The sequence below is a fragment of the Rhizobium sp. EC-SD404 genome (genome assembly GCF_902498825.1).
Taxonomy (GTDB): domain Bacteria; phylum Pseudomonadota; class Alphaproteobacteria; order Rhizobiales; family Rhizobiaceae; genus Georhizobium.
Window position 1 is genome coordinate 1,603,069 of the sequence record NZ_LR701459.1, and the last position, 230,686, is coordinate 1,833,754.

General features: G+C 62.5%; 206 protein-coding genes, 1 tRNA gene and 3 pseudogenes (2 of these 210 running past the window's edge). 123 read left to right on the forward strand and 87 right to left on the reverse strand.

Translation table 11 applies throughout. From position 1 onward, the window contains the following. The 6 genes from GC125_RS08490 to GC125_RS08515 all read left to right on the forward strand — a co-directional run. A protein-coding gene (locus GC125_RS08490; RefSeq protein ID WP_151985290.1) for an extracellular solute-binding protein crosses the window boundary here: on the forward strand, positions 1–335 show its 3' portion. Its footprint begins 793 nt before the window's first position; only the last 335 of its 1,128 coding nucleotides appear in the window; the start codon falls outside the window, past its left edge; the stop codon is at positions 333–335. Positions 336–411: 76 nt separating this feature from the next. Next, positions 412–1,476, forward strand: coding sequence for an ABC transporter ATP-binding protein (locus tag GC125_RS08495; protein WP_151985291.1), 1,065 nt, complete (start codon positions 412–414; stop codon positions 1,474–1,476). Beyond that, positions 1,469–2,350, forward strand: a complete 882-nt coding sequence (locus GC125_RS08500) for an ABC transporter permease (protein WP_151985292.1) — start codon at positions 1,469–1,471, stop codon at positions 2,348–2,350. The genes GC125_RS08495 and GC125_RS08500 overlap by 8 nt, the downstream gene beginning before the upstream one ends. Beyond that, positions 2,347–3,156, forward strand: coding sequence for an ABC transporter permease (locus tag GC125_RS08505; protein ID WP_151985293.1), 810 nt, complete (start codon positions 2,347–2,349; stop codon positions 3,154–3,156). Before GC125_RS08500 ends, GC125_RS08505 begins: the two co-directional genes overlap by 4 nt. A gap of 89 nt (positions 3,157–3,245) precedes the next feature. Continuing rightward, positions 3,246–4,388: an Mrp/NBP35 family ATP-binding protein gene (locus tag GC125_RS08510; RefSeq protein ID WP_151985294.1), complete on the forward strand. Its 1,143-nt coding sequence runs from the start codon at positions 3,246–3,248 to the stop codon at positions 4,386–4,388. 125 nt (positions 4,389–4,513) lie between these two features. Next, complete coding sequence (locus tag GC125_RS08515; RefSeq protein WP_151985295.1) at positions 4,514–5,269, forward strand: SDR family NAD(P)-dependent oxidoreductase; 756 nt, start codon at positions 4,514–4,516, stop codon at positions 5,267–5,269. Between the two features lie 52 nt (positions 5,270–5,321). Here the strand turns inward: GC125_RS08515 and GC125_RS08520 are convergent, their stop codons facing one another. Beyond that, positions 5,322–6,056 (reverse strand): DUF3750 domain-containing protein, encoded by a 735-nt coding sequence (locus tag GC125_RS08520; protein WP_151987700.1) that lies wholly within the window; start codon positions 6,054–6,056, stop codon positions 5,322–5,324. Between the two features lie 107 nt (positions 6,057–6,163). On the opposite strand from GC125_RS08520, the gene GC125_RS08525 reads away from it, so the two are divergent. After that, positions 6,164–7,171: an asparaginase gene (locus GC125_RS08525; protein WP_151985296.1), complete on the forward strand. Its 1,008-nt coding sequence runs from the start codon at positions 6,164–6,166 to the stop codon at positions 7,169–7,171. Positions 7,172–7,193: 22 nt separating this feature from the next. Here GC125_RS08525 and GC125_RS08530 read toward each other — a convergent pair whose 3' ends face one another. Then, positions 7,194–8,567 (reverse strand): TIGR03808 family TAT-translocated repetitive protein, encoded by a 1,374-nt coding sequence (locus GC125_RS08530; RefSeq protein ID WP_151985297.1) that lies wholly within the window; start codon positions 8,565–8,567, stop codon positions 7,194–7,196. Between the two features lie 188 nt (positions 8,568–8,755). Here GC125_RS08530 and GC125_RS08535 point away from each other — a divergent pair, with 188 nt between their 5' ends. After that, on the forward strand, positions 8,756–9,259 hold the full coding sequence (locus GC125_RS08535; protein WP_126011035.1) for a YciE/YciF ferroxidase family protein: 504 nt from the start codon (positions 8,756–8,758) through the stop codon (positions 9,257–9,259). Positions 9,260–9,315: 56 nt separating this feature from the next. Here the strand turns inward: GC125_RS08535 and GC125_RS08540 are convergent, their stop codons facing one another. The 5 genes from GC125_RS08540 to GC125_RS08560 all read right to left on the reverse strand — a co-directional run bounded on the left by GC125_RS08540 (position 9,316) and on the right by GC125_RS08560 (position 14,012). Beyond that, entirely contained in the window at positions 9,316–9,702 is a 387-nt protein-coding gene (locus GC125_RS08540; protein ID WP_151985298.1) for a type II toxin-antitoxin system death-on-curing family toxin, read from the reverse strand. Continuing rightward, on the reverse strand, positions 9,699–9,926 hold the full coding sequence (locus tag GC125_RS08545) for an AbrB/MazE/SpoVT family DNA-binding domain-containing protein (RefSeq protein WP_151985299.1): 228 nt from the start codon (positions 9,924–9,926) through the stop codon (positions 9,699–9,701). The genes GC125_RS08540 and GC125_RS08545 overlap by 4 nt, the downstream gene beginning before the upstream one ends. A gap of 54 nt (positions 9,927–9,980) precedes the next feature. Continuing rightward, the gene (gene scpA / locus GC125_RS08550; protein ID WP_151985300.1) at positions 9,981–12,128 is read right to left on the reverse strand and encodes a methylmalonyl-CoA mutase; all 2,148 of its coding nucleotides are present in this window, start codon (positions 12,126–12,128) and stop codon (positions 9,981–9,983) included. Continuing rightward, positions 12,125–13,489, reverse strand: a complete 1,365-nt coding sequence (locus GC125_RS08555) for a methylmalonyl-CoA mutase family protein (RefSeq protein ID WP_199864516.1) — start codon at positions 13,487–13,489, stop codon at positions 12,125–12,127. Before GC125_RS08555 ends, scpA begins: the two co-directional genes overlap by 4 nt. Before the next feature lie 172 nt (positions 13,490–13,661). Further along, positions 13,662–14,012 carry a hypothetical protein gene (locus GC125_RS08560; RefSeq protein WP_126011030.1) on the reverse strand — a complete coding sequence of 117 codons (351 nt, stop codon included), beginning with the start codon at positions 14,010–14,012 and terminating at the stop codon, positions 13,662–13,664. Between the two features lie 164 nt (positions 14,013–14,176). Here GC125_RS08560 and GC125_RS08565 point away from each other — a divergent pair, with 164 nt between their 5' ends. Then, positions 14,177–15,763, forward strand: a complete 1,587-nt coding sequence (locus tag GC125_RS08565; RefSeq protein WP_151985302.1) for a helicase HerA-like C-terminal domain-containing protein — start codon at positions 14,177–14,179, stop codon at positions 15,761–15,763. Positions 15,764–15,824: 61 nt separating this feature from the next. Here the strand turns inward: GC125_RS08565 and GC125_RS08570 are convergent, their stop codons facing one another. Both GC125_RS08570 and GC125_RS08575 read right to left on the reverse strand, forming a co-directional pair. Beyond that, the gene (locus GC125_RS08570; protein ID WP_286165429.1) at positions 15,825–16,493 is read right to left on the reverse strand and encodes a L,D-transpeptidase; all 669 of its coding nucleotides are present in this window, start codon (positions 16,491–16,493) and stop codon (positions 15,825–15,827) included. A gap of 266 nt (positions 16,494–16,759) precedes the next feature. Beyond that, the gene (locus GC125_RS08575; RefSeq protein WP_151985303.1) at positions 16,760–17,410 is read right to left on the reverse strand and encodes a haloacid dehalogenase type II; all 651 of its coding nucleotides are present in this window, start codon (positions 17,408–17,410) and stop codon (positions 16,760–16,762) included. Between the two features lie 158 nt (positions 17,411–17,568). Here GC125_RS08575 and GC125_RS08580 point away from each other — a divergent pair, with 158 nt between their 5' ends. The 4 genes from GC125_RS08580 to GC125_RS08595 all read left to right on the forward strand — a co-directional run bounded on the left by GC125_RS08580 (position 17,569) and on the right by GC125_RS08595 (position 20,762). Continuing rightward, on the forward strand, positions 17,569–18,444 hold the full coding sequence (locus GC125_RS08580; RefSeq protein WP_151985304.1) for a branched-chain amino acid aminotransferase: 876 nt from the start codon (positions 17,569–17,571) through the stop codon (positions 18,442–18,444). Positions 18,445–18,571: 127 nt separating this feature from the next. After that, a complete protein-coding gene (locus GC125_RS08585) occupies positions 18,572–19,174 on the forward strand; it encodes a superoxide dismutase (protein WP_151987704.1) in 603 nt (200 codons plus the stop codon). 152 nt (positions 19,175–19,326) lie between these two features. Then, entirely contained in the window at positions 19,327–19,782 is a 456-nt protein-coding gene (locus GC125_RS08590; protein WP_151985305.1) for a c-type cytochrome, read from the forward strand. Positions 19,783–19,856: 74 nt separating this feature from the next. Next, positions 19,857–20,762 (forward strand): c-type cytochrome, encoded by a 906-nt coding sequence (locus tag GC125_RS08595; protein WP_151985306.1) that lies wholly within the window; start codon positions 19,857–19,859, stop codon positions 20,760–20,762. 27 nt (positions 20,763–20,789) lie between these two features. Here the strand turns inward: GC125_RS08595 and GC125_RS08600 are convergent, their stop codons facing one another. After that, entirely contained in the window at positions 20,790–21,134 is a 345-nt protein-coding gene (locus GC125_RS08600) for a hypothetical protein (RefSeq protein ID WP_151985307.1), read from the reverse strand. A gap of 103 nt (positions 21,135–21,237) precedes the next feature. Continuing rightward, positions 21,238–23,334, reverse strand: a complete 2,097-nt coding sequence (locus tag GC125_RS08605; protein ID WP_151985308.1) for a S9 family peptidase — start codon at positions 23,332–23,334, stop codon at positions 21,238–21,240. Between the two features lie 166 nt (positions 23,335–23,500). On the opposite strand from GC125_RS08605, the gene GC125_RS19980 reads away from it, so the two are divergent. After that, on the forward strand, positions 23,501–23,674 hold the full coding sequence (locus GC125_RS19980) for a hypothetical protein (RefSeq protein WP_199864518.1): 174 nt from the start codon (positions 23,501–23,503) through the stop codon (positions 23,672–23,674). A gap of 6 nt (positions 23,675–23,680) precedes the next feature. Here the strand turns inward: GC125_RS19980 and msrB are convergent, their stop codons facing one another. Then, entirely contained in the window at positions 23,681–24,094 is a 414-nt protein-coding gene (msrB, locus tag GC125_RS08610; RefSeq protein WP_151985309.1) for a peptide-methionine (R)-S-oxide reductase MsrB, read from the reverse strand. A gap of 231 nt (positions 24,095–24,325) precedes the next feature. Here msrB and GC125_RS08615 point away from each other — a divergent pair, with 231 nt between their 5' ends. From GC125_RS08615 to GC125_RS08660, 10 genes are all read left to right on the forward strand, one after another. After that, positions 24,326–26,701, forward strand: coding sequence for a putative monovalent cation/H+ antiporter subunit A (locus tag GC125_RS08615; RefSeq protein ID WP_151985310.1), 2,376 nt, complete (start codon positions 24,326–24,328; stop codon positions 26,699–26,701). 1 nt (position 26,702) lies between these two features. Next, positions 26,703–27,122: a Na(+)/H(+) antiporter subunit B gene (locus GC125_RS08620; RefSeq protein WP_151985311.1), complete on the forward strand. Its 420-nt coding sequence runs from the start codon at positions 26,703–26,705 to the stop codon at positions 27,120–27,122. After that, positions 27,122–27,499 carry a Na+/H+ antiporter subunit C gene (locus GC125_RS08625; RefSeq protein WP_151985312.1) on the forward strand — a complete coding sequence of 126 codons (378 nt, stop codon included), beginning with the start codon at positions 27,122–27,124 and terminating at the stop codon, positions 27,497–27,499. The genes GC125_RS08620 and GC125_RS08625 overlap by 1 nt, the downstream gene beginning before the upstream one ends. Before the next feature lie 18 nt (positions 27,500–27,517). Beyond that, positions 27,518–29,086, forward strand: a complete 1,569-nt coding sequence (locus tag GC125_RS08630; protein ID WP_151985313.1) for a Na+/H+ antiporter subunit D — start codon at positions 27,518–27,520, stop codon at positions 29,084–29,086. Continuing rightward, positions 29,083–29,556, forward strand: coding sequence for a Na+/H+ antiporter subunit E (locus GC125_RS08635; RefSeq protein ID WP_151985314.1), 474 nt, complete (start codon positions 29,083–29,085; stop codon positions 29,554–29,556). Before GC125_RS08630 ends, GC125_RS08635 begins: the two co-directional genes overlap by 4 nt. A 14-nt stretch (positions 29,557–29,570) precedes the next feature. Next, a complete protein-coding gene (locus tag GC125_RS08640) occupies positions 29,571–29,900 on the forward strand; it encodes a cation:proton antiporter (protein WP_151987706.1) in 330 nt (109 codons plus the stop codon). Then, positions 29,897–30,256 (forward strand): monovalent cation/H(+) antiporter subunit G, encoded by a 360-nt coding sequence (mnhG, locus tag GC125_RS08645; RefSeq protein WP_151985315.1) that lies wholly within the window; start codon positions 29,897–29,899, stop codon positions 30,254–30,256. Before GC125_RS08640 ends, mnhG begins: the two co-directional genes overlap by 4 nt. A gap of 306 nt (positions 30,257–30,562) precedes the next feature. Beyond that, positions 30,563–30,991, forward strand: coding sequence for a Ros/MucR family transcriptional regulator (locus tag GC125_RS08650; RefSeq protein WP_151985316.1), 429 nt, complete (start codon positions 30,563–30,565; stop codon positions 30,989–30,991). Positions 30,992–31,202: 211 nt separating this feature from the next. Beyond that, positions 31,203–31,634, forward strand: a complete 432-nt coding sequence (locus GC125_RS20240; protein WP_286165431.1) for a helix-turn-helix domain-containing protein — start codon at positions 31,203–31,205, stop codon at positions 31,632–31,634. Positions 31,635–31,704: 70 nt separating this feature from the next. Then, entirely contained in the window at positions 31,705–32,388 is a 684-nt protein-coding gene (locus tag GC125_RS08660) for a DUF6456 domain-containing protein (RefSeq protein WP_151985317.1), read from the forward strand. A 6-nt stretch (positions 32,389–32,394) separates the two neighbouring features. Here the strand turns inward: GC125_RS08660 and GC125_RS08665 are convergent, their stop codons facing one another. Beyond that, the gene (locus tag GC125_RS08665) at positions 32,395–32,814 is read right to left on the reverse strand and encodes a SufE family protein (protein ID WP_151987708.1); all 420 of its coding nucleotides are present in this window, start codon (positions 32,812–32,814) and stop codon (positions 32,395–32,397) included. A gap of 78 nt (positions 32,815–32,892) precedes the next feature. Continuing rightward, positions 32,893–33,318 (reverse strand): DUF5330 domain-containing protein, encoded by a 426-nt coding sequence (locus GC125_RS08670; RefSeq protein ID WP_151985318.1) that lies wholly within the window; start codon positions 33,316–33,318, stop codon positions 32,893–32,895. 471 nt (positions 33,319–33,789) lie between these two features. Here GC125_RS08670 and GC125_RS08675 point away from each other — a divergent pair, with 471 nt between their 5' ends. From GC125_RS08675 to GC125_RS08685, 3 genes are read left to right on the forward strand one after another with little or no spacing between them, the layout of a single operon-like run. Beyond that, positions 33,790–35,424 carry a sensor histidine kinase gene (locus GC125_RS08675; RefSeq protein ID WP_199864519.1) on the forward strand — a complete coding sequence of 545 codons (1,635 nt, stop codon included), beginning with the start codon at positions 33,790–33,792 and terminating at the stop codon, positions 35,422–35,424. Beyond that, positions 35,384–36,490, forward strand: coding sequence for a peptidoglycan-binding domain-containing protein (locus GC125_RS08680; RefSeq protein ID WP_151985320.1), 1,107 nt, complete (start codon positions 35,384–35,386; stop codon positions 36,488–36,490). Before GC125_RS08675 ends, GC125_RS08680 begins: the two co-directional genes overlap by 41 nt. Positions 36,491–36,499: 9 nt before the next feature. Next, positions 36,500–36,844 (forward strand): DUF1491 family protein, encoded by a 345-nt coding sequence (locus tag GC125_RS08685; protein ID WP_151987710.1) that lies wholly within the window; start codon positions 36,500–36,502, stop codon positions 36,842–36,844. Here GC125_RS08685 and GC125_RS08690 read toward each other — a convergent pair. Continuing rightward, on the reverse strand, positions 36,831–37,859 hold the full coding sequence (locus GC125_RS08690) for a DUF2336 domain-containing protein (protein WP_151985321.1): 1,029 nt from the start codon (positions 37,857–37,859) through the stop codon (positions 36,831–36,833). The genes GC125_RS08685 and GC125_RS08690 overlap by 14 nt on opposite strands. 205 nt (positions 37,860–38,064) lie before the next feature. On the opposite strand from GC125_RS08690, the gene GC125_RS08695 reads away from it, so the two are divergent. Next, on the forward strand, positions 38,065–38,247 hold the full coding sequence (locus GC125_RS08695) for a hypothetical protein (protein WP_151985322.1): 183 nt from the start codon (positions 38,065–38,067) through the stop codon (positions 38,245–38,247). 7 nt (positions 38,248–38,254) lie between these two features. Here the strand turns inward: GC125_RS08695 and GC125_RS08700 are convergent, their stop codons facing one another. From GC125_RS08700 to GC125_RS08710, 3 genes are all read right to left on the reverse strand, one after another. Beyond that, entirely contained in the window at positions 38,255–38,812 is a 558-nt protein-coding gene (locus tag GC125_RS08700; protein ID WP_151985323.1) for a DUF1254 domain-containing protein, read from the reverse strand. After that, positions 38,805–39,401 (reverse strand): DUF1214 domain-containing protein, encoded by a 597-nt coding sequence (locus tag GC125_RS08705; RefSeq protein ID WP_151985324.1) that lies wholly within the window; start codon positions 39,399–39,401, stop codon positions 38,805–38,807. Before GC125_RS08705 ends, GC125_RS08700 begins: the two co-directional genes overlap by 8 nt. A gap of 104 nt (positions 39,402–39,505) precedes the next feature. Then, a complete protein-coding gene (locus GC125_RS08710) occupies positions 39,506–41,662 on the reverse strand; it encodes a transglycosylase domain-containing protein (RefSeq protein ID WP_151985325.1) in 2,157 nt (718 codons plus the stop codon). 170 nt (positions 41,663–41,832) lie between these two features. On the opposite strand from GC125_RS08710, the gene GC125_RS08715 reads away from it, so the two are divergent. The 34 genes and pseudogenes from GC125_RS08715 to GC125_RS08875 all read left to right on the forward strand — a co-directional run bounded on the left by GC125_RS08715 (position 41,833) and on the right by GC125_RS08875 (position 72,965). Then, entirely contained in the window at positions 41,833–42,297 is a 465-nt protein-coding gene (locus tag GC125_RS08715; protein WP_151985326.1) for a YcgN family cysteine cluster protein, read from the forward strand. Between the two features lie 177 nt (positions 42,298–42,474). Then, positions 42,475–42,642 (forward strand): hypothetical protein, encoded by a 168-nt coding sequence (locus GC125_RS19985; protein WP_199864520.1) that lies wholly within the window; start codon positions 42,475–42,477, stop codon positions 42,640–42,642. A 264-nt stretch (positions 42,643–42,906) separates the two neighbouring features. Then, the gene (locus tag GC125_RS08720) at positions 42,907–43,266 is read left to right on the forward strand and encodes a hypothetical protein (RefSeq protein ID WP_151985327.1); all 360 of its coding nucleotides are present in this window, start codon (positions 42,907–42,909) and stop codon (positions 43,264–43,266) included. Then, the gene (locus tag GC125_RS08725) at positions 43,253–44,551 is read left to right on the forward strand and encodes a DNA-packaging protein (RefSeq protein ID WP_151985328.1); all 1,299 of its coding nucleotides are present in this window, start codon (positions 43,253–43,255) and stop codon (positions 44,549–44,551) included. The genes GC125_RS08720 and GC125_RS08725 overlap by 14 nt, the downstream gene beginning before the upstream one ends. Before the next feature lie 19 nt (positions 44,552–44,570). Next, entirely contained in the window at positions 44,571–45,758 is a 1,188-nt protein-coding gene (locus GC125_RS08730; RefSeq protein WP_151985329.1) for a phage portal protein, read from the forward strand. A 73-nt stretch (positions 45,759–45,831) separates the two neighbouring features. Further along, on the forward strand, positions 45,832–46,137 hold the full coding sequence (locus GC125_RS08735; protein ID WP_151985330.1) for a DUF6107 family protein: 306 nt from the start codon (positions 45,832–45,834) through the stop codon (positions 46,135–46,137). 54 nt (positions 46,138–46,191) lie between these two features. Beyond that, complete coding sequence (locus tag GC125_RS08740; protein ID WP_151985331.1) at positions 46,192–46,761, forward strand: HK97 family phage prohead protease; 570 nt, start codon at positions 46,192–46,194, stop codon at positions 46,759–46,761. Further along, on the forward strand, positions 46,754–47,998 hold the full coding sequence (locus GC125_RS08745; protein ID WP_151985332.1) for a phage major capsid protein: 1,245 nt from the start codon (positions 46,754–46,756) through the stop codon (positions 47,996–47,998). The genes GC125_RS08740 and GC125_RS08745 overlap by 8 nt, the downstream gene beginning before the upstream one ends. A gap of 71 nt (positions 47,999–48,069) precedes the next feature. Next, positions 48,070–48,639 carry a head-tail connector protein gene (locus tag GC125_RS08750; protein ID WP_151985333.1) on the forward strand — a complete coding sequence of 190 codons (570 nt, stop codon included), beginning with the start codon at positions 48,070–48,072 and terminating at the stop codon, positions 48,637–48,639. Beyond that, on the forward strand, positions 48,636–48,971 hold the full coding sequence (locus tag GC125_RS08755; protein WP_502706089.1) for a phage head closure protein: 336 nt from the start codon (positions 48,636–48,638) through the stop codon (positions 48,969–48,971). The genes GC125_RS08750 and GC125_RS08755 overlap by 4 nt, the downstream gene beginning before the upstream one ends. After that, the gene (locus tag GC125_RS08760) at positions 48,968–49,372 is read left to right on the forward strand and encodes a DUF3168 domain-containing protein (protein ID WP_151985335.1); all 405 of its coding nucleotides are present in this window, start codon (positions 48,968–48,970) and stop codon (positions 49,370–49,372) included. The genes GC125_RS08755 and GC125_RS08760 overlap by 4 nt, the downstream gene beginning before the upstream one ends. 85 nt (positions 49,373–49,457) lie before the next feature. Beyond that, positions 49,458–49,868 (forward strand): phage major tail protein, TP901-1 family, encoded by a 411-nt coding sequence (locus GC125_RS08765; RefSeq protein WP_151987712.1) that lies wholly within the window; start codon positions 49,458–49,460, stop codon positions 49,866–49,868. After that, positions 49,865–50,215 (forward strand): gene transfer agent family protein, encoded by a 351-nt coding sequence (locus GC125_RS08770; protein ID WP_151985336.1) that lies wholly within the window; start codon positions 49,865–49,867, stop codon positions 50,213–50,215. The genes GC125_RS08765 and GC125_RS08770 overlap by 4 nt, the downstream gene beginning before the upstream one ends. A gap of 14 nt (positions 50,216–50,229) precedes the next feature. After that, the gene (locus GC125_RS08775) at positions 50,230–50,442 is read left to right on the forward strand and encodes a rcc01693 family protein (RefSeq protein ID WP_286165614.1); all 213 of its coding nucleotides are present in this window, start codon (positions 50,230–50,232) and stop codon (positions 50,440–50,442) included. Further along, complete coding sequence (locus tag GC125_RS08780; RefSeq protein ID WP_151985338.1) at positions 50,439–50,987, forward strand: phage tail tape measure protein; 549 nt, start codon at positions 50,439–50,441, stop codon at positions 50,985–50,987. The genes GC125_RS08775 and GC125_RS08780 overlap by 4 nt, the downstream gene beginning before the upstream one ends. A 1-nt stretch (position 50,988) precedes the next feature. Then, positions 50,989–51,627, forward strand: coding sequence for a DUF2460 domain-containing protein (locus tag GC125_RS08785; protein WP_151985339.1), 639 nt, complete (start codon positions 50,989–50,991; stop codon positions 51,625–51,627). Continuing rightward, complete coding sequence (locus GC125_RS08790; protein WP_151985340.1) at positions 51,624–52,517, forward strand: phage/gene transfer agent baseplate hub protein; 894 nt, start codon at positions 51,624–51,626, stop codon at positions 52,515–52,517. The genes GC125_RS08785 and GC125_RS08790 overlap by 4 nt, the downstream gene beginning before the upstream one ends. Then, positions 52,514–52,963 (forward strand): NlpC/P60 family protein, encoded by a 450-nt coding sequence (locus GC125_RS08795; RefSeq protein WP_151985341.1) that lies wholly within the window; start codon positions 52,514–52,516, stop codon positions 52,961–52,963. Before GC125_RS08790 ends, GC125_RS08795 begins: the two co-directional genes overlap by 4 nt. Then, positions 52,963–56,798, forward strand: a pseudogene (locus tag GC125_RS08800) (baseplate multidomain protein megatron). The gene GC125_RS08795 and the pseudogene GC125_RS08800 overlap by 1 nt, the downstream one beginning before the upstream one ends. Before the next feature lie 28 nt (positions 56,799–56,826). Beyond that, the gene (locus GC125_RS08805; RefSeq protein WP_151985342.1) at positions 56,827–57,033 is read left to right on the forward strand and encodes a hypothetical protein; all 207 of its coding nucleotides are present in this window, start codon (positions 56,827–56,829) and stop codon (positions 57,031–57,033) included. Positions 57,034–57,163: 130 nt separating this feature from the next. Then, positions 57,164–57,421 carry a hypothetical protein gene (locus GC125_RS08810; protein ID WP_151985343.1) on the forward strand — a complete coding sequence of 86 codons (258 nt, stop codon included), beginning with the start codon at positions 57,164–57,166 and terminating at the stop codon, positions 57,419–57,421. Between the two features lie 57 nt (positions 57,422–57,478). Next, complete coding sequence (locus GC125_RS08815; RefSeq protein ID WP_151985344.1) at positions 57,479–58,168, forward strand: response regulator transcription factor; 690 nt, start codon at positions 57,479–57,481, stop codon at positions 58,166–58,168. Then, the gene (locus GC125_RS08820) at positions 58,140–59,579 is read left to right on the forward strand and encodes an ATP-binding protein (RefSeq protein ID WP_151985345.1); all 1,440 of its coding nucleotides are present in this window, start codon (positions 58,140–58,142) and stop codon (positions 59,577–59,579) included. The genes GC125_RS08815 and GC125_RS08820 overlap by 29 nt, the downstream gene beginning before the upstream one ends. Positions 59,580–59,707: 128 nt before the next feature. Next, a complete protein-coding gene (locus GC125_RS08825; RefSeq protein WP_286165432.1) occupies positions 59,708–60,154 on the forward strand; it encodes an RT0821/Lpp0805 family surface protein in 447 nt (148 codons plus the stop codon). Between the two features lie 126 nt (positions 60,155–60,280). After that, positions 60,281–61,516 carry a c-type cytochrome biogenesis protein CcmI gene (ccmI, locus tag GC125_RS08830; protein ID WP_151985347.1) on the forward strand — a complete coding sequence of 412 codons (1,236 nt, stop codon included), beginning with the start codon at positions 60,281–60,283 and terminating at the stop codon, positions 61,514–61,516. Beyond that, the gene (ccmE, locus tag GC125_RS08835) at positions 61,513–61,962 is read left to right on the forward strand and encodes a cytochrome c maturation protein CcmE (RefSeq protein ID WP_151985348.1); all 450 of its coding nucleotides are present in this window, start codon (positions 61,513–61,515) and stop codon (positions 61,960–61,962) included. The genes ccmI and ccmE overlap by 4 nt, the downstream gene beginning before the upstream one ends. A gap of 40 nt (positions 61,963–62,002) precedes the next feature. Continuing rightward, positions 62,003–64,015: a heme lyase CcmF/NrfE family subunit gene (locus GC125_RS08840; RefSeq protein WP_151987714.1), complete on the forward strand. Its 2,013-nt coding sequence runs from the start codon at positions 62,003–62,005 to the stop codon at positions 64,013–64,015. Further along, the gene (locus GC125_RS08845) at positions 64,012–64,491 is read left to right on the forward strand and encodes a cytochrome c-type biogenesis protein (protein WP_151985349.1); all 480 of its coding nucleotides are present in this window, start codon (positions 64,012–64,014) and stop codon (positions 64,489–64,491) included. The genes GC125_RS08840 and GC125_RS08845 overlap by 4 nt, the downstream gene beginning before the upstream one ends. 132 nt (positions 64,492–64,623) lie before the next feature. Further along, complete coding sequence (locus GC125_RS08850; protein ID WP_151985350.1) at positions 64,624–66,159, forward strand: Do family serine endopeptidase; 1,536 nt, start codon at positions 64,624–64,626, stop codon at positions 66,157–66,159. A 214-nt stretch (positions 66,160–66,373) separates the two neighbouring features. Continuing rightward, on the forward strand, positions 66,374–67,066 hold the full coding sequence (locus GC125_RS08855; RefSeq protein ID WP_151985351.1) for a response regulator transcription factor: 693 nt from the start codon (positions 66,374–66,376) through the stop codon (positions 67,064–67,066). Positions 67,067–67,070: 4 nt separating this feature from the next. After that, positions 67,071–68,483, forward strand: a complete 1,413-nt coding sequence (locus GC125_RS08860) for a sensor histidine kinase (protein ID WP_151985352.1) — start codon at positions 67,071–67,073, stop codon at positions 68,481–68,483. A gap of 41 nt (positions 68,484–68,524) precedes the next feature. Then, positions 68,525–71,509 (forward strand): bifunctional [glutamine synthetase] adenylyltransferase/[glutamine synthetase]-adenylyl-L-tyrosine phosphorylase, encoded by a 2,985-nt coding sequence (locus GC125_RS08865; protein WP_151987716.1) that lies wholly within the window; start codon positions 68,525–68,527, stop codon positions 71,507–71,509. Positions 71,510–71,710: 201 nt separating this feature from the next. Further along, positions 71,711–72,331 (forward strand): EF-hand domain-containing protein, encoded by a 621-nt coding sequence (locus GC125_RS08870; RefSeq protein WP_199864523.1) that lies wholly within the window; start codon positions 71,711–71,713, stop codon positions 72,329–72,331. A gap of 85 nt (positions 72,332–72,416) precedes the next feature. Next, the gene (locus tag GC125_RS08875) at positions 72,417–72,965 is read left to right on the forward strand and encodes a cysteine hydrolase family protein (protein ID WP_286165615.1); all 549 of its coding nucleotides are present in this window, start codon (positions 72,417–72,419) and stop codon (positions 72,963–72,965) included. Between the two features lie 3 nt (positions 72,966–72,968). Here GC125_RS08875 and GC125_RS08880 read toward each other — a convergent pair whose 3' ends face one another. After that, the gene (locus GC125_RS08880) at positions 72,969–75,350 is read right to left on the reverse strand and encodes a PAS domain-containing sensor histidine kinase (protein ID WP_151985355.1); all 2,382 of its coding nucleotides are present in this window, start codon (positions 75,348–75,350) and stop codon (positions 72,969–72,971) included. A gap of 135 nt (positions 75,351–75,485) precedes the next feature. Beyond that, complete coding sequence (pepN, locus tag GC125_RS08885) at positions 75,486–78,131, reverse strand: aminopeptidase N (protein WP_151985356.1); 2,646 nt, start codon at positions 78,129–78,131, stop codon at positions 75,486–75,488. A gap of 253 nt (positions 78,132–78,384) precedes the next feature. On the opposite strand from pepN, the gene GC125_RS08890 reads away from it, so the two are divergent. Together GC125_RS08890 and GC125_RS08895 are read left to right on the forward strand one after the other, a co-directional pair. Further along, positions 78,385–80,691 (forward strand): xanthine dehydrogenase family protein molybdopterin-binding subunit, encoded by a 2,307-nt coding sequence (locus GC125_RS08890; protein ID WP_151985357.1) that lies wholly within the window; start codon positions 78,385–78,387, stop codon positions 80,689–80,691. 209 nt (positions 80,692–80,900) lie between these two features. Beyond that, entirely contained in the window at positions 80,901–81,845 is a 945-nt protein-coding gene (locus GC125_RS08895; protein WP_151987718.1) for a DMT family transporter, read from the forward strand. Positions 81,846–81,848: 3 nt separating this feature from the next. Here GC125_RS08895 and GC125_RS08900 read toward each other — a convergent pair whose 3' ends face one another. Further along, the gene (locus GC125_RS08900) at positions 81,849–82,358 is read right to left on the reverse strand and encodes a CBS domain-containing protein (RefSeq protein WP_151985358.1); all 510 of its coding nucleotides are present in this window, start codon (positions 82,356–82,358) and stop codon (positions 81,849–81,851) included. A 261-nt stretch (positions 82,359–82,619) separates the two neighbouring features. Here GC125_RS08900 and GC125_RS08905 point away from each other — a divergent pair, with 261 nt between their 5' ends. Beyond that, positions 82,620–83,822, forward strand: coding sequence for a sensor histidine kinase (locus tag GC125_RS08905; protein WP_151985359.1), 1,203 nt, complete (start codon positions 82,620–82,622; stop codon positions 83,820–83,822). 27 nt (positions 83,823–83,849) lie between these two features. Here the strand turns inward: GC125_RS08905 and GC125_RS08910 are convergent, their stop codons facing one another. Then, positions 83,850–85,121: an MFS transporter gene (locus GC125_RS08910; RefSeq protein WP_353617068.1), complete on the reverse strand. Its 1,272-nt coding sequence runs from the start codon at positions 85,119–85,121 to the stop codon at positions 83,850–83,852. Positions 85,122–85,291: 170 nt separating this feature from the next. Further along, on the reverse strand, positions 85,292–86,200 hold the full coding sequence (locus GC125_RS08915) for a uracil-DNA glycosylase (RefSeq protein WP_286165434.1): 909 nt from the start codon (positions 86,198–86,200) through the stop codon (positions 85,292–85,294). Positions 86,201–86,358: 158 nt separating this feature from the next. On the opposite strand from GC125_RS08915, the gene GC125_RS08920 reads away from it, so the two are divergent. The 4 genes from GC125_RS08920 (at position 86,359) to GC125_RS08935 (ending at position 90,723) form a co-directional block, all read left to right on the forward strand. Then, positions 86,359–88,029 (forward strand): electron transfer flavoprotein-ubiquinone oxidoreductase, encoded by a 1,671-nt coding sequence (locus tag GC125_RS08920; protein WP_151985361.1) that lies wholly within the window; start codon positions 86,359–86,361, stop codon positions 88,027–88,029. A 12-nt stretch (positions 88,030–88,041) separates the two neighbouring features. Beyond that, a complete protein-coding gene (locus GC125_RS08925; RefSeq protein ID WP_151985362.1) occupies positions 88,042–88,914 on the forward strand; it encodes an endonuclease/exonuclease/phosphatase family protein in 873 nt (290 codons plus the stop codon). 77 nt (positions 88,915–88,991) lie between these two features. Continuing rightward, the gene (locus GC125_RS08930; protein WP_151985363.1) at positions 88,992–89,606 is read left to right on the forward strand and encodes a LysE family translocator; all 615 of its coding nucleotides are present in this window, start codon (positions 88,992–88,994) and stop codon (positions 89,604–89,606) included. Positions 89,607–89,769: 163 nt separating this feature from the next. Beyond that, positions 89,770–90,723, forward strand: coding sequence for a diacylglycerol/lipid kinase family protein (locus tag GC125_RS08935; protein WP_151985364.1), 954 nt, complete (start codon positions 89,770–89,772; stop codon positions 90,721–90,723). Here the strand turns inward: GC125_RS08935 and GC125_RS08940 are convergent. After that, positions 90,692–92,194: an AMP nucleosidase gene (locus GC125_RS08940; RefSeq protein WP_151985365.1), complete on the reverse strand. Its 1,503-nt coding sequence runs from the start codon at positions 92,192–92,194 to the stop codon at positions 90,692–90,694. The genes GC125_RS08935 and GC125_RS08940 overlap by 32 nt on opposite strands. A gap of 307 nt (positions 92,195–92,501) precedes the next feature. Here GC125_RS08940 and GC125_RS08945 point away from each other — a divergent pair, with 307 nt between their 5' ends. Both GC125_RS08945 and GC125_RS08950 read left to right on the forward strand, forming a co-directional pair. Then, positions 92,502–94,469 carry a HAMP domain-containing methyl-accepting chemotaxis protein gene (locus GC125_RS08945; RefSeq protein WP_151985366.1) on the forward strand — a complete coding sequence of 656 codons (1,968 nt, stop codon included), beginning with the start codon at positions 92,502–92,504 and terminating at the stop codon, positions 94,467–94,469. 264 nt (positions 94,470–94,733) lie between these two features. Continuing rightward, entirely contained in the window at positions 94,734–96,632 is a 1,899-nt protein-coding gene (locus GC125_RS08950; RefSeq protein WP_286165435.1) for an AI-2E family transporter, read from the forward strand. 13 nt (positions 96,633–96,645) lie between these two features. Here GC125_RS08950 and GC125_RS19990 read toward each other — a convergent pair whose 3' ends face one another. Then, positions 96,646–96,813 (reverse strand): hypothetical protein, encoded by a 168-nt coding sequence (locus tag GC125_RS19990; protein WP_199864524.1) that lies wholly within the window; start codon positions 96,811–96,813, stop codon positions 96,646–96,648. A 176-nt stretch (positions 96,814–96,989) separates the two neighbouring features. Here GC125_RS19990 and GC125_RS08955 point away from each other — a divergent pair, with 176 nt between their 5' ends. Continuing rightward, on the forward strand, positions 96,990–97,685 hold the full coding sequence (locus tag GC125_RS08955) for a glutathione binding-like protein (RefSeq protein WP_151985367.1): 696 nt from the start codon (positions 96,990–96,992) through the stop codon (positions 97,683–97,685). Between the two features lie 5 nt (positions 97,686–97,690). Here GC125_RS08955 and GC125_RS08960 read toward each other — a convergent pair whose 3' ends face one another. Together GC125_RS08960 and GC125_RS08965 are read right to left on the reverse strand one after the other, a co-directional pair. Further along, positions 97,691–98,041, reverse strand: coding sequence for a DMT family protein (locus GC125_RS08960; protein WP_151985368.1), 351 nt, complete (start codon positions 98,039–98,041; stop codon positions 97,691–97,693). Positions 98,042–98,229: 188 nt separating this feature from the next. Further along, on the reverse strand, positions 98,230–98,577 hold the full coding sequence (locus GC125_RS08965; protein WP_286165436.1) for a DUF2147 domain-containing protein: 348 nt from the start codon (positions 98,575–98,577) through the stop codon (positions 98,230–98,232). Positions 98,578–99,074: 497 nt separating this feature from the next. On the opposite strand from GC125_RS08965, the gene GC125_RS08970 reads away from it, so the two are divergent. Further along, complete coding sequence (locus GC125_RS08970) at positions 99,075–99,341, forward strand: sel1 repeat family protein (RefSeq protein ID WP_126010969.1); 267 nt, start codon at positions 99,075–99,077, stop codon at positions 99,339–99,341. A 57-nt stretch (positions 99,342–99,398) separates the two neighbouring features. Here GC125_RS08970 and GC125_RS08975 read toward each other — a convergent pair whose 3' ends face one another. Both GC125_RS08975 and GC125_RS08980 read right to left on the reverse strand, forming a co-directional pair. Further along, positions 99,399–100,514: a pyridoxal phosphate-dependent aminotransferase gene (locus GC125_RS08975; RefSeq protein ID WP_151987726.1), complete on the reverse strand. Its 1,116-nt coding sequence runs from the start codon at positions 100,512–100,514 to the stop codon at positions 99,399–99,401. A 19-nt stretch (positions 100,515–100,533) separates the two neighbouring features. After that, positions 100,534–100,965, reverse strand: coding sequence for a YqaA family protein (locus GC125_RS08980; protein ID WP_286165437.1), 432 nt, complete (start codon positions 100,963–100,965; stop codon positions 100,534–100,536). A gap of 219 nt (positions 100,966–101,184) precedes the next feature. On the opposite strand from GC125_RS08980, the gene GC125_RS08985 reads away from it, so the two are divergent. From GC125_RS08985 to fhuB, 5 genes are all read left to right on the forward strand, one after another. Continuing rightward, positions 101,185–102,147, forward strand: a complete 963-nt coding sequence (locus tag GC125_RS08985) for an AEC family transporter (RefSeq protein WP_151985369.1) — start codon at positions 101,185–101,187, stop codon at positions 102,145–102,147. 138 nt (positions 102,148–102,285) lie between these two features. After that, positions 102,286–104,418: a TonB-dependent siderophore receptor gene (locus GC125_RS08990; protein WP_151985370.1), complete on the forward strand. Its 2,133-nt coding sequence runs from the start codon at positions 102,286–102,288 to the stop codon at positions 104,416–104,418. Between the two features lie 7 nt (positions 104,419–104,425). Next, positions 104,426–105,250 carry an ABC transporter ATP-binding protein gene (locus GC125_RS08995; RefSeq protein WP_151985371.1) on the forward strand — a complete coding sequence of 275 codons (825 nt, stop codon included), beginning with the start codon at positions 104,426–104,428 and terminating at the stop codon, positions 105,248–105,250. Continuing rightward, positions 105,247–106,134 (forward strand): iron-siderophore ABC transporter substrate-binding protein, encoded by an 888-nt coding sequence (locus GC125_RS09000; protein ID WP_151985372.1) that lies wholly within the window; start codon positions 105,247–105,249, stop codon positions 106,132–106,134. Before GC125_RS08995 ends, GC125_RS09000 begins: the two co-directional genes overlap by 4 nt. After that, on the forward strand, positions 106,124–108,112 hold the full coding sequence (gene fhuB, locus GC125_RS09005; RefSeq protein WP_151985373.1) for a Fe(3+)-hydroxamate ABC transporter permease FhuB: 1,989 nt from the start codon (positions 106,124–106,126) through the stop codon (positions 108,110–108,112). The genes GC125_RS09000 and fhuB overlap by 11 nt, the downstream gene beginning before the upstream one ends. A 30-nt stretch (positions 108,113–108,142) precedes the next feature. On the opposite strand, the gene GC125_RS09010 is transcribed toward fhuB, so the two are convergent. Further along, positions 108,143–109,324, reverse strand: coding sequence for a GGDEF domain-containing protein (locus GC125_RS09010; RefSeq protein WP_151985374.1), 1,182 nt, complete (start codon positions 109,322–109,324; stop codon positions 108,143–108,145). Positions 109,325–109,548: 224 nt separating this feature from the next. Between GC125_RS09010 and GC125_RS09015 the strand changes: the two genes are divergently transcribed. Beyond that, entirely contained in the window at positions 109,549–109,800 is a 252-nt protein-coding gene (locus tag GC125_RS09015) for a hypothetical protein (RefSeq protein ID WP_151985375.1), read from the forward strand. 59 nt (positions 109,801–109,859) lie between these two features. Here GC125_RS09015 and GC125_RS09020 read toward each other — a convergent pair whose 3' ends face one another. Then, positions 109,860–110,648, reverse strand: a complete 789-nt coding sequence (locus GC125_RS09020) for a PRC-barrel domain-containing protein (protein WP_151985376.1) — start codon at positions 110,646–110,648, stop codon at positions 109,860–109,862. 195 nt (positions 110,649–110,843) lie between these two features. Between GC125_RS09020 and GC125_RS09025 the strand changes: the two genes are divergently transcribed. Both GC125_RS09025 and GC125_RS09030 read left to right on the forward strand, forming a co-directional pair. Next, positions 110,844–111,521, forward strand: a complete 678-nt coding sequence (locus tag GC125_RS09025) for an HAD family hydrolase (protein WP_151985377.1) — start codon at positions 110,844–110,846, stop codon at positions 111,519–111,521. A gap of 254 nt (positions 111,522–111,775) precedes the next feature. Beyond that, positions 111,776–112,096: a hypothetical protein gene (locus tag GC125_RS09030; RefSeq protein ID WP_151985378.1), complete on the forward strand. Its 321-nt coding sequence runs from the start codon at positions 111,776–111,778 to the stop codon at positions 112,094–112,096. Positions 112,097–112,127: 31 nt separating this feature from the next. Here the strand turns inward: GC125_RS09030 and GC125_RS09035 are convergent, their stop codons facing one another. From GC125_RS09035 to GC125_RS09045, 3 genes are all read right to left on the reverse strand, one after another. Continuing rightward, positions 112,128–113,831: a putative bifunctional diguanylate cyclase/phosphodiesterase gene (locus tag GC125_RS09035; RefSeq protein WP_286165438.1), complete on the reverse strand. Its 1,704-nt coding sequence runs from the start codon at positions 113,829–113,831 to the stop codon at positions 112,128–112,130. Positions 113,832–113,939: 108 nt separating this feature from the next. Next, positions 113,940–114,938: a GlxA family transcriptional regulator gene (locus GC125_RS09040; RefSeq protein WP_151985380.1), complete on the reverse strand. Its 999-nt coding sequence runs from the start codon at positions 114,936–114,938 to the stop codon at positions 113,940–113,942. Between the two features lie 205 nt (positions 114,939–115,143). Further along, the gene (locus tag GC125_RS09045) at positions 115,144–115,536 is read right to left on the reverse strand and encodes a DUF983 domain-containing protein (protein WP_151985381.1); all 393 of its coding nucleotides are present in this window, start codon (positions 115,534–115,536) and stop codon (positions 115,144–115,146) included. A gap of 103 nt (positions 115,537–115,639) precedes the next feature. Here GC125_RS09045 and GC125_RS09050 point away from each other — a divergent pair, with 103 nt between their 5' ends. Continuing rightward, on the forward strand, positions 115,640–117,094 hold the full coding sequence (locus GC125_RS09050) for an aminotransferase-like domain-containing protein (RefSeq protein WP_199864525.1): 1,455 nt from the start codon (positions 115,640–115,642) through the stop codon (positions 117,092–117,094). 71 nt (positions 117,095–117,165) lie between these two features. Here the strand turns inward: GC125_RS09050 and GC125_RS09055 are convergent, their stop codons facing one another. From GC125_RS09055 to GC125_RS09085, 6 genes are all read right to left on the reverse strand, one after another. Further along, positions 117,166–119,379 carry a tetratricopeptide repeat protein gene (locus tag GC125_RS09055; RefSeq protein ID WP_151985383.1) on the reverse strand — a complete coding sequence of 738 codons (2,214 nt, stop codon included), beginning with the start codon at positions 119,377–119,379 and terminating at the stop codon, positions 117,166–117,168. Further along, complete coding sequence (locus GC125_RS09060; protein ID WP_151987730.1) at positions 119,376–120,365, reverse strand: glycosyl hydrolase family 8; 990 nt, start codon at positions 120,363–120,365, stop codon at positions 119,376–119,378. The genes GC125_RS09055 and GC125_RS09060 overlap by 4 nt, the downstream gene beginning before the upstream one ends. A 50-nt stretch (positions 120,366–120,415) precedes the next feature. Further along, positions 120,416–122,863 (reverse strand): cellulose biosynthesis cyclic di-GMP-binding regulatory protein BcsB, encoded by a 2,448-nt coding sequence (locus GC125_RS09065; RefSeq protein WP_199864526.1) that lies wholly within the window; start codon positions 122,861–122,863, stop codon positions 120,416–120,418. Further along, positions 122,860–125,049, reverse strand: coding sequence for a UDP-forming cellulose synthase catalytic subunit (bcsA, locus tag GC125_RS09075; RefSeq protein ID WP_151985386.1), 2,190 nt, complete (start codon positions 125,047–125,049; stop codon positions 122,860–122,862). The genes GC125_RS09065 and bcsA overlap by 4 nt, the downstream gene beginning before the upstream one ends. Positions 125,050–125,229: 180 nt before the next feature. Beyond that, complete coding sequence (gene bcsN / locus GC125_RS09080) at positions 125,230–126,135, reverse strand: cellulose biosynthesis protein BcsN (RefSeq protein ID WP_199864527.1); 906 nt, start codon at positions 126,133–126,135, stop codon at positions 125,230–125,232. Positions 126,136–126,333: 198 nt separating this feature from the next. Next, positions 126,334–127,236: a LysR family transcriptional regulator gene (locus GC125_RS09085; RefSeq protein ID WP_151985388.1), complete on the reverse strand. Its 903-nt coding sequence runs from the start codon at positions 127,234–127,236 to the stop codon at positions 126,334–126,336. Between the two features lie 103 nt (positions 127,237–127,339). On the opposite strand from GC125_RS09085, the gene GC125_RS09090 reads away from it, so the two are divergent. From GC125_RS09090 to GC125_RS09115, 6 genes are all read left to right on the forward strand, one after another. Further along, positions 127,340–127,669: a nuclear transport factor 2 family protein gene (locus GC125_RS09090; RefSeq protein WP_151985389.1), complete on the forward strand. Its 330-nt coding sequence runs from the start codon at positions 127,340–127,342 to the stop codon at positions 127,667–127,669. Continuing rightward, positions 127,666–128,448 (forward strand): SDR family oxidoreductase, encoded by a 783-nt coding sequence (locus tag GC125_RS09095; protein ID WP_151985390.1) that lies wholly within the window; start codon positions 127,666–127,668, stop codon positions 128,446–128,448. Before GC125_RS09090 ends, GC125_RS09095 begins: the two co-directional genes overlap by 4 nt. Positions 128,449–128,646: 198 nt before the next feature. Further along, entirely contained in the window at positions 128,647–129,837 is a 1,191-nt protein-coding gene (locus GC125_RS09100) for an efflux RND transporter periplasmic adaptor subunit (RefSeq protein ID WP_199864528.1), read from the forward strand. Then, complete coding sequence (locus GC125_RS09105) at positions 129,834–132,896, forward strand: efflux RND transporter permease subunit (protein WP_151985392.1); 3,063 nt, start codon at positions 129,834–129,836, stop codon at positions 132,894–132,896. The genes GC125_RS09100 and GC125_RS09105 overlap by 4 nt, the downstream gene beginning before the upstream one ends. A gap of 131 nt (positions 132,897–133,027) precedes the next feature. After that, positions 133,028–133,750 (forward strand): response regulator transcription factor, encoded by a 723-nt coding sequence (locus GC125_RS09110; protein ID WP_151985393.1) that lies wholly within the window; start codon positions 133,028–133,030, stop codon positions 133,748–133,750. A 123-nt stretch (positions 133,751–133,873) separates the two neighbouring features. Next, a complete protein-coding gene (locus GC125_RS09115) occupies positions 133,874–134,506 on the forward strand; it encodes a methyltransferase family protein (protein ID WP_151985394.1) in 633 nt (210 codons plus the stop codon). Here the strand turns inward: GC125_RS09115 and GC125_RS09120 are convergent. Continuing rightward, positions 134,503–135,813: an ATP-binding protein gene (locus GC125_RS09120; RefSeq protein ID WP_151985395.1), complete on the reverse strand. Its 1,311-nt coding sequence runs from the start codon at positions 135,811–135,813 to the stop codon at positions 134,503–134,505. The genes GC125_RS09115 and GC125_RS09120 overlap by 4 nt on opposite strands. A 277-nt stretch (positions 135,814–136,090) precedes the next feature. Between GC125_RS09120 and GC125_RS09125 the strand changes: the two genes are divergently transcribed. The 7 genes and pseudogenes from GC125_RS09125 (at position 136,091) to GC125_RS09155 (ending at position 142,817) form a co-directional block, all read left to right on the forward strand. Further along, on the forward strand, positions 136,091–136,951 hold the full coding sequence (locus tag GC125_RS09125) for a MipA/OmpV family protein (protein WP_151985396.1): 861 nt from the start codon (positions 136,091–136,093) through the stop codon (positions 136,949–136,951). 131 nt (positions 136,952–137,082) lie between these two features. Then, a complete protein-coding gene (locus GC125_RS09130) occupies positions 137,083–137,661 on the forward strand; it encodes a (2Fe-2S)-binding protein (protein ID WP_286165442.1) in 579 nt (192 codons plus the stop codon). Between the two features lies 1 nt (position 137,662). Continuing rightward, positions 137,663–138,642, forward strand: a pseudogene (locus tag GC125_RS20415) (FAD binding domain-containing protein). A gap of 76 nt (positions 138,643–138,718) precedes the next feature. Further along, positions 138,719–140,935, forward strand: a pseudogene (locus GC125_RS20365) (xanthine dehydrogenase family protein molybdopterin-binding subunit); the annotation flags it as partial. Positions 140,936–141,044: 109 nt separating this feature from the next. After that, complete coding sequence (locus GC125_RS09145) at positions 141,045–142,115, forward strand: aldo/keto reductase (RefSeq protein WP_151985398.1); 1,071 nt, start codon at positions 141,045–141,047, stop codon at positions 142,113–142,115. A gap of 25 nt (positions 142,116–142,140) precedes the next feature. Then, positions 142,141–142,542 carry an Atu4866 domain-containing protein gene (locus GC125_RS09150; protein WP_199864530.1) on the forward strand — a complete coding sequence of 134 codons (402 nt, stop codon included), beginning with the start codon at positions 142,141–142,143 and terminating at the stop codon, positions 142,540–142,542. A 26-nt stretch (positions 142,543–142,568) separates the two neighbouring features. Continuing rightward, on the forward strand, positions 142,569–142,817 hold the full coding sequence (locus GC125_RS09155) for a hypothetical protein (protein ID WP_151985399.1): 249 nt from the start codon (positions 142,569–142,571) through the stop codon (positions 142,815–142,817). A gap of 32 nt (positions 142,818–142,849) precedes the next feature. Here the strand turns inward: GC125_RS09155 and GC125_RS09160 are convergent, their stop codons facing one another. Continuing rightward, positions 142,850–143,761, reverse strand: a complete 912-nt coding sequence (locus GC125_RS09160; protein WP_151985400.1) for a LysR family transcriptional regulator — start codon at positions 143,759–143,761, stop codon at positions 142,850–142,852. 97 nt (positions 143,762–143,858) lie between these two features. Here GC125_RS09160 and GC125_RS09165 point away from each other — a divergent pair, with 97 nt between their 5' ends. Beyond that, positions 143,859–144,695 (forward strand): SDR family oxidoreductase, encoded by an 837-nt coding sequence (locus GC125_RS09165; RefSeq protein ID WP_151985401.1) that lies wholly within the window; start codon positions 143,859–143,861, stop codon positions 144,693–144,695. 14 nt (positions 144,696–144,709) lie between these two features. Here GC125_RS09165 and GC125_RS09170 read toward each other — a convergent pair whose 3' ends face one another. Further along, complete coding sequence (locus GC125_RS09170) at positions 144,710–145,327, reverse strand: FMN-dependent NADH-azoreductase (protein ID WP_151985402.1); 618 nt, start codon at positions 145,325–145,327, stop codon at positions 144,710–144,712. A gap of 100 nt (positions 145,328–145,427) precedes the next feature. On the opposite strand from GC125_RS09170, the gene GC125_RS09175 reads away from it, so the two are divergent. Continuing rightward, a complete protein-coding gene (locus GC125_RS09175) occupies positions 145,428–146,363 on the forward strand; it encodes a LysR family transcriptional regulator (protein ID WP_151985403.1) in 936 nt (311 codons plus the stop codon). Positions 146,364–146,509: 146 nt separating this feature from the next. On the opposite strand, the gene GC125_RS09180 is transcribed toward GC125_RS09175, so the two are convergent. From GC125_RS09180 to GC125_RS09215, 8 genes are all read right to left on the reverse strand, one after another. Further along, positions 146,510–147,880: a M20/M25/M40 family metallo-hydrolase gene (locus GC125_RS09180; RefSeq protein WP_151985404.1), complete on the reverse strand. Its 1,371-nt coding sequence runs from the start codon at positions 147,878–147,880 to the stop codon at positions 146,510–146,512. Then, positions 147,877–148,842: an ABC transporter ATP-binding protein gene (locus GC125_RS09185; protein WP_151985405.1), complete on the reverse strand. Its 966-nt coding sequence runs from the start codon at positions 148,840–148,842 to the stop codon at positions 147,877–147,879. Before GC125_RS09185 ends, GC125_RS09180 begins: the two co-directional genes overlap by 4 nt. Then, complete coding sequence (locus tag GC125_RS09190; RefSeq protein WP_151987734.1) at positions 148,842–149,822, reverse strand: ABC transporter ATP-binding protein; 981 nt, start codon at positions 149,820–149,822, stop codon at positions 148,842–148,844. Before GC125_RS09190 ends, GC125_RS09185 begins: the two co-directional genes overlap by 1 nt. Next, positions 149,822–150,721: an ABC transporter permease gene (locus GC125_RS09195; protein WP_151987736.1), complete on the reverse strand. Its 900-nt coding sequence runs from the start codon at positions 150,719–150,721 to the stop codon at positions 149,822–149,824. The genes GC125_RS09190 and GC125_RS09195 overlap by 1 nt, the downstream gene beginning before the upstream one ends. Next, complete coding sequence (locus GC125_RS09200) at positions 150,721–151,692, reverse strand: ABC transporter permease (RefSeq protein ID WP_151985406.1); 972 nt, start codon at positions 151,690–151,692, stop codon at positions 150,721–150,723. Before GC125_RS09200 ends, GC125_RS09195 begins: the two co-directional genes overlap by 1 nt. Beyond that, a complete protein-coding gene (gene argE / locus GC125_RS09205) occupies positions 151,689–152,840 on the reverse strand; it encodes an acetylornithine deacetylase (RefSeq protein WP_151985407.1) in 1,152 nt (383 codons plus the stop codon). Before argE ends, GC125_RS09200 begins: the two co-directional genes overlap by 4 nt. Next, on the reverse strand, positions 152,837–154,432 hold the full coding sequence (locus tag GC125_RS09210) for an ABC transporter substrate-binding protein (protein WP_151985408.1): 1,596 nt from the start codon (positions 154,430–154,432) through the stop codon (positions 152,837–152,839). The genes argE and GC125_RS09210 overlap by 4 nt, the downstream gene beginning before the upstream one ends. Before the next feature lie 132 nt (positions 154,433–154,564). Beyond that, positions 154,565–155,281 carry a GntR family transcriptional regulator gene (locus GC125_RS09215; RefSeq protein ID WP_151985409.1) on the reverse strand — a complete coding sequence of 239 codons (717 nt, stop codon included), beginning with the start codon at positions 155,279–155,281 and terminating at the stop codon, positions 154,565–154,567. A 271-nt stretch (positions 155,282–155,552) separates the two neighbouring features. Here GC125_RS09215 and GC125_RS09220 point away from each other — a divergent pair, with 271 nt between their 5' ends. Together GC125_RS09220 and GC125_RS09225 are read left to right on the forward strand one after the other, a co-directional pair. Continuing rightward, positions 155,553–156,743 carry a pyridoxal phosphate-dependent aminotransferase gene (locus tag GC125_RS09220; protein WP_286165444.1) on the forward strand — a complete coding sequence of 397 codons (1,191 nt, stop codon included), beginning with the start codon at positions 155,553–155,555 and terminating at the stop codon, positions 156,741–156,743. 408 nt (positions 156,744–157,151) lie between these two features. Beyond that, positions 157,152–158,261 carry an endonuclease/exonuclease/phosphatase family protein gene (locus GC125_RS09225; RefSeq protein ID WP_151985410.1) on the forward strand — a complete coding sequence of 370 codons (1,110 nt, stop codon included), beginning with the start codon at positions 157,152–157,154 and terminating at the stop codon, positions 158,259–158,261. Positions 158,262–158,437: 176 nt separating this feature from the next. On the opposite strand, the gene GC125_RS09230 is transcribed toward GC125_RS09225, so the two are convergent. From GC125_RS09230 to GC125_RS09240, 3 genes are all read right to left on the reverse strand, one after another. Beyond that, positions 158,438–158,527, reverse strand: a tRNA-Ser gene (locus tag GC125_RS09230). Between the two features lie 91 nt (positions 158,528–158,618). Further along, on the reverse strand, positions 158,619–159,818 hold the full coding sequence (locus GC125_RS09235; RefSeq protein WP_502706044.1) for a polysaccharide biosynthesis/export family protein: 1,200 nt from the start codon (positions 159,816–159,818) through the stop codon (positions 158,619–158,621). A 263-nt stretch (positions 159,819–160,081) separates the two neighbouring features. After that, positions 160,082–161,281: a capsule polysaccharide biogenesis protein gene (locus GC125_RS09240; protein WP_199864532.1), complete on the reverse strand. Its 1,200-nt coding sequence runs from the start codon at positions 161,279–161,281 to the stop codon at positions 160,082–160,084. Positions 161,282–161,400: 119 nt separating this feature from the next. Here GC125_RS09240 and GC125_RS09245 point away from each other — a divergent pair, with 119 nt between their 5' ends. The 3 genes from GC125_RS09245 to GC125_RS09255 all read left to right on the forward strand — a co-directional run bounded on the left by GC125_RS09245 (position 161,401) and on the right by GC125_RS09255 (position 164,293). Beyond that, entirely contained in the window at positions 161,401–162,660 is a 1,260-nt protein-coding gene (locus GC125_RS09245) for a capsule polysaccharide biogenesis protein (RefSeq protein ID WP_151985412.1), read from the forward strand. An 18-nt stretch (positions 162,661–162,678) separates the two neighbouring features. Then, a complete protein-coding gene (locus tag GC125_RS09250) occupies positions 162,679–163,467 on the forward strand; it encodes an SDR family oxidoreductase (RefSeq protein WP_151985413.1) in 789 nt (262 codons plus the stop codon). Between the two features lie 85 nt (positions 163,468–163,552). Then, positions 163,553–164,293, forward strand: a complete 741-nt coding sequence (locus tag GC125_RS09255; RefSeq protein ID WP_151985414.1) for a DUF6030 family protein — start codon at positions 163,553–163,555, stop codon at positions 164,291–164,293. Positions 164,294–164,295: 2 nt separating this feature from the next. Here the strand turns inward: GC125_RS09255 and GC125_RS09260 are convergent, their stop codons facing one another. From GC125_RS09260 to rfbA, 12 genes are all read right to left on the reverse strand, one after another. Further along, positions 164,296–166,476: a glycosyltransferase family 2 protein gene (locus GC125_RS09260; protein WP_286165445.1), complete on the reverse strand. Its 2,181-nt coding sequence runs from the start codon at positions 166,474–166,476 to the stop codon at positions 164,296–164,298. Between the two features lie 93 nt (positions 166,477–166,569). Continuing rightward, positions 166,570–167,697: a glycosyltransferase family protein gene (locus tag GC125_RS09265; RefSeq protein WP_151985415.1), complete on the reverse strand. Its 1,128-nt coding sequence runs from the start codon at positions 167,695–167,697 to the stop codon at positions 166,570–166,572. After that, positions 167,690–168,958 (reverse strand): KpsE/RkpR family capsule polysaccharide export protein, encoded by a 1,269-nt coding sequence (locus GC125_RS09270; RefSeq protein ID WP_151985416.1) that lies wholly within the window; start codon positions 168,956–168,958, stop codon positions 167,690–167,692. The genes GC125_RS09265 and GC125_RS09270 overlap by 8 nt, the downstream gene beginning before the upstream one ends. Positions 168,959–168,974: 16 nt before the next feature. Beyond that, complete coding sequence (locus tag GC125_RS09275; RefSeq protein WP_151985417.1) at positions 168,975–169,640, reverse strand: ABC transporter ATP-binding protein; 666 nt, start codon at positions 169,638–169,640, stop codon at positions 168,975–168,977. Between the two features lie 11 nt (positions 169,641–169,651). Then, positions 169,652–170,923 carry a KpsE/RkpR family capsule polysaccharide export protein gene (locus GC125_RS09280; protein ID WP_199864533.1) on the reverse strand — a complete coding sequence of 424 codons (1,272 nt, stop codon included), beginning with the start codon at positions 170,921–170,923 and terminating at the stop codon, positions 169,652–169,654. 33 nt (positions 170,924–170,956) lie between these two features. Then, positions 170,957–172,012: a hypothetical protein gene (locus tag GC125_RS09285; RefSeq protein WP_151985419.1), complete on the reverse strand. Its 1,056-nt coding sequence runs from the start codon at positions 172,010–172,012 to the stop codon at positions 170,957–170,959. A gap of 24 nt (positions 172,013–172,036) precedes the next feature. Continuing rightward, positions 172,037–172,867, reverse strand: coding sequence for a class I SAM-dependent methyltransferase (locus GC125_RS09290; protein WP_286165446.1), 831 nt, complete (start codon positions 172,865–172,867; stop codon positions 172,037–172,039). A 190-nt stretch (positions 172,868–173,057) separates the two neighbouring features. Continuing rightward, a complete protein-coding gene (locus tag GC125_RS09295) occupies positions 173,058–174,029 on the reverse strand; it encodes a sulfotransferase family protein (RefSeq protein WP_151985420.1) in 972 nt (323 codons plus the stop codon). Continuing rightward, positions 174,017–174,919 carry a dTDP-4-dehydrorhamnose reductase gene (gene rfbD / locus GC125_RS09300; protein WP_151985421.1) on the reverse strand — a complete coding sequence of 301 codons (903 nt, stop codon included), beginning with the start codon at positions 174,917–174,919 and terminating at the stop codon, positions 174,017–174,019. Before rfbD ends, GC125_RS09295 begins: the two co-directional genes overlap by 13 nt. Beyond that, positions 174,916–175,968, reverse strand: coding sequence for a dTDP-glucose 4,6-dehydratase (gene rfbB / locus GC125_RS09305; protein WP_151985422.1), 1,053 nt, complete (start codon positions 175,966–175,968; stop codon positions 174,916–174,918). The genes rfbD and rfbB overlap by 4 nt, the downstream gene beginning before the upstream one ends. Before the next feature lie 61 nt (positions 175,969–176,029). Continuing rightward, a complete protein-coding gene (gene rfbC, locus GC125_RS09310; RefSeq protein ID WP_151985423.1) occupies positions 176,030–176,581 on the reverse strand; it encodes a dTDP-4-dehydrorhamnose 3,5-epimerase in 552 nt (183 codons plus the stop codon). Beyond that, positions 176,578–177,456, reverse strand: a complete 879-nt coding sequence (gene rfbA / locus GC125_RS09315) for a glucose-1-phosphate thymidylyltransferase RfbA (protein ID WP_151985424.1) — start codon at positions 177,454–177,456, stop codon at positions 176,578–176,580. Before rfbA ends, rfbC begins: the two co-directional genes overlap by 4 nt. A 564-nt stretch (positions 177,457–178,020) precedes the next feature. Here rfbA and GC125_RS09320 point away from each other — a divergent pair. Together GC125_RS09320 and GC125_RS09325 are read left to right on the forward strand one after the other, a co-directional pair. Further along, positions 178,021–185,514, forward strand: a complete 7,494-nt coding sequence (locus tag GC125_RS09320; RefSeq protein WP_151985425.1) for a type I polyketide synthase — start codon at positions 178,021–178,023, stop codon at positions 185,512–185,514. A 2-nt stretch (positions 185,515–185,516) separates the two neighbouring features. After that, positions 185,517–186,932 carry an aminotransferase class I/II-fold pyridoxal phosphate-dependent enzyme gene (locus GC125_RS09325; RefSeq protein ID WP_151985426.1) on the forward strand — a complete coding sequence of 472 codons (1,416 nt, stop codon included), beginning with the start codon at positions 185,517–185,519 and terminating at the stop codon, positions 186,930–186,932. A gap of 81 nt (positions 186,933–187,013) precedes the next feature. Here GC125_RS09325 and GC125_RS09330 read toward each other — a convergent pair whose 3' ends face one another. From GC125_RS09330 to GC125_RS09385, 12 genes are all read right to left on the reverse strand, one after another. Then, positions 187,014–188,090 (reverse strand): DUF475 domain-containing protein, encoded by a 1,077-nt coding sequence (locus GC125_RS09330; RefSeq protein WP_151985427.1) that lies wholly within the window; start codon positions 188,088–188,090, stop codon positions 187,014–187,016. Between the two features lie 96 nt (positions 188,091–188,186). Then, on the reverse strand, positions 188,187–189,692 hold the full coding sequence (locus GC125_RS09335) for a tripartite tricarboxylate transporter permease (RefSeq protein ID WP_151985428.1): 1,506 nt from the start codon (positions 189,690–189,692) through the stop codon (positions 188,187–188,189). A gap of 10 nt (positions 189,693–189,702) precedes the next feature. Further along, complete coding sequence (locus GC125_RS09340; RefSeq protein ID WP_286165448.1) at positions 189,703–190,203, reverse strand: tripartite tricarboxylate transporter TctB family protein; 501 nt, start codon at positions 190,201–190,203, stop codon at positions 189,703–189,705. 101 nt (positions 190,204–190,304) lie between these two features. Continuing rightward, on the reverse strand, positions 190,305–191,288 hold the full coding sequence (locus GC125_RS09345; RefSeq protein ID WP_151985429.1) for a tripartite tricarboxylate transporter substrate binding protein BugD: 984 nt from the start codon (positions 191,286–191,288) through the stop codon (positions 190,305–190,307). A 188-nt stretch (positions 191,289–191,476) separates the two neighbouring features. Next, the gene (locus GC125_RS09350) at positions 191,477–192,814 is read right to left on the reverse strand and encodes a sigma-54-dependent transcriptional regulator (RefSeq protein ID WP_151985430.1); all 1,338 of its coding nucleotides are present in this window, start codon (positions 192,812–192,814) and stop codon (positions 191,477–191,479) included. After that, complete coding sequence (locus GC125_RS09355) at positions 192,811–194,667, reverse strand: sensor histidine kinase (protein ID WP_151985431.1); 1,857 nt, start codon at positions 194,665–194,667, stop codon at positions 192,811–192,813. Before GC125_RS09355 ends, GC125_RS09350 begins: the two co-directional genes overlap by 4 nt. Before the next feature lie 106 nt (positions 194,668–194,773). Next, entirely contained in the window at positions 194,774–196,621 is a 1,848-nt protein-coding gene (locus GC125_RS09360; protein WP_151985432.1) for an ABC transporter ATP-binding protein, read from the reverse strand. A 73-nt stretch (positions 196,622–196,694) separates the two neighbouring features. Then, positions 196,695–197,930, reverse strand: a complete 1,236-nt coding sequence (locus GC125_RS09365; RefSeq protein WP_286165449.1) for an energy transducer TonB family protein — start codon at positions 197,928–197,930, stop codon at positions 196,695–196,697. Beyond that, positions 197,927–198,328 carry an ExbD/TolR family protein gene (locus GC125_RS09370; RefSeq protein WP_199864534.1) on the reverse strand — a complete coding sequence of 134 codons (402 nt, stop codon included), beginning with the start codon at positions 198,326–198,328 and terminating at the stop codon, positions 197,927–197,929. Before GC125_RS09370 ends, GC125_RS09365 begins: the two co-directional genes overlap by 4 nt. Positions 198,329–198,350: 22 nt before the next feature. Then, a complete protein-coding gene (locus GC125_RS09375; protein ID WP_286165450.1) occupies positions 198,351–198,698 on the reverse strand; it encodes a biopolymer transporter ExbD in 348 nt (115 codons plus the stop codon). Between the two features lie 35 nt (positions 198,699–198,733). Continuing rightward, on the reverse strand, positions 198,734–199,444 hold the full coding sequence (locus GC125_RS09380; protein WP_151985434.1) for a MotA/TolQ/ExbB proton channel family protein: 711 nt from the start codon (positions 199,442–199,444) through the stop codon (positions 198,734–198,736). 16 nt (positions 199,445–199,460) lie between these two features. Then, entirely contained in the window at positions 199,461–199,895 is a 435-nt protein-coding gene (locus GC125_RS09385) for a hypothetical protein (RefSeq protein WP_151985435.1), read from the reverse strand. Positions 199,896–200,089: 194 nt separating this feature from the next. Here GC125_RS09385 and GC125_RS09390 point away from each other — a divergent pair, with 194 nt between their 5' ends. Continuing rightward, entirely contained in the window at positions 200,090–200,443 is a 354-nt protein-coding gene (locus tag GC125_RS09390; RefSeq protein WP_151985436.1) for a PRC-barrel domain-containing protein, read from the forward strand. 90 nt (positions 200,444–200,533) lie between these two features. On the opposite strand, the gene GC125_RS09395 is transcribed toward GC125_RS09390, so the two are convergent. Continuing rightward, on the reverse strand, positions 200,534–202,060 hold the full coding sequence (locus GC125_RS09395) for a helicase HerA domain-containing protein (RefSeq protein ID WP_151985437.1): 1,527 nt from the start codon (positions 202,058–202,060) through the stop codon (positions 200,534–200,536). 326 nt (positions 202,061–202,386) lie between these two features. Between GC125_RS09395 and GC125_RS09400 the strand changes: the two genes are divergently transcribed. The 4 genes from GC125_RS09400 (at position 202,387) to GC125_RS09415 (ending at position 208,319) form a co-directional block, all read left to right on the forward strand. Continuing rightward, positions 202,387–203,547, forward strand: a complete 1,161-nt coding sequence (locus tag GC125_RS09400) for a DegT/DnrJ/EryC1/StrS family aminotransferase (protein ID WP_151985438.1) — start codon at positions 202,387–202,389, stop codon at positions 203,545–203,547. A 125-nt stretch (positions 203,548–203,672) separates the two neighbouring features. Continuing rightward, positions 203,673–205,031, forward strand: coding sequence for a bifunctional UDP-N-acetylglucosamine diphosphorylase/glucosamine-1-phosphate N-acetyltransferase GlmU (gene glmU / locus GC125_RS09405; protein ID WP_151985439.1), 1,359 nt, complete (start codon positions 203,673–203,675; stop codon positions 205,029–205,031). A gap of 51 nt (positions 205,032–205,082) precedes the next feature. Then, positions 205,083–206,909, forward strand: coding sequence for a glutamine--fructose-6-phosphate transaminase (isomerizing) (gene glmS / locus GC125_RS09410; RefSeq protein ID WP_151985440.1), 1,827 nt, complete (start codon positions 205,083–205,085; stop codon positions 206,907–206,909). Between the two features lie 357 nt (positions 206,910–207,266). After that, positions 207,267–208,319 carry a porin gene (locus GC125_RS09415; RefSeq protein ID WP_151987744.1) on the forward strand — a complete coding sequence of 351 codons (1,053 nt, stop codon included), beginning with the start codon at positions 207,267–207,269 and terminating at the stop codon, positions 208,317–208,319. Positions 208,320–208,510: 191 nt separating this feature from the next. Here GC125_RS09415 and GC125_RS09420 read toward each other — a convergent pair whose 3' ends face one another. Together GC125_RS09420 and GC125_RS09425 are read right to left on the reverse strand one after the other, a co-directional pair. After that, a complete protein-coding gene (locus GC125_RS09420) occupies positions 208,511–209,443 on the reverse strand; it encodes an alpha/beta fold hydrolase (protein WP_502706045.1) in 933 nt (310 codons plus the stop codon). Then, positions 209,440–211,539: a lytic transglycosylase domain-containing protein gene (locus GC125_RS09425; protein WP_502706046.1), complete on the reverse strand. Its 2,100-nt coding sequence runs from the start codon at positions 211,537–211,539 to the stop codon at positions 209,440–209,442. Before GC125_RS09425 ends, GC125_RS09420 begins: the two co-directional genes overlap by 4 nt. Before the next feature lie 330 nt (positions 211,540–211,869). Here GC125_RS09425 and dapA point away from each other — a divergent pair, with 330 nt between their 5' ends. Together dapA and smpB are read left to right on the forward strand one after the other, a co-directional pair. Next, entirely contained in the window at positions 211,870–212,751 is an 882-nt protein-coding gene (dapA, locus tag GC125_RS09430; protein WP_151985441.1) for a 4-hydroxy-tetrahydrodipicolinate synthase, read from the forward strand. Between the two features lie 12 nt (positions 212,752–212,763). Further along, entirely contained in the window at positions 212,764–213,237 is a 474-nt protein-coding gene (gene smpB / locus GC125_RS09435; RefSeq protein ID WP_151985442.1) for an SsrA-binding protein SmpB, read from the forward strand. 9 nt (positions 213,238–213,246) lie between these two features. Here the strand turns inward: smpB and GC125_RS09440 are convergent, their stop codons facing one another. From GC125_RS09440 to GC125_RS09455, 4 genes are all read right to left on the reverse strand, one after another. After that, positions 213,247–214,140 (reverse strand): GNAT family N-acetyltransferase, encoded by an 894-nt coding sequence (locus GC125_RS09440; protein WP_199864535.1) that lies wholly within the window; start codon positions 214,138–214,140, stop codon positions 213,247–213,249. A gap of 120 nt (positions 214,141–214,260) precedes the next feature. After that, positions 214,261–215,049, reverse strand: a complete 789-nt coding sequence (locus tag GC125_RS09445) for a hypothetical protein (RefSeq protein WP_151985444.1) — start codon at positions 215,047–215,049, stop codon at positions 214,261–214,263. A gap of 211 nt (positions 215,050–215,260) precedes the next feature. Continuing rightward, positions 215,261–215,929, reverse strand: coding sequence for a uracil-DNA glycosylase (locus GC125_RS09450; RefSeq protein WP_286165452.1), 669 nt, complete (start codon positions 215,927–215,929; stop codon positions 215,261–215,263). Next, complete coding sequence (locus tag GC125_RS09455) at positions 215,926–216,507, reverse strand: LabA-like NYN domain-containing protein (RefSeq protein WP_151985445.1); 582 nt, start codon at positions 216,505–216,507, stop codon at positions 215,926–215,928. Before GC125_RS09455 ends, GC125_RS09450 begins: the two co-directional genes overlap by 4 nt. A 185-nt stretch (positions 216,508–216,692) precedes the next feature. Here GC125_RS09455 and rpoZ point away from each other — a divergent pair, with 185 nt between their 5' ends. The 10 genes from rpoZ to GC125_RS09505 all read left to right on the forward strand — a co-directional run bounded on the left by rpoZ (position 216,693) and on the right by GC125_RS09505 (position 225,917). Further along, entirely contained in the window at positions 216,693–217,109 is a 417-nt protein-coding gene (gene rpoZ, locus GC125_RS09460; protein WP_151985446.1) for a DNA-directed RNA polymerase subunit omega, read from the forward strand. A 113-nt stretch (positions 217,110–217,222) separates the two neighbouring features. Beyond that, a complete protein-coding gene (locus GC125_RS09465; protein WP_151985447.1) occupies positions 217,223–219,478 on the forward strand; it encodes a RelA/SpoT family protein in 2,256 nt (751 codons plus the stop codon). 96 nt (positions 219,479–219,574) lie between these two features. After that, positions 219,575–220,162, forward strand: coding sequence for a DUF2062 domain-containing protein (locus GC125_RS09470; RefSeq protein WP_151985448.1), 588 nt, complete (start codon positions 219,575–219,577; stop codon positions 220,160–220,162). Then, positions 220,159–220,563, forward strand: a complete 405-nt coding sequence (acpS, locus tag GC125_RS09475; RefSeq protein WP_151985449.1) for a holo-ACP synthase — start codon at positions 220,159–220,161, stop codon at positions 220,561–220,563. Before GC125_RS09470 ends, acpS begins: the two co-directional genes overlap by 4 nt. A 198-nt stretch (positions 220,564–220,761) precedes the next feature. Further along, a complete protein-coding gene (lepB, locus tag GC125_RS09480; RefSeq protein ID WP_151985450.1) occupies positions 220,762–221,517 on the forward strand; it encodes a signal peptidase I in 756 nt (251 codons plus the stop codon). A gap of 16 nt (positions 221,518–221,533) precedes the next feature. Continuing rightward, a complete protein-coding gene (gene rnc / locus GC125_RS09485; RefSeq protein WP_151985451.1) occupies positions 221,534–222,250 on the forward strand; it encodes a ribonuclease III in 717 nt (238 codons plus the stop codon). A gap of 11 nt (positions 222,251–222,261) precedes the next feature. Beyond that, entirely contained in the window at positions 222,262–223,203 is a 942-nt protein-coding gene (gene era / locus GC125_RS09490) for a GTPase Era (protein WP_151985452.1), read from the forward strand. 67 nt (positions 223,204–223,270) lie between these two features. Next, a complete protein-coding gene (gene recO, locus GC125_RS09495; protein ID WP_151985453.1) occupies positions 223,271–224,017 on the forward strand; it encodes a DNA repair protein RecO in 747 nt (248 codons plus the stop codon). A gap of 189 nt (positions 224,018–224,206) precedes the next feature. Next, positions 224,207–224,602: a hypothetical protein gene (locus GC125_RS09500; RefSeq protein WP_151985454.1), complete on the forward strand. Its 396-nt coding sequence runs from the start codon at positions 224,207–224,209 to the stop codon at positions 224,600–224,602. 85 nt (positions 224,603–224,687) lie between these two features. Next, on the forward strand, positions 224,688–225,917 hold the full coding sequence (locus GC125_RS09505; protein ID WP_151985455.1) for a PqqD family peptide modification chaperone: 1,230 nt from the start codon (positions 224,688–224,690) through the stop codon (positions 225,915–225,917). 6 nt (positions 225,918–225,923) lie between these two features. On the opposite strand, the gene GC125_RS09510 is transcribed toward GC125_RS09505, so the two are convergent. Further along, entirely contained in the window at positions 225,924–227,165 is a 1,242-nt protein-coding gene (locus GC125_RS09510) for an MFS transporter (protein WP_151985456.1), read from the reverse strand. A 282-nt stretch (positions 227,166–227,447) separates the two neighbouring features. Here GC125_RS09510 and nadA point away from each other — a divergent pair, with 282 nt between their 5' ends. Beyond that, a complete protein-coding gene (nadA, locus tag GC125_RS09515) occupies positions 227,448–228,521 on the forward strand; it encodes a quinolinate synthase NadA (RefSeq protein WP_151985457.1) in 1,074 nt (357 codons plus the stop codon). A gap of 67 nt (positions 228,522–228,588) precedes the next feature. Here nadA and GC125_RS09520 read toward each other — a convergent pair whose 3' ends face one another. Next, the gene (locus GC125_RS09520) at positions 228,589–229,179 is read right to left on the reverse strand and encodes a LysM peptidoglycan-binding domain-containing protein (protein ID WP_151985458.1); all 591 of its coding nucleotides are present in this window, start codon (positions 229,177–229,179) and stop codon (positions 228,589–228,591) included. 56 nt (positions 229,180–229,235) lie between these two features. Between GC125_RS09520 and GC125_RS09525 the strand changes: the two genes are divergently transcribed. After that, on the forward strand, positions 229,236–230,686 hold the 5' portion of the coding sequence (locus GC125_RS09525; protein ID WP_151985459.1) for an L-aspartate oxidase. 100 nt of this gene lie beyond the right edge of the window; only the first 1,451 of its 1,551 coding nucleotides appear in the window; its start codon is at positions 229,236–229,238; its stop codon lies off the right edge, out of view.

The window sequence follows — 230,686 nt, forward strand, 5'->3', positions numbered from 1 at the left end:
AGGAAGGCCTGAATGTCGGTTTCCTCGCTCCGAAGGAAGGCGCGCTGACCTGGATGGAAGGCGTTTCGATCCCGACGGGTGCCGAGAACCTCGACCAGGCCTACGCCTTCATCAACTGGTTCCTGACGCCGGAAGCAGGCGCCATGTATACCAACGCCACGTCGATCAACTCGACCGCCGTCGGCGCTGCCGACCTGACGTCCGACGACGCCAAGGCCTTCTTCGCCAACGCCTATCCGGGCGATGCACTGGAGAAGCTGTGGTGGTGGCCGATCCAGGAAACCTGGTTCGTCGAAAAGCGCAACGAGTATCAGGACCGCTTCCTGTCGGCCTGATCTGACGATCTCGAAGGGTCGGCCAAGGCCGGCCCTTCATCCTTCATGTCTGGAATTCGGCAACCTTCGAGGCTTCATGTCCCATTCGGTCGAACTGCAGGATGTCGGCATGACATTCGGCAAAACCCGCGCCGTCGGCGATGTCAGCTTCACGGTGGAAGGTGGCGAATTCTTCTCCATTCTCGGCCCATCCGGCTGCGGCAAGACGACGATCCTGCGCATGGTCGCAGGCTTCCTCCAGCCGACCGAGGGCAAGATCCTGATCGGCGGCAAGGACATGGCGGGGCTTGGCCCCGATCAGCGCCCGACCGCAATGATCTTCCAGTCGCTCGCGCTCTTCCCGCTGATGCCTGTCTGGGAAAATATCGCATTCGGCCTGGAGGCACGCGGAGCGTCCAAGGCCGATCGACGCCGCAAGGCGGACGAGCTTCTCAAGCTGATCGCTCTCGAAGGTTATGGCGACCGGATGCCGGGTGAACTCTCCGGCGGCCAGCGTCAGCGCGTCGCCATTGCACGCGCGCTCGCTGTGGAGCCGCAGGTGCTGCTGCTCGACGAACCGCTTTCCGCGCTCGACCTGAAACTGCGCCAGCACATGCGCGCCGAACTGCGGGCGCTGCAGAAGCGCACGGGCGTCACTTTCATCTACATCACCCATGACCAGTCGGAAGCGCTGGCCATGTCCGATCGTGTGGCGGTGATGAGCGCCGGCGTCCTGCAACAGGTGGGTGCGCCCCGCGATCTCTACGACAACCCGGCGACGCCGTTCGTGGCGAAGTTCGTCGGCGAGACCAACGCCTATCCCGGCACGGTCCGCGCCATCGACGGCAAGACGGCCACAATCGAGACTGCCCATGGCACGATGCGCGGCAGGGCAGGGCCGGCGCTCGCCGTCGGCAGCAAGGCCAGTCTCTATGTTCGGCCGGAAGCGCTGAAAGCGGCGTCCGCCGATAATGCCGTCACTGCAACCGTCGATCGGTTCGATTTCGAAGGGGCATTCGCGCTGATCCACGCGCGCCTTCCCGATGAAGCGCCGCTGGTTGCTTCCGTCTGCAGCCTGGATTTTGCCAATGCGCCGAAGCCGGGCGAGACGGCCAGCTTCGGGTTTGCGCCAGACCATGCCGTGGTGCTCGCCGATGGGTGATGTGTTCAAGCGGTTCGGCGGCGGGCTCGGCACGGTCTTCACCGCGCTGGTGCTGGTCTGGCTGGCCGGCATGGTGCTGGCGCCGAACATTACCATGATCGACTATGCATTGCGGCCGAACCTGCCGCCATCGGCCATCGGCGGTGCGGACGACGTCTATTCACTCGACAACATTCTCTATCTCGTCGGAGAGGATGTGCACCGCGCGATCTTCTTCAAGACGATCTGGGCGAGCGCGCTCGTCGCCTTCATCACCTTCGTGGTCTGCTACCCCATCGCCTACTGGCTCGCGCAGAACGCGACACCGAACCAGACCGCGCTGGTGCTGCTGGCGCTGACGATCCCCTTCTGGATCAACGAGGTGCTGCGCACGCTCGCCTGGTACATCCTGCTCGCGTTTCGCGGCCCGCTGAACGAGATGCTGCTGGCAATCGGCATCATCGATGCGCCGGTGCGCTGGTTCGGCGATACCGGCGTGCTGGCCGGCATGGTCTACGCCTACATCCTCTTCATGCTGTTCCCGATCTACAACGCCATCGAGAGCCTCGAGAAAGCGCAGATCGAAGCGGCGAAGGATCTGGGTGCATCCACCTGGCGCATCCATGCCCGCGTGGTCATTCCGCACGCGAAGGCAGGCATCGCGACAGGCTGCGTCTTCACCTTCATGCTGGCGGCCGGCTCCTACGTCGCCCCGGCGCTGCTCGGCGCGCCCGGCAGCCGCTGGTTCACGCAGATCATCTACAACTGGTTCTTCGAGGGCGGAAACTGGAACCGCGGCGCGGCATATGCGCTGGTGCTGCTCATTCTCTGTCTTGTCGTCGTTCTGGTCACGCTGAAACTTGCGCGCGTCAATCTGACGGATGTTGCGAAATGAGGGCGAGCGACGCGATCCGCAACGCGCTCTTCGCGCTCTATTTCGTGGCGTTCTTCGCCTATCTCTTCCTGCCGCTGGTCATCATGGGCGCGGCGACCTTCAACGAGAGCCGGTTCCCGACCGTCACGCCATGGCAGGGCACGACGCTGCAATGGTTCAACGAATTGTGGGCAGACGCTGCGATGTGGCAGTCGCTGTGGACCTCGATCGTCATCGCATTCTTCGTCGTTCTCGTATCGCTACCGATCGGCACGGCAGCGGCGCTGGTGCTCACCAGTCTGCATCAGCGTGCGCGCGGCCCGCTCTATGCCGTGATGGTTTCCCCGCTTCTCACGCCCGGCGTCGTGATCGGCATTGCGACGCTCGTTCTGTGGCGCCAGCTCGGCGTCGGTGGCGGCGTGTTCCTGATCGTCGTTGCCCAGTCGAGCTACATCATCTGCTATGTGATGTTGATGATCGCAGCCCGCCTGCAGCGGTTCGATCGAACCCAGGAGGAGGCGGCCCTTGGCCTCGGGGCATCGAAGTTCATGGTGTTCCGCCGCGTGCTTCTGCCGTTCCTGAAGCCGGCGCTGATCGCCGCCGCGTTTCTCGCCATTCTGCAGTCGATCGAAAACTACAACACGACGCTGTTCGTGCGCGGCTTCGATACGCCGCTGACGGTCTATATCGCCACCAAGGTGCGCACTGGCCTGACGCCTGCGGTCAACGCCCTGGCGCTCATCATGATCACAGCATCGATCCTCGGCGCGATCGCCTACGAGGTGCTGCGCCGGCGCGAAGCGCGCCGCAAGGCGAATTTGGCCTGAGCTTTCCACCAAAAGAGAAGGCTTCGGCACTTGGATCGGCGGACGGAAGTCATTAGCTCTGGCCCAAACGAAATGGGAAGGCCAACGCCATGGCAGCGCCGAGCAAAGAAGACGTACTCGATCGATTGAAGCAGGTGCCGGGCCCCGACGGGCAGGGCAACATCGTGGATCTCGGCCTCGTCTCCGACGTCTTCATCGCCGATGGAAAGGTCTTCTTCTCGATCAGCGTGCCGGCCGCACGCGCCGAGGAACTGGAGCCACTCCGCACGGCGGCAGAAGATGCCGTGAAGACGATCCCCGGCGTCTCCTCCGCCATGGTCGCGCTGACCGCGGAAAAGAAGGCGAGTTCCACTGCGCCTGCACCCCCTCCGAGTGCAGCGACCGGACCCGGCGAGCCGCGCCGTGATCCGCCCGCACGCGCCAAGTCGGAAGTGGAAGGCATCGGCGCGATCATCGCGGTCGCCTCCGGCAAGGGTGGCGTCGGCAAGTCGACGACCGCCGTCAATCTTGCGCTGGGCCTGAAAGGGCTTGGGTTGAAGGTCGGAATTCTCGATGCCGATATCTACGGCCCGTCGATGCCTCGTCTGCTGCACATCGGCGGCCGCCCTAAGACGGTCAATGGCCGCACGCTGGTACCGATGGAAGCCTATGGCCTCAAGGTCATGTCGATCGGCTTCCTGGTGGATGAAGAGACGCCGATGATCTGGCGCGGGCCGATGGTGATCTCGGCGTTGACGCAGATGCTGCGCGAGGTTGCCTGGGGGGAACTCGACGTGCTGATCGTCGACATGCCGCCCGGTACCGGCGACGCGCAGTTGACCATGGCGCAGCAGGTGCCGTTGGCCGGTGCGGTCATCGTGTCGACGCCACAGGATCTTTCGCTGATCGACGCCCGCAAGGGCTGGAACATGTTCAAGAAGGTCGACGTGCCGCTGCTGGGGCTGGTCGAGAACATGAGCTATTTCGTCTGCCCCGATTGCGGCTCGACGCACGACATCTTCGGCCATGGCGGCGCGCAACGGGAAGCCGAGAAGATCGGCATTCCCTTCCTCGGCGCCGTGCCGCTGCACATCGACATTCGCGCGATGTCGGACGCGGGCACGCCCGTCACGGTTACCGCTCCCGATGGCCCCCACGCCAAGATTTACGGCGAGATCGCCGAGAAGGTCTGGGGTAACCATCTGGCGCGCAAAGAAAGCGCAAAGGGCGGCCCGGCGATCGTCTTCGAATAATACCAACCGGTTGATCCCTGTTCGTGCATTTGCGGCAGGGATCGTGCCATAGTGCCGTTTCCACCTTTGGGGAGGCATCGGCATGAGCGGCGCGTGCGGCAAGGAATGCAGGGCGGTGGCATCAGATGCGCGGTGAGCGTCATGTCGTCGTCACGGGCGGCGCTTCCGGAATAGGGTTGGCGACCGTCCAGGCGCTGGTCGACGACGGATCATGCGTCACGATCATCGATGCAGGCGGGTCCGCCATCTCCGCGGCCGAAGAGAGACTCGAAGGCGAAGACGTGTTCTGCATGAGAGCGGACGTCACTGACGAGGAAGAGATCGCGGAGGCCTTCGAAGCCGCCACCGAGGAATTCGGGCCGATCACGGGATTGGTGAACGCCGCAAACATTCTGCGTGTGGCGACCTTCGAAGCAACGAGCGCCGAGCTTTTCCGCCAGATCCTCGACGTCAATCTCGTCGGCGCGTTCATCACCTCCGCCGCAGCGCTAGACCGGATGGGCGACACGCTTTCAATCGTCAATGTCAGCGCCGTTTCCGGCATGAGGGCCAATGCAGGCCGCGTCGCCTATGGCGCGTCGAAGGCAGGTCTGATCAGCATGAGCCAGGCAATGGCGGTGGAGTTGGCGGCGAGCGGCATCCGCGTCAATTGCGTCGCGCCGGGGCCCATCAACACGGAAACGACGATCGACACCCATTCGGCGGAAGACCGCGCAAGGTGGTCGGAACGGGTGCCGCAGCACCGATACGGTCTGCCGGAAGAAGTGGCGGCCGCCATTCTGTTCCTGCTGTCAGACCAGGCGAGCTACATCAACGGCCAGGTCCTGGCAGTCGATGGGGGTTTCTCGGTTGCAGGGCTGATGCGACCCGTCGGGCGTTAGGGCACTTTCGCGTTTCCGGACGGTGAACCGGTATCCACTTCTCCTGGAAACGCTAGTAGACCGAGACGAGGCCGAAGGCCGGCACCTTGATGCCGATGCGCTTGATGTCGATGCCGGCGACAAGGCCCATCAGGTGCACTTCGAAGCCGCTATGCCACCCCGCCGAAAAGCCGGCGAGGCCGAAGAGTGTCGCGTGCACATCGAGACCGTCATCGGAGACGGCGAAGAACCGCCCGCCCGAGAGATAATCCCGACCCACCGCATTGGGCGGGAGCACGAGGCCAAGCTCGGGCACGTCGCGCAGGACGTGGGCGACGAATGAATTGGAATTCGGGCCCGGATAAATGCGGTAACCGCGATCGCCGTTCGCGCCCTGGTGCGGGTAGGCTGTTATGGCAGCTTCCACCTTCGGGATGAGCCGTTCCGCGTCGGCGCCGTGCACGCTGCCGACGATTTCCGGCAGGTTGGAATACCAGCGTGCATCGGCCGGATAGCCGTCCATGCGAACCGGGCGGCCCCAGCCCACCTTGTCGTATCGGTGATAGCGTTCGCCCGCGCGCTTGATGACGATCCAGCTGTGGGTGGCAAAGGCACCCTTCATGCCGCCGGTCCGCGCCGCCATGATGTAGATCGCAGCTTCGGAATTAGACGATGCGTCGGGCAGCATGCCGCTCGCCGACCAGTCCGCCTGGCGCCAGGAGGATGGCCGGTCGACGCTTGCCCACCACGCGGCCGACGCAAGCGCCGGCGCGATGAAAATGGCGAAAACGGCAACGATGATGGCCATCAAGGAACGCGCACGGCTCCCTGTTTGCCGATCTTTAGGTCCATGTTGCATCGCTTCGAGCCAACCCCTATCAGTTCGCCCATCCAACAAGAGCTTGAGGCGAATTCATGTCAAATCCCGTTCTGGTCGAAGTGACGCGCGGCGCGCTGGTCGAGAGCCGTCACCGGGGCGCTGTCGCCGTCGTCGACGCAGAAGGGAAGATGGTGCTGGGGATCGGCGATGTCGAGCGCCCGGTGTTTCCGCGATCCGCAGTCAAGACGATGCAGGCGTTGCCGTTGATCGAAAGCGGCGCTGCCGATGCTTTCGGCTTCGGCGACGCGGAACTGTCGCTCGCTTGCGCGTCCCATTCGGGCGAGGCGGAGCATGTGGCGCTGGCGGCGAGCATGCTGCGGCGTGCAGGTCGCGAAGCGGACGTGCTCGAATGCGGCTGCCACTGGCCGTTCGATCAACATGTGCTGATCGAACTCGCAAAGAGCGGCAAGGCGCCGACCGTTCTGCACAACAACTGCTCCGGCAAGCATGCGGGCTTTATCGCGACATCGGTGCACGCCGAGATCCCGACAGAAGGATACGTCAGTTACGACCATCCCATTCAGCGCGAAATTCGCGGCGTCATGGAAGCGCTGACGGGCACGCAGCTTGGAACGGACAATTGCGGCACGGATGGCTGTGCCATTCCGACCTATGCCGTGCCGTTGGACAGGTTGGCGGACGGCTTTTCCAGAATGCTCACAGGGCGGGGCCTCGAGGCGGAGCGCGCCAAGGCTGCGCGGCGGCTGATCGACGGCTGCATGGCCGAGCCATTCTACATGTCGGGATCGAAGCGTGCCTGTCTGAACCTGATGCAGGCGGCGCCCGGCCGGATATTCGCCAAGACCGGCGCGGAGGGCGTGTTCTGCGCGGTGCTGCCCGAGCAGGGGCTCGGCATTGCGCTGAAATGCGACGATGGCGGCACGCGTGCGTCCGAAGCCATGATCGCCGGTCTGCTTGCACGGCTGATGGGATCCGAAGATCCAGCCTACGCCGCGCTCGATGCTCTGGCCAACAAGACCCTGCGGAATTGGAACGGCACCGAGGTCGGCAAGATAAGAGCGACCGACGCTTTGACGCGCTAAAGCCAGTCGCTCTCCACGCGCGCTAGATGACGCGATTGCGTTCCACCGTCAGGTGCGCCGGCATGTCTTCGCCCGAGGTGAGGTCGGCGGTCGCCGGCTCCCCCCAGCGGAAGCCGACGACCGCGCCCTCCGGAGTACCTTCGATCACGTTGCCGGAAATGAGCGCCTGCTGCGCTTCTTCTACGACTGTGACCGCAACGCCGACCGGTACAGCACGCACAATGTTGCCGGTCACGGATACGTTGCGGAGGAAGGGCCCCCAGCCCATGAGAATGCCCCATTTCGAGACATTCTCGATCGAATTGCCGGTCACTGCCGTGTCGGCTTCGATGGCGATCCCCCAGCCGAAGCCGGGGCCGATCGGTTCGTAAGGATCGGGCGCCACGATGTTGCGCACGATGTTGTTGGCGACGGTTGCAAGCCGGCCGCCTTCGTTGAAGTTCGCGACCGAGATGCCGTTTGCCCCACCGTCGATGAGGTTCGAGGCGATGACGGCACCTTCGAAGGAGAATTCCGTGTAGAGCGCCGTTTCGCCTGACCGCAGGCACTGGTTGCCGACGATCTGGACATTCGAGCCGGAGTTGGAGCGGATCGCCGAGAACGCGCAGTCGGACACGTTGTTGTTGGCGATCATGACATTCGCCGCGCGGAAGACGTTGATGCCGTTGCCGTTCTGGCCCGTTCCGCCATCCGCGGCGCCGATGCGCTCGATGCGATTGCCGGTGACGATCGAATTGTCCGCGCCATCCTCCCAGCGGTGGACGAGGATGCCGCCATTGGCGCAATCGAAGACGTGGTTGTCGGTCACGGTGAGGCCGGTGGACTGCACGGCGTAGATGCCGACGCCTGCCGCACCGGAGATGCGTGTGCGTCTTATGCCGCCGCCACAACCTTCCAGCGCCACTGCGTGACGCTGACTTCCGATGAATTCGCATTCGTCGAGATCGAGCCGCATGACGTTGCGCGCCACGAGGCTGCCGGTTGCCCAGGTGTCGAGCCAGCTGTTGGCGCCATCGACGACGATGCCCTTCAGCGACACCGTTTCGGCGTTCTCGGCGTTAAGAAACGAGCCTTCGCCCGTGTAGACGAGGCGCGACGCGCCGGGCACGCCGATCAGGCGAGCGCCGGCGGGCAAAGTGATGTTTGAGACGCGGTAGACGCCGGGCGGCAGGAAGACCGGTTTTCCCTCGGGCGCGGCTTCGGCGAGCAGCCTGTTCAGCAGCGCGCCCTGATCCACATCGGTGCCGGCACGCAGGCCGCCAGACTGCGCGTCGATCGCCCCCCGAAGATCGACCTGCGCGAAAAGCTGGCCGGCGCGCGCCGGCACCGATACGGAAACCGTGCACGCGGCTGCCGAGGCCAACACCGCCCGGATCGCCGCTCGCCGTCTCATCATGGTTACGCCTTTCTTGCTGCTCTCAGCTCAGCAAGCGGCGTGCCAGTTGTTTTTGTGTCCTTATGGGACAGGGGCGCGAGGCAGGCGCAGAGAGATTTTCTGGGCGGGAGGAACATCGGACGCGATTGAAGCTTGGATGGGCCTGCCGCCGATAATCGGCGACACAACCTTTAGAAGGATCGCCCCCTATGGCCAAAGAAAAGACTCTGCAGGATCTCTTCCACGACACGCTCAAGGACATCTATTACGCCGAGCGCAAAATCCTGAAAGCGCTGCCGAAAATGAAGCGTGCGGCCCAGTCGGAAGAGCTGAAGGCAGCATTCGAAAAGCATCGCGAAGAAACCGAAGGTCAGATCGAACGCCTGCAGCAGGTATTCGAGCTTCTTGGCAAGCGCCCGCAGGGCAAGACCTGCGACGCGATCGAAGGGATCATCGCCGAAGGCGAAGAGATCATGGACGAATTCAAGGGCACCGTAGCCATCGATGCGGGTCTGATTTCGGCGGCGCAGGCTGTCGAGCACTACGAGATCGCGCGTTACGGCACGCTGAAGCGCTGGGCCGAAACGCTCGGCATGAAGGATGCCGCCAAGCTGCTCGACGAGACGCTGCAGCAGGAAGGCAAGACAGACGAGGACCTGACGACGCTGGCCGACAAGGTCGCCAATCCGGCGGCTATGGAGAAGGCCGCCTAACGCCTGACGATCCAATTGCGCCCGCCATCTTGTTTGAGGATGGCGGGCTCTAGCTGTTAATCGGCAATGGGGACGACGTGATCGCGAAAGAACCGCGTTGCGCCGTCCTCATCGATTTCGCCTGCTGCTACGCCTAGGACGAAGGCGACCACGTCTTCCTGCGGCGCCTCCAAACTGAGACCATTGAGCGCAAGAAATACGTCGGCGGCCACAAATCCAGTCCGCTTGTTGCCGTCGACGAACGGATGATTGCGGACGATACCGTAGAGATATGCGGCAGCAAGCTGACAGAGATCTGGATCTCCATAAGCAGCCTTTTGCAGCGGCCGTGCAATGGCAGACTCCAGCATGCCGGGATCACGAGTCCCAACCGCACCGCCATGCAGTTTTAATTGCTCATGATGAATGTCGATGACGAAATCTACGTCATGAAAGATCGTCATTTAGCCAGTTCACGAAGAGCAACCTCATACTTCTTCATCCGCTGCTTGGCGATTTCCATACGGCGAGCGAATTCTTCGGCGCTCGGTTGAGGAACAAGCTTGAGCCCGCCGTTCTCTTCGCGCAGCTCGAGCGTGTCGCCGGACTTCAAGCCATGGCGCTCAAGCACCTCCTTCGGCAGGATGATGCCTTCGGAATTCCCGATGCGACGTACCTGAACGTTCATGGCGACCTCCAATGTGATAACTGAAGTTATAACTTAGGGGGCTGTCGGTCAAGATCAAGCCGCTTGCGGCCTGCTTCGGATCGCTGCGATCAATTCGATCGCAGCTTCGGCGATCACCGTGCCTGGCGGGAAAATCGCGTCGGCGCCCGCGCGACGCAGCGCCTCGAAATCGTCTGGCGGGATGACGCCTCCAACCGCGATCAGCACGCCGTCGCCGCCACGTTTGTCCAAGGCGGCCTTAAGCTCAGGAACCAGAGTGAGGTGACCAGCGGCGAGCGAGGAGGCGCCGACGATGTGCGCGCCTTCCGCGAGCGCGAGGTCGGCGACCTCTTCCGGCGTCTGGAACATGGCACCCACGACGACGTCGAAGCCGAGATCGACAAAGGCCGTGGCAATGACCTTTTGTCCGCGATCGTGGCCGTCCTGTCCCATTTTCGCGACGAGGATCCGCGGCTTCACGCCTATTTCGCGTTGAAATGCTTCGACTGCCCGGACAGCTTCTTCGAAGGCAGGGTTCTCGCCGCCCATTTCCTTGCGGTAGACGCCTGAGATGGTGCGAACCTCCGCTACGTGACGGCCGAATGCTTTTTCGAGAGCCAAGGAAATCTCGCCCACGGTGGCCCGAGCGCGCGCTGCTTCCACGGAGAATGCCAGCAAGTTGCCATCACCTGAGCGTGCCGCTTCGGTGAGCCGGTCGAGCGCCGTTTCAACGGACCCGACGTCACGCGTGCCCTTCAATTGCTGCAGCTTGGACAGTTGGCGGGCGCGCACTTCGGCATTGTCGACCTTGAGCACGTCGACTTCGATTTCTTCCGACGCCCGGTAGGCGTTGACGCCGATGACGGCCTGCTGGCCGCTGTCGATTCGGGCCTGGGTTCGGGCGGCGGCCTCCTCGATCCGGAGCTTCGGGATGCCCTGTTCGATCGCCTTGGCCATGCCGCCGAGGCTTTCCACCTCTTCGATATGCGTGAGCGCGCGGGCGGCGAGGTCGTGCGTCAGCCGCTCGACATAGAAGGAGCCGCCCCATGGATCGATCAGTTTCGTCGTGCCTGACTCCGCCTGGAGAATGAGCTGCGTGTTGCGGGCGATCCGCGCGGAATGATCGGTCGGTAGCGCCAGCGCCTCGTCAAAGGAATTGGTGTGAAGCGACTGGGTATGGCCCTGCGTCGCCGCCATCGCCTCCAGCATCGTCCGCATCACGTTGTTCATGGGATCCTGGGCCGTCAGCGACCAGCCGGAGGTCTGGCTGTGGGTGCGCAGCGCCAACGAGCGTTGATCTTTGGGATCGAAGTTCTTCTTCATCAACGTCGCCCAGAGCAGGCGGGCAGCGCGCAGCTTCGCCACTTCCATGAAGAAGTTCATGCCAATCGCCCAGAAGAAGGAGAGGCGAGGCGCGAAGGCGTCGATGTCCTGGCCGCTTGCTACACCGGCTCGGGCGTATTCGATGCCGTCGGCGATCGTATAGGCGAGCTCCAGGTCGGCCGTCGCGCCGGCCTCCTGCATATGGTAGCCGGAAATAGAGATCGAATTGAACTTTGGCATCTTCGCCGCGGTGTAGGCGAAGATGTCCGAGACGATCCGCATCGAGGGCTGCGGCGGGTAAATGTAGGTGTTGCGGACCATGAACTCCTTCAGAATGTCGTTCTGAATGGTCCCGGCGAGCTTCTCGGGAGGCACGCCCTGTTCTTCACCCGCAACGATGTAGAGCGCCATGATCGGCAGCACCGCGCCGTTCATGGTCATCGATACGGTCATCTCGTCCAGCGGGATGCCGTCGAAGAGCTGCTGCATGTCAAGAATGGAATCGATTGCGACACCGGCCATGCCGACATCGCCGGCAACGCGCGGATGGTCGCTGTCATAGCCACGATGGGTGGCGAGATCGAAGGCGATCGACAGGCCTTTCTGACCGGCAGAGAGGTTGCGGCGGTAGAAGGCGTTGGATTCCTCGGCAGTCGAGAACCCGGCATACTGGCGGATCGTCCAGGGCTTCTGGACATACATGGTTGGATAGGGTCCCCGGATGAAGGGGGCGATGCCGGGATGGCTATCGAGATTGGGCAACCCATCCAGATCGGCGGCGCCGTAGGTCTGCCGAACTGCGATCCCTTCCGGCGTCTGCCACTCGCCGGCTGCAGCGGTTGGAATCTCGATGGCGGGCGACTGCCAGCCGATATTCGCGAAGTCGGGGAGCTTGCTCATGCGGCTTCTCCAGCTTCCAGCGTCTCGTCGAGCCGAACCGGTGACAGGGCACCGCGTTCCATGGTGGAAGGATCACGCTCCATCGATACGTTCATGGGTCTATCGCGGGTTGGCATAAACCGTGTCGTACCGATGATCGTCCGATCTCCGGCGACCAGTGTTTCGTGACGTACGCGTCGCTTCTCATCGATGCGCGCGGTGACGAGGCCGCGCGTAATGCTTTGCGCCAACCCGCCTTCGCCTTCGATCTGTTGGAAGACCTGCCAGCCCATTTCGGCGAGTTCACCGGTGAGATGCTCGATCCCGCCGGAGCCTGCGCCGGGGTCGAGCACATGGGCGAGGTGGCCCTCATCGATCAAAACGGATTGGGTGTTGCGTGCGATGCGGCGGGCGAAGCGATCGGGAAGGCCGAGCGCGAGCGTGTGGGGAAGAACGGACACCGAATCCGCGCCGCCGATGCCTGCGGCAAAGACTGCGATCGTGTTGCGCAGAATGTTGGTTTCAGGGTCGCGCCGCGCAAGCATGCGGTACGACGTTTCGGCGTGGAGATGCGCGCCGAACGGCTCTTCGATGCCAAGCACTTCCATCAACCGCGCATGGAGGATGCGAAGCGCCCTGAATTTGGCGATGGACAGGAATTGGTTCTGGTCGGCCGAAAGCACGAATTCGGTGGCGGCAAGCGCCGAGTCAGCGTCGATTCCGATCTGCTCCGCCATGCGCAGTGCCTCGACGGCTGCAGCCAGCGAGAACCCTAGCTCCTGGGCCTCACTCGCTCCCGCATTGTGGGCGATTGAGCCGTCGGCGCGCATGACCGTTCCATCGAGATCCAGATCGAACGCCCGCGCAATCAGATCGGGCGCATGCTCAGCGAGCGGAGAAATGCCGAGATCGACATGGGCGACGTCGTCTTCGGGCCTCTTCTCGATCGCTTCCAGAAGCGTGCCCAGATCCTTGGCCGGTGCATCGAAACGAATTTCCTGAACACCGCGGATCGTCGCCAGATGCCTGGAGAGCTGCTCGACATCGACGCCGAACCCATAGGCCGATGCGGCGCCCATCAAGGATATCGACAACCCCGTGGCGCCACCGCCGACATCCGCCTCAATCTGCAATTCGGCCCGCGACAGATCAGGATCGTCGAGCCTCTGGGAAATCGTCCAGGGCTGAGCTGGATGCGAACGGATTCTCAGTAAAGCTTCGTGGACACGACCCGCGATCGGGCCGAATGCGATGCCGTCGTCGGTTCGGCTGACGAGTGCATCATCGAAGCTTTGCTCCTTCAGCGCGCGCTTGACGAGAGCGCGCCAATCGTCGGCGGACGAGGGGGCGAAGGCCATGGTTTCGAAAATATCGGGCGTCATCGAAGCGTCTCCCACCGATTTGCGGCGCGAGGCGGACAATATGGGGCCGGCGACGGCCGTGCAACGCGACGGAAGAACAAGAGGCCGGCCGGAGCGGCCTTCCCAATAAAAATTCAGGCTCAGGTCGTGGACGATGCCCGGACCTGAGCCTGCCGTGATCTGGGCGTTTGGCTCAGACGAACTGGCTGAGGCCGGGGATGGAGGCGACGACCTGATCGACCGTCTCTTCGCCCACATGCTGCTTGGCGAAGGCCACCGTCTCGCGGGCGACGCCGGAGATTTCGCCCATGCCGAGGCCGGCCGACATCAACTGCTGGCCGAGACCCATGACGCCACCGCCGGTGGCTTCGCCGCCATGCTCAGCGACCGCTTCCGGGCCACCGGGGATGCCTTCGACCATCTTTGCCGCCGGGCCGTCGGCGCCTTCGCGCTGCAGGAAACCGAGGATGAGGCCGACGGCCTTGCGGGCAGTTGCATCGTCGATGCCGACATTGGCTGTGATGCGGGAAATCAGTTCGTCCATCTTCTGGCTCCTTCTCCCTTGGATGACGTGTACGTCAACGTCATATGGGCGTTCCCTTGCAATCGCAAGGTCTCGCGCGACGCCGTCTGAATCAGCTTTTGCAAATGGATCAGCTTTGCGCAACATACGATCACAGGCGTTCTTCGAGGGGATGACAAGGCCACATGCTGCAGAATGGAAAGCTGTTTATCGGAACCAGCCGTGATCCCGGCGATGCCAACAAGAAGGGCGAGTATCTCGATCTCAAATTCGCCAATCGCCACGGTCTGATCACCGGCGCGACGGGAACGGGCAAGACAGTTACTCTGCAGATTTTGGCGGAAGCGTTTTCCGAAGCGGGCGTTCCCGTATTCTGCTCCGACGTGAAGGGCGATTTGGCCGGCCTCGCCATGGCAGGCGTGAGCAAGGATTTTCTGGAGGAACGCGCGCAGAAGATCGGTCTCGCTCCCTACGAATACCGGGCAACACCGACGGTCTTCTGGGATCTATTCGGCGAGAAGGGGCACCGCGTCCGCACCACCATGACCGAGATGGGTCCGCTGCTGCTGTCGCGTATGATGGACGCGTCGGAAGCGCAGGAAGGGGTGTTGAACATCGCTTTCAAGATCGCCGACGAGCATGGCTTGCCGATCCTGGATCTGAAGGATCTGCGAAGCCTGCTCACCTATATGAGCGAGCAGTCGAGCGCTCTTTCTGCGATTTACGGCAATATCTCGCCGCAGTCGGTGGGCGCGATTCAGCGCGGACTTCTGGTTCTGGAACAGCAGGGGGCCGAGCAGTTCTTCGGAGAACCCGCGCTCAGGATCGAAGATCTGATGCGCACGACCGTAGACGGTCGCGGCATCGTCAATGTGCTCGCAGCCGACCGGCTGATGATGAACCCAAGGCTCTACGCGACATTCCTGCTGTGGCTGCTCTCGGAACTGTTCGAGGAGCTGCCCGAAGTGGGCGATCCGGAAAAGCCGAAGCTCGTCTTCTTCTTCGACGAGGCGCATCTTCTGTTCTCCGAGGCGCCGCGCGTGCTTCTGGAGCGGGTCGAGCAGGTCGTTCGCTTGATCCGCTCAAAGGGCGTCGGCGTCTATTTCGTGACGCAGAACCCGCTCGATGTGCCGGAGACGGTTCTGGCGCAGCTCGGCAACCGCATTCAGCACGCGCTGCGCGCATACACGCCGCGCGAGCAAAAGGCCGTAAAGGTCGCAGCGGAGACGTTCCGACAGAACCCAGAGTTCGATTGTTTCGAGGCGATCACCCAGCTGGGCACCGGCGAAGCGCTGGTCTCCACGCTCGAAGCGAAAGGCGCGCCATCCATGGTGGAGCGCACGCTGATCCGTCCGCCGTCATCACGGCTCGGACCGATCGACGACGCCGAGCGGCGCGCAGTGATGGCCGCTTCGCCGGTCGCGGGGCTCTATGATCGCGATCTGGACAGTGAATCGGCCAATGAAATCCTGACGGCGCGCGCGGCACAGGTGGCGGCGGCGGAAGAAGAGCGGCGGCGCAAGGAGGCCGAAGCCGAGACCGAAGTTCCAGAATCGCGACGCTGGACTTTGCCGGGCTTCGGCGACAACGAAGCCGATGACTACGACACCCGTGGCCGAAAGACATCGGGACGACGGGCTGCGCCGCGATCGGGTTACCAGCGGCAAACAGTGACCGAAACGGTCGTGAAGACGGTGGCGCGGACGGCGGCGAACCAGATCGGCCGCGCTCTGGTGCGCGGAATCCTCGGCAGCCTCAAGCGCGGTCTTTGAAAAGACAAAGGCCGGGCGGAGCAGAGCTCGACCCGGCCTTTCGATTCTATCGCGATAACGTTCAGGCGACGGTTGGTGCCACCATGCGGGGCAGGTTGCCCGTCACGAGGATCGGCGTTCCGTTCGGCACGCGATCGTGCAGGTCGATGACGTCCTGGTTGAGCATGCGCACGCAACCGGACGACACGGACTTGCCGATCGTCCACCATTCCGGCGACCCGTGGATACGGTAGATCGTATCGACGCCGTTCTGGAAGATGTAGAGAGCGCGGGCGCCGAGCGGGTTGTCGAGGCCTGGATCCATGCCGCCATTGGCGATGGAGTAGGGCTGAAGTTCCGGCTGACGGGCGACCATCTCATCCGGCGGTGTCCAGCGCGGCCATGCGCGCTTGTACTGGACGACGGCACGGCCCTGCCAGGCGAAGCCTTCGCGGCCAAGGCCGACGCCGTAGCGCATCGCTTCACCGTTCTCGCGCGTCAGGTAGAGGAAGTGGTTGTTGGTATCGACGACGATCGTGCCCGGGCGCTCGCCGGTCGGATCCTGGACGAGCTGGCGCAGATAGACCGGATCCATTTGTTCGACCGGAATGGCGGGAAGCGGGAACTGCTCCTGCGGCATCGGCGCGTACATGGACGCGAAGGGGCTCATGCTGGGCGGAATGCCTGCCCCGCGATCAAGCGGCGAACGATAGAGGGGGTTTGTCTCGGCATTGAACATGGCCGTGGACATGCCCGTGGTGCAGCCGCCCAAAGCGAGCAGGGACGCCGCCCCTCCGCCGAGAAAGGCGCGGCGAGCGAGTATGCTTGGGTCTCGTCGCTCACGGACTGAGTTGGAATTTTGCATCATGTGTCCCGCTGTTAGAAAACGTTATCGAAATGACATGACGACCGATTTGTTCCCGCATTGTGTCGGAGTGCGGGCAAGATGTTGCCCAAATGTAACAGCAGCACGCGACATCACTCCCATTCACTGCGATGTGATGTCTGCCACGCCAATCAGAGCCCGGAAAGGCTGGGCAGGATCAAAGATGGCGCAAGATCAGCGTACTCGTCCGGTGCCTTGCTGCGATTGATCCAGACCGGCCGAAAGCCGAACTTTGCGGCGCCTGCGATGTCCCATCGATTGGACGATTGGAACGAGATCGCCTCCGGATATGCCCGGTAGTTTGTGGTGACGAGCTCGTAGACCTCGGGTGCGGTCTTAAAGATGCGCAGCGCATCGACGGAAAAGATGTCGTCGATGATGTCGTTCAACGCGGCATTGCGGACGGCCGATTCGAGCATTGCCGGCGACCCGTTGGAGAGGATCGCAACTTTTGCGCCGCGTGCCTTGAGTGCCTTCAGCACACCGGGCACTTCCGGGTAGCAATCGAGCTTGAAATAGGCGTCGAGCAGGGTGGCCCGCACGGAACGATCGACGTCCGGCATCGAGGCAAGGGCGAAGTCGAGCGCTTCCTCCGTCAATTGCCAGAAGTCCCGGTAGGCGCCCATCAGGCTGCGGACCCAGGAATACTCCAGCTGCTTGGCGCGCCACAACTGCGAGAGTGCCGGACCCTGAGGCCCTATGGCCGTGGCATGGCGGCGAACGGTAGCGTGCACGTCAAACAGAGTGCCATAGGCGTCGAATACATAGGCGGCATGGGTCATCGAAAACTCCTGCAACCGCTTCTTGAGAGTGCGAAACGATTATCGAAACGCGGTATCACGCGGCGTCGGGCGATGGAATGCAAGACCATGCTTTGGCCATCGGTTGCCGTAGCGGCGACCCGGCGCTAAGCAGGCTGTACAGCGAGGAGATACCGACGATGACCGTAGACACGAGAGCACAATCGACCACCTGGACTTATGTTGACGGCGACTGGCACGAGGGCAATCCGCCTCTGATCGGTCCGCGATCACATGCCATGTGGCTCGGATCGACGGTGTTCGACGGTGCGCGCTGGTTCGATGGCGTCGCGCCGGATCTCGATCTGCATTGCCAGCGCGTGAACGCATCGGCGAGTGCGCTGGGCATGATCCCGACCGAAGAGGCAGCCGCCATCGAAGGGCTGGCCAAGGACGGCCTCAAGAAGTTCGATGGCAAGACGGCCGTCTACATCCGGCCGATGTATTGGGCCGAGCATGGCGGCTATATGGGCGTGCCGGCCCAGGCGGAATCGACGCGCTTCGCGCTCTGCCTCTACGAATCGCCGATGATCGCGCCGAGCGGCTTTTCTGTGGGCGTATCGCCCTTCCGCCGCCCAACCATCGAGACGATGCCGACCAATGCGAAGGCTGGCTGCCTCTATCCGAACAATGCGCGTGCGATCCTCGATGCGCAGCGGCGCGGCTTCGATAACGCGCTCGTCCTGGACATGCTCGGCAATGTCGCGGAGACCGGGACATCGAACATCTTCATGGCGAAGGACGGCGTTGTCTTTACGCCGGCGCCCAACGGCACGTTCCTCAGCGGCATCACGCGCGCACGTGCGATCAAGCTGCTGCGCGACGCGGGCTTGGAGGTTGTCGAGAAGAGCCTGCGCGTCACCGACTTTCTCGATGCAGACGAAGTGTTCTCGACCGGCAATCATTCCAAGGTGGTGCCGGTGACCCGGGTCGAGGACCGCGAAATGCAGGCCGGCCCGATCGCGGCGAAGCTTCGCTCGCTTTACCTCGACTGGGCCCGCAACTTTCCGGTCTGACGCCGAGCAAGCGAGGCCCCTCGCAAGGAACAAATAGGTGAGCGGCACCGTTGCCGGTCCGAGCCCCGGCGCCTATGTAGCGATGGGACTGAAATTTAGAAATCTCTATATTCGAAAGGAGAGCGATATGGCTTTCGAACTTCCGGACCTGCCGTATGCCTACGACGCGCTGCAGCCCTACATGTCGAAGGAGACGCTCGAGTATCACCACGACAAGCATCACAATGCTTACGTGACGACGGGCAACAAGCTTCTTGAAGGCTCGGGCCTCGAAGGTCAGAGCCTCGAAGACGTGGTGAAGGGTTCCTACGGCAAGAACCAGGCGCTCTTCAACAATGCAGGCCAGCACTACAATCACAAGCACTTCTGGAACTGGATGAAGCCGAATGGCGGCGGCAAGAGCCTGCCCGGCGATCTGCAGAAGGCGATCGACAGCGACCTCGGCGGTTACGACAAGTTCCGTGAGGACTTCATCGCTGCCGGCACCGGCCAGTTCGGCTCGGGCTGGGCATGGATTGCCGTCAAGAACGGCAAGCTGGAAATCATGAAGACGCCGAACGGCGAAAATCCGCTGGTCCATGGCGCCACGCCGATCCTCGGCGTCGATGTATGGGAGCATTCCTATTACATCGACTATCGCAACGCGCGGCCGAAGTACCTCGAAGCCTTCGTCGATAATCTCGTGAATTGGGAATATGTCGACGAGCTTTATCAGGGCGCGCGTGGCTGAAGTCACGCCGGTCACACGCTTATGTGATCCAAACCCCGGTCATACAGGCCGGGGTTTTTGTTGTGTCGTCACAACCCCATGACCAAGATGCGGTTGTCACGCAGACCGCGGCCGCACGTGCCAGTTCTCGCAAAAAGCAACGGAGATCGACGATGAAGTCCAGATTAGCCATCGCAGCAGCACTGCTTTCCATTTCGGCGGCCCTGATCCATCCCGCACTGTCGCAGGACGGCGTGCCACAGGAAGTTCGTCAGGACCTGATGGATGAAGTCGGCGACGCGACGGGCGTGATGGGCAACATGGTTCGAGGCCGGACAGACTATGATCCGGCAGCCGTTGCAGCGGCGCTGCAGACGATTTCGGAGAACACGGCGCTCTTCGTCGACTACTTCCCCGAAGGTTCGGAGCCGGGCTACGAAACCGAGGCGCTTCCGGCCATCTGGGAGAACAAGGCCGATTTCGAGCGGCTCGCCGAAGAGATGTCGACCAAGGCCGCAGAACTTGCCGCCGCGGTTCCGGCTGACCTTGCCTCGTTCCAGCCAGCCTTCCAGGACTTTACGCGCGGGTGCGGCGCATGCCACGAAGACTACCGCCAATCTGACGACTAGCGCCGCACAAGGCGGCACCATCACCGTCGCGCCGGCCTTCGTGCCGGCTCGACGGACAGGAAAGTGGAAAGAGCATGCTGACACGCATCGTGGTCGCGTTGGTCATTCTGGCAGCAGCCCTGGGCACGACGCTCTGGGCCATTGCCGCGCCGGACAGGCTGCCTGAGACGGCGTTCGAAGCCTTGGGCGAGCCGGATCTCGCCAATGGCGAGCTGATTTTCAACGCAGGCAACTGCGCCTCATGTCACGGGGCGTCCGAAGAGAGCGAGGCAGACGACGCAGCTGTCGTTCTGACAGGCGGGCATGCCATCGAAAGCGATTTCGGGACTTTCCACGTTCCGAACATTTCCAGCGGTCCGGAAGGTATCGGCGACTGGAGCTTCGAGAATTTCGCCAATGCGATGCTGCGCGGCGTGGCGCCCGACGGCAGCAACTACTATCCCGCTTTCCCTTATGCATCCTATTCCATGATGGACATCGGCGACGTCAACGACCTTTGGGGCTACCTCCGGACGTTGCCGGCCAGCGACAACGAAGCGCCGCCCCATGAGGTGAGCTTCCCGTTCAACGTCAATCGCGCGATCGGAATCTGGAAATATCTCTACATGCCGGATGGCGCCTATGTGTCGATCGATCCGAACGACATGGTGCTGCGGCGTGGCCAATACCTTGTGGAAGCTGTCGGCCATTGCGGTGAATGCCACACGCCGCGCGACATGCTGGGTGGACTGGAAGCTGATCAATGGCTCGCGGGTGCACCCAATCCGAGCGGGCAGGGCACCATCCCGAACATCACCCCGGCGGGAAGCGTAGCGGATTGGTCGGCGGACGATCTCGCCTACTTCTTCGAATCGGGCTTCACGCCCGATTTCGACAGTGTCGGTGGCTCGATGGTTGCCGTCCAGCGCGGGCTCGCCACGCTGCCGGCTTCAGACCGGGAAGCGATCTCCGCTTATCTCAAAGCCATTCCCGAGCATTGATGCCGAGCCGGCCGCATCCTTGTGCGGTCAGGCCGTATAGGAGCGGCACCACCGGTTGAACACGATGTGGGCGGAACTCTGGGCTGCATAGAGCCAGGCCTCGCATTCGGCTTCGGTGCGGAAGCAATGCGCGTCGGTATATTGGCTGATGCCGTCGTCCCCCGTGAACGCGCTCTCTTGAGCACCTCGCACGAAGCCCTGCCAGTAACTGCCGCCCTGTTGCTGCAGAACGTTGCAGTTGGCGCCGGATGGGCCGCCGAAAAACCCTTGGGCGGCTGCCTGGGGAAGGGGCACAGCCGCCATCGAGGCGGCCGCAAGGCCAAGAATGGCCAGCGCCACGCGCGCGGTCTTCCACATGCGATGATCAATCATCGGATCTCTCCTCTGGGTCCTGCGCACTCCAGCCTTCTATATGGCGGAGCAGACGGAACAGGGAAATGGGTCGTCACGGCGATGTGACCGCGACGCACCCCGTTCAGGCGGCCTTGCCGACGACCTTGAGCGCGAACGCATATTCATGCGCGATCTCTTCGAGCCGCTGGAAGCGACCGGATGCGCCGGCATGCCCCGCATCCATATTCGTCTTGAAAAGGATCGGGCCACCGCCGGTCATCGTCTCGCGCATGCGGGCGACCCATTTGGCCGGCTCCCAATAGGTGACGCGCGGATCGGTCAGTCCGGCGATCGCAAAGATCGGCGGATAGGTCGTCGCCGTCACGTTCTCGTAGGGCGCATAGGAGGCGATCAGATCATAGGCGTCCTTGGATGCGATCGGGTTGCCCCATTCGGGCCATTCCGGCGGGGTGAGCGGCAGGGTGTCGTCGAGCATCGTGTTCAGCACATCGACGAATGGCACGGCCGCGATGATGCCGCCGAACTTCTCCGGCGCCATGTTGACGACAGCGCCCATCAGCATGCCGCCGGCCGACCCGCCCTGCGCGACGATCTTCGAGTGGCTGGTGAACCCATCCGCGACGAGATGATCTGCCGCTGCGATGAAATCGGTGAAGGTGTTGAGCTTATGCTCGCGCCGGCCCTTGTCGTACCAACCGAAGCCCTTGTCCTTGCCGCCGCGGATATGGGCGATCGCGTAGACGAAGCCGCGGTCGACCAGCGACAGGCAGTTCGTGTTGAAGGACGCAGGAATGGTGATGCCGTAGGAGCCGTAGCCGTAGAGAAGGCACGGCGCACTGCCATCGAGCGGCGTATCCTTGTGATAGATCAGGCTGACCGGGACCGTTTCCCCATCGGCCGCAGGCGCCATGACGCGGCGCGTCACATAGTCGTCCGGGTTGTGGCCGGACGGGACTTCCTGTGTCTTCAATAACGTCCGCTCACGCGTGCGCATGTCGTAATCAAAGAGCTGCGACGGCGTCGTCATGGACGAATAGCTGAAGCGGATGATGTCGGTGTCGTATTCGAGCGAGCCTTGCAGGCCGAGCGAATAGGCCTCCTCGTCGAAGGCGATCGCGTGCTCCTCGCCGGTCTCACGGTCGCGCACGATGATGCGGGGCAGCGAGTTTTCCCGCTCCAGCCAGACGAGAAAACGGGAAAACGCCATATGCGCAAGGATGAGCCGGCCCGGCTTGTGGCCGACCACTTCACGCCAGTTGGCGCGTTCCGGCTGATGGACCGGCGCCTCGACGATCTTGAAATCCTCGGCCCCATCCGCGTTTGTGAGAATGAAGAAAACATCGCCACCTTCGGTAAGGTCGTATTCGATGCCGGTTTCGCGCGGCGCGACGAGCTTCGGCTCGGCAAACGGATCGTTGGCCGGTAAGAGGCGGAATTCCGACGTCTCGTGGTCGTGGATGTCGATGAAAATGAAATCGTCGAGGCGCGAGCCTCCGACGCCCATGAAGAAGCCCGTATCGGTCTCCTCGTAGATCAGGCGATCGTCAGCGACTGGCGTACCGAGGCGATGGAAGAAGATCTTTGAAGGACGATGGTTTTCGTCAAGCCGCGTGTAGAAGAAGCCCGAGCCATCGGCGCACCAGGAGCCACCGCCGCCGGTGTTCTCGACGATGTCTTCGAGATCCTGCCCCGAGGCGAGATCGCGCACCTTGACGGTGTAGAACTCCGAGCCCTTGTCGTCGTAGCCCCAGATGGTGCGGGAATGGTCTGGGCTGTGGCTTGATCCGGCAAGGCGGAAATAGTCCCGTCCTTGCGCCTCCGCGTCGCCGTCGAGAATGATTTCCCGGCCGCTTCCGTCGCGCGCTTCACGAAAATACCGCGGTTGCTCGCCGCCCGTCACGAATTCGGTACCGTAAGCAAAGGCGCCGTCCGGCGACGGCACGGAGGAATCGTCCTCCTTGATCCGCGCCTTCATTTCCTTGAACAGCTCGTCGCGAAGCACCGCTGTGTCGGCGAGAGCTGCGCGCTGGTAGGCGTTTTCGGCCTCCAGATGCTGCCGAATCTCAGGCTCCAGCGTCTCGGGGCGCTTGAACATCTCCTGCCAGTTGGCGGTTCTCAGCCACGCATAATCATCGGTTCGGGTCACGCCATGGCGCGTATCCGAAATCGGACGTCGTTCCGCGCGAGGGGCTTGTGGAAGATCCTTAAAGGCGGTCAATTCAATTACTCCTGCTGAAGCAGTCCTGTTAGGATTGGAAAAGCGTTTGCGCAACGACCGGAGATGAACCCGAGATGAACAGCTCCATCAGCGAAGGTTCAGCGCGCCGCATCGACAGTGGTGGCGCTGGCATGCGATTCCGATCGAGCAACGAGGGGTAGGACAGATGCGCTGGATTTTCGTCTCGGTTTGGCTCGGCGGATTGATCGCGGCTGTTCTCGCCGTTGCGGCTGTTCCGGACCGGACAAGTTCCGGCGTCGTCGATATCCAGCGATTGTCGCCAAACAGTCCGGAACACACCAGGCTCGAAAGGGATGGTGAGCGTACGTTCTGGCGCTAGCGCCCGTCAGGCCTTGTCGGGATCGAACGTCATCGCCACGCCATTCATGCAATAGCGCAGGCCCGTCGGGCGCGGCCCGTCCGGGAAGACGTGTCCAAGATGCGCATCGCAGTCGGCACACCGGATCTCGGTTCTCGTCATGAACCACGACCGGTCCTTGTGCTCGCTTACCGCTTCGGGCTCGACAGGCTCGTAGAAGCTCGGCCAGCCGGTACCCGATTCGAATTTCGTCTCCGACCGGAACAGCGGCTTGTCGCAACAGATGCAGCGGTACATGCCCGGAGCCTTCTGATCCCAGTTCGGACCCGTAAAGGCGCGCTCGGTTCCATGCTTGCGCGTGACCTGGAATTGCTCGGGCGTCAGCTGCTCCCGCCATTGTTCTTCGGACTTTTCGACTTTCAATGTCTTGGTGTCGCTCATGTGATGACCATTTGCTTGCGTCGGTGCTCTTCTGATGACAGGTAGTGATCCGACGCCGCAAGACAATGTCCGCGCGTTTGCAGACCGCGTCGACCGACTAATGTCTACTGTTGTCAACAATGCCGATCATGCACTTGCATGAGTTGGCGCCTCAAATTAAGTAGGCCCGCACGTTTTCGCCGCAATCCTTGCGGCGGCATTCCTGCACGATAACAAGGTTCGGGAGAGACCATGGGTGCCGAAGGGGCAGGCACAACGCTGGTGATGATGCTGCTGCCGTTCATCGCAGCGCTTTTCGCACCTTTGCTGGTGGGTCGACTGCAGCAGAATGCCGCCTGGGTTTTGGCAGCCGCACCTGCCGCGATTTTCATCTACATGCTGGCGCATCTCGGAGCTGTGAGCGAAGGCGCGACGATCTCTGGCGGTTTTGCCTGGATTCCAAGCATTGGCGTCGATTTTTCCTGGTACATCGATGGATTGTCGCTCACCTTCGCGCTGCTGATCACCGGCATCGGCACGCTGATCGTCATTTATTCGGGCGGCTATCTGAAGGGTCATCCGCAGCTCGGACGCTTCCTGTCGTTTATTCTCCTCTTCATGGGAGCGATGCTGGGCCTTGTCCTGTCGGACAACTTCCTCACGCTGTTTGTGTATTGGGAGCTGACGTCGATCACGTCCTTCCTGCTGATCGGCTTCGATCACACCCGTGAAGCTTCACGCCGCGCTGCTCTGCAGGCGCTGATCGTGACCGGCGGAGGCGGGCTCCTGCTTTTGGCCGGCTTGCTTCTCGTCTGGAACGTCACCGGCATCGGATCCATGTCGGAACTGCTCGCTTCCGGCGACGTCATGCGGGACAGCCCGTACTATCTGGCGGCGCTGATTCTCGTGCTTGGTGGCGCATTTACGAAATCGGCGCAATTTCCGCTGCATTTCTGGCTGCCGAACGCCATGGAGGCGCCGACGCCCGTTTCGGCCTATCTGCATTCGGCAACGATGGTGAAGGCCGGCGTATACCTGCTGATGCGGCTCAATCCCGCATTCGGTGACACGGCAGCGTGGGAAACGATCCTGCCCGTCTTCGGTGGCACGACACTGATCGTCGGCACGCTGCTGGCCGTGCGGCAGACCGATCTGAAGCTGATGCTCGCCTACACGACGGTGTCCTCATTGGGTTTGCTGGTGATGCTGACCGGCTTCGGCGGCGAGCACGCGATCGAGGCGGCCGTGCTCTATCTCGTGGCGCACTCGCTGTTCAAAGGCTGCCTGTTCATGGTGGCCGGCACGATCGACCACGAGGCGGGCACACGCGACGTCACGAAGCTTGGTGGCCTGCGCACCGCAATGCCCATCACCTTTGCAGCCGCGCTCGCGGCAGCGATTTCGATGGCTGGCTTGCCGCCATTTTTCGGATTTCTGGCCAAGGAAGAAATCTATTACGCGCTTTGGGACACGAACTCCTGGGCACTGGCTTTCACGCTGGTCGCGATCGTCGGCAATGCGCTGATGCTGGTCATCGGCTTTGCCGTTGCCTTGAAGCCGTTTATCGGCACGCCGGTGCAGACGCCCAAGCACGCGCATGAAGGGCCGATGATGTTGTGGCTCGGTCCGGTGGTGCTTGCCTCGGCCGGTCTTCTGGCTGCGCTCTTGTCGGTCTTCTTCCACGCCCGTATCTCGACGCCGATGGCCTCCGCCGTTGCCGGGGAGGCGACGCCGGTTTCTATTTCCCTGATCCCTTCGATCGGCATGCCGCTTCTGTTGTCGATCGTCACCGTCGCGGTGGGGATCGGCGCCTATCTCGCGGTCGACAGGCTGCGGGCCGTCATAGCCAGCGCTCTCGCGGCCATCGGGTGGGGACCGGACCGTGGCTTCGACCAATTCATGCGCGGCCTCGTCCGCTTCTCGTTTCGCGTGACGGCGCTTCTGCAGCCCGGACGGCTCGACTTCTACGTGAAGGTGACGTTCGTCTTCATCGCGCTCGCACTTCTCGTGCCGATGGTGATGTTCGACGAGTTGCCGCAATGGCCGACCTGGCCGAGCGACGCGCGCTTCCACGAACTGGCCATCATCGGTATCGGCATTCTCGGTCTTTTCGCTGTGTTGGTCGCCAAGGACCGGGTGACGGCGATCGTCTCCCTCGGGATCCAGGGATTTGCGGTTGCGCTGATCTTCATGCTTTTCGGCGCCCCGGATCTCTCCTTCACCCAGTTCATGGTCGAGACCTTGTCGGTCGTGATTCTGGCCCTGGTGATGACGCGGCTCCGGCTGAATGCCTCCGACTACCGCCCGACCGGCGAACGCATCGTCGGCGGTGCGATCGCGATCGCGGGCGGACTGGCTTTTACGCTGTATCTGCTGAAGGTCACGCAGGGCACGCTCGATATGCGGCTGACGGAGTTCTTCAACGAATTCTCGCGCCCGGTCGCACACGGCGCCAACATCGTGAACGTGATTCTGGTCGACTTCCGCGGCACGGATACGCTGGGCGAAATCGCGGTGGTGACGATCGCGGGTCTTGCCATCCTGGCGCTGCTGCGCGTGCGCACGCGCCGCCGGCCGCGGCCGGTGAACACGCCGATCGCACCCCGCACGGCCGAAGGCGAGGCGTGACATGCGCACACTGATCTTCCGAACTGTCGCGCCTTACCTGGCCACGCTCATGATCGTCTTTTCGATCTTCGTGCTCCTACGCGGCCATAACGAACCCGGCGGCGGCTTCATCGGCGGCCTGATTGCCGCCTCTGCCCTCGCGATTTACGGCATCGCTTCGGGCGTGGCGCCGGTTCGCCGCGCGATCCACTTTCACCCGATGAACATTGCCGCCTTCGGCGTTGTGCTCGGCGCGGCCGCCGGTTTCGTCTCGATTTTCGTCGGGGTGCCGTTCATGACCGGCCTCTGGATTTACCCGGTCTTCTTCGGCGTTGAAATTCCGTTGTCCACGGTCCTGTTCTTCGACATCGGCGTTTATTTTGCGGTTGTCGGCACGATCGGTTCGATTGCTCTCGCTCTGGAAGAAAGGGACGAGATCTGATGGAACCGGTTCTCGCGATTTTCGTCGGACTGCTGTTCGCGACCGCCATCTACCTGATGACGTCGCGCCACACGATCCGCATTCTGATGGGCGTAGCGGTGCTCGGCAACGGCGTGAACCTCCTGATTTTCACGTCAGGCCGGCTGACGCGGGACGTGCCGCCGATCATTCCCGCCGGCCTCGACGCGCCGTTGATTCCGATCGCCAATCCGCTTCCGCAAGCGCTGATCTTGACGGCGATCGTCATCTCATTCTCGTTTTTCGCCTTTCTGCTGGTGCTGGGCTTTCGCGCATACCAGGAACTGGGCACCGACGATTCCCGCGACATGCGTCTGGCCGAACCCGCGGACGACCCGTTGCCGCCGCTGGGCTACTAGCAAGGACGACTGATCAAGATGGCCGGACCTTCCGAGGTAGCAATCGATTATTCCCGCGCATTCGTGATGGAAGCGCCGGCGCTGGCCGACTGGCTGGTTATCGCGCCGGTGCCGTACTGTCTGATTGCCGGTGCCCTGCTGATGATGGTGCGCAAGAACGCCAAGCTGCAGGCCAAGGCTGCGATCATCGGACTGATCGGCCTGTTCGTGATGTGTGCCGCATTGCTGGCGCATGTGCTGGACAACGGGCCGGTGACCATGACCATGGGACGCTGGCTGCCGCCGTTCGGCATTTCGTTCACTGTCGATGTCTTGGGCGCAATCCTCGCGGTCACGGCTTCGATCGTGGCGGTCGCCTGCGCGATCTACGCCGCCGAAGATGTAGACACGACCGGCCGCCGCTACGGCTTCTTCTCGTTCCTGTTCCTGATGATGGCCGGCGTGATCGGCGCCTTCGTCACCGGCGACATCTTCAACCTCTATGTCTGGTTCGAGGTTCTGCTGATCGCTTCGTTCGGTCTGCAGGTGCTGGGGTCGGACGATCGCCAGATGGATGGCGCCACGAAATACGCCTTCTTGAACCTGATCGCGACGACCATGTTCCTGGTCGCGACCGGCTACCTCTACGGTGTCTTCGGCACGCTCAACATGGCCGATATCGCCCTGCAGGCGCGCGACGTCGACGACGCTCGGCCGCTTTATACGCTCGCGGCGCTCTACTTGTTCGCGTTTGGCATGAAGGCGGCTGCTTTTCCGGTGAGCTTCTGGCTTCCGGCGTCCTACCACACTCCGAAAGTCGTCGTGTCCGCGCTCTTTGCCGGCCTGCTGACGAAGGTCGGCATTTATGCGCTGGCGCGCACGTTGCTGATGCTGTTCCCCGAGCAGCGCGACGCGTTTGCAGACGTGATCGCCTGGGCCGCGATACTGACGATGCTGCTGGGCGCGTTCGGCGCGCTCGCACAGACCGACTATCTGCGCCTGCTCGGCTATCTGGTCGTCTCCGGGATCGGCATTATGCTGGCAGGGATTGCGGTTGCTACCGCCGAGGCGGTGTCTGCAGCGATCTTCTATGCGCTTCACTCGATGGTCGTCATGACGGCGCTCTACGTGGCATCGGGCGTCGCGGCCCGCATCGGCAAATCCTTCTCGATGAATGAGCTTGGCGGCCTTTACCGAAGCAACGTGCTCTTTGCAGCGATGTCGCTGATCCTGTTTTTCTCCGTCTCCGGCTTGCCGCCCTTCAGCGGCTTCTGGCCGAAGGCCATGCTGGTACGGGCGTCGCTGGACACCGGGGCGAGCGGTCTTGCGACGATCATTCTTCTGACCGGCTTCCTGACGACCATTGCCGTCGGCCGCGTTTGGGCTCACGCCTATTGGAAGCCGGTATCCGAAAACGCAGGCGTGCCGGGATCGACGCACATCAAGATGACGTCGCTCCTGCCGCTTTTCGGTCTCGTCGCCCTGACGGTCGGCTTCGGTTTGTTTCCCGAGACGCTTCTGCAACTGAGCGACAGTGCGGCAGCCGGTCTGCTTGATCCGACGGACTACATCCAATCGGTCTTTCCTGCGGAAGGAGCCGTGAATTGAAGCTGTTTCTCGCCAATATTCTGCTGGCATTCGCCTGGGGTGCCGTATCCGGCTCTCTATCGGAACTGAACCTGGCCTTCGGCTTCGTGCTCGGCTTTCTGGCACTAATGCTCATCCGCGAGCAGGTCGGCTCCTTGAGCTACGTGACGAGGGTGAAGCGCATCCTCGCCCTGCTCGCGCTGTTTTTGAAAGAGCTTGCGCTGTCGGCCTGGAAAGTGGCCGTGCTGGTCGCTTCACCGAAGTTGGACGTGAAGCCAGGTATTCTGGCGCTGCCGCTCGATGTCGATCGTGACGGCGAAATAACGCTGCTGGCCAACCTGATTACGTTGACGCCCGGCACGCTTTCGATCGATGTTTCGGACGACCACAAGACGCTCTTCATCCACGCAATCGATTGCTCCGATCCCGATGGCATCAGGCGCGACATCAAGGAAGGGTTCGAGCGGCGCATCATGGAGGCGTTCCGGTGACAGAACTCGGCCCCATCCTCGAAGCGTCTCTGACCTCTGCCTTCGTCATCCTGAGTATAGCGCTGCTCCTGTGCGTCTACCGCGTGATCAAGGGACCAACGCTGCCCGACCGGGTCGTGGCACTCGATATGCTGGTCGCCGTCGCGATCGGCCTGATCGCCGCGATCGGCATCCATACTGGCTTTACGCTCTATGTCGACATCGCGATCGCCCTGGCGCTCGTCGGTTTTCTGGCGACCGTCGCATTCGCTCGATTCATCCTCGTCAATGCCGAACGCGGCAACAGCCAATCCGATGGCATTGATAGTTCCGAGCGACCTGCGGTCGAGGAGAGCGCGTCATGACCCTCGTCATCGAATTGTTGACCGCTGCACTGGTCGTCGTTGGAGCCATCTTTTCGCTGCTGGCGGCCATCGGCATCGTACGCCTGCCAGACGTCTATTCGCGCATGCACGCCGCGTCCAAAGCGGGGACAGTGGGCTCCGGCCTCTTGCTTATCGCGCTCGGCATCCACGCGCTGGATGGCGGGACTTTCATGCGCGCGATCGCCGGCGTGGTTTTTCTGCTTCTGACTGCGCCGATCTCCGCGCATCTTCTGGCACGTGCCGCTTATGCAGCGGGTTATCCACTGTCGTCGCTCACCGTGCTGAACGAAATGCCGGTCGAGCCCGGATCGGCTTCAGGGCCTCGGTCCGAGTGACCGGTCGACGGTGATCGCCTGTCATTATGGGTAGGCCCCGCTCGCTGCACCACCGGCGCTGGATACGCTCCGTTCGTCATCCGTCCCAATTTCTCGGTGCTCGACGGATGTAGAGTCTTACAGAGCAGTACAACTCAGGCGCGCCTAGTATCCTTTTTGTAACGATTTGAAACTTGAATGGTCGATGAAATATTCATTGGACCTGAAAAATATCCAATTTTCCACTTTATCTTTCTGTTATAATATGAAAAACAACGATGAATCACCGAATTGAATGAGTTTTGGATAGAGGTTTTGGGGCAGTCGATGGAAGAGACGCGTGAGATGGACAATAAAGAACTGATCGTGGAACTTACGGCCGAGGTCGTAGCTGCCTATGTCAGCAACAATGTCGTGCCCGTCGGCGAATTGTCTGCCTTGATTGCTGATGTGCATCACGCCTTGGGCAACATGACAGTGCGACAGGAAGCTGTTGTTGTCGAAAAGCCCAAGCCTGCCGTGCCGATCAAGCGCTCCGTCCAGGACGATCAGATCACATGTCTCGAATGCGGCCTGAAGTTCAAGTCGCTGAAGCGGCACCTGATGACCCACCACACGCTGAGCCCGGAAGAGTATCGCGAGAAGTGGGATCTGACCGCCGACTATCCAATGGTAGCACCTGCCTATGCGGAAGCGCGCTCGCGCCTCGCCAAGGAGATGGGCCTCGGCCAGAAGCGCAAGCGCCGCGGAAAGTAATCTCAGGCCTCACGGCCTCGCCGAATCAAGCCCAGTCGGATATCCGACTGGGCTTTTTTTGTTTCCGGAGCGGGGAAAATAATCCGCCTAGTAGAGGCCGCCTAAGAGCGCGAAGTGGCCATGCGCACCTTCTCTTCACATTTACGCTGAGTCACTTGTCCCCGGACCGCGTGTAGGACTAAGAATATAATCCTATATGCAGGAGACGAGCATGCCGCCCCAGACTTTGACCGTACCGACAAGTGAACGCATCCGGCCAAGCGTATCGCAGCCGAATTTTTCCTCGGATCGAAACGTCCGCCTTGTAGACCAGTGCCGGGCGATCCAGGCGGTGGTGGACGAAATGGATGCACTGGTTTCCGGCGCGCAGACACCGAAGAAAGACGGCAGGCGACAAAGGGCGGCGTCGCGCCGCGCGATTGTTCAGCGACGGCAGATCGCGATGTATGTCTCGCATGTGGTGCTGTGCTATTCGCTGACCGACCTCGGTTTGGCATTTGGGCGGGACCGGACCACGGTCAGCCATGCGTGCCACGTTGTCGAGGACCGGAGAGACGATCCGGCGTTCGATCGCTTCATCGCTTCCATCGAGCGCGTTGCGGCTGCCGTCTTCCAGCGAGACGGGGGCGCCTGTGGCTTCTAAGGCTTCAGCGAAAGGCGATCTGGCACAGCGAACGCTGAGGCTCGTGCGCTTTTGCGCAGGCGGTGCAACGATGGAGACGACGCCGGACGCGATCGTTCTTAAGGCGCCCGATGGCAGAACATCGCGTGTGGCGTCGAAGCTGCTATCTGCGGCGCTGAGGGCAGGGCTGATCGTGCGTGAGACGGATGGCTTACGCACCAGCGACGCAGGCTTGAGTTTCGCGCGGCGGGCCCTGGCCGGCGCCGGTGTCGATGGCGGGAATATTGGCTTCCAGAGCCAGCACGGGCAGATCGAGGCGGAAACGGTCTTGGTGAACGGACAGAGAGCCGTCGTCTCGCGCAACCTGTCGGAATCGCCGCTGGCGATGATCGCGCGCATGAAGGGCAGGGACGGTCAGGCATTTCTGAGTGGAGGACAGCGCGAGGCGGGTGAGCGGCTTTCGCGAGACTTCGTGCGCGGGCAAATGCAGCCGCGTATCTCCGCGAACTGGGAGGCGAGCGTCGCAAGTAACTCGGGACGCTCGGCCAATGGCGCGGCCGACATTTCGGATACGGCGATGGCGGCTCGTCAACGCATCGACAGGGCGGTGCAGGCCATCGGACCGGAGCTTTCCGGCGTCGTCCTGGATGTCTGCTGCTTCGAGAAGGGGTTGGAACTGGTGGAACGCGAACGCCAATGGCCTGCGCGGTCGGCGAAGATCATGCTCCGGTCCGGCCTCTCGGCACTGAGCCGGCACTATGGCTTCACGCGGTGATAGGTTTCAGGCGGCAGCGCGTTCGGCTTCACCCTTGATGCGCGCGACCATGGAGCGCAACCCGTTGGCGCGCTGCTGCGACAGGTGCTCGACCAGCCCTAGCTCATCGAAAAGGTGTGACGCGTCGAAAGCTTCGATTTCGGAAGCTTTCCGGCCGGAGAAGGCACTAAGCGCGATTGCGACGAGGCCTTTGACGATATGGGCATCCGAATCGCCGCGGAAATGCAGCACCGGATCGCCTTCGGGCCCATCGCGACGCGATACTAGCCAGACTTGGCTGGCGCAGCCTTGCACCTTGTTCTGGTCGACACGCTCCTCGTCGGCAAGCGGATCGAGCGTTCGGCCGAGTTCGATCACGTAGCGATAGCGATCTTCCCAGTCGTCGAGAAAGGCAAAATCGTCCTTGATCTGCTGCAGCGGCGTCATGATCGGTCCCATTTCCCAATTGTCCTGCCGGATATAGGCGACGGGCGCCCGAAAATCACGGGGAAAGGGCGGGCAATTTCAGTCGAGCGGCTGTGGGGCGGTGTAGGGCTTGACGGTAAGCGGCATCACAACCGCGGCCTGGTCGGGCGTGGAGCCGCCTAGAGACGGTGCGGCGTCGGAGGCTGCCTCAAGAACGGTGCCGGTCGCGAGCGGGTCTGCGGTGCCACTGCCATCACCAAGCGCGGTGTCGAGATACTGGTAGGCGATGCGTGCCCCGTCGCGAGCCCGAAGACCAAGGGCGTTCAAAGTCTCGCCGCCAGTGACGCAGACATCGGGATGGCGTTCGCACATGGAGCGGATATCCTCAATGGCGACACCCAGTGCGAAGATCGTTTCGCCGACGGCCACCGGTTGTTCATTGGCGCCTGTATCTCCGCTTTCCAGAAGCGGGAGGCTAAGCAACACAACCGAAAACCAGAATGCCCCTTTGAGCAGAAATCCCATCGTTTTAGCCTTCCCGCATTTTTCGATCCGGGTTTCTGAACCGTCCCGATATCGCTTGTTGAGAAGCACCATAGCGCAAAGGTTCAAATGCGCGTTTGAGCCACGCCGCCGAATTTGATTCAAATTTTATCGATCGGCAGAAACGCGAACGTGGTGAGTCGGGTCGGGGGCAATTGTATCAAATGCCCGGATTATCTGGCTCTCGACGCCGGGGAATCATGGCCGAAGATAGGGCGAGGCCAAGATATCGGGGGCGATTGCGAGACCAAGCGTTAACCATACCGACGGTTCTACGGGACAGTGTCCCGCAATTCCGGGGAATAGACGGCTTTCGTCCAAACCGCTGCCTTTCCGCTTATCCATTCCTTAAGGGCGGGGGTGCAACCTCGGCCTCAAGACGATGAGATTTTTGTAACGAGTTCGGACCCGTCGGTGACATTCTGGAACGCTATGCATAGCAAGGTCGCGACCATGATCGGTCGTGCCGCCAGCGCCTGCATCAACGAAGCCCTCAACGAGGGGCCGGAGATGGATGCGCAGGTGAGGATGATGCGCGTGCTGTTGACCAGCGCGCTTGCAGCGCCGCTCCTGCTTCTGCCGCTGGTCGCAATCGTGGCGGCGCCTGCCGCGGCCTTGCCGGCCGCCATCATCGCATCCGCCATTCTTCTGAGCGCCGCAGCGATGCTGGGCGTGACCGGCTCGCGGCGTCTCGGCGCGGCGACACTGGGTGCGCTGGTCGCGGGTGCAGCGCTCGCCGTCGTTCTGATCGACACGAGCGGCAACGACCTGAGCGTCGTCGCCTGCGCGCTGTTGGGCGCAATGCTTCCCGTCTTGGTCCTGGGCTTCAAGAAGGTCGATGGCTCGTCGCAGGAGCAGGAGATCGCTCCAGCCGACGACTTCGCGCTGGCGGCACACATGTCGGGATTCGTCGCTCTGCTTGACGAACAGGGCGGTGTGCTACGCGCCGGCGGCCACGAACTGGCCGATTTCGCGGAATGGATCGACACCAACCGTCCGCGTGGCCTGATCGAGCGCATTCATGTTTCGGACCGACTGCCGTTCATGCAGGCGCTCGATCGTATCCGTCTCGGCGGTGCGCGCGAACGCCTGATGGTGCGGCTGCACCGCGCTGCGATGGACCGGCAGTTCGTCCACGTCTCGATCGATCTTTCGCCCCGCCTTCTGGCGACAGGCGAGGTCGGCGATATCATCGCCCACATGCGGATCGTCGACGAAGAGATCGAACTGCGCGCCGAGTGCACGCGGCTGGTGGAACTCGCCGAGCAGGCAGAGGGCGAGAAGACCCGCTTCCTCGCGGCCGTCAGCCACGAGATGCGCACGCCGCTCAACGCCGTCATCGGCTTCTCCGAAATTCTGGCACGCGAATATTTCGCACCGCTCGCCGATGAGCGTCAGCGGGAATATGTCGGCCTGATCAAGCGGTCAGGCGAGCATCTCCTCTCGCTCGTCAACACGATGCTCGACATGAGCAAGATCGAGAACGGGCGCTATCGGCTCATCCAGGAGGATTTTGATGTCGCCGCCGCCGTCGACGACTGCGTGAAGATGCTGGGTCTGGAAGCGGAAGACAAAGGCCTCACGCTGACGGCGCGTGCCCGTCGCGCTGGCCTGTTGAACGCCGACCAGCGCGCCGTGCAGCAGATCCTGATCAACCTCATCGGCAATGCCATCAAGTTCACCGAGCCCGGCGGCGTCATCACGGTCGATGCGACGCGCAGCGGCGCGATGATCCGGCTCACCGTTTCCGACACCGGCATCGGCATGCCTCCGGAAATCCTGAGCAGGGTGGGTGAGCCTTTCGTGCAGGGCGACGAGGGCTATGCCCGACGCCACCAAGGCACAGGGCTCGGCCTTTGCCTTGTGAAGGGGCTCGCAAGCCTTCATGGTGGGCGGGTCGTGATCGACAGCGCGATCGGCCGGGGTACTGCCGTGACCGTGGAACTTCCGGCCGAAGGGGTGGACAGCACCGAGCGACAGGCAGACAACGGCGCGCGTATGGTGGAGTTTCCACCGCGACTGAACACGAGGGAGAAGAAGACAATCAATGCCGGCAAAGTCCTTGAAACGACCGCGAAAACAGCCTGAACCCCGCCGCAAGGCGCGGCGCTCTCCTGGTTTTGCGTCGAGGACTTTCGACGCAGCCGGGCGGATCATCGCGCGCCATCCGTCGCTTGCCGCCGGTGGCGTCGTCTTTGCCGTTGTCTTCAGCTTCGTGACCGCAAACGCCATATGGTATCAGCCCGGCGGGCACCCTTCACCGCTCATGTCGACCAGGACAGGCATCGCGCCGGGACCGGCACCGCTGATGACGGCCGACGAGGTTCAGCCTCGCCAGATCGAACAGGCTGGGCGCGACAATGGGGCATCCGAAACCGCGACGGCGTCTGACGACGGCGTGGATACGATCGAGGACATCCTGACGCCGGTGCCTTCGAGGCGCGTCCAGAGCATCGTCATCGAACGCCCGGAAGACCGGGACATGGCGACCGCCAGCATTCCGCCCGAAGCCGCAACGACGGTCGACGACATTGTCCGACCGGCTGCATCGCAGGCCACGACCGATCGGGCACTCATCGGAGAAATTCAGGCGGAGCTTTCGCGGCTCGGCCATTATGACGGGGCCGTCGACGGACTGACCGGACCCCAGACGCGGGCGGCGCTTGCCGCATTCGGCGCTGCCTCAGGCTCGGAAGGGCTCGGCTTGACCGCAAGTACGCTGCAGCGCTTGAAGGCGGCCCAGCGTGCCGCACCGCCCGTGGCGCAACCGCAAGCGCGGTCGGAAACGCGACCCGATGCGCGCCCTGAAGCTCGGCCTGAGACGGCGACTGTTCAGCGGGCCAGCGTCTCTCCGAACGAAAGTGTGGCGTTGACGCCGCCTGCAGGGCTCGGCGCGCGCGACAGCGGCGACTATTATACGCCGCCGGCCGAAATCCCCGCGGCCGGTGGATCGGCCTCCGGAGACATGGAGACGGTTCGCCGGATCCAGCAGGGACTGGTCAACATCGCCTATGCCGATGTTGCTGTCGACGGGATGCTGGGCAGCCAGACGCGGCAGGCGATCCGCGAGTTCCAAGGCGATTACCGCCTGCCGACGACGGGCCAGCCCGATCAGGCGGTTCTCGACAAGCTCCGGGAAATCGGGGCTTTCTGACGCCCCATGATGCGTCTCAGAAGCGATATTTTCGTCTCGGCACTGATCCGCCGCGTGTTCTCAGACGGTGGCTTTGCTGCGGTGGAGGCGAGCGGGTCGCCGGAAGCCGGGGCGATCTTCGTGCGATGCCGCTACCGCGACGGTACCGAAAGCCTGTTCGGACCGGCACCACAGTCCATCTTCGAAGATGGCGAGGCAGCCGGGGACCGGTTGTTCGAGATGCGGTTGGAGAAAGCAGAGAACGAGCAGGTTCAGGCCCTGCTGGCCAAGGAGCGTCGTTTCGACAGCGATCTTTGGATCGTGGAAATCGAGGCGGACGATCCGCTGCGCTATCTCGGCGTCAGGCCCGCTTGAGCGGCACGCCCCGCTTGACGGCGTTTCGCTTGGGCGACTGATCCGCGCGCACGTCACGACGAACGCTGTCTGCAACGACGGGCTGATGCGTTGCGCGCCTGGAAATCCAATCTGCGCGCTGCCAGGCGGTGACCCTCTCGACGCATTCGACGAATGAACAGGAGCGCAGGAGCTGGAGCGAGCGGCGCTCGCCGTCCTGTCCGTCTGCCAGATGAGGGAAGAACCGCTCCAGGGCAGCGATGATCATCGTGTAGCGCAGGCCGAGGGCGAGGAGCGTCTGCGCAAGCTGGGCGCCCGACACGTCCATCATGATGCGCTCTGCGAGATCGAAGCGCGATGCCAGTGCATCGGCGAGCGCCGTGGCGAAATAGATCGTATCGCCTTCCTCGACATGCCTGATGAGGCGGGTTTCCACGTCTGGTGCAATTCGGGCCGGCAAGGCTGGCGGGTCTGCGTAGTCCGGCTTGTTGCGCATGACGATCGACCGAAGCTTGTTGCGGATGTCTTCTTCGCGGGCCTGCCGTTCGACTGTTGCCGCCGCGCGGGTTTCGGGCTCGGCCACTGGAGCCGACGTGCCGCGAAGTGAAAGCGTCCGCTCGACGGCCGGATGGGCAATGGCGGACAGTGCGGCGAGCAGTTGCGGCGATACCGATCGCCGGCGAGCGACGGCGCGGGCATGTGCCACGCCGTGCTTCTGGACCGCTTCGATAAGCATGGAATCGTCGATGGCGCTCGAGTGCACGATGAACGGGGCGGCGACGCCGACCGGTTGATCCAAAATGAGACGGCCGACGGCTTCGGGCATGATCGGCGCGCGCGACAGCGCTGCAGCCGCCGTGCGCTTGGCTTCTTCCGATGCGGCCTGGAAGAGGGGGACGAACAGATCGGCGAATTGCTTGAGATCGCGCTTGCTTGGATCGGGCATGGCCTCAAAGCTGGCAACCGTCGCCAAGAGCACCGCATCCTTGCGGCCGGCTCGCCCTGAGAGTTCGAGATCACGAAAACGATCGGACACGTGAACCAGCACCTACGCAATACTAAAAGTGATGAACCGAGACTAAACAGAAAGGCTTAGCAAGGTGTTAACCATCTGATGGCTGAATGGCGCAATGGACTGTGGGCACGGGCTTTTAAGCGATGATTCGCAAGCCGCCGCGCGCGGCAGATCCTGGGTGAAAACGTTCAGCGTTCATCCGTTTGGGCAACTGACGGAGAATGGCATGGCAGCGATAATTTCATTGAGAGACACGGATCGACGGCAGAAGGGCGCAAAGCGTCCGGAGCCATGCGGCAGTGCAACGATCCTGATGTTCACGGGCGTGCGGATCGACCGTTCCGGCAAAGACCTGCCGGTCGTGCAGGCAGCACGCGAAAAGGCAGATGAACCGCGCGGCGAGCGTTAGGTCTCGATCAGCGCAGCGGTTCCTCGCGGCAGGTGGCCGACGACAGGAACTCGTTGGCCTGGGCCTGCATGGTCTGGTCGGGAACGACCGTGCGCAGCAGCACGTAACCATCGGTAACATCGGTTTCGACGAGAACGCTGCCCGCTAGATTGGGCGGCAGGCCTTCGCGCAGCCGGATCATTTGCAAAGGATTGGCGAGCGTCACGTTCATGCCGCGCTCCTCCGATGTCCGGTCATTCATGCTGAACAGCTCGTTGGAACGCCTGTCGAAGACCGCGAGCGACCAGAAGGGCACAGCGCCATCGGCCTGAAGATGGATCGGCGCGTCGGCGAGCACGAAGCGGCAGAGATAGGTCGTCGAATAGGGCGTGTCGGACACGAGGTCCGTCGACGCCACCTGGCCGGTGAGCGCAGACGCGGGCAGGAAGCGATCATTCTCCGGCAGGGACGATACGCGCGAAAAGACGTCATCACTCGCAAAGAACGGCAGGGTGAGGATGATCACGATATGCAGGACGAGAGCGCCGACGAGACCCGCAAGAATGGCGAAGACGAGATTACGCATCGGCGCAATCCTGACGCTCGATCTCCGGCATCTCCAGATCGATGAGCCCGAAATTGCCTGCGGCCGGCGTGTCGAACAGCAGGAATTCGATGCCGAACGGGCCGTCTCCCGACATGAAGAGCCAATTGCCCGAGCGCGCTTCCGCTCCCAGCCCGATTTCGAACGCGCCATCGGGCCCGCGCAGAACGCTCGCCGAATGCATGGCGCGCGAAAATGGCGGGTCGGCGTGCGTGATCTCGCCGGACAGTCCTGTCAGGCGCATAATCCAGACGCGGCTTGCGGGGACCTGGCCCCCGACGACATAGGCGCAGGAAGCCAGAAGCGGCGCGCCGGAGGAGTCGGTCGTCGCCCGGAAGACGAGGCCTTCTGCCTGCCCGAGGCCAGAGCCATCGCCGAGCGCACGCCTTGCCTTGTCATAGGGATTGGCGCCCGCCGTCTGCGCCAACGGGTTCGCGACCCACGGCCCGATCTCCAGGACGTCGAAGGGGTCTTCGGCATCAAGCGCGATCTTGGTGGCGGCCACGCCTCCGCTGAACGCGATGGCGAGAGAGAGGCCGATGAAAAAGGGGATACGCAGCGCACCGATCATGGACGCTGTCCTGAAGGCACAGCATGGCCGTCCGATGGCACGGCAATTTCGTGCGCGCAGCACCGGATTTTGGCGGGCACCTCAAGGATCAAAGCAAGCATCGATCAGAGATCGTCGCCATCGATGCGATCGCGCAGTTCGGCCAGTTCGCCTTCCGGACGCTCGGCTTCATCGGCGCCGAAGCTCTCGACCATCTGCCGAAGGATGACCGTGCCTTCGCGCGACAAAGCCCGTTGACGGACGGGGCGAACTTCTCCGGCTTCTGCAACTTCCGGACCGGCTTCGCCGACTGCGGCCGGTGCTTCGGGCTCGACGCCCGGAATCGCACGCAGATCGATGCCGTGATGGGCGAAATCCATCAGCCGCTTGAACGTCATTGCGGGCAGCGAGCCGCCGGTCATGTTGTTCGTGGCAGTGAAATTGTCGTTGCCGTACCAGACGGCAGCGGTGAAGTTTCCTGTGTAGCCGATGAACCAGGCGTCGCGATAGGACTGCGACGTGCCCGTCTTGCCGGCGGTGCGGATGCCATCGAGTTTGGCGCGCCGCGCGGTGCCCCATTCGGGAATTTGCGCCATCATCGTGTTCATCGCCAGCGCCGCCTGCTCGGTCAGCGCGCGTTCCGGCTTTGGAGCATCGCGGCCATGATCGAAGAGGACTTCGCCACGATAATTGAGGATTTGCGTGATGCCATGCCGGTTGGCCTGCATGCCGCCCGCCGGGAAGGTGGCATAGCCTGTGGCCATGTCCATCACCGTGATCTCCGACGTGCCGAGCGGCATCGTCTTGTCGGTGCGCACCGGAGTTTGCACACCCATGCGCTGGGCGGTGGCGGCAATGAGATCCGTGCCGAGATGATCGCGTGCCAGACGCACAGGTACAGTGTTCAACGACTTCGCCAACGCCGTCGTCAGATCCACCGAGCCGGCATAGCCGCGCGTGTAATTGCGGGGCGACCAGCCGTTCCAGGTGATCGGAGCATCGGAAATGACGGAACTGGGCGTGAAGCCATTTTCCATGGCCGTGGCGTAGACGAAGCCCTTGAAGGACGAGCCCGGCTGACGGAGCGCCCTTGTCGCACGGTTGAACTGGCTTTCTCCGTAATCGCGACCGCCGACCATGGCACGCACGGCGCCGCCATTTTCGATCAGCACGATCGCCCCCTGGGTGACGTCGAAGCTCGCACCGCTTTGGCGCAGATCAAATTCCAGCGCGTCTTCCCCTGCCTTCTGCAAATCGAGGTCGATCGTCGTGCGTACGATCAAGGAATGTTCGGGAAAATTGCCGGCGATGCGCTGCACTTCCTCAAAAGCCCAATCGAGGAAATAGTCCGGTGCATCCTTGCTGCCGCGATCGATGACGCTTGCGGGGTTACGGCGTGCTCCGATGACCTGTCCCTCGGTCATCAACCCGCCCTGAACGATGTTGGTGAGCACCTGGTTTGCACGGGCACGTGCCGCGGGCAGGTTGTTGTGCGGGGCGTAGCGGGCTGGGGCCTTGAACAGGCCGGCGAGAAGAGCGGACTCGGCCAGCGTGACATCCGTAACGGGCTTGCCGAAATAGAACTGCGAGGCGGCTGCGACGCCGAATGTGCCACCACCCATATAGGCGCGGTCGAGATAGAGGCCGAGAATTTCCTTCTTGGAGAGATTGGCCTCCAGCCAGACCGCGAGGAACGCTTCCTTGATCTTGCGCTCGATGGTGCGCTCGTTGGTGAGGAAGATGTTCTTGGCGAGCTGCTGGGTGAGCGTGGATCCGCCCTGGACCACCGATCCGGCACGGGCGTTTTCGCCCATGGCACGCGCGAGGCCGACGAAATCGATGCCGTAATGCTCGAAGAAACGCCTGTCTTCGGTGCCGAGAACGGCTTTCACCAAATGGTCGGGAAGGGCATCGACCGGGACGGAATCCTCATGGATAATACCGCGATGGCCGATTTCATTGCCGTATCGATCGAGAAACGTGACGGCGAAATCGTCCTGTGCGCGCCAATTGCCGTAGGTTGCATCAAAGGCAGGGAGCGCCAAAGCCAGGAGCAGCACGAAGCCGGCGGTGCCGAGCGTCAGGCCTTCGCCCATGATTTCGACGACGACCCGCTTGGTTCCGCGCACGCGGAAGCGGCGAAAGAAGATGGTGATTTCTTCCCAGGTTTCGCCGAGACCGGAGCCGGCGCCCCAGAGCGTGGAATCGAGCCACGAATCGAGCCGCAACAAGATGTTGCGGCGACGGCGTGGTCTGTTGCCCTGACTGAAGGGATCCTGCACGATCGATTACGCCCCGCTGTACACGAACCACCGGCACATGGCAGCCGGCAGACCCACGGCCGAAAATGCCGCAGCCGATGATCGCCCCTTGAGGTTTAAATTTTGTCGCAGTTTGCGGAAAAGAACAAGCAATCCGGCATTGCGCCGGACCTAAAGAAAAGTTGCGCGGCATGAATGACACACCCTTCTGGCAGGTGAAAACACTGGAGCAGATGACCGAGGCCGAGTGGGAAAGCCTGTGCGACGGTTGCGGGCGGTGCTGTCTCAACAAGCTGGAGGACTGGGACACCGGCGAGATCATCTGGACGCGGGTGCGGTGCCGCCTGCTCGACGATGGGAGCTGCCGCTGCTCCGATTACGAAAACCGGCAGGCTCAGGTGCCCGACTGCATCAACCTGACGCCAAAAGAGGTGCGTACCCTCAACTGGCTCCCGCCTACATGCGGCTATCGCCTCGTGCGCGATGGTGAGGACCTGTACTGGTGGCACCATCTGATTTCGGGCAGCCGCGACACGGTGCACGAAGCGGGCGTTTCGGTGCGTGGACGCACGGTGCCGGAGGAGGGGATGGAACTGGAAGAGTACGAAGACCATCTGGTCGAATGGCCTTTCGAGGTTCCTGACACGGCGCGTTAGCACGTCGCTGTCGCCCGCAGCCGCTGTCCGGCGGGCGGATGCATGCGAACATGAATCTTCTGTTACCGAAACCCATGCGCCCGACGCACGGCTCCTTCACGCAATCGGCCATTCATATTGCGGTGCAATAAACCCATATTGCTGTTGCACAGTGAATGACACCTTTTGGAGAAGATGATGAACACCCCCCGCAGCTTCCGTGACCGCGTTTCCGGCTTCGCTACCTACATGAGCGGCCTGCGTGAATGCGCCGCCGCAGTTGAAGCTGGCCGCAAGCCGAGCGCCCGTGCGCTCAACTCGATCGGTCTCGACCCGAAGTCCTTCGACGGCATCAACTGGCGCTAACAGCGACTGCTGAGCCGGTCGACAGACCGACACTCCAAAGCCACCGCCGGCAGACGCCGCGGTGGCTTTTTTGTATGTAGCCCTTCGGTGCTCAAGATAGGAAAAAATTCCTTGACACCGTGACGGTGGTTTGATAGGGTTCATCTACGGTCGGAAAAGTGCGGCTGATCGGGCAGGGCGGCCGGGACGTCCGGCTCCGAGACATCGAAATAGAATAGCAGCGCTGCTTTTGCGGCGCTTTTTTTATGCGCGGTTGGATGGATGATGGCGAAGACGGCGGCGGAGCGGCGGGGCCTCAAGCTTCTGGATCGACTGTGGCAGCGGCTGGAGAGCGAATACCGTGCGTTTGAAGTGATCAGAGCGCGCTCTGAAGCAGAGCGGGCGAACCGCGATGACGCGGATGCGCTGCGCGACATCAAGTCGGTCCTCGATCTGATCGTGAGCTTCGCAAAGACCCACGAGAAACTTCTGGAACTGATCCTGGCCGACGTCCTGAGCAAGGGCTCGGGGGAGAATGTCGACCGGGATCGGCTGGCGGCGCGGGTGTCGGCGCGGATCGAAGCGATCCTTGCGGAACGGATCAAGCTTGAGAGGGTGACAAGCAGCGCTGATGGCGAACAGTGACGCAAGATTGACGAAGGGTCTCTCGCAGGACGAGCAGACGTTCATCGATACCGATTGGGACTATCAGGGCAGGGCCGCCCAGCATCCTCCGGAGGGGGATTGGCGCACATGGTTGCTCATGGGGGGGCGCGGCTCGGGCAAAACGCGGGCCGGATCGGAATGGGTGCATGGTTTGGCAACTACTGCTGGGCGCGAGCCGAACGGGTCGCGAACCACGCGCCGGGAAATGCGGATCGCGCTTGTCGGGGAAACGCTCGGCGATGCCCGGGAAGTCATGATCGACGGCGTTTCGGGCATAGCGCGGATCGCGCGGCACGATCGCCCACGCTTCGAAGCGTCGCGGCGCAGGCTGGTCTGGGCAAGCGGCGCAGTTGCTCAGATATTTTCGTCCGAGGATCCGGAGAGCCTGCGCGGGCCGCAGTTCGAGCTGGCCTGGTGTGACGAGCTCGCCAAATGGCGGCATCCGGACGAAACGTTCGACATGCTGCAATTCGGGCTGCGCCTTGGACAACGGCCTAGACAATTGGTGACGACGACGCCACGCGCGGTACCGCTGCTGAAGCGGATCATGGCCGACCCGACGACGGCATGCGTGCGGATCGCGACGCAGGACAACAGCGCCAATCTCGCGCCGGGTTTCCTGGACGCGATCGAAGGCCGATATGGCGGAACCCGTCTTGGTCGACAGGAACTGGGCGGCGAGCTGATCGAGGACCGGGAAGACGCGCTCTGGTCGCGGACCCTGGTCGAGCGGGCACGCCAACGACTTGCCGGAAAGCTCAATCGCATCGTCGTCGCGGTCGATCCGCCGGCTGCGGCTGCAGCCCCTGGGTCGTGCTGCGGAATCGTCGTTGCAGGATTGGATGAAGCGGAGCACGCGGTGGTGATTGCCGACGGCTCGGTGCAGGGCGCGACGCCCGCCGGCTGGGCGCAGCAGGTGGTGGCGCTTTACCGCCGTTTCGGAGCGGATCGGGTCGTCGCGGAAATCAACCAGGGCGGTGACATGGTTGCGGCCATGCTGCGCTCGGTGGATGCGAAACTACCGATCGCGACGGTGCGGGCAACGCGCGGGAAGTGGCTGCGTGCCGAACCGGTCGCGGCACTCTATGAGCAGGGTCGGGTGCGCCACGCAGGCGCCTTTCCGGAGCTCGAGGACCAGATGTGCGATTTCGGGCCGGATGGGCTTTCAGGCGGACGCTCTCCGGACCGTCTGGATGCGCTCGTCTGGGCGATTACGGCGCTGATGCTCGGCCATGACGGCGCGCCGCGGGTGCGCGGGATCTAGAATTAAGCGAGGACGACAGATGAAATTCTCTTTCAGCCTGCCCTGGCGCAAAGCCGGGGCCGGGGCGCGGCCGGCTGTCGAGACCAAGGCCAGCCATTTCGGCATGGGCTTCGTCGCTCTGCACCAGACAGTCGGTGCGCAATGGTCGGGCCGATCTTTCGGAGCGCTGGCGCAGGCTGGTTTCATGCGTAACCCGATCGGGCATCGCTGCGTGCGGTTGATTGCGGAAGCGGGCGCCTCGGTGCCGCTGATCGCCTATGAGGGCGAGCGGGAGCTCGATCGCCACCCGGTTCTGGAGCTGTTGGCGGCGCCGAACGGGAGCCAGGCGGGCGTGGAGTTTCGCGAAGCCCTGATCGGCCAGTTGGTGCTCTCCGGCAATGCCTATGTCGAGGCCGTGGGGATCGGCGAGCGACTGCGTGAGCTGCATCTTCTCAGGCCCGATCTCGTGACGCCCGTGGAGGATCGCAGCGGTTGGCTCACCGGTTACGACTATAACTGCCGCGGGCAGAAGCGACGCATCGAGCTTGGTCATGCGGGCGAAGGCGGGCTGATGCACTTGCGGCTGTTCAACCCGCTCGATGCGCATACGGGATTTCCGCCGCTCGCTGCCGCCGCGATGGCGCTCGATTTGCACAACCAGGCGGCGGTCTGGAACAAGGCCTTGCTCGACAATTTGGCACGGCCGTCCGGCGCGCTGGTCTACCAGCCGAAAGAGGGCGGCAACCTTACCGAAGAGCAATATGAACGTCTGAAGGAGGAACTGGAGGAAGGCTATTCCGGTGCCAAGCGCGCGGGAAGGCCGCTTCTTCTGGAAGGTGGGCTGGACTGGAAGGCGATGGCGCTGACGCCGCGCGAAATGGATTTCGTCGAGGCAAAGAACGGTGCCGCCCGCGATATCGCACTTGCGCTCGGCGTGCCGCCGATGCTGCTCGGGATCCCAGGTGACAACACCTATGCGAACTATCAGGAGGCGAACCGCGCTTTTTACCGGCTGACGATCCTGCCGCTGATGACGCGCATCTGCGCGCGACTGACGCACTGGCTCTCCCCGGCGTTCGGCGACGACATTCGCATCGATTTCGACACCGACCAGATCGCGGGTCTCGCGATCGAGCGGGAAGCCGACTGGAAACGCCTGCAGGGCGCTGACTTCCTGACCGAGGACGAGAAGCGAAAAGCCGTGGGATACGAACCACTTGAGCGGTGAGGCGGATTCAGACCGACAGCGGCTTGAATCGATCTCTCAGAAACGCGCGCAGGGGGTGAACGGAGAAGCGACGATGACGGACCTGATGCAGGATATCGGCCTTTTGCTCGCGAAGGGCCTCGGTGCAATAGCCGGTGCGATCATTTCGCTGATCTATCTTCTTCCAAAAAGCCGGCGCGAGGCCGCAGGGCGCTTTTTCATCGGGGTCGTCAGCGGGATGATCTTCGGCGGTGCGGTGGGCGTGGCGCTGTCCGACTGGCTGGCGATCGGATCGCGGCTGACGTCGATCGAGATCACGCTGATGGGTTCAGCCGCCGCGAGCCTTTGTGCCTGGTGGGCGCTCGGCGTTCTGGCACGGCTGGCCGAGCGCTGGAAATAGCAAGGCCCGGCCCGGGCGGCTGAAGCGGCTTCATTCAAGACATGAGGAACGATCATGAGTGCAGACGCGATCATCGCCTGCAGACAGAAGAAATATGCCGATCTTTCGCTGGAGACGGTGACGGAGGCCGGGCGGTTCTCCGGCTATGCCAGCGTCTTCGATGCCATCGACATGGGCGGAGACGCGATCGCGCCCGGCGCCTTTGCGGCTTCGCTGAAGGCACGCGGATCCGGCGGCGTGAAAATGCTGTTCCAGCACGATCCGAACATTCCCATCGGCCGTTGGATGTCGATCGCCGAGGACCGGCGCGGCCTCAAGGTGACGGGCCAATTGGCGATGGGTGTCGCCCGCGCGCGGGAAATCCATGAATTGATGCGCGCCGGTGCGATCGACGGCCTCTCGATCGGATTCAAGACCGTCAGGGCAGAGGCGGACCGCAGGCGCGACGTGCGCCGCATCCTTCAGGCCGATCTCTGGGAAATTTCGGTGGTGACATTTCCGATGTTGCCCGAGGCGCGGGTGGCCGCGGTGAAGGCGGCCGGCCGGAAGCAATTGTCGCTGGCGGCGATCATCCGCCAGGCGACTGAGATCATGCAGCAGAAAAAAGGACGATACCATGGATGAGCAGGCAGGCGTGCGCGCACCGGAAGTCAAGGCAGCCGATGATGATGTCGGGGCAGCCTTCGGCGCCTTCATGAACCAGTTCGAGGCGTTCAAGGATGAGAACGAGCAACGACTGGACGAACTGAAAAATCGCGGCGCGGAAGATGTGGTGACGCGCGAAAAGCTCGACCGCATCTCCAAGTCGATGGACGCCCAGCAGCGCCTGATCGACGAACTGGTGCTGAAGCGTGCCCGCCCGGCGATCGGTGGAGCGACGAGCGCGCAGATGCTGGAGCGCAAGGACGCGTTCGAGCGCTATGTGCGCCGCGGCGACGAGAGCGACCTGCGGATGATCGAGGCCAAGGCCATGTCCTATGGCTCCGATCCGGATGGTGGTTTTCTTGTCCCGGAAGAGATCGACACCGAAATCGGCCGTCGTTTGAGCACGCTGTCGCCGATCCGCTCGATCGCAACCGTCAGGCAGGTTTCCGGTGCAGTGCTGAAGAAGCCCTTTGCGGTTTCGGGCATGGCTGTCGGCTGGGTCGGCGAGACGGCTGCGCGGCCGCAGACGAATACGGCGCAGCTGGCCGAACTGTCGTTCCCGACGATGGAGCTCTATGCGATGCCGGCCGCGACCGCCTCGCTGCTGGAGGATAGCGCCGTCGACATCGAGTCGTGGATCGCATCGGAAGTCGAGATTGCTTTTGCCGAACAGGAAAGCGCCGCCTTCATTGGCGGCGACGGCGTCAACAAGCCGCGCGGCATCCTCGACTACGACACGGTTTCGGAGGCCGCCTGGACCTGGGGCTCGATCGGGACCGTGGCGACCGGCAGCGCCGGCGCGCTGGATGCCGATGCGCCCTCGGATGTGCTGATCGACACGATCTATGCACTGAAAGCCGGCTATCGGCAGAACGCCTCCTTCTTGATGAATCGGAAGACGCAGGCGGCCATTCGCAAGATCAAGGACGCGGACGGCAACTACATCTGGCAGCCGCCGGCAACGGCCGGGGCGCGCGCTGCCTTGATGGGCTTTCCGGTCGTCGAAGCCGAAGACATGCCGGATATCGCGGCGGATGCGACCCCGATTGCCTTCGGCGATTTCCGGCGCGGCTACATGATCGTCGACCGCACGGGCGTGCGCATCCTGCGCGATCCCTATTCGGCGAAACCCTACGTGCTTTTCTACACGACCAAGCGCGTCGGTGGTGGCGTGCAGGATTTCGACGCGATCAAGCTGGTCAAGTTCTCCGCTTAGGCACGGCCGCAATGACGGCATGCCCCGTTCCGGAATGACCGGGACGGGGCCAATATCAAAGGACATGGGACATGACGATAGTCGTGACGGACCCGGCCGTCGGCGAAGCGCTGACGCTTGCCGAGGCAAAGACGCATCTGCGCGTGGAGACCAATCTCGAAGACGGACTGATCGAAAGCCTGATCCGCGTGGCGCGTGAGCATCTGGAAAGCGTGACAGGCCTTGTTCTGCTGGACCAGGGCTTTCGGCTTTTCCTGGACGACTGGCCGAAGGCCCATGCGATCCTTTTGCGCCGGCATCCGGTCAAACGCCTCGAGGCGGTCGTGGTCTATGACGCGGACGGCCTGCCGGAAGAGGTGGATCTGGCAAGTGTTCGGCTCGATCGGACGCGACGGCCGGCCCGGCTGATCGTTTCGGCGATCAAGGCGCCGGCGCGGATCGTCAACGGCATCGAGGTGGAGTTTCGGGCCGGATTCGGCGAAAGCGGCGCAGATGTGCCGGACGTGCTGAAGCGGGCGATGCTCATCCATGTGGCCGCAATGTACGAGTTGCGCTCCGGTATCTCGATCGGGCAACAACCGGCGCTCGTGCCGGACGGCTACGACCGGCTGATCGCGCCGTGGACGCGGCGATCACTATGAGGCCGGGCGCAGTGATAGACCCGGGGCATCTGCGCATGCGGCTTGATCTGGAAGAGCCGGCCGGTGAGGACGATGGCCAGGGCGGCTCGACCGGGGAGTGGCGGCATGTTTCCGGCCTTTGGGCGAAGCTCGAACCGGCGGGCATCTTGCACCTTGAGCAGGCATCCCAGATGCAGCAGACGGCAAGCTATCGAGTGACGCTGCGGCACCGAACGGATGTTGCCATTGGCATGCGCTTCACCCGGTTCGAGCGGGTGTTCCTTATCCTGACCGTGACCGACCCCGATGAGTCAGGACGCTATCTCGTCTGCGAGTGCGAGGAACTGTCATGAGTGCCTCATCCAACTTGCAGCAGGCAATCGTTTCAACGCTGAGAAACGACACTGAGCTGATGTCGAGCCTCAAGGGGGCGGACATCTTCGACAGACAGATCCAGGGTGCCCGTCTGCCATACATCGTGCTCGACAATTTCGAGATAACGGAATTGAGCACGGACGATGATTGCAGCGAGGAGCACCGCGTCACGCTGGCCGTCTATTCGGGCGAGAACGGCAGGCGCGAGGTTCAGGCGATCCTGAAGCGGCTGCGGCAGGTGCTGCATGACGCGGCGTTCCCGCTCGTCGAGGCTCGACTGGTGGGCCTGAGGGTCGTTTCGACCGATATGAGGCGCATAGCGAAGAGCCGTCTGCACCGAGGAACGATGGTTTTACGGGCGTTTACCGAAAGCGCCTGAATCAGATTGCGAACGCCGGTCAAGCGATCGGCAGGATACGGCTTTGGCTCCCACGCGGGGGCCCTTTTTATTTTTGGAGATGGCCATGGGTGCGCAGAGGGGCAAAGACCTGCTGCTGAAGATCGAGAGCGGCGGGCAGTTCGTGACCGTCGCGGGGCTGCGGGCAAAACGCCTCGCATTCAATGCGCAGACCGTGGACGCGACGGACTCAGAATCCGCCGGCCGGTGGCGCGAGCTTCTGGCCGGCGCCGGCGTGCAGCGGGCCTCGGTGTCTGGGTCGGGGCTCTTCAGAAATGCGGAAAGCGACGCGCTGACGCGCACGGTCTTCTTCGCCGGCCAGATTGTGGATTGGCAGATCGTGGTGCCAGCTTTCGGCACGCTGTCTGGCCCTTTCCAGATCACGGCACTGGAATATGCCGGGCGGCATGACGGCGAGATCACCTTCGAGATTGCCATGGAATCGGCCGGGGCGCTGGTGTTCGGGGGTGAGGCATGACGCTGCGCAAGATCACCGCCAATCCGAGGCGGGGCGAGATCGCCGCATCCATCGACGGCGAACGGAGGGTGCTTTGCCTGACGCTCGGTGCCTTGGCAGAGCTGGAAGCAGCATTCGGCGCCGACGACCTCTCCAAGCTCGTCGATCGATTTGCCACGGGTGGTCTGTCCGCACGGGACATCATGCGCGTGGTCGGAGCGGGGCTGCGTGGTGGCGGCAACCTCTTCACCGACGACGAGGTGGCGCAGATGACCATCGAGGGCGGTGCGCGCGGCTTCGCCGAACTGGTTGCCCAATTGCTGGAAGCGACTTTCGGTGGCGGGAGCGCCTCCACCGCAAACCCTTGATTGCCGCAGATGCAGTGGAGCGGCTAGCGGATGCGCCACCGTTTCCCTGGGATGCGGTGATGCGCGTCTCGCTCCTGCATCTGCGGCTGTCGCCCGAACAGCTTTGGCGCATGACGCCTCGCGAACTTGCGATGGTCCTGGGGACCAGGCGGCCTGCTGGGACGCTGGATCGCATGGCGCTTGACGATCTGATGCGCAGTTTTCCAGACAGGGAGCAACTTGCATGACCGAGGACGGCCTTGCCTATCGCGTCGAACTGGACGGTCGTCCGTTCGAGCGCGCGCTGGGCGATCTTGAACTGCGTGCCGAACGCCTGGGAAGCGCGCTGACGGGCGCCATGCGCCGCGCCGCCGTGGAGGGGCGTGACCTGGAGCAGGTCTTGCGCGGACTGGCTTTGCGGATGAGCGACATCGCGCTCGATGCCGGCTTGCGGCCGCTGCAGAATGCCCTTTCGGGCGCTGTATCCGGTTTTGCTGAGGGGGTGGTCGGGCGCGTCGTGCCATTCGCCAAGGGCGGCGTGGTCTCGACGCCGAGTTATTTTCCGATGGGTGGCGAAATCGGCCTGGCCGGCGAGGCGGGCGCGGAAGCGATCCTGCCGCTCGCCCGCGGTGCCGACGGCAGGTTGGGCGTTGCCGCAGGTGCGGTCCACGGCGCAGGTTCGCCGATCGTCTTCAATGTGACCACGCCCGATGCGGCAAGCTTCCTGAAGTCGGAAGCGCAGGTGAGCGCCATGCTGGCGCGCGCTGTCGGACGCGGGACGAGAGGACTTTGACATGACCGATTTCCACGACGTGCGGTTTCCGCTTCGGCTGGCGATCGCGACGAGCGGAGGCCCGGCGCGGCGAACCGATATCGTGCAGCTGAACAACGGCCGCGAGCAGCGCAATGCGCGCTGGGCGAACGCTCGGCGCCGTTACGATGCGGGGACCAGCGTTCGAACGCTCGACGATCTGCACGCGCTGCTGGCATTCTTCGAGGCGCGGCGCGGACAGCTGCACGGCTTCCGGTTCCGCGATCCTATCGATTTCAAATCTTGCGCCCCGTCCATCGCCATTGCGGCAACGGATCAGCAGATCGGCATTGGCGATGGAGTACGCACACGGTTCTCGCTCGTGAAGCACCACGGCGACGACGCAGCATCCATCTCCCGGTCAATCAGCAAGCCGGTGACTTCCTCCGTTCTGGTGGCGATCGACGGGGAAACGGTGCCGGTCGATCGATATGCAGTCGATTCGAGCAGCGGTGACGTCGTCTTCGCACCGGGCTTCGAGCCAGCCGCCGGCACTGCGGTTTCGGCGGGCTTCGAGTTCGACGTGCCGGTTCGCTTCGACATGGATCGGCTCGAGATCAGCCTGACCGCTTTCCAGGCCGGCCAGATCCCTTCGGTGCCCATGGTGGAGATCGTGCCATGAGAGTTCTACCCGAGCCGCTGGCTGCGCATCTCCGTCAGGAAGCGACGACGATGTGCAATGCCTGGAGGCTGACAAGGGCCGATGGAGTCGTGCTGGGCTTCACCGACCATGATGTCCCGCTGACCTTTGCCGGAACTGCATTTTCGCCCGTGAGCGGTTTCGTCGGTACCGAGGTCGAGAGCGGGCTGGGGCTTGCCGTCGATACGAGTGAGGTCGCGGGCGCCTTCTCCGCAGACGCCATCACCGAGCAGGATCTGAAGGCTGGGCGGTACGATGGCGCGCGCGTTGAGCTTTTCGCTGTAAACTGGATGGCGCCGGCGGACGGCCACCTGCTGATGCAGGTTTTCGATCTGGGCGAGGTTTCGCGTGCCGGACAGGCCTTTCGTGCCGAGCTGCGCAGCATGGCGCAACAGCTCGACGCCGTCCGGGGTCGCGTCTATGGCCGCCAATGCGATGCCAATCTCGGCGATCAGCGATGCGGTGTTGCGCTTGGCACGCCAGCACTGATCGGCCTTGCCACCGTGGTTGCCGTCGAACATGGAGCCAAGCTGCGGGTTGGCGGGATCGCGGAGTTTGATGACGGCTGGTTCCGCTACGGCATCGCCAACTGGCAGAGCGGTGCGAATGCAGGGCTGTCGGTTGCGGTGCTCAGTCACACCCGGCACGACGACGGCGCGGAGATCGAGCTGTGGTCGTCGATGGGTGACGCGCCGCAGGAAGGCGACACACTCCGGCTCACCGCAGGCTGTGACAAGACATTCCAAACGTGCCGAGATAAGTTTGCCAACACTCTGAATTTCAGAGGCTTTCCGCACCTGCCGGGGGCTGACTTCGCCTATGGTTACGCCGGTGAAGGAGGGCTTCACGATGGTTCGTCGGTGGTCCCATGACGGCGCCGATTATCACCCGCCAGCTCATCCTCGACGAAGCCAAACGGTGGTTGGGAACGCCTTATAGGCATCAGGGATCGAGCCGGGGCATCGGCTGCGATTGCCTTGGCCTCATTCGCGGGGTTTGGCGTGCCGTGTACGGGTGTGAACCTGAGGCGCCTGAGCCTTATGCTTTGGACTGGGCGGAATCGAGTCGAAGCGAGCGGCTGCTGGAAGCGGCTGAACGACATTGCGGCGTGGGCTTCGACATGGACGAGGCGCGGCCGGGCGACCTAGTCGTGCTGCGCTGGAAGCCCGACCAACCGGCCAAGCACCTCGGCATATTGAGCGGCCCCGACCACTTCATCCACGCCTACGAGCAAGCAAGCGTCGTCCAATCGGCACTGGTCCCTTCGTGGCGGCGCCGTGTCGCTGCAGCCTATCGCTTTCCAGGGGTCAAAGACTGATGGCAACCATCCTCCTGCAGACGGCCGGTGCGGCATTCGGCAGCCTGTTCGGTCCATTCGGCGCGATCGTTGGCCGTGCCGCAGGCGCTTTGGCCGGTGCTGCGGTCGACCGTGCGCTGATCGGCGGCGAAACGCGGCGCGGGCCGCGCCTTGAAGGCGGACGCATTCCATCTGCAGACGAGGGTGCGGGGATCAACCGACTGTATGGCACGGCGCGGATTGCCGGGACACTCATCTGGGCGACCCGTTTCGAAGAGGCGGTGACGCGGGAGCGGCAAGGCGCTAAGGGCGGTCAGCGGGTCGAGACCTACAGCTATTCCGGCAATTTCGCCATTGGGCTGTGCGAAGGCGTGATCGCCGGCGTGCGGCGCGTCTGGGCCGATGGGCAGGAACTCGATCTGACCACCATCGAGATGCGGGTTCATCGCGGCACGGAAGAACAGCTTCCCGACCCGCTGATAGAAGCCAAGCAGCGCGCCGGAGAGGCGCCGGCCTATCGTGGGCTTGCCTATGTCGTGTTCGAGCGGCTGCCTCTCGACCGTTTCGGTAGCCGGATCCCGGTTCTGACCTTCGAGGTCCTGCGGCCGATCGGTCGGTTGGAACAGGGGCTTCGTGCCATCACCATGATCCCGGGTGCAACGGAGCACGGCTATCAGCCGGCCCCGGTGTCGGAGCGCCTGGGTGATGGAGAGGGGCGTTTCCTCAATCGTCACGCTTCGCACGCGAGCAGCGATTGGGCCGCCTCGCTCGATGAGTTGCAGGCGCTCTGCCCCAATCTCGAAAGCGTTGCGTTGGTCTGCGCCTGGTTTGGCAGCGATCTGCGCGCGGGAGCCTGCCGCATCGATCCGAGGGTGGAGGTGGCTCTGCGGCTGGACGAGAGCCAGCCCTGGTCTGTTGCGGGTATCGGTCGGCAGCCGGCCTTGCTCGTTTCGAGGAAGGACGGTTCGCCCGCCTATGGCGGCACGCCGAGCGATGCGAGCGTTTGTGCGGCCATAGCCGATCTGAAGGCGCGCGGGCTGAAAGTGTATCTCTACCCATTCGTGATGCTGGATGTGCCGCCTGGAAACGGACTGTCGGATCCTGAAGGTGGAGCCGAGCAGCCGGCCTATCCGTGGCGCGGTCGCATCACCAGTTACCCGGCGCCCGGCCGCCCGGGCAGCGCCGATCGCACGGCGGCGGTGCGGGCTCAGGTGGGAGCCTTCGTCGGACCTGCGCTGCCGACTGACTTTACGATCGGCTCGGGCGGCATCGCCTATTCCGGCAGCGATTTCGGTTACCGACGGTTTATCCTTCACTACGCGCATCTCGCAGCGCAGGCCGGAGGCGTCGACGGGTTTATCCTGGGCTCGGAAATGCGCGGCCTGACACGTTTGCGGGATGGGGACGACGCATTCCCGTTTGTCGAAGAGCTCATCCGCCTCGCCGACGATGTGCGCTCTGTCATTGGCGCTGGCACCCTCCTGACCTACGCCGCCGACTGGACCGAATATTTTGGCTATCAGCCGGACGACGGCAGCGGCGACGTCTTTTTCAATCTCGATCCGCTTTGGATGAGCGACGCGATCGATGCGATCGGGATCGACAATTACATGCCGCTTGCCGATTGGCGGGACGGCGATTTCGCCAATGGCAATCCCGATGGCTTCACCAACCCGACCGACCGGGAGGGGATGCGGGCACAGATTGAAGGCGGCGAGGGGTTCGACTGGTACTATGCCACGTCCAGCGACCGCGCCGAGAAACGTCGCACCCCCATCACCGATGGAGCCCATGGCAAGCCTTGGGTGTTCCGGACCAAGGATCTGGAAGGTTGGTGGAGCAATCCTCATTTCGAACGGCGCGGCGGCGTGGAGGTCACTGTGCCGACCGTGTGGCAGCCGGGCGCCAAGCCCATCTGGTTCACCGAACTGGGGTGTCCCGCTGTAGACAAGGCAGCCAACCAGCCGAACGTCTTTCCCGATCCGAAGTCGTCGGAAGGGCAAATCCCGTATTTCTCGACCGGCGCGCGTTCCGATCTCATTCAAAGGCGCTTCATGGAGGCGCATCTCGATCACTGGGCAAGCCGTGATTTGCCGGCCGGTATGGTCGATCCGGCCCACATCTTCGGGTGGACTTGGGATGCGCGTCCCTATCCCGCTTTCCCGGCCGACAGCGCTGTCTGGTCCGACGGTGCGAACTGGCGCACGGGCCACTGGCTGAACGGCAGGCTAGGGACCGCGGCCATCGCCGATATCGTCGAAGCGATCGGGATCGACCACGGCGTTTCATCCATCCGGTGTGACGATCTGGGCGTTGATCTCATCGGCTATGTCCAGAGCGAGCCGATGACGGCACGCGCTCTGATCGAACCGCTTCTCGAACTCGCTCAGGCGGATGCCTATGAAAGTGCAGGCGTCATCCGCGTCCGATCCAGGCCGAACAGTGTCTTGACGCCGTTGGCCGCGGAAGTGCTGGTCGAGCCGGGCGATGCAGCGACGATCGAGTTCGTGCGGTCGCAACCAGACGAGCTCGCCGTTCAGTGCATCATCGACCACATCGATCCGGACAGCGATTATTCAGCGGCAATCGCGCGATCTCGCAGGCTGGAGACGACGGAGACGCGCCTGCAACGGCTCTCGCTGCCCGCTGTCATGACCGAGGAGACGGCTGGGGCACAGGCGGAGGCGTGGTTGCGCGATCATTGGGCAGGAAGTGAGCGCGCGACGTTCGCGCTGCCGCCTTCACGGCTGGAGGTCGAACCTGGCGATGTGCTGGTTCTCGAAGGGCAGGGCTCGATACGGTGGGCAGTAACCCGCGTCGAGGATGGCGTCGCACGGCGGATCGAAGCGCGCAGCGTCGCCGAGGCCTTGCCGAGATTGCCGGGCACGGGTGGAACGCGGCCGCCGTCACTCCCAGAGAGGCTCGCGCCCTGGCTGCCGGTGATCGAACTCATCGACCTCCCTGTTCTCGACGGCGTCGATGATGCTGGATGGTTCAAGGCGGCTTTGTGGAGCAGGCCCTTCAAACGGGCTCGTCTTTCCTTGTCTGAGGGAAATGAGGGATTTCGCGATAGGGCTGACATCGATCGTCCTGCTCGCATGGGTGTGTTGGCGAGTGCATTGCAGCCCGGCGTATCGAGCCGGTTCGACCGTTCCGGTGCTATCTATTGCAGACTGGCCTTCGGCAGCCTGGACTCCGCAACCGAGCTGGCGGTTTTGAACGGCGCGAACGCGTTGGCGGTGCGCAGCACTTCCGGCGCATGGGAGGTCGTTCAATTCACGCACGCAGAAGAGGTCGAGGTGGGGCATTGGCGCCTGAGCGGCTTGCTGCGCGGCCAGGGTGGCACCGAGGCGCCATGGTGGCGGGTTCGGAAATCGGCGCGCGCGTGGTGGTGCTGGACGAGGCTTTGGCGTCGATCCGCCTGCGACCGAGCGAGATGGGTATCCCCTTCAACTGGCGCGTTGCGGCGGCCGACGGAGAAGCCCGACAGCTCGATACGCAGATCGCTGGTGGCCTACGGGCGCTGACGCCGCTGGCGCCGGTACATCTCGAGGTTCTGCGGGATGCCGGGGGAGGTATCGACATCCGCTGGATTCGGCGCGGGCGCATTGATGCCGACAATTGGCTCGGAAGCGACATCCCGCTTGACGCCGAGAGCGAGCGCTACCGCCTCCAGATCGGAAACGGATTTCTGACCCACCACATCGTCGAACTGACCGAGGCCCGGTTTCACTTCTCGGAGGCAGAGCAAAGCGCGATTTTCGGCGCGCCTCTTTCGACCATCGATATCACCGTGCGCCAGATCGGAACGCGCATGGCGCTCGGCCTTCCGGCGCAGGCCGTGATCGAACTTTGACTTTCATCAACCCGACAGGAGAACGAGCATGGATCCCATCAAGCCCTGGTATATGTCGCGCAGCATCTGGGGCGGCCTCATTGCCGCTGCAGCCTCTCTCGGAAGTCTTTTCGGCATGACGCTCGAAACAGGCGACCAGGCTATTCTGACGGAAGCACTGCTTCAGGCCGTCAGTGCATTGGGCGCGGCCGCAGCTATTTATGGCCGGTTTGCTGCGACCAGCCGCCTGTTCTAATGGCGCAAAGGATGCCGTCGGCGAAACCGGTGGCATCCTGGTCAAGGAAGATTGCCGGCATTCATTTGCCGTTCAGTGTGTCTCCAGTAAAAGTGCGCTTATGAAACGGACAGCATCAATTGGAACTGCAATGCTAGCGACTCTTTTTCTGTCGGCTGTGGCCGCGACTGCAATGCCGGCCGGGCAGGTCGAATTGAAGCGGCCGCTCATGCAAATGGTGCAACTTGACTGCGGCGGCGCGGCACAGCGCGTCGTGGCCGAGACTGGCGGGACCCTGCTGTCCGTTTCACCGGGGCCCGACGGGACCTGCAGCGTGACTGTGCTGATCCCCGGCAATGGCAGTGACGACAGGCCGCGTCGCGAAACCCGGACCGTGCCAGCTGGTTGACGCAGGCGCCCTCAACGGGCACTGAACCATAATCTTTCCAAGGCGCGGGCCAGCTTCATGCGGATATTGGTTGTCGAGGACGATCGCGATCTCAATCGCCAGCTGAGCGATGCCCTGGTCGATGCGGGATACGTTGTCGATCAGGCCTATGACGGCGAAGAGGGCCATTTCCTCGGCGACACGGAGCCATACGACGCGGTCGTGCTGGACATCGGACTGCCGGAAATGGATGGCATCAGTGTTTTAGAGCGGTGGCGCTCGGGCGGGCGACTGATGCCCGTGCTCATCCTCACGGCCCGCGATCGCTGGAGCGACAAGGTTGCCGGTATCGATGCAGGCGCGGACGATTACGTGGCCAAGCCCTATCATCTCGAAGAGGTGCTGGCACGCATCCGCGCACTAATTCGCCGGGCTGCCGGTCATGCCTCGTCCGAACTCAGGTGCGGCCCGGTGCTGCTCGACACGAAAGCCTCGAAGGCAAGCGTCGACGGCCAGCCGCTCAAGCTGACCTCGCACGAATATCGGCTTCTCTCCTATCTGATGCATCACATGGGCGAGGTGGTATCGCGCACCGAACTTGTCGAGCACATGTACGACCAGGATTTCGATCGCGATTCCAACACGATCGAGGTGTTTGTCGGCCGTCTGCGCAAGAAGATCGGCGGAGACTATATCGAGACGGTCCGCGGTCTCGGCTACCGCATGCAGGAGCCCGGCAATGGCGGCGGCGCGGCCGAAAAGGGTTAGTTCTCTCACAGCACGTGTGTTGACGGTCTCGACGCTTTGGGCGGTGATCGCGCTCATTGCCGTCGGGCTCATCATCAACACGCTCTATCGCCAGGGGACCGAACGCGGTTTTCGCGAATTGCTGCGGGCGCATCTCTATAATGTCGTCAACTCGGTCTGGATCAATGGCGAGGGAGAATTGCGCGGAGAGCCGGAATTCGGAGACTTGCGCTACTCGCAGCCGGCAACGGGATGGTACTGGGTTGTCGAGCCGATCGAAGGGTCGAATTCGCCGCCTAAATCCTCCATCTCTCTCGGTGGACGATCGCTTGACCGGCCGAGCCCGGATGAAATCTCCTTCAACGCCCTCTACGAGCGCGCCTATGACGTCGTGGACCCGTTCGGCAACGATATCGTCGTCATGGAGACCGAGGTCGAGCTCAACGACGAGGGTCGTGTCGCGCGCTTCCGCGTGACCGGCAATCGCGATGCGGTCGACGGTGACGTGGCCGAGTTCACCGGCCGACTGACGATCGCGCTCGTGATCTTCGGTCTCGCGTCGCTTGTCGTAAACGCCGGCGCGATCCTGATCGGGCTGCGGCCACTGGACAGTGTGCGCCGCGCGCTTGAGAGCATCCGAACTGGCAAAAGCTCATCCCTGAATGATGAATTTCCCTGCGAAATCGCGCCTCTGGCGGGAGAAGTGAATGCCCTGATCGACACGAACCGACGGGTTGTCGAGCGCGCACGCATGCAGGTGGGCAACCTTGCCCATTCGCTGAAGACGCCGCTGGCCGTACTGCTCAACGAATCGAAGAGCATGACCTCCGAGCATGGAGACCTCGTCCGCAATCAGGCGGAAACGATGCAGCGGCAGGTGCAGACCTATCTCGACCGGGCGCGGATCGTTGCGCAGTCCGCATCCATTCTCGCCCGGACCGAGGCAGAGCCTGCGTTTGAACGTCTTATACGGGTGATGCGTCGTTTGAGCCCTAATCTGTCTTTCGAGTTGAGCGTCAAGCCGAAAGGCGTTTGGATTGCACTGGAGCAGCACGATCTTGAAGAGATCGGCGGAAACCTCCTCGACAACGCTGCGAAATTCGCCCGCAGCCGCGTGAAGGTCAGCCTGACGGTGGGCGCGGTGGCACCAGCCCGCCCGGACGACGGGCCAAGCGATGGCTGGCTGACACTGGTCGTGGAAGATGACGGTCCCGGGCTGACGTCCGAGCAGATGGCCGAGGCGGTAAAGCGTGGTCGTCGCCTGGACGAAAGCAAGCCAGGCACGGGACTTGGGCTTTCCATCGTCGATGAGATCGCGCGTGAGTACCATGGCGTGCTCAGACTGAAGAAAAGCTCGCTTGGCGGGCTGCGCGCGGAAGTCACGCTGCCGGCGATACAGGAGGCGACGCCTCGTCTGAGACTGCGGCCTTAGGTTGAGAATTCGTCATTTGTTCTGTTGCCTTGTCGGCCACAATGCGGCCATAAGCATCGGGCACCCAACTCGGATGCCGACAATGGCCTCTGCGCCGGAAAATCATACCTGTAGCGATGCTCCACTCCTTGAAGCACTCATCGAAGTTCCTGGTCGTCATTGCGCTAGGCGCTCTAGCCGGTTGCGTATCGTCGCAAACCGGTAGTTCGACACTTGCCATGCTGCCGGCATCGCTCAGCAGCGAGCGCGGCCAGACGGCTGAAAACGCGTTCCTGACAGCGTTGAACGGCGGCATCATCGCACCAGCCGCCGGCGACACGCTGTCGGAGCGTGATCTGCGCAAGGCATTGGAAGCGGAATACAATGCGCTGGAGGCTTCTCCGGTCGGCCAATCCGTGGCCTGGTCCAATGAGCGTTCCGGTCTGTCCGGTGAAGTCGCGGCCGCCCAGGCTTATCAGGTAGGTTCTCAGAATTGTCGCCAGTATACGCACACGTTGCGCGGAAATGGCGAGCCGATCGTAGCGCGCGGCACTGCGTGTCGCTCGGCGGAAGGCACTTGGACGCCTCTGACCTGATTGAACGGTTATCCGACTGATTTTCGGTCTGGAAAGACAGTTTCGGCTTGCGACCAAACGCCCCGTGATCTTGGTAAGCCTGTCTTTGCTCTTGGAAGATGAGAGCCCGTCGGATATTCGATTGACATGATGTTCTGGGTACTCGCCGCCGTTTTGACTGCCCTCGTGACGATTGCGTTGTTGCTGCCCCTTGCGCGCGGCAGGCGCGCCGGCAACGATGCGGAGTACGACGTCGAGGTCTATTCCGATCAATTGGCTGAAGTCGAACGCGATAGGGCAGGCGGCCTGATCGGCACGGACGAGGCAACCCACGCTCGCGCTGAAATCGGTCGTCGTCTTCTACGGGCGAAAAAGACGCAGATGGCTGCAACGGTCCGCCGCGGCGGTGGTCGCGTGGTCTCCGCTGCCCGCTTCTGCGTACTCGTCGGTGTGCCTCTTCTGGGGATCAGCGTTTATCTCGCCACCGGCGCGCCCGGCGTTCCCGACCAGCCGCTCGCTTCGCGGGCGCCGACGCCGGAAGAAGCTTCGCCGATCGCGACGATGATCGCTCAGGCAGAACAGCATCTTCAGGAAAATCCCGATGACGGGCGCGGCTGGGATGTCCTGGCCCCGATTTATCTGCGGGCAGGACAGCTCCAGGAAGCCCGCACTGCCTATTTGAACGCCATCCGTCTTTTGGGTCCTAGCTCGGCGCGTCAGAGCGGCTATGGTGAAGCTCTGGTGGCGCTGGCCAGCGGCGTCGTGACCGATGAAGCGGTCGTGGCATTCCAGTCCGCACGCGAATTGCAGCCGGACGAGCCGAAGGCGGCATTTTATCTTGCTCTGGCGCTGGAGCAGGAGGGACGCAACGACCGTGCGCTGGAAGCATTCCGTCGGCTCGCCGAACAGTCTCCGCCTGATGCCCCATGGATGACTGTGGTCAACGAAAAGATCACGACACTGGGCGGCCAGGTCGCCGATATCAGTCCATCCGGTCTGCCGCCTTTGACGCTGTTGCCGGATGCCGAGAACGACGCAGGCGCCGTCTCTGATGATGCTGTTGACACGCGGCCCCCCACTCAGCCCGGACCAACCGAAGAAGACATGGCTGCTGCCCGCGACATGAGTGATGACGAGCGCCAGGTCATGATTCAGACAATGGTCGGCAATCTCGATCGTCGCCTTCGGGAAAACCCGCAGGACATCGATGGCTGGATCCGCCTCGTTCGATCCTACGGCGTCCTCGGTCAGCCCGAACAGGCTGGTGAGGCACTTGCGCGGGGGCTTGCCGTGTTCCCCGAGGAGAGCGAGGATGGCCGCGCATTGCTTGCCGTTGCGCGCCAAGTCGGCGTCGACCGGCCGGAAGAGGAGGGTGCGCAATGACGCGCAAGCAGAAACGCCTGGCGGTCATCGCAGGGGGCATGGGCGTCGTTGCGATTGCCGCAGCGCTGGTTCTGGTCGCGTTGCGCGACGAGATCGTCTTTTTCCATTCGCCGAGCGACCTGCTGACGAACACCGTCGAACCCGGCACGCGCATCCGCCTGGGTGGTCTCGTTGCAAATGATTCACTCAACCGCTCGTCCGGTACGCTCATCCGCTTTGCGATCGAAGATGGCGGCAGCGAGGTGGAAGTGGAGTACAGTGGGATTCTGCCGGACCTTTTCCGCGAAGGTCAGGGCGTCATCACCGAGGGCGCTTTCCAGCCGGGAAGCCCGGTGTTCGTGGCGGATACGGTGCTTGCCAAGCATGATGAGAACTACATGCCGCGAGAAGTCGCCGACAGCCTGCGCGAGCAGGGCGTCTGGCAGGGCGAGGGGGAGGCCAATTGATCGATAGTCGGTTTGCCATGGATCAGGGATGGGTGCGCGCATGATCGTCGAACTGGGGCATTATGCGCTGATCATCGCCTTTGCCACGGCCCTCGTGCAGTCGGTGCTGCCGGTCGTCGGCGCGCGGCGCGGCGATCAGTCCTTGATGGCAATCGGGGATACCTCCGCGATCGTCTCGTTCCTGCTCGTGCTTCTGTCCTTCTGCGCGCTGACCTATGCCTATGTGGTTTCCGATTTCTCGGTCCAGAACGTCTACGAGAACTCCCATTCGCTGAAGCCGATGATCTACAAGATCTCCGGCGTCTGGGGGAACCATGAGGGCTCCATGCTTCTGTGGATCCTCATCCTCGTCTTCTTCAGTGCGCTGGTCGCCTTTTTCGGCCGAAACCTGCCGAATTCCCTGCGCGCCAATGTGCTCGCAGTTCAGGGATGGATTACCACGGCATTCCTGCTCTTCGTGCTGCAGACATCGAACCCTTTCGCGCGGGTCGTGCCGACGCCGATGGAAGGCCGCGATCTCAACCCGATCCTTCAGGATATCGGTCTCGCGATTCATCCGCCGCTGCTCTACCTGGGCTATGTCGGCTTTTCCATCTGCTTCTCCTTCGCCGTCGCGGCGCTGATCGAAGGCCGGATCGATGCGGCATGGGCCCGCTGGGTGCGGCCCTGGACGCTGACGGCCTGGATATTCCTGACCGGCGGCATCGCCATGGGGTCCTACTGGGCCTATTACGAACTGGGCTGGGGCGGCTGGTGGTTCTGGGACCCGGTCGAGAACGCGTCCTTCATGCCGTGGCTTGCGGGAACGGCGCTTTTGCACTCCGCACTCGTGATGGAGAAGCGCGAAGCGCTGAAGATCTGGACGATCCTCCTCGCGATCATCACCTTCTCCCTGTCGCTTCTCGGAACCTTTTTGGTCCGGTCGGGCGTTCTCACGTCGGTCCATACCTTCGCATCCGATCCGAGCCGCGGCGTGTTCATTCTCGCCATTCTGGTGATATTCATCGGCGGGGCTTTCGGGCTGTTCGCCTTCCGTGCAACGTCGCTGAAATCCGGCGGGCTGTTCCAACCCATCTCGCGTGAAGGCGGGTTGGTGCTGAACAACCTGTTTCTTACCACCGCGACGGCAACGGTGCTGATTGGCACACTCTATCCGCTCCTGTTGGAGACGGTGACGGGTGAGAAGATTTCCGTCGGTCCGCCCTTCTTCAATCTGACATTTGGGCCCCTGATGATCCCGCTGCTTCTTGCAGTGCCGTTCGGCCCATTGCTTGCCTGGAAGCGCGGCGATCTTCTGGGTGCTGCCCAAAGGCTCTATGTCGCTGCCGGCCTCGCTCTTCTTGCGGGTCTCATCGTGGTCTATTTCACCACGGGAGCGCCGGTGCTCGCTGCCCTTGCTTTGGCAATCGGCTTCTTCGTCATGTTCGGTGCCGTAACCGATCTCGCGCTGCGGGCCGGCGTTGGCAAAGTGTCGGCGGGTGTCGCGATGCGCCGCCTGGTTGGTTTGCCGCGGTCTGCCTTCGGCGGCGCAATGGCGCATTTCGGTCTTGGGGTGCTGGTGGTCGGCGTCGTCGCCGTGACTGCATTCGAAACCGAGGCCGTCGCGGAAATGACTCCGGGCCAGACGATCGATGCCGGTGGGTACACGCTTCGCTTCGACGGGATGGACCCGAACCAGGGGCCCAACTACGTCGAGGATGTCGGCCACTTTACCGTGTTGCGAGATGGCGCCGAAGTCTCACGGATGGATTCGGCCAAGCGCCTCTACACGGCGCGTCAGATGCCGACGACCGAAGCTGGAATTCTCACCCAAGGCTTCAGCCAGCTCTATGTTTCGCTCGGAGACTTCGTCACGCCTGAGGGCGCCGAGGCGCCGACCGCGATCGTCGTGCGCGTCTGGTGGAAGCCGCAGGTCACGTTGATCTGGTTCGGCTCTGTCATCATGGCCTTTGGCGGCTTGGTGTCGCTGTCGGATCGGCGCCTGCGTGTCGGCGCGCCAAAGCCGCACCGCCAGCGCAAGACTGCCGGGCCGGTCATGGAGCCGGCGGAATGATCGGCCTAGCCAAAATTATGGCCTTCTTGATCTTGGTCATCGGGCTCGCGTCTCCGGCTTTTGCCGTGCAACCCAACGAGATCCTCGACGATCCCGCTTTGGAGCAGCGTGCGCGCTCCATTTCCGCGGAACTTCGGTGCATGGTTTGTCAGAACCAATCCATCGACGATTCAGACGCGGAGTTGGCGCGGGACCTTCGGGTGCTGGTCCGAGAGCGCTTGGTATCCGGTGATACGGACGCCGAGGTCTACGACTACGTCGTGTCCCGCTACGGCGAATTCGTGCTCCTGCGCCCGCGCCTGTCATTCCAGACGCTCGCGTTGTGGGCCGCGCCTATTCTCGTCATGGGAGCGGGCATCGCGGCGATCGCGACTTTCCTGCGTAACCGCGATCCGCTTCAGGCCGGACCGACGCTGACGGACGGCGAAGAAAAGGCGATTGCCGAGCTGCTCAAGGATCGCTCGGACCGCACCTGACGGGCGGCGCGCTTCGCCAACATTACCAAAATTTCATGTCGAAGACAGAGCGCTGTAATGTGGCGTGCCCTATCTCTATGCCGACGCTGCCAAGGCAGCAAAGATATTGGCAAGAACGAGGGTTAGACGTCCATGAAATCGAACAAGTCCTTCCAGCCAAGGCTGAAAAGCCTTTTAGCCACGTCCACCATCGCGGGCGTTGCGGGTGTGATGCTCGTCACCGGCGTCCCGGCAACCATCAACGCAATGGCCGATCCGGTCCGGATCGAAGCCCCGACCACTGCACCAAGTTTCGCCGACGTGGTTGAAGCCGTCTCGCCGGCCGTCGTGTCGGTCCGCGTCCAGGGCGAGGCCGAAGAGGTCGCGCAGAACGAAAGTTTCGGCTTCCAGTTCGGACCTCCCGGCATGGAGAACCTGCCCGAAGATCATCCGATGCGCCGATTCTTCGATGAATTCGGCGGCCCGAATTTTGGCCAGCCAGATCGCCCCGACCAGCCGAACCGCCCTCGTGGTCCGCTGCCCGTTTCGCAGGGATCCGGCTTCTTCATCTCCGATGACGGTTATCTCGTCACCAACAATCACGTTGTAGAAGGTGGCTCTAGCTACAGCATCATCCTCGACGATGGCACCGAACTGTCGGCCGAATTGATCGGCACCGACAGCCGTACGGACCTGGCCGTCTTGAAAGTCGATGATGAGCGGGAATTCACCTATGTGGAATTCGGCGACGATCAGGGCGCAAGGGTCGGCGACTGGGTGGTTGCAGTGGGCAACCCGTTCGGGCTCGGTGGCTCGGTGACCGCCGGCATCATCTCGGCCCGCGGCCGTGAAATCGGTGCTGGCCCCTATGATGATTTCCTGCAGATCGACGCTGCCGTAAACCGCGGCAACTCGGGCGGCCCGACGTTCAATCTCTCCGGTGAAGTCATCGGCGTGAACACCGCGATCTTTTCGCCGTCCGGCGGCAATGTTGGCATTGCCTTCGCGATCCCGGCTACTTTGGCCCAGGACGTCGTTCAGGATCTGATCGAAAGCGGTAGCGTCAGCCGCGGCTGGATCGGCGTACAGATCCAGCCCGTCAGCGACGATATCGCTGAATCCCTCGGACTGGATGAAGCGTCCGGCGCTCTCGTCACCGCGCCTCAGCCCGATGCCCCGGCAGCCGCCGCCGGTATCGAATCCGGTGATGTCGTGACTGCCGTCAACGGCGAAGCTGTGGAGAACCCAGGTGACCTTGCCCGCCGCATCGCTGCTATCGAGCCGGGCACGGAAGTCGAACTGTCGGTTTGGCGCAACGGTGCGTCGGAAACGGTTGCAGTTACGCTCGGCACGTTCCCGGCGGACGAGCAGCAGGCATCCGTGACCGAAGAACCGGCTCCCGCTCCGTCCAGCGGTGGCGAACTCACCGAGTTCGGCATGACCGTTACCCCGTCGGATGATGGCAATGGCGTGGTCATTGCCGAGCTTGATCCCGATGGCTCTGCAGCCGAGCGCGGATTCCAGGTTGGCGATGTCATCGTTCGCGTCCAGGATCGGGACGTGGCGAGCGCGGAGGACATCACGGCAGCCGTGGCGGCCGCCGCTGAAGACGGACGGGGTGCAGCGCTTTTCCAGCTGCGCAGCGATGAGCAGAACCGCTTCGTGGCTCTGCCGATCGATCAGGGCTGAGCGGACTGAAACGAGGGCGGACCGTAGCGTGGGTTTCCGGTCCGCCCGTCTTCGCCCGAGGGTTTGCAACCCTGCCCCGCGACGCGTCCCGGCGACGCTTGATCCTCGGGTGAAGATCTAAGAGACGGCGAGCCGCTCCCCACGGCTCGCCGTTTCGCATTGGGCGCGAGCCCATCCGAAATCCGAACCCTGTCCAAGCATCGAATTTGTGCCTATGAAAGAATTCATGAAAATCCTGCTGATCGAAGACGACCGAGAGGCTTCGACCTATCTGGTCAAGGCGTTTCGCGAGTCGGGCATCGCGGCCGATCACGCCGCCGATGGCGACACGGGCTTTCATATGGCTAGCGAGAATGCATATGACGTCATGGTCATCGATCGCATGCTGCCGAAGCGCGATGGCCTCTCGATCGTCTCGGAGCTGCGCCGGCTGGGCAATGATACACCCGTCCTCATCTTGTCCGCGCTGGGGCAGGTCGATGATCGCGTAACCGGCCTGCGTGCAGGCGGCGACGATTATCTCCCCAAGCCATACGCATTCTCCGAACTCCACGCCCGCGTCGAGGTTCTTGCACGCCGCAAGGTCGGCACGCGCGAAAGCGAGACCAGTTACCGGGTCGGTGATCTCGAACTCGATCGCCTGTCGCACGAAGTCCGACGGGGCGGGCGCGATATCACGCTTCAGCCGCGCGAATTTCGGCTTTTGGAGTACCTCATGCGCCATGCCGGACAGGTGGTCACGCGCACCATGCTGCTGGAGCATGTCTGGGACTATCATTTCGATCCTCAGACGAACGTCATCGACGTGCACATTTCCCGTCTTAGATCCAAGATCGAGAAGGATTTCGACCAGCCATTGCTTCGCACGGTGCGCGGTGCCGGCTACATGATCAAGGCGGACGGCTAGCTCGATGAAGCGGCTGCGCGCCCTGTTCGGCACCACGGCCGTCCGCCTGTCGGCGCTTTATCTTGGCCTTTTCGCCATATGCGCCGTGGCTCTGGTCTTCTACGTCACCGCCATCTCCGGAAATCTCCTGCGCGCCCAGACCCAGGAAGCGATCGATGCGGATATGCGGTTCCTGTCGCGCGGCTACCAGTCCGGCGGCATTTCACGCCTCGTGCGCATCGTCGAGCGTCGTTCCCGCCAGCCGGGCGCAGGGCTTTACACGATCACCGCGCCGAACGGCGAAATCATCGCCGGCAACGTCGCTTCGCTCCAGCCCGGAACGCTGGATCGCGAAGGCTGGACGGCGCTTCCCTTCCGTTACGATCGCTATACCGAAAACGACGATGCCGCTCGCCAGCATACGGCACTGGCACAGATCGTGTTCCTGCCGAACGGCATGCGCCTGCTGGTCGGACGCGATCTCGGCGAGCCTGAGCTGTTCCGCAACCTTGTCCGGCGCGCGCTCGTCATCGCGCTGGCGATCATGGGCCTCGGCGCGCTGGCCATCTGGTTCTTCGTCGGACGCCGAGCTCTTCAGCGCATCGACCGCATGGACCAGGCGAGCCGCAAGATCATTGCCGGCGATCTCGCGCAACGTCTGCCGGTCGGCAGTTCGGGCGACGAATTCGACCGGCTTTCGGAATCGCTGAACGCGATGATCGGCCGTATCGAGAAGCTGAACGAAGGCCTGCGCCAGGTTTCCGACAATATCGCCCACGATCTGAAGACGCCGCTGACACGGTTGCGCAATCGTGCCGAAATGGCGCTCGCCGCCGGTGATACGGTCGATGAGTATCGCGGTGCGATGGAGGACGTGATCGGCGAATCCGACCAGCTTATCCGCACGTTCAACGCGCTTCTGATGATTGCCCGCGTCGAGGCGGGATCGGCTGCCGCCGAGCTTCAGGACATCGATCTGTCGGAAATCGTCACGGATACGGTGGAGCTCTATGAACCGCTTGCCGAGGATGCCGGTGTCACTCTGACCACGGCGATAGCACCGACAATTTTCGTCCAAGGCAACCGGGAACTGGTCGGACAGGCGCTGGCGAATCTCATCGACAATGCGATCAAATACACGGCCGGCCTCCCGTCTGCGCGGATCGACGTGCGGCTGGAACGTCTGGCTGAAGGCCCGACGATCACGGTGGCTGACAATGGACATGGTATCCCAGCCGACAAGCGCGCGGCTGCCGTTCAGCGCTTCGTCCGCCTTGACGACAGCCGCTCGCGTCCAGGCACCGGACTGGGGCTAAGCCTTGTGGAGGCAGTCATGCATCTTCACCGTGGCCGGCTTGAACTGCTGGACGGCCTCCCGCATGAAGAGGCCGATGAAATTCGGCCGGGACTCGCCGTCCGCATGCTGTTCGACGGCTGAGGGGTACCGGCGCTTGGGAGGGCGACGTGACGACGACTGAAATGAACATTACAGCCGCTCTCTCGGACCTTCAGACTTCATCGCTTCGGCCATTGTCCAAGGCCGATGAGAAATCCGCACGTTCGGCGCTGAAGGACTTTGCCGCACAAGCTCCCGATCTCGGCAAAGCGCTGGCGAAGAACGGCGTGCTTGCCGATTTCCTCGCCGCGACTTTTTCCCTCTCGCCGTTTCTACGCGATACGGCCTTTGCCGATCCGGCGATGTTGGCGCGTGCGGTCACCCAGCCGCTCGGCAAAAATCTCGATGGGCTGCGCCACCGCGCGCGCCAGGCATGGAAGCCTGCCGATGGCGCCGAAGGTCCTGTGACCGAACAAGCCTTGATGGCATCGCTGCGGCGTTTGAAGCGCGAAGCCGCGCTGACACTCGGACTGGCCGATCTCGCCGGTGTCGCGTCTGCGGCAGAAACCACCGCCTGGCTGAGTGATGTCGCAGAAGCGAGCCTTGCGGCGGCGATCGATTTCCTGCTGCTTGGTCTGGATGATGCCGGCAAGATCACGCTGCCCGATCGCGCCGAACCATCGAACGGCTCGGGCCTCATCGTTCTCGGCATGGGAAAGCTCGGCGCGCGCGAGCTGAACTACTCCTCCGATATCGACATCGTTCTGTTCTTCGAGCCGGATGCCGGGGTGATGAAGGATCCGGGCGATGGGGCCGATCTCTTTTCCAAGATGGCGCGGCGGCTGATCCGCATCATGCAGGAGCGCACCGGCGATGGATATGTGTTCCGCACCGATCTCCGGCTTCGTCCAGACCCGGGGTCGACGCCGCTCGCGATCCCAGTGGAAGCCGCGCTGAACTACTACGAGGGCAGGGGCCAGAACTGGGAACGCGCCGCCTTCATCAAGGCCCGGCCCGTTGCGGGCGATCTGGAGGCCGGTCGGCAGTTCTGCCGCGAGCTCGTGCCCTTCGTCTTCCGCAAATATCTAGACTATGCGGCGATCGCCGACATCCATTCCATCAAGCGCCAGATCCACGCCCATCGCGGCTTCGGCGATATCGCGGTCAAGGGGCACAACGTCAAGCTCGGCCGCGGCGGCATCCGCGAGATCGAGTTCTTCGTCCAGACGCAGCAACTGATCGCGGGTGGCCGCATGCCGGCCCTGCGTGGGCGGCGCACCGACGAGATGCTCCAGGCGCTGGTGCAGGCCCGGTGGATCGATGCCGAGACGGCCGATACGCTGACGGAGGCCTACTGGTACCTGCGCGATATCGAGCACCGCATCCAGATCGTCGGCGACGAGCAGAGCCACACGCTGCCCGAAACCGAAGCCGAGCTGAAGCGCATCGCCTATCTCGCCGGCCACAAGGACACGAAGGATTTCGCCGCCGACTTCACGCGACGTCTGAAAACTGTCGAGCACCACTATGCCGAACTCTTCGAGCATGAGAGCCATCTGTCGGGCGAAGCGGGCAATCTTGTCTTCACCGGCGAGGACGACGACCCCGATACGATGGCGACGCTGACGCGGCTTGGCTTCGACAAGCCGTCAGAAATCGCCAAGATCATTCGCACCTGGCATTACGGGCGCTATCGCGCGACCCAATCGGCCGAAGCGCGGGAACGGCTGACGGAATTGACGCCGGAGCTTCTGACCGCGTTCGGCCGCACGCGGCGCGCCGATGAGGCGTTGCTGCGCTTCGACAGCTTCCTCTCCGGCCTGCCATCGGGCATCCAGTTGTTCTCGCTGCTCGGCAAGAACCCAGGTCTGCTCTCGCTCATCGTCACCATCATGTCGTCCGCGCCACGCCTGGCCGACATCATCGCGCGCAAGCCGCATGTGTTCGACGGCATGCTCGATCCGGCGCTGCTCGCCGAACTGCCGACGCGCGACTATCTCAAGCAACGTCTCGATGCGTTTCTCCACGGCGACTTCGCCTATGAAGAAATCCTCGACCGGCTTCGGATCGTCGCCTCGGAACAGCGTTTCCTCATCGGCGTCCGGCTGCTGACCGGTGCGATCACCGGCGCACGTGCGGGGCGCGCACTGACCGATCTGGCCGACCTCATCCTGGAGACGACGCTCCAAGCCGTCGAAGAGGAAGTGGCCTCGGTGCACGGCCAGGTATCAGGCCAACGCGTCGCCCTGCTGGGCATGGGCAAGCTTGGCAGCCACGAAATGACGGCTGGCTCTGACATCGATCTGCTGCTCATCTACGACCATGACGCCGATGCCGACGAGTCGGATGGCAGGAAGCCCATCGATCCACCGCGCTATTTCGCACGGCTGACGCAACGGCTCATCGCTGCCTTGGCTGCGCCGACATCCGAGGGCGTGCTCTACGAAGTCGATCTTCGCCTGCGTCCCTCCGGCAACAAGGGGCCGGTCGCGACCCGGATCAACGCTTTCGCGAAATATCAGCGCGAGGAAGCCTGGACCTGGGAGCACATGGCGCTGACGCGTGCGCGCACGGTCGCGGGTGACGAAAGCCTGCGGGCGGATGTCGACACGATCGTGGCCGAGATCGTTGCCGAACGCCCCGACCGGGCAAAGATCGCCGCTGACGTGCTGGAGATGCGCCAGCTCATGGACCAGGAGAAGCCGCCCAAGAACAGCTGGGACCTCAAGCTCATCCCCGGCGGTCTAGTGGATATCGAGTTCATGGCGCAGCATCTGGCGCTGGTGGAGGCGTTTCCGGAAGGTGCCGAACGGCCGACGACAACCGCCGATGTGTTGACGGCGCTTGGACCCAAGGCACTGGACGAAGACGATCTGGAAACGGTGATGACTGCCCTGTCGCTCGAGACGGAGCTTTCACAGATGATGCGGCTTTGCCTCGACGGGGATTTCGACCCTGACGAGGCCCCGGCGGGACTCATCGACCAGCTCTGTCGTACGGCGGAATTGCCGGACCTCAAGACGCTGGAGGCGGACCTGAAGCGGCAAGCCAAACGGGTGCGCGCGACCATGCTGGCCATGTTGAACGCCGACATCGGACAGGCCGGCGCGGCGCGCAGCAAGTCTTGATCGACGCGAGCTGCAAGCGGCAAGTCTCTGCAAAGATTACTCATTTGTAATGCGCCGGTCATCCGCCATTCATCGGCGGAATGTCACCTTCCTGCTCAGAGCTTCGGTTGAACGCCGCGGCTTTGCCGGATTGGATCCGGTCGATCTCAATGGCCTGACGCCGCCTTCAACCGCGGTCTGCGCCCACGAAGGAGTATGAGGATGACTATCGCACGCAAGGCCACTTTGGCGACACTGATCGCGGCACTTCTTGCCACGTCGAGCTTCGCGATCGCTCAGCAATCCGACAACGCCGACGACCAGACGATGCCGGCGATCGAAGAGCCTATGGACGATGAGGCCGGCTCCATGGAAGGCGATGACGCGGACATGATGGAAGAAGACGCCGATGCTGGTCCAGCCATGCGCGGCCCTGGCCGCCGTGCAGATCGCATGCTGCAGCGGCTCGATCAGGACGGTTCGGGTGATATCAGCGTCGAGGAATTCGGCCAGCGTCGCTTGGGCTGGTTGACCGAAGCCGATGCCGATGGCGATGGCGTGATCTCCATGGAGGAACTGACGAGCGCCATGGACCAGCGCCGCCAGGAACGCCGCGAAGCCCGCTTGCTCTCCCGCTTCGACATCGATGGCGACGGCGAGATCACTGTTGAAGAACTGGAGCGCCACCAGGAAAAGCGCTTCGCCCTCATGGACCGCAACGATGACGGCGTGCTGACCGCGGAAGAAATGCCGCGCCGCGGCGAGGGCATGCGAGGCCCCCACGGCCGCATGGGCCCTGGCAAAGGCGGCCACCACGGCATGATGGAACGCCACGGACGGTAAGAGCTTGATCTAGCGCGAGAACCGGCTGCCCCAGGGTGGCCGGTTCTTTCATCGCGCTGACATGTGAGGCCGATAGCCTTTGGGAATGCACAGCGCCTTACTCATCATCGACATGCAGAACGACTACATTGCCGGGTGGACGGTCGGCCCCAGAGAGCGACTGACCTCAGCGATTGTCTCGGTCATCGCCCGCGCCCGGACGCAAGGCATACCGATCGTTTGGATCACGACCGAATTCCGCGAAGATCTCTCTGACGCATTTCTTGAGATGAAGACCAAGAATGCGCGATTGGTGATCGAGGGCACGAAGGGTGCTGGCATTGTCGCTGAACTTGAGCCGTATCCAACCAACCTCCGCATCACAAAGAAGCGCTACAGCGCTTTCCATGCGACCGGCCTGGACGACCTCATTGAAGACCTCGGAGCGACCCGATTGATCATGGTGGGCATCAACACCCACGCCTGCATTCGGATGTCCGCGATCGACGCTTATCAACGTGACCTGGACGTTATCCTGATCGAAGAAGCGGTTGGATCCTACGATGCGGATCACGCGCAATCGTCACTGGACTATATGCGCGACAAGATTGCCACGATCGTCCCTCTGGCGGCTATCGACACCGTGCTGACCTAAGCCTCAAGCCACCCGTGCTTCGTACCGTCCTTGCTCATTGGCAAACGCAATCACGTTTGACAGGCGGCGCTGTTCGCGGTTCGGGATGCGGATCGACACGATTGTGCCGACGCCCTCTATCGACTTGATGCGCATCGTTCCCCCGTGCAGTTCGGTCAGCGACCTGGAAATGGCGAGTCCCAGGCCGGAGCCGCCATTGGTGCGCGAGAACTGGTTCTGCACCTGTTCGAAGGGCTGCCCGATCTTGCCGAGCGACGATTTCGGAATGCCGATGCCGCTGTCGGCGATCGAAAGGATGACGGCGCCGGACACCTTGCGGGCGGTGACGGCCACGCGGCCGCCTTCGTCGGTGAACTTGACGGCGTTGGACAGCAGGTTGAGCAGGATCTGCTTCATCGCGCGGCGGTCCGCCGGCAGCGCCAGCCCCGGCTCGATGCGCTGAACCACGTGAAGGTGCTTCTTCTCCGCCGGGATCGCCGTGAGGCGCATGGCTTCCTCGACCAGCGGCGCAAGGTCGATCGCCTCGCGCTCCAGCTTCATCTGGCCGGCCTCGATCTTCGACATGTCGAGAATATCGTTGATGACGTTGAGCAGATGCGTGCCGGATCCGTGGATGTCGCGGGCATATTCCACGTATTTATCGGAGCCGAGCGGCCCGAACATGCTCGTGTGCAGGATTTCCGAGAAGCCGATGATGGCGTTAAGCGGCGTGCGCAGTTCATGCGACATGTTGGCGAGGAATGCCGATTTCGCCTGGTTGGCGGCCTGGGCGCGTTCCTTCTCGGCCATGTAGTTCGCATTAAGCTCGGAAAGCTCCACCGTCTGGCGCTGCAGTTTCATCCGGGAATTTGACAGGTCGCCGATGGTCGCCATCAGACGCTTCTCGGAATCGGCAAGCCGCTCCTGCTGGCGCTTCAACTGCGTGATGTCCGTGCCGACGGAGACGAGGCCACCGTCGCGCGTGCGGCGTTCGTTGATCTGAAGCCAGCGCCCGTCGGCAAGCTGCACTTCGCTCGTCTGCGACTGCTGGATCGTGCCGCCATCGGCCATGCGGCGTTCCACAACCGGGCGCGTGGATGCGGCATAGACCACCGCCCGTGGCGTGCCTGGGCGCAGAACTTCGTCCGGAAGACCGTACATGGTCCGGTAGTTCGAATTGCACAGGACCAGTTCGTCGTTCTTGTCCCACAGAACGAAGGCTTCCGACGTGCTTTCGATCGCCTCGAAGAGCCGCTGGTCGGCTTCCGCGGTCTTCTGAACGAGCTTGTGCTGCTCGGTCACGTCCATGGCTATGCCGATGAGGTGCGTCTGGGTCGAGGACCGGTCGATCACCTGCGCGCGGGCGCGCATCCAGACATAGTGGCCGTCCGCATGGCGCATGCGGAAAATCTGGTCGACCTGCTTCGTCTCGCCGCGCGCGATCGATCGGGCGATCGAGTAAAGATCGCTATCGTCGGGGTGCATCAGGCGCATCGCATCGCCGAAGGAGAGCACGCAGTCGCGTGGCGGCAGGCCGAGCATTTCGTACATCGAGCTGGACCAGTACATGCGCCCGCGTGCCATGTCCCAATCCCAGAGACCGCAACGGCCGCGCGATAGCGCCGTATCCACCCTGAGATGCGATTCCATGTAGATGTCGTCGGCATCGCGGGCCCGCGTCGCCTGGCTGAAATAGGCGTAGAGGATGACGAGCAGCACGGCCGACGTGGCCGTGAAGAGCGTGACGTTGAGCGAAACGGAACGGCGCCAGCCCTCCATGATCGGCGTCATGGGCGCGAGCGTCAGGACCGAGCCTTCGCCCGACGGCAGATGCGACACGCTGACGAGGTAGGACACGTCGCCATGCTCGATCTCGCCGACGCCTGCACGCTGGCCGAACCGCCACATGGCCGAGGTTTCGGGCGCGAGTACATGGGCGGAAAGGCCGATCAGCGACGACCCGTTGGCGGTTGCGGCGAAGACGCGTGCCGTGGCATCCGCCACGAGCATGATCTGGCCTTCGCTCAGTCGGTCTGCCGGCAGCAACCGGTTGAGGCGCGCTTCCGTGTCCCAACGGGCGGTACCGCCCGAAAGATCTGCGTCTGAAAGAATGGCGCTGGCTGCGGTGACGGCCATGACGACGGCATCGCGGCCCTGATCGATGGCGGCCTCGCGCTGGCCCGTCAGATCGACGAAGCGGGCAGCCCCCACCACGAGCAGGAAGACGACGATGAGGATCGGGATGGAGCGCTTGAGATACGGTTCAGCCTTGACCAGATGCGCGTAGGTCGGCCTGGCAAAGAGCTTGGCGTGTCCGGCGAGATTTCCATCCCACGCTTTCGCCCCACCTTTGTCGGTGGACATGGCAAGGCCATCGGCCGCGCCCAAAGGCTGCGCTTCCGCCATCGTTCCCAACTTCCTTCTGGAGCGATTCGGCTATCCCATCTCCGAATCTAACCTAAGGAATCATGGGCGAATCGCGTTGTCCAGAGCGGGCGGCAATCTTTCTTTAACCTTCTCGGTCGCGACGCCGTTCACGCCTCAGGCAAGCGTGCGTTTCACGATGTCGCTGACATCGGTCGAGAGGCCCTCCGCAGCGGCAATCCGCGAAAGCGCAGCACGTGCGTGTTCGCGCCGACCGGGTTCGAGCGAGCGCCAGGAGCGCATCGACGTCAAAAGCCGTGCGGCGAGCTGCGGGTTGCGGCCGTCGATGGCCAGAACCTGGTCTGCCAGGAAGCCATACCCCGCACCATCCTCGCGGTTGAACCCCGTGGGGTTGCCCGCGGCGAATGCACCGACCAACGCACGTACGCGGTTGGGGTTGGACAGCGCGAAATGGCGTGTCTCCATCATTGCCCGCACATGGTCAAGCGTGTCGGCTCCCGGCGCCATGGCCTGGATCGATAGCCATTTGTCGATTACGAGCGGATCGTTGCCGAAGCGCTCCTCGAAGGCGGTGAGGGCTTTGGACGCCTCATCCGATCCCGGGAAGAGATGCGCTAGAACCTGAAGCGCCGACGCCATGTCCGTCATGTTGTCGGCCTGCTCGAACACGGCCAGCGCGCGTTTTGGATCCGCTTCTGCAATCGAGAGATAGCTGAGTGCCACGGCGCGCAGCGCGCGCTTGCCGGCACTGACCGCATCCGGTGAGAAGAACCCCGGCGTCGCCATGTCGTCGAAAAGCTCCAGCGCAACCGGCCTCAGTGCGTTGGCGACGGCGGCGAGGACGGCATCGCGACCGCGCTTGATCGCATCCGGGTCGATGTTGCTACCCAGTTCGCGCGCGATGTCGGATTCGCTCGGCAGGCTGAGCGCCTGGGCGCGGAAAGCTGGCTCCAGCGTTTCGTCGCTCGCACTTGCGGTCAACGCTGCGATCAGGTCGGGATCGACCGGCACCGTCCGCCCGTCACGCGAGAGTTTGGCCGCATCCAGCAGAATCCGCATCGCAAATTCGTTCAGCGCCTGCCAGCGGGCAAAAGCGTCGCTTTCGTGCTTCGCGATGTGGGCGAGATCGGTTGATGCCTGCTCGAAGGAGAGATTGATCGGTGCGGAAAATCCGCGATTGAGCGACAGCACCGGCCGCCCGCCGACGCCCTTGAAGACGACGTTCTGGCTGCGCTCCGTCAGATGGATCACGTCGCCATCGACACGCGCCCCGGAAACCTCCGCCGGTGTGGCTTCCCGCCCGTCTTCGAGCAGCAGCCCAAAGCGCAAGGGGATGTGCATGATCTTCTTGGAACTCTCGCCCGGCGTGGCCGCGACCGACTGCTCCAGATCGACGGTGAGGCTGTCTGTGCGCTGGTCGTAGTTGACGGAGACGCTGACGGTCGGCGTACCAGCCTGGTGGTACCAGATGGCGAACTGGGAGAGGTCGGTGCCGGTCGCATCCTCGAAGGATTTGATGAAATCCTCGATGGTCGCGGCCTGGCCGTCATGGCGCTCGAAGTAGAGATCCATGCCCTTGCGGAAGCCCTCGGCGCCGAGGATCGTCGCGATCATGCGCACGACTTCCGAGCCTTTTTCGTAGACCGTCGCCGTATAGAAATTGTTGATCTCGCTGTAGGTCACCGGCCGGGGCGGGTGGGCGAGCGGACCTGCATCTTCCGGAAACTGGTGCGCCTTCAGGAGACGCACTTCCGCTATGCGCTTGACCGGGCGTGAGCGCTGGTCGGCGGAGAATTCGTGGTCGCGGTAAACGGTCAGCCCTTCCTTGAGGCAGAGCTGGAACCAGTCGCGGCAAGTGATTCTGTTGCCGGTCCAATTGTGGAAATACTCGTGCGCGATGATCGCCTCGATATTGGCGTAGTCCGCATCCGTCGCGGTCTCTGGATCGGCAAGCACGTATTTGTCGTTGAAGACGTTGAGACCCTTGTTCTCCATTGCCCCCATGTTGAAATCGGACACCGCGACGATCTGGAAAATGTCGAGATCGTATTCGAGGCCGAAGACCTCCTCGTCCCACTTCATTGAGCGCTTCAGCGCGTCCATGGCATACGCCGCCCGTGGCTCCTTGCCGTGCTCGACATAGATCTTGAGGTCGACCGATCGGCCCGATGCCGTGGTGAAGACATCGTCGACGACGCCGAGATCACCGGCGACCAGCGCGAAGAGATAGGAGGGCTTGGGGTGAGGATCGTGCCACACGGCATAGTGCCGGTTGTCATCGAGCGGACCTGCTTCGACGGGGTTTCCATTGGAGAGCAGAAGCGGGGTCTCCGTCAGATCGCCTTCGATCCGAACGGTGTAGACGGCGAGAACATCCGGCCGGTCGAGGAAATAGGTGATGCGGCGAAACCCCTCCGCCTCGCACTGGGTGCAGTAGACGTCGCTGGATCGATAGAGCCCCATCAGCTGCGTGTTTGCGGCCGGATCGAGTTTGGTCGTGACAGTCACGGCGAAAGTGCCGTTCGCCGGTAGATCGTGGATGGTCAGCCGGTCCGGGCTGACGTCGTATCTCTGGCTCTCGGCGGCTTCGCCATCGATGGCCAGCGAAACGAGTTCCAGAGCGTCGCCGTCGAGCACCAGCGGCGCATCAGCCGAAACGCCGTCGCGGCGACGGAGCGACATCGTGCTGACCACTTCCGTGTTCGCGCCGGCCAGGCGGAAGGTCATCGACACCGTCTCGATTGCAAAATCGGTCGGACGATAGTCGCTCAGATGGAAAACCTGGCCGGTCTCGGTACGCATGATGGCACGCCTTGCTGACTGTGAGGGATAGCGCTGTCCTATCGGAACAGCGCCGCCATGGAAAGCGCGAGCGCCGATGTCGGCGATGACGGGACGAGGATGTTTTTACCTATTCGGGCTCGACATTCTCGCGCGCAGATTTAACTATCAGATACCGGAGAGCGTCCGCTGCATAGGCAGTGCCCATCGCGCTTCCGCGTCTCATGGCGTCTTTTCCCAGGCCGCCTCCAATGACGAGATACAGGACAATTCCATGACGATCGCTACACCGAAATTCGGAGTGGGTGCTTCCGCCTTGCGCAAGGAAGACGATGCGCTGATCAAGGGCGAGGGCCGCTATACCGATGACGTCAAGCGCGAAGGCGCGCTCCATTCCTACGTGCTGCGCTCGCCCCAGGCTGCTGGAACCTTCACGATAGGCTCGCTCGATGAAGCGAAGGCGGCGCCCGGCGTGAAGCTGGTGCTGACCGCCAGGGATATCGCTCATCTCGGCCCGATCAAATGCATGGCGAAGGCCAAGCAGCCGAGCGGCGAGGAACACCCGGTGCGCGACATTCCGCTGCTCGCGGTGGACCGCGTGAGCTATGTCGGCGACGCCATCGCCTTCATCGTTGCCGATAGCCTCGCTCAGGCACAGGACGCGGCAGAACTGATAGAAGTCGACTACGACTCCGAGGACGCGCAGACCGATCTTGCGACCGCGCTCGATGAAGGAGCGCCTCTCGTCTGGCCGGAGCTCGGCAGCAATCAGCTCTATCTTCACGAGAACGGCAACCGGGAAGCGACAAGCAAGGCGTTCGACGCCGCCGCGCACGTCACGACGATCCAGTTCGTCAACAATCGCCTCGTTTCGAACTATCTGGAGCCCCGTGCCTGCGTGGCCGAGTGGGACGACGAGGCCGGCTTCACCATCGTGGTCGGCAGCCAGGGCGTTCACTCAATGCGCCGGGCGCTGGCGCAATTCGTGTTCAAGATGGACCTGGAGAAGGTGCGTGTCATCAGCCACGACGTCGGCGGTGGCTTCGGCACCAAGATGTTCGCCTACCGCGAATATCCTCTCGCCATGGAAGCCGCACGGCTTTTGAAGCGGCCCGTCAAATGGACGTCCGATCGCACCGAGCATTTCCTGACCGACGCCCATGGCCGCGACAACCTCGTCACCGCTTCGATGGCGATGGATGCGGAAGGTCGCTTCACGGGCCTGAGGATCGAGACGATCGCCAACATGGGCGCCTATTGCCACACGTTCGGCCCAAACATTCCGGTGATCGGCTCGTCGATGTCGACCGGCGTCTACGATATCCAGAACCTCGACCTCACCATCAAGGCGGTCATGACCCATACCGCACCGGTCGATGCCTATCGTGGCGCAGGCCGTCCCGAAGCCGCCTATCTCATCGAGCGTCTCGTCGATGCCTGTGCGCGCGAAACCGGCCGCAAGCCGGAAGAGCTTCGCCGCATCAACTTCATCCGGCCCGATCAGTTTCCCTACAAGACCCCGACCGGCCGCAAATACGATGTGGGCGAGTTCGACGGGCACATGACCCAGGCCATGGACCGCGCCGGCTGGGCCGATTTCGAAGCCCGACGCGAGGACGCAAAGGCGCAAGGCAAGCTGCGCGGTATCGGCATGGCGACTTATATCGAAGCCTGCGCCTTCGCGGGTTCCGAGCCTGCCCATCTCGAACTGAACGGCGATGGCACCATCACGCTCTTCATCGGCACCCAGACAAACGGGCAGGGCCACGCCACGGCCTACAGCCAGTTCATCTCGGAAAAGATCGGCATCGATTTCGACAAGATCATCGTGCGCCAGGGCGACACCAAAGAGCTTGATCGCGGCGGCGGCACCGGTGGCTCGCGTTCGATCCCGCTCGGCGGCGTTTCTGTATCGCATGCCTCCGAAGTGCTGGCTGAAAAGATACGCAAGCTGGCCGGCAAGGAATTGGAAGCCGGGCCGGAGGATATCGAACTCGTTGACGGTGAGGCGCGTATCGTCGGCACCGACCGGGCGATCAACTACGGCGATCTCGCCAAGGGTGCGACCGACCCGGAAGATCTGAAGGCCATGTCCGACATCAAGCAGGACGAGGCAACCTATCCGAACGGCACGCACATCGCCGAAGTCGAGATCGATCCCGAGACCGGCCATGTCGACGTCGTCGCCTACACGATCGTCGACGACTTCGGCGTAACCGTGAACCCCATCCTCCTGATGGGTCAGGTCCATGGCGGCGTCGTGCAAGGCATCGGTCAGGCGCTCGGCGAGCAGGCCGTCTATAGCGATGACGGTCAGCTCATCACCGCTTCTTTCATGGATTACGCGGTGCCGCGCGCCGACAACGTGCCGTTCATTCAGTTCGAGACGCGCAACGTCCCGTCGACGACCAACGCGCTCGGCATCAAGGGCGCGGGGGAGGCGGGTACCATCGGTGCCTGCCCCTCGATCATGAACGCCCTCGTCGACGCGCTCGATGGCCCGCTCGGCATACGCCACGTGGAAATGCCGGCCACACCTGACAGGCTGTGGGCCATGATGCAGGACGCAAAAAGCCACTAGGCGAAAATCTGTATGACAGAGGGGCGGTCTCCTGCCGCCCCTCTGCCCTTTCCATCAACGCGGCCGGTGTTTTTCCACACATCGGCCGCGTTCCCGGCTAATCAGGGTTTCTCTTTCCGAAATCCCGAGTCGGTGCCGTGACCCCTCCATCTTCCGCAAGCCTGACCAAGACATCCTCCATCGAGGGTGCGGAGGAGGCACCGAGTGATCTGGCGGCACTCGCTCCCGACCCGGAAACGATCCGGGGCATCCTGCTCAAGATCGCATCGGTCTGCGTCTTCATCGGCATGTCCACCTGCATCAAGGCGGCGGGAGAGGGCATTCCGGCCGGCCAGATCGTGTTCTATCGCTCGCTGTTTGCGATGGTGCCTGTGCTGACCTATCTCGCCGTTCGCGGTCAGCTGCGCACTGCCTTCGCTACGGCATCGCCGCTGTCCCATGTGCTGCGTGGGTTCGTCGGCGTCTGTTCCATGGGCCTCGGTTTTTACGGTCTCACCAAGCTTCCCCTGCCGGACACCATTGCGCTTGGCTATGCGATGCCGCTGCTGACCGTCGTCTTTGCGGCGATCTTCCTCAAGGAGCAGGTGCGCATATATCGCTGGAGCGCGGTGCTCGTCGGTCTCGTCGGGGTCACGATCATTTCCTGGCCCCGCCTGACGCTGTTCAACAGCGGCGTCGGTTCCCCTGAAGAAGCCTACGGTGTGCTCGCCATCCTGGCCTCGGCAACGCTTGGGGCCTGCGCGATGATCCTCGTGCGACGCCTCGTCGCCACGGAGCGGACGCCCACCATCGTGCTCTATTTCTCGCTGTCTGCGACGCTGCTTTCGCTTCTGTCGCTGCCATTCGGCTGGGCGACGCTCGATGCCGAGCGGTTTGGACTGCTGATGGCAGCGGGCTTTTTCGGCGGCGTCGGACAGATTCTGCTGACCCAGTGCTACCGCTATGCCGACGCCTCGACGATCGCGCCGTTCGAATACACCTCCATCATCCTTGGCATCGCGATCGGCTATCTGATGTTCGGCGACGTCCCGACATGGTCCATGCTGCTCGGCACGGCCATCGTCATCTGTGCCGGCATCTACATCATCGTGCGCGAACATCAGCTTGGCCTCGAGCGGCGCGCCGCGCGACGGCTCGTCACGCCTCAGGGTTGATCGCTAGCTCGTCAGGAAGGCGATCAGAATCACCGTGTAGACCAGGATGCCGGCGCCAATCAGCACGAATTGCAAGTTGGATGAGATCGTCGCCCGGGTAACGTCGCGCGCATGGTCGATCATGTCGGGCCAGGTATAGGAGACGAAGTCGCCCTGCGTCATGATGGCAGTCACGCGACCCGCGTCATCGACCACCGGCAGGCGACGAAACCGCTCGTTCGACATGATCTGCAGCCATTCGACGACGTTGTCGTCGGCATGGGCGACCTTGACGTTGCGGGTCATGATGTCGGCGAGCTTGGTCTGGTGCGCGTCGCGGTTCTGGTTGATGAGCCGCTTCATCAAATCGCGCTCCGTCACGATCCCCAGAAGCTTGTCCTGCGGGTCGACCACGACCACCGATCCGTAGTTCATTTCAGACATCTGTTTCACCGCGTCGATCACCGGCGTATCCGGCGGGAAGCTCAGCGGCTTAGGCTTGTTCATGAACTCTTTGCGTTCTCGTATGCGCATCGTGATGCTCCTGCATGCCAAGCCCCTGTTCCTTCAGGTAGCGTACCATGCGGTGAGGCAAAGCGTCGCAGCAGAAATTATCGAGCCTCGTCTTCAACGCCGTGGGGGCTGGCGCTAGGGGTCAACGGCGCGAACGTGAGCCAGATCTTGGAAAGCGCAAATGCAGATCCCATCTAAAAGGCGGGACGAAACAACGCTCGGGCACACCACTGGCCGGGCACCATGACGGGGCCGCCTCATGGCGGGGGACATGCATATTCCATGAATGAATCGCTTCAAGGCACGCTGGCGGTCGAAACGCTGACGACCGACGAACTCACCTACCGCCTGTCCCAACAATCGCTGCTTGCCGAGTTCGCGAGCTTCGCACTGCAGTCGCGAGATATCGACGCGGTGCTGCAGCGAGCGACGGAGCTTTGCTCGAGCGGCCTGCGCACCCCTTACGCCAAGATCCTGTGCTACCGGCCCGAGCAGAACGATCTGTTGATGGTCGCCGGCGTCGGCTGGGAGGAAGGCTCGGTCGGCAAAGCGGCGCTCGGTGCCGATCTGGCCTCTCCGGCGGGATTTGCCTACCACACGCGCCAGTCGGTCCTCTCCAACCATCTGGAGAATGAAGAACGGTTTCGCACGCCGGAACTCCTGCGCAAGCATAATATCCGCCGCGCGATCAACGTCCTGATCGAATATGGCGACGGGCCGGAGCGTTTCGGGGTCATGGAAGTCGACAGCCCAGATGCCGGCATGTTCGATACGTCCGACGCGCATTTCCTGGCGGGCTTTGCGGCACTGCTCGGCATCGCCATCGAACGCCAGCACAAGGACAGGCTCCTGGCGCAGGCGCTGGACCATCAGTCGCTTTTGACCCGTGAAATGAGCCACCGGGTGAAGAACTCGCTCGCCGTCGTGTCGAGCCTGCTGCGCATCCAGACGCGCGGCGGCGTATCCGACGAGGTGCGCAAGGCGCTGGACGATGCCGGTTCACGCGTCGCGACCGTTGCCCAGGTGCACGATCATCTGTGGCGCGGCGAGATGGTGGGGGAGGTCGATCTCGTCGGGTTCCTGCGCGATCTGTGCCGCAATCTCGAAGGGGCGGGGCCCGGCCATCCGATTTCATGCGAGGGGCCGTCGCCGCTGAAGATGTCCGCCGACCGCGCCATCCCGCTTGGGCTCTTCGTCAACGAGACGATCACCAACGCGATGAAATACGCTTATCCCGAAGGCCAGCACGGCCCCATCGCCGTCAAGGTCGAAGCCGATGACGAGCGCGTCACGGTCAGCGTCAGCGACCAGGGCAACGGCTTTCCGCCGGACTTCGATTTCGAAGCTGCACGGGAGAGCCTCGGCCTGAAGATCGTCAACTCCTTCGCACGGCAATTGGAGGCGGAACTCAAGATCGAGCCCCGCGCCAATCCCGGTTGCCGTTTCACCGTCAGTTTCCCGCGCAGCGCGTCTGTCTCACCCTAGGCGCCGGCCGAGTTCAAATCCCTTGCTTCAAGCCGCAGGCCGTTCCTGGATTACGTCGTCGGGTGTGACGTCGACGCGCGGATCCAGTTCGACCGTCTGCGGCGTCTGCCCCTTGCCGATCGGGATCGCGCGGAAGTCGGAACGCGCCTCATCGGCCGGCTTGGCGCGCTTGGTGGTGCGATAGAAGGCGTAAGCCGAATAGAGCCCGAATGCCGTGGCGATCGTCGCAAAGAGCGCCCACGGTCCAAACGCATCCATGGCGGCACCCGTGACGAGCGGTCCGATCATCGTGCCGAAGCCGTAAATGATCAAAAGGCCGCTCGAGACCTCCACGAACGCGTTCGGCTCGGCGTGGTCGTTCGCATGGGCGACGTTCAGCGAGTAGATCGGGAACAGAACAGAGCCAAGCAGGAACATCGTCAGGAAAAACGCCCAGCGGCTGTCGACTCCGACCAGAACGGCGGCCAGCGACAGGACCAGTCCGACCAGACCTGCGAAGATCATGACATAGCGGCGGTCGGTCCGGTCCGAGAACCGGCCGAGAGGAATCTGGAACACCGCGCCGCCAATCATCGCTGCCGCGAGCATGGTGGCACCTTCCGCCGTCGAAAGCCCGCTCTGCTGGGAATAAACGGGTCCGAGATTGCTCCATGCGCTCGCGATCGCACCGGCCAGAACCGCGCCGACGACGGAAGCCGGCGAATTGCGGAACAGCTTGCGGATGTCGAGCGTCACCTGGCTCAGCGGCTGCGGAGACTGCGCGCTCGAAATCCCGGTCGGGATGACGGCCAGGCTATAGAGCAGAGCGCCGACGATGAAGAGCGTCGGTCCGGCTGCATCGCCGAGCGGCACGGCGAACTGACCCATCATCAGGCCGAGCATGGAAATGGTCATGTAGACCGAAAACACGCTGCCGCGCGTCTCGTTGGTGACCCGTTCATTGAGCCAGCTTTCGATGACCATGTAGCCGCCGGCAATCGAAAAGCCCGCTACGGCGCGGATGGCGATCCAGGCCAGCGGATGAACGATCAGCGCATGCAGCAGCACAGACACCGACATCAGGGTCGCGAGCACCGCGAAGACGCGCACATGTCCGACACGCAGCACGAGCCGCGGGGTCAGTACGCATCCGGTCGTGAACCCGATGGCATAGCTCGTCGCCATCAGCGAAACGGAAAGTGTCGACCACCCTTCGGCAACGGCGCGAAGCGGCAGCAGATATCCGGCGAGACCGCCGGCCATCAGCATCAGGAACGCCGAAAAAAGCAGACTGCCGATTGGCAAAAGATTGGTGACCATGGGCAAGCGCCGCCGATTTTGTTGTTGTCGTTTTGGGCAAGGATGTGAGGACGGGTCGCGAAGCAGTCTGACCGCGACGCCCGCCCTGAACCTCGAATTGCACGAAATCATGGCAGACACCGGCCCAATGACGACACGCAGGGTGTCATCCGGCGTCAAACGGCTGGGAACTACGCGTCCAGCCGGGCTTTGAGCGCCAAAAGGTCGCGCCAGGCGACTTTCTTGTGGGCCGGGCTTGCGAGCAGGGCCTGAGGATCGAGCATCGGCAGTGCCGGCCAGGTGCGATCGCCGAGGCGATAATCGGTCCAGATCCCGCACTGCGCGGTGATGTTGCCGGTCATGTCCATGAGGCCCTTGGTAACGACATTGCCGAGAACGACGAGGATTTCCGGATCGACGAGTTCGATGTGCCGCTCGGCAAAGGGCCGGCAGAGCGCGACTTCATGCGGCGTCGGCGTTCGATTGCCGGGCGGCCGCCAGAAAATCAAATTGGTGAGATAGGTCGTCTCCCGGTTAAGCCCGATCGCGCCCAGCATCCGGTCGAGCATCTGGCCTTCGCGCCCAACGAAGGGAAGGCCTTGCAGGTCTTCCTCGCGGCCGGGAGCACCGCCGACGATCATCACCCGCGCCTGCGCATTGCCATCGGCGAAAACCGTCGTCTTGGCGCTGAATTTGAGGCTGCAGCCGGCATAGTCGCTGACCGCCTCACGCAGTTCGGCAAGGGTTGCGGCCTGTCGTGCCTTCTGACGCGCGTCGGCCAAGGCCACTTCGTCGGGTATGATCCCAACCGGCATGCCACTCGGCTGCTGCGAGGACTGCACGACCCGGCCTTCGCCCGGACCCTCGCGCGGCGTCGCCGGCATCGGGCGTGGATCGCGCTCGCCGGGGCGGACCGATACATCGGGACGCCCGGCGATCGGGCCGGATCGCTCGGAGCGCAGTGTCGCACTTTCCGCGAAACGGTCGATCGCGGCGTCTTCCAACATGCAGTCGACCCCGGCATCGGCGTAGAAGCCGAGCAGGGCAGCCAGATCGCGATCTGAAAGGTGGGCGAGGTCGTTGGAATGCATGCCCATCATTTATCGTCCTTCATCAGCGCTGGCAAACGGACACGGAATTCCCTCCGCAGTCGGGAACGCGACGGGTCGACAATGTGTTGACGTTTTGCCATGGAGAGTAAGCTTTCAGCGGCGATGCGTGCCGGCATCTCTGCTCCAGACGAATGAGGAAAGACCGGATGAACGACACGACCGAGGCTGCAATCGAACGCGAAAGCATGGAATTCGACGTCGTGATCGTCGGCGCTGGCCCCGCTGGTCTGGCAGCCGCGATCCGGCTCAAGCAGCGCGACCCCGAGATCAACGTCGTCGTCCTCGAAAAGGGTGGCGAGGTCGGAGCCCACATTCTGTCCGGCGCCGTCGTCGACCCGTCCGGCATCGATCAACTTCTGCCCGACTGGCGCAGCGAGACGGATCATCCGTTCAAGACGCCCGTGACAGAAGACCAGTTCCTGCTGCTCGGACCTGCGGGTGGCATGCGCCTCCCGAACTTCCTGATGCCGCCGCTGATGAACAATCACGGCAACTACATCGTGTCGCTCGGCAATGTCTGCCGCTGGCTTGCCGGCAAGGCGGAAGAACTCGGTGTCGAAATCTATCCGGGATTTGCTGCAGCCGACCTGATCTATGATGACATGGGTGCCGTCATCGGCGTCGTCACGGGCGACATGGGCGTGGAGCGCGACGGCACGCATGGTCCGAGCTTCCAGCCAGGCATGGAATTGCTCGGCAAATACGTTCTCGTCGGCGAAGGCGTGCGCGGATCGCTCGCAAAGAAGCTGATCTCCAAGTACGCCCTTGCCAAGGACAGCGAGCCGCAGAAATACGGCATCGGCCTGAAGGAGCTGTGGGAAGTAAAGCCCGAGAACCATCGACCGGGCCTCGTGCAGCATTCCTTCGGCTGGCCGCTCGACTACAAGACCGGTGGCGGGTCGTTCCTCTACCATCTGGAAGACAATCTCGTTGCCGTGGGCTTCGTCGTCCACCTCAACTACAAGAACCCGCATCTGTCGCCCTTCGACGAATTCCAGCGGTTCAAGACCCATCCGAAGATCTCCGACGCGTTCGAGGGCGCAAAGCGCGTGTCCTACGGCGCCCGCGCCATCTCCGAAGGTGGCTACCAGTCGGTACCGAAGCTCGTCTTCCCGGGCGGGGCGCTGATCGGCTGCTCGGCCGGCTTCGTCAACGTGCCGCGCATCAAGGGTTCGCACAACGCCGTCCTGTCCGGCATGCTTGCTGCCGAACATGTGGCCGATGCGATCAAAGCCGGACGCTCGCACGACACGGTCGAAGGTTACGATCAGGCCTGGCGTACATCGCCGGTTGGCGAGGACCTGAAGCGGGTACGCAACGTCAAGCCGTTCTGGTCGCGCTTCGGCATGGCCGGCATCGCGCTCGGCGGCATCGACATGTGGCTGACGACAATGTTCCGGGGCTGGTCGCCATTCGGGACACAGAAGCACGGCGTGCCGGACCATGCGGCGCTGGAGCCTGCCTCCAAGCACAAGAAGATCGAATACCTGAAGCCCGACGGCGTACTGACCTTCGATCGCCTCTCGTCGGTCTATCTCTCCAACACCAACCACGAAGAGGATCAGCCGGTCCATCTTCAGGTGAAGGACATGGACCTGCAGAAGAAATCGGAATGGGGTGTCTTCGCCGGACCGTCGGCGCGCTATTGCCCGGCAGCGGTCTATGAGTGGCACACCGAAGGCGGCGGCGAGCCGACCTATGTGATCAACGCGCAGAACTGCGTGCACTGCAAGACCTGCGACATCAAGGATCCGAACCAGAACATCAACTGGGTTCCGCCGCAGGGCGGGGAAGGGCCCGTGTACCAGAACATGTAGGGCGCCGGGCGCGTGGTGTTGCGCCTGCTCGTCCTCTTCGTCGCTTTTACGATTGTGTCGGGCTGTACGTCGCTGCCTCCAAACAATCAGGGGGCCGTCGCCGGACTGCGGGTTGCGAGCTTCAATGCGCTCTACATTCATCCATCCGGGCCGCGCTATGATGCATGGCTGGAACGGCGCGATGCGTTTGCAGCCACCATTCAGGAAATCGATGCGGATATTTTGGCGTTGCAGGAAGTCGCGACCGTAGACGGGCAGCCCTTCAACGCGGAAAACCTTCAGCTCGACTTTCTGATGGAAAGACTTCCCCAGTATGGGTTTGCGGCTATTGGCCCACCAGGAGCCGTACCGTCCACGCAGCCGATCCTCTATCGCAAAGACAGGTTCCGGCTTATCGATGAGGGGTTTTACTTCTTTCCGGGACAAAGTGATCCCGTCCATCCCCGTCGTGCTGACGGACGCCAGAATCGCTATGCCAGCTGGGCACTCTTTCAATACCTCGACGGCGGTGCGCCGATCCAGGTGCACAATTTTCACTTCGACCACCGGAGCGGGACACGACGGCAGGAGGCGGCATCCCAAATTGCAGAATTCGTGGCCGGCGCAATTTCACGCGGTGAGCCGGTGCTCGCACTCGGCGACCTCAATGCACTGGGTCAATCGCCCACGGCCGCGATCCTGCGCAAGACCGGTTTGGCATTCTCCGAGCTCGCTGGCCCCACATTTCACTTCGGCACAGGCATCGGTGCCTTTCCGGCAATCGATCATCTTCTCTTTTCCAGCCGCTTCAAGCCGGTCGGCCGCGGGGTCGTCTTTCGGCGAAACTACGATGGTCAGCTTCCCTCCGACCATCACCCCGTGGTCCAGGACTTGATCCTGGACTAAGACGACAGGCTCCGCTTTCCCCCACGTGGCTGAAGGCGTATTGTCTGCCCGATCATTTCCATCGTGGAATTCCCTTTATGGACCTCGCCGCCCTGACCGTTTTTGCTGGTGCACTCTTCGTGGCTGCCGCGTCGCCCGGACCGGGCATCGCCGCCATCGTCGCGCGCGTGTTGGGTACGGGGGCAGGCGGCGCCGTGATCTTCACGGCAGGCGTGGCTTTCGGTGACGTGCTGTGGCTCTCCGCCGCGATCGGCGGCCTCGCCCTTTTGGCGCAGAACTTTGCGCTCGTCTTCCAGGCGGTGAAATGGGCGGGCGTAATCTATCTCGTATACCTGGCCTACAAGATGTGGACATCCCCAGCGAAGCCTACGGACGTTCGCGCGGCAGAGGGCGGCGAACATCCACTGGTTCTCTTTTCGGCAGGGCTCGCGGTGACGCTCGGCAACCCGAAGACCATGGTTTTCTACATGGCCCTTCTGCCAAACCTCATCGATCTGCAGGCTGTCACGATCATCGGCTACCTGGAGCTGGCAGCGATCACGCTCGCCATTCTAGCCATCGTCTTCGGCTTCTACATCGTGCTTGCTGCCCGGGCGCGACGGCTTTTGACGAGCGCTCGCTCGATGAGAATCGTCAACCGCTTTTCCGCGACAGCCATGGTCGGTGCTGCGGCCTGGGTCGCAGCCCGCTGACAGTCAGATAGAATTCGAGCGACAGGCTGTAACTTTTCGTTCGCTTGACCGTTTATGCGGCGGCATCAATATGGTGTCGCGCCCACCGGCCTAAGCTGGCTCCCGTCTTTCTATTCAAATGGATGGGGCAGGCGCGTCCCGACCGCTGATTGGATCCTCGACCATGAATGTGCATGCAGTCTTCAACCGCGACGGCGGAACCTTCCGCACGATGGATATGGATGCGTTTTGCCAGACCGCCACACGCATTTTCGAAGCGCATGGCCACACGCTGACCTGTGAGCAGGTTGAAGGAAAGCAGATCAAGCGAAAGCTCGAAGCGGTGGCGGCGAAAGGCGATGTCGACGTTCTCCTGGCAGGCGGCGGCGATGGCACGATCTCCACGGCTGCCGGTATCGCCTGGAAAGCAGGTATGCCGCTCGGTGTGCTGCCGGCGGGTACAATGAACCTCGTGGCGCGCACGCTGAAGGTTCCGCTGGAACTGGAAGCAGCGCTCGAGGCGCTGGCGGGTGGCGAGATCATGGATGCCGATATCGCGAGTGCCAACGGTCGCGCTTTCGTCCATCAGTTCTCCATCGGCATGCAGGCCCGCATGGTGCGGCTGCGCAATACCTACTCGTTCAAGTCGCGCTTCCAAAAGATCATCGCGACAAGCCGCGCAGCTCTCGGCGTCGTTCTGGATCCACCCGTATTCAAGGTCTCGATCGACATCGATGGGAAGTCCGAAACCCGGAAAGTCTCGGCGATCGCTGTTTCGAACAACCACTACGGCAATGATTCTCTGCTTTATGCGGACAAGCTTACGGGCGGCCAGTTGGGGGTTTACATCGCCAAGCCGCTATCGACCGCTGGCATGACGCGTCTGGCTGCCGACATTTTGCGTCGCCGCTTCCGCGATAACGAGAACATCGACGAGATCGGCGCCACGAAGGTCCATCTCTACTTTCCGAAGCTCTACTCCAAGGCTCGCGCTGTCATTGACGGCGAACTTGTGGCGCTCGAGCGCGACGTGACGATCCGCTTGCACCCGGGCGAATTGAAGATGCTTGCACCCAGTCAGACGGCACTTGATGCGAGAGAAGCCTCTACTGAAAAGCGGTCTCGTAAAAGCTCCTGAGCTTGCGTGAATGCAGCCGCTCCGGCGGCATAGCGGCAAGTTTTTCCATCGCGCGAATACCGATTTCGAGGTGCTGGCTCACCTGCGTCCGGTAAAACGCCGTCGCCATGCCGGGAAGCTTCAACTCGCCATGCAGCGGCTTGTCCGAAACGCAGAGCAGTGTCCCATAGGGCACGCGGAAGCGGAAGCCGTTGGCGGCGATCGTGGCGGACTCCATGTCGAGCGCGATCGCGCGGGACTGGGATAGCCGCTTCACAGGTCCGCGCTGGTCGCGCAGTTCCCAGTTGCGATTGTCGATGGTCGCAACCGTGCCGGTGCGCATGATCCTTTTGAGATCGTAGCCCTCGAGACCGGTCACCTCGGCGACGGATTCCTGCAGCGCGACCTGAATTTCGGCGAGCGCGGGTATCGGCACCCACACGGGCAGGTCGTCATCAAGCACATGGTCCTCGCGCACATAGGCGTGGGCCAGCACGTAATCGCCGAGCGTCTGGCTGTTGCGCAGCCCGGCGCAGTGGCCGAGCATCAACCAGGCATGCGGGCGCAGGACGGCGATATGGTCCGTGATTGTCTTGGCGTTGGAGGGTCCAACGCCGATATTCACCATCGTGATCCCGCCATGGGACGACTTCTTGAGGTGATAAGCCGGCATTTGCGGCAAGCGCACGCCGGCCACACCCTCCGTCGGCTCGTCCGAACCAGCCGGCGTCATCAAATTGCCCGGCTCGACGAACGCATCGTAGCTGCCGCCGCCTTCCGCCATCAAGCGGCGGGCGAACGCGCAGAATTCGTCCACGTAGAACTGGTAGTTCGTGAACAGCACGAAGTTCTGGAAATGGTCGGCATTGGTTGCGGTGTAGTGCGACAGCCTTGCCAGCGAATAGTCGATGCGCTGCGCCGTGAAAGGTGCAAGCGGAGAGGGCTCGCCGGGGCCCGGCTCGTAGGAGCCATTGGCGATCTCGTCATCGGTGTTCGTCAGGTCCGGCGTATCGAAGAGATCCCGGAGAGGCACCGTGAAGTTTTCCGCAAAGGACGCTTCCACATAGGCGCCTTCGCCGAACGCGAAATGCAACGGGATCGGCGTATCCGATTCCGACACGACGATCGGCACGCCATGGTTCTTCAGGAGAAGCCCGATCTGGTCCTTCAGATAGGGCGCGAACAGCTCGGGCCGCGTGATGGAGGCCGTGTAATGGCCTGGCTGCGTTACGTGCCCGTAGGACAGGCGCGAATCGATGTGGCCATAGGAGGTCGTGTAGAGGCTGACCTGCGGGTAGAAGGCGCGGTACCGCGTCGCGTGCGGTACGCCCTCGCTCAAACCCCGGAACGCGTCGGTCAAGAACGCGGTATTGCGGGCATAAAGCGCAGAAAGGGCTGCCAGCGCTTCGCCCGCATCGGAAAACGATCGCGGTTCGTAAGCGTCGGGTGACAGGATGTGTGCGTCGGTGTGATCGAAAGTCTTTTTGTCCATGATCTACTATAGGCATCGCTTCGTGACAGGGAAATCGCTGTCCGCAATTTTCCACGCAAGCGCGCCTTATGGGAATTGATGATGAGCGATTAATGCCTTCTTCATAGACGACTGCCACCAATGATACGACTTGGAGACTGGTAGTTCGCCGCCAGATTGCATGACGCAGTTCTCCCGGGCGCCTCCCATCGGCGGCATGACGGTGCGACGAGGCGATCTCTCGGCGCGTATCTCAAATCAACGATGAATCAACCGTCCGACGGCCCGCTCAGCCGCGGGACCGAAGCTTTGCGTGTGGGAAAAACGAATGTCGAAGATCAAGATAAAGCAACTGCTACCAGCTCTTTTCGCACTGATGGCGCTGATCGCTCTCGCTCAGGGCGCACTCGGCTACTCGGCTGTAGCGACACTGCGCGAGCAGGTTGAGGAATTCAGTCAGCGGCGCGTTCAGATTGGCCAGCTGATCAACCAGATCGATGCTGCTACGGCCGATCTGCGCCTGGCGCATGCCAACCACACCATGGCCATCACGCCGGAGGAGACGGCTGAAGTCGAAGAGCGAATCCTGCGTCGTACCGAGCATCTGGAGACGCTGAACGCAGAATACCTCACCTACCTGACCACCGACACCTCCAGGAACCTCCACACAGAGTTCATGCAGTCTTGGGATGCCTATATCGTCTCCGCCGAAGAGATGCTGGATCGCTCCCGCTTGAACCGAAAGGGCGCCGCCCAGAGCATGTTCATGGGCACGCTGCGCATCGCCTACAACGAAATTGACGGCCGTATTGCCGCCATGCTGGACTTCAACGCGCAAATGAACGAGCGCGCCGTAGCGGCTGCCGAGGCCGCCTATGAACAGGCTCGCATGGTCACGATCGGCGCGGTGCTTCTGTCGATCCTGCTTGCGATCGGTGCTGGCCTTCTGGCCTTGAACCGGATTTCCAAGCCGATCAGCCGCATCACGGCATCCATGAATGCGCTGGCCGCAGGCGACCTGCAGAGTGAAATTCCGTTCTCCGACCGCAAGGACGAGATCGGCGACATGGCGGCGTCGGTTGCGATCTTCCGTGACGCCGGCCGCGACAAGATCCGCCTCGAGCAGGAAGCCGAAGACGGCCGCTCGCTGACCGAGAAGGAGCGGATCGCCCGCGAAGCAGAAAAGGCACGGGAAGCAGCGCAGATCGAGATGGCGATTGCAGCCATCGGCGAAGCGCTCGGTCGTCTTGCAGATGGCGACGTCGCCTATCGCATCGAGACCGAGTTCTCCGGCAAGCTCGATCGTTTGCGCATCGACTTCAACGAGGCCGTCGCCAAGCTTGAGGAAGCGTTGCGTGCCGTGGGCGGCAATGCGAGCGGCATCTATGCGGGTTCGGAAGAAATCCGCGCCGCGGCCGACGATCTGTCCAAGCGCACGGAACAACAGGCTGCCTCCGTCGAGGAAACCGCGGCTGCTCTCGAGCAGCTGACGACCACGGTGAAGGACGCGACGCGTCGGGCCGAAGAAGCCGGCCAGCTCGTTGCCAAGACCCGCGAAGGTGCAGAGCGCTCAGGTGAGGTCGTCACCCGTGCCGTCAGCGCAATGGGCGCCATCGAGGCGTCTTCCGACAAGATCGGAAGCATCATCGGCGTCATCGACGATATCGCTTTCCAGACCAACCTCCTGGCGCTCAATGCCGGCGTCGAAGCCGCACGTGCGGGCGACGCGGGCAGGGGATTTGCGGTCGTCGCCCAGGAGGTTCGCGAACTGGCTCAGCGTTCCGCCCAGGCGGCCAAAGAGATCAAGACGCTGATCACCAGCTCCGGCGCTCAGGTCAAGGAAGGCGCATCGCTGGTCAGCGAAACCGGCAAGGCGCTGGAAGCCATCGTCGTCGAGGTGCAGGAGATCAATCGGCATGTGGTTGCGATTGTCGAAGCCTCTCGCGAGCAGTCGCTCGGGCTCGGCGAGATCAACACCGCAGTGACCCAGATCGACCAGAACACCCAGCAGAATGCCGCGATGGTGGAGCAGTCCACTGCAGCGAGCCATGGTCTGGCACGCGACGCGACGGCGCTCAACGAGCTGCTCGCGCAGTTCAAGATCGGTGGCATGGATGTCGCCGATAGCCGGTCGTCATCCAGGCAGAAGCCGGTTGTTGCTGTTGCCGAGCATGCATCGGCGAAGCGGCCCGAGTCGCCCGCCCGCGCGCTTGGCCGAAAGCTGGCCGGCGCCTTCGTGCCGCGCACGGAAGGCAACGCTGCGCTGAAGGCGAAGTCTGATTGGGAAGAGTTCTGATCGCATCGTTCGAGAGCCCCAGTTTCAAAAATGGGGACCGGGGAGGGGAAAAGGCGGCTCGACGGCCGCCTTTTCTTTTGGTGCCATCGCGCTAAGGAACCAAATGAGGCAGGTTCCGTTTCGAACGTGTCTGACCGTCGCTCGCGGTGAGGCATCGAATTGGGTGCGAGCGTGGTGGAATTCATGCCGCAGCAGGACAGCAAGCGAAGCGCAGCCATATCCGGCGGCGCTTTAACTCCTAAAGTCACACCATCGGGAACGGCAGTGCGACAAGCCGCCCCCTTCGGCCCTCAATCGCTGATCGCCGCCATTGCCGCCATCACGGCGCTTTATTTCGGCAGGGACGTTTTCGTTCCGATCGCGCTGGCCGTGTTGCTGACGTTCCTTCTGTCGCCGATCGTCTCGTTTCTGCGTCGCTGGCGCATCCCGAGGTCCATTTCGGTGGTCACGGTCGTCATCATGGCGATGTTTACGATCTTCTGTTTCGGCGTCGTCGTCGCCAACCAGATCAGCGTGCTCTCGTCGAACCTTCCCTCCTACCAGTTCAACATCCAGAGCAAGATCCGCGACCTGCGTGAAACGCAGTTTGCAAGTGGCTCCTTCGACCGCGCGGCTGCCATGCTGGAAGCGATCGAGCGGGAAATCCAGCAGGCAGAGGAGGACGACGCGGCAGACGCGGATGCCTCCGGCGAACCTGCGCCAATGCCGGTACGGATAGAGGAAGCACCTCTCACGCCGCTTGAAATGCTGCAGACATTCGTCGTGCCGTTGATCGAACCGCTGGCGACCGGCGGTATCGTGATCGTGTTCGTGATCTTCATGCTTTTGCGGCGAGAGGATCTGCGCGACAGGTTCATCCGACTTGCCGGATCGACCGACATTCATCGAACGACGAACGCCCTGCAGGATGCCGGGCGCAGGGTCGGCCAGTATCTCTTGATGCAGCTGATCGTGAACGTGACTTATGCCATACCGGTCGCAGCCGGCCTCTGGTTCATCGGCGTGCCGAACGCTCTGCTCTGGGGCCTGCTCGCCCTCGTGCTGCGCTTCGTGCCCTATGTCGGCCCGATCATTGCCGCGTTTTTCCCACTGGCGCTCGCAATCGCCGTCGATCCGGGCTGGACGATGCTGTTCTACACCGCGGCGTTGCTCATCACCTTGGAGCTCATCTCGAACAACCTGATCGAACCGTGGCTCTATGGATCACGGACAGGCCTCTCTCCGGTCGCCATCATTCTTGCAGCCATTTTCTGGACATGGCTGTGGGGCCCGATAGGCCTGCTCCTGTCGACACCTCTGACCGTCTGCTTCGTCGTACTTGGGCGGCACGTCCAGCAGTTCGAATTCCTTGACATTCTGCTCGGAAACGAACCCGTTCTGGCTCCTCATGAGCGGCTGTATCAGCGTCTGCTGGCAGGCGATCCTGATGAGGCGACCGAGCAGGCTGAGCAATATTTGCGCGAACGCCCGATCCGCTCATTCTATGACGATGTAGCCATCCCGGCACTTGTGCTTGTCGAGAATGACCGGTCGCGCGGGGTGCTGGACGATGCGCACCGCGAGATGGTGGCGACGAGTGCGGTGGAGCTGATCGAAAACCTGTCGGAGCACGAAGATACGGTCGACGACGCCGACGAGCCTGACGAGGAACTGAAATCCGCGTCGAATACGGAGTTGAAGCTGACGCCAGGGCGTATCGTCTGCGCGGGCGCCCGTGGCAATCTGGACGATGCGGCCGCGTTCATGCTGCGCGATGCGCTGGAGCATGCCTCGATCCACGCTCTTGAAGTGCCGCATGAGATGCTTCAGCCCACCCAACTGCGCAGTTTTGACTTCGACGATATCGGCACGATCGTCGTCGGCTATCTCAACAGCGAGTCCATCGCTCATGCCCGCTATCTCGTGCGGCGTCTGCGCCGGCAGAGCCCACAATTGACCATCATCATCGCTTTCTGGGGTGCAAAGGGCGGCCGCGATGATTTGACCAAGATCGAGGATGCGATCCGTCCGGATGCCGTCTTCACGTCCATAGTCGACGTGGTCGCGGCACTGGAGCCCCTCGCAGAAGTGTCGAAGGAGGCTGAAGCAAAGGCGGCTGTTGAAGGCGCTGAGGAAGACCACGCGTCGGTCGGGCTCCTATCGGAGCCGCAACCCGCCGTTTGAGGATGGCAGAGCGTCAGCCGGCGCGCTGCAGGCTGACGTAGAGCACCAGACCGGCGCCGCTGATGCCGTTCTCGGCGCCAGCATTGGCCAGCGCAAAGGCGCCCATCGGGCCGACGAAGGTTGCTGTGAGGAGGCAGATGCGCAAAGCAGTCGCGATGCCTCGCTTGGACTTGGCAATCATGACTGTCTCTCCCCTCAAGGCAGCGGCCCATCCGCTGTTGATGCCGCCTTTATAAGAGAGTGCTTCTGAACGCGGTCTGAGACGGGCGTTCATCGGGCGTTCAGGCAAACGGCATGGCCGGCTTGCATGGGCTGATCTGGAACCTACCTTGAAGCCAACGCAACAGGAGGTTCACGATGTCCGACAGTCCTATCGAACTGCATTACTGGCCGACACCAAATGGCTGGAAGATCACGATTTTCCTTGAGGAGGTGGGTCTTCCCTACGAAGTGAAATACGTCAATATCGGCAAGGGCGAGCAGTTCGAGCCGGAGTTCCTGCAAATCGCGCCGAACAATCGGATGCCCGCGATCGTGGACCCGGATGGTCCCGGCGGTCAGCCGATCTCCGTCTTCGAATCAGGCGCGATTCTTCAGTATCTCGGTCGCAAGACGGGGCAGTTCTACCCCAGCGACGAGCGCGCGCGCGTCGAAGTGGATCAATGGCTGTTCTGGCAGATGGGTGGACTTGGGCCGATGGCCGGGCAGGCGCACCATTTCCGTCAATACGCGCCGGAAAAGGTGCCATACGCCATTGATCGCTACACCAACGAAGTGAACCGGCTCTATGGCGTGATGAACAAGCGTCTGGCCGATCGCGAGTTTCTGGCAGGCGACTATTCGATCGCAGACATGGCCTGCGTCGGCTGGATCAAGCCTCACGCCAATCAGGGACAGGACCTGGAGGACTTTCCCCATCTGAAGCGCTGGTTTGAAACGCTGCTGGCCCGTCCCGCCGTTGAGCGCGGCCTCAAGGTGGGTGAGGAGCACCGCCGCAACATCGCCAATGACGACGATGCCAAGAAGGTGCTCTTCGGCCAGCGTGCGCGCTGATTGATCTAGCCGAGCGGCGCCTTGAATACGAAGAAGGCGCCGCCGGCGATCATCACGAAGCCGACGAGGTGGTTGATCGTCAGCTTCTCGCCGAGGAAATAGACCGAAAAGAACGCGAAGATCACCAGAGTGATCACTTCCTGCATCGTCTTGAGTTCGGCCGCCGAATAGACCTGATGCCCGATGCGATTGGCGGGCACCGCAAGACAATATTCGAAGAAGGCGATGCCCCAGCTGGCCAGGATCACGATCCACAGGGCTTTGGTCTCGAATTTCAGGTGCCCGTACCACGCGAACGTCATGAAGACGTTCGACAGCGCGAGAAGCACGATCGGCATGATGGCGGCATAGGTCATCGAAAGTTTTCCCGGAAGGAAGGTGGCGGCGCGAATCGGAAGTCGATCAATCCGCTCTATACTGCCTCTCAGATTCCGACCAGAGACATTGAAGGGGCCCGGTTCGGCGCCATCACGCCACCATTTGCACCAACAAAAAAGCCGCCGGAGCGCGTGCTGCGGCGGCTTCCATCAAACTGGCGTGCGGGCTACTGGCGCTGCCAGGTTTCGCCACGGCAGAGAACCGCGAGCACACAGCCTTCTAGGCGCATGTTGTTGCCGTCGACTTCGGCGTTGCCCCGGTAGGTCTTGTCCTCGGCCAGATCGGTGATCGACCCGGAATAGTTGGTGCCGGAACCGGCCATCGCGCCAATCTGCTGGCCCTGGAACTCGCCGTTCTGAACAGTGCCGCAGAATCCGTCGCTGCACGGCGCGAAGGTCACGAGCGTGCCGGTGGACGGACGTAGCCAAGTGCCCTCGATCGGCTCGGCAGCGTTCGCCTGAGCTGCAAGGCCAAAACTCATCACGCCTGCCAGAATGACTGCGCGCATCATCATCGATTGTCTCCTCCTCAAGAAATGCCGCCGACGCCTCCCGAGCGGCTGGTGCTCTTTATAGATGACGCGCACGTAAGCGTAAATAAAAATTGGGGGCACGGTTGCCGGCGAAATCCCCATCGAAAAACTGGCCTTGCCGCAAAATCGAAAAGTCCTGCCGCGTTTCGTGGTTAGCGCGGCGTGAAGATCGGCAGGTAAACTTTTCCTAAAATTATCGCCAAAAGCGCCGGGTCGCAGCGGGTGCGATGTTTAACGAAAACCCAAATTTACCAAGCATTTGAACTTTGTTTGTCTCCAGTTAAGCACGCCTTTTAACGGCGGTTTCAAGCCTTCCGGGCATAGTAGGTCACATCAGGGAGACGCCGCAGCAAGACGGCGCTGACATCTCGGAAAGACCGGAAAACCGGCGCCGGGCAAGAAAAAGAAAAGCAGAAGACGCTCTCGAACGAGTGCGACAGGGACAACGAAGAAAACGAATTCGAACGGGGATATGCGATATGGCTCGCTTTGACATTCTGGATCACGAAGTTTCCGCCCAGGGCGGCAAGACCAACGCAGACGTTTTTTGCGAAATGGGCCTGATGTATGCGACCGGCCGCGAATGCGGTCAGGATCTGGTCGCCGCTCACAAATGGCTGAACATCGCCGCCATCAAAGGCTCCGACCGCGCTGCCGAACTGCGCGCCGACGTCGCAGCCACGATGTCGAAGAGCGAACTCGCCGCGGCGCTGCGCGCTGCTCGCGAATGGATGACGATGCACTGAGCGATCGCTGACGAACCGGCAAGACGCTCCGCCAGAAGGGCGCGGCCGGAAACTTGCTCAGCCGCGGGCGGCCTTCAATGCCGCTGGCATCCGCTCGGCAAAGACATCGAGCTCGGCCTTCGGGGCCGCGCTGACCCGGATGCAACGATTGAGTGGTGCGACGCTGGGCATGCGGACGAAAACGCCGCTTTCGACCAGCGCGGTCAGCACGGATTTCGCGAAAGTGCCATCCTGGCCGCAATCGATGGTGACGAAATTGGTCGCCGAAGGCAGGGGCGTCAGACCGTTTTCGCGCGCGATCTCCGCGATCCGCTCCCGCGCCTCGGCCACCGCATCGACGACGTTTTTCAGGTGTGACTGATCGGCAAGCGCTGCCTGCGCCGCGATCTGCCCCTGCCGGTTGACGCCGAAATGGTTGCGGATCTTGTCGAAGGTGCGGATCGTATCCGGTTCCCCGATCGCATAGCCGACGCGCATCCCGGCAAGCCCATAAGCCTTCGAAAATGTCCGCGTCCGGATCACGTTCGGCCGGTCGAGAAAGGCATCTGCCGGAGGCAACGTACCATCAGGCGCGGTTTCACCATAGGCCTCGTCCAGCACGACCATGGTCGTCTCCGGAATGGCATCGACGAACGCGATCACCTGTCCAGCATCGGTGAAACTGCCCATCGGATTGTCCGGATTGGCGAAATAGACGAGCGGCGCATCTTCCTTGCGGCACGTTTCGGCGAGCGCGCGCCAATCCTCGTGATCCTCACGGTAAGGAACGGTGACGAGCCGCCCGCCGAACCCAGCCACATGGTAATTGAACGTCGGATAGGCGCCGAGCGACGTGACAACCGGTGTGCCGGGCTCGACGATCATTCGCACGACGAGACCGAGCAGGCCATCGATCCCTTCACCGATCGCGATCGCTTCGTAGGGAACGCCGAGATGCGCCGACAGCGCAGTCTTCAGCTGATAATTCTCCGCGTCGCAGTATTTCCAGGCTTCTTTGCCAGCTTCGGCCATGGCCTGGACGACCTTGGGCGAGGGGCCGAAGGCGCTTTCATTGGCACCGATGCGCGCATCGAACGGTCGTCCGCGCTGTCGCTCCTGGGTTTCCGGTCCGACGAAGGGGATCGTTGCCGGAAGCCCGGCGACGAGGGGCGTGAAACGCGAAAATCCCATGATGCGCTCCTTTTCCGGTGGCTCAGCGGGCGATTGCCGAGGCCGTATAGGCGATGACGACGTAGCGGGCACCTTTGCCGATCGCAACGAGAATGATGAACGGCAAAAGCTTGGTTCTCATCACGCCGGCAAAGAGTGTCAGCGCGTCGCCGAAAAGCGGCACCCACGAAAACAGCAACGCGTAGACGCCGTAGCGGCTGAACCAGCGCTGCGCCTTGTCGAGCTTTTCGGGCGAAACCGGGAACCACTTCCGATCGCCAAACCGCTCGACATAGAGGCCGAGGATCCAGTTGATGATCGATCCCGTGACGTTGCCGAGCGTCGCTATCGCCACCAGAAGCGGGATGCCGGTCGTGCCTGTGCTGATGAGATAGATGAGCACAGCTTCGGAGGTCCCAGGCAGGATGCTCGCCGAGATCATCGCGGAAAAGAACAGGCCTACGAGTTCTGCCAAGGGGGAATCCTGAGATTGCTGGAACTGGAACGCGTCCGGGAGGGTGGCTTCTTGAGTCAGCGTTTGCCATGCCTTGGAAGCGGCTGCAATCTTCGTGAGGGCTCGACGCGGAAATGCATGGCGCCAAGGGTGTACAGGCTCCGTATGCGGGCGTAAGCAGGCCTCATCCCCTGTCGTTGGCACGATCTCGTTCGATGCCCCACCTTCCAAAAGCCCGCCATGCCGCCTTTCGTCGAGACGATCCTTTTCATTTTCTCCCTGATCGTCATCGGGTATGGCGCAGCCGCATTTGGCCTGCTGAAGGCACAAACGGGCGAGGGGCTGAGCAACTTCGTCGTATCGGTCGCACTGCCGCTTCTCCTCTTTCGGACGCTGCTGGCCGCCGATTTCGGCGAAGGTCTGCCCTGGGGATTGTGGAGCGCCTATTTTGTCGGCGTCGCCGTCACCTGGACGCTCGGCCACATCACGATCCGACGCACCTTCGGCCGCGACGCGCGCGCCGGCGTGGTGGCCGGCGTCACCGCATCCTTCGCCAATCTGGTGCTGCTCGGGCTTCCCCTGATCGCGGGCATCTACGGGCCGGAAGGCCTGCTTTTGCTGAGCTTGATCATCTCGATCCACCTCGTCGTCCTGATGGCCGTTTCGATGCTGCTCTTCGAATGGGCACTGCACCGGGACGGCGTGGCGGTGGCCAGCCCGGGCGTGGTCGGTTTCACCAAGACGTTCGTCAGCCAACTTCTGAGCAATCCCCTGATCGTCGGCATTCTTGTCGGCCTCATCGGGCAATTGGTCGGGCTGGAACTACCGAACATCGCCACCCGCCTCGTCGACAGCATGGCTGACATCGCGGCACCACTTGCCCTGTTCGCCATGGGCATGAGCCTGCGCAATTTTGGCCTCGCAGGCCATCTGGTGCCGGCGGCAGCGCTCACATTGCTGAAACTGATGCTGATGCCGGCAGTGGTCCTCGTCGCAGCTCTGCTGCTCGATTTGCCTCCCTTGACGGCGCAGGTCGCCGTCGTTGGTGCCGCGATGCCCGCAGGTGTCAACGCGTGGCTGATCGCCAACAAGTTCAACACCGGCCAGCGCCTCGCCTCTACGGCCATGACCATGTCGACGCCGCTGGCAGTTTTCTCCACCCTGTTCTGGGTGTGGGTCGTTTCGATCGTATTCGGGTCCTGATCCCCAACTTCCGAGACCGTTCCCAAGTTTTAAGTTGACTCACGATATCAACTTAAATATCGGGCCCTTTGGCTTGGCCATCGGGGGTGTCATCTGCAATGCCCTTGGCGGTGGCGGCCGTATTGCCAGGGGATCATTATGGCCGCAACGTCTTTCCACGCACTGCTTCGATTGGCTCTTCTTGCAGGTGTCTGCCTCCCGGTACAGGCGCTCGCGCAAACGCCGACCGAGCTGGAATCGATCGAAGTTCAGGGCGTGTTCGACGACGGGCAGGGGCCGTTCGAGGGCTACGCCCCGGAGGCCAGCGTCAGCGCCACCAAGGGCGGCCGGCCGATCATGGAGACCCCGCAGGCCGTCAGTGTCGTCGGCGCAGACTTCATGGAGGACACGGCGGCGCGCACGGTCACCGAGGCAACGCGCTACGCACCCGGAATTCGCTCCGAAACCTACGGCAATGATGCCCGCAACGACTGGTTTCTCTTGCGCGGCTTCACGTCTCAGGTGAGCAGTTACTTCGTCGACGGCCTCGCGTTGAAGTCGAGTGACAGTTTCGCCACCTGGAAGATGAACCCCTATCTGCTGGAGCGCATCGACGTCCTGCGTGGTCCGTCGTCCTCGCTTTACGGCTCGTCCAATCCGGGCGGCTTGATCAACATGATCACGAAGCGGCCGACAGGCGAAACCAGCGGCGAGATCACGACCGGCATCAACGAGCATGGCCGCGGGCTTTTCGGGATCGATGCTCAAGGCGTCGCGGGTAGGTCGGGCGACTGGGCCTGGCGCTTCGTGGCATCCGGCAATGCCGGGGAAACCGAATTCGACCTCATCGACGATGACGGCTTCGCCATCATGCCGTCGCTCACCTGGACGCCGAGCGAGGACACGACGCTCGAACTCTACGCCAACGTCCAGTCCTTCAGCACCAATGGCCAGAACTTCCTGCCCTATGTCGGCACTGAGGTGGATGCCCCCTTCGGTCGTATCGATCCGGAGACCTTCACGTCGGAGCCCGGGTACGATTCCTTCGAGCGCACCCAGGCAATGGCCGGCTACGAATTCGAGCATCGCTTCAACGACCGGGTAACGGTGCGCCAGAACCTGCGCTACGCCCATCTCGACATCGATTTCACCAATGTCTATGGCGGCGGCTATGCGGCTGGTTCACCCACCGCGACGAACGCGGATCTCGCACGCTTCAACTTCATCACGACGCCGAAGCTGGGGCTCTTCTCGGTCGACAACCAGGCGGAAGTGCTTGCCGATACCGGACCGCTCTCGCACACGATGCTGTTCGGCGTCGACTACGCCCATTTCGATCTCGATGACGAGGCTGGTTTCGAACTCGCCCCGTCGCTCGATCTCCTGAACCCGGTTTATTCGGGCATCACGGCGCCGACGACACGCTACAGCGATCAGGAAACGGTCCAGCAGCAGCTCGGCCTCTACGTGCAGGATCAGATCGAATACGGAAACTGGGACCTCGTCCTGTCCGGTCGATCCGATTTCGTTGATACAGACATCGACAACAATATCGGCGCCGACAGTTCCCAATCCTCCGAAGCGCTCTCTGGCCGCGCGGGCCTGATGTACGGTTTCGACAACGGTATTTCGCCCTATCTCAGCGTGTCGCGCTCGTTCCTTCCCGTCATCGGTACCGACAGCATCTCAGGCGACGCGTTCGATCCGGAAACCGGCATCCAGTACGAAGCCGGCGTCAAGTACCAGCCCGCCTTCTTGGGCGGCGGTTATATCGGCCTGTCCGTCTTCGACCTGACGCGCGAAAATGTCGTGACGTCGGACGGCATCAACTTCAATCGTCAGATCGGTGCCGTAAATTCTCAAGGGTTCGAGCTCGAGGCCGTTGGCCAGATCACGCCGGACCTGAAATTCGTCAGTTCCTACACCTGGTATGATCTCACGATCGAGGATGGCAATCCCGTCGAAATCGGCAATGCGCCGACAGGCGCTCCCGAGCAGTTCGCATCGCTCTGGCTGGATTATACGGTCCCGCAGGGCGCGCTCGAAGGCGTCAGTGTCGGCGGTGGCGTGCGCTATGTCGGACGCTCCTATGCCGATACGGCCAACACGCTCGAAGTCGGCGACACCGTGCTCGTCGATGCGGCCCTACGCTACGAGAAGGATGCGTTCGCCGCAGCGCTCAACGTCTCGAACCTTTTCGATGAGACCTATGTCGCCGGCTGCAGCAGCCCCACCGCATGCTTTTACGGCGAGGGCCGCGAGGTCGGCCTGACGCTGAGCTACCGCTGGTGACCGCGCGATGACGGCTCTTTCCGCTTCACCTTTGACCGGGGAGCCCGTCGCGTTGGACGCTGCGAGCTTCACATTGGACAATGTCGGCCTGACGATCGGCTCGGCGCGAATCCTATCCGGCATCACGAAGCGGTTCGAAGCCAATCGCATCTACGGCTTGATCGGACCGAATGGCGCGGGCAAGACCTCCCTGGTTCGTATTCTGGCGCGCCATCATGAGCCGAGCGAGGGCAGGGTGCACTACGAAGGGCGGCCCCTCGGTGAATGGGCCGCGCGGGCCTTTGCCTGCAGCGTCGCCCACATGCCGCAGCAGCTGCCTTCCAGCCAGCAATTGTGCGTGAAGGATTTGGTCGCGCTCGGGCGATACCCATGGCATGGCCCGTTCCGCCGCAAATCGCGGGACGACGATGTCGCCGTCGAAGAAGCCATGCGGGTCGCCGACGTGGCGACTTTCGCGGACAGGCTGGTCGATACGTTGTCGGGCGGCGAGCGACAGCGCGTCTGGGTGGCGATGATGGTGGCGCAGGCGGGCCGGTTCCTGCTTCTCGATGAGCCGACGGCGGCGCTCGACATCGCGCATCAGGCGCATCTGCTGGAGCTTTTGCGCGGCGTTGCCCGCGAGCGAAAGCTCGGTATCGTCATGGCCTTTCACGACATCAACATTGCCGCCACCTTCTGCGACGAAGTCCTCGCCATGAAGAACGGCAAGCTGATTGCCAGCGGCACGCCCGCCGAGATCATGACGCCGGAAATCTTGAGCGCGGTTTACGACATCGACATGGCGACGATGCCGCATCCCCACACCGGCCGCCCGATCGGCTTCATCCGATGAGACGGGCGGCCTGGCTGCTGGCGGTTCTGCTTGCATGGCCCGTCGTTTCGGCCGCCGCCCAGACGGCCGCGCCGCGTGTGATCGCCGTCGACTGGGGCCTTGCCGAAACCCTTGCTGCCATCGGCGCCCCGCCCAGTGGCCTGCCGGAAATGGCCGGATACGAAGCATGGGTGAAGACCCCGCCGATGCCGGCTGACACGGCCGAGCTCGGCCTGCGCGTCACGCCGAGCCTGGAGTTCCTAGCGGCCGCCAAGCCCGATGTCATCGCAACCACCAGTCAGTTCGCGGCGATCGATCCTATCTTGAGCCGAATTGCACCGACCCGCTCGCTCGATGTCTACACAAGCGACCTGACGCCTTTGGACCATTCGGTGACTGCCGCCCGCGCGCTTGGCGAGATGACTGGTCGCGAAGCCGCCGCCCAGGCGCTAATCGACGACACCGACAGCCGGATTGCCGCGCTTGAAGAGCGCTTGGCCGGTCATGAGACCAAGAGCGTACTGATGGTCAGCTTCATGGATGACCGCCACGTGCGTGTCTTCACCAAGGGCAGCATGTTCGACGACGTGATGGCGCGCGCCGGGCTTTCCAACGCCTGGACAGAGCCCGGCAACTTCTGGGGTTTTGCGTTGGCCTCCATCGAAAACCTGGCCCGCATGGACAATATAGCCATTCTGATCGTCGAGCCGATCCCTGAATCGGTGCGAGTGAAGCTCGCCGATCCGGAACGCCGCAGCCTGCTCGGCCAATTGCCTGCTTTCGCCCCAGGCAATTACCGCATTCTTCCGCCCGTCTGGCAGTTCGGGGCACTGCCATCGGCAGGTCGCTTCGCCGATATGCTCCTGGACAACGCCGACTTCCTGGAGCGCCCCGATGCGCTCTGATCTGTCCGTGTCGCGAAGCGGCTTTGTCCTGCTCGGCGCGGGCCTGGTGCTGATCATGGGCCTCGTGCTGCTCAATCTGGACCGGCTGTTGCCGACGACGGGGATAGCCGGTCTTTTTGGCGGCGGGGCGCTGCCGCTGACCGACGGCCTGATCCTGAATTATGCCTATTGGCCGCGCCTGCTGACCGCACTTCTAGCCGGCGCGGCACTGGGGCTGGCAGGCGTGATCTTTCAACAGGTGCTGCAAAATCCGCTGGCTGCGTCGGAAACATTGGGTGTCAGCGCCGGCGCGCATCTTGCCCTGACGCTGGGGCTTCTGCTCGCGCCGACACTCCAGTCCGTGCATCCCGAATTGTTCGCGGTTGCCGGTGCATTCACGGCCTGGGGCTTGATTGCGCTGATCGCCCGTCGGCATCGCGGCGATCCGCTGACGCTCATTCTCACCGGTTTCGTGGTCAGCTTCGCGCTCGGCGCCGTCTCCAGCCTCCTGATGCTGCTCAATCAGGAATATCTGACATCGCTCTTCATTTGGGGTGCCGGGTCGCTTGCGCAGGATGACTGGAGCTCGGTCGAATTTCTCGTGCCGAGACTTGCCGTCTGCGTCCTGATCGTCGCGCTTCTGTCACGCGCCTTGCTGTTGCTGGGATTCGGCGACGATGCCGCGCGCGGCCTCGGCGTTTCGCTGAAATTCGCGCGGCCTCTGCTGCTTGGGGTCGCGGTGTTCCTTTCGGCCAGCGTCGTGGCAAGCGTCGGGGTCATTGCCTTCATCAGCCTCGCAGCGCCGCACATGGCACGGCTTGCCGGTGCCGAACGCCTGTCGTCCCGGTTGATCGGCGCGCCGGTCGCCGGCGCTCTGCTCGTGCTCGTGATCGACCAGGCTCTTCAATTTGCCACACCTGGGCAAACCGGTCTGCTGCCGACCGGCGCCGTTACGGCGCTGATCGGCGCTCCGATCATGATCTGGCTACTGAGCCGGCTTCCGACCATCGCGCTTGAGGGGAGCGGGCGCATAGCCTTCGTGACGTCCGCTATATCGGCCCGCCCGGTGCGATCTTTGGCGGTTGCGGCGTGCGTCCTCGTCGCCGTGCTTGCTGCCGCACTGTTCGTCGGCCGCGGTCCTGAAGGCCTGACCTTCGGCTTCGACATCAGCGCGGGTGCTCTGGAGTGGCGCCTGCCGCGCGTCATCGCCGCTGCCGCTGCCGGTCTCGGCATCGGCGTTGCGGGCACGCTCGTGCAGCGGCTGTTCGCCAATCAGATGGCGAGCCCCGAAATCCTCGGCGTCGGCGGCGGTGTCGCCGTCGGCCTCATCGTCTCGTTGCTGCTTTCGTCGACGGCCGGCGTCGGCCTGCAGCTTCTCGGCGCGATTGGCGGCGCTCTTACAGTCATGGCCGTGTTGATGCTTCTCGGCGGACAGCGCGGCTTTCAGGCAGAGCGGTTGCTGCTGATCGGCATCGCGATGACGGCGTTGCTCGATGGTGTCGTGATGCTCTTCCTGGCGCTGGGTGATCCGCGATCGTCGCAGGTGCTTGCCTGGATGGGTGGGTCGACCTACCGCGCGACGATGGAACTCGCCTTGACCGTCGCAGCGATCTCGATCGTGAGCCTCGCAGCAGTGCTGCCCTTTTCCCGCTGGCTCGACATTCTGCCGCTCGGCGACGAAGCTGCTCGGGGTCTGGGCCTGCCCATCCGCGCCGTTCGCTTCACAATCCTGATCGTCTCCGCCATCGTCACCGGTGCGGCTGCGCTGATCATTGGCCCCATGAGCTTCGTCGGCCTTCTCGCACCGCATGTCGCCAATCTTGCCGGCCTGCGTCGTGGGCGGCATCAAGTGGTGGCGGCAGCGCTGATAGGATCGGCGCTGGTGACCTTCTCGGACTGGGTCGGCCGGATCATCTTCGCCCCGACCGAGTTGCCGGCGGGCATTCTCGCCGTTTTCATCGGCGCCTGTACAGTGGCGGCATTTCTGTTCCGGCGATAAGTTCGAAATGCCGGGCGCGACCGGAAGTTCTTACGCAGCCGCGGAAACCTTCGGGGCTGGTACCACGGGCACGCTCTCCGAAGTGTCGTCGGCCACCACCCGGTTTCTGCCCGTGCTTTTGGCCACGTACATGCGCGCATCGGCACGGCTGATGGCGGCGTGGATGCTGCGATCACCCGTGCGTATGCTTGCGATCCCGAAGCTTGCAGTGACTGGATCTTGAATGCCGATCATGGAGAGGTCGGTTTCGCCGAACGCTTCGCGAATGGTTTCGGCGACGCGCACACATTCCATTTTGGAATAGGCCGGCAGGAAGACCACGAACTCCTCGCCGCCGAACCGAGCCGCGTGGGCCGTCGGCGGCAGGGCATGCTTCAACAATGCGGCAAAGCCGGCAATCACGCCGTCTCCGGCCGAGTGCCCGTAGAGATCGTTGATCCGCTTGAAGCGATCGATATCGCAGAGAATGACGGCGCCTTCGCTCATCCTGTCGATATGGGCGAGCGTCATGTTTTCGAAGCCGCGGCGGTTGAGCAACCCGGTGAGGTAGTCGGTCTCCGCAGTGTCCCGATAGCGATCCAACACGTCGAGCGCGACGGCGCCAAGTCCGACCAGCGCGAAACTCAGCCCGATCAGCGTCCCGCTGACCTGCGCCGCATAGGCGTAGAAAGATGTGGCGTAGGTCGCGAAGCTCGAATCGGCTGGGGCCATGGCTGCAAAGACCAGGGAACGACCGACGAAGTCCAGTGTCGTCATCACGGCGAGAACGACCAGAACCCGGCCCACCATCTGCCGCGGCCAGCCCCCGAGGCGTGCGATCGGGATAAGCAGCAGCAAGCCGCATGTGAGATCGACGGCAAGAAGCTCGGAGCGCAGGCTTTCGGCGACGAAGATCGCGTAGGCGACGAGACCGAAGCCGATGAGCGCAAGCGCGATGCGGCGTCCCATCTGGAGCCGCTGCCCGAAATGTGCCGACAGCCCTTGAGAGAGAGCGAAATAAGAGAGGAGGAACACCGCATCGACGAGCAGCGTGCGCATCTGGTCGCCGAGCGGCTGAAATGCGACTTCCCCCGCAAATGCGACCGCATGCCCGAAAAAGCCCAGCGCCCACCAGATCGCGACGCGCGATCCATAGAACCACACGAGCAGATAGGCACCCGCAAAGATCAGCATCACCAACGGCGGCAGGAATGTGAAATTGTCCGTGTCCAACCGCTTGCCCCGTCAGTCGCACCGATGCCTCGCAGCCGATGATAAAGGCCGTTCCCCAATGCGAGCTTAACGCGATCGATCCCATCCCGGACGCTTGCCGTGCCGGTCGAAAAGATGGAGGATCGAAGCCGTTATCCGAACTATAAGCGCATGCATGGTGGGCTCGGTTAGGGGAAAACCGAGCCGTCTTGCGACCATGTCGGCAGCCAGATGGAGTTCCGCCAATGAGCAACGTGCATACGCTTCACGGTGACAAACGCTGGAAAGCGGTGATCGAGTACAATTCCGCCAATGGGCCGATCGAAACGACCCACTACCTGGAGGAATTGATCGAACTTCACATGCTCATGGAGCGCGGCCCAGACTGGAACACTCTTGAAAAATGCACCCTGACGCTCAACCGCCACGACGGTGGCGAGATGCAGGAGCGGGTCTCCAAGGCCGCGCAGGTTCAAGTGTCGGAGGCGTCGTCCTGAGATGACGGATGGACTGAGCCGCCATCAGCGGCCCAGCATTCTAGCGACCAAGTAGGCGATTACTGCTGAATAGGTTTCACCGGGGTCGGATCTTCGAGCAAAGCAGCTTCCGGAACGAGGCTTTGGAAGATCGCATCGTTCGTCGCGCGCCAGTCTTCGTCATCCAGCCATTTGTAGTCTTGATCGGGCATGAGCGGCACCGTCTGCACTTGCTCGTTCGAGATGCGCAGGAAAAAGCTGCGCCGCTGCTGATCGATCACGAGATAGCGAAGCGGCACGACCAGACTGTCTTCGCCCGGTACGAAGAAGCCGCCTGAAGCGACGACAGCATAATCCCAGCGATCACGGGTCCCGATGATCACGTTGCGCACTTCACCGACGATCATGTCGTCCGACGTTCGCACTTCCGCGCCGACGATCTCACTGGCAAGAAGACCCGGATCGAGATCGGCGAGGCTGACCAGCGATCCCTCGTTCGGCATTCCCCGTGTCCCCTGGATCTGACCCAGCCGGTGCCATTCGGGCTGGCTGGCGGCCAGTTGCTGATCTGCCGCATCTTCGTCGTTATTGCCCATGCGGCCCATGGCCGGCGCGGCGATCAATTCTCGAATGTTGCCGACCAGTCGTTCGCAATCCTGCTCCAGGCCATACACCCACAGCAGATAGGCCGCATCTCGAAGCGCACGCAGATCGAGCACGAGATAGCGGTTCTCCGGATCGCGCAGTTCAGGCTTTTCGAGGATGGCCTGCTCGAGCTGGGTGTCTGAAATGTTGCAGGCGGCCATGACCGGTCCGCTGCCGAGCGCGAGTGTGATCGCAGCGGCAGCGAGTGCTTTCAATTTTGTCATCGATGTTCCGACAGGAGCTTGTTTGGCCTGACCCCGTTCTTGACGAGCAGGCAATTCGGTATGAAGCATCCCGTTTGGCTTCATCCATAAGCCATAACTTATTTGTATCCATTTTGTTCCGGTGTGATTCCGATTATGCAGGCGTCGGGGGCTGATCGCGCGCCTTCATCGCAACATCGAAAAGGACCGCCGAATATGAACTTTCACGAGCATTTTCTGAGCAGAACGTTCGATGCGGTTCTCTTCGACATGGACGGAACGATCCTGACCTCGATCAAGGCCACGGAACGTGTCTGGGGCGCTTGGGGACTGAAGCACGGGCTCGATCTCGATGCTTTCCTGCCGACGATCCACGGGGTGCGCGCGATCGACACCATCCGCAAGCTGAACCTGCCGGGCGTCGATGCGGACGTCGAAGCAGCCGAGATCATGCGCGCCGAAATCGAAGACACCGATGGGATCGAGCAGATCGCCGGGGCTGCGGATTTTCTAGCCTCGCTGCCGACCGATCGCTGGGCTGTCGTGACCTCCGCACCCCGCGCACTTGCCGAGCGCAGGATTGCGGCGGCAGGTCTTCCGACCCCGCCGCAAATGATCACCGCCGAGGATGTGGAGAAGGGAAAGCCGCAACCCGATTGCTTCCTCACCGCGGCACGTCGCCTCGGCGCAGACCCAGCGCGCTGTTTGGTGTTTGAGGACGCCCCCGCAGGCATCACCGCCGCTGAGACGGCCGGCTGCGTGGTGGTCGTGATCTCAGCGACGCACCGCCATCCTTTGGCGACGCACCACATCCAGATCGCCGACTACAACGGGTTTCAGGTGTCGTCCGAACGGTCGTCCGGCATCAGGCTCGAACGCAAGCCAGCGGACTGATCAACGTACGTCGCGCCGTCGGGCGAATACTTTGCGCATCTTACCAAGAGCGGTGTCTCCAAAGAACGTGCAACGACGCCATTCGGTTCGAAGGAGAGCTCCCGCTCAGATTCCGGCGTCCCCTTCGACTTGGAAAGGTCCCAGTTTAACCTTTTTCAATTTGAGTTAATTCGTATTTTTGCCTCGGCATAACAGGGTCTCTTGGTTCGGGCGCAGGCGCTCTCGTCGTTCTAAGGGGACTCCGTCGTGGTCAAGTGGCAAGCAATCAGCATCAAGAAAAAGGTTTATCTCTGCTTTTTTATTCTTATGGCCACTTCGGTAGCGGCCTTCGCATACACCTATACGGCACTCGAGTATCTCAAAACTGTCTGGTCAAAGAAGATCCCCGGGCCGCCGCGGACAAGATCAGCGCAGAACTCAGCGGCATCGGCGTTGCGGTCGCCGATAAGTCCGATGGTTTTCAGACCTTCGGGATCACAGATGCTCTCGAAGCCATAGCAACGATGGTGGAGCGCACGGTCGACGAGAAACTCGCCGACCGGCAGTTCGCGGTCCCGGCTTTAGCGATCCACTAATCCCTTCGCGGCAAGGAGCGGACGCAGCGGATCACGCTGGCTCCATCTGGCCGCTGTCCATCCGTGCCAGGCTGGCCATGAAGCTTTCGCCGTCGGAGGGAAAGCCGAACAGATAGCCCTGTCCGACCGCGCAGCCCATTTCCGAAAGCATTGCGCGCTGAGCTTCGGTCTCCACACCCTCCGCGACGACGGTCAGGCCTAGGGCCCGTCCGAGTTCGATGATGGCGCGGACGATCACCCTCTTGGAGGGCTTCGTCGTGAGCTCGCGCACAAAGGTGCGGTCAATCTTGATCTCGGTGACCGGAAAAGCTTCGAGCGAGCGCAGGTTCAAATAACCGGTGCCGAAGTCGTCGACTGATAGCCCCACGCCGATCTGGCGCAAGCGTTCGAACGCGTCCATCACACCAGGCGTATCGCTGAGAAACATGCTTTCGGTGATTTCAAGCGTCAACCAAGCCGGGTCGGCGCCGGTCAGCCGCAGCACGCGGTCCAGCATCTCGGCCATGTCCAGCTGCAGAAATTCCGCAGCGGATACGTTCACCGAAAACCGGAGAGGCTTCGCCCGGTTCGCATTGAGGCGGCCGGCGAATGTTGCGACGGTCGTCAGGCTCCGTTCGGTCAATTCCAGCAGCAGGCCGGATCGCTCGGCGGTCTCGATGAAGGTGCCGGGAAGCTGGCTTCCGAACAGGGGATGGTTCCAGCGGATCAAGGCTTCCGCCCCCACCCACTCTCCGGTGAGAAGATGGACCTGCGGCTGGAAGTGATAGACGAACTCGTCGTTTGCGACGGCGACCTTCAACTCGCGGGTCATGCGCACGCGCCGGCGGGCCTGCTCGTAGTCCGCGTCACGAAACCGGCGGGGACCACCCAGAGGATCGGACTTGGCGGCCCAAAGCGCAGTGCCGGCATTGCGGATCAGCGAAATCGCATTGCCGAGAGGCTTTCCGATCGCATAGCCGATGGCAAAGCGCAGCGAAACATTGGCGCCTGGCACGGTGAAGTCCGCGGCAAGCGCGGCTGAAATCAGCGTGACGATCGATTCCGCGCTCGCTTCGTCGGGTAGTTCGTAAGTCAGGGCGAACTCGTTGGCGCCCATCCGAGCGACAAGGGATGCGCCCACCTCGCGCAGCCGTCGTCCGGTTTCGGCAAGAAGGGCGTCGCCTACATCGAAGCCGTATCCATTATTGAGGTCGTGGAAGCCGATCACATCGAGCTTCACGACCAGAATGGTCGCCGAGGCGTGCTTTGCGAAGCGGGCTTCGGCAGCCACAATGAAGGACTGGCGGTTCAGGCAGCCGGTCGTCCCGTCCATGTTCGCCACGCGATCAAGCGCGACATGCGCCTGCCGCATCGCCGATACGTCGCGCACGATGCCCAGATAGAGCAGCTCGTCGCCAAGCCGGGTTGGCCGAAGACTGAGACTGTTCCAGAACTCCGAGCCGTCCTTTCGGTAGTTGCGTAACGTGGCGTCCGCCGGTTCCCCAGCCTCGATGGCCGCGCGGATGCGGGCGATGTCCGGTTGGTCCCGATCGTTGCCCTGAAGGTGGCGGCAGTCTTTTCCAAGGATTTCCTTGCGCGTGTATCCTGTCAGGCGCTCGAAGGACTTGTTGACGTAGATTACCGGCGAATTGTCGCCCATACGCTGGGCGATGGCGATGCCGTCGGTCAGTTCCTCGACCAGCGCAGGGAGGATCGGTCTGATGGCATCGGCAGTGAGAAGGCCGTTCTTGGCCATGCAGGGAGCTCGTTTTCTGGAATCGGACAGGTTGGATTTCCGCAAGTCGTCCATGACAGAAGCCATGAACCGAGCGCCCATCCGGGGCAATCCGCGACCGCAGCGGTTTCAGGACAACCCGCGGTCGTTATCGGACAAACTGAGCCTTGCGCCATCGCCGGACGTTCGGAAGCGGTCGCGGTAGTCGGACGGCGTCACGCCGACATGGGACAGGAAGGCCCGGCGCATGGCGCGCTCGGAGCCGAAACCACTTTTCTCCGCAATCGATGCGATCGAGAGCCGACTGCCTTCGAGAAGGAAGCGGGCAACGTCGATGCGCGTCAAGTCGACATAGTCGGATGGAGATATACCCACCTCCTGAGAAAAGACACGCGTGAAATTCCGCGCGCTCATTGCGGCGATCTTCGCCAGCGTCGTGACCGAAAGGTCTTCGGCCGGATGGTTCAGCACATATTGCTGGACATTGTAGAGCCGGCTGCGATCGACCGCCTGTGCCGCGAGATGCACGCTGAACTGCGATTGATCGCCCGGCCGCTTCAGGAACACGACCAACCGGCGGGCCACATAGAGCGCGACTTCACGACCGAGGTCTTCCTCGACGAGAGATAGGCCGAGATCGATCGCCGCGCTGGAGCCGGCGGCCGTGATCATAGAGCCGTCCCGCACGAAGACGCGGTCGCCTTCCACCCTCGCTTCGGGAAAGCGCTCGGTGAGCAGAGACGCGAACTGCCAGTGGGTGGTGACGCTGCGGCCTTTCAGCAGGCCGGCTTCGCCGAGCAGGAATGCACCGGTGCAGACCGAGCCGTATCGCCGCGTTTGCGGAGCCATGCGCGTGAGCCAGTCGATGACCTTGATGCCTGGAGAGCGGGGAACGCCGACGCTGCCTGCGACGAGCAACGTGTCGGGGCCGGCCGGACACGTCTCGAAAGCGAAATCGGGAAGCACCCTCAATCCGGATGCGCAGCGGACCGTCTGGTCATCTTCGGCAACGACAGCCACATCGTAGACCGAGGTTTCGGCGCGGGCGTTCGCTTCAGCGAACACGTCCATCAGACCCGCCAGCTCCAACGAGTGGACGTCCTGGGGCACGAAGATGACGATCCGCATGAAGGATATCTCTGCACCGTGCAAGAAGCTCGAACCTCGCGACGAGGATCGAATGCCGTTGACGGTCTAACAGAACGGTCTCACAGCGCCGCTGAGCGGTCAAATGGTGGGCGAGTCTGAATGGGTTGGCTGTGGTCGCACGACCAATAGCCCTTGAAGCTCTGATATGCCGTGAGTTCGTGCCTCGCGGCAAAAAGAGCTCCGGCTAGTCGTTCAGCCGGACCAGCTTTCCCTCTTCCGCTTTGTGGTGGAACTGGCTGGCTACGAGCCATCCCTTGAGCGGCCGCAGGGGCGGAATGCATGTCGCCAGGATCAGCGGCAGCGAAACGAGGAGGTGGAACCAGAATGAAGGTTGAAAGGACACTTCGGCCCACACTGCGAACAGGATCGAGGGGACGCAGCCAAAGATGATGACGAAGAAGGCGGGACCGTCGGCAGGATCCGCGAAGGAGTAATCCAGCCCGCACACCTCGCAGCGCGGAGCAAGCTTCAGGAAGCCGTCGAAGAGATGACCCTCGCCACATCGCGGACAGCGACCTCTTATGCCGACGCGCCATGGTTCGAGTGGGGCGTACTGGTGGTCATCATGCTGGTTCAAGACAGTGTCCTCCGGGCTATCGGCCCTTCGAAAGCGATTGCCATACAATTTGGAAGTAGATACATACAATCGAGATAGTGTATGGAATATACGGATCTTGAGAATGTCCCGCAAGACGGTCAGCCAGTTTCAGGATGCTATGTCGCACCTCCCAGCCAAGCTGCGCGGAACCGGCAAGCCGATCTATCTCGCTGTTGCGGACGCGATTTCAGAAGCAGTCCTTGAGGGCAAACTAGCGCCGGGTGATCGTGTTCCGACGCATCGTGCTTTGGCCGAAGTGCTTGGCGTGGACCTGACCACCGCGACGAGGGCTTACGCCGAGGCGCGGTCACGCGGGCTCATCGAGGCTACGGTCGGGCGAGGAACGTTTATCCGCGACCCGGCGCTGAAGGTGACGTCGGTCGGGTCGGGCGTGACGCCTGTGCGCGATCCGGGTGGACTTGATCTGGCGATGAATCTCCCCCCTCCGGTATCGCCGCCGATCCATGAAATCATGCGCCGCGGGCTGGGAGAGTTGCTCAGCCAGCCTCCCGCTGACCTGCTGTCGTACCGCACCGGATCCGGCTCGCGCGAAGAGCGAGAGGCAGGCGCGGCGTGGCTGCGTCCCACACTGGGTGAGATCTCGCCCGACCGGATCCTGATCACGGCCGGAGCCCAGCCGGCAATGATGGCGATGGTCTCTTCGCTGGCCGGCTCGGGCGATGCACTTCTGGCGGACCGGTTCACCTATCCCGGCATGCGGGCCATCGCCGCGCAACTCGGCATTAGGCTGGTGCCGGTGGCGGCCGATCGCCACGGCATGCTCCCTGAAGCGATCGAGGCTGCCTGCAAGTCGCATGATCGCGTGAAAGGGCTTTACTGCGTCCCGACCATGCACAACCCCACGGCGGTGACGATGCCACTGGAGCGTCGACAGGCGGTGGCGGAAGCGGCCCGCCGCAACGACCTGTTCGTGATCGAAGACGATGCATATGGGTTGCTGCCATCGGTCCCCGTTCCAGCCATCGCTTCATTCGCCCCCGACATCACCTTCCATGTGTCGACGCTGTCGAAGGTCGTGTCCCCGTCGCTGAGGGTCGCGTTCCTGGTCGTCCCGGATCAGCGGACCGCAGAACGCCTGCAATCGGCGGTGCGGGCAAACGTCCTGATGCCTTCCCCGCTTCTGACGACTTTGGCTGCCACGTGGGTGCGCAACGGTACGGCGGGCGCGATACTGGATACGATCAGGCGAGAATGCGCAGTGCGCCAAGCCATCGCCCGCAAGACGCTTCCGGAAGGATCGTTCGAAAGTGAGACGGAGGGCCTGCATCTCTGGATCAGGTTGCCACCCGGATGGGACGGCGTGGGGTTCGCGGCACATTTGAGAAACACGCGCGGGCTGGCAGTCGTGCCGTCCGAGGCATTTGCGATTGGGGGGCAGGGGACCGGCGGCGATCAGGCTGCCGTGCGGTTGTCGCTCGGGGCCATCCAGATGCGTGAAGATCTTTCAAGAGCACTGGAAGACGTCGCTGGCGCGCTCCGAGAAGATCGGTCTCAGCTTTTCTCGGCAGTGGTCTGAAAGGGGCCAAAAGCGCTTGGTCTTACACGACGACCGCCAATTAGGCACAGCGGCGACTTCCGACGGCAGACTTACCGCTGCCTGCCCGTCTGTTCGCGAACCGCCGCAAGACCCCGAAGCCCGTCCCGGTTGCCGGTCCCGGCAACGGCCTGGAACACGCGCTCCGCATCGCCGTAGCGCCTGAGGTTCAAATAGGCGTAGCCACGCAGAACCATCAGATCGTTGCGCTCCGGCGCGATCTGCGCGCGCTGATCGAGCGCCATCAGCGTTTCGACGTAGCGGCGCTGCTCGAAGGCGCCGGAAGCGCGCTCCGAAAGGATGTTGGCCTGGATTTCACCTGCGCGCTCGGACGTCATCGGCGCACTCGCAGCTGCAACGGCCGCCTCGTCGACAAGGCCGGCGCGCAGATAGGCGAGGCTTTGGCCATAGGCGGCATCCCTGGCCGTGTCGCCTTGGCCGCGCAGCGCGACGTCGAAGGCCTTGGCGGCTTCGAGCGGGCGGTTGATGTCCATCAGGCACCAGCCGCGCGATAGGGCCGAGGCGGGCGACAGCGATTCAGGATTGAGCGTTTGCGTGCAGCCTGTTGGTGCGGGCGCGGCAGCCTGCCGCTGCACTGGCCTTGGCCGCGGTGCGGCGGCCATGGCCGGCGCAGCCTCCTGCACCGGCTGCACAGATTGCTCAGCGGCATAGGCCAGAGGCGCGGCCATGGGCTCGGCGGTCGCAACGGGAGCGGCTTGGGCAGGAGCAGAAGCAGGAGCAACGGCGGGAGAAGCAGCAGATGCGAGAACGGGTGCGGCAGGGGCGGCCTGCGCCTGCGGCGTGCCGACGAGCACGATGCGCTCCGAGCGCCCGGCCCACAACCGCTTCAGTTCGGCCAGACCCGACGTGTCGGCAAGCTGGAACCGCGTGAGAGCAAGACCGTAGGCAGACGCTTCATCCTCGGGATCGAACTGCAGGGCGCTTGAAAACCACTGGCCCGCCGTCTCATGCTGGCCATAGGCCCGGGCGTACCAGCCAAGCTGCTGGGCTGCCGGCGCGTTGCGCGCCTCGGCGACTTCGCCGACGATGCGCGTTAGAACATCAGTGCTCAGCGCGACACGCGGCTCGATGGCCAGCAGGTTCGCCGCAGCCGCGAGATAGACGCCGCGTCGCTCTTCGCTTTCATCGCGATAGGGATAAATGGCTTCCTCCGCATCTGCGAAACGGTCGAGGTCGATGAGCGCCAGCGCCAAGCCTTCAGCCGCGTCGCCTTCCGCTTCACGCTCGAAAGCCATGCGAAACCATTGCTCGGCCGTCTGCGCATCGTCCGTGCCCAGATAGTACCAGCCGAGAAGCCGCGCATCGCTCGCCCCATCGCCTTCGCGTGCCAGCCGCTCCACGCGGGCGAGCGTTTCCGCGTCGACCACGATCGTATCGTCCTCGCCGGCTGCAACCAGCGCATCGCGGGCAATGTTGTCGCGCACCGGCGCAAATTCTCCGGCGCCGGCGTCATCGAAACGCTCCAGCGCCAGCAGTTCGTCCCGCATTTCCGGGTTCAGCAACTGCGAGGCGTTCTGCATCGTGGCAAGACGTTCCGCCGTGTCGTCGCAATTGGTCAAAACGTACCGATAGGCATCGCGCGCCCTGGGCTGACGCTCAGTCTTTGCAAAGGACTCGGCGACCCGCCACAGGACGTCGACTTCGCTGCAGGTCAAAAGGCCCGGATTCGAGGATCCGATGCGGATGACGGTTTCGTACTGATCGAGATTGGACGCGTTGACCAGGCGCTCGCGCGCTTCGGCCAGCGTCAACCGGTCGAGAAGGTCGACCGGCGGCTCCCAGTTTGGATCGTTCATCTGGCGCGCGGCGATCGCCTGGCGTGCCTCGGCGAACCGCCCTTGCGAATAGAGCATCCAGATCGCTTCGAGCAGAGAATCGACGTTCTCCGGCACGGCGAGGGGATCGGCGGGCGGTGTCCATTGCGGATAGAGAGCCCGCAGGCGGGCGATCTCGATTTCCAGCCGACGCGTATCGCCCTGGCTGGCGAAATAGCGAAGAGCCGTTTCGTCGATGACGGGCATCGGCTGGTCTGCGGACGCCTGTGGCGGAGCCGGAGCCTGCGCAACGACAGGCGGCTCCTGCACGGGAACAGGTTGCTCTTCCGCGGCGAAGGGTTCCGCCGGCGAGACTGCGCCCGTCGGTTCGCCCGGACGCGCACCATCGAGAATTTGCCAGTTTTGCGCCAGCGCCGACGACGCCAGCATCAAGCTGACCGTCAAGGCGAGGGCGGCAGCACGCGCGTTCATTCGATGCACCCCACATAGTTCTCGCGCAGATGCGAAAGTGCCAGGAGATGGAGCGTCGAGGGATAATAGACTGTCGGCGCGAAGGTCAGCAAATCCCGTTCGATCGCAACGTCGTCGACCACACATGCGATCATTGCGGGAATGATCCGATAGCCGGCATCGGTCAGCTCTTCCGTCACGTCGCCCGTCGTCAGATCGATCAAGTCCAGTTGCCCGTTGTCACCCACCATACCGTCGCGCAGTCCGCTCAGATAATCCGCGTCTCCCATCCCGCTTCGCATCAGATAGAGCGGGATTCGCAAGGCATTGTAACTGAATTCCGCCGGAAATCCTTCCGCGGGTTTCGGCTCGCCCGCCAGCGACAGCCAGTCCGGTGGCAGCCGACGGTCGGAGAAGCGCGCCTTTGCCGCAAGCGCGACGCCGCTGCGCCCGATCGCTTCCCAATCCGTGTTCGGGGCGAGGCCGGCGAGAACCGGGAATGCCTCGAAAACCCAATAGGAGAGATTGACGACCGGCCCATCCTCGCGCTCCTCGGCGGAAAACCCGGTGACGCCGGGCGAGAGCAACAACTGGCCCTCGTGCTCGAATGTCAGATGGGTGCCGATCGCTTCCGCCATGCGCGTCGCGGCCTCGACGAGTCTCGGATCCTCCCACCCGGCACCCGCTCTTGCGAGTGCGTAGGCGATAAGAATGTCGCCATCGGTGGCATTGTTGATGTCGGTCACATTCGGCGTTTCGTCCGCCTGCCATTTCCAGGCAGCCAGTCCGTCGTCGCGCAGCAGAAGCTCGTTTCGCGTGAACGTCCATATCCGTTCGAAGTCGGCTCGCGCGCCGGCGATCTGTGCCAGCAGGAGCCCGTAGCCCTGGCCCTCGCTGTGGCTGATGCCGTCATTGGCATCGTCGAGCACGCGGCCCTCCTGCGTGACGAAACGGTTGCTGTAGAGCGACCATTCGGCCTCGCTGACAGAGGGCATGCTCTGGCTCATTGCTGGCCCGGTGATGAGTGCGAGAAAAGCGGCGACAACGACATGGCGGCTCAACGGCGTCTCCCAAGCCGAGAAAGCAGGCCCGACGTCGTAGCCCCGACGATGATGCACACGAAAACCAGTGCAAGCGCATAGGACAAGATGTTCGAAGAAAGCCAGTTCGCGACGATAAGGCGGTAATTGAAGAAAGATGGCGGTTGCGACTCTATCAGCGACATCCTGCTGGAATTCAGTACCCGTCCCGGTAGACCGTCCGCTGTGAAGACGGTGAGGTGCCCCGCGAGCTGGTCCCAGTTTGTGCTGCGCACGAGTTCGCGTGCGCCCAATTGCATGCCGGCCTCATCCGGCGCAGTCACGACCGTCCAGGTGCCCGTACCAGAGGGATTGATGCTTTGAGCCACCACCATCGTGTCGCCTTCGGCGGGCACGAAGGGGGCGTCCTCCTGCGGCGCAAAGCGCAGCATGTCGCCGGTAATGTTGAAGGTTTCCGATGCCCAGTTGCGCGTGGATTCGATCGTGCGGGCGATCCATCCGGCTTGCATCTGGCCGCGCCAGGCCTCCATCGTCACCGGAGCGGGTTCTCCGGCATCGGGGCTACCGATCTGGCCTGTCGAACGCGCCGGCGCCCAACTTGTGGCAGCCTGAGCATCGATGCCCACCTGTGTCAGCACATTGCCGGCGATGCTCGCCGGCGTGCCGAAGAAGATTGCATTCTGATCGCGGGCGATTTCGGCCGACATGACCAGTTGGGTCGGCACGATGCGCCCGCTGGCAAGCGACATACGCGCCATGAAATTGGCTGCAGCCGAGAGGCTCGCAGTGGATCCGCGACCGATCACCAGCGGCACCGGTTCTTGAGCCTGATTGTAGGGATAACCAGTTCCGGCGACAGCAGCGAGATTGGGAATCTGTCCGATGCGCGCGAAGTCCGGAAGAACGAATTGCGACGTGTCGAAAATTGCGAAACGCGGGGTCGTATCGGTGGTGGCGCCAGGGGCGCAGACCTCGTCGTCACGTGTCAGAAGATCGACCTCGAACAGCACCGTGTTCACGCCCGGCTTGAAGTGTTCCATCGTGACCTTGATGGGAAACTGGCGAAGGACCGCCCCGCGCCGCGCGGTCATGGCGACCGAAGTCGCGATGTTGCCATTGACATAGACGTTGATGAGCCCGCCCGGCAGAACGGCGCCCGTATAGGCGGCGTCGAGCAGGATCCGCGCCTGCCCATATGAGCCGGCATAGAAGTCCGACGGCACGGCGAACTGAAACGAGCGGGCGTAGCGGCGGCCTGCAAACTGTTCCGATCCGATGCCGAGATCCGCAAAGCTGATCGAGCGGCCTTCGTAAATCATCGGTGCGTTTGGCGTCCAGGTTGCCTCGGTCGACAGAAATTCCCGAGGAGCGCCTGCCGGCCGGTCGACCTGCTGAGCAATTTGGGTGACGGCCGTCAGCCATTCCTGCTGGTTCTGGCCGGTCACGATCAATATCGGCGAAGCGCCGGATTCGCCATCGACCAACATGAGCGTCGGTCCGCCGATCTGCGTCGCATCGATCCCAGCCATTTCCGCGATATCGGCCGCCGCACCTGCAAATACGCGAAGGTCGGGGCTTTCGATCAGTCCATCATCGGTGGTGGCGATCGAAAATTGCGGATCGGGGAAGTTGGAGGACAGAGCGATTGCCTGGGTCAGCCGCAAAAGTTCGGCGCCGATGTCGCTGCTGGCCAGAACAGGCGCGATGATCGCGATATCCGCGCTGCCGTTCATGTCGCCGCTGAGCGCGCGCAGATCCTCGACGTTGGTCAGGCCGATCTCATCGGATGACGGGAATGCCAGAAACGTTCGCGCTCCGTCGAGCTCGGTCCAGAGCTCGTAGGTGGATTCGATGCTGCAATCGGTCCGATGACGTTGGATCGCCTGGACGGATAGCTCGTTGCGCCCCGGTTGCAGCAGCCCAGCCGCCAGATCGACGGTCAATTCGCCCGTGTCTCCTGGCGCCTGAATACTCTCGTGGAGCACCGATACACCATTGATCGAGACCGACAGACGGGAAGCTTCGGGAGCCACGACCACGGCGTTGCGGTAGCCGACGTTCAGCCGAACGGGTGATGCGGCCTGGGCCTCCGTCAAATAGACAGCCCAGTTGCGTCGGTCGCCTTCTCCATTGAGCCTCAACATGGGCTCGGGCAAAAGATAGCGCAGCGTGTCTGCGTCAACGGATGTTTCAGGGGCAGGCGGGGCCGGCTCCGCCAAATCCGCATCGGACTGATTGTTCGGCGCAGTCGTGGAGGGCTGCTCGGCTGGTTCGGGTGTCGCAGGTTCTGGTGGTGCCGGTTCCGGCGTCGTTGGTTCCGGCGTTGCGGGCACGGGCGGCAATGGTTCGGGTGCTACATCCTCCTCGACGGCTGGCCGCTCGGGCGACATGTCGAACGGCGTTCCTTGCGCATGCGCATCGACGGCGCACAGCATTGCGACGAGAGCGATGGCGGCGCGCGTCATGAGCGTGCCCCCTTCGCTTGTGCTGGCACGCCTACGGCGGGATCTCCGCGCCGGAACAGGTAAGTGATGCCACGGATGGTCTGGTAGAGAGCAAGGCGAAGGAACCATGCCGTACCGAGCAGAACGCCAGGATTGCGCCGGCGAGAGGCCTGAAAATGCGTCCACTGATCGGCATTGGCGAAGATCAGGTCGGCGATCATACGGTGATGCACGGTCTGCATGCGCACGAACGAACAGCCGATGGCCACCGCATCGCCCTCACGGTCCTTGTTGCGGATGATGACGGGCAGGATTTCCGGCTCCGTGCTCCAGTGCGGCGTGAAGCGGATACTGGCTTGGCCGGTGTCGACGCTGGCAAGAGCGCCTTGACCGCTCACCCGCACTCGAGCGCCATTGACGGAAACGTCCTCGATCGTGGCAGGAACCCAGATGTCGCCAGCGCCGAACTCGCAACGCCGGTTGATCTGGACGCGCCGGGTCGCTGCCCGCTCGCGTCGTTCGGCAACGACACCCAGAGCGGCTCCGGCCATGACGAGGTTGAGAAGGTTCCAGGCGCCCACGACGAACGTGACATCGGCCTTGTAGGGTTCCGCATAGATGCGCCACACGGTCACGAAGACGCCGATCACCAGCACACCGAAGATGACGAAGAAGGGCCGCGACAGCTCTGACAGCCGGCTCGTCGTGATCGTTTCGTCCTTCGCCGTTACCTTGAAGGTCGGCTTGCGTGGATTGAGCGCGACCGAGATCACTGCCGGAAGCAGGTGGACCGTCTGGATATATTCGTAAAGCTCTGAAATCCACGGCCAGCGGAACGATCCGTAGAGGTAGTTCTGCATCATCAAATTCACGGCCATGTAACTGAGCGTGTAGGCAAGAAATTCGCCGCCCGAGGCCGTGAAGATCTGAAGGTCGAGGAACAGGTAGAACAGCGGCGCGAACAGGAAGACCGTGCGTGGAAACGGAAACAGCCAGAACAGCGTCGACGACATGTAGCAAAGGCGCTGGGGAAAGGAGAGCCCGCGCTTGAGCAGCGGAAATCGAAACCGCAGAATCTGCATCATGCCCTGCGCCCAGCGCGAACGCTGTCCGATGAAGCTTGCGAACGTCGCAGGTTGCAGCCCCGCAATCAGCGGTTTGTCCACATAGACGCTGTTCCAGCCGCGCGAATGGAGTTCGATCGCCGTTTCGCAGTCCTCGGTGATCGAAATGCCGCTGAAGCCGTTGCTTTCCTGAAGCGCTTCGCGCCGCAGCACCGCCGCCGATCCGCAGAAGAACGCTGCGTTCCACTTGTCGAGGCCGCGCTGGATGACGCCATAGAACATCTCGTTTTCCGAAGGCATCTTCTCGAACGTCTTCAGATTGCGCTCGAGCGGATCGGGATTGAGGAAGAAGTGCGGCGTCTGGACAAGGAACAGCCGCTTGTCCTCGTTGAAATAACCCACCGTTTCGCGCAGGAACGACCGGGCCGGCGCGTGGTCTGCATCGAAGACGGCGATCAGGTCGCTCGTCGAATGATCGAGCCCGTTGTTCAGGTTGCCCGCCTTGGCGTGTTCGTTGCGAGCGCGTGTCAGATAGCGGGCACCGAGTTCCGCGCAGAGCTTCTGCAGATTGGTGCGACGCGCCTCGGCGACCTGGGCCTCGATGACGTTTTCCGAATTGCGCTTCTGGTCCGTGCCGCCGTCATCGAGCAGCCATACAGTCAGACGATCGGCTGGATAATCGAGCGCCATCGCCGCCGCGATGGTGTCGGCGAGCAGCACCGGATCTTCGTTATAGGACGGAATGAACACGTCGACGCTTGGCAGATCGCCTTCGTCGACCGGCTGAGGCGGCCGCGACGGCAGGGGCCGCGCCACGATGAAGAGACTGAGAAACAGCATGAACACGCTGTACATTTCGGCCAGATAGAGCAGCAGGCCCGGAATGAAGTTTTCGAGCTGGTTGACCGGCGGCAAAGTGCTTGTCGTGCGCCAATAGACATAGCGCAGCACGATTGCGGTCCCGAAGGCTAGCGCCACGAGCCGCCATGTGCCTTCCGACTTGAACAGCTTGAGGAGGATCATGATCAAAAGCACGATCGTCCCGGCGATCAAATGCGTCTGAAGGTTGATCGGCAGCGAGACGATGAAGACGATGCAGGCGGCAGCAATGAACCAGACCAGGCCGAATACGATCTTGGCCATCAATGGGATCCCGGCACGAAATTCATCATGTGATGTCGCTCCATTTCAGGAATTGGCTGATAAGCCTAGCGGTTATACGTGAAGCCGATTGCGCGGGTTTCTGAAAACCGGTCGTCATGCTTAATCAATCACCAACCAAAAACACAATCCTTCCGTGCTTCCGCGGTATGAAGCGATAACTTAAGGTTGCGTTTGGGGCTGGGGCGTCTCTGGTGGAGCCTGTGTTGGAGGCGCGGGAATGAGGGGTGCCGACGTCGCCGTGCTCGGCGGCGGCGGTACGATCGGTCCGCGCATGACGGGCGTTGCGGCCGGCACGACCGCCGGTGCTGGGGTAGAGACTGTGGTGGTGGAGCGGCGACTGGTGGGGCGCCGAACGGGCTCGGGTTCTGGTTCGAGCACCGTGTCGAGGCGCTGCGGCATCACGGGAAACACCGGTTTGCCCGTCGCGCCCAATCGTGGGTCGGGCGGCGGTGGCGGGCCGAACGGGTTCCAGCTTCCGGCCGGAAAGCCGCCGGTCACGGTATAGCCGTACATCACGGACAGCAGCGCCTCTTCGCTCGCCCCGGTCTGGCAAAGACGAAGCCGCGTCTGCATCGTCCCGCGCGGGGAGAAGGGCGCGGCTCTCGTTGGCCCGGTCACGCGCTGCCATGCATAAAGGCAAAGGTCGCGCCCGCTGCGCCCGACCGCGTATCCGAACGGCCCGAAGCTGTTTTGTGCATAGAGCGGCGAACGCTGCATCGCCACGCCGGGGAAAGCGGCGCGCATTTCGCGTTGGATCGTCGATTCCGTGATGGGAAGATTGGAAAGGGACGTCTGCCCTGCCTCCGTACCCACCGGCCCGAAGAGCTGGACGCGCAGTATGTTCTGCCCGGAAACGCTGGATGCCGCCGACAGGGAGATATCCTGCTGGATCGCGTTCGAATAACGCCGTTCCACGACATCGACGACCGATGGACCGCCAGGCGGCGGCAGGACGAGCGCATTGACCGCGCCGATGCGCGCGTTGGTGGATGCACGCTGAAGATCTGTCGGCGTTCCGCACCCGGCCAGAATGACGCTGAGCAGGGCAATAGAAGTCGCACCCACCAGGCGTGCTTTCTTCTTTGCTTCTCCGTTCCGCATGTCGATCGTTTCAGGTCCGAATCAATTGAAGCCCACAGTGGTCGACAGACGTTGGGAACGCAATTGCCCGATCGAGCACGCAAAGCGTTCATGTCGGCACTGATGCATTCTGGCACACCTACCGGGAACGACTGCCGGAGGCCCTTGAATTTGGGCAGTTGATCAAGTTTCGCGCATCGTTCCGGCCGTGCGGGCCATGTCCATGAAAGCCCGGAAGGCCGCCGACTGGTTGCGCCGCCCCGGATAGTAGAGGCAGAGCGCAGCTCGCCGCGGTGTCCAATCCCGGACCAGGCGAACAAGGCGCCCGGCGGCGATGTCATCGCGCACGTCGGCTTCCATGAAGAGGCCGATCCCGGTCCCCTCCAGCACGGCGATCCTGGCGAGGCTGGCCTCGTCGAGGGTGATCGGCCCGCTGACATCGATCTGAACCGGGGCGCCATCCTTTTCGAAGTGCCAGCGATAAAGTGCGCCATTGGGCAACCGGATGCGGATGCAGGCATGGGCGAGCAGATCCGGCGGGACTATCGGTTGTCCCCGCGCTTCGAGATAGGCGGGCGCAGCCACCACGGCAAAGCTCTGGGGCGACCCCACCGGAACGGCAATCATGTCCGTTGGGACGAGGTCGGCGCTGCGCAGGCCGAGATCGAACCCTTCCGCAACGATGTCGACGATCCGGCCCTCGGTAACGAGGTCGACATGGACCTGCGGATAGCGGCGGATGAAGGCAAGGACGAGCGGGGCAAGGATCTCCCGGGCACCCGTCGGGAACGCGTTGATGCGCAGCGTGCCGGACGGGATGTCCTGATGCGAGCGCGCGACCGCCATGGCCTGCTGGATTTCGCGCAGCGCCGGGCCCACCTGCTCGACGAATTGCCGGCCGGCATCCGTCAGCGAAACGCTGCGCGTGGTCCGGTTGAAGAGGCGCACCCCCAACCGCTTTTCCAGTTTGCCGATAAGGTTGCTGAGCGCGGTCGTCGACAGGTTGAGGTCGAGCGCCGCGGCGCGGAACGATCCTTTGTTCGCGATGGCAATGACCGCGTCGACTTCGACCAGACCGTCCCGCATTGTCCCGCTTTTCGCAATTCCTCGTCCATCTTTGTCCCAGTTATCGCGGGTGCCGTCCAGTCGTACCTTTGTGTCAGCCCGATATCGCCAAAGGAGAACCATCATGGGTCTGAACCTGCCGAAGATCATCGCCGACTATTTCGAAACAGACAGAAGCGGAAGCGCAGAAGCTGTGGCCGCGCTCTTCACCGAAGACGCCGTCGTGCGCGATGAGAAAAAGACACATGTAGGACGATCAGCCATCCAGAAATGGAGGGCGAACGCCTCCAGCGAATACAACTACACGACCGAGCCCTATGCGATCGCCGATAGCGCTGGCCGAAAGGTCGTCACGAGCCACCTCGTCGGTGACTTCCCAGGCAGCCCCGTGGACCTGCGCTACTTCTTCATCCTCGATGGCGACCGGATTGCGGATCTGGAGATCGTGCCATGACGCCATTCATCAGCCTCGAGGGTAAGCGTGCGCTGGTGACGTCGGGCACGAAGGGGGCAGGGGCCGCGACGGTCGCTCTCTTCCACTCTCTCGGCGCCAAGGTCATGACGAGCGCGCGCAGCAGGCCCGATCAGTTCGACGACGACGTCTTGTTCGTCGAAGCGGACCTGACGACGGTGGAAGGATGCGAGACGCTCGCTGCCGCGGTGCTGAACGAAATGGGCGGCGCCGACGTGATCGTCCACATGCTGGGCGGATCGTCCGCACCGGCCGGAGGCTTCGCTGCTCTCGGCGAAGCCGAGTGGAAGAAGGAGCTCGATCTCAATCTTATGCCCGCGGTCCGCCTCGACCGGGCGCTCGTGCCGGCGATGCTCGATCGCGGGAGCGGTGTCGTCATTCACGTGACCTCGATCCAGGGGACGCTGCCGCTACCGGAGGCGACGACTGGCTATGCGGCGGCGAAAGCTGCGCTCTCGACTTACAGCAAAAGCCTGTCGAAAGAGGTTGCATTGCGCGGTGTACGTGTCGTCCGGGTCTCGCCCGGGTGGATCGAGACCGAAGCTGCCGTAAGCCTGGCGCAGCGCCTCGGTGGCGAACGGGGTGGCGGCGTCGAAGAGGGCAAGCGGCTGATCATGGCGTCACTCGGAGGTATTCCGATCGGACGGCCATCCACTCCCGATGAGGTCGCGAGCCTGATCGCCTTTCTCGCATCCGACAGGGCTGCGAGCATCAGTGGGTCGGAATTCGTGATCGATGGCGGAACCGTGCCGACCGTGTAAATGCACTTCCTCCATGGCCGCGGGCTCGACGGCGAAACAAACCTTAATACGATAGAACATCGCGATCTCCTGCGATGGGTAGGATGCGGCCGAACTCGCTTGTGAGCCTTGCTCGAAGCGAACAACGAAAGGTCGCATCATGGTCATTCACGCGTCGAGCCTGAGCCAAATCACGCGCCGCCGGCCATGAGGTGCGGCGTGATCACTTTGTTCGCTCTTGCCGCTCACACGCCCTATGCCGAGGCCCAGCAACAGCCGATGCCCGTCACGGTCGTCGTCGCAAGGCAAAGCGAGGTCAGGCAGCAGATCTCGGTGGTGGGAACGCTCGCCGCGCGCGAAGAAGTGCAGGTGCATGCCAGGACTGCCGGCCAGGAAATCCAGGACATCCTGGTCGAAGTCGGCGAGACGGTGGAGCAGGGCCAGCCGATGGCTCTCTTCGATGACACCGACGCCCGTCTGGATCTGGATCGAAACGCGGTCAACACCTTGCGCGCCAAAGCTGCCACCGCGGTAGAGGCGGCCCGGCTCGACATCGCCACCGTTGCCGAACGAGAAGCCCGGGCCCGGTTGGACCGAAGCCAGGCTCTCCATGCCAAGGCGGTGGTGTCCGAACAGTCTCTGGACGATGCCCGCAGCGCTTACGACCGGGCCGTCGCCGAGACGGTGCTATCCAGAAATGCATTGGCGCTCGCGCAAATAGATGAACGGCTGATCGCGCAGGAGCAGCGACAGATTGAACTGGCCATAGAGAGGAGCATCTTGCGCGCGACCGCCCCGGGGCTCGTGCTCGAGCGCAATGCGCTCGTAGGAGACATCACATCGAGCGCGGTAGATCCGCTTTTTCGTATAGCGAGGGACAGCCGCATCGAGTTCCTCGCGGACGTCGTCGACACGGCCTTCGTCCGGCTGAGCGCTGGAATGCCGGCGGAGATCATGGTGGCCGGCAGGGATCTGCCTGTCTTCGGCACGGTGCGCCTGAATGCTGCGCAACTCGATCCCGAAACGCGCAGCGGGACCATTCGCATCGAGCTTGATGAGAGCGATGGTCTCGTGCCCGGCGTCTTCGCCCATGGTGTCATCGATCTGGCGACACGCATGAACGTCCTGCTGCCGGGACAATCCGTCAGCAGCGCCGGTGGTGTGCACAGGGTCCACGTCGTGAATGATGGCGTGGTCGAAACGCGAACGGTCAGTCTCGGCGTGCGTCAGGACGAAGGCGTCGAGGTGCTCGACGGTGTGACGGATGGCGAGATGATCGTTCTCAAGGCAGGAAGCTTCCTGAAGGACGAAGACAGCGTCGACCCGATCATCCTGTCGGAAAACGGCCTGCCGATCGGCCAGTCCCAAGCTGTCTCGATGCGTGAGTTCAGAGACGCGGCGCACCGATGAATGCCAATATATCGGCGTGGGCGATCCGCCACCCACTGCCATCGATCCTGCTTTTCGTTCTGCTGACCGCTGCGGGGCTTCACAGCTTCTCCCGGTTGCCGATCACCTATTTTCCGACGATCGACACGCCGGAGGTCACCGTCACCATCGAGCAGCCCGGTGCGAAGCCCACTGCCATGGAGGCGGAAGTGACGCGGCGCGTGGAAAATGCGGTGGCGCCGCTTCCCGGTGTCGTCGAGATTTCCTCGACGATCGGCGAGGGTCGATCCGTCACCAGCGTGGAGTTCGAACTGGGCCGGGTTTCCCCGGATCGGGCGGTCGTCGCCATACGCGATGCCGTGGCGATGATACGGTCCGACCTGCCACCGACGATCGACGAGCCGATCATCGAACGCGTCGAAGAAAACCGCCAGTCCGCCGTCACCTATTCGCTCAGCAGCCCGACGATGTCGATCGGCGAGCTCTCCTGGTACGTGGACGATGTCATCGCGCGGAGCTTGCAGGGTCTGCCGGGCGTCGGCCGGATCGAACGGGTCGGCGGAACCGATCGGGAAATCCATGTCGAACTCGATCCGAACAGGCTGCAGGCGCTGTCTCTCACCGCCGATCAGGTCAATGAAAGCCTGCTGCGCACCCAGATCGAGACGTCCGGCGGCAGGGCCAGCTTCGAAGGCCGCGAGCACGCGCTGACGACGGTTGCAGCAGTCGAGACGGTTTCAGATCTCGCCGATCATCGCATCGCGTTATCCGCCAACCGGACAGTGCGGCTGGGCGATCTGGCACTTGTCGAGGACACGTCGGCCGAGCCGCGCTCGTTCGCCGAACTGAACGGAAACGAGGTGGTTGGGTTCGCAGTCTACCCGTCACAGGGCGCAAGCGAGGTCACGGTTGCTCAGTCCGTCGCGCTGAAGGTGACCGAGCTCGGCGCGGCCGATACGGATCTGCGCTTCAGCCTCGTCGACGACAATGTCACGTACACCACCGGCAACTACGCATCCGCTCTCAGCACGCTTTGGGAAGGCTGCTTGCTCGCCATAGTCGTCGTCTTCCTCTTCCTGCGCGACTGGCGAGCGACCATGATCGCCGCAGTGGCGTTGCCCCTGTCGATCATTCCCACCCTGTTCCTGATCGATCTATTAGGCTTTTGGCTCAACATACTGAGTTTGCTGGCCATCACGCTCGTGACCGGCATTCTGGTTGATGATGCAATCGTCGAGATCGAGAATGTCATGCGTCATCGGGAACGGGGCAAATCTGCCTATGACGCGGCCCTCGATGCCTCCGAAGAGATCGGGCTCGCAGTGATGGCCATCTCTGCCACGATCATCGCCGTGTTCGTGCCCGTCGGCTTCATGGCCGGCGAGGTGGGCCTGTATTTTCGAGAGTTCGGAATGACGGTCGCGATCGCCGTCTTCTTCTCGCTGCTGGTGGCACGTTTGATCACCCCGGTCATGGCCGCCTATCTCATGGCGGGAAAGCTTCCGGCGGGCAGAGGCAAGCGAAAGCTCGTCCATCTTTATGTTCGGCTGTTGAAGGTGAGCCTGCGCTGGCGATGGATCACGGTCGCGCTCGCCGCTTGCTCGTTCGGCCTGGCGGTCCTGGCCCTATCGTCTATGCCGACAGCGTTTCTGCCAGAGGAAGATATCGGCCGGCTGACGCTTACGGTGGAGTTGCCTGCCGGCTCGACGCTTGAGGATACGCTTGCTGTGACAGGCGAGATCGCGCGCGACGTGAGGGAAATTATCGATGTCGGCGGCGTATTCACCCGCGCTGGCAGCAGTGCGACCGGGTTGGAAGACGTCCGCTATGCCGTGGTCCTCATTCACCTCCGTCCAAAAACCGAGCGTGATCGGTCGTCCTTCGCAATCGAAAGGGAAGTCGCGGAGAAGCTTGCATCGCTTCCAGATGTGAAGCTGACCTTTCTCAATACGCGCGGTGGCCGCGACCTGTCCTTTGCGCTGTTGAGCACCGATGGCGAGGACGCGCTCGAAGCGGCGAACGCCATTATGGGAGCTTTGTCGACCGATCCGATGTTCATCGATCCTGGGATCGAAAACGCGGCCATGCGGCCGGAACTGAAGATCAAGATCGACACGGACAAGGCCGCGATGCTGGGCATTTCGCCTGCCGTCATCGCCGAGACCATCAGGGTGTCCACCCTGGGAGACGTCGACAGCCGCCTTCCGGTCTTCAACGAGGACGCTCGCCAGATCCCCATCCGGGTCATCCTCGATCGCGATGCGCCTCGAAGGCTTGAGACACTCGGGCCGCTCATGGTTTCTTCGGACCACGGGGGCAGGGTGCCACTCTCCGCAGTCGCCGAAATCAGCTTCGACGAGTCGGTCTCTGCGATCGATCGGCTCGATCGCGAGCGTCGTATCGAGATCGGTGTCGACATGGCTGCCGGTTTCACATCCGGTCAGGGGATGGAGCAGGTGCTGCGCCTCGAAAGCGTCAGGGATCTTTCGCCGGGCGTTCGGCTCGTTACGACCGGTGATTCCGATACGGAAGGCGCAGTCTTCGAAAGCTTTGCGGTCGCCATGGTCTCTGGCATCACGCTGGTGTTGGTGGTCCTCATCCTCCTGTTTGGAAGCGTGTTTGCGCCTTTGACGATCCTCGCTTCGCTTCCCCTGTCGGTCGGCGGCGTGGCTGCTGGCCTCTGGTTGAGCGGCTATCCCATATCGCTGCCGGTGGTGATCGGTATCCTGATGCTGATGGGCATCGTCACGAAGAACGCCATCCTGCTGCTCGACTTTGCCGTCGAGCGGGAAGCGAGCGGCATGTCGCGCGTCGATTCAGTTATCGAAGCCTGCTGCGAACGCGTTCGACCGATCATCATGACGACCCTCGCGATGATCGGCGGCATGGTTCCTTCGGCGCTTGGCCTCGGGGATGGTGGCGAGTTCCGGTCGCCGATGGCTGTTGCCGTCATAGGCGGCCTGGTCGCCTCGACGCTTCTGTCCCTCATCGTCTTCCCGGCTCTGCACCTGATCGTTTCGGATATCGGTGATCGAGCGAGCCGCATCCTGAAGCCGCTTCTGTTAGCCCAGAAGTCCTAGCAAAACCGATGCGTTACGGGCCAAGATTCGACCAAGGTGCCACTGACGGGCGACGCCGCAACAAAACTTAACAAAGCTTTGTATACTGACGCGTTCCGGCATGCATTGTGCAGGAAAGGCGGTGAAGTCCCATGCAGTCAAATACGGCGAATGCGCAGATCCTGATTGTCGAGGACGATCCGGAAATTGCAGCGTTGCTTGCGCTCACCATCCGCGACAATGGCATGATCCCTACCGTGGCCGAGGATGGTCGCGTGATGCAGGCTCTTCTGCGCAACAATTCCTACGACCTCATCATCCTCGACGTCATGTTGCCCGGTGAGGACGGCATCAGTATCTGTCGGAGGATCCGGTCGGAACGAACCATACCGATCATCATGCTGACGGCGCTTGGCGAGGAGATCGATCGGATCATCGGGCTCGAAGTCGGTGCCGACGACTATGTGACGAAGCCGTTCAGCCCCCGGGAAATCGTCGCCCGCGTGCGAAGCCTCCTCAGAAGGGCTTCCTACGGGCTCGTCACCAACACCGCCAACAAGAAGCTTCGCTTCGACGGGTGGCAGATCGATCCGATGCGTCGACAGCTGCACGACCCGAGCAATGCGCGTATCGCGCTGACGACGACGGAATTCGACCTTTTGCTTGCGTTCTGCCGAAATCCGGGCCGTGTCATCACGCGTGAAGAGCTTCTTTCGATGACCCATTCGGGTCTCGCCGGGCCGATCGAGCGCAGCATCGACGTCCATGTCAGTCGGCTTCGACAGAAGATCGAGATTGATCCGAAAGAACCTCTCCTGCTGCAGACGGTGAGACTTGGAGGGTACATGTTCACCGCCAAAGTCGAAGACGCCTGAGCTTTCACATGTCCGCTGCCGGCGGTCATACATCGCAACAAAACGAAGCGCCGAGCCGCGCCAGATCACGGTATTTCCTCTCCGACGGCGACTGAGATCGCCAGAACATGCGGAGAGCAGACAATGCAAGACGTTCAGGCAGTGCAACGGCACCTTGCCACGGTTCAGACACGCAGGAAGGCCACGATCTGGCTTCTCAGCTTGGGCTTCGCGCCCGTTCTTCTCTTCGCAGATGCCTATTTCCGGCTTGGATCCTGGCAGCGCGAAGTGATCGAAGGCGCGGGCTCCATCCTCCTTTTCGTCGCCATCATCGGTCGGGTCTGGTGTACGATGTATATCGGCGGTCGCAAGACCGTGGCCCTCGTCTGGTTGGGCCCATATTCCATTTCGCGGAACCCGCTCTACGGCTTTTCCTTCCTCGCCGTCGCCGGCCTTGGCGCACAGACAGGAAGCATCGGCATGGCCATCTTCATGACACTGGTCGCCTATGTCATCTTCCTGAAAGTGGTGTTCCGAGAGGAGGCTGCGCTGTCATCGACCCATGGATACGCCTATGACGCGTACCGGCGCACCGTGCCACGCTTTCTGCCGCGTCTATCCTTGTGGCGCGATATCGAGACCGTCACCGTGGAGCCGAAGCTGGTGCGGCGGACGATCGAGGACGGCTTCGTGTTCATCCTGCTCGCACTCGGCATCAGGGCCTTCATGCACTGGAAGCAGTCCTTCCCCGATCTGGTGCAGATGACCCTGTACTAGCGGCTGGGCAGCGTCACCCGGACGAGCAGTCCGTGTGGCTGACGGTCGATGAACTCCAGGGTGCCCGCATGCGCCTGCACGATCTCCGAGACGATCGAAAGACCAAGCCCAAATCCCGTGTTGGAGCTGCCTCGGGATTCGTCGATCTTGACGAAGGGCTCCAGCACCCGCTGCCTGTGCTGCTTCTCGATGCCCGGACCGTCGTCGATCACGTCGATGGCGACCGCTCCTGCAATCTGGCGCAGTTCTATCGCCACCGTCTTGCCGAATTTCGTCGCGTTGTCGCACAGGTTCGAGATCGCCCGCGTGATCGCGATCGGCTTGCAGTTGACGATCAGCCGGTTCGGTCCGCGATAGGTGACATCGAAGCCGACATCTGCGAACTCGCTGGCGATGGTCTGTAGCGCGCTCGCGATATCCGTCCGCTCGATCGCTTCCTGGCCGTGGTTGTCGCGAAGATAACCAAGGCTTTCGGTGAGCAAGGTGTCGAGGTGGTTGATGTCCGACAGCATCGCGTCCCGGGTCGGCGTCTGCGGCAGATGCTCCACGCGAAGCCTCAACCGGGTGAGGGGCGTTCGCAAATCATGGCTGATGCCGCGCAACATCCGGGTCCGCGATTCCACCATGATGGTGATGCGATTGCGCATGCTGTTAAGCGCTCGGGCCAGGGCGATGATCTCGACACTGCCGCGTTCCTCGAAAAGCTTCGCGTCGTCGGAAATATCGGCGTTCATGGCCGCGTGCGATATGCGCCGCAGCGGCAGCATGATCGCCCATATGGCGAACGCAAAGAAGAGAATGATCAGCGTGACCAAGGCGATGAGATAGTACATCCACTGGCCGAGGAAATTCCCCCGCAGCATGGTTTCTGACGAAACGGGTGTCATCAGCATCGTCGTGTCGTCGACCCTTGCCGCAATCACGCGTGTATCGTTCAGGAATGTTCGCCACCCGCCCAGGGGCGCGGCCCAGTCGTCAGGCGGAAACAACCATTCGATCGCTCGATCCCAGGATGCTTCGGTCTCCGAAAACGTTGCGAACCGTTCACTCAAGGACAAGGGCTGAAGCGACACGTCCCAGCCGGACTGCCGTGCCGCACGGACGATCACCGCCCGTTCGTCAGGCGTCGCCGCGGCCAGGACATCGCTGATCGCGTGGATGCGTTCCGCGATCTGTTCCAGGTCGGAGGCGGAGTGGTCGCTCCGCACCCAACGCTCCAGCATCGGTCCGGCCGTGACCACTATCAGCAGCGCCAGCCCGATTATGAGCGTGATCTGTCCGTGGATGGTCCGAAGGCCAAGAGGCATGTGCGATCTCGTAACCCCTTTCGGGGTTGGTCGTGGGAGCTGGAGGGTCCAGGTGGGTAGCATGGAGACGATGCCGGCGCCTCAGGCCGATTGTTAAGTTTTATTGCCGTCAGCGCTCATCTGGATGAGCGCGGCGCTAAACGCGCTCCGGCTGCCAGCTGAAACAAACCTTAACACAACGAAACGCAAGCATTGGCTCTCCCATGGGAATGAATGGCATCGAAGTCGGTCTGTCCATCGGATTTGAACAGCGACGATCATTCGTTTGGAGCCCCCAATGCTGTTCAAGAAGTTCAACAAGCGTCTCATGTGCTTTGCCCTGGGCTCGGCCATCTCCGGCGGCGCCTTGCAGGTCCCGGATGCAACAGCCGCCGACATCGCGGTAACAGGCAGTCCCGATGCGACGGTGCTGCCTCAACCGGTGTTCGACCAGCGGTTCGAACAGGATCAGCCAAGTCGCAACTGGAGCCTGATCGTCGGTGCCGGCGGGATCTACGAGCCTTCCTACGAAGGCAGCGACGAATTCGAATTGGACCCGGTTCCGCTGGTGCTGTTCACCTATGGGGAATGGCTCGAGATCGATCCTACCGGTGTTACGCTGACCCCCATCAAATACGACCGCTTCTCGCTGTCCGGCCAGATTGGTTACGAGTCCGGCAGAGACGAAGACGACCATGAGCGGCTGCGCGGCCTGGGCGACATCGATTTCGCGGCAACGGTTGGCGCCAAGGCGATGTACGAACTAGGCCCGGTCGACGTCTACGCAGCCATCGACCAGACCATCGAAGGCAGCGAAAGCCTGATCGGCACGGTCGGCATCGGCTACACGGCGCCGGTTTCCGAACGACTCATCCTTGGCGCGAATGCCGAGGCGGTCGTCGCCGACGACAATCACATGGAAGCCTATTTCGGCGTCAACGCCGCACAGTCGGCCGCATCCGGCCTTCCGGAGTACGAGGCGGGGGCAGGCTTGAAGCGCGTGAATTTCTCGGCTTCTGCGACCTATGCTCTGACCGAAGACTGGCTCGTTCGTGGAGAAGCCGAGCTCGGCGTCTTGACCGGCGATGCGACCGATAGCCCGATAGTTGCAGACGAGCTGCAACCGTCGGTCTCCCTTTTTGTCGGCTACAGGTTTTGACGGAGTAGATTCATCCCATTGGTAGCGGCGGACGCATGAGGCAGCTCGCCCGGGACTGTTGCACAGCAAACATCGGAGACATCGACATGCCAGAGAGTTGCGACGTTGACGGAGTTCCGAACGATGTGGGCATGACCAGGCGGGAAGTCCTCGCTACGGGGACGATAGGCCTGGCTGTCACCGGCATCGGTTTTCACATCGGCATCTTCCCGGCAAATGCACAGACAGCCACACTCGCGACCCGCGTCGAGACGTCGTTCCTGATCAATGGGGAACCCGTTGCGTCGACGGTGGATCCGCGCACGTCGCTTCTCGATTTCCTGCGGGAAGACCAGGGCAGGTTCGGAACCAAGAAAGGTTGCGACCACGGCCATTGTGGCGCTTGCACCGTTCTCATCGACGGGCGTCGGGTCGCTTCGTGCCTGACACCCGCCGTGCAGTGCCAGGAACGTGCGGTCGAGACCGTCGAGGGGCTCGAGACCAACGAAGGGCTGCACCCGATGCAGCAGGCCTTCATCGACAACGATGCGCTGCAATGCGGCTACTGCACCCCGGGCCAGATCATGGCAGCCATCGGCTGCGTGAGGGAAGGGCATGCCAATTCCCGCGAGGAAATCCGCGAATACATGGGCGGCAATCTGTGCCGATGCGGCGCCTACGAGAACATCGTCGACGCCATTCTCGATGCCCGCGACCGGATGGAGGCGTGACATGCAGCCCTTCTCTTATTTGCGCGCCACGTCCGTCGACGAGGCCGTCACGGCGATCGCTTCAGGCGCGCGCCCGCTGGCCGGCGCCACGACGCTTTATGATCTGATGAAGCTCGATGTCGAACGCATCGAAAGGATCGTCGACATCAACGGCCTTCCGCTCAACGAAGTGACGACCGAGGATGGCACTCTTGTTCTCGGCGCCCTGGCGCGGATGAGCGATGCTGCCGAGCATCCTGCGCTGCAGAGCGATTTCCCCGCACTGTCGGAGGCCCTTTGGAAAGCGGCGTCGCAGAGCTGCGCAACATGGCATCGCTCGGCGGCAATCTCCTGCAACGCACGCGGTGTGGCTATTTCCGGCACGGCGCACCATTCGCCTGCAACAAGCGCGAGCCCGGATCGGGCTGCGCCGCAATCGATGGATTGAACCGGAACCACGCACTCTTCGGCGGATCGGCGGACTGCATCGCGGCCTATCCCGGCGATTTCGCGGTCGCGCTCGTCGCCTTCGACGCCGAGTTGGACATTATCGGCCCCGAGGGATCGCGCCGGGTCCGCTTGGCCGAGCTGCACCGGGAACCGGGCGCGACGCCCGATCTCGACCACACGCTGGACGATGGCGAGATGATCACTGCGATCCGCGTGCCGCAGAACGCAGCCGCCCGCGCGTCGACCTACCACAAGATCAGAGACCGCGAATCCTACGCCTTTGCCGTCGTGTCCGTTGCCGCGGGCGTCGTGATGGACGGCGATGTGGTGCGCGAAGCGCGGATTGCGCTCGGTGGGGTCGCGACGCGGCCTTGGCGCGCGGAGGCCGCCGAACGCGCTCTCACGGGTCGGCGGTTGACGCAGGAGACCGCTCGCGAAGCCGGCGAGATCGCCTTCGAAGACGCCGAGACGACCCATCACAACGCCTTCAAGACCGAGCTGGGTGCCCGCACGGTGGCCGACGCCCTGATGATCGCCCGTTCCAGGAGCTGACCGATGACGAATGGACCCTTTGCAGACACCGCGCGCATTGACGCGCGGGCCAAGGTGACCGGTGCCCCCATCTACGGTGCCGACCGTCACTCCCCGAACATGCTGCACGCGACCTTTGCCGTCTCGACGATCGTCCGGGGTCGCGTCACGGACATCGATACGCGTGTGGCAAGCGCCGTGCCGGGCGTCCGCATGGTGTTGACACACCACGACACCGGCGTGCTAAATCCGGATGGGTTCCTGTTGACGGGCGGCCATTCGTTTCAAGGCTTCCAGCCCTTGCTGGACGGCGAGATCCGCCACCGGGGCCAGCCGATCGCGATGATCGTGGCCAAGACTCTTGAAGCAGCCATGGAAGCCGCCTCCAACATCTCGGCGCAATATTCGGAAGAGCCATTCGCAAGCGCGATCGAGAGCGACGGCGCGACGACGATACCCCAGTCGCAGTCGCCCCTGCCGCAAGAACTGTTCGGCGACACCGTTGCCGGCGATCCTCTTTCCGCCCTAGAGGCCGCTGAGACCGTGGTGGATGCGGCCTTCACCAGCCCGCCCCAGCATCAAAATCCAATGGAACTCGTTGCAACAGTGGCAGAATGGAACGGTGATACCGTCACCATCCATGAAGGCTCGCAGAATTCGGGCGCCGTCAAGTTCGGTGTCGCTCGGGTGCTTGGCATCGATCCGGAGCAGGTCGTCGTCATCTCGCCGCAGGTGGGCGGCGGGTTCGGGCAAAAGAATTCGATGCAGATGCAGACCGCACTCGTGGCATGGGTCGCGCGCGAGGCCGGCGCTCCGGTCAAGATGGTGGTGCCGCGCACGCAGCTTTTCCACGATGCCAGCTTCCGACCGCAATCCGCCCACCGCGTGCGCCTCGGCGCCGATGCAACGGGCCGCATCACCGGCGTGCTCTACGACGTGGATGCCCAGAGCTCGCGCCACGACCATCTTTCCGATGGACTATGCAAACCCTGCGGCGCGGCTCTACGGCATACCCAATTTCGCCGGCTATCAGCGGATCGTGCAGACAGACGTGCAGACGCCGGGGTACATGCGCGCGCCCTTCGAGCACATGGCCTCGTTCGCGCTGGATTGCGCCGTCGACGAGATGGCCGAACGTTTGGGGCGCGACCCCGTCGCGTTCCGCCAGGACCATGACACGGATACGGATCCGGTGACGGGGCTGCCGCTTTCGTCCCGGCACCTGTCGGCGTGTCTTGCCCGCGGCGCGCAGCTGTTCGACTGGTCGCGCCGCAATCCTCAACCGGGTTCGATGACGACAGAGGACGGCATGTTGATCGGCTTGGGCGTAGGTTGCGGCTGCTACAAGGCCGCGACTGCACCAGCCGTCGCAAGGCTGACGCTGCGCCGCGACGGAACCGCCGAGATCGCCGTCGGCGTGCATGAGATGGGCCAGGGTGTCCGGACCGCGCTCGCCAACGCGGTCGGCGAACGGCTTGGGATCGATCCGGCCGGCGTCGCGGCTCGGATCGGCGACACGCGCGGCGCGCCTCAACATCTGACGGCGGGTTCGTGGGGAACGGCGACTGCCATTCCCGCGGCCGTCGAGGCGGCGGACCAGCTTCTCGCTGAACTCGGCCCCAATCCCCTCGCGACACTCGCTGAGCGTGAGCAGGACGAATATCAGGTCAGCGTCGAAAGGCGCGCACCGGGTCAGCCTGCCGAGATGGCCCGTCGGCTGCATGCGGGCCAGCCCGCTCCGTGGGGCCCGATCTACGGCGAGTTTGTCAGTTTCAGCTATGCGGCGCATTTCGTGGAAGTCCACGTCGAGCCGACGACCCGGCGCGTGCGCGTGCCGCGGGTTGTCAGTGTGATGGATTGCGGGCGGGTCGTCAGCCCGCGCACCGCGCAAAGCCAGGTCCGCGGCGGCGTCGTCTGGGGCATTGGCGCCGCACTGCGCGAAGCGAGCGAGGTGGATCCCCGATATGGCGGCTTCTTCAACGCCGACATCGCCGAATACATCGTCCCGGTGAATGCGGATGTCGGGCGATGTGAGGTCGACTTCATCAACGAACCCGATCCAAGGCTGAACGCAACCGGGGTCAAAGGTCTCGGTGAAGTCGTGATGACGGGTGTTGCCGCTGCGATCGCGAACGCGATCTGGCATGCGACCGGCCGCCGTCAACGCGATCTTCCGATCCGGGTCGAACACCTGCTCTCATCGTCATCACCGCCGCCGGCGCTTTCGCAGAAACACGGTCCGCAAATCCGACCCGGCATCTGGGGGCGCTTGTCTCCCGGCCGATCAACCGCGCCCTTTCCTCGGGTCGATGGCTGATCCGGACGATCGTGCAAGCATTCCGGATGATCGCTCTATCGTTTCGACGGCGGGTTTTGGCAAACAACGGGCGTCAAGAACGCAAGAGAATGGAGACCAGTCAGCCATGACCAGCCATCGCACTCTCGATACCTACCGCCTGCTTGGCCGCTCCGGCCTGCGTGTCTCTCCGCTTTCCCTCGGCACGATGACCTTCGGATCCGACTGGGGCTGGGGCGCCGACGATCAGGAATCCAAGCGTATCTTCGACGCTTATGTCGACCGTGGCGGCAACTTCGTGGACACGGCCGTCAACTACACGGGCGGGACGTCGGAGCGCATTCTCGGTGGCCTGATCAAGGACAAGCGCGAGCGGATCGTGCTGGCGACGAAGTTCACCATGGCGCGTGAGGAAGGCAATCCAAACTCCGGCGGCAATCACCGCTACAACCTCGTCAACTCGGTCGAGGCCAGCCTGCGCCAGCTCGACACGGACCGCATCGATCTTCTTTACGTCCACGCATGGGACTTCACGACGAGGACCGAGGAGGTCATGCGGGCTCTGGATGATCTCGTCCGCTCCGGCAAGATCCTTTATGTCGGCATCTGCAATACGCCTGCCTGGCGCATCGCGGAAATGCAGACGATCGCGGAACTCCGTGGATGGACGCCGTTTGTGGCGCTGCAGATCGAATACAGCCTCGTCGAGCGCACGGTGGAGCACGAGCTTCTGCCGATGGCACGGGCAATGGGTCTCGGCGTCTTGCCGTGGTCTCCCCTCGGTGGCGGCATCCTGACCGGCAAATACAGCCGCGCCGATCTCAACGACGACAACGACGCGGCAGTGTCGTCCGAACGCAAGGGCATCATCGCGTCGAGCGGCCACCTCAACGAGCGCTCGCTTCAAGTCGCGGATGCCGTTGGCGAAGTGGCGGACGAGATCGGTGCGACCCGCTCGCAAGTCGCGCTCGCCTGGACGCTTGAGAATCCCGCGGTCGTCTCGCCCGTCATGGGTGCTCGGACGCTGGACCAGGCAATCGACAATTTCGGCGCCCTCGACCTCGTGTTCACGCCCGAGCAGCGCGACCGTTTGGACCAGGCAAGCGCACCGGCGCCGATTTTCCCGGGCCGCTTCGTCGGCCGCCCCATGGTGCAACAGCTCATCTTCGGCGGTTCTTCCGTCGAAATTCGTGGGTGAGCCCACTCAAGAACGGAGAAATGAGATGCTTGGACCATCAATTAAGAAAACGATCATCGCCGGCGCGGCCATCGCGCTGGTCACGGCAAGCGCTGTCGCTTCGGCAGCGGACGGAACCCGCGTGCGGGGCGGCATCCCGACATCGATGCCCGCCGTCACGCTCGTGAACGAAACGGAGAACGCCATGCAGCAGCACCCCTATATCGGCATGTGGGTCACCGGCGACGGAAGGATCCGCCAGGAGCTTTTGCCCAACGGCCGCTACGATGAAGCGCGCGGCACGCGCCAGAGCGCCTATCAGGGCAGATATCAGGTGAACGGCACGCACATCGACTATTGGGACGACACGGGCTTCACGGCCGATGGCACCTTCGTCGACATGAACACCCTTCACCACGGCGGCATGGTATTCTATCGGGAAGAGTAGGGTGCAAAAACGAGGGACGTGAAAAGATGAGAGCAATTGCCGTAGGTCTTTTGATGGTCCTCGCCGCCTGCACCACACAGTCGCCTCAGCCTGCGGATCGGCCGATGGATGAGGTGCCGGTTCAACAGCGCCTGCCGGGCGGAGACAGGGAATATCGCTTCGCCAATGGCTGCGTGGTGGTGCTCGATGCGGTTCAGGCTGTGGTGAAGAGCGCCGGCGACGTTTGCGCATCCTATCAGCGCGACATTGCTCTCCTCTATGCATCGGCCGATTGATCGCCTCTCGAAGCTTCGTTCCGGCATGATCGTCACGCGTCTGCCTTCCGGGCTCTCTCCGTTTCCTTCAAAATGTCGATGAAGGCACGCAGGGCCGACGGCATGTGTCGGTTGCGGGGATAGTAGAGCGCCAGGCCCGGTATCGCTGGACACCAGTCCGCCAGGATTTCGACAAGCTGTCCCGATCTCAAAAGCGGAACTGCGAACGGCTCCGCGACATACGCGATGCCTTGCCCCGCGGCCGCGGCCCCCACGAGAAGGTCGTTGTCGTCCAACGAGAGATTTCCCGGCGCGTCGATGGTGATTTCCGAGCCGCGTCGAGAAAATTCCCATCGATAGCGCTTCCCGCTCGGCAGCCGCTGGCGGATGCAGGAATGATTCTTGAGATCGTCCGGTGTGCGTGGGGTTCCGCGATCCAGGAGATAGGACGAAGCAGCTACGGCAATGAAGCGAACCGTGCCGCCGAACTTCACGGCGACCATGTCCTCGGGGATCGCTTCGAAAAGCCGAACCCCGGCATCGAAGCCCTGTTCGACGATATCGACGAGCCTGCCTTCGGAGACGAGATCGACTTCGACCTCGGCGTGTCTCTCGCGAAAGGGCGGGATGACATCGCGCAGCAGAATGCGGGCGCCACTCTTGTTGGCGTTGATCCGCAACAGACCGCTCGGCGCCCCGCGCGCCTCGGAAAGGGTGTCGAGCGCGTGGTCGAGTTCCAGGAGTACGGGCTCGATGCGCGTGAGCAACTGTGCGCCGGCGTCCGTAAGCGACACGCTGCGCGTCGTGCGGTTGAGCAGGCGAATGGCAAGGCGTTCCTCCAGACCGATGATCGCGTGGCTGAGCGCGGAGCGCGACACGCCCATCGTGTCGGCAGCCTTGCGGAAGCTTCGGTGCGTCGCAACCGCGGCAAAGGCCGCCAAATCATTCAAGGTCGGTTTCGTCATTCGTGAATTCACCTCACCAACCTGTCGCACCATGGCCTTCTTATACCACCAATCGACAGTGAATAGGTCTCGGGCAGCACACGGGAAAGGAAAAGACATGCCCAGAAAAACATGGTTCATCACCGGCGCTACGTCGGGTCTCGGTCTTGAGATGGCGCATCAGCTGCTCGCGCGTGGCGACGACGTCGTCGTGACATCACGCCGACCGGAATCTTCGGCGGACTTGCAGAAGCAATATGGCGACCGCGTCCTTGTCGTTCAGCTCGACCTGACGGATACAGCCAGCATCCAGGCCGCTGTCGACAGCGCATTCGAAAGGTGCGGCCGTATCGACGTCATTGTCAGCAACGCCGGCTACGGCCTGTTCGGCGCCGCCGAGGAATTGACGAACGCCCAGATCGATCACCAGATCGCCACCAATCTCACAGGGTCGATTCACCTGATCCGAGCAACTCTTCCCCATCTGCGTAGGCAGGGAGGAGGGCGCATCCTTCAGGTCTCTTCAGAAGGCGGGCAGATCGCCTATCCGAGCTTCAGCCTCTATCACGCCACCAAGTGGGGCATCGAGGGGTTCGTGGAATCCGTTGTGCAGGAAGTGGCGACCTTCGGCATCGATTTTATCATTGCGGAGCCCGGTCCGACCGGCACGAATTTCGGCGCGAACCTCGTGCGTGCGGACGCAATGGATGCGTATCGCGACACGCCCGCCCACGCGGTGCGCCGCGCCATCAGCGACGGAAGTTTTGTGATGAAGGGCGACGCCGCACGAACCGTGGCGGCCATGATTGCCGCCGCCGACAGCGCGGCGCCGCCACTTCGCGTCGCCCTTGGCAGCACCGCCTACACATCGATTTCCGAAGCTTTGGCGAACCGCCTGGCAGCCCTTGAGGCCCAGCAGGACATTGCCCATTCAGCTGACCGCCTGGACGTCTGATAGGGCTGCGGCGGCTAGCTCGCCGCAGCCAGAGCAATGTGAGGCTCGAGCCTGTTGAGGAACCCGTCCATGGTGTCCTGGCGCATGTCCACCGCCTTGGCGCCGCCACCGGAAACGACAGTCACATCCGTGATCCCGATGACCCCGAGGACGAGCCGCAGATATTGCTGCGCGATATCCATGTGGCGCATGGGCGAATCGGGTGTGTAGACGCCGCCGGAGGCGAGCAGGACTGTTGCCCGCCGGTTCGTGACGAGACCGGCGCCATCGAAGCCCAACGTCTTGCCCTTGCGGACGATATGGTCGATCCAGGCCTTGAGAGCAGCGGGAACATTGTAGTTGTAGACCGGGGTGGCGATTGCGATGTGGTCGGCGGACAGAAGTTCGTCGACCAACTCGTCCGAGAGACGCAATTCGTTTCGCATCGCCTCGGATTGGTGCTCGGGCGGCGTGAAATACGCCTGCAGCCATGGACCGGTGACGAAAGGCAAGGTGGTTTCGGTGAGATCCCGAATCGTGACGGCAGCGCCGGGATGCGAGTCCTGCCATTGGCGGACGAAGCGCCGCATCATCTGACGTGAGACGGAGTCGTCTCCACGAGGGCTGGTTTCGATGACGAGAAGCCGGGTCATGTATCTATCCTTGAATGCGGGTTGGTCACTGGTTTTGTCCAGGGGACGCAGTCCAGATATCTAGCGAACAGCCTCTCCTTGCGGGAGCGATGAAATAGTGATGAACTCAATCGCAATTAGCGATGGAGTTCATGTGCTCGGACATCTCAGCCTCGACCAGTTGCGCGTGCTCGTGACGATCGCTGACACGGGTAGTTTTTCAGCAGCCGGCCGATCTCTCGACCGCGCGCAGTCGGCGATCAGCCAAGCGATCGCCAACCTTGAAGACATTCAAGGCGTGACGCTCTTCGATCGGAGTGGATATCGGCCGATCCTGACCGATGTCGGCCACGTATTGGTCGAGCAGGCGCGCATGGTCTTGGTCAGCGCAGCGCGGTTTGAAGCGGTCGCGGCCAACAGCAGGACCGGGCTGGAAGCACGGCTTGCCATCGCCATCGATCCCCTGGTGCCGACGGCGCCACTGGTCCAAAGCCTGCGGGCGCTTCAGGAGCGGTTCCCAAGCCTTCCTGTCAGTTTCTCGACAGAAGGTCTCGGTGGCTCGCTGAGGCGGCTTCGAGATGACTCGGCCGCCCTTGGCCTTTGCCTGCTTCTGCCAACCATCCCGGACGATATCGTTGCCCATCCATTGCTGCGCATCCGGCTGCAGCCGGTCGCGGCGCCGAGTCATCCACTAGCTTTGCTGGGCCGACCCGCGACGCAAGCCGATTTGGAGCAGCACGTACAACTCGTGCTTTCGGACCCGTCCGAGCCTGTGGGCGAAGACTATGGACTTTCGAGCGCGCGGCTCTGGCGGTTTGTCGACCTGGGACGCCGTATGGATTTCCTGATCGCAGGCTTCGGCTGGTGCCGCATGCCCGATCACCTGGTCGAGACACTGATCGGGCAGGGCAGGATGGTCCGGCTATCGATCGACGATGATCCATCTCCGCGCGATGCGTTGACGATCTACGCAGCCCATCGGCGCGATCGCATTCTCGGACCGGCGGGGCGATGGCTTCTGGACGAATTGCAGGAGCGTCTTGCTTTGGCGAGCTAAGGGAACGTCTACGCCGCATTCATGATCATTCGGCAACTGGTTCGGGCTGGCTCTTGCAAAGATCGCGACCGTTGGCATTCCAGTGATGTCGTTGCCGGGAAATCAGGCGTCGAGGGAGCTTTCGAGGCTGCGCCCGTCGGGTCGTTTCAGCGGTCGCCGATATCCCAATAGATCCCGGCCATGATCTGAAGACCTTCTTCGGCAATGGAAATGGGCAGGTGTTCGTCGGGCGCGTGCTGGAGGCAGCCAGGGTAGGAATGCGGCACCCAGATTGTCGGTAGGCCCAGATCGCGGGCAAAGATGTCGTTGGGTAGCGAACCACCAAGGTTCGGCAGGATCGACGGCGGCGCCCCGATCGTTGTTTCGATCGACGCGGCGACACGGCGCACCCAATCATGGTCTGGGTCGAGCCTTGTGGCGAGAAACACGGCATCATGCGTATCGTGCACGATGACGCGGTCGAACCCGGCATCGACCAGCGCCTTTCGCACTGCCGGCACGACCGCATCGACGTCGACGCCAACAGGGAACCTCAGTTGCAGCCGAGCCCTGGCACTGGGCGGAATGGCATAAAGCGGCTGTGCAAGGTTGCCGCACTCCATCTCCATCACCTCAAAACTGCTCCAGGCGAACACCTTCTCTTCAGCGGTGAGCCCGGGCTCGCCCCACCATGGTTCGATCTCGGGATCATCAGGTTGCGGCGTCACTTTGAGGCGCGACAGGTGCTCGCGGACGTTCTGGGGAATCTCGCCGGGCGTCAGTCCAGGCACCTTGATCTCGCCGGCGCGCCCGATCAGCGCTGTGATGGCATGGCAAAGTTCCACGCCGGGATTGCTCAAAAGCCCGCCCCAATTGCCGGAATGCTGGAAGTTTTCCCGCGCCTTGATCTCGATATAGAAGGAAATTCCGCCTCGAGCGCCAAGGAAAATGGTGGGCTTGTCTGCAGCAAGCCGTGGTCCGTCGGACGCGATGAGAACATCGGCTGCCAATGCGTCGGCATGCTCCCGACAAATCTCGCGCAAGCCGAGCGAGCCCGACTCTTCGCCCATTTCGATCAGGTATTTCAGGCTGAAGCCCAGCCGTCCGCGCGTCGCGAGGAGTGCTTCGAGCGCGGTGAGATTGACGTTGAGCTGGCCCTTGTTGTCGGCGGTGCCACGTCCGTACCAGCGTCCGTCCCGTTCGCGGAGTTCGAACGGATCAATGCCTTCGCTCCAGCCGTCGAGGCCGGCAACGACGTCGCCGTGCCCATATTGCAGGATGGTGGGAAGTGCGTCGCCTTCGATCCGCTCTGCCAGCAGGCAGGGGCCAGGTGCGTCGGCATGGTCGAGGGTCCTCGTCGTGAACCCCATGGACTGAAACAGTGGCGCGAGTTCTTCGTCCAGGAACCGGCCGAGCTCTGGTCGGGCGCTCGCGACGCGGCTGGCCGAGGGGATGGCAACGAAGCGTGCAAGTCTCTCCCGAAAGCGATCGTCTGCAATAGCGCTCCTTGCCAATGCGATGGCGTCTGCACGGCTCATGCCGGCACCGAAAGGCTCTGCGGCGTCAGATCGAAATGGCAGCGGATTTCCCGCACGTCGGTCTTGCGCAGTGGCGGCGTTTGCTCGGCACAGAGCGGTTGTGCATAAGGGCAGCGCGTGCGGAAGGAGCATCCGGAAGGTGGACGCGACGGGTCGGGCAGTTCGCCGGGGATGGGATGCAGCGTCCGATCGGCAGGATTAAGGTCCGGCGCCGCATCGATCAGGAGCCGCGTATAGGGGTGCTTCGGATCGGTGAAGATGTCGTGTGCCGGCGCGAGTTCGACGAGTTCTCCGAGATACATGACACCGATCCGGTCGGCCATCAGCCGCACGACGGAGAGGTTGTGTGTGATGAAGAGGCTGGTCAGTCCGAGCCGCGATTGAAGATCGCGCAGGAGATTGAGGATTTGCGCCTGGACGGAGACGTCGAGCGCGCTCGTCGGCTCGTCGAGAATGAGGAAGTCCGGCTCGCCCGCAAGCGCCCGTGCGATCGAGATGCGCTGACGCTGCCCGCCCGAAAAGCCTTGCGGAAACTTCATACCGTCCGCAGCCGACAGTCCGACCTGCTCGAGCAGTTCGGCGACCCGGCCGGGTATCTCGGCGGGCTTGCGGAGTTTGTGCGTCCGGATCGGTTCGGCGATGATGTCGCGCACCCGCCAGCGACCGTTGAGTGAGGAAAACGGATCCTGGAAGACCATTTGCAGGCGCGGCTTCTTGCCTTGGAAGGAAATTTCGCCTTCGGTCGGTGCCATCAGGCCAGCGATCAGACGCGCGAGCGTGGACTTTCCACAGCCGGATTCCCCCACGAAGCCCAGTACTTCGCCACGATGGATGGAGAAGCTGATACCGCGGACGGCTCGCAATCCGCGCGGTTTGCGTCCGAGAAGCTTTTCCAGGACGCTCGCTTTACCGCCATAGGTTTTCGACAGGTCTTTGACGGCTACGACTTCGCCCGGCGTCATCAGTAAGCCCCTTCCGGCAGTGGATGAAGACAGGCAGCCAAGCCTCGATCGAGCGCCGTCAGTGGCGGTACGGTCTCGCGGCAATCCTGCTGCGCACGCGGACAGCGAGGATGGAATGCGCATCCTGAGGGCAGGGCGCCGATGCCCGGCATGGCGCCTGGAATGGGAAGAACCCGCATGTGCCCCTCGGCGTCGGGTGCCGGCGTGGCACCCATGAGACCGGCCGTATAGGGGTGACGGGGCGTCGTGAAGAGAACCGATGTGGTAGCAAGTTCGACGACGCGCCCCGCATAGAAGACGGCAACCCGATCGGCCATTTTCGCAACGACGCCAAGGTCATGCGTGATCAGCACCATCGCCGTGCCGGTTTCCTTGTGCAGCGTCCGCATGAGGTCGAGCATCTGTGCCTGGACCGAGACGTCGAGTGCCGTTGTCGGCTCGTCGGCGATAACGATTTCCGGCTCTGCACACAGAGCAAGGGCTATGACGATGCGCTGGCGCTGGCCACCCGAAAGTTCATGCGGCGCCGCCTTCAGGATGCGCTCAGGGTTTGGCAGTCCTACCCGTTCGACCCAGTCCAGCGCACGGCGGTTGATTTCGGCGCGTCCGATCGAGAGATGCGCCTTCATCGTATCGGTGAGCTGCTTGCCGATGGAGAGCACTGGGTTGAGGCTCGTCATAGGGTCTTGGAAGATGAAACCGACCCGCTTGCCGCGAACATGCCGCATCTGGCGGGGCGACATGAGATCCAGCCGATCGCCCCCCAGCGATATCTCACCGGCGGACCGGCGAAGCGGGGGAACGAGAAGGTCGATCAGGGCCGCGCCCGCGACGGATTTGCCAGCCCCGCTTTCGCCGACGACACCGAGCACTTCTCCCGGCGCGACGTCGAAGGATACGTCATCCAACACCTGCAGTTGCTGGCCCTCGCGAGCGAGCGTGATCGACAGGTTGCGGACGGAGAGCAAGGGTGCATGCATCATGATCGCCCCCGAAGCTTCGGATTGAAGTGGTCGCGCAGATGATCGCCAAGCACATTGACTGCGATGACGAGGGACACGAGAACGAGGCACGGCCAGGCCGAGATCCACCATTCTCCCGATTGCAGGAACGCGTTGCCGTTGCGGATCAGCGCACCGAGCGAGGGATGCGTCAGCGGAATGCCGATACCGAGGAAACTCAGTGTCGCCTCGGTGATGATGGCGATGCCGAGATTGATAGTGGCGATCACGAGCACCGGCGCCATGACATTCGGCAGGATGTGCCGCAGCACGATCGCCAGCTTGCTCCGTCCGGTGATCTGCGCGGCGGCGACATAATCCTGGTCGCGCTCCACCATCACGGAAGAGCGGATGGTGCGCGCAAACTGAACCCAAAAGGCAATCCCGATCGCGAAAATGACGATGGCGATCGCCAGTCCGGCGCTGCGTTCACGCCCGATCATGGCGGTGGCGATCCCGTCGATGACCATGGCGAGCAGAAGAGCCGGATAGGCAAGCTGCACGTCGGCGATACGCATGATCACCGCATCGGTCCGCCCTCCGACGAAACCGGCGAGCAGGCCGAGCGCGCCACCGAGGACCAGACCGATCATCACCGCCGAGACGCCGACGATGATGGAGGTGCGCAAGCCATAGGCCATCGCTGTCAGGAGATTGCGTCCCTGGTCGTCCGCGCCGAGCGGAAAGTCCGGATTGCCTCCTTCCATCCACATCGGCGGCGTGAAGGAATCCATGATCGACATGCCGGCGAGCCGGAATGGATCGGCGGTGAAAAGCGGCACGAGAAACGCGTAGAGGAAGAGTGCAAGGATTGCGAACGCGGCCAGTGACGGGCCAGGCGCGTTACGCGCCGTTTGGAAGATCGCTCTCGCCGCCATCACGCGCCCCTCCGCTTCAGACGCGGGTCGATCAGCGGGTAGGAGAGTTCGACCAGGAGATTGATCACCATGTAGACCGCCCCGACGAAGATCAGATAGATCGCGATGACGGGAATGTCGGCGGCTTGCACGGATTGCAGAAACAGCGATCCGAGGCCCGGCCACGCGAACACGCTCTCCGTGACGACCGAAAATGCGATGATGTTGCCGAGCTGCAGGCCAAGCATGGTGACTGTGGGGAGGAGCGCGTTGCGGATGGCATACACGAACCAGACCCGCGCTTCGCTCAAACCCCGGGCGCGGGCGAAGCGGATATGCTCGCTCTGGCCAACTTCCATCAACTGAGTTCGCAGCATGCGGATGACGAAAGTCATCTGAAACGTGGCGAGCGTGATGGCGGGAAGAATGATCGCCTGCCAGCCTGACGTCGTCAGCAACCCCGTCGTCCAGCCGCCGAGATCGACCGTTCCGCCGCGACCGAAGGAGGGGAACCAGCCGAGGTGAACCGAGAAGATCGCGATGAGCAGGATCCCGATTACGAAATTCGGTAGCGTGATGCCCGCGATCGAAAAGAACATGATGGCACGGGAGATCGGTGCCTTCGGCTTGACGCCGCAGAGGATACCCGCCGGAACGGCTACGAGGATCGTGACGAGCAGGCTCACGAACGCAAGCTCAACTGTCGCCGGCAGGCGCTCCAAGATCATGGAGCCGACATCCTGCTGCGTACGATAGGACAGCCCGAAATCGCCTTGCAGAATTCCGCCGATAAAGGACAGGAACCGCTGCAGCACCGGCTGGTCGAGGTTCAGCCGTGCGATCAGCGCATTGCGCTCCGCCATGGTCGCGTCCGGCGGCAAGAGCAGCCCGAGCGGATCGCCGAGCGTGGTGATGAGCATGAACGCGACAAAGCTGATCACCAGCAGGACGATAAGCGTCTGCAGGATGCGCTCGATGGCGTGGACTATCATCGGGTTGCCGTTTCAGCCAGGTCGGTGAGGAATTTGGTGCAGGCCGCCAACTGCTCGATCGCGACGCTTTCGTCCGGCTGATGCGCGTCGGCGATCGATCCGGGGCCGATGACGACGGATGGTACGCCGGCTGCCTGGAAGATGCCGGCCTCCGTGCCGTATGAAACTGCCCGGGTAGTGGCGCAACCGAGAAGCTGGAGAAGCTCCGCTTCGAGTGCGGCGTCGCCTGTCGGGGCAAGCGGTGGGATCTTGGCCTGGATATCGATGCGGATACCGGCGGCCGGATCGACAGCCTTCATGGAGCGCTCCAGATCCTGCGCCACGCCGCGCATGCGGTTCAGCACGACGTCGAAGCTTTCGCCGGGTACGAGCCGCATCTCCCAGAAGAACTTGCAGTGCTCGGCGAGGATGTTGCCGTGGCTGCCGCCTTCGACCTGATTGACCTGGATCGTGGAGTAGGGCGGGTCCAGTGCCTTGAAGAACGGACCCTTGCGCATGTCGGCATAGACCGCCGAAATCTCGTCGATCAGCTTTGCTGCGATCATGACGGCATTGACACCGCGTTCGGGCTGCGAAGAATGCCCCGGCTTTCCGAGTACATATGTCCAGCCGATGCAGCCGCCCTTGTGGGCGTTGACCAGTTCCATCGACGTCGCCTCGCCGATCACGGCAAGACGAGGCTTGGCATTGGCGCCCACCCATTCGGCCATGGGTCCGACACCGGTGCAGCCGACTTCCTCGTCATAGGAAAAAGCGAGATGGATCGGCTTCTTCAAATCCATCCGCGAAATCTGCGGCATGGCCGCCAGGCAACAGCCGAGAAAGCCCTTCATGTCGGTCGCACCGCGGCCGACAAGGCGGCCGTCGCGCTCGCGTAATGTCCAGGGGTCGCCCGACCAGTCTTGTCCCGTCACGGGCACGACGTCGGTATGGCCACTATAGACGATACCACCTTCGACCTCCGGGCCGATGGAGATCAGCACATTGGTCTTTTCTCCGGACGGGTCGGCGAAGCGGCGCAGACGCGCCCCTTCAGCCTTCGCGAGCGTCTCGACATGCTCGACCAGTGCCAGATTGGAGACGGAGCTGACCGTCGGGAAGGCGATGAGCTCCGCCAGCCGACGGGCGAAATCCGCGTCCCCGCTCATTCGGGCACCGTGAACCATGCGAGGGGATAGGCAAGGTCGGCCAACTGGACGACTTCGACGCCTTCCTGAAGGCCCCACAAAATCTGCAACTGGTGGATCGGGATGAAGGAGTGGTCGTTCTTGAGGATCGTGAGCGCTTCGGCGAGCAGCGCGTTGCGCTTTTCCTGATCGGTTTCGGCACCGATTTCGGTCGTCAGCTGATCGAGCTCGGGATTGGAATAGCCGCCGATATTGAAGGCACCGCGCCCCCCATCGGCGTCCCGCGTGACGGCAAGGCCCGTCAGGAACTGGTGCGCGTCGTAGGTGTAGGGCGAATAGCTGAGCATGGCGAAGGACGTGTCATAGCCGGGAGGGTTGATCTGCTGCGCCCAGCGCGCCGTTGCCTGCGTGCGCGGCGTGACCGCGATGTTGATCTGAGCGAGGAACGAGCCCACTGCGAGGCACGTCGCCTCGTCGTTCATGAAGCGGTCGTTGGTGCAGTCGAGCGTCACCTCGAAGCCGTCAGCATAGCCGGCCTCTTCCATCAGCTGCTGGGCCCGCTCGACATCGGGCGTCACCGGCGTATTGAGTTCTTCCGTCGACCCTTCGATCTCCTTGGCGATCGGCAGACCGACCGGCGTGGAGTAGCCGCGCATGATGCGCTCCTGGATCGCCGTGGTGTCGATCACGAGACTCATCGCCTCGCGTACCTTGGGATCCTTGAACGGATTGCCTTCAACACCGCCGCCGTGGATCAGCTCGTCGCGCAGCACGTCGGGCTGCAGATAAACCGTCCGCAGATCCGGAGTGGCGACGACTTCGATGCCATCGGTCTCTTCGATGCGCTGCGCGTCCTGCGGCGGCACGCCATCGATCATCTGAACTTCGCCGGAGATGAGGGCCGAAACGCGCGTCGATGGATTGGCAATGACGAAGAACGTGGCGCTGTCGACATTACCGGTGATCTCGCCCCACCAGTCGGCATTGGCGGCAAAGTCGGTGCGCACGCCCGGGTCGCGCGAAGAGATTACGTAAGGCCCTGTGCCTATCGCGGTGCGGTTGGCAAAGCCTTCAGTGGAATTGTCGGCTTGGCCGGGCTCCTGGGCGCCGTTTTCCTCGGCCCATTCCTGGTCGACCATGAACCAGTTGACGATCTGGTTCGGAAGGACTGGGTTCGGCTCGTCGGAGATCAGGCGGATCGTCAGGTCGTCGACCTTCTCGATGCTTGCCACGTCGGCGAGGTGGGACGACATCCCACCCTTCTTGGCGCGTTCGAAGGAAAAGATGACGTCGTCGGCGTTGAAGTCGTTGCCGTTGGAATATTTGACGCCTTCACGCAACTTGAATTCCCAGGTCAGATCGTCGACCTGGGCCCATTCCGTAGCGAGAACTGGCTGAAGCGAAAGATCGGGTCCGCGTTGGACGAGTGGCTCGTAGACATTGCGGAGAACCGCAAAGACGAGTGTGTTCGAAACCGCATGCGGATCGAGCGTGTACGCGTCGAGCGGACCGGCAAAGCGGAATTCAGCGGCTCCGGCGGTCAGCGCCGTACCTGCGGTGAGAGCGGCGGCCAAAGTCGAAAGCCTCAATGCCGAGCGAATGCGTTTCATCATCGAGTTCCCCTGTTTTCGGTCCGGCGACTGGATCGGCCGGTTTCGCCTCTGTCGGGCGACATGGTCACGATAGGGGATCGAAATCGGGATGCAAGATAAATTTGATCAAATGCGCAGTTGAGCGATTGTCGCTCAGCGGCAGAACTCGTGGAGCAGCGCTTGCGTCGCGAGGATATCCGCCATCAGCGCTTTCTCCGCGGCCGCTCCGTCGCGGGCCCGAAGCGCTTCCATGATCTTGACGTGATGGCGGGAGTAGTCCCCGCCATCGTCATGGATCAGGAGATCGGTCATTCGGTCCGACAACATCCGGACATAGGGTCCGTAGCGAAGCCACAGGTTCTGGATCAGGTTGACCATCACCGGATTGCCTGCCGCCTCGTAAATCATGAAGTGGAATTCGCGGTTGGAGGCGAGCATCCGATCCGACGCACCGTCGCGCAGCGCCTCCACATGGACGTCGGTGATCACCTTCAGCCGATCGATGGAGCCGGGATCGATGCGTTCGGCGGCCAGCCGCGCCGCGGCGCCCTCCAGCACGCAGCGGGCCTGCCCGAGATGATCGAGCCCGGCAGTTGATGTCAGCGGCACCATTGCCGTGCCGGACGTGCCGATCGAAAGGGCATTTTCTGCTGCAAGCCGCCTGAGCGCTTCGCGCACCGGCATGTGCGACGTCCCGAACTGATCGGCGAGCGCGGCGATCGTGAACCCTTGTCCCGCCTCGAACTTCCCGGCGATGAGCGCATCGCGCAATTGCTCGTAGACCAGATCTTGCGTGGTCATCCGGCGCTTCACAGCGCGCAGTCCCGCGGCATCGTTGCGGATTTTGGAGTCGAGCGTCACGACCGTCATGTCCCAGTGCCCTTATCGTCTCAGTCTTGCCTCTGGGATCAGGTGCGTCCCAAAGTTGGTGTTTCGCCGATCCGTAGATGAAAATCGAAATGCTCGTCCATCCGTGCGATCGTCGCACCATGCGAGCCCAACAGAATTCACCTCGCGCCTAGTTTCGCACCGCCCAAGTTGGCAACACTCTGCCGCGGCATTGATTTGATCATACGATCATGTGAGAAGAGCAACGTCAATTCGGGCACGTCGAATGCAAGCACGATAAGGATCGAGACGCATGACCTCACCGATCGCTCAAAAGCAGAGGTCGCGCTTTGCGCGCCGGATCACCCAGTCGGGCGAGAAGAATTTCGGTATGTTTGGAAAGGCCTACGGGAAGCCAGGCGACCTCATTCATCTTGAACTCGGCAAGCCGCTGGAAGATACGCCGGACCACATCAAGGAGGCGGCGATCCAGGCTCTACGCGATGGCAAAGTGCACTATAGCGACTTGAAGGGCATTCCGGAGCTTCGCGACGCCATCGCGGCGAAGCTTCATGCCGATAACAGTCTTGATTTCGATGCCGACGACATCATCGTCACCAACGGCCTGACGCAGGCATCCTTCGCCGCGTTCATGGCGCTGCTGGACGAAGGCGACGAGGCTATCCTGCTGGAGCCGTTCTATCCGCAGCACATCGGCAAAATCGAACTTGCGGGTGCGCGGGCAGTGATGGCACCGCTCGATGCCAGTGATGGGTTTTCCATTCGTCGCGACCTGATAGAGCCGAAGATCACCGATCGCACGCGTATGATCGTGCTGATCAATCCCTGCAACCCGACCGGTCGTGTCTACAGCCGTGAAGAACTACAGGTCGTGGCTGACCTCGCCATCGAACACGATCTGATCGTCGTCTCGGACGAGGTCTACGAACATATCGTCTTCGATGGAGCGCGGCATATCTCGATCGCATCCTTGCCGGGAATGCGGGAGCGTACCATCACCATGTTCGCCTTCACCAAGGCATACGCAATGGATGGCTGGCGCCTGGGCTGGATCGCGGCGGACGCTTCGTTCATCGGGCCGCTGATGAAGATCACCACCAATGAAGTGACGCATGTGAACACCTTCATCCAGTACGGCGCGGTCGCCGCACTCACCGGACCCGTCGGCGAACTGCACCGCATGGTCGAGGGCGACCGCCGTCGCCGCGACCTCGTCGTCCAGCGACTGAACCAGATGCCGGGCGTGACGTGCGATTTGCCGCAAGGCACGATCTACGCATTTGCGGACATTTCCGGCACGGGCCTCAAATCGCAGGATCTCGCCACTCAGCTGATGGAGCGGGAAGGGGTCGTGGTCGAAGCTGGAGGTTTTTACGGCGAAGCTGGCGATCGCCATATCCGGGTGTGCTTCGGAGCGGAAAGCGAAGCGCGGCTGACGGAAGCGATGAACCGCATGCAGCGGTTCTTCAACGCGCGCCACTGACGCCAAGGACTTGACGAAAACTTGAACGGCTGCGGCCTTCGGAGTTGTTGCGGGCAAACCTGTCCCGCTGGCGTCGTCACGACGAATTAGCGCCCGGCATGGAACCGATACTCGTTGCGGCCCCGCCGGCTTTGGCTCATCAACCGGCAGCGTCAGGCCCTTGCGGCCGACCGGTTTTATAGCCGAAGCTGGTCACAATTTCCGTCGCCGACGGTGGGCTCAGGGTCATGGGCTTCGCTCATTTCGATGTGCAGACTTCGGCCGATCACCGATGTGCTGCAACTGCCATTGTCACTGCGCACCGACTTCTCTACGGCGTACATTCAAATGTCCAGCCTCGCGGATATGGCATCTGGTGCCACTGCGCAGACGACTATTTGCAGCTTCCTCCATTAGGACTGATTTCGAATGCGCGACCGCGAATTCCGCCAGCAAGATCGTTCGACCGCGAGACGGTGGACCAGCAGGGTAGCAGCTTTCGTCTGCGTGCTGATGTCGGCTGCCACTGGCTTGGCGCTGATCGAAACGGACGAATGGTGGATCAGGGTTCTCGATTTTCCCCGCTTGCAGATCGCTGCCCTGCTGGCTGTGGCCCTGATCGTTTATTGGCTGACACAACGAGGCAAAGCTGGAACGCTGTTCGTCGTCACCGCCATGTCGATCGTCTCGCTGGTGTGGCAAGTGTGGATGATCCTTCCATACACGGCGGTCTGGAAAATTCAGATGATCGCGACTGACGCTTGCACCGCCGACCAGCGAGTGCGGTTCCTGATGGCCAATGTGCTGCAGGAGAACAGGAATTCCGAAAGTCTGCTTCAACTCGCCGAGCAAACGGATCCTGATATCATCCTACTGACCGAAATCGATGAATGGTGGGTCGGCGAGATTGAAAGGTTGGCGGATTCGCACCCCCAGACGATCCTCGAACCGCTCTCCAACACCTATGGCATCGGCCTCTATTCCCGACTGCCCCTCATCGATGGCGAGATCCGCTATATCCTCGAGGATGATATCCCATCCATTTTCACGCGCATTGCTCTGCCCAGCGGTGAGGAGTTCTCTCTCTGGGCAGTTCATCCATCTCCGCCCCGGCCCGACGATGATACGGATGAGCGTGATGCGGAACTTCTGATTGTGGCCAAGGAGGCGTCTGAAGCGTCTTCGCCGGCGATAGTGGCAGGCGATCTCAACGACGTTGCCTGGTCTTCTACCACCACATTATTCCAGGAAATCAGTGGCCTTCTGGACCCGCGAATTGGACGCGGTCTCTATGCCTCGTTCAATGCGGACTGGCCGCTGATGAAGTGGCCGCTCGATCACCTGTTCGCCTCGGAAGAGTGGACCCTCGGCGAATTTCGGCGATTGGAGGATATCGGCTCGGACCATTACCCGATCCTGGTCGAACTCTGCCATGAACCCGCGGCTGCCGCCGTACAGCAGGCAGATCAGCCGGATGAAGGAGACTTCGAAGAGGCTGAGGAGCATATCGAAGAAGGACGAGATGCGGCCAATGAATAGCTCTGCGCACGGCAGCGCTGTTGGTGCTTCGATTGTCCACCGAGGGGCTTTCAGCGGATGAACCACAGACCGGGAAGGCCTTCCCCGTAGTTCCCCTACTCATGCTTGCATGAGCCTGTTTTGCTCTGCGGGTGGCCGCATCAGACGTGGGGTAGGGGAACTGAATCCTTGGGAAATGGCGGAGAGGAAGGGATTCGAACCCTCGATACCGTTCCCGGTATACTCCCTTAGCAGGGGAGCGCCTTCGACCACTCGGCCACCTCTCCGTAACGCCTGTGCGTCGTAAAGAAAACTGCCGGACTAATCAATGCGCCCGGCAGGAAATTCGCGTGTGCAGGGCATTGCCTGCGCTGTAAATTACTCGCTGAGCGTAATGACGCCGCTTGCAACGCCCACGGGCTGCGACACGAGCGACAGGAAGCGCTGGATGTCCACGGTAGGATGGCGCGATGCGTAGATCACGTCGCGATTCTTGACCGGGAAAGTCTGGCCCGTGATGAGGCTGTCCGGATTGCGCATGTCGAACTGGTAGACGATCGGCAGCCGGCCGTGCTTGTCCGTGGCATAGCCTTTGTCCGTCAAAGCTTTCAGGCGCGCCTCGCCGACGAGCAGCTTGACGATCTCCGGCTCTTCGTAGCGGAACACGAAGAAGCCCCGCGCATCGACCGAAGCATCCTCGCCACCGCCGGCAAGCGCGATGGCTTCCAGGAGGTTCAGGTCGTTCGAGCCGAACGGAATGCGCGAATTGGACGAGGTCTGGCCGAGGATGGTGAACGTGCGCGGATCGTGCGTCACGAAGACCTGGTCGTTCGGCTGGACGAAGATGTTCTCGGACGGATCTTCGAGGATCGTCTTCAGAAGCACGGTGCCGGTGCTCGACCCACGGGTCAGCGTCACATAGGTCTCGTAGGGCTCCTCGCGCGGGCCGCCGGCCTTGGCGATGACATCCATGATTCGGTCGCCGCTGAGCGACAGCGCGACCTGTTGGGAGGCGTTGACCGCGCCGGCAACCGTTACGGCGCGAGAATCGGTCGATGTGGTGGTGATGATGACGTCCGGCTCTACGGCCTTGTCGCGCAGCGAAGAGAGAATCGACTGGCGGACCTGTTCGGCGGTGCGTCCCGCGAACTGGACGGACCCGACATAGGGAATGGGCACTTGGCCGTCCGGTTGGACGATGAGCTGCAGCGACGTCTGCTTCGATTCGGCGGTGGAGAACAGGCCACTTTCGCCGGCCTCGAAGATCGTGACCTGGACCTGATCGCCGATGCCGATCAGAGCGGTATTGCCTGCGCTTCCGATTCCGAAACGGCGATTGAGCATGCGCGCGGTGTAGTCCGCCACCAGGCGCGCGGAATAGGCGTCGACCTGGACGACGTCGAACACGGTGGCCGTGGGGCGGCTCTGCTCTGCGGCGGATTGGCCGGCGGTGGATGCGATCGAGAGCGCGCTTGGGCCTTCGCCCGGCAATGCTTGGCAACCGGCCAGAACGCCAAGGCTTGCGGTCGCACAGATGAGCTTGACGCGCAGGGCGGTCCCAGACTGTCGACTAATCAAAATGGTATGTCCTCACTCGCATTCGGTACCCGAGCCCCGCTCGGCCGCATCTTTAGAACGTGGTGCCCAAAAGTAAACCAAAGCCGCAGTTGGCGTTTCGGGAGAGGCAGCCGGTGTGTCCTTTTGGCACCAAGAATGCAAGCGCGGCCACTCCGCCAGAAGAAACGATAGAGCCTGATCGGTAAACAATGTCTTGCATGCCAGGATGTCAGGTGGGCCCTCCACGCCCCAATAGACCACTTGGCGCCTGATTGAAATCCAATTCAGAAAGGGGGCGGAGCGATGAGACGGTCTGCCACGGCTCGAGCGCCGGGGATCGCGCCTTCACCTTCGAAGGCACCCGGAACGAGGACGGCCGACTTCAGAAACACCAGAAAGTCCGACATCCTTGTCGGCGTCGGCAGCATGGGTGCCTGCCAGAATCGATCCAGCGCCTGATCGTCGGTCAGCCCCTCCAGGTCGTAGATCGCGCTGCCGAGCGCCTTGACCGGTCTGCCGAACGCAAGCGCCGACAGTCCTACCGTCGAGTTCACGGTAACGATGCCGGCACAGCGCTGCATCAGCCGATCGAGATCGCCGCCGTCGAGAAAGACCACCCGCTCGCAGCCATGGTCTTTCTTGAGATCGTCGACGATCGCGGCCCAGGGCGTCAGCCCATTGTCGATCGGGTGGACCTTGACCACCAGCAGCGCGTCTTTCGGTGCGTGCGTCGCAAAGGACGCAACGACATCGGCGAGTGCCGTCCGAAGCCCGTCGCGATAGCCATGCTGGCGGATCTGGTAGTCGGTCTCCAGCTGCAACGGAAACAGGAAAATGGAGCCGTCATGATGCTCGATCTGGGCCAGCGCTCGGTCTCTGGCGTTGCGTCGTGCCGATCGCTTCAGGGCCTTGCCGATCCAGCCGCGCCATTCGTCCAGCGTGCTGTGAAGGGCATGGTTGCGGTAGAATGGATAGGCGAATGGCGCACCGACGAGATTGGCAAAATGATAGGCCACATCGTAGGCCGCATAGAGCAGAAAGCTCGATTTGAACGATCGAGGCTCGGCCAGGGGGAATCGAGGTTGTCGATCCGCCTCGAATGCAGCCGGGATGCCGGAATGTCCACCCATGCCATGCGGCTCGATCGTCAACAGTCCGGGCCGGAGATAGCCTTGCTCGACGATGGATACCCGGATGCCGAGATCCCTGGCGACGCCGATTGCGTCGCGGTGGAACGGCCGACCATCCCCGAGGCAGACGAGATCGGTGATCGCCCTGTCCTCCATGATCGCACGCGCGGTTTGCGGCCAGGCTTCGGGCGCCTTGCGGAACGCGACGTAGTCGCCTGCGCCGGAAAGCCAGAAGAGCCGGTCGCCGGGGCAGGTGCCGACCCTCAGCGTCTCGGCCCCTGAGCGCCTCAACTCACGCGCAACACGGGCGAAGAAGGGAGAGGAGGGGCCTTGCAGGAAAAGGAAACGGCGCACTGGCAGGCGATCTGTCATTCATCGGTGGGGAAGCGCGTCACGCGCGCACTTGGCATTTAACATTGCACGCGCGGTCGGCCTGTGCAATCGACGGGCGCCGATCCACCGCAGCTTGTGCAATGTCTGACACCAAACGCCTGACGATCCTGTTCCTCCAGGGCCACCCATCGCGCTTCTGGAGCGCCTTGGGCGATGGCCTGGACGCGGCCGGCCATCGCGTACTGAAGGTGAATTTCTCGCTCGGCGACCGCGTCTTCTGGCGCCGCAAGGGTGCCGTCGATTACCGCGGGCGCATGGGCAAGTGGGGTGCCTGGCTGACCGATTTCATCCGGACCAACGGCGTCACCGACATCTATTACTATGCCGACCGTCTGCCGTATCACGCCGAGGCGCTGGAGATATCGCGCTCCCTCGGCGTGCGCTGCTGGGCGATCGAATTCGGCTATCTGCGTCCGGACTGGCTGACCTTCGAGCCGGAGGCGATGGGCGCCCGCTCCCTTTTTCCAAAGACCCGCGAAGGCATCGCTGAGCGTGCCGCGCGCCATGCCATGCCCGATCTGCGGCCGCGCTATCACCATACGTTTTCCGAGGAAGCCTTCGGCGAAGTCACCTTCGCGCTGCTCTCGGAAGCCGGTCGGCCGGCCTATCCCTTCTACCGCTCCGATCGCTACTATTGGCCGGGCTTCGATTATCTCGCCTGGCTCGTCGTGCTGGCGGGCGAATTGCGCGCCAAGCGTCGCGCGGGTGAAGTCGAAGCGCGGCTCATGCGCGAGAATGCGCCCTACAACATGGTCGCGATGCAATTGCAGCAGGATTACCAGATCCGCGCTTCGTCGCCCTACGATCACCTGGAAGAGTTCCTTGAGGAGATCGTCTCGTCCTTCGCCAAAAACGCGCCGGCGGACCGCCGACTGCTCTTCAAGATGCACCCGCTCGACAATGGGCTCGAGAACTGGCCGCGCAGGCTGAAGCGGCTCGAAAAGCGTCATGGCATCGTCGGGCGCACCGATCTCATCCGCGGTGGCGATCTTGGCAACCTTATCCGCTCTTCGCAGGGGGTGATCTACGTGAATTCAACGGTCGGCCTTCACTGCATCATGAACCGCAAGCCGTCGATCGCCATGGGGTCCGCCGTGTTCGACATTGAAGGCCTGACCCACCAGGGCGGCATCGACAGTTTCTGGCGCGACCCGGAGCCGGTGGATGGGCCTTTCCTCGAGCTCTTCCTGCGGGCATTGATGGATATCCAGGTGCGCGGCACATTCTACGGCGATGAGGGCAGGGAAGCCGCCATCGCCGAGATCGTCCGGCGCATGGATGCCCTGGCGGCGAGCGGCGAGACCGGATACGGCCTGCCGCCGCTGCCTCCCGCGCACTAGCTTTAAACAGGAACAGCGATGCAGCATGTCGTCATCACCGGAGGATCGAGCGGCATCGGCGAAGCCTTCGCCCGTCTGCACCTCGCGCGCGGCGATCGCGTATCCCTGATCGCGCGGGACGCCGAACGCCTTGTCGCCTGCAAGAACAAGCTCGCGGCGTCGGGCGGTACTTTGTCCACGCATTCCGCCGATGTGCGTGACGCAGCGGCGCTGGAGGCGGCGATCGCGGCTGCCGAAGCAGAGTTCGGCCCGACGACGCGGTTGATCACCTCGGCAGGCGTTGCCGTTCCAGGCTATTTCGAAGCGCTGGATGCCGACAGTTTCCGCGAGCAGATGGATATCAATTTCCACGGCACGGTCCATGCCGTGCGGGCGGTCTACGATGGCATGACGCAGAGACGCAGCGGCGAAATCCTGCTTGTCTCGTCCGCGGCCGCCTTCGTGGGCTTGTTCGGCTACACGGCCTACGGGGCATCGAAATTCGCCGTTGCGGGCTTTGCGGAATCGTTGCGGGCTGAAGCGCGCCGCCATGACATCAAGGTCGCCGTCTGTTTTCCGCCAGACACCGAAACGCCCCAGCTGGAAGCGGAAAGCAGGCTGAAGCCGCCGGAAACCGCGAGGATTACCAAGTCAGGCGGCATCATGACGGCCGATCAACTGGCGACAAGCGTCGTTCGCGATTTCGAGCGAGGCAAATTCGCCATCTATCCCGGTTTGCGCGTGTCGCTTCTCGGCAGGTTCTCCAGCCTTGCCCGCCCTGCCATCAATCGCTGGCTGGACCGAACGGCGGAGCGGGCCGATCGCTAGCTTGGTTGATGCTGCTTCGATCCCTTGCGTGCTAGGTTGCGCGCAAAGGGGACGATGGACTGAATTGGTTTCAAGGATGAAGACGGTGCGCCCACTGCGATTGCGCAAAACGGCTTTCGGTCTCATCGCAACGCTTGCCCTTGTGGCGGTCGTCGAGCCGTCACCCACATTCGCCCAGGCGTCGGAGCCAGAGGCCGAAACGAGACAGACAGTCGAGCCGATCGACAAGGGCGGTCGCATCAAGTCGCTGCGCCAGCCCACGGACCGACCGTCGCGGCTTCTCTCGAAGCGCGTGGAGCGCGTGACGGCGCGACCGGAAGTTTTGTGCGGCGCCCTGTCCGTGTTCGGTCTGGTCGAACCGGGATTGCAATCTGTGCTCCTGCGCAATGGCGCCTGGGAGTGCTCGCCGGTTCTCGCGAATGTTGAACCGGTGCCCGACGAGGGGCCTGCAACCTCCCTGTTCACGCTGGTGCGCGGGCGTGGGAGCCTTGATCCGCCGACGATCCGTATCAAGCTGAACGAACTGGATGCCGCGACGTCCGATAGCGCCCGCAATACCGTGCTGAGTGCCATGCGCAGCGCAGTGCGCAATTACGGCATGGAACTGCCGACGGGTCACATCGCTGCTCTGGAAGACATGGAGCGCGTCGATAGGGTCGAAAACGGACTCAGGCTGCGCATCACGCCTGAAATGGGCGATGCGCGCCGGCTGAACATTCTGCTGGAATTTGTCGGCGAGCCCGAGCCCGAGCCTACGGAAGCGGCCTCGGACATGGCGTCTCCTGAACCCGCTTCGCTGGACGAGCGCATGGGCGCGACGGACTAGGCTTAGTGCTTCGGCAGCCAGTGCCGAGCCTGCGGCAGGTGGTCGAGCTTCTGCAGTTCCGGGTTCGACCGGTCTCGCGAATGCAGCGGGCTCGATGCCGGGTCCACGAAGTGCGTGGTGCGGTGCAGGCGGCGCAGATTGTCCTTTTCGCGCTCGAAACGCACTTTGTTCTCCGGGCTCTTTTCCGAGCCGCGCGTCGCGGACTCGTGGTGGTGCAGGCAGGCAAACGGCGTCCAGATCACCCGCCAACCGGCACGGTAGGCGCGCAGGCAATAGTCCACATCATTGTAGGCGACGGGAAAATTTTCCTCGTCGAACGCGCCGATCTCGGCGCGGCAGTCGCCTGAAATCAGCATCGCTGCCCCGGTAACGCAGCTCATCGAGGAGCGCACATGCAGCCGGTTCATCGGTCCGGGGAAATTCGCCGAACGATTGAGATACCAGTGGCCGGCAAGCCCGCCGAAACCAGCGATCACGCCGGCATGCTGAATCTTATCGTTGGGATAAAGAAGCTTGGCCCCGACGATGCCGGCTTTCTCATACGCCAGACACGCCACCATCTCCTTCATCCAGCTGGGATCGATGACAGAGATGTCGTTGTTCAGGAGCAGGAAATGCTCGCCCTTCGCTTTTGCAATGCCCTGGTTGACGGCGCGGGAGAAGTTGAACTTCGCCGGTTCGATATCGACGGAAATGTTGTCATGGCGCTTCGTCATGTGATCGTAGAGCGCCAGAACCGCGGGGTCGGTCGTGCCGTTGTCGATGATGACGACTTCGAAGTCCGGATAGTCGGTCTTCTCCATCAGATCCGAAAGGCAGCGCTGGATGAGCGGTAGGCCGTTCTTGTTGGGGATGATGACGGAGAGCTTCGGCAGGGCGTTGCGAAGGCGTAGAAACTCGACCTTGTGAAGCGTGTCGGTCAGCGCCGGCACGATATCGACGTCGTCGCCGCGCCTGCCATAGGCCTCCTTCATCGCGCGCCGCGCGCTGTCGGTCGATGGTTCCATGTTCTGGCGCGAATAGGTCCGGCCGTCGCGACGCCACCAATAGGCGGGATAGGGCAGGTGGATCACCTGGTCGTCGGTGAGGTCCGCCAGATAACGCAGCAGCAGATCGTAGTCCTGGGAGCCCTCGAAGCCGGGGCGCAGCCCGCCGAGGTCGCGCAGGCGCTCCGCGCGATAGACCGAAAAATGGTTGATGTAGTTGACGCCGGAAAGCAGCACAGGGTCGTAGGCGGGCTTCGCCATCAGGCTGGTCGGTGTGAGGCGGCCGTCGGTTACCACCTCGTCGGTATAAAGGAATTCGACGCCCGGATTGCGCTCGATCGTGGCGCGGATCAGCGCCAGCGCCGACGGCGCGATCGCATCGTCATGGTCGAGCAGCGCGATCCATTCTCCCGTCGCGACCGCGATGCCCGAATTGGTCGTCTCGGCAATGCCGCGATTGACCGGGTTGCGCACCACGGTCACGTCCTCGAACGCCTCCGCCTTGTCGAGCCAGGCCTGGGTCGTGGAGGAGGGCGATGCATCGTCGGAGAGGATCAGTTCGACCGTGCCCGCCATCTGCTGTCGGAAGGAACGCAGCAATTCGTCCAGATATCGGTCTGGCGCGTTATAGACCGGCACCACGAGGCTGAGGAACGGCTTCTCGGACGGTTCGAACGATAGCTCCGCCGTCTCGATGGCCGCCAGCTGGTAGATTTCTTCCAGATGCTGGGCGAGCTTGTTGGTTTTGCCGAAGCCGAAAGGCAGGCCCGAGAAGATCAGCCGGCTCAGCCGGCCGAACTTGCTGCGAACCGCGCCGGGCGTTCCCTGGCACCAGGCCTCCGCGACAGCTTCGGCCTCGGCCCGGCTGCGGAAGGCGTCGGCGTGGCAAGTAAAGTCGCCCGGCCGGTTGTTCGGATCCAGCCGGATCGAGCGGACAGTGCCGATCCCGCCGACATCGATCAGAATGGCGTGACGGCGCGAACTGCGCGGGTTGAAAGACTGGCGTTCCTTGAAGCCCAGGCCGAAATTCACATAGAGCTGCGGCTCCATCGTGCCTTCTTCGACCGACAGCCGGAAGACGAGATAGCGCTTCTCGCGGATAAAGGGCAGCCGAATGACGAAGCGGGGATCGTCGCCAAGACTGCGCCAGACGACCGGCGGCTCGATTACGGCGAGATCGTTGATCGGCTCAAGCATGATGGCCTGTTTCAAATGGGAATGGAAATTTAGAGCACTTCACCCGCATATGCGCGTGAATCGGCTGCTTTCTGGAAGACTTGCCGCCCATAGTCAACGCGGCGGCGATGGCGAAAGCACCATGTCTGGGAAACGAAGATCATCGGACATGGCGGCCACAACATCGCGCGTCGCCTGTGCGGCCACCTGCCGTCGATATGCATTGTCGGCGAGGTCCAGGAATGTCTCGATCCAGGTGTCCGGGTTGTTGCCGATATGGATCTCGTCCGCATGCCGGCGCGAAGCATAAGCGGGGCTGTCGGAAAAGATCGCTGCTGCGCCAAGGCGGGCGCAATCGATCCGTTTGGTATCGGCGCGCGCGGCGTTCTCGCGATTGTGCATCAACGGCACGGCGAAGATGTCCGCCCCGGTCTCGCGCGAATGGCGGTGGTACTCCGGCCAGCGCATCAATGGAACGATCCGCAACTGGTGCTCCGGGAGGCCGGCAGAAAGCCAGAGCTTCCGATCGTTGCCCTGAGCGAGGATGTCGAACCGCACATTCGGGCGCCGCGCCACCACCCGTTGCGCGATCGGCACCAGAAAGCGGTGTTCCTGACCATGCACGCCGGTGGCGTGGAATGCTACGGTCACCGGGCCTTCGAGTGATTTGGCGCGCAGCGGCAGATGCTCGGCCGTATCCGGGGCAGGCGGCAGCAGCGACACCGGGCGATCCCCCGCTGCGAGCGCTTCCATGAGCGCCGGCGTGGACGCCCACACATGCGTCAACAGCCGGTTCAGCCGACGAAGCGGCAGCAACGTCATCGATGCAAGATAAATGCGGTAATGCCACACCGCTTCGGATCCGGTCAGCAATGCCGCGATGTCATCGTCGATGAAGAGCGCGACACCGGCGAGCTCTGATTGGTGCCGCTCCAGCCAGCGCAACTGTGCCGGTTTGATATAGCGGCAGATGATGACGAAGAGCCCTTCGGGATCGATGCCCTCGAGGCTCTCGCTATCGATGCAGCGCGACTGATAAGGCAGCGGAGACAGTGCCTTGAGGCGGGCATCAAAATAGTAGCTGTAAGTCGGGTTGTTGCCTTTTCGTAGAACGAGAACGCTGCTTACAGCCGCGCGACCCTTCGGCGATGCAAGTGCTCGAGGCCTGGGCACCGCCCGGTAGGCGCGATCGGACCACCGGTCGAAAAGCGACCTTTGTGCGCCAATGACGGCATCAGCCAAGGCGGGTTCTCACGATCGACAGAATGCCGGCCACGATGCCGAAGGCGAGCAGGCTCACGACGAAGATGATCATGCTCCAGAAGGCGCGGCGGGGATACTCCGCCCCGTCCGGCAAGGTCGGCGCAAGGAACGGGTCGAGATACATCAATTGCTGCTGGCTGAGATATTGCAGTTGCTCGAGCGCCGTGATGCTCGCCGTCAGCTGCTGCTCCGCAATCGATTGCTCCAGTGTGAGTTGGGAAAAAACGGTCGACGTATCGGCAAGCGTGGTGCCGCTGCCGCTCGCACTTGCGATCTGCGAGCGCAACTGAGCGATTTGCTGATCTTTCGCTTCTATTTCGCCTGCGAGCACCCGCATCTGCGGCGCATCGCGCGAAACATTATCGCTGACCGCATTCATCCGGCCTTCGAGCTCGATCTTCTCGCCCATCAACTGCGTGAGGAGGGCGGACAGCGACGTGGATGTTTCTTCCACGGCCAGGATGCCCGACTCGTTGCGCGCCGTCTCGAATGCCTGGCGTGCCTGGCTCAGGCTCGCCGTCGCGCGCTCGACCTGATCGCGCGCCGATGCGGTCGCGTCGTTCCAGATTCGGTCGTTCAGGTCGTTGATCAGCGCTTCGGAGGCAGCGACCACCTCCTGTACGAGTGCCCGCGCATCCTCGGCGCTGAAGGCGCGGACCTGCACGGTGATGATGCCGCTCGACGGGCTGATGCCGACATCCACCATGGATTCCCAGTATTCGAGCCGTTCCTCGATCGTCTCGCCTTCGGGCAGGCGCGCCAGCCAGTCGGCCTCGTCCGAGCTGTAGCGCCCAATGAAATCGGCCTCGCGCTCCAGCCGCTCCAGCATGGTGCGGCTGATGATGTAATTGGCGACGATTTGCGTGTCCTGAACGATCTTGGCGGAAGGGATGCCGCTCATATCGCCGAATTGGTCGGCCGCCTGCATCGGCTCGGATGTCCGCACCGTAAAGCGTGTTTCGGACATGTACTGGTCGGACGCGAGCAGCCCGTAGTAAAGACCGCTGGCGATGTTCGGCAAGGCGAAGAAAATCGCGAAGGCGGCGATGAACAGCGCCTTCATGAGCTTGTCGATGCCGCGCGGACGCAGGCCGACCGAGGCATAAAGCTTGCCGCGCTGAGACGTCGTCAAGCGCAGCTTGCGCGCCACCACGGCCAGCGCAGTCGTCGCTTGCTTGTTGCGATCGAGCGCCGACATCGGCTGGCGATCGCCGGTGATCTCGTCGGACCTGTCGCTCATGGATATGCGCCCAGCATCATCGGTTCAGCCTGTAGTAGGTCTCGATCGCATTTTCGACGTCGTCGAAATAGATCGGATGACCATCGACCAGCACGATCCCGCGCTGGCAATAGGATTTGACGGTGCTCATCGAATGCGACACGACGATGAGATCGGCGGTCTCCTGGCGCCGCAGAAACGCTTTTCGGCACTTGGCCTGGAAACGCGCATCGCCGACCGCCGTGATCTCGTCGATGAGATAACAGTCGAATTCTATGGCCATTGAAAGACCGAAGGCGAGGCGGGCCGACATCCCGGACGAATAGGTCTTGATCGGCGCTTTGATGTAGTCGCCGAGCTCGGCGAAATCCTCGACGAATTCCGTCACCTCGCCGACATCGGCGCCATAGGCGCGTGCGACGAATTTGAGGTTGTCGCGCCCCGACATCATCGGGTGGAAGCCGCCGGCGAAGCCAAGGGGCCAGGACACGCGAACGTTGCGCTTGATCTTGCCTGAATTCGGCAGTTCGGAGCCGGAAATCAGCCGGAGTGTCGTCGATTTGCCCGCGCCGTTGACGCCGAGGATGGCGTAGGAATAGCCACGTTCGAAGGCAAGCGTGACCTTGTCCAGGATCATCTTCTTGCGACCCTCGGTCTTGTAGTACTTGGTGACGTTGCGAAGTTCGACCGTGGTTTCCGTCATCAGGCCGCCCCTTAAGTCCGGTGGTCTTCGACGGAGGCGATGATGAGCGCGACGATGCCCCAGGCAATCGCACAGCCGAGCAGAATGAGAAGCGGCATGATGAAACGCTGCGGATAGCGCGCATCTTCCGGAACGCTCGGCTCGACGAACACGGTCACGTAGATCGCCTGACGATCCGCCTCCAATTCCGCCTGCGCGAGATTGCGCCGGGCCGCCTCGTAGAGACCGGACGCCAGCAGGCGCTCCGTTTCGAATTCGGCGAACTCGCGCAAATAGCTGGAAAGGTTGCCGTTTGCGGTGTCACCGGAGGCCAGTTGTCCGCGCAGCTCGGCAATCTGTGCGTCGAGCGCCTGCTGCGTTCTCTCCAACTGGCGCACCTGCGGCGCGTCGCTGATCGAATTCTGGGCAAGCACGAACAGACGGCTGTCGACGGTCAGCTTCTCTTGCAGAAGCCCCGTCAGAAGCTGGCCGGTTTCGGTCGCCTGCGCTTCCGGGCTGAGTATGCTCCGGTCGTTCTGGAAAGCGTTCAGCCGTGTCAGCGCCGTCTCGTAACCCTCGGACGTCGTTGCGACTTCCTGCTCGGCGCGCCGGATGTAGTCGGCGCGCGCGCGTTCCGAGAGCTGATTGACGAGGATTTCGCTCTCCTCGATGATCAACTGGGCCAGTTCACGTGCATCCTCGGGCGAATGGGCGCGCACCCGCAGCGTGATGATACCGGACGGCCCATCGATATAGGTGGTTACCTGATCCGACCAGTAATCCAGAAGATCTTCGCGCGTCGCGTCCTCTGGAAGCCGCGAGAAATAATCGATCTCGTCACGCTGGAAGTAGCTGCGCAGATCGACGCGCTCTTCGACGCGTCGCAAGATTTCGGTCGAGTGAATAAAGCTCGTGACGACATACCCATCCTGCGCCAGCGGGCTCGTCGTCAGAAGCTGGCCGCTGGCATCGCTGCTGGACCCGGATGCGAGGGAGCGCACCGCAAATCGCGTCTCGGCCACATACTGGTCGGTGGCCATGGCGAAATAATAGAAGCAGGCCAGGATGAAGGGCAGAGCAACGCAGACAAGCAGGCTGATCGTGCTCAGCCGCCAGAAGCCGCCGCCGGTCGCCGGCTGCGGAACCGTGGTCTCGGCGTCGATTTCCTTGACGCCGACGGCCGTTCCGCTGGTCGTGCTCGGCATCGTGCCGTCGCCGGTGCGCAGGCTGCGACCGTCGAGCGCCTCGGCGTCGACCTGGAAGGTCCCGGTCTTGTCCTTTTGCGCGGTCTTGGTGGCCGCCATGGGCAGTTCTCCAGCAGGGCACATGAGCCCTGATCAAAGGTCCGCGGTTCGCTTGTAGCTATCAAGGATCGCCTGGCGTGCGAAATGGTAGACGATTATGTCCTTTTCGAGCAATTTCTCGGCAATCGGCAGATCGCGGAGCCGATCGGCGATCGACGCAATCTGCGAAAAGTTGCTCGCTTCGGGCAAGATCGAGGGCTCGACGCCGATGAGTTCGGCTATCGGTTCGATATAGGTCTCCGGCGCCTCGCGCAATCCGACCACTGCGAAACGTGACAACATGTCGACCGCCGCCGGCACCGCATTGGGGCCCAATTTGTCGTCGGTCGTCGTCGTGGCGAGTTGTCGGGTGAGGGGCGCATTCAGGATTTTGAAGACCGGATCGGGCATGAACTTCAGCGCTTCTTTCAGCGAAGACGTCGAACCGAGGTCGACACCAGCGAAGTGCTCGACAGCTGGTCCAAACGTCATTCGGTCCCGGTCTCCAAATATCCCCTGCGGCACCGACTTGAAGCGCTGCAACAGGAACAGGCGCTCGGCCATCTCCATATAGGGATCATTGACGACTGCGAGCGCCTGAAAATCCCGATCGAGAAACTCCGTAAACGTCTTTATCTGCAGTCGCCCAGCCAGATAGATCGACGGCACGGCGTTCAGATGGAACATCTGCTGCACCGTCTCGAGCCCGAAGCGATCCACGCCATCCGCGCCATACTGAAAGCGCGGCTTGATCGCCTTGTCCATCGCGAGGAAGGGAATCATCTGGGTCTCGACACGAACAAGCTTCTTCTTGACGAGATCACCGGTTGGAGCACGTCGGTAGATCAGAAGGCCGGACTTCTGATCCCAGACCGATAGTTCCGTTCGATGTTGGATGTCGAGTAAGAGCGTTTCATCGACGCGGAAGCCGATCATGCCGGTCTCATGTCGCCCCGCGCGAACGACCGCTTCGCGCATTTCGTTGCATTCCATCTCAAACAGCGTGTCGGGACCATCGCGTACGATGATCCTCGGCCGATCTGCGAAGCCGTCCGGAACCAGGTATCCGGTTATTGCCGAGCCCGTGTCGTGTTCGAGATTAAAGAGCAAGAGACCGCTGCTTAAAACTGGATTTCATGACGCTGTCCGTCGCGCAAGGAGCGAAAAACACGGACCATAACGGTGGTGTCTGTCCTCGCCCATGATTTCGATGCTCTTAAAGCCAGAGGACGTCAGAAGCATTAGGAGATCTGTTCGATTCATCCAATAATGCCGGTCGCGCGGCCCACCACAAAAGGATGCGGTTGCAGCTGCTCTTCTGTAGCTTCTTTCATGCAATCTGATGCGCATCGTGTTGTATTCGCGCGCCACGACCTTGCCGGAAAAGGGTTTTTGCCAGCTTTCGCCTTCTTGTGGGTCGTCCGGAAAGTAGTGGGTCCAGAGAAAAACGGCATCGGAGCGAGCGGCAACAAGTTTAAGCAAGTCGATGGGATCGGACATGTGATAGAGCACGCCCGAAGCCACGATGAGATCATATCTGTCAGGGCGCTCTCTCAACCATTTCAGAGCGTCGCCGAGATGGAAGTGCGCGGAACGGAGCCCCAAAATCTCCCGGGTGACGAGACAGCGCAAATAACATTGCTGATTGGCCTCTACCGCATCAATTCGCTCCGCATGCTGCTGGTCGAGCATATATGTATGCATCCCCTCCAGCGGCCCGATTTCCAGCACCCTTTTGCCGGCTAGGGAGCCCATACGCTCCAACATCCATGCGATCCGCGGATCAGCAAACAGCGCCAGTGAACCGGCGGTCAACTGAAGCTCTGCGGGAAAGCTGCTTGTCCAGCCGGGCAGGAGATCGATGGCATTCTGGTGGGAAGGGAAGCCCGGCTCATACTGATCAAAGACAACATCGTCACGAATACGGCGTGAAAATTTCAGGCCGGATTTGGTCAGGTGAACCACAGTAACTCCGAATTCTTCACCGGCGCCGTCGGTTCGGGCGCTGGGCGACTTCTCTTATCACAAAGACCTGCGTGCTCCAGAAGATGTTGGATCGCATGCCAGCGTCCCACCCGGTGCCGGCCTGAAAAGCCTGGAATTGGGGCGGAATGCTCAAGGTCACTTTCAGCTCGGCAAGGGCCTCGATCAGGTTTCAGGGCACGTCGCAGGTCGAATGGCTCGTGGGATCTACGCGCGATTCGGAGCGAAGCCGCGCGAGTTCTGACTGCGACTCCTGCAACCTTGCAGCGATATTTCTGGCTTGCGGGCCAACTGCAACGGCAGCGGTGGTAATCGGCGCAAAGCAGCCTTCCGAAGCGCGAAGCTTGCTTTCGATTTCGGTAAGCGTCCCGAAGATGTTTGGTTCCGCCTCGCCGCCTTCCAACGCCAAAAGCGCTCGATAGGTCTCGTCGACCCATGCGGGCAACACCGATGTCGCCGCACTCTCGGCGTGATGGCGCTGGTCGCGCGACAGAAACGAGCCGATGCCTTTGTCTGAATCCGTCGTACCCACGCTGACCTCGAAACGGTCACCAATCCGATGCGTCACGCCTTGCCAATCCTCCAGCAGATGCTCGAATGTCGTGACGACCCGAGGGGAGTGCCGTGTGAATCGCTCGGCATCGAGTACATGGCGAAGCCAGATGATCTGCCCCAGCGCCTGATGCATCCCGTCGCGCGCTTCGAGAGAGGCGGCGACTTCGGCGGGATGGCGTAGCGGCAGGATCGGCATCGGCTCGATCCCAAGGGCATCGAGCACTTGTCGCCAGAATGGATAGAGGCGGCAGATCCGCGGATCCTTGAGGACGATGACCCCGGCATCCCCGAATTCCTCGGCGAAGATTGCGCGAGCCTCGGGCTCGAAAGCGGTCAACTCGGAAGAGGAAAAGAAACTCTCGTCGATGGCGCGCCAGTCATACCAATAGCTGCCGGCAGCCTTGAGGATGCGGTCGTTCAGATCGCAGATCGGCCGTGATTCCCAATGGCCGAGCGGATTTCCGGCGCCGGCACCAACCAGAGTGCGGGGAAGTTCAGCGCCGAGCAGGGCAAGCACGCGCGTAAGTGCGCTTGTGCCGGATCGGTGCATGCCGAGAATGACAAAGGCGCGACGCCTCAAACCTCGCACCACTGATCCACCGTCCGATCGACATGTGCTGTCCAGTGCGGCATCTGCAGGCCGAAGGTGCGCTCGATCTTGCCAATATTAAGCCGCGAATTGGCAGGACGCTTGGCAGGCGTCGGGTAGTCGGCCGTGGCGATCGGCTTGATGCGCTCGGGGCTCGCCTTTAGGGGGCGGCCATTGGCGATGGCGCGGTCGATGACATGGCGCGCGAACCCATGCCAGCTCGTCTCCCCGGCAGCCACCAGATGGTAAATGCCTGAGATCGTGCGCAGCCGATCCTGATCGAGGCCCGTCGAACCGAGCGCGATCGCCGTCACGTCCGCAATCAGTTCGGCCGAAGTCGGCGCACCGATTTGATCAGCGACGACGGAGAGTTCATCGCGATCGGCGGCAAGCCTGAGCATCGTTGCGGCAAAGTTCTTGCCGCGCCGGGCATAGACCCATGATGTCCGGAAGATCAGGTGCGCGGCGCTTGATCGGAGGATGGCCTCCTCACCGGCGAGCTTCGTTTTGCCGTACACACCGAGCGGGCCGGTCGGATCGTCCTCGTCGTAAAGGCCGTCCTTCGATCCGTCGAAGACATAGTCGGTCGAATAGTGGACGAGGCAGGCGCCAAGGTCGCGTGCGGTTTCCGCAAGTGCGGCGACGCTGAGATGATTGACCCGATCCGCTGAAGCCTGATCGTCCTCCGCTTTATCGACGGCGGTATAGGCAGTGGCATTGACGATCACCTTAGGGCGCGACGAAAGCTGCTCGAGCGCCGGGCAAACCGCATCGGGATCGTTCAGATCGAGCCGGCTGCGATCGAGCACGTCGGTCAGGCCGAGGGGAGCGAGCGCCCGTTTCAGTTCGTAGCCGACCTGTCCGTTTCCCCCAATCAGCACCACACTCATGCGTATTGCTTCTCCAGCCAGTTCTTGTAGGCACCGGATGTGACGCGGTCGACCCAGCCCTGGTTGGCGAGGTACCAGTCGACGGTGCGGGCGATGCCGGTGTCGAAGGTTTCTGCAGGCTGCCAGTTCAGTTCGGTCGCGATCTTGGTGGCGTCGATGGCGTAGCGCTTGTCGTGGCCGGGTCGGTCGCGGACATGGGTGATCTGCGTGGCGTAGCCCTGGCCGTCGGCGCGCGGCCGGCGTTCGTCGAGAAGCGCGCAGATGGTGCGTACCACCTCGATGTTGGTCTTCTCGTTGAAGCCGCCGATATTGTACTTCTCGCCGAGCCGACCGGCTTCGAGCACCCGGCGGATCGCCGAGCAGTGGTCGCCGACATAGAGCCAGTCGCGGATCTGCGTGCCATCGCCATAGACGGGCAGGGGCTCGCCCTTGAGCGCCCGGTGGATGACGAGCGGGATCAGCTTCTCGGGGAAATGATAGGGGCCGTAATTGTTGGAGCAGTTGGTGATGATCACCGGCAGCCCGTAGGTGTGGTGATAGGCGCGGGCAAAATGATCCGCCGCCGCCTTGGAGGCCGAATAGGGGCTGTTCGGCTCGTAGGTGTTGGTTTCCGAAAACGCCGGCGCATCGGGGTCGAGCGAGCCGTAGACCTCGTCAGTCGAGACATGGATGAAGCGGCGACCTTCTGAGGCAGCGTTCGGCCCCCAGGCATGGCGGGCGGCTTCGAGCAGGCGGAAGGTGCCGGTGACGTTGGTGTCGAGAAAGGCTTCCGGACCATGGATCGAACGATCCACATGGCTTTCGGCGGCAAAATGGACGACGGCACGAATATCGTCGGCGGCGAAGATCGTCTTCAGCGCGTCGGCGTCGCAGATGTCGGCCTGGACGAAGCGGTGGGCCGGATTGCCCTTGAGCGATGCCAGATTGTCCATGTTGCCGGCATAGGTGAGCTTGTCGAGATTGATGACAGGCTCATCGTTCGCCTGGAGCCAGTCGAGGACGAAATTGCTGCCGATGAAACCGGCACCGCCGGTGACGAGAATGGTCATTTAAAAAGCTGTCCTGTCGTCTCTCGAACCCAACCGACGGAGAAGGCCCACCTGCCGTCAATCAGTCAAAATGTTTCGCATCCTTCAGAGGCGGAGCCTTGCCATCCTTCTCCGACACCTGGATGACATCTGCTTCGATGTGCCAGTCGATGCCAAGCTCCGGATCATTCCAGGCGATCGCACCCTCGCACTCCGGCGCATAGGTATCGGTCGTCTTGTAGAGAAACTCGGCATGGTCGGAAAGTGTGACGAAACCATGGGCAAAGCCTGCCGGCATCCACAGCTGCCGCTTGTTCTCGGCCGACAGCACCGCACCCACATGCTGGCCGAAGGTCGGCGAAGAGCGGCGGATATCGACGGCGACGTCATAGACTTCGCCCGAGACGACGCGGACGAGCTTGCCCTGCGCGTGCGGCGGCAGCTGGTAGTGCAGGCCGCGCAACACACCACGGGACGAACGCGAATGGTTATCCTGGACGAAAGCGACGTCGGCACCGGTGCCCTCGCGGAACCGTGCCGCGTTGAAGCTCTCCATGAAGAAGCCGCGCTCGTCGCCGAACACCTTCGGCTCGATCAGGAAGACGCCCTTGAGCGCAAGTTCCTCGAACGTCATGCCAGCACCCGATCGCTGAGGAGCTGGACGAGGTAGCGGCCGTAATTGTTCTTGGCGAGCGGAGCGGCAAGCGCCTTCAGTTCATCCACATCGATCCAGCCGGAGCGATAGGCGATCTCCTCGGGGCAGGCGATCTTCAGGCCCTGGCGATGCTCCAGCGTGGCAATGAAGTTGCCGGCATCGAGCAGGCTGTCATGGGTGCCCGTGTCGAGCCAGGCATAGCCGCGCCCCATGATCTCGACGTTGAGCAGGCCCTCGTCGAGATAGAGCCGGTTCAGATCGGTGATCTCCAGCTCGCCGCGATGCGACGGTGTCAGTTGCTTCGCCTTTTCCACAACCGTGGAATCGTAAAAATAGAGCCCGGTGACAGCGTAATTCGACTTCGGCTGCTTCGGCTTCTCCTCCAGGCTCAGCACCTTGCCGTCCTTGTCGAATTCGACGACGCCATACCGCTCCGGATCCTGGACGTGGTAGGCGAAAACGCTCGCACCCGTCTCGCGCGCTGCCGCATTGTCGAGCAACCGGCGCAGATCCTCGCCATGGAAGATGTTGTCGCCGAGCACCAGCGCGCATGGCGAACCATCGAGGAAATCCGCCCCGATCAGGAACGCCTGCGCTAGGCCATCGGGTGAGGGCTGGACAGCATAGGAAAAGCTGATCCCCCAGCGCGAGCCATCGCCCAACATCTGCTCGAAGCGCGGCGTGTCCTCCGGCGTCGAGATGATCAGGATATCCCTGATGCCCGCGTGCATCAGCGTCGAGATCGGATAATAGATCATCGGCTTGTCGTAGACCGGCAGAAGCTGCTTCGAGACCGCACTCGTCACCGGATAAAGCCGTGTCCCGCTGCCGCCTGCGAGGATGATACCCTTCATGCTGAGTTCCGATCCCTGGTTGCTCGGAGGATCGATACGTCGCGCCGGTGGGCCCCGCCGAACGATACGCCGATGTCACATGCGGCGAAGAAACGGCCCAGCGGATTAAAGTCAACCGGAATCAGTTTGAAGTCCCCGATCAGAAAGACGTCGGTCCAGGGTCAGGTGACTGATCAATACATGAGAACGTGACACATCTTGTGTGATGTCAGCGCTTATGCTCCACGTTAACGAATGTGACGTTTGCACGTATAAGGTGCATCCACTTATTTTCAGGCGCTTCTGGGTTATGACCGCGCACGGAGCCGCGACCCCCTTCAATTCCGTGGGCAGCTGGCACAACTTTAGCATTCTCTCAGAGGCTAGGGCGGTCCCTCGGGCGTTTTGCCCCACTATTTTGCCTCAATCCATGCAGATTCGGCCGTAATTCGTTTTGTGTTGGATGCAGTTCAGGCTGATGGACGAAGGTCCGAGCAGTGGATGGATCGCCGCGAAAGGGTTGCATTGACTGGTCGTTCACGGCATTGACGGAGTCTTATCTTCCACAATGCTGCGTGCGGGTACATGACAGTAGAAATTATTGGCCGCGCTTGTGTCGTTCCTGGAGCGGGCAACCCGGAAGAGCTGTTCGATCTTCTCAAAAATCGGCGCTGCACGGTGACAGAGATTCCGCAGGACCGGTGGGATCATGCACGCTATTGGCATCCGCAGATCGGAACGCCCGGCAAGACTTACACATTCGCAGCCGGTGTGATCGGCGACCTGTATGCGTTCGACGCCAACGTCTTCGGCATGTCGCAGCGCGAGGCGATGCATCTCGATCCCCAGCAGCGTCTCGTGCTCGAGTTGGCATGGCGCGCTCTGGAAGATGCGAGCATCGACCAGGCGTCGATCCGCGGAGAGAACATCGGCGTTTATGTCGGCGCTTCGAGCCTCGACCACGCCAATCTTCTGTCCGAAGATCCGGCCGCCGGCGGCCCTTATTTCATGAGCGGCAACACGCTCTCGGTTGTTTCCAACCGCGTTTCTCACATCTTTGGCCTGCGTGGTCCTAGCCTTACCGTCGACACGGCCTGCTCGTCCTCTCTCGTAGCGCTCGACCAGGCGGTAAAGTCGCTGGAAGCCGGCGTTATCGATACCGCCATCGTCGGCGGCGTCAGCATCCTTGCACACCCGTTGCCTTTCGTCGGCTTTGCCCAAGCGCGCATGTTGTCGCCTGACGGGCTCTGCCGCGCCTATGACGACCGGGGCATCGGCTATGTCCGTGCTGAAGGTGGTGCCGTTTTCGTGCTGCGTCGCACGGATCGGGCAATCAAGGAGCGCGACCGCAGCTACGCGACGATCGTCGCTTCCGCCACCAATTCCGCTGGCAGGACCAACGGTATCTCGCTGCCGTCGCGTAATTCCCAGGCCGCGCTGCTGCGTTCGATCTACGGCGAAAACGGCGTCGATGTCGGCCAGCTTGCCTTCGTCGAAGGGCACGGAACCGGCACCAAGGTCGGCGATCCGGCCGAGTTGTGGTCCATCGGCACGGAAATCGGCCAGAAGCGCAGTGCGCCGCTTCCCGTCGGTTCGATCAAATCGAATATCGGCCACACGGAGCCGGCATCCGGCGTTCTTGGCCTCATGAAGGCGGTACTTGCGCTCGAGCACAATTACGTGCCGGCATCGCTGCATTTCGAAGTGCCGAACGAAAACATCGATTTCGATGCGCTCAACGTCCGCGTGGCGTCCGAACCGATCGAACTGCTGAAGAGCACGCGTCGGCGTTACGCCGGGGTCAATTCCTTCGGCTTCGGTGGCGCCAACGCCCATATCGTCATCGCCGATCCGGCGAACGATCAGCCGCGTCCGGATGCGGTGCCGGGTAGGGGCGTCTTCGTGGCGTCTGCGCAGACGGCGTCCAGCCTCGACAAGCTTTTGGGGTCCTACCGCGAAGTGCTCTCCAAGGGCAGCAAGACGCAGCGCCAGAACGTCGCCGCAGCGGCCGGCGCGAACCGGACGATGCTGAGGAGCCGTTTCGTCCTCAATACGAGCGAGCCCGACGCGATCATCCATGCGATCGATGAATACCTGAACGACCGACCAGGCGCAGCCGAAGTGGCCGACGCTCCGCTCGCCGAAGCCAAGGTGGCGTTCGTGTTCTCCGGCAACGGCTCGCAATGGGCCGGCATGGGGATCGATGCCTTCAAGCAGAACATCCATTTCAGGCAGCGCTTCACGGCGATCAGCGCGCTGTTCCAGTTGCATGCCGACGTTGTCCTGTCGGACCTTCTCTTCGCCGAGGATCTCGGTGCAAGGCTCACTGACACCAAGATTGCACAGCCATTGCTGTTTGCGGTCCAGGCCGCGCTCGCCGATACGCTTGTCAAGCTCGGCGTCAAGCCATCCGCAGTCCTCGGACATTCCGTCGGCGAGGTGGCTGCGGCCTACGCTTCCGGCGCCATCCAACTCGTCGATGCCGTCTCGATTGTCGCCAAGCGCTCCTTCCATCAGGACCGCCTTGCCGGTTTCGGCAAAATGGCCGCCGTCATGCTGTCGGCCAACGACGCAATGGATCTCGCAAAGGCCGAAGGCCTGAATGCGCTGTGCGTCGGCGCTTTCAATGCCCAGAATTCGGTCACCATGACCGGTCCGGCGGACGAGATCGAAGCGTTCCGTGACGCCGCGCGCGCGCGCAAGATCCCGGCGTCGGTCCTCGATATCAATTATCCCTTCCACCACCCGATGATCGACATGGCGCAGGAGGCGTTTCTCGCCGACCTGACGCAGATCTCGCTCCGCCCGACGGAAGTGGACTTCATTTCGACCGTCACCGGTGCCAAGCTCGACGGCAAGGCGCTCGACAGCTCCTATTGGTGGCGCAATGTGCGCGAGCCGGTGCTGTTCCAGTCGGGCGTTGAAGCCGCCATCGAGCAGGGTTGTACGGTTTTCGTGGAAATCGGCCCGCGCCCGGTCCTGGCCGCCTATCTGCGCGATGCCGTCAAGGCGCGCGGCATCCCCGGTGTCGCCATTGCGACACTTGCCAAGGAGCCGATCGGCCAGAATGGCGATCCGGTCGGACGCTCGCTGTCGCGTGCGATCGCCCACGGCGCCGCGTTCGACGCGAAATCCTGCCTCGGAGAGCGCAACGCGTTCGTGCGGCTGCCTGCCTTGCCGTTCGAAAAAGCGATCGTCAAACCGACCCGGACGACCGACGCCGTAAGCCTTTACGGCCGCGACGTCGATGAGCCCTATACGCTTGCAGGCTGGCGCGTCGATCCGCTGAGCGGCCACTGGAAGAACCATATCGATCGACATCTCTTCCCCGACCTTGCCGAGCACGTGGTCGATGGCAAGCCGATCCTGCCGGGCAGCGGTTTCATCGAGATCGCGCTGAGCGCACTGCGCCAGTACCACGAGACCGACACCGTCGAGGTGACCAATCTCGAGATCATGCGTCCGCTCGAGCTTCAGGCGACGACGCTGACCGAGCTTTCGACCGTCATCTCGCCGGAAACTGGCGATATCGAGATTCGTTCACGCGAACGTTTGAGCGACGACGACTGGACGCTGCATGCGGTCGCCCGTGGTCGGGCGCTGCGAGAAGGCAATCTCAAGGCGGCGGCGCAGAAGCCCAAGGGCATTCCGTTGCGCACCTTTACCGCTGCGGATGCCTACAAGACGGCGAAACGCTTCGGTCTTGATTATGGTCCGAGCTTCCAGCTCATGAAGCGGGCCGAGTTGTTCGAGGGCAACGTCATCGTTGCGACCTTGGCCGATGCGGCGAAGCCTGCACATCGCTACGTCAGCTACGGGCTCAATCCCGTCTCGGTCGACGCGGCGTTTCACGGCCTCGTGGCACTCTTCGGCGAATATACGGGCGCTCTCGGCGGCGCTCCTTATATTCCGGTGCGTTTCGGCCGTATCCGCCTGTTGAAGGCCGATGCCGAGCTGGCCGGTGCGCGCATCGATATCGATCGCGTGTCGGAACACTCGATCCGCGCCTCCTTCACGTTCTTCGACAAATCCGGCAATGCGATCGCGGATGCGTCCGACTGCAGGTTCCGCCGCACCTATCTGCGCCAGCATCGTACCCTTCACGACACCTCGTTCCACTACCAGGCGTTGCCTGCGATTTCGTCTGGCCTTGCCGCAAACGACCGGTCCGAGCCGCTCGCACCGGCAGCCGTCACGATCGGCGAGAACGACACGACGATCATGCTGAAGGCCGCGATCTATCGCGCCTGCCACGATATCGCGATGCGGCTTGCCGATACCCGCCATCTCGTCATGCCGCACAGCCTGCCGGAAGACGCAGGCCTGCGCAGCCATCTTGCCTATTGCCTGTTCATCCTCGAGCAGGCCGATCTTGCCCGCAATTCCGAGCGCGGCTGGGTGATCGAGCCCGACTGTGAACTTCCGCCGCTCGACCAGATCCTCGCCGATATCGTCAGGGGCGATCCGGCCCGTGCTGTCGAAGCGGTTTTGGTCAACGACGCCTATCGCGAGACCATACACCGGTTGGACAGCCTTGCCGCCGGCGCCGACATCGCCGAGCACAACGGCAGCTTCATCGCGGAAGCCACGCGGTGGCACTACGACATGCATGGCGCGGGCGCCCAGTTCCGCTCGGCTGCATTGATCGACGCCCTTGCAGCATCGCTCAAAGCCGCGACGGCCCGTCCGTCGGGTCAGCTGCGCGTGCTCGAACTGGAAAGCGTATCGACTGCGCTCAGCCGCCGCATGGCCGATCTGGTTCGACGCCATGGCGGAAGTCTGGTGGTTGCCGAAGGACGCGACGGAGCCCGTCGCCGCCTGGAAATCGAGTTCGAGAAAGAGCCGCGCGTCGACGTCATCGAGCCGCAGGCGCTTGCGCCCGATGCCGGCTTCGACATCGTGGTCAGCGCCTCCAACGCGCTCTATGGCCTGCTGGAAAACAGCGCCGACTACCGACAGCGCCTGAAATCCGCACTGCGCCCTGAAGCGCGGTTGCTGTTTATGAGCGATGCACCCCACGCGCTGGTCGATTTCGTCTTCGGTCTGAGCGACGATTGGTTCGCCGGCAGCCAGGATCCCTTGTTCCCGGTCGGACGCTACGGTGGCAGCGAAGACTGGCAGCGGCTGTTCAAGCTCGCCGGTCTGCCGACCGCGCAGGTCGAAACACTGTCGCCCGGCTCGGGCCCCGTTCTCGCCGTTCAGGGGCACGTCCCCGAAACCGTCGCAGCGTTGGTTGCGGCACAGGCTGCTGATGCAGGCGCTCCGATCATCGTGGCGAGTGCCGAGGCGAAAAACGCAGCGCGATCGTTCGGCTCGGGTTCGCTTCATACGCTCACCGGCCAGATGGAAGACGACATCGCGCTGGTCGATCAGGCCGTCAGCGCAGCCGTCGAACAGGGCAGGCCGCTTCTTTACCTCTGCTCGGGAGAAACGACAGAAGCCGGATCTGAAACGCTTCTGCGTCACACCACCTATCTGAGCGCCGTGGCCGAGGCCTTCGCACGGTTCGGCGGAGAAGGTCTCACCCCGGTGCCAAATCTCGTCGTCGTGATGGCGGGCGGTGCCCCTGGCGGCAAGTCCAGCGAAGATGCGTTTTCCGCAACCAACAGCGGTGTCTGGACCTTCCTGCGCGTCCTGAAAAACGAATACAGCTTCATCGACGTGACGAGCTTCGATACCGGCAGTGCCGAGATCGACGACGCGCTCGCGGCTTTGGTCACAGCGCAGCTTGCTGGCAATGGCAAGGACCGCGAATTCGTGCTGGACGCGACCTCAGGCACCTTCAGCCGCCTGCGCGCAGTGCAGGGTCCGGTCACGTCCGACGTCTCGCGGACACGTGCATTCGATGGCGCGACGATCCGCCAGCTGGTCGCCTCGCAACTCGGCAGCATCGTCTGGGAAGAGGTCGCACACGAAAAGACACCCGGACCACGTGAAGTCGTGGTCGATGTCGCCGCGACCGGCCTCAACTTCCGCGACGTCATGTGGGGCATGGGCCTGCTGCCCGAAGAGGCGCTCGAAGATGGCTTTGCCGGCGCGACGATCGGCATGGAATGCTCGGGACGGATTGCGGCCGTAGGATCAGATGTCGAAGGGTTCGCGCCCGGTGATGCGGTAATGGCCATCGGCCCGGCCGCGTTTTCGACGCAGATGGTGGTCGATGCTGCCGGCGTTGCGCCGTTGCCGCCCGAGATCGACATTGTATCCGGTGCGACGCTGCCGGTGGCGTTCCTGACTGCCTATTACAGTCTCGTCGAACTCGGCCGGCTTCAACCGGGCGAAACTGTGCTGATCCATGGCGGCGCCGGTGGCGTCGGTCTGGCTGCCCTGCAGGTTGCCAAGCAGCAGGGCGCTCGGGTGTTCGCAACGGCCGGCACGGTCGAAAAGCGCCGCTATCTGGAAATGCTCGGCGTCGATGCCGTGTTCGACTCCCGCTCCCTCAATTTCGTCGACGAGGTGCTGGAAGCGACCGGCGGCGAAGGCGTGGATGTCGTTCTGAACTCGCTTTTCGGCGACGCGATGGAACTCTCCATCGGCCTCGTGAAGCCGTTTGGCCGGTTCCTGGAGCTCGGCAAGCGTGATTACTATGCCGACAGCAAGATCGGTCTGCGCCCGTTCCGTCGCAATGTCAGCTATTTCGGCATCGATGCCGATCAGCTGCTCGTGGCGAAGCCTGAACTGACACGACGCCTGTTCAAGGATCTCTCGGTGTTCTTCGCACGCGGTGACTTCACCGCGCTGCCATACCGTCAATTTGCCTTCGATGAGATCCGTGGCGCGTTCCGCCTCATGCAGGGCTCTGGTCATATCGGCAAGATCGTCATCACGCCGCCGGTATCGGGCGTCGACGAAGTGCGCCGGGCATCCGGCGTCAAAATGTCGGTCGATCCGCGCGGCGTCCATCTCGTCGTCGGCGGCATCGGCGGTTTCGGCCTCGCGGCGGCCTCGTGGCTGGTCGACATGGGCGCCAAGAAGATCGCTCTATGCTCGCGTGGCGGTCGTGCGGATCAGGAAACGGAAGCGGCCATCGCCACTTGGGCGGAGAAGGGCGTTATCGCGAGCGTCCACGCCTGCGACGTCACCGATGAGGCGCAGGTCGATCATCTGTTACAGCGCTTGCGTCGAGACGCACCGCTGAAGACCGTGATCCACGCTGCCATGGTTCTCGACGATGCGCTGATTTCGAACCTGACGCCGAACCGCAACCGTCCGGTCATCGAGGTGAAGGCACTCGGCGCCGCCAATCTCGACCGGCTGACGCGCGTCGACGAACTCGATCATTTCATTCTCTTCTCGTCGGCGACGACGCTGATCGGCAATCCCGGCCAGGCGAACTATGTGGCGGCCAACGGCTACCTCGAAGGCCTCGCCCGCGCCCGCCGCGCCGAGAAATTGCCGGCGCTTGCGATCGGCTTCGGCGCAATCGGCGATGTCGGCTTCCTGTCCAAGAACGAGGCGGTCGGCGAACTGCTCGCCAAGCGCATCGGCGACAGCGCGCTCGCCTCGCACGAGGCGCTGGAACTGGTTGCCAACTACGTTGCACAGGATCCAGGAACGGTGGATGCCGCCGCCGTGATGATCTCGCAGATCGATTGGGCAACGGCTCATAATCTGGCCATTTCCAAGACGGCGTTGTTCGAAACGGTGCTGCGTGCCGTCGACCAGTCGGCACTGACGGCCGATGGTGGCGAGATCGATCTCGTCGCGATGATCGCCGGCAAGTCCTCCGACGACGCCCAGCAGATCCTGTACGATCTGATTGCAGGCGAAATCGCGGGCATCCTGCGCATTCCGATCGACAGCATTTCACGCAACCGTGTCTTGAAGGAAATCGGTCTCGATAGTCTGATGGCGATCGAGGTGGGCTTGGGCTTCCAGAAGCGCACGGGTTTCGAGATGCCGTTGAGCGGCGTGTCGGACACGACGACGGTCGGCGATATCGCGGTCAAACTCTATGATCGCGTGCAGAAGGCAGCCGGCGCAGATGATGCCGAGGAGCAACCTGCACCGGAAGGCGCAGGCCTTGTCGGATCGCTGGTCCAGAAGCACATCGAGAATCGTCAGGCAGGGGCGCCATAGGAATGAGTGAAGACTCCAAGTCGGCGAACGGCACCGGAAACTCAACCGGTCGGGCCGTTCGCTCCAGCGTGCTCGATTACATGCGCAAGAGCAGCAACACCGCTGCGCCCGATCGGTTCGACCGCTCGACGAGGCGTGCGGCTGTCAGCCGCAGTCTGCGCGCGACGCCTTCCTTCGAGGACCTGCCGGAATACAAGCAGGTCGTCGCCCAGCGCTCGGCCGGCGAGCAGCTCGGTATGGGCAATCCCTTCTATCGCGCCCACGAGGGATCGGCCGGCGCGACCACGCGCATCGACGGTCAGGACCTGATCAATTTCGCGTCCTACGATTATCTGGGGCTCAACCGGCATCCGAAGGTGATGGAAGCCGCCAAGGCCGCGATCGATCGCTATGCGATCTCGGCTTCCGCCAGCCGTCTGGTCGGTGGCGAGCGCCCGATCCATACGCAGCTGGAACAGCAGATCGCCCGCATCTACGACGTGGAGGCGGCCGTTACCTTCGTCAGCGGCTATCTCACGAACGTCGCCGTGATCAGCGCTCTGCTTGGTCCGAACGATCTCGTCATCCACGACGAGCTGATCCACAACAGCGCCGTCTCCGGCATCCGCCTCTCGGGCGCTACGCGGCGGTTCTTCAAGCACAACGATCTGAAGAACCTCGAAGAGCTTCTGATGGCGACTGCCGGCGAATATCGCCGCACGATGGTCATCGTCGAGGGCGTTTATTCCATGGACGGCGATATCGCCGACCTTCCGGGTCTAGTGAAGCTGAAGGACGATTACGGCTTCTGGCTGATGGTCGACGAAGCGCATTCGCTCGGCGTTCTCGGCCAGCGCGGCTTCGGCACGATGGAGCATTTCGGCACCGCGCCGGACGACGTCGACATCCGCATGGGAACGCTTTCGAAGACGACATCGTCCTGCGGCGGCTACGTGGCCGGAACGAGCGCTCTGATCGATGTCCTCAAGGCGTCGGCCGGTGGCTTCGTCTATAGCGTCGGTCTGGCACCGGTGCTCGCGGCAGCAGCCAGCGCAAGCCTTGAGGCGCTTTGCGACGAGCCGGAGCGCACCGAAAAACTCAAGCGAAACGGCCGCTACTTCGTGGAAGCTGCGACCCGGGCAGGCCTCGATACGGGCCTGAGTGTCGGCTATTCGGTCGTGCCGATCATGGTGGGCGACAGCGTGCGCGCTGCGCGGCTATCCAACGATCTGATCGCCGATGGGGTGAACGTGCTGCCGATCATTCACCCAGCGGTTCCGGAAGGTCAGGCACGCCTTCGCTTCTTCATCACCAGCGATCATACGTTCGAGCAGTTGGACCATTCGATCGCCGTGACCGAAAAGCGCTTGCGCGAGCTGGAAGCAGCCAATTTCGGGGTCTCTTCCGTCGACTTCGCCGCTCTTTCCAAGTTCATCTGAAACTTTAAGCGACGCAATGAAAAAGCCCGAGGCTGCAGATCGCAGCCTCGGGCTTTTTTGTTCAGATATTTCTTTCGAGCGTCAGTGCGCGTGCGTCGCCGGTTCGACGTCGCTGCCTTCAACGCCGTGCTTGCGATTGTAGCGGATCGACGACCAGAGTGAGAGGCCGATGAGGGCTGCGCCGCCAAGGCCGGTGATCACTTCCGGAATGTGGGTCAGCGACTGCGCGTACATGATCACCGAGAGGATCAAGATGGCGTAGAAGGCGCCATGCTCGAGGTAGCGGTACTGGGCGAGGGTTCCCTTTTCCACCAGCATGATGGTCATCGAACGCACATACATGGCGCCGATGCCGAGGCCGATGGCGATGATGAAGAGGTTGTTCGTCAGCGCGAATGCACCGATCACGCCGTCGAACGAGAACGATGCATCGAGCACTTCGAGATAGAGAAACGCCCCGAAGCCGCCCTTGGCTGCGCCTTCCAGCGCCGCCTGCTGCTGGTCGAGCACGTTACCGAGCACGTCGACCGCGAGGAACGTGACGAGACCGTAGATCGCCGACAGAACGAACGTGGCCGAATCCGCTTCATCCAGGAACGAAGCGAAGGTCAGCATCAGGATCAGCACGAAGGCGATTTCGACGCCCTTGATCGCTGCGAACTTGGAAACCCGCGACTCGATCGCGTGCACCCAGTGAATGTCCTTGTGCTCATCGAAGAAATAGGTGAGCGCGACCATCATGAGGAAGGTGCCGCCGAAGGCTGCGATCGAGAGATGGGCTTCGCCCATGATGCGCGAATACTCTTCCGGCTCGGCGATCGCCAGCTGGATAGCGGCCCAGGGACCGACATTCGCCGCGATGACGACGATCAGCAGAGGAAAGACGATGCGCATGCCGAAGACGGCGATCAAGATGCCCCACGTCAGGAAGCGCTGCTGCCAGACCGGGGTCATTTCCTTCAGCTTGTTGGCGTTCACGATCGCGTTGTCGAACGACAGCGAGATCTCGAGGACCGCCAGGACCACGCAGATGAAGAAGATGGACAGGGTGCCGGAGACAGTGCCGGTGAAGTTCCATCCCACCCAGGCGCCGAGCGCGAGGCCGACGGCGGTGACGATGAATGCCCACGTGAAGTAACTGTAGCTCGATTTTTCCATTAGGAAGCCTTGGGGGTAGGGGGTGCCGCCGGGCGGCATGATGCCGCACCTATACTCAGTGCCGCGCGCGAGACAAGCGCGCGGCATCAAAATTAATCAATCGTCTTCGACAAAGACCTCTTCGCGCTTCTTGCGCACCGAAGGCAACACCGCAACGATGACTGCAGCGACCGCGAAGGCGAGAAGCACTGCCGAAATCGGACGTTCGACGAAGATCATCGGATCGCCACGCGAGATGATCATGGCGCGGCGCAAATGCTCTTCGAGCAACGGGCCGAGAACGAAACCGAGCAGCAGAGGAGCCGGCTCGCATCCCAGCTTCACGAGCAGGTAGCCGATGAAGCCGAACACCACGATGGCATACACATCGAAGACATTGAGGTTGATCGAGTAGCAGCCGATGCAGGCAAAGGCGATGATCGCCGGGAAGAGCACCTTGTAGGGGATCGTCAGAAGCTTAACCCAAAGGCCGATCAGCGGCAGATTGAGCAGGACGAGCATCAGATTGCCGACCCACATCGACACGATGATGCCCCAGAAGAGAACGGGCTCGTCGTTGATCACGTTCGGCCCGGGCGTGATGCCCTGGATGATGAACGCGCCGATCATGAGCGCCATGACGGGGTGCGCCGGAATGCCGAGCGTCAGCATCGGAATGAACGAGGTCTGCGCGCCGGCATTGTTGGCGGATTCCGGTCCCGCAACGCCCTCGATCGCGCCTTTTCCGAACGTCTCGGGGTGTTTTGAGACGCGCTTTTCGAGCGAGTAGGAGGCAAAGGACGACAGCACGTGTCCGCCGCCCGGCAGAATGCCGAGGACCGATCCGAGCGCGGTGCCGCGCAGCACCGGCGCGATGATGCGCTTGAAATCGTCCTTGGTCAGCCAGAGGTTCTCGACCTTCTTGACCAGAACTTCGCGCGTGGTCTCGTTCTCGAGATTGCGAAGGATCTCGGCGACGCCGAACACCCCGACTGCGACCGAAACGAAGTTGATGCCCGAATAAAGCTCGAAGAAGCCGAAGGTGAAGCGCGGCGTGCCGGTGTAGATGTCCTGGCCGACCATGCCGAGCAGCAACCCCAGCACGATCATCGCGAGCGCCTTCAGCACGGAGCCATGGGCCAGAGCGATCGAGGCGAGAAGCCCGAGCACGATCAGCGAGAAATACTCCGGCGCCCCGAAATTCAGCGCAGCGCGGGCAAGCGGCGGTGCTGCGACTGCTAGGATCAGCGTGGCCACCGTGCCGGCGAAGAACGAGCCAAGCGCTGCGGTGGCGAGCGCCGGACCGGCTCGCCCTTGCTTGGCCATCTCGTAGCCGTCGATCGCGGTGACGGCGGAAGAGGACTCACCAGGCAGATTGATCAGGATCGCCGTGGTCGATCCGCCATACTGCGCGCCGTAATAGATGCCGGCGAGCATGATCAAGGCTGTGACGGGCTCGAATGAGAAGGTGATCGGCAACAGCATCGCGATTGTTGCGGTTGGGCCGATACCCGGAAGCACACCCACGAGCGTGCCGAGCAGAACGCCGACGAAGCAGTAAAGCAGGTTGGTCGGGTCTAGGGCAGCGGAAAAGCCGATGCCGAGATTGGCGAGAAGTTCCATCGGCTGATCCTCAGAGTGGCAGCCACGGGCCGAACAGCGTGATCGGCACGCCAAGCCCGTAGATGAAGATGGTGACGCAAGCTGTGGTGATCGCGACGGAGAGGATGAAGGCGCTCAGGAGCGTGTTGCGACGGCTCGCGAGGCTTGCCAGCATCAGCGTGATGAAAAGGCTGGGCACCATGCCGAGGCCGCGGATGGTGAAGCCGAAAAAGGCGATGGCACTGAGAAGCAGCACCATCCCGCGCCACGGCATGATGCCGAATTCGGAAGGCTGTGCGTCGCGCGCCATGCCTTTCACGACGATGGCGATGCCGAGAATGCACATGAGACCGGCAAGCACGAGCGGGAAGTACCCCGGTCCCATGCGCAGCGCCGTTCCGATCTGGTAACCGGAGGCGGCATAGCCGAACGCGATGCCGATCCCGATGAAGATCAGGCCGGACGCGATATCATTGAAGGATTTCTGGTTGCCCATGGAGAGTCGTCGCTCCCTGCGGCGCGGAACGTCCATGTCCGCAGCCTTGGCCGCATCAGCGGCAGTCCTCGATCAAGAAGATGTCCGGGGCGCGTCTTGGCGCACCCCGGATCGTTTTCGTCAGCCGAAGCGGCTGATTACTGGGCCATCTCGCCCGCAGCTTCGATGATCGGAGCCCACAGGTCGATCTGCTCGGAGAGATACGCTTCGTGTGCTTCCGGCGTGGCGTCTTCCTGCGAGACCGGCACGGTGCCAAGCTCGGCGAAGCGGGTGATGACGTTTTCGTCCTGAAGCGCCGTCTGCAGAGCGGCGGTCAGCTTTTCGATGACTTCCGGCGGCGTGCCGGCCGGAGCGTAGAGGCCGTGCCATACGCCGACCTGGAACTCTTCGAGACCGGCTTCAGCCGTGGTCGGGAGATCCGGCAGCGCGTCGAGGCGATCCGGTGTTGTCACGGCATAGCCTTTGACTTCGCCGCTGGTGATCTGGCCGGTCGTGTTGGTGGTCTGGTCGCACATGAAGTCGACCTGGCCACCGAGAAGATCGGTCATGGCAGGACCCGTGCCCTGATACGGGACAGTGGTGACCTGCGTGTCGATCGCGCTCATGAAGAGCAGGCCACAAAGATGCGACGCAGCGCCGATTCCGGCATTGGCGTAGGTGACGCTATCGGCATTTTCCTGAACGTAGGTGACGAGCTCTTCGAACGTGTTCGGCTCGAAATCCTTGCGTGCGATGACGGTCATCGGGACGTTCGTGACCAGGCCGATCATCTCGAAATCTTCGAGCGGGCTGTAGGCGAGGTCCGGATAGAGCGTCGGCGCGGTCGACATGCCGATGTGGTGCATCAGGATCTGGTAACCGTCGGCGGGCGCATTCGCCACCTGGGTACCGGCCAGCGTACCACCGGCACCGGCGACGTTCTGCACGATGACCTGCTGTCCGAGTTCGGCCGACATAGGCTCTGCGACGAGGCGCGTGACGGTGTCGGTCGGGCCGCCGGCAGCAAAGGGCACGACGATGGTGACCGGGCTGGTCGGATAGTCTTCCTGAGCGAAAGCGATGCCTGCGCCGGCAGACGTCATTGCAGCCGCCGCCAGAAGAGCGGTCGTAAGTCTTTTCATGATTTCCTCCCAATCGGTGAAGCCACCGGCAGACCGCCAGTGGAGATCGCGGGCCATTAAGGGCGGCTCTTAACCTCTTGGCAATATGTCAATGACCCATCCCGCGTGATTGCTCTGAACGATCTTCCAAAATGGGTGGATTTCGTAACATCACCGGTGCGTGGTGGGTCGTTCGCGACCCATCGGCATCAGTTCTGGTTATGGTCGCGGCGATCAAGGCCGTAGCGCTGCATCTTCTCGTAGAGTGTCTTGCGGGAGATTCCGAGTTCTTCATAGACCGGCTTGAGGGTCCCGCCATGGGCGGTGAGTAAGCCAGCGATGACGCCGCGCTCGAATTCGGAGACGCGCTCCGACAGTCTGTTGGAGACGGTGACCGGCTCGGCTTCGGTGGCGAGGCCGAGCCCGATGACGTAGCGCTCCGCCGCGTTGCGCAGCTCCCGTACATTGCCGGGCCAGAGCCGGTTGGAAACCTCGCTCATGACGGAGGGCGGCACGTCGATGTCTTCCCGTCGATGCCTCGCCGCCGCCTCGCGAACGAGCTGGAGAAAAAGCAGCGGCACGTCTTCCCGCCGTGATTGCAGCGATGGAACCCTGAGCGTCACGACATTCAGGCGATAGAGCAGGTCGGCCCTGAACCTTCCGGCGGCGACTTCATCGTCGAGCTCCGTCTTGCTCGTGGCCACGAAGCGCACATCGAGCGGCAAGGTCTCGTTGGAGCCGAGCCGACTGATCACCCTGTCCTGGATGACGCGCAGAAGTTTTGCCTGGAGATCGATCGGCATCGAGCCGATCTCGTCCAGCAGCACGGTGCCGCCGCGCGCATGCTCGAATTTGCCGTAGCGGGCGCGCATGGCACCCGGAAACGCGCCTGCCTCGTGGCCGAACAGCTCGCTTTCGATCAGAGCCTCGGGAAGGGCGGCGCAATTGATTGCGATGAACGGCTTGCCGGCGCGGGACGAAAAATCATGCAGCGCGCGCGCCACGACCTCCTTGCCGCTCCCGGTCTCGCCGATGATGAGCACGTCGGCGTCGGTGGCGGCAACGGCGCGTAGCCGATAACGCAGATCGATCATCACCGGCGTGCGCCCCGGCATGCGGGCTTCCACGTCGTCGCTTTTGCCGGCGACTGCGCGCAGCAGGCGGTTTTCGAGCACCAGCCGGCGCCGATCGATCGCCCGGGCCGCCACATCGGCAAGGTGTTGGGAGGTGAATGGCTTCTCGATGAAGTCATAGGCCCCTTCGCGCATCGCCCGAACCGCAAGCTGCACGTCGCCGTGACCGGTCGCGAGGATGACGGGTATGTCCGGATCGATCTCGTGGATGCGGCCCATCAGGGTCATCCCATCCATCGCCGGCATGCGGATGTCGGTAATGACGATGCCGTTGAAGCCTTGCGTCGCAAGTTCGAGCGCCGCCTCCGCTTGGCCCAGGCTGCGAACCTGAAATCCGGCAAGATCGAGCGACTGGGCTGCGGAGCGTCTGACTTCCTCCTCGTCGTCGATGAAGAGAACGAGCGGCGCCTTCATTCGGCGGCCTCGCTGAGCGTGAGTTCGGCAGCATCAAGCGCGATCGTGAAGACCGCACCGCCGTCTGGATGACGCGCCACGCTCAGATTTCCACCGAAGTCCTTGACGATGTTGTAGGAAATCGAGAGTCCGAGCCCCAGGCCCTTGCCGACGCCCTTCGTCGAGAAGAAGGGGTCGAAGACACGCCCGACAATGCCATCCGGCACGCCGGGGCCGCGGTCGCGAACGGCGATCAGCACCTGTGAGCCGGAAGTGTGGGCCGTCAGGTCGATCCGGCGATCGTCCAGCCCTTCGACGGCATCTGCCGCGTTGGAGATGATGTTGACCAGCACTTGCTGCAGCCTGACGGGGCCGGCGCAGACCACCGGTGGAACAGGGCCGAGATCGATATGGATGTCCGCATCGGCCGCCTTCAGCCGCCATGCGATGACCTCCATCGTGTCGGCAACCACCTGTTCGAGCGGAACGGCGCGCAGTTGCCGGTTCGGCATGCGCGCGAAATTGCGCAGATGCTTGCTGATCGAAGCCATGCGCTCGGTCAGCTTGGAGATGCGGGCGATGTTGTCGCTGGCCTCGACGACGCGGCCACGCTCGATCAGCACTGCCGCGTTGTCGGCATAGTTCCTGACGGCGGCCAGCGGCTGGTTGAACTCGTGCGACAGCGCAGCCGACATTTGGCCAAGCGCTGCGAGCTTGCCTGCCTGTACGAGATCGGTCTGGGTCTGGCGCAATTGCTGTTCCGTCGCCCGGCGCTCGCTGACTTCCGTTTCGAGCTGCCGGTTGACGGCTGCGAGATCGGCGGTCCGTTCCTCCACCCTCTGTTCCAGCTGCTCGCGTGCGGCACTTTGCAGGCGCGTGCGCTCCTCGAGCCGGGCGCTGCGCTGCAGGATGAATGCTGCGGCAAGCGTTGCCAGCCCGAGCACCATGAGCGCGGCAGCGACGAGCGTGAGCGCTTGGGTGCGCGCCGATGTCGTGTCGAGAAGAACCCGCACCGTCCACCCGGCCTCGTCCATCGGCTCGTTGAGCACGAGGAACTCCTGAGATGCGCGCGGCTCGCCGATCGCGATCAGCTGGTGGTCTTCGACGGCGCGGGCGCGCCGAAGGGGCAGATCGGCGAGGTCCGCATCGGCATAGCGCCGCGAGATCTGCGTGCGTTCGATCCTGTCCGGCGTTAGAGGTTCCAGCGCAGAATAGAGCCATTCGGGACGGCTCGTCATGAAGACGATCTGTTCCGGATCGGTGACGATGATCTCGCTGTCGCCGCCAGCCCAGGTCGCCTCGATCGTGTCGACATCGACCTTGAAGACGACGACGCCGCGCACTTCGGCACCGATCCGGATCGGCGCGGAAAAGTAATAACCCCGCTTCAGCGAGGTGGTGCCCAGCGCGAAGAAGCGGCCCTGGCGGCCCTCAGCGGCCTCGGTGAAATAGGGCCGATAGGAGAAATTCTCGCCGACGAAGGAGACGTCGCCGTCGAAATTGCTCGCCGCGATCGTCTCGCCGTTCGGCAACATCACGTAGATGTCTGAGGAGTTCAGCAGTGCGTTGATGCGCTTCAGGTACGCGTTGCCGCGCTGGCGCAGAGCCTCGTTGTCGGCATCGATCACCATCGCCTGGATGATGGGATAGTCTGCGACGACCGACGGCAGTGCCTCATAGCGTCTGAGATGGCCCCGCAGGGCCGCAACCGCAAGCCGCAAGGTGGTCTGAGCGCGGGTCTCGGCTTCGTCGAGATAGGCACGTTGAGCCAGTGGGGCGCCAAGCGCCACGATCAGGGTGGCGAGGATGGCGAAGGACGCTCCAAGCAACAGCCAACGCTGCAACGGTGACACGACTCTCAATGCTCGGCCCATCCTGATTGGGGGCACCATCGCGTGCCGGCCCCTATGCGGCACTATACCCGAGCGCCGGCCCTGCACAACAAATCAGCACGGCAAATCAGGCCCTTGAACGGCGCCGTCAGGACCGCGCCGCTTTCGAGATCTCCTCGACGGTCCCGCTTTCGCGCGGCGCTTCGCCGGTCTGGATGCTCCAAAGCGTGCGGTAGAGTCCAGGCTGGTGGATCAGTTCTGCATGGGTGCCGGATTGGGTGAGCCGGCCCTGTTCCATCACGTGGATAGTGTCCGCATGGACGACGGTCGACAAACGGTGCGCAACGAGGATGACGGTGCGCTGGCCGCGCATCTTAGCGAGCGAACGCTGGATCGCGGCTTCCGTCTCATTGTCGACGGCGCTGGTCGCCTCATCGAGAATGAGAATGCGTGGATCGAGCAGAAGGGCACGTGCTAGCGCAATGCGCTGACGCTGTCCGCCCGATAGTTTCTGTCCATACTCGCCGATGGAGGTGTCGTAGCCATCGGGCAGGGCATTGATGAACCCGTCCGCTTCCGCCAGCCGGGCTGCCGCGATCACCTCGTCTCGTGCGGCATCGGGGCGACCATAGGCGATGTTGTCGGCGACGGAGCCGGCGAACAGAGTCACTTCCTGCGGCACCCAGGCCATGGAGCGCCGAAGAGCCTTGACCGTCCAGCGATCGAGCGTGACGTCGTCGAGCGCGATGGACCCGGACTGGGGATCGAGGAAACGGCCGATCAGCTTGATCAGGGTCGACTTGCCGCCGCCGGTCGGTCCGACGAGGGCCACCGTGTGGCCGGCGGGAATGTCGAGGTCGATGCCGTTGACGCCGCCATTGCTCGTCTCGTAGCGGAAAGCGACGCCTTTCAGGGCGAAGCGGCCATCGACGGGAGCGTCATGGGTGCCTTCGTCCTTGGCGATCGGCTCGTTGAGCAGGCTGAGAATGCGCCGCGTCGACGCCATCGCGCGCTCGTAGAGATCGACGACTTCCGCAAGGCCGGTCATCGGCCACAGCAGCCGCTGGGTGAGGAAGACGAGAAGTCCGTAAGCGCCGACTTCCATCGTACCGTTGAGCGTCATCCAGCCGCCGATGAGAAACGTCGCCAGGAAGCCCGATAGGATCGCCATGCGAATGATCGGTATGAACGCGGACGAAATGCGGATTGCGGCGCGGTTGGCCGTCAGATAGCCGACGCTTTCCTGTGAAAGCGCTTCCGTCTCGCGCTCTTCGGCGCCAAAGGCACGGATCGTTGCCAAGCCCTGCAGGTTCGTCGTCAGCTTCGCGCCGAGCTGGCCGGCACGCGCGCGCACCGTGTCGTAGCGGCTCTGCGCGCGTTTTTGAAACCAGAACGCACCGAAAATGATGGCCGGAACCGGCAGGAACGCGACGACGGCAATGAGCGGCGACACGATGAAGAAGACCGTGCCGACGAGAATAACGGCCGCGAAGGTCTGGATCAGCGTGTTGGCGCCACCGTCGAGGAACCGCTCGAGCTGGTTGATGTCGTCGTTGAGGATGGTGACGAGGTTGCCGGACCGCTGCTCCTCGAAGAACCGTGTCGGCAGGTATTGCGCATGGTTATAGCAAAGGATGCGCAACCGGTGCTGCACGTCCTGGGCAAGCCCGCGCCAGAGGACCTGGTAGATATATTCGAACAAGGACTCGCCGAACCAGATGAGGAAGGTGGCGATGCCGAGCGCGATCAGCTGATCGGTCGGATCGCTCAATCCAAGCTGCGCGACGAAGGACGCTTCGCCGCGTACCACCACATCGAGCGCTATGCCGATGAGGATTTCCGGCATCACGTCGAAGATCTTGTTGATGATCGAGGAGGCCGTCGCCATGACGACGCGGCGGCGTTCGTCGCGGATCAGTCGGAAGAGCACCACCAGCGGATGGCCGCGCGTCAGATCTGCATTGTCGAGGTGAATACGGGACGGACGGTCGGCCATGGTCAGTGATCTTCGCCAGAAAAATGCCGAGGTAAGGCAAGCAGGATAAAAAAGCAGCCGAGCTATAGGCGGCTCAGCGCGTGAATGCCAGCGGCACCGTGAACGGCCAAGCGGACCGGGCTGCGGCCTGCGGGATCTGCGGGAAGGGCGCAGCTCTCTGCACGGTTTCGATGGCAGCCTGGTCGAGCACCGGCGAGCCGGAACTGCGCACGACGGAAATGCCGCTGACGCCGCCTCCTGCCGCAACGGTGAAGCTCACATGCACCTCACCGGTCAGGCGATCCCGCCGTGCGGCCGCCGGATAGCGCAGCGCTCGCCTCAATCGCGTGACCACCTGGCCCGGATAGTTCGACACGGCGGCATTTCCTGCCGCCTGTTCCCGCGCACTGGCCTGCGACCCCTGCGTCGCCGCTCCCGATTGCGCCTGACCATTGGCGGTGCCCTGACGCTGTTGCGCTTGCTGTTGGCCCTGATTGCCCTGCGGAGGTGGCGCTTGGCGCGGCGGTTGCTCGGCCACCTGCCGCGGAGGTGGCGGCGGCGTGTAGGCGGGCCGGGGCGTCGGGATCGGGGCGTTCGGAATGGGATCCGGCAGCGGCTCGATCGTCTCGGCACTTTCGACCGGCGTCTCTTCCGGCGCGTTTTCGGCTTCCAATGGCTCCGGCTCCACGGGCGCCGTGTCTTGCTCCACTATTTCCGATGGCTCGGGCTCGACAGGGGCGGGCTCTTCGGCAACGACGATGCCATCGGTCGAGGGAGCGATCTCTTCGACAGGTGCTTCCGGCGTCGGCGCTAGTTCTGCTTCGGATGTTTCCACAGGCGCTTGCTGCGGTGTAACCGGTTGTTCCGCGCTCTCCACAGGCTCGGTGGGCGTCGTTTCCACGGGTTCGACGGGTGTCGTCTCCACGGGCTCTGATGCTTCTTGCCCGATCAGTTCCGCATCTTCGAAAGCGTTGCCGACCATCGAGACAGAAATCGGTCCGCCACCTGCGATCTGGATATCCGGCGTCCGGTTCATGAAGGCCACCGTCGCCCCTAGATGGATCGCGACGGAGGCGAGAAGGGCGATCGTCTGAAGCGTCAGGCCGGCACTGTGGCGTGCGCGCGCAGCGAGGGGAATATCCGCTGGATCAATGGCTTCCGTGTCGGCCGTCGATGTCGACGGCAGCGACCCATGGGCATCGGCGAGCCCCTCGATCAACGTCGCCTTCTCGCTGGACGGGACGAAATCGATCGTCTCGAAGTGGCTGCCGTCGCCGCGAGACCCGGCGTCATAGTTCATCGTATGGATCAAGGGCTGGGTGCGGCTCATGGCGCAGCGCGCTCCGTCATCACCGTGACGGTTTCGACGCCGAGGGAGCGCAAGCCGCTGGCGATCTGGATCAGGTCAGCAGCAGGCAGCGCGCGGTCGACGAGCAGTTTGGGTCGATCTTCAGCCGTCTCCGAGCCGGCGGAGGCGTGTTCGGCAGCCCAGGTCTCGAGCGTCGTCGGCTGACCGCGGAACCAGAGCGAGCCGTCGGCGCGGATCGCGAGCGTGTCGGCCGGCGCCGTCCGCTCGGCCTCGCTGGTGCTGATCATCGAGACTTCCCGATCGATCGGCGGCGTCAGGGAGCCGGCGACCAGGAAGAAGATGAGCATGAGGAACACCACGTTGATGAGCGTGATCGTGTTCTCGGGCGCAGCCTTTTTTTTCGGGACGGGCAGCTTCATTGCTTCTTTCCGATCGCCATCATCATTGCGCGACGCTCAAGGGGATATCGCTGGCGCTGCGGATCGCTTCGACAGCGCTGATCAGTTCCTGGGACTGCGCCTCGCCACGCACCAGGAGCACCGCCGATTCCGCACCATTGTCGGCAAGCCGCGAAACCTCTCCGGCGACCCCAGCCGCATCAGCAAAGGAAAGGCCGTTCACGCTCCATCCATCGTCGGCCAAGCGCACCAGAACGTCCGGCGTGCCGGATGAGCCTGTCGTGGCCTGCGCACCCGTCAGTTCCACTTCGGCGAACCGTGTGAACGTCGAGGACAGCATGAAAAACAACAGCAAAAGGAAGATCACGTCGATCAGTGACGTGAGTGACAATCGCCTAGCTCTTCGGACGGAGGCCTGGACACGCATCAGTAGGCAGCGCTCCGCGTGTCCACGGTCGATGCGAAATCGCGGTGCTGCTCCGTCTCATGTCCGTCACGCACACCGAGTGCGCGCGACGACAGGAAGGCGCCGGTCAGTGTCTCGACCGCTACGCGTTCGTTTTCGACACGGGACTCAAACCAGGTCAGAAGCAGCGAGACAGGCATCGCGACGGCAAGGCCGACGGCTGTCGTCAAAAGCGCGACCCAGATGCCGCCGGCAAGGATGGACGGATCGACGGCATTTCCGGCGCCCTGAAGGCTCTGGAACGCCTCGATCATGCCGAGAACCGTTCCGAACAGGCCAAGCAGCGGCGAAATCTGCGCGATGGCATCCATGGCACGGAAGCCACGTTGCAGTTTATGCAAGCGGTCGACGGCGGTGCGGCTGACCTCTTCCTCGATCGCCGATTTTGACACCGCGCGACGCACGGAAAGCCGCATGGCCGTGACCATCGTTTCGGAGACGAGCGAACGGTCATCGGCGACAGCCGCCTCCGCACCGCGATAATCGCGCTGGCTCCACAGTTCGATAGCTTTTCGCGCCCGTCCGTGGGCCCCCACGCGTTCGCGGGCAAACTGGACGAACTTCATCAGAATCAGCGCAAGCGCGAACACGGAAAGGATGAGCAGGACGCCGACGACCCAGCCGCCGAGCTCGAGAAAATTGGCGATGATGTCGATGATCTGGTTGATCACGTGGTGACCTCCGGCGTCAGTTGGATAATTCGATATCGGATCGGCTCGAGGCCGCGAGTGAGACGATGCAGACGTCTTCGGGCAGATCAGCGCTCTCGCATGTAGCCACGTCATTCACGAGCACGCGGGACAGCGAAGAGCAGTCCGTCCCGCCGATGTTGAATTGACGAACGCGCGTGCGGCCAGCCGGAATGTCCTGAAAGTCGAGCACCGTCATGCGCTCGACCAGGCCTTCGCCATTAAAGAACACCATCTGGTAGGAGGCTTTCGAGATGTCGCCGCCGAGGCCGCTTTCAACGACGAATGTCATCATGCAGCCGTTGTCCGTCTCGGCTGTTGCATTCAACTCAACCGACAGGCCTTGGGCCGGCTCCGAAGCCGTCTGGGCCTGTGCTGGCACCGCTAGAAGGCCACAGACGAGGGGGAGAAGGGTGAGCGTTGCGCGGTTCATGAGGGTCTCGAGCCTGATCAATTCTGAGGATTTTGACCGCTTAGCAGCACCCCACCATAATAGTCTACTAGAAAACTCATCTTTAAGCCGCGTTCACGCGTTAGCCACCAGGGATATTTTGCGTGAACGTCGATTCAGGAACATCGGATTCCCCGTCGCGTTTCCCCTCCATCGAACAATGGGAGTGCAGAACGATGAACGTTTCTTCTGAAAACATCCGCGCCACACGCGTCGAAGGTACCGAGGTCCGCAACAGTGCGGGCGAGCATCTCGGTAGCGTCAACGACCTCGTGATCGGCAAGCGTGACGGCAAGGTGAAATACGCGATCATGTCGTTTGGCGGCTTTCTTGGGATCGGCGAAGAATACCATCCGCTGCCGTGGGAAAAGCTGACCTACGATGAGCGTCAGGGGAGCTATATCGTCGATCTCTCCAAGGACCAGTTGGAAGGTGCTCCGCGGTATGCGCGCGAACGGGAGTTCGATTGGGGCGACAGTGAAAACACGCGTCGCATCAACGATTACTACGGCGTCCCGCCTTACATTTGATCCTGTCCGATCATCCGGCTCTGAGGCGACATCAGAGAGGAAACCACCTTGGCGGGCCGTATCGGCCCGCCCTTTTCATTTTACAGAGGCCTATGCGGCTGAAAGCGACACCGGATTTGCTTCCGGCCCGTCCGCTGCGCCAGGGCCTGTCTCGCATCCGAGATCCGGGAACGCCACGATCCTCTTGCCCGCGAAATCGGTCCGCACCACCGTCAGCCCGCGCTCTTCGAAATAGTCGAGCAACCTGCGGGCTCGGCGCGTCGAATGGGTGCCATAGGCCCGTGCCAGTGTCGCATCCGATGGGCACGCGGCGCCAGTCAGCGCAGCCTTCGCCACGAGAATGAACACGGCCTGAACGTCGTCCGGCAACGATTCCGCCAGATTGGCGACTTGGCGCCAGTCGTCGCTCGCCGCCATCTCCGCATCGATTCCGACGCGAGCGAGCGCAAAGCGCCGCCGGAACACGGCCAGTGTCACGGCCGGCCCGGGCAGCCGGGCAATCCGCGCGCGGACGAGAAAGTCCTGGTAAAGCTCGCCATCGCTCCGGAACGCGGCGTCCGGATCGGCGACGATCGCCGTCAGCAACCCGTCGATCATCCTGTCGCGCTCGAAAGCCGCCGTTTCCGTCTCGGCTTCAGTCGACTCGTCTTCTTCTTCTTCGTCCTGCGCGCCCGCAGGGGCAGCCTTGGCAAGTTCTGCCAGTATGTCGGTGGTGGGTCGCGGTGGTGGCGCAGTTCGGCGCGTCATCACGGCAGGCTCGGCAGGTCCCGGCGTGAAAATGAGGTCGCGTGCATCCTCCGGCGCTGGCGCATCGGGCAGGGGCGTCAGCTTTGGACTGGTCGAGCGGGCTTCCGTCTCTACCTTTCCAATGGCTATCGGCAGCGGACGCCGCGACAATGCCGGGCCGAGCGCGACGAATTTGCCGCGCTTGAGGTCCCGAAACATTTCGGCCTGACGGCGGTCCATGCCGAGCAGATCGGCAGCACGCGCCATGTCGATGTCGAGAAAGGTACGGCCCATCAGGAAGTTGGACGCTTCGGCGGCGACGTTCTTGGCAAGCTTGGCGAGCCGCTGCGTCGCGATCACGCCGGCAAGGCCACGCTTTCGGCCTCGGCACATCAAATTGGTCATGGCGCCGAGCGAGGCACGTCGCGCATCTTCAGCCACATCGCCGGCCGCCGCCGGCGCGAACAGCTGGGCCTCGTCCACGACCACGAGAACCGGGTACCAATAATCGCGCTCGGCATCGAACAGGCCGTTCAGGAACGTCGCCGCCGACCGCATCTGCTGGTCGGCTTCAAGCCCCTCGAGATTGAGGACGCAGGAGACACGGTGCCGGCGGATGCGCGCGGCGATCCGCAGCAATTCCTGTTCCGAGCGGGCCGCATCCACCACCACATGTCCGAACCGGTCGGCCAGCGTGACGAAGTCGCCCTCGGGATCGATGATGCATTGCTGGACCCAGGGCGCGCTCTGCTCAAGAAGCCGCCGCAGGAGATGCGATTTGCCCGAGCCGGAATTGCCCTGAACGAGGAGACGCGTCGCGAGCAACTCTTCGAGATCGAGCAAGGCCGGCTTGTTCTCGCCTGTCTCTCCCATGTCGATGTCGACGCGCATTTGGTCTCCCGGATGTCAGCCAAGCCTATACCTAGCACCTCGATGCCTGTTCGTTCGCCCCTCGTGGCGCGAAACCCACAGATGTTTGGCCGAGTGGCCAGGATCAGGCACGAAGATCACGCGCCATGAATTGCGCCAATCTCTCGTGCACGGCCCGGACGTGGCGGCGGGTTGTTGAACAGGTGATTCTGTGGCAGTCATCGACACGATCGGCTGCGTTCCGCGCCGGGTTTCCCCCGCACATCATCGCCTGTCCGCGATTGGACAGCATTAGCGCGTTTCCGGTATTGCGATGCCGGTCGCCCCAATTGCATGAAAGGCCAGTCATGTCGGAACAATCCATTCCATTCATCGATCTCGCAGCCCAGCAGGCAGTGATTCGCCCGAAGATCGACGCGGCGATCGCGCGCGTCCTCGATCACGGCCAGTACATCATGGGCCCCGAAGTCGCTGAATTGGAAAAGCAGTTGGCTGAGTTCTGCGGCGCAACCCATGCGATCGCCTGCTCCAACGGAACCGATGCGCTCGCGCTTGGCTTGATGGCGAAGGACGTGCGTCCCGGCGATGCGATCTTCTGCCCGAGCTTCACCTTCGCGGCCACCGGCGAAGTCGTCGCCTGGCTCGGCGCCACGCCCTATTTCGTCGATATCCTCGAAGACACCTACAACATGGATCCGGAGAGCCTGAGCCAGGCGATCCTCGATGCCAAGGCCGCCGGCCATCGCCCCGTCGGCATCATTCCGGTCGATCTGTTCGGTCAGGCGGCCGATTATGATCGGATCGAGCCGATCGCCGAGGAGAACGGCCTCTGGATGATGTGCGACACGGCACAGGGCTTCGGCGCGACCTACAAGGGCCGCGTGACGGGTTCGATCGGCCACATCGCCACGACCAGCTTTTTCCCCGCCAAGCCGCTCGGCGGCTACGGCGATGGTGGCGCGATCTTCGTCGGTGACGACGAACTGGCCAAGATCATCCGGTCGCTGGTCAACCACGGCTATGGCAGCGAGCGCTATGACAATGTCCGCATTGGCATGAATGGCCGGCTGGATTCCATCCAGGCCGCCATCCTGATCGAGAAGCTCGCGCTCTTCCCGGGCGAGATCGAAGCCCGCGACAAGGTCGCGAAGCGCTATAGCGAGGGGCTTTCCGACGTCGTCGTGACGCCGGTCGTCATGGAAGGCACGCGGTCGGTCTGGGCCCAGTACACGATCAGGGCGCCTGGGCGGGATCGCTCCAGCATTCTGGAAGCTCTCAAGGCCAAGGGCATCCCCACGGCGATCTACTATCCGAAGCCGATGCACGTGCAGACCGCTTATCAGCATTACCCGAAGGCGGGCGGTGCGCTGCCGGTTTGCGACCGGCTTTCCGCCGAGGTTTTCAGCCTGCCGATGCATGCCTATCTCGATGAGGCGACGCAAGATCGCATCATCGATGCAGTGCGAAGCGTAGTTCCCACAATTGTAAAGAGTGCAGCCGCCCGTTAATCGGGAGTTCGCCATGCTTCATGGAGTATGGCGGCCGAGCGCTGGTCTTTGCGCTTTCGCAAGATCGGCGCGCTAGGCACACAATCGGCCGGGCCTTCACGGACTGGCAGGACACGGGATCGAAGATGAGCGGCAGATCGTGCTTGGCGGTGGTTTTGGCAGCAGGTGAAGGCACGCGCATGCGTTCCGACCTGCCGAAGGTGCTCCATAAGGTGGCCGGTCTTCCAATGGTTGGCCATGTGGCCGAAGCAGCTAGCCGCGCCGGTGTCGACCGCCTTGCGGTCGTGGTCGGCCGGGGGGCCGAAGCGGTGTCGGCAGCACTCGGCGCCCACGATGTCTCGACGCATCTCCAAACCGAGCGGCTCGGAACGGGCCACGCGGTGCTTGCCGCCCGCGACACGATCGCGCTTGGCTTCGACGATGTGCTGGTGCTCTTCGGCGATACGCCTCTGCTCTCCACCGAGACGATCGAGCGTGCCCGAGGCGCACTAGCATCAGGCGCCGATATCGCTGTCGTCGGCTTCCATGCCGCGGATCCAACCGGCTACGGCCGCTTGATCGTAACGGGCGAGATGGTCTCCGCCATTCGTGAGCACAAGGATGCGAGCCCCGAGGAGCGCCAGATCACGCTCTGCAATGGCGGCGTCATGGCGATTTCGGGTAATCGGATACTTGGCTGGCTCGATCGGATCGGCAACAACAACGCCAAGGGCGAATACTATCTGACCGACATCGTCGCGATCGCCGTCTCGGATGGCGCGCGCGTCAATGTCGTCGAGGCGCCCGCCGAAGACCTCATGGGCGCCAATACCCGCGTCGAACTGGCCGAACTCGAAGCCGCCTGGCAGCGCCGCCGGCGCCGCGATCTGATGCTTTCCGGCGTGACGATGCAGGCGCCTGAAACGGTGTTCCTGGCTTATGATACTGCGATCGAACCCGATGCATTCCTGGAGCCGAACGTCGTTTTCGGGCCTGGCGTCACGATTGGGGGAGGCACCGTCATACGCGCATTTTCGCATCTGGAAGGCGCGACGGTCGCCGCCGATTGCGAAATCGGGCCATTCGCGCGGTTGCGGCCGGGTGCGGACCTTTCGGAAAAGGCCAAGGTCGGCAATTTCTGCGAAGTGAAGAAGGCCAAGATCGGCAGGGGCGCCAAGATCAACCACCTGACCTATATCGGCGATGCCGAGATCGGGGCGAAATCCAACATCGGCGCCGGCACGATCACCTGCAATTACGACGGCATCAACAAGCACCTGACGTCGATCGGCGCCGGCGTGTTCGTCGGCTCGAACACGTCGCTCGTCGCCCCGGTTAACATTGGAGACGGCGCCTATATCGCTTCGGGCAGCGTGATCACCGAAGACGTATCGGCCGATGCGCTGGCCCTTGGGCGCGCGCGGCAGACCGAAAAGCCGGGCCGGGCGGCCGATATCCGTGCCCGCAACGAAGCAGTGAAGGCGGAGCGATCCGCCGGGAAGTGATGGCCCGGCTCCGGTCGCGCCAAGACAATTGAGATAGCGGAGACAGAGAGCATGTGCGGCATCATTGGAATCATCGGCACCGAGAGCGTGGCGCCGCGCATGGTCGATGCGTTGAAGCGGCTCGAATATCGGGGATATGATTCAGCCGGCGTCGCGACGCTCGAAGACGGCAAGCTCGATCGCCGCCGCGCCGAGGGCAAGCTCGTCAATCTGGAGAAGGTGCTGGCCGGCAATCCGCTCGGCGGCACGATCGGCATCGGACACACGCGCTGGGCGACCCATGGCGCGCCGACCGAAAACAATGCCCACCCGCATTTCGTCAACGGCGTGGCCGTCGTGCACAACGGAATAATCGAAAATTTTGCAGTCCTGCGCAACGAGTTGCGCGCAAAGGGCATCACCTTCCGCTCCGAAACCGACACCGAGACGGTCGCCGCGCTCATTTCGACGCTGATCGCTGAGGGTGCTGATTCCGTATCCGCCATGCGCGAGGCCGTGAAGCGCTTCGAAGGCGCTTATGCCATTGCCGTCATGATCGAAGGTGAGGGCGGCATGCTGCTGGCAGCACGTCACGGCCCTCCGCTTGCCATCGGTCACGGCAATGGCGAGATGTTCCTCGGCTCCGATTCCGTTGCGCTCGCGCCATTCACCGACCGCATCACCTATCTGGAAGATGGCGATTGGGCCGTGGTCACTGCCGAATCCGCCACAATCTACGATCGCGACGGCGCTCCCGTGACGCGGTCTGAAACCCGCTCGCAGGCCATGGCGAGCGCGGTCGATCGCGGCAATCACCGTCATTTCATGGAAAAGGAAATCTACGAGCAGCCCGAGGCGATCAGCCGGACCATGAGCCGCTACATCGATTTCGCGGAACTGAAAAGCAAGCCGATCGATGGCGCAATCGATTTTTCCGCCATCGACAGGCTGACCATGTCGGCCTGCGGCACCGCATTTTATGCCGGCATGATCGGCAAATATTGGTTCGAGCGCTACGCCCGCCTTCCGGTGGAGATCGATATTGCGTCGGAATTTCGCTACCGCGAGATGCCGCTCGGGCCTCGCGACGCAGCTATCTTCATCTCGCAGTCCGGCGAGACGGCCGATACGCTCGCCTCACTGCGCTACTGCAAGGACAATGGGCTGCCGATCGGCGCCGTGGTCAATGTGCAGGAATCGACCATCGCCCGCGAAGCCAACGCGATCTTTCCGACGCTCGCCGGCATCGAGGTCGGCGTCGCCTCCACCAAGGCGTTCACGGCACAGCTGACCGTGCTTGCTTCGCTCTCCATCATCGCCGGCCGGCAACGCGGCACGATCGATGAGGCGCGCGAAGCCGAACTCTGCAAGGCACTGGTCGAGATCCCCGGGTTGATGACCAAGGCGTTGAACGACATACAGCCTCAGATCGAGAAGCTGGCGCAGGAACTGTCCCATTATAAGCATGTGCTCTATCTCGGCCGCGGCACGTCCTTCCCCCTGGCGATGGAAGGTGCGCTCAAGCTCAAGGAAATCTCCTACATCCACGCCGAGGGCTACGCGGCAGGCGAACTGAAGCACGGCCCCATCGCTCTGATCGACGAGACGATGCCCGTCATCGTCATCGCTCCCTACGATGCAGTGTTCGCGAAGACGGTTTCCAACATGCAGGAAGTTGCGGCGCGGGGCGGACGTATCATTCTGATCACCGACGCCGAGGGAGCGGCCGCGGCAGACATGGAGACGATGGCGACGCTCATCGTGCCGAAGGTTCCGGAGATCGCCGCGCCGATCGTCTACTCCGCACCGATCCAGCTGCTCGCCTATCACACTGCCGTATTCATGGGCACGGATGTCGACCAGCCGCGCAATCTCGCCAAGTCGGTCACCGTCGAATAATCGACTCGCTTACGAATCGTGGGGCGCAATGCCCCGCGATTCTTGGACTTCGGTGCCGTTACCAGCGCCTCACGCGGTTGCAGACCGTTCCAATTTCCCGTTTTTCATTAATCATCTTTTAAGGGGTCGATGGGCCCGCGGCGAAATCGTGGCTTTTGTGCAACAAGGCCATTCCATAGGGGCCACATTCATGCCCAAAAGCGGAAATGCAGATTGCTTCAAAAGCGCTGCCGCGTATTTTCAATCTCGGAAGCGCGGACAGCAAGTCCAACTTCTCTTGTTGGGGATGGGGCAGGGAATGCTGTCCTTCAGCAAAATACCCAGACCCGTTTGAAACTTTTGACTGGAGGTCAGAAAATGAACATTAAGAGCCTTCTTCTCGGCTCCGCTGCGGCTCTGTTCGCAGTTTCTGGCGCCCAGGCCGCAGACGCAATCATCGCAGCTGAGCCTGAGCCCCTCGAATACGTCCGCGTTTGCGACGCTTTCGGCACTGGTTACTTCTACATCCCCGGCACCGAGACTTGCCTTTCCGTAGGCGGTCGTATCCGCCTCGACTACGGCTACGGCGCAAACGGCTTCACGAACCCGGTTTCGGGCGAAGAAGGCTGGGCAAAGCGCTCGCGCGCTTACCTCTACCTCCGTTCGGCAACGGACACAGAGTGGGGCCCGCTGACGACCTACACCGAAATGCAGATGCAGATCGACAACAGCGACTACTTCGATCCGGCTGACGCTTTCAACAGCGAACTCGGCGCCGATGCTGAAGCTCGTCTGCCCTTCGCAACGATCTCGCTCGGTGGTCTGACCATGGGCAAGAGCGAATCCATGTTCACGCAGTGGACGGGTTACGCTGGCTCGGTCATCAACGACGGTATCGTTGGTTTCGGCCCGTTCGACGCTCAGCTGATCAGCTACACCTATGACGCCGGCAACGGCTTCTCGGTCATGGCTTCGATCGAAGACGACATCTCCGCTGGCCTCGGCTACATCCCGGACGTCGTTGCTGGTGCTAAGTACGCAGCCGGCGCATTCGAGCTTTCGGTTGTCGGCGGTTACGACGAGAACATCGACGAAGGCGCTGTCAAGGCTCGCCTCGACGGTTCGTTCGGCGGCTTCTCGGCCTTCGTAATGGGTGGTTACTCCACGAACGAAGCTGGCAACCGCTTCGCAAACTGGGGTGGCGACTGGGCTGTTTGGGGTGGTCTGTCCGCTCCGGTCACCGAGCGCATCACCTTCAACACCCAGCTGTCATATGACGAAGAAGAAACCTTCGGCGCAGTCGGCAACCTGGTCTTCAACGTTGCTCGCGGCTTCGACGTAACGACTGAAGTCTTCTACGTAGACAACTTCGACTCGGTTGTTGACGTTGACGACATCGGCGGCACGATCCGCTTCCAGCGCACGTTCTAATCGGTTCTTACCGGTTTGATGGAAAGGCCCGGCAGAAATGCCGGGCCTTTTCGTTTTTTGATTGCAGTTTGGTGGGTGGAGAGTGTCGTTGAGAAAGTGGTTCTGGCCAGCACTGGTCATCGCGGCACTGATCGTGACCATGACGCTTTGGTTCAGCTGAATCTCAAGAAAGATGGAATCGGCGCGATAACCTAAAGCGCAGCGCGCTCGATGAACTTCGCGATTGTTGTGGGAATACCCGCGCTATGGGGCAACGGTGCATGGCCTTGCCCGGCAACGACCAGGGCTTCCATACCCGGATGCCGCTTTGCCATCTCCGCCACGGTCGCCTGTGACAGAAGCTGAGAGTTCTCGCCGCGGATCGCCATGACCGGCACGTGCGCCAGCGCATCGAATTGAGGCCACAGCGTCGGAAGCTGCGTGTTGAAATCGATCGCACTGAGCTGCTTCACGATTGCCTGGTCGAAATCGGAGACGATCTTGCCTTTACGTTCGACATAAATGGCCTCGGCCATATCCTGCCAGTCGCGCGCCTCGAGCGCCGGAAAAGCTTTTCCATGGGCCTGCTTGAGAATCTCCACCGCCTGCGCCCAGTCTTTCGGCTGGGGGAGGCGGGTCAGGTAGCCGCGGATCTGCGCAAGCCCGGCGCCTTCGATCACCGGTCCGGCGTCGTTGAGAATGGCGGCCGCAATCATCGTGGGCCGCGTCGCAGCCAGCAGGTGGATGATCAGCGCACCGCGTGACGTGCCGAAGAAGATGGCCCGTGGCACGTCGAGCGCCGCCAGAGCGGCCAGGACATCGTCGGTCTCGACGGTCAGAGAATAATTATCGGCGTTCCGGTCACGGTCCGAGCCGCCGCGCCCGCGATAGTCGAGGCAGATCACGCGGCGCGGCTCGATCGCCGGCGCGGTCGACCCCCCGCTGAACAGCTGCGCGAACGGATGAAAGTCGCGGGCGTTGCGGGTGAGTCCCGGGAGGCAGACGATCGGCAGGCGCGCGGCTTTGGCCGGCCCGCTGTAATCGCGTGCATGAAGGCGCAATCCATCCGGCGCGGTGAACGCGACGGATATGAAGCCGTCTGCAGCGGCCGCCGTCTTTGCGTCGCTACCGATCTTAAGACTCACGTGCGCCCGAAACGCAGATCATGGACGATGTCGCTCTGCGCACCGAGCCGCGTCTTGTAGACCTGGTAGTTCTCCATGACGCGCTGCACGTAATTGCGCGTCTCCGGGAAGGGGATCCGCTCGATCCAGTCGACGACTTCCTCGATGGATTTTCCACGCGGGTCGCCGTAGCGCGCGATCCACTGCGGCACGCGGCTCGGTCCGGCATTGTAGCCGATGAACGTGAGGATGTAGGAGCCGCCGAAATCGGAAATCTGCTCGCCGAGATAATGGGCGCCGAGCGTCGCGTTGTAACCGGCATCTTCCGTGAGACGCGCCGGCGCATAGGATAGCCCATGGCGCGCGGCGACACCCTTGGCCGTGCCGGGCAGAAGCTGCAGCAAGCCGCGCGCATCCGCAGGAGAAACGGCGGCCTTGTTGAACTCGCTTTCCTGGCGAGCGATCGAATAAGCCAGCGCCTTGCCAGAGCTGGAGATGTTCGCGCTCGGCGGAATCACGCCGATCGGGAAGGCGAGGGCCGCAACATCGACGCCGCGATAGAACGCCGCTTTGCCGACGCGCAGAGCAGTCGTGTGATCGCCGCGTGATTCAGCCATGTGGGCCAGAAGCGCCAATTCGCCGGGCGTGTCGATCTGGTCGGCCAGCGCGCGGTAGAGAAGGTTGGCGCGGCTTTCATGTCCTGCATTCTGGAGACGACGGATGGCCGTTGCAGCCTGTCGGCTGGCGAAGCGGTCGCGTTCGGCCTGGCTCGGCGAGGGGTAGGCGACGCTCAGCGCGTTGCGCCCGATCTTTGCGGCGGCGAGCTGGCCGTAGAACGTGGTCTGATGCTGGGCGGCGGCGGCGTAATACTCACGCGAATTGCCCGGTCCGCCTGCTTCCGCCGTGCGTCCGAGCCAGTAATAGGCGCGCGATGTGGAGAGAGGACGGTTGGAGATTTCGCGGATGCGCTGGAAATGCGTATGGGCGGCCGATGGATTGTTCAACGCCCGCAGCGCATACCAGCCCGCATGAAATTCGGCATCGACGCGATCGACCGAGCCTTCGGCGAGATGATTGCTGACGATGAGATAGGCGAGACTCGGATTGCCTGCATCCATGACACCACGAGCAACGATGCGCTGCTCGTTCCACCATGCATCGGGCTCGATGATGGCGGCTTTGTCGCGCGGCGCGGTGAGCAGCAGCTCGGCCGCTTCGGTGTACTTGTCCTGCTGGCGCAGATAGCGGATGCGCGCATGAAGATAGCTCGGATCTCTGTGCCAAGATCCGTCGACGGCGTTGAGCAGCGCACCGGCGTTCGGCGCGCGCTGGGCAATGGCAGCCCGTGCGCGGAACAGCGAGCTGGCCTCGCCCTTGGCGGCGAAACGCTCGGCCTGGGAGACGCGATCACGATAGAGCAGCATGTCCATGCGGCGCTTGTGGTCGGCCACCGTGAGGATGCTGTCGAACTCCCGCAGGAAGAGATTTTCCTGATTGGTGTTCATCGTGTCGGTGTGCCACGCCCGGGATACGAGGGACTTTGCGCGGGCGGTATCGCCCTTTTGCTTCAGCGCGCGGGCAAGAACGATCACACCTTCGGGCGTTGTCGGATCGCTGCTGGCAAACGCGGCGATGACCTGGTCGGGATGCGGATTTTCCTCGTGAAGAGCGCGCTCGGAATGGCCGCGCAGCGCGTCGAGACCGGGCCAACCCTGAAGCTCGTTGGCGGCCATCGCGATTTCGCGCGAAGGAACCCCCTTGGCGCCGGACAGAGCGATCGCCCAGGTGAGGATCTGTCGGTCGAGGCTGCCCGCCGGCATGCTGTCTCTGACCGATCGGGAGACGGTCACATCACGACCGATTGCGTCAAGCCCGCGCTTCAGCGCGGCGCTGGCCGTGCCGGAGGTTTCTGCCGGGCTCGTCGGCCGCAGGATCGCGCCTGTGATATCGCCGGCCGAAGGGGCCGGTACCGCCTGATACCCTGTGGCGATCGTGGCCGTATCCGGCCGGAACACGGGCATCGGAACCGTGCTCGGCGGAACGAACTGCGCTTGCGCTGCCGTCGAGGAAAGAGCCACGAGCGTTGCGATCAGGAGGATTGGCGTCTTGTTCGGCATGATCAGGTGCGTCTCTAGCGATGAACTTGGAACTGATTGCCCGTCATGTGGCCGCGCGGGTCCACATTCCTTCGGGTTTCGATGATCGTGCCATGGCATCGGTGAAGCAACGGTTAATCAATGGTTAGGTCTCACGCTTAAATTGTACCGAAAACCCTTGCGGACAGGGCGCCTCGGAGCTGAAATCGGGCTTTGCCGTGCTTGCGGCGCATTCCACAGGCGACTATGGTGCGCCGCTTCGATCCGGCGGCACCGTCCGCTTCGCGTGAGAATGCATAGCACAATATGGCCAAAGCATGAGTTGCCTTTGGCCCGCCTCCGGGAGCCGTAATGTTCAAGGGATCCATTCCAGCGCTTGTGACGCCGTTCGACGACGATGGAGCCATCGACGAGAAGGCTTTCCGCGCCCATATCGAATGGCAGATCGAGGAAGGCTCAACCGGCCTCGTCCCGGTCGGCACGACCGGCGAGTCGCCGACGCTGTCGCATGAAGAGCACAAGCGGGTCATCGAGCTCTGCATCGAAGTGGCAGCCGGACGCGTGCCGGTCATGGCAGGGGCAGGGTCCAACTCCACCCACGAGGCGGTCGATTTCGCCAAGCACGCCGAGAAGGCCGGTGCCGACGGGATTCTCGTCGTCACGCCTTACTACAACAAGCCGAACCAGCGTGGTCTCTACGAGCACTACGCTGCGATCGCCCGTGCCGTGACGCTGCCGATCTTCATTTACAACATTCCCGGCCGGTCGATCATCGACATGCTGCCGGAAACGATGGCGCGGCTTCACACGGAATTTCCCCATATCGCCGGCGTGAAGGATGCGACGGCAAAGGTGGATCGTGTCTCCGAGCAGCGCGCCGCCTGCGGTTCGGAATTCATCCAGCTATCCGGTGAAGATGCGACGGCGCTCGGATTCAACGCGCATGGCGGTGTCGGCTGCATTTCGGTGACGGCGAATGTCGCGCCCCGCCTTTGCGCGGATTTCCAGTCGGCGATGCTCCAGGGCGATTTTCGCAAGGCGCTCGGGTTGCAGGATCGTCTGATGCCGCTCCATCGCGCTTTGTTTATTGAACCGAACCCGGCAGGCGCCAAATATGCGTTGTCGAAGCTCGGCCGCATGAAGAATATCCAACGCAAGCCGCTCGTGCCGGTCGAGGCTGCGACGGCCGAGCGTCTGGACGAAGCTCTGCGTCATGCCGGGCTTACAAACTGATCGGGACTGAATATGGCTAAGCCGGGTACGCCGGCGCGCAAGATCGTTGCGGAGAATCGCAAAGCGCGTTTCAACTACGAGATCGTCGATACGTTCGAAGCGGGTCTCGTCCTGACGGGGACCGAGGTGAAGTCGCTGCGCGAAGGCAAAGCGAACATCGCCGAATCTTATGCGACGGAGGAGGGCGGTGAGCTTTGGCTCATCAACTCCTACGTGCCGGAATATCTTCAGGCCAACCGCTTCAACCACGAGACGCGCCGCCGCCGCAAGCTTCTCCTGCATAGGAAAGAAGTCGACCGGCTGTTTGCATCGGTCAATCGCGAGGGCATGACCCTCGTGCCGCTCAAGGTTTATTTTAACGACCAGGGTCGCGCCAAGCTGGAGCTGGCGCTGGCGCGCGGCAAGAAACTGCACGACAAGCGGGAAACGCAGAAGCAGCGCGATTGGCAGCGTCAGAAATCAAGGTTGCTGCGCGACCACAGCTGAAGCACGGATTTAGATCCGTGCCAGTTCCGGCAGCCGGCCGATGCGGCCCCTTGGCGACGGGCGGCCAAGCGAAAACAGAATTCCGGCCGCCTCGTCTGTCTCGAACCGTTCAAGTTTCTCGATGTCCTCGAGGCTCAGCCATCCCTGCGGGTTGAAGCCGAAGCTAACCGTCTCGACAGGCCCTGTCGCGAGCGTCGAGACATGGTCCATGATAAAAAACTTGCTGCGCGTGGCGATGTCGCAGATATGCAGGCTCCCGCCTGTCTGCTGCACGATCACGATGGCCTCAGGCTCGATCAGGCGGACGGCGGTCAAAGCGCGATGACTGAGATGCCAGAGCAAGATCGGATAGTAGTCGACCGCGCAGAAATCCTCGCTCAATTCGATCGCCTCGCGGCAAGCGTCGCTCAGCAGCGACCGATCGTCTGCGTGGCTGATATCGAGAAGCACCGCTGGTCTCTGGTTCGGGGACGACGACGAAGCCGGAAGCAGGAACTGCCACTCGGTGACCCTTTCGAAGCCGAACTTGGGATAGATGGCGGCTGCGTTGGGAACTGAGAAAATCAACGTCGTGCGATTGTCGAGCGGAGGGAGCGCGAGGATGTGCTCCAGAAGCCGGCGCATGTGACCCTCGTTGCGTCGATCCAACCGGGTCGCGATCGCGCCAAGCTGGTAGCCGGCGGAAATCGCGCCATCGATGACGAAGCGCATCGACATGCGCCCGATCGTGGCGATGATCTCGCCGTTCTCCACAAGCGCGAAGGCGGTATAGTCATCGCCCCATCCCCCGAGGTCCGCCCAAGGTTGGAATGTTTGTTCGCCCGCGACACGCGTGATGAACGCGATGTAGCTGTCGTGCAGCATGTGGTCCCGCGGACCAATCTCCACGAGTGCGGTTTCCATGACGGGAAAATCTCGATGGAATGTAACTGACATACCGTTACACCATGTGCTGCGCCGGGGCTTGAGAATTCTGAGGTGTCACGACGCGTAGCCGTGACACCTTCGGCTCTCAACCTGCGATCATTGCAGGCCGGCCTGCTGGACGAGGTCGCACAGTGCATCGAGGTCTGGGGAATAGGCTTCGCGCGGCGATAGAGCCTGTCGGCAGGTGAGCAGAATCTTCTGCTGATCGCTCGCCGACATATTGTTCCAGCGATCCATCAGTCCCGGCATTCCGGGCATGCCAGGGGTTCCTGGTGTGCCGGGAGTCCCTGGTGTGCCGGGGGTACCCGGAGTTCCTGGCGTGCCCGGAGTTCCGGGGGTACCTGGCCCGCCGATGCCGACATCAACGCCCGCATCGATGCCGTCATCTCCACCGATGGAAACGCCGCCGCCGGCATTGATCCCGCCACCGCCGCCGATCGAGGCGCCAACGCCTGCGTCGACACCGTTGCCGCCACCGACTGAGGCGCCGAGGCCTGCGTTGACGCCATTTCCGCCACCGACAGACGCGCCGACACCTGCACCGATGCCATCACCGCCACCAATGGACGCGCCTGCGCCTGCGCCGATCCCGTCACTGCCGCCGACGGATGCTCCTGCACCAGCACCGATACCGTCGTTGCCGCCAACCGACGCGCCGGCACCAGCACCGACTCCATTGTCGCCTCCGACAGATGCACCGAGCCCGGCACCGATGCCATTGTCGCCACCGATGGAAGCACCAACGCCGGCGCCTATACCATTGTCACCGCCGATAGAGGCGCCGACCCCGACGCCGAGACCCTGCGCCGATCCTGGGACTGTAGAAATGAGAAGGACTGCCGTCATGGCAGGTACGAGGAATGCAGTTCTGGATGACTTCAACATCAGAATACCTCCGCTTACCGCGTGGACATTCACGCTGCAAAAGGGACGTGAAGCAGCCCGCATTAGTTGCAGACGACATGCACGCACAGCTTGTACTGATTAATCTGAGATTAATTCTAACGACGGATACCGTCTCAAAACGAAAATCGACCCTAGAATCTAAGGGGAAATTGATGCAGCGGGCTTTTGCGGCTGAAGTCGATCTGTTTTGCTACTTCAAGCTATCGTCGGCGAGCCGGAACACGTCCTTGAACATCGCTTCCGTCAGCCGCCCGGTGTTGGTGTTGTAACGCGAGCAGTGATAGCTCGCGACCAAATCGACGTCACCGATCCGACTTTGTGCACCGTGGCCGAAGGGATGATCGGCGATCCGCGCGCCGAGTGTACGCACGGTTGAATCATGCGCGATCTTGCCAAGCGTCACGATGACGCGCAGTGCCGGCATGTCCGCAAGGCTGGCGGCGAGGAACGGCCGGCAGGTCGCGATCTCCGCCCCGACCGGCTTGTTCTCCGGTGGAACGCATCGAACTGAATTGGTGACCGCCGTCCGCACAAGGGTCAGCCCATCATCGGGCCGCGCCTGGAACTCGCCGGTCGAAAACCCGAATTCGTTGAGCGTCGCATAGAGAAGATCGCCGGCGTAATCGCCTGTGAAGGGGCGTCCGGTTCGGTTTGCCCCCCGCAGGCCCGGTGCGAGGCCGACGATCAACAGTTCGACGGTGGCCGGACCCTCCGGCGGGTAGAATGTTGGCACCGGTGCGTTGAACCAGTCGGGATGCGCGGCCCGTTGTTCAAGGATGAAAGAACGCAGGCGAGGGCAGCGTGGGCAGTCGCGGGGAGGGTCGATCGGAAAGCCGATGCCGTCGTCGGCAGCACTCAATGGTCGTCGTCCTCGTCATGGACGGGTTCGACCTGACGCACGGGCCGCTCGGACGGTGCGCGCCCGATCTCGGCCTTAAGCGAGACAAGGTCGATGAAGTGATCGGCGTGGCGGCGCAGATCGTCGGCGATCATCGGCGGCTGGCTTGCGAGCGTCGAGACCACCGATACCTTTCGTCCGCGCCTCTGCAGCGCATCGACCAGTGACGTAAAGTCGCCATCGCCCGAAAAAATGACGAAATGATCGACCGTATCGGCCTGCTCCATGGCATCGATGGCAAGCTCGATATCCATGTTGCCCTTGATCTTGCGGCGGCCGGAGGCGTCGGTGAACTCCTTGGCCGGCTTGGTCACCACCTTGTAGCCATTGTAGTCGAGCCAATCGATCAACGGGCGGATGGATGAGTATTCCTGATCCTCCACGAGCGCCGTGTAGTAATAGGCGCGCAGCAGATATCCCCGCTTCTGGAATGCGACGAGAAGCTTCTTGTAATCGATGTCGAAGCCGAGGCTGCGTGACGCTGCGTAGAGATTTGCGCCATCGATGAAGAGAGCGATCTTCTCGCGGGGATCGAACATTGGCATGCGCTTTCGAAACAAATGAACGAATGATCAGCGCAGCGGCAAAATGAACGAGATCGGCATTGAAAACGACGCGACCGACCCCGGCGCTACGCCAGGAGCCATAACTCCCTTGAATTAATACAGCCCAGAAGGTATGGAAACCCCAATCCCGCAAATTTCATGTTCGCAAAGGACAGGCAATGGCCCGTGTCACAGTCGAGGATTGCATCGACAAGGTCGACAATCGCTTCGAACTCGTTCTTCTCGCCAGCCATCGCGCTCGGCTGATCTCGCAAGGCGCTCCCATCACGATCGATCGTGACAATGACAAGAACCCTGTCGTTGCCCTGCGCGAGATCGCTGACGAGACCCTGTCGCCAGGCGATCTGAAGGAAGATCTCATCCACTCGCTGCAGAAGCACGTGGAAGTCGACGAGCCGGAACCCGATCATTCCGCACAGTCGACCGTCGCACCCGAGGCTGGTCTTGGCGAGACCGTCGATGCCGCTTCGCCGGAAGACGAGGAAGACAAGATCAACTTCGACCAGATGTCGGAAGAAGAGCTGCTCGCCGGCATCGAAGGCCTTGTGCCGCCGGAGAAAAACGACGACTATTGATTTGCGCGGGCGGCCTGCCGTCCCCATTTCTTCATGATGGATTGGCGCCGGTGGAAGAGGAAAAAATCCTCTTTGCGCCGGCGTCTATCGTTTAACCGGAGCACGCACCCACGATGATGCGCCAGTACGAGCTCGTCGAGCGCGTGCAACGCTACAAGCCTGACGTCAACGAGGCCTTGCTCAACAAGGCCTATGTTTACGCGATGCAGAAGCATGGCAAGCAGAAGCGGGCAAGCGGCGATCCCTACATCTCCCATCCTCTCGAAGTCGCCGCGATCCTCACCGATATGCGGCTCGACGAATCGACGATCGCCGTGGCGCTGCTCCACGATACGATCGAGGATACTACCGCCACGCGCGACGAGATCGACAGCCTGTTCGGCGAGGATATCGGCGCGCTGGTCGAGGGCCTCACGAAGATCAAGAAGCTTGATCTCGTCTCCAAACGCGCCAAGCAGGCTGAGAACCTGCGCAAGCTGCTGCTTGCCATTTCCGACGACGTACGCGTGCTTCTCGTCAAGCTGGCCGACCGACTCCACAACATGCGCACACTCGAGCATGTACCGCCGGAAAAGCGGGCGCGCATTGCCGAGGAGACGATGGATATCTATGCGCCGCTTGCCGGCCGCATGGGCATGCAGGACATGCGCGACGAGCTGGAAGAGCTCGCGTTCCGCCACATCAATCCGGAAGCCCACGACACCGTCACCAAACGCCTGTCGGAGCTTTCTGCGAAGAACCGCGATCTGATCCGCACCATCGAGCAGGATTTCACGGCGCTTTTCACGAACAACCAGTTGAAGGCAACAGTCACCGGGAGGCAGAAGAAGCCCTATTCGGTCTTCCGCAAGATGCAGTCGAAGTCGCTCTCCTTCGAGCAGCTTTCGGACATCTACGGCTTCCGTATTCTGGTTGACGACATTGCCTCCTGCTACCAGGCGCTCGGCGTCGTCCACACCCGCTGGTCGGTCGTTCCCGGCCGGTTCAAGGATTATATCTCCACACCGAAGCAGAACGATTATCGATCCATTCACACCACGATCGTCGGGCCGTCGCGCCAGCGCATCGAACTGCAGATCCGCACCCACCGCATGCACGAAATCGCCGAATACGGCGTCGCGGCGCACGCGCTCTACAAAGATCATCTGAAAGGCGGGCAGGACCTCCTGACGCGCGACAGCCGCGCCTATTCCTGGCTCCGCCACACGATCGAACAGCTTTCCGAGGGCGACAACCCGGAGGAATTCCTCGAGCACACGAAGCTCGAGCTCTTTCAGGACCAGGTCTTCTGCTTCACGCCGAAGGGACGCCTGATCGCGCTACCCCGCGGTGCGACCCCGATCGATTTCGCCTATGCCGTCCACACCGATGTCGGTGACACCTGCGTCGGCTGCAAGATCAATGGGCGGATCATGCCGCTCGTCACGCGCCTCAACAATGGCGACGAAGTCGAGATCATTCGCTCGGGCGTGCAGGTGCCACCACCCGCCTGGGAAGAGATCGTGGTCACCGGCAAGGCACGCGCGGCAATCCGCCGGGCGACCCGCGCTGCCGTACGCAAGCAATATGCAGGCCTCGGTTTCCGTATCATCGAGCGCAATTTCGCGCGCGCCAACAAGCAGTTCACCCGCGAACTCTTCAAGCCGGTCGTTCACCGCGTCGGCCACAAGGACGTCGAGGACGCGATTGCGGCCGTCGGGCGTGGTGAACTGTCGTCGCAGGATGTCCTGAAGGCCGTTTACCCCGAGCACATCGAAGACCGGACCGCCATCACAAAGGCGGCAGCGGACGAGGGTTGGTTCAATCTGCGCAGCGCGGCCGGCGTCATTTTCCGGGTACCCGGCGCACGCCGGCTCAACGGCGCTTTGCCGAATGGCGCAGCAGCACCAGCGGGTGAGGGCACTGGCGAAGGGGCCGGCGAGCCGCTTCCGATCCGCGGCGTCGACCAGAATTCCCGCGTTGTGTTCGCTCCCGCCGGCGCGGTGCCAGGCGATCGAATCGTCGGCATCATGAACGACGACAAGGAGATCACGATCTACCCGATCCAGTCGCCCATGCTGACCCGGTTCGACGACCAGCCGGAGCGCTGGATCGACATTCGCTGGGATATCGACGAGGCGCGCAAGGCACGGTTCCCGGTCCGCATTCTGGTCAACGCGCTGAACGAGCCGGGCTCGCTTGCCGAGATGGCGGAAGTGATCGCCGGACGCGATGCCAACATTCGGACATTGTCCACCGTCAGGGTCGCCTCCGATATCACTGAACTTCTGATGGACATCGAGGTCTGGGATCTCAAGCAGTTGAATCAGCTTTTGATGCAGCTTAAGGAAACGGCGTGCGTTTCGACTGCTGCGCGCGTGTATGAATAGCGGTGCGCGCTTCCGTCCCGGGAGCAACCGCCGCGAGGTCGGACAGCGGCATGGCATTGGTGCAAGAAGCCATGCATAGGGACTTCAAGACGCCACATGCTCTTTCGTAGACGCAAGAAGCTCAGCCTTTTGGAACGGTTGCGCCTATTCGTATGGCCTCAGAAGTCTTTTGCCCGTTCCATGCGCTATCTCGGAAAGCGCGTGTTACGGCTGAACGCGACGCCTCACGCCATTGCGGCCGGTGTCGCCGCCGGTGTCATTGCATCTTGGACGCCGCTGATCGGCTTCCACTTCGTGCTGTCCTTCGCACTGGCTTATGTTTTTGCAGGCAACATGATCGCCGCCGGAATCGGCACGGCCTTCGGCAATCCGCTGACCTTCCCCTTCATCTGGGCTTCGACATTCAAGCTCGGACATATCATCCTCGATCGCGGCAAGCAGGAGGTCGAGCATGTCTCGATCAATCTCGGAGATATGCTGAGCCGCATAGACTGGGCCCATCTCTGGCAGCCGATCTTGAAGCCCATGCTCATCGGCAGCATCCCGCCGGCAGTCGTGTCGGGCGTCTTCTTCTATGGGCTGACCTTTTATAGCGTTCGCGCCTTTCAAAAACGGCGCAAGCGCGTGCTGGCCGAAAAGGCCGAGGCACGCGCCGCCCGCCAGACGGCCGGAGTTTCCTTGTGATCGTTGGTATCGGCAGCGACCTGATCGATATCCGCAGGATTGAGAAGACGCTGGAGCGCTTTGGCGACCGGTTCATCCAGCGTTGCTTCACCGAAGTGGAACAGGCTCGCTCCGAGCGTCGGAAGGAACGTGCAGCGTCCTATGCCAAGCGCTTTGCCGCCAAGGAGGCCTGTTCGAAAGCGCTTGGAACCGGCCTTTCGATGGGCGTGAATTGGCGCGAGATGGGCGTGGTTAACTTGCCCGGCGGCAAGCCGACGATGGAATTGACCGGCGGCGCATCCAGGCGTCTTGCCGATCTGCTTCCCGAGGGACACGAGCCGGTCGTGCACCTCACCATCACCGACGACTACCCTCTCGCGCAGGCCTTCGTTGTGATCGAAGCGCGCCCTTCAGCCAGGTAGGACCGCGACATGCTGCCGCGAAGCCTGCATCGCTTTGTTGCCGGTCTCAAGCGAAGAGGTTAAAGAAGTCGCCCGGAGGCACTTCAGCAACCGCCACGCCGCCTGTGCCGACAAGCCTTGAGCTTCACGCGGGACATGCCGGGAAATGAAAGACATAGACCGGTTCCACGTTGCTGGAGGTGCGGTCCAGGGGAACCGATGAGCGTGTCCGACACAGGCAAGAAACAAAAATCCGGCGCCTTTGGCGAGAACATCAAGGTCATCCTTCAAGCGCTTGCCCTGGCGCTCGTCATCCGTACGTTGCTGTTCCAGCCCTTTTCGATCCCGTCGGGTTCCATGATGCCGACGCTGCTCGTCGGGGACTATCTCTTCGTTTCCAAATACGCCTACGGCTATTCGAAATACTCACTTCCACTGTCGCCGGACCTTTTCGAAGGCCGAATCTGGGGTGCCGAGCCGGAGCGTGGCGATGTCGCCGTCTTCCGCTATCCGCCCAATCCCGACCTCGACTACATCAAGCGCGTGATCGGCCTGCCCGGCGATACGGTCCAGATGCGCGAAGGCGTTCTCTATATCAACGACGAGGCGGTCGAACGCGAGCAGGTGGGCACGTATCGTCCCGAAGGGCGCTACGACCGCGGCGAGGAAGTGCCGCTCTACCGCGAAACGCTGCCGAACGGCATTTCCTACAACACGCTCGATCTCACGCCCAACTCGCCCGGCGACAATACGCGCGAATTTCTCGTGCCGCCCGGCCAGTATTTCATGATGGGCGACAACCGCGACAATTCCGCCGACAGCCGTTTCGAAGTGGGCTTCGTGCCGTTCGAGAATTTCGTCGGTCGCGCCAACATCATCTTCTTCTCCATGGATGCCGGCACATCGCCTCTGGAAATCTGGAACTGGCCGAGCGACCTGAGGTTCGACCGCCTCTTCCAGTCCGCGCAACAATGAGCTGCAGGCCCGCGCCATGAAATCCAGGGCGCTGTCCAACGTCGAGATTGCGCGCCTCGAGGAACGGATCGGCTACACGTTTTCCGAACCGGCAAGGCTGGAGAGGGCGTTGACCCATTCCAGCTCGCTCGCCGGCAAGTCGGGCAAGCCTGCCAATTACGAGCGGCTGGAGTTCCTGGGTGATCGCGTCCTCGGGCTCTGCGTGGCCGAAATGCTGTTCACGGCGTTTCGAGCGGCAGCGGAGGGTGAGCTCTCCGTGCGTCTCAATCAGCTGGTGAGCGCGCAGACCTGCGCAGCCGTCGCCGACGATCTGGAACTGCATGAGTTCATCCGAACCGGCAGCGACATCAAGTCGGTGAAGGGCAAGCGCATGGCGAGTGTGCGCGCCGACGTCATGGAAGCGCTCATCGCCGCCATCTATCTCGATGGTGGGCTCGAGCCGGCGCGCGATTTCATTGAAAGGCTGTGGGGAGAGCGTGCCCGGCGGGAGAACGCCGCCCGTCGCGACGCGAAGACGGAACTGCAGGAATGGTCGCACGCGCGATCGGGTTCGACGCCGCTTTACCGCATCCTGGATCGGTCTGGACCGGATCACGATCCTCAGTTCACCGTTCGCGTCGAGATCGAGGGACTTGAGCCCGAAACGGGTGTAAGCAGATCGAAGCGCACGGCCGAACAGGAAGCGGCCACGCGAATGCTGGAACGCGAAGGCGTCTGGCCACCAAAATCATAAGGAAACTATCCATGAGCGAAGAGATCGACGAGCGGGTTGCCGAAAGCGGGACGCCCCCGGCAGCGACGCGTTCCGGCTTCGTGGCGCTCATCGGTGCGCCGAATGCGGGCAAGTCGACTTTGCTGAACCAGCTGGTCGGCGCCAAGGTGTCGATCGTCAGCCACAAGGTCCAGACGACGCGCGCCATCGTGCGCGGCATCGTCATCGAGGGCGTCACCCAGATCGTGTTCGTGGACACGCCGGGCATCTTCAAGCCGCGGCGCCGGCTCGACCGTGCCATGGTCACGACCGCGTGGGGAAATGCCAAGGATGCCGACATCGTTCTCTTCATGATCGATGCGGAACGCGGCATCGTCGGCGACGCCGCGAAGATTCTCGAAGGCATGAAGGACATTCATCATCGCAAGATCCTGATCCTGAACAAGATCGATCAGGTGAAGCGCGAAAAGTTGCTGGAGCTGGCGGCTGCCGCCAACGAGGTGGTTCAGTTCGACGAGACGTTCATGATTTCCGCGCTCGGCGGTTCCGGCTGCAAGGACGTGCTGAAGTTTCTGGCAGACGCGTTGCCCGAGGGGCCCTGGTATTATCCGGAGGACCAGATTTCCGATCTTCCGATGCGCCAACTGGCAGCCGAGATCACCCGCGAGAAGCTCTATCTGAGGCTGCATCAGGAGCTTCCCTACTCCTCCCATGTCGAGACGGAAGGCTGGGAAGAGAAACCCGATGGCAGCGTGCGCATCGAGCAGGTCATCTATGTCGAGCGCGACAGCCAGAAGAAGATCGTGCTGGGGAAGGGAGGCGAGACGGTCAAGTCGATCGGCCAGTCCGCCCGCAAGGAAATCGGCGGCATTCTGGACCAGAAGGTCCATTTGTTCCTGTTCGTGAAGGTGCGCGAAAACTGGGGCGACGATCCCGAGCGCTACCGCGAGATCGGGCTTGAATTCCCAAGCTGACTTGCCGACCGCTTGGTCCATCGCCGGTCTCGTCCGGCACCTATCGGAGTGAGGAACCGCCCACACCATGGAGTGGCAGGATCAGGCCATCGTTCTGGGTGTGCGTCGGCACGGTGAGACGAGCGTCATTGCCGAGGTGATGACGCAGTCGCGCGGCCGCCATCTCGGCATGGTGCGCGGCGGCCGGTCCAGGCGCATGCAGCCGGTTCTGCAGCCGGGTAACCGCGTCGAGGTGACATGGCGCGCCCGCCTCGACGAGCATCTCGGCCAGTTTCAGGTAGAGCCCGTGTCGCTGAGGGCGGCGCGGCTGATGGAAACGGCAACATCCGTCTATGGCGTCCAAGCGATGGCGGCGCTGTTGCGCCTGCTTCCCGAACGCGATCCGCATCTGCGTCTCTACAACGCGCTCGACATCATTCTCGACAGCCTGCACGCACCGCACGAAGCGGGCGAGCTCTTTGCCCGGTTCGAACTGGCCATGCTGGATGAACTGGGCTTCGGCCTCGATCTATCGGCCTGCGCAGTCACGGGAACGACTGCCGACCTGGCATTCGTATCGCCGAAGACCGGCCGCGCCGTGTCGCGCACGGTCGGGCAGGGCTGGGCGGACCGCCTGTTTTCCTACCCGGATTTTCTCGCACGGCAGGGCGCTGCGGCAGCCGATGAGGTCACGCTCGCCGAAGCATTTCGAATGACGGGGTATTTCCTCGATCGCGACATTTACGGGCCGCGCGGGCTGAAGCCGCCCGAGGCGCGCGAGGGGTTCATCCAGGCCGCATTGAAGGCAGCGCGCGCGGCAAACCCGTCGGACTGAACCGAGCGTCGAAATAAATCTGAAACGAGAACAAGGACTTATAAGAAAATCGGCGCTTTTTTGCGCTGGCCGGGAATAGCCGGCCCGATCTTCCGTTTTCCCAGTATGCCGCGGCGACGCGGGGGACAGGCTTCTCAGGGCAACCCCAACGACACCGGGCAACACTGCGAAAAACGATAGGAGATGACAATGTCGGATCAAAACACGAATGGCAAGGTTGCTGCAGCGGTCGAAGACGATCAGCCCAATGTCGGCCGCCGGAAAATGCTCGCAATGCTCGGCCTCACCGCCGCCGCTGCTTACGTCGCACCCACGCTCTTGAGCATCCGTGAAGCACGCGCTTCGGGTGGATCGGGCGGCTCGGGCGGTGGATCGGGTGGCGGCTCGGGCGGTGGTTCTGGTGGCCGTGGTGGCTCCGGTGGTCGCGGTGGTTCGGGTGGTGGTTCGCGCGGTTCCCGCGGATCGCGTGGCTCTGGCGGCCGTGGCGGTCGTGGTGGCTTCGGTGGCCGCAGCGGATCGGGTCGTCGTGGCCCGCAGAACCTCGGTGGCTTCTTCCGCTCCATGCGTGACGATGCCCGCTGGTAGGCTTTCCTGATAGATAGAAGGCGCCGCCGCATCAGGCGGCGCCTTCTTTGATTCTGGCATCGACAGGCGGTTCTTGGAGGTCGCAGTGAAATCACTGTGTTTGAAGGGTCTTCCGGGACCGATCGTGTTCGAGCCGCAACTGGCTTTCATGGCCGACGATTTGAAACGCGTGCTGGTCGGATGGCCGGAAATCGCGCTCGACGATATGCCATCGCGCGAGCCGCTGATGACGGTTTCCGGCAAGCCAGACGAAATCCGCCTGAGCCATCGCTATTTGGAAGCGCATAGGATCGAGCCGACGTCGACGAGTGCGATCTGTTCGCTCATCGTCGAATTGATGGCCGACTATGTCGATGGCGACGACAGCCTTGGCAATCTGCACGCGGGGGCCGTCGAGTTCGATGGCCGGCTGGTGGTGTTTCCGGCCACGAACCGTGCGGGAAAGTCGACCCTTGTCGGGGCTCTCGCCTCTCAAGGGCATCGCGTATTCGCCGACGATCTGCTGCCGATAGACCTCGTGGGTCTCGAAGCTGTCGCATCGGGCTGCCTACCGCGCCTGCGTCTGCCACTGCCCGAAAGCGCCCCAGACAGCCTCACGCACCAAGTCGCCGCCAATGCTCTGCTGAGCGACGGCTATTACACCTATCTCCCGGCATCCGATCCGCTGTTGACGGTTGCCCATGGCGACCGATCGAAACTCGGTGCGCTGGTCCTGCTCGACCGCCGCGACGAGCGTGTCGCCGCCTCCATCGAAGCCGTCGAGCCCGATGAGGGCCTGCTCCGTGTTCTTCTGCAGGATACGAAAAGAGGCCTCGGCACCTGGACGCTCGATCGCTATTTGGCGCTTGTCGGAACGATCGGCATCTATCGTCTCGTCTACAGCCGTGTCGACGATGCCGTGGCCTGCCTGCAGACGGCTTTCGCCTCCTGGCCGGATGAAGACCATCTGGAGGCGCCGACATCGCAACCGGCCGAGGCGGATGACATCTCAGACGACAACGATTTCGGCTTTACGCCGAAGCCGGGTCAGGCCCTGATTGCGCGGTCACCCCATGTGGTGGCACGAATTGTTGGCCAGGCGGCCTTCCTCGTCGACCTCGACAACAACGACATCCACCACCTCAACCAGGTTGGCTTGGCGCTCTGGAACCTGATCGCCAAGCCGCTGGACGTCGAATCGATCGTCGAAATTTTCCAGGAGGCGTTTCCCGATACGCCTGAGGCTCAGTTGCGCGAAGATCTCTCGGCAGCCGTCGATAGGTTTCTCGAAGCCGATCTCGCCGTTCTGGAGCCGCCGATCGCGGTCAGTGCGTGAGGGTGACTATTCGGCCGGAGCGAGCGCCGGCCGGGCCACTGGCTTCTCGGCGATCGGCAGATGGACCACGGCTGCGAAAAGCCCGAGCGCGACGCCGAGCCACCACACCGGATCGTATGTGCCGAAGCGGTCATAGAGATAACCGCCCAGCCAGACGCCGAGGAACGAGCCGATCTGGTGCGAAAAGAATACGATGCCGCCGAGCATGCCGAGATAGCGCGTGCCGAACATGATCGCGACCAGCGAATTCGTCGGGGGCACGGTGGAAAGCCACAACAGCCCCATCACGATCGAGAAGACGATCACTGAAAAGCCCGTCTGGGGCAGCAACAGGAACGCGGTGACCGCGATCGACCGGCCGATGTAGATCAGCGCCAGGAAGATCGGCTTGGAATAGCGCTGGCCGATGATGCCCGAGGCGATCGAGCCGATGATGTTGAAAAAGCCGATGAGGGCGATGGCCGTTACGGCGTAGGACGCATCGACGCCGATATCCCCGATATAGGCTGGAAAATGCGCGGTAATGAACGCGACCTGGAAACCGCAGACGAAGAAACCGGCGGTCAAGAGCAGATAGCTCTGGTGCCCGAAGGCCTCGCGCAGAGCGGCGCCGATCGACTGGTCGACATCGGTCTGCTTTTGCGATCCCGAAGAGGAGTTTCCGCGTAGCGGCACGGCAAGCACGGGAATGGCGAGCATGATGATCGCAAGCACCACCAGCGCATCGGACCATCCGAGCGAGTCGATCAGGCCCTGGCTGATCGGTGCGAAAACGAACATGCCGGCCGATCCGGCTGCGGTGCCGAGACCGAACGCGAAGGAGCGCTGATGCGGCTCCACATTGCGGGCGAACGCGGCGAGAATGACGCCGAACGAGCCGGCGGCTACCGCAAGGCCGACGAGCACGCCGCCGCCGATATGCAGCCAGAGGGGCGCGTCGGCCGTCGCCATGGTGACGAGCCCCAGCGCGTAGAGAATCGCGGAAAGAAGCAGCACGCGCCACGTGCCGTATTTGTCGGCGATCGCCCCGAAGAAGGGCTGTCCCAGTCCCCAGAAAAGGTTCTGCAGCGCCATGGCGAGACCGAAAGTGGTTCGATCCCAGCCGGTATCCTGCAACATCGGCAACTGGAAGAAGCCCATGACGGAGCGGGGCCCGAACCCGATCATGGCGATCATGCAGCCGGAGGCGATGATCAGCCAAGGGAATGCGGCTGGTTTGTGCAACGCGCTCTTGGCTTGGTCGCTCATCGAAGGCTCCGCTCGTTTCGCACGGCTGGTCGTGCGGTAATGGCCACATAAGCGCCATCGCAATTGAATTCTTCTAGGCCAGTGCCCTGACCGCTGGAAGCGACTTTTTCACATGCCACCTTCAAGCGAATTGATGATTTCGCAAGGGCTCGAGGAGGGTCACCTGCTTGCATTCGGATCAGCGAGCGCCTAAATCGCATGTTGTCGGCGCTGCCGATTTTCTTTTTGTTGCCCTTATGCTCAAACTGAGCATTATGCGGCTGGGGACCGGAGGATGTGCCCATGTCACCCGCAGCACTCGCCATCAAGACGGATGGACTCGCGACGACTGCAGCCGAGCGTTTCGGCGTTGCCGAGCGCCCGTCGCTCGCATTTACGCCGGAAGTCGCGCGGGCGACGGAGCATCTTTACGAACGGGTGAAACACCACATCCCAGCGATCGAGTGGCCGATCCACGCGCCCTATATCTTCGCGATCAATCGTCTGAAAGCGGAACGGGGTGCCGTTATCCTGGCCCACAACTACCAGACACCGGAGATCTTCCACTGCGTGGCTGATATCGTCGGCGACAGCCTGCAATTGGCACGCGAGGCGGCGAAGGTGGATGCCGAGATCATCGTCCAGTGCGGTGTGCATTTCATGGCCGAGACGTCGAAGCTGCTCAATCCCGATAAGACCGTGCTTATTCCGGATATGCGCGCCGGTTGCTCGCTGTCGGAATCCATCACGGGAGCAGACGTGCGCCTGCTGAAGGAGCGGTATCCGGGCGTGCCGGTCGTCACCTACGTCAACACCTCCGCCGATGTGAAAGCCGAAACCGACATCTGCTGCACCTCGTCGAACGTCCTTGCGGTCGTGGAGAGCTTGGAATCCGATACGGTTCTCTGCATTCCCGACGAGTATCTGGCGATGAACGTCGCCAACCAGACCAAGAAGAAGATCATCACCTGGAAGGGGCGCTGCGAAGTGCACGAGCGCTTCTCCGCCGCAGAACTGGTCGCCTATCGTGAGGCCGATCCGTCGATCCAGATCATCGCGCACCCCGAATGTCATCCGGACGTGATCGCGGTCTCCGACTTCGCCGGCTCGACTTCGGGCATGATCGACTACGTCAAGACCAATCGGCCCGGCCGCGTGCTTCTCGTGACGGAATGCTCTATGGCGTCCAATGTCGAGGCCGAGGTCCCGGACGTCGAATTCGTCAAGCCGTGCAACCTTTGCCCGCACATGAAGCGCATCACACTGCCGAAGATCCTCGATTGCCTCGTCGACATGCGCGAAGAGGTGACCGTCGATACTGCGATCGCCGCACGCGCGCGCCTTGCCGTCGAGCGCATGATCGATCTCGTCAGCTGATATCGATCCGATGACACGGAAGATGCCGATGCCGCCGCTGCATCGATCGACCCGGCACGCGGGAAGCCTAGCTCGCCGGGATGACGATCGCTTGGCCGACGGACAGCCGGTTCGGCTGAATGCCGGGATTGGCTCGCATCAGGGCGTTCAAGGGAACGCCGGCCGATGCGGCGATGCCGCTCAGCGTATCGCCGCGCCGGATCGCGTAGCTGCCATTGCCGCCGGCATCGAGACTGCTGCGGCGCATCGGCGCTTCGCCCGGCTGACGGAACGTCGGCGCCGGCTGCACGACGGGCGCCTGGCGCGTGGCGTTGAGGCCTTGGCGCGGCGCGATCTCGTTGTTCAGAGAATCGGGAACGGCGCTCGTGCGACCGCCGGGGATGCGAAGAAGGCCCGGTTGATTGAGATCGCGCCCCGGATTGGCGCGGCGCAGATCGCCGACCGTCGTGCCGCAGCGCTGTGCAAGCGCAACCGCGTTGGTGCCGACGCCCGTCTGGGTTCGCGCCGTGCATTGCGCGAAAGCGTCGCTGTTGAAGCCCGGAAGAGGGGCGGCGCTGAAGACCATACCGGCGGCGATGAAAACGCCGGCAAGTCTGCGGGCCGCCGGCCGCATCGTCATATTGTTCAAAATGCTCATCAAACGAAGATAGGTGCTCACTTGCCCATCGTCCAATCACGGCTTGGCGATACGATCGCGGCGATCGGAAAATACCCATGAGTTCCGGCCGGACTGGAAAGGGTGGCATCGTCATCATCGGCGGCGGACTTGCCGGGTTGTTCTGTGCCCTGAAGCTGAGCCCGCACCCGGTGACGGTGCTGGCGGCAGCGCCAATCGGCGAGGGAGCATCATCCGCCTGGGCGCAGGGCGGCATCGCCGCTGCAGTCAGCGATGAGGACAGTGCCGAGGAGCATTTGGCCGATACGATCGCCGCCGGCGCCGGGATCGTCGATGTCGACATGGCGCGGCTGATGGTGAGCGAAGGGCCGGAGCGCGTGCACGACCTGCTCGCCTATGGCGTGCCGTTCGATCGCGATCTCGAGGGCAGGCTCGCACTTTCTCGCGAAGCAGCCCATTCCCAGCGCAGGATCGTGCGCGTCGGCGGGGATATGGCGGGCCGCGCTATCATGGAAGCGCTCGTCGCCGCCGTCAGGCGCACGCCGTCGATCACCGTGATCGAAAACCTTCAGGCCGAGCGGCTTCTCGTGGAAGACGGCGCCGTCTGCGGGGTCGTCGCCCGTGCCGATCGCGGGCAGGGTGCGCGGCTGAGATTTCCTGCGAGTGCCGTTGCCATCTGCACCGGTGGCATCGGCCATCTCTATCGGCTCACGACCAATCCCTCCGAGGCTTCGGGAACCGGCACCGGCATGGCGGCGCGCGCCGGCGCGGTGATTGCCGATGCGGAATTCGTGCAGTTTCACCCGACCGCCCTCGATGTCGGCCGCGATCCCGCACCGCTTGCAACGGAGGCCCTGCGCGGCGACGGCGCGACGCTCATCAACCGTGACGGCGACCGGTTCATGCAGGCAATTCACCCGGATGCGGAACTTGCCCCCCGCGATATTGTCGCCCGTGGCATCTTCGCCGAGATCCAGGCGGGCAGGGGTGCCTTTCTTGATTGCCGCCAAGCGGTCGGCGCTCATTTTCCGGAGATGTTTCCGACCGTCTATCGGCACTGCATGGAGGCCGGCATAGACCCGGTGACGGCGCCCATTCCGGTCGCACCCGCCGCCCACTACCACATGGGCGGCATCTGGACCGATGCGGATGGTCGGACGTCTCTGAAAGGTCTCTACGCGGCAGGCGAAGCCGCCTGCACCGGCGTGCATGGCGCAAACAGGCTGGCCTCGAATTCTCTCCTGGAAGCGGTGGTCTTTGCCGCGCGGATCGCCCACGCCATGGGATCGACGGCGATAGAGAGTGCCCCGACCGGACCGATCGTGGAGGAGGGGACGTCCGAGGGCGACCTCGAAGCAGATCGACGGATCATGGCCGATCTCCGCGACATCATGAACCGCAACGTCGGTGTGCTACGCGATCGTGGGGGTCTGACGGATGCGCTGAGAACGATGTCCACGATGAGCGGCGGCGACAGCATCGAGAACAGCCTGGCCGTCGCACGTCTCGTTACGCTGGGAGCGTTGTTGCGCGAGGAAAGTCGCGGCGG

Excerpts from the sequence above, each read along its gene's own strand:
- GC125_RS09245 (WP_151985412.1), top strand. The coding sequence starts at position 161,401 with ATGTCTGACACCAAACGCCTGACGATCCTGTTCCTCCAGGGCCACCCA.
- GC125_RS08875 (WP_286165615.1), top strand. The coding sequence starts at position 72,417 with ATGCACAGCGCCTTACTCATCATCGACATGCAGAACGACTACATTGCC.
- GC125_RS08595 (WP_151985306.1), top strand. The coding sequence starts at position 19,857 with ATGCTGACACGCATCGTGGTCGCGTTGGTCATTCTGGCAGCAGCCCTG.
- GC125_RS08805 (WP_151985342.1), top strand. The coding sequence starts at position 56,827 with ATGGATCCCATCAAGCCCTGGTATATGTCGCGCAGCATCTGGGGCGGC.
- GC125_RS08575 (WP_151985303.1), bottom strand. The coding sequence starts at position 17,410 with ATGACCCATGCCGCCTATGTATTCGACGCCTATGGCACTCTGTTTGAC.
- GC125_RS08945 (WP_151985366.1), top strand. The coding sequence starts at position 92,502 with ATGTCGAAGATCAAGATAAAGCAACTGCTACCAGCTCTTTTCGCACTG.
- GC125_RS08940 (WP_151985365.1), bottom strand. The coding sequence starts at position 92,194 with ATGGACAAAAAGACTTTCGATCACACCGACGCACACATCCTGTCACCC.
- GC125_RS09085 (WP_151985388.1), bottom strand. The coding sequence starts at position 127,236 with ATGCGGGACGGTCTGGTCGAAGTCGACGCGGTCATTGCCATCGCGAAC.
- GC125_RS09270 (WP_151985416.1), bottom strand. The coding sequence starts at position 168,958 with ATGAGCGACAGGTCCGACGAGATCACCGGCGATCGCCAGCCGATGTCG.
- rfbC (WP_151985423.1), bottom strand. The coding sequence starts at position 176,581 with ATGACGTTCGAGGAACTTGCGCTCAAGGGCGTCTTCCTGATCGAGCCG.
- GC125_RS08705 (WP_151985324.1), bottom strand. The coding sequence starts at position 39,401 with ATGATCGGTGCGCTGCGTATCCCCTTTTTCATCGGCCTCTCTCTCGCC.
- GC125_RS08960 (WP_151985368.1), bottom strand. The coding sequence starts at position 98,041 with ATGACCTATGCCGCCATCATGCCGATCGTGCTTCTCGCGCTGTCGAAC.
- era (WP_151985452.1), top strand. The coding sequence starts at position 222,262 with ATGAGCGAAGAGATCGACGAGCGGGTTGCCGAAAGCGGGACGCCCCCG.
- GC125_RS19980 (WP_199864518.1), top strand. The coding sequence starts at position 23,501 with ATGCGCTGGATTTTCGTCTCGGTTTGGCTCGGCGGATTGATCGCGGCT.
- GC125_RS08510 (WP_151985294.1), top strand. The coding sequence starts at position 3,246 with ATGGCAGCGCCGAGCAAAGAAGACGTACTCGATCGATTGAAGCAGGTG.
- GC125_RS08685 (WP_151987710.1), top strand. The coding sequence starts at position 36,500 with ATGCGTCTCAGAAGCGATATTTTCGTCTCGGCACTGATCCGCCGCGTG.
- GC125_RS08990 (WP_151985370.1), top strand. The coding sequence starts at position 102,286 with ATGGCCGCAACGTCTTTCCACGCACTGCTTCGATTGGCTCTTCTTGCA.
- GC125_RS08665 (WP_151987708.1), bottom strand. The coding sequence starts at position 32,814 with ATGACGCCGCTGCAGCAGATCAAGGACGATTTTGCCTTTCTCGACGAC.
- rfbB (WP_151985422.1), bottom strand. The coding sequence starts at position 175,968 with ATGACCATTCTCGTCACCGGCGGTGCCGGTTTCATCGGCAGCAATTTC.
- GC125_RS08725 (WP_151985328.1), top strand. The coding sequence starts at position 43,253 with ATGGCGAACAGTGACGCAAGATTGACGAAGGGTCTCTCGCAGGACGAG.
- GC125_RS08625 (WP_151985312.1), top strand. The coding sequence starts at position 27,122 with ATGGAACCGGTTCTCGCGATTTTCGTCGGACTGCTGTTCGCGACCGCC.
- GC125_RS09425 (WP_502706046.1), bottom strand. The coding sequence starts at position 211,539 with ATGCCGAACAAGACGCCAATCCTCCTGATCGCAACGCTCGTGGCTCTT.
- GC125_RS09090 (WP_151985389.1), top strand. The coding sequence starts at position 127,340 with ATGGGTCTGAACCTGCCGAAGATCATCGCCGACTATTTCGAAACAGAC.
- GC125_RS09330 (WP_151985427.1), bottom strand. The coding sequence starts at position 188,090 with ATGGAAAAATCGAGCTACAGTTACTTCACGTGGGCATTCATCGTCACC.
- GC125_RS09510 (WP_151985456.1), bottom strand. The coding sequence starts at position 227,165 with ATGAGCGACCAAGCCAAGAGCGCGTTGCACAAACCAGCCGCATTCCCT.
- GC125_RS08845 (WP_151985349.1), top strand. The coding sequence starts at position 64,012 with ATGATCGGCCTAGCCAAAATTATGGCCTTCTTGATCTTGGTCATCGGG.
- GC125_RS08810 (WP_151985343.1), top strand. The coding sequence starts at position 57,164 with ATGCTAGCGACTCTTTTTCTGTCGGCTGTGGCCGCGACTGCAATGCCG.
- GC125_RS20240 (WP_286165431.1), top strand. The coding sequence starts at position 31,203 with ATGCCGCCCCAGACTTTGACCGTACCGACAAGTGAACGCATCCGGCCA.
- GC125_RS08820 (WP_151985345.1), top strand. The coding sequence starts at position 58,140 with ATGGCGGCGGCGCGGCCGAAAAGGGTTAGTTCTCTCACAGCACGTGTG.
- pepN (WP_151985356.1), bottom strand. The coding sequence starts at position 78,131 with ATGCGTACCGAGACCGGCCAGGTTTTCCATCTGAGCGACTATCGTCCG.
- GC125_RS09465 (WP_151985447.1), top strand. The coding sequence starts at position 217,223 with ATGATGCGCCAGTACGAGCTCGTCGAGCGCGTGCAACGCTACAAGCCT.
- GC125_RS09110 (WP_151985393.1), top strand. The coding sequence starts at position 133,028 with ATGCAGTCAAATACGGCGAATGCGCAGATCCTGATTGTCGAGGACGAT.
- GC125_RS08615 (WP_151985310.1), top strand. The coding sequence starts at position 24,326 with ATGGGTGCCGAAGGGGCAGGCACAACGCTGGTGATGATGCTGCTGCCG.
- GC125_RS08565 (WP_151985302.1), top strand. The coding sequence starts at position 14,177 with ATGCTGCAGAATGGAAAGCTGTTTATCGGAACCAGCCGTGATCCCGGC.
- rfbA (WP_151985424.1), bottom strand. The coding sequence starts at position 177,456 with ATGAAGGGTATCATCCTCGCAGGCGGCAGCGGGACACGGCTTTATCCG.
- GC125_RS09200 (WP_151985406.1), bottom strand. The coding sequence starts at position 151,692 with ATGATAGTCCACGCCATCGAGCGCATCCTGCAGACGCTTATCGTCCTG.
- GC125_RS08745 (WP_151985332.1), top strand. The coding sequence starts at position 46,754 with ATGGATGAGCAGGCAGGCGTGCGCGCACCGGAAGTCAAGGCAGCCGAT.
- GC125_RS09065 (WP_199864526.1), bottom strand. The coding sequence starts at position 122,863 with ATGACGCGCGCCGCCATCGCTCTCGTCGCAATGCTGTGCGCCGTCGAT.
- GC125_RS09250 (WP_151985413.1), top strand. The coding sequence starts at position 162,679 with ATGCAGCATGTCGTCATCACCGGAGGATCGAGCGGCATCGGCGAAGCC.
- rpoZ (WP_151985446.1), top strand. The coding sequence starts at position 216,693 with ATGGCCCGTGTCACAGTCGAGGATTGCATCGACAAGGTCGACAATCGC.
- GC125_RS08515 (WP_151985295.1), top strand. The coding sequence starts at position 4,514 with ATGCGCGGTGAGCGTCATGTCGTCGTCACGGGCGGCGCTTCCGGAATA.
- GC125_RS08955 (WP_151985367.1), top strand. The coding sequence starts at position 96,990 with ATGTCCGACAGTCCTATCGAACTGCATTACTGGCCGACACCAAATGGC.
- dapA (WP_151985441.1), top strand. The coding sequence starts at position 211,870 with ATGTTCAAGGGATCCATTCCAGCGCTTGTGACGCCGTTCGACGACGAT.
- GC125_RS19985 (WP_199864520.1), top strand. The coding sequence starts at position 42,475 with ATGAACACCCCCCGCAGCTTCCGTGACCGCGTTTCCGGCTTCGCTACC.
- GC125_RS09340 (WP_286165448.1), bottom strand. The coding sequence starts at position 190,203 with ATGGACGTTCCGCGCCGCAGGGAGCGACGACTCTCCATGGGCAACCAG.
- GC125_RS08935 (WP_151985364.1), top strand. The coding sequence starts at position 89,770 with ATGAATGTGCATGCAGTCTTCAACCGCGACGGCGGAACCTTCCGCACG.
- GC125_RS09105 (WP_151985392.1), top strand. The coding sequence starts at position 129,834 with ATGAATGCCAATATATCGGCGTGGGCGATCCGCCACCCACTGCCATCG.
- GC125_RS09175 (WP_151985403.1), top strand. The coding sequence starts at position 145,428 with ATGAACTCAATCGCAATTAGCGATGGAGTTCATGTGCTCGGACATCTC.
- GC125_RS09345 (WP_151985429.1), bottom strand. The coding sequence starts at position 191,288 with ATGAAAAGACTTACGACCGCTCTTCTGGCGGCGGCTGCAATGACGTCT.
- GC125_RS08750 (WP_151985333.1), top strand. The coding sequence starts at position 48,070 with ATGACGATAGTCGTGACGGACCCGGCCGTCGGCGAAGCGCTGACGCTT.
- GC125_RS09035 (WP_286165438.1), bottom strand. The coding sequence starts at position 113,831 with ATGGCCAAGAACGGCCTTCTCACTGCCGATGCCATCAGACCGATCCTC.
- GC125_RS09220 (WP_286165444.1), top strand. The coding sequence starts at position 155,553 with ATGACCTCACCGATCGCTCAAAAGCAGAGGTCGCGCTTTGCGCGCCGG.
- GC125_RS08815 (WP_151985344.1), top strand. The coding sequence starts at position 57,479 with ATGCGGATATTGGTTGTCGAGGACGATCGCGATCTCAATCGCCAGCTG.
- GC125_RS09440 (WP_199864535.1), bottom strand. The coding sequence starts at position 214,140 with ATGGAAACCGCACTCGTGGAGATTGGTCCGCGGGACCACATGCTGCAC.
- GC125_RS08585 (WP_151987704.1), top strand. The coding sequence starts at position 18,572 with ATGGCTTTCGAACTTCCGGACCTGCCGTATGCCTACGACGCGCTGCAG.
- GC125_RS08840 (WP_151987714.1), top strand. The coding sequence starts at position 62,003 with ATGATCGTCGAACTGGGGCATTATGCGCTGATCATCGCCTTTGCCACG.
- GC125_RS08620 (WP_151985311.1), top strand. The coding sequence starts at position 26,703 with ATGCGCACACTGATCTTCCGAACTGTCGCGCCTTACCTGGCCACGCTC.
- GC125_RS09115 (WP_151985394.1), top strand. The coding sequence starts at position 133,874 with ATGCAAGACGTTCAGGCAGTGCAACGGCACCTTGCCACGGTTCAGACA.
- GC125_RS08580 (WP_151985304.1), top strand. The coding sequence starts at position 17,569 with ATGACCGTAGACACGAGAGCACAATCGACCACCTGGACTTATGTTGAC.
- GC125_RS09415 (WP_151987744.1), top strand. The coding sequence starts at position 207,267 with ATGAACATTAAGAGCCTTCTTCTCGGCTCCGCTGCGGCTCTGTTCGCA.
- GC125_RS08530 (WP_151985297.1), bottom strand. The coding sequence starts at position 8,567 with ATGATGAGACGGCGAGCGGCGATCCGGGCGGTGTTGGCCTCGGCAGCC.
- GC125_RS08770 (WP_151985336.1), top strand. The coding sequence starts at position 49,865 with ATGACGCTGCGCAAGATCACCGCCAATCCGAGGCGGGGCGAGATCGCC.
- GC125_RS08760 (WP_151985335.1), top strand. The coding sequence starts at position 48,968 with ATGAGTGCCTCATCCAACTTGCAGCAGGCAATCGTTTCAACGCTGAGA.
- GC125_RS08670 (WP_151985318.1), bottom strand. The coding sequence starts at position 33,318 with ATGGGATTTCTGCTCAAAGGGGCATTCTGGTTTTCGGTTGTGTTGCTT.
- GC125_RS09160 (WP_151985400.1), bottom strand. The coding sequence starts at position 143,761 with ATGACGAAACCGACCTTGAATGATTTGGCGGCCTTTGCCGCGGTTGCG.
- GC125_RS08540 (WP_151985298.1), bottom strand. The coding sequence starts at position 9,702 with ATGACGATCTTTCATGACGTAGATTTCGTCATCGACATTCATCATGAG.
- GC125_RS19990 (WP_199864524.1), bottom strand. The coding sequence starts at position 96,813 with ATGATTGCCAAGTCCAAGCGAGGCATCGCGACTGCTTTGCGCATCTGC.
- GC125_RS09470 (WP_151985448.1), top strand. The coding sequence starts at position 219,575 with ATGCTCTTTCGTAGACGCAAGAAGCTCAGCCTTTTGGAACGGTTGCGC.
- glmU (WP_151985439.1), top strand. The coding sequence starts at position 203,673 with ATGAGCGGCAGATCGTGCTTGGCGGTGGTTTTGGCAGCAGGTGAAGGC.
- GC125_RS08790 (WP_151985340.1), top strand. The coding sequence starts at position 51,624 with ATGAGAGTTCTACCCGAGCCGCTGGCTGCGCATCTCCGTCAGGAAGCG.
- GC125_RS09130 (WP_286165442.1), top strand. The coding sequence starts at position 137,083 with ATGACCAGGCGGGAAGTCCTCGCTACGGGGACGATAGGCCTGGCTGTC.
- GC125_RS09370 (WP_199864534.1), bottom strand. The coding sequence starts at position 198,328 with ATGAAGCTGCCCGTCCCGAAAAAAAAGGCTGCGCCCGAGAACACGATC.
- GC125_RS09395 (WP_151985437.1), bottom strand. The coding sequence starts at position 202,060 with ATGCGCGTCGACATCGACATGGGAGAGACAGGCGAGAACAAGCCGGCC.
- GC125_RS08495 (WP_151985291.1), top strand. The coding sequence starts at position 412 with ATGTCCCATTCGGTCGAACTGCAGGATGTCGGCATGACATTCGGCAAA.
- GC125_RS08630 (WP_151985313.1), top strand. The coding sequence starts at position 27,518 with ATGGCCGGACCTTCCGAGGTAGCAATCGATTATTCCCGCGCATTCGTG.
- lepB (WP_151985450.1), top strand. The coding sequence starts at position 220,762 with ATGAGCGTGTCCGACACAGGCAAGAAACAAAAATCCGGCGCCTTTGGC.
- GC125_RS08965 (WP_286165436.1), bottom strand. The coding sequence starts at position 98,577 with ATGATGATGCGCGCAGTCATTCTGGCAGGCGTGATGAGTTTTGGCCTT.
- GC125_RS08570 (WP_286165429.1), bottom strand. The coding sequence starts at position 16,493 with ATGTCCACGGCCATGTTCAATGCCGAGACAAACCCCCTCTATCGTTCG.
- GC125_RS09125 (WP_151985396.1), top strand. The coding sequence starts at position 136,091 with ATGCTGTTCAAGAAGTTCAACAAGCGTCTCATGTGCTTTGCCCTGGGC.
- GC125_RS08995 (WP_151985371.1), top strand. The coding sequence starts at position 104,426 with ATGACGGCTCTTTCCGCTTCACCTTTGACCGGGGAGCCCGTCGCGTTG.
- GC125_RS09185 (WP_151985405.1), bottom strand. The coding sequence starts at position 148,842 with ATGACGCCGGGCGAAGTCGTAGCCGTCAAAGACCTGTCGAAAACCTAT.
- GC125_RS08545 (WP_151985299.1), bottom strand. The coding sequence starts at position 9,926 with ATGAACGTTCAGGTACGTCGCATCGGGAATTCCGAAGGCATCATCCTG.
- GC125_RS08985 (WP_151985369.1), top strand. The coding sequence starts at position 101,185 with ATGCCGCCTTTCGTCGAGACGATCCTTTTCATTTTCTCCCTGATCGTC.
- GC125_RS09500 (WP_151985454.1), top strand. The coding sequence starts at position 224,207 with ATGTCGGATCAAAACACGAATGGCAAGGTTGCTGCAGCGGTCGAAGAC.
- GC125_RS08850 (WP_151985350.1), top strand. The coding sequence starts at position 64,624 with ATGAAATCGAACAAGTCCTTCCAGCCAAGGCTGAAAAGCCTTTTAGCC.
- GC125_RS08650 (WP_151985316.1), top strand. The coding sequence starts at position 30,563 with ATGGAAGAGACGCGTGAGATGGACAATAAAGAACTGATCGTGGAACTT.
- GC125_RS08715 (WP_151985326.1), top strand. The coding sequence starts at position 41,833 with ATGAATGACACACCCTTCTGGCAGGTGAAAACACTGGAGCAGATGACC.
- GC125_RS09355 (WP_151985431.1), bottom strand. The coding sequence starts at position 194,667 with ATGGGCCGAGCATTGAGAGTCGTGTCACCGTTGCAGCGTTGGCTGTTG.
- GC125_RS09320 (WP_151985425.1), top strand. The coding sequence starts at position 178,021 with ATGACAGTAGAAATTATTGGCCGCGCTTGTGTCGTTCCTGGAGCGGGC.
- GC125_RS08695 (WP_151985322.1), top strand. The coding sequence starts at position 38,065 with ATGGCAGCGATAATTTCATTGAGAGACACGGATCGACGGCAGAAGGGC.
- GC125_RS09040 (WP_151985380.1), bottom strand. The coding sequence starts at position 114,938 with ATGCGGATCGTCATCTTCGTGCCCCAGGACGTCCACTCGTTGGAGCTG.
- GC125_RS08755 (WP_502706089.1), top strand. The coding sequence starts at position 48,636 with ATGAGGCCGGGCGCAGTGATAGACCCGGGGCATCTGCGCATGCGGCTT.
- recO (WP_151985453.1), top strand. The coding sequence starts at position 223,271 with ATGGAGTGGCAGGATCAGGCCATCGTTCTGGGTGTGCGTCGGCACGGT.
- GC125_RS09225 (WP_151985410.1), top strand. The coding sequence starts at position 157,152 with ATGCGCGACCGCGAATTCCGCCAGCAAGATCGTTCGACCGCGAGACGG.
- GC125_RS08740 (WP_151985331.1), top strand. The coding sequence starts at position 46,192 with ATGAGTGCAGACGCGATCATCGCCTGCAGACAGAAGAAATATGCCGAT.
- GC125_RS08920 (WP_151985361.1), top strand. The coding sequence starts at position 86,359 with ATGAACGACACGACCGAGGCTGCAATCGAACGCGAAAGCATGGAATTC.
- GC125_RS09060 (WP_151987730.1), bottom strand. The coding sequence starts at position 120,365 with ATGAGCCAGAGCATGCCCTCTGTCAGCGAGGCCGAATGGTCGCTCTAC.
- GC125_RS08915 (WP_286165434.1), bottom strand. The coding sequence starts at position 86,200 with ATGATGGGCATGCATTCCAACGACCTCGCCCACCTTTCAGATCGCGAT.
- GC125_RS08765 (WP_151987712.1), top strand. The coding sequence starts at position 49,458 with ATGGGTGCGCAGAGGGGCAAAGACCTGCTGCTGAAGATCGAGAGCGGC.
- GC125_RS09260 (WP_286165445.1), bottom strand. The coding sequence starts at position 166,476 with ATGCTTGAGCCGATCAACGATCTCGCCGTAATCGAGCCGCCGGTCGTC.
- GC125_RS09050 (WP_199864525.1), top strand. The coding sequence starts at position 115,640 with ATGTCCCGCAAGACGGTCAGCCAGTTTCAGGATGCTATGTCGCACCTC.
- GC125_RS09055 (WP_151985383.1), bottom strand. The coding sequence starts at position 119,379 with ATGAACGCGCGTGCTGCCGCCCTCGCCTTGACGGTCAGCTTGATGCTG.
- GC125_RS08660 (WP_151985317.1), top strand. The coding sequence starts at position 31,705 with ATGGAGACGACGCCGGACGCGATCGTTCTTAAGGCGCCCGATGGCAGA.
- GC125_RS09210 (WP_151985408.1), bottom strand. The coding sequence starts at position 154,432 with ATGATGAAACGCATTCGCTCGGCATTGAGGCTTTCGACTTTGGCCGCC.
- GC125_RS08600 (WP_151985307.1), bottom strand. The coding sequence starts at position 21,134 with ATGATTGATCATCGCATGTGGAAGACCGCGCGCGTGGCGCTGGCCATT.
- GC125_RS09165 (WP_151985401.1), top strand. The coding sequence starts at position 143,859 with ATGCCCAGAAAAACATGGTTCATCACCGGCGCTACGTCGGGTCTCGGT.
- GC125_RS08505 (WP_151985293.1), top strand. The coding sequence starts at position 2,347 with ATGAGGGCGAGCGACGCGATCCGCAACGCGCTCTTCGCGCTCTATTTC.
- GC125_RS09335 (WP_151985428.1), bottom strand. The coding sequence starts at position 189,692 with ATGGAACTTCTCGCCAATCTCGGCATCGGCTTTTCCGCTGCCCTAGAC.
- bcsA (WP_151985386.1), bottom strand. The coding sequence starts at position 125,049 with ATGGCCAAGATCGTATTCGGCCTGGTCTGGTTCATTGCTGCCGCCTGC.
- GC125_RS09170 (WP_151985402.1), bottom strand. The coding sequence starts at position 145,327 with ATGACCCGGCTTCTCGTCATCGAAACCAGCCCTCGTGGAGACGACTCC.
- nadA (WP_151985457.1), top strand. The coding sequence starts at position 227,448 with ATGTCACCCGCAGCACTCGCCATCAAGACGGATGGACTCGCGACGACT.
- fhuB (WP_151985373.1), top strand. The coding sequence starts at position 106,124 with ATGCGCTCTGATCTGTCCGTGTCGCGAAGCGGCTTTGTCCTGCTCGGC.
- GC125_RS09360 (WP_151985432.1), bottom strand. The coding sequence starts at position 196,621 with ATGGCCGACCGTCCGTCCCGTATTCACCTCGACAATGCAGATCTGACG.
- GC125_RS09215 (WP_151985409.1), bottom strand. The coding sequence starts at position 155,281 with ATGACGGTCGTGACGCTCGACTCCAAAATCCGCAACGATGCCGCGGGA.
- GC125_RS08890 (WP_151985357.1), top strand. The coding sequence starts at position 78,385 with ATGACGATCGCTACACCGAAATTCGGAGTGGGTGCTTCCGCCTTGCGC.
- GC125_RS09325 (WP_151985426.1), top strand. The coding sequence starts at position 185,517 with ATGAGTGAAGACTCCAAGTCGGCGAACGGCACCGGAAACTCAACCGGT.
- GC125_RS08970 (WP_126010969.1), top strand. The coding sequence starts at position 99,075 with ATGGCTCGCTTTGACATTCTGGATCACGAAGTTTCCGCCCAGGGCGGC.
- GC125_RS09020 (WP_151985376.1), bottom strand. The coding sequence starts at position 110,648 with ATGACAAAATTGAAAGCACTCGCTGCCGCTGCGATCACACTCGCGCTC.
- GC125_RS08795 (WP_151985341.1), top strand. The coding sequence starts at position 52,514 with ATGACGGCGCCGATTATCACCCGCCAGCTCATCCTCGACGAAGCCAAA.
- GC125_RS08680 (WP_151985320.1), top strand. The coding sequence starts at position 35,384 with ATGCCGGCAAAGTCCTTGAAACGACCGCGAAAACAGCCTGAACCCCGC.
- GC125_RS08910 (WP_353617068.1), bottom strand. The coding sequence starts at position 85,121 with ATGGTCACCAATCTTTTGCCAATCGGCAGTCTGCTTTTTTCGGCGTTC.
- GC125_RS09000 (WP_151985372.1), top strand. The coding sequence starts at position 105,247 with ATGAGACGGGCGGCCTGGCTGCTGGCGGTTCTGCTTGCATGGCCCGTC.
- mnhG (WP_151985315.1), top strand. The coding sequence starts at position 29,897 with ATGACCCTCGTCATCGAATTGTTGACCGCTGCACTGGTCGTCGTTGGA.
- GC125_RS09190 (WP_151987734.1), bottom strand. The coding sequence starts at position 149,822 with ATGCATGCACCCTTGCTCTCCGTCCGCAACCTGTCGATCACGCTCGCT.
- GC125_RS08560 (WP_126011030.1), bottom strand. The coding sequence starts at position 14,012 with ATGGACGAACTGATTTCCCGCATCACAGCCAATGTCGGCATCGACGAT.
- GC125_RS08520 (WP_151987700.1), bottom strand. The coding sequence starts at position 6,056 with ATGGCCATCATCGTTGCCGTTTTCGCCATTTTCATCGCGCCGGCGCTT.
- msrB (WP_151985309.1), bottom strand. The coding sequence starts at position 24,094 with ATGAGCGACACCAAGACATTGAAAGTCGAAAAGTCCGAAGAACAATGG.
- GC125_RS09150 (WP_199864530.1), top strand. The coding sequence starts at position 142,141 with ATGCTTGGACCATCAATTAAGAAAACGATCATCGCCGGCGCGGCCATC.
- GC125_RS08870 (WP_199864523.1), top strand. The coding sequence starts at position 71,711 with ATGACTATCGCACGCAAGGCCACTTTGGCGACACTGATCGCGGCACTT.
- glmS (WP_151985440.1), top strand. The coding sequence starts at position 205,083 with ATGTGCGGCATCATTGGAATCATCGGCACCGAGAGCGTGGCGCCGCGC.
- GC125_RS09155 (WP_151985399.1), top strand. The coding sequence starts at position 142,569 with ATGAGAGCAATTGCCGTAGGTCTTTTGATGGTCCTCGCCGCCTGCACC.
- GC125_RS08860 (WP_151985352.1), top strand. The coding sequence starts at position 67,071 with ATGAAGCGGCTGCGCGCCCTGTTCGGCACCACGGCCGTCCGCCTGTCG.
- GC125_RS09445 (WP_151985444.1), bottom strand. The coding sequence starts at position 215,049 with ATGTTGAAGTCATCCAGAACTGCATTCCTCGTACCTGCCATGACGGCA.
- GC125_RS08785 (WP_151985339.1), top strand. The coding sequence starts at position 50,989 with ATGACCGATTTCCACGACGTGCGGTTTCCGCTTCGGCTGGCGATCGCG.
- GC125_RS09365 (WP_286165449.1), bottom strand. The coding sequence starts at position 197,930 with ATGAGCCGCACCCAGCCCTTGATCCATACGATGAACTATGACGCCGGG.
- GC125_RS08900 (WP_151985358.1), bottom strand. The coding sequence starts at position 82,358 with ATGCGCATACGAGAACGCAAAGAGTTCATGAACAAGCCTAAGCCGCTG.
- smpB (WP_151985442.1), top strand. The coding sequence starts at position 212,764 with ATGGCTAAGCCGGGTACGCCGGCGCGCAAGATCGTTGCGGAGAATCGC.
- GC125_RS09350 (WP_151985430.1), bottom strand. The coding sequence starts at position 192,814 with ATGAAGGCGCCGCTCGTTCTCTTCATCGACGACGAGGAGGAAGTCAGA.
- ccmI (WP_151985347.1), top strand. The coding sequence starts at position 60,281 with ATGATGTTCTGGGTACTCGCCGCCGTTTTGACTGCCCTCGTGACGATT.
- GC125_RS08525 (WP_151985296.1), top strand. The coding sequence starts at position 6,164 with ATGTCAAATCCCGTTCTGGTCGAAGTGACGCGCGGCGCGCTGGTCGAG.
- rnc (WP_151985451.1), top strand. The coding sequence starts at position 221,534 with ATGAAATCCAGGGCGCTGTCCAACGTCGAGATTGCGCGCCTCGAGGAA.
- GC125_RS08720 (WP_151985327.1), top strand. The coding sequence starts at position 42,907 with ATGGCGAAGACGGCGGCGGAGCGGCGGGGCCTCAAGCTTCTGGATCGA.
- GC125_RS08675 (WP_199864519.1), top strand. The coding sequence starts at position 33,790 with ATGATCGGTCGTGCCGCCAGCGCCTGCATCAACGAAGCCCTCAACGAG.
- rfbD (WP_151985421.1), bottom strand. The coding sequence starts at position 174,919 with ATGAGTGTGGTGCTGATTGGGGGAAACGGACAGGTCGGCTACGAACTG.
- GC125_RS08865 (WP_151987716.1), top strand. The coding sequence starts at position 68,525 with ATGAACATTACAGCCGCTCTCTCGGACCTTCAGACTTCATCGCTTCGG.
- GC125_RS09280 (WP_199864533.1), bottom strand. The coding sequence starts at position 170,923 with ATGGCGGCCACCAAGACCGCGCAAAAGGACAAGACCGGGACCTTCCAG.
- GC125_RS08500 (WP_151985292.1), top strand. The coding sequence starts at position 1,469 with ATGGGTGATGTGTTCAAGCGGTTCGGCGGCGGGCTCGGCACGGTCTTC.
- GC125_RS09195 (WP_151987736.1), bottom strand. The coding sequence starts at position 150,721 with ATGGCGGCGAGAGCGATCTTCCAAACGGCGCGTAACGCGCCTGGCCCG.
- GC125_RS08730 (WP_151985329.1), top strand. The coding sequence starts at position 44,571 with ATGAAATTCTCTTTCAGCCTGCCCTGGCGCAAAGCCGGGGCCGGGGCG.
- GC125_RS09025 (WP_151985377.1), top strand. The coding sequence starts at position 110,844 with ATGAACTTTCACGAGCATTTTCTGAGCAGAACGTTCGATGCGGTTCTC.
- GC125_RS08735 (WP_151985330.1), top strand. The coding sequence starts at position 45,832 with ATGACGGACCTGATGCAGGATATCGGCCTTTTGCTCGCGAAGGGCCTC.
- GC125_RS09455 (WP_151985445.1), bottom strand. The coding sequence starts at position 216,507 with ATGTTCGATCCCCGCGAGAAGATCGCTCTCTTCATCGATGGCGCAAAT.
- GC125_RS09390 (WP_151985436.1), top strand. The coding sequence starts at position 200,090 with ATGAACGTTTCTTCTGAAAACATCCGCGCCACACGCGTCGAAGGTACC.
- GC125_RS08535 (WP_126011035.1), top strand. The coding sequence starts at position 8,756 with ATGGCCAAAGAAAAGACTCTGCAGGATCTCTTCCACGACACGCTCAAG.
- GC125_RS08780 (WP_151985338.1), top strand. The coding sequence starts at position 50,439 with ATGACCGAGGACGGCCTTGCCTATCGCGTCGAACTGGACGGTCGTCCG.
- scpA (WP_151985300.1), bottom strand. The coding sequence starts at position 12,128 with ATGAGCAAGCTCCCCGACTTCGCGAATATCGGCTGGCAGTCGCCCGCC.
- GC125_RS08700 (WP_151985323.1), bottom strand. The coding sequence starts at position 38,812 with ATGCGTAATCTCGTCTTCGCCATTCTTGCGGGTCTCGTCGGCGCTCTC.
- GC125_RS08590 (WP_151985305.1), top strand. The coding sequence starts at position 19,327 with ATGAAGTCCAGATTAGCCATCGCAGCAGCACTGCTTTCCATTTCGGCG.
- GC125_RS08555 (WP_199864516.1), bottom strand. The coding sequence starts at position 13,489 with ATGACGCCCGATATTTTCGAAACCATGGCCTTCGCCCCCTCGTCCGCC.
- GC125_RS08905 (WP_151985359.1), top strand. The coding sequence starts at position 82,620 with ATGAATGAATCGCTTCAAGGCACGCTGGCGGTCGAAACGCTGACGACC.
- GC125_RS09015 (WP_151985375.1), top strand. The coding sequence starts at position 109,549 with ATGAGCAACGTGCATACGCTTCACGGTGACAAACGCTGGAAAGCGGTG.
- GC125_RS08855 (WP_151985351.1), top strand. The coding sequence starts at position 66,374 with ATGAAAGAATTCATGAAAATCCTGCTGATCGAAGACGACCGAGAGGCT.
- ccmE (WP_151985348.1), top strand. The coding sequence starts at position 61,513 with ATGACGCGCAAGCAGAAACGCCTGGCGGTCATCGCAGGGGGCATGGGC.
- GC125_RS09180 (WP_151985404.1), bottom strand. The coding sequence starts at position 147,880 with ATGAGCCGTGCAGACGCCATCGCATTGGCAAGGAGCGCTATTGCAGAC.
- GC125_RS09095 (WP_151985390.1), top strand. The coding sequence starts at position 127,666 with ATGACGCCATTCATCAGCCTCGAGGGTAAGCGTGCGCTGGTGACGTCG.
- GC125_RS08930 (WP_151985363.1), top strand. The coding sequence starts at position 88,992 with ATGGACCTCGCCGCCCTGACCGTTTTTGCTGGTGCACTCTTCGTGGCT.
- GC125_RS09400 (WP_151985438.1), top strand. The coding sequence starts at position 202,387 with ATGTCGGAACAATCCATTCCATTCATCGATCTCGCAGCCCAGCAGGCA.
- GC125_RS09145 (WP_151985398.1), top strand. The coding sequence starts at position 141,045 with ATGACCAGCCATCGCACTCTCGATACCTACCGCCTGCTTGGCCGCTCC.
- GC125_RS09275 (WP_151985417.1), bottom strand. The coding sequence starts at position 169,640 with ATGACGGAAACCACGGTCGAACTTCGCAACGTCACCAAGTACTACAAG.
- GC125_RS09120 (WP_151985395.1), bottom strand. The coding sequence starts at position 135,813 with ATGCCTCTTGGCCTTCGGACCATCCACGGACAGATCACGCTCATAATC.
- GC125_RS08880 (WP_151985355.1), bottom strand. The coding sequence starts at position 75,350 with ATGGCGGAAGCGCAGCCTTTGGGCGCGGCCGATGGCCTTGCCATGTCC.
- argE (WP_151985407.1), bottom strand. The coding sequence starts at position 152,840 with ATGAGCGGGGACGCGGATTTCGCCCGTCGGCTGGCGGAGCTCATCGCC.
- GC125_RS09385 (WP_151985435.1), bottom strand. The coding sequence starts at position 199,895 with ATGAACCGCGCAACGCTCACCCTTCTCCCCCTCGTCTGTGGCCTTCTA.